The 230,686-nt window shown below is 67.3% G+C and carries 201 protein-coding genes, 1 tRNA gene, 2 pseudogenes, 1 CRISPR repeat array and 1 riboswitch (2 of these 206 cut by a window edge); of the genes and pseudogenes, 112 read left to right on the plus strand and 92 right to left on the minus strand.

Features of this window, described 5'->3' with window-relative positions; translation table 11 throughout:
- Window positions 1-1,537, minus strand: partial view of an MFS transporter gene (locus ACLQ3I_RS15145; RefSeq protein WP_425802892.1) — the 5' portion only. The gene continues 92 nt to the left of window position 1, outside the view; only the first 1,537 of its 1,629 coding nucleotides appear in the window; it begins with the start codon at window positions 1,535-1,537; its stop codon lies off the left edge, out of view.
- A 60-nt stretch (window positions 1,538-1,597) separates the two neighbouring features.
- Between ACLQ3I_RS15145 and ACLQ3I_RS15150 the strand changes: the two genes are divergently transcribed.
- The gene (locus ACLQ3I_RS15150) at window positions 1,598-2,263 is read left to right on the plus strand and encodes a TetR family transcriptional regulator (protein ID WP_425790355.1); all 666 of its coding nucleotides are present in this window, start codon (window positions 1,598-1,600) and stop codon (window positions 2,261-2,263) included.
- Complete coding sequence (locus ACLQ3I_RS15155) at window positions 2,260-2,985, plus strand: hypothetical protein (RefSeq protein WP_425802894.1); 726 nt, start codon at window positions 2,260-2,262, stop codon at window positions 2,983-2,985. The genes ACLQ3I_RS15150 and ACLQ3I_RS15155 overlap by 4 nt, the downstream gene beginning before the upstream one ends.
- Window positions 2,986-3,006: 21 nt before the next feature.
- Here ACLQ3I_RS15155 and ACLQ3I_RS15160 read toward each other — a convergent pair whose 3' ends face one another.
- The 3 genes from ACLQ3I_RS15160 to ACLQ3I_RS15170 form a co-directional block, all read right to left on the minus strand.
- A complete protein-coding gene (locus ACLQ3I_RS15160; RefSeq protein ID WP_425790351.1) occupies window positions 3,007-4,680 on the minus strand; it encodes an AMP-binding protein in 1,674 nt (557 codons plus the stop codon).
- A gap of 89 nt (window positions 4,681-4,769) precedes the next feature.
- Window positions 4,770-5,525, minus strand: coding sequence for a class I SAM-dependent methyltransferase (locus ACLQ3I_RS15165; RefSeq protein ID WP_425790349.1), 756 nt, complete (start codon window positions 5,523-5,525; stop codon window positions 4,770-4,772).
- 7 nt (window positions 5,526-5,532) lie between these two features.
- On the minus strand, window positions 5,533-6,291 hold the full coding sequence (locus tag ACLQ3I_RS15170) for a TetR/AcrR family transcriptional regulator (RefSeq protein ID WP_425802896.1): 759 nt from the start codon (window positions 6,289-6,291) through the stop codon (window positions 5,533-5,535).
- Between the two features lie 241 nt (window positions 6,292-6,532).
- Here ACLQ3I_RS15170 and ACLQ3I_RS15175 point away from each other — a divergent pair, with 241 nt between their 5' ends.
- On the plus strand, window positions 6,533-7,723 hold the full coding sequence (locus ACLQ3I_RS15175; protein WP_425790345.1) for a glycosyltransferase family 4 protein: 1,191 nt from the start codon (window positions 6,533-6,535) through the stop codon (window positions 7,721-7,723).
- Here ACLQ3I_RS15175 and ACLQ3I_RS15180 read toward each other — a convergent pair.
- Window positions 7,638-9,341 carry a hypothetical protein gene (locus ACLQ3I_RS15180; RefSeq protein ID WP_425802898.1) on the minus strand — a complete coding sequence of 568 codons (1,704 nt, stop codon included), beginning with the start codon at window positions 9,339-9,341 and terminating at the stop codon, window positions 7,638-7,640. The genes ACLQ3I_RS15175 and ACLQ3I_RS15180 overlap by 86 nt on opposite strands.
- A 43-nt stretch (window positions 9,342-9,384) precedes the next feature.
- Window positions 9,385-10,305, minus strand: a complete 921-nt coding sequence (locus tag ACLQ3I_RS15185; RefSeq protein WP_425790341.1) for an HpcH/HpaI aldolase/citrate lyase family protein — start codon at window positions 10,303-10,305, stop codon at window positions 9,385-9,387.
- 118 nt (window positions 10,306-10,423) lie between these two features.
- On the opposite strand from ACLQ3I_RS15185, the gene ACLQ3I_RS15190 reads away from it, so the two are divergent.
- On the plus strand, window positions 10,424-11,659 hold the full coding sequence (locus ACLQ3I_RS15190; protein WP_425802900.1) for a polysaccharide biosynthesis protein: 1,236 nt from the start codon (window positions 10,424-10,426) through the stop codon (window positions 11,657-11,659).
- Here ACLQ3I_RS15190 and ACLQ3I_RS15195 read toward each other — a convergent pair.
- Complete coding sequence (locus ACLQ3I_RS15195) at window positions 11,586-12,833, minus strand: DUF3068 domain-containing protein (protein WP_425802902.1); 1,248 nt, start codon at window positions 12,831-12,833, stop codon at window positions 11,586-11,588. The two genes, ACLQ3I_RS15190 and ACLQ3I_RS15195, sit on opposite strands and share 74 nt — an antisense overlap.
- 141 nt (window positions 12,834-12,974) lie before the next feature.
- On the opposite strand from ACLQ3I_RS15195, the gene ACLQ3I_RS15200 reads away from it, so the two are divergent.
- A complete protein-coding gene (locus ACLQ3I_RS15200; RefSeq protein WP_425790336.1) occupies window positions 12,975-14,240 on the plus strand; it encodes an acyltransferase family protein in 1,266 nt (421 codons plus the stop codon).
- An 839-nt stretch (window positions 14,241-15,079) separates the two neighbouring features.
- Here the strand turns inward: ACLQ3I_RS15200 and ACLQ3I_RS15205 are convergent.
- The 3 genes and pseudogenes from ACLQ3I_RS15205 to ACLQ3I_RS15215 all read right to left on the minus strand — a co-directional run.
- Window positions 15,080-18,442 (minus strand): annotated as a pseudogene (locus tag ACLQ3I_RS15205) (DUF3367 domain-containing protein); the annotation flags it as partial.
- Between the two features lie 15 nt (window positions 18,443-18,457).
- Entirely contained in the window at window positions 18,458-18,658 is a 201-nt protein-coding gene (locus ACLQ3I_RS15210; RefSeq protein WP_161060666.1) for a DUF2613 domain-containing protein, read from the minus strand.
- 55 nt (window positions 18,659-18,713) lie between these two features.
- Window positions 18,714-19,220, minus strand: coding sequence for a universal stress protein (locus ACLQ3I_RS15215; protein ID WP_425802904.1), 507 nt, complete (start codon window positions 19,218-19,220; stop codon window positions 18,714-18,716).
- Window positions 19,221-19,249: 29 nt separating this feature from the next.
- Here ACLQ3I_RS15215 and ACLQ3I_RS15220 point away from each other — a divergent pair, with 29 nt between their 5' ends.
- Both ACLQ3I_RS15220 and ACLQ3I_RS15225 read left to right on the plus strand, forming a co-directional pair.
- The gene (locus ACLQ3I_RS15220; protein WP_425802907.1) at window positions 19,250-20,455 is read left to right on the plus strand and encodes a glycoside hydrolase family 3 N-terminal domain-containing protein; all 1,206 of its coding nucleotides are present in this window, start codon (window positions 19,250-19,252) and stop codon (window positions 20,453-20,455) included.
- Window positions 20,456-20,529: 74 nt separating this feature from the next.
- A complete protein-coding gene (locus ACLQ3I_RS15225; RefSeq protein ID WP_425790328.1) occupies window positions 20,530-21,144 on the plus strand; it encodes a TetR/AcrR family transcriptional regulator in 615 nt (204 codons plus the stop codon).
- Between the two features lie 68 nt (window positions 21,145-21,212).
- Here ACLQ3I_RS15225 and ACLQ3I_RS15230 read toward each other — a convergent pair whose 3' ends face one another.
- Window positions 21,213-22,931 carry a DUF222 domain-containing protein gene (locus tag ACLQ3I_RS15230; protein ID WP_425802909.1) on the minus strand — a complete coding sequence of 573 codons (1,719 nt, stop codon included), beginning with the start codon at window positions 22,929-22,931 and terminating at the stop codon, window positions 21,213-21,215.
- Window positions 22,932-23,619: 688 nt separating this feature from the next.
- On the opposite strand from ACLQ3I_RS15230, the gene ACLQ3I_RS15235 reads away from it, so the two are divergent.
- On the plus strand, window positions 23,620-24,150 hold the full coding sequence (locus tag ACLQ3I_RS15235; RefSeq protein ID WP_425802912.1) for an acetyltransferase: 531 nt from the start codon (window positions 23,620-23,622) through the stop codon (window positions 24,148-24,150).
- Between the two features lie 365 nt (window positions 24,151-24,515).
- On the opposite strand, the gene ACLQ3I_RS15240 is transcribed toward ACLQ3I_RS15235, so the two are convergent.
- Genes ACLQ3I_RS15240 through ACLQ3I_RS15250 form a run of 3 tightly spaced genes read right to left on the minus strand, consistent with a single transcriptional unit; the run spans window position 24,516 to window position 26,620 of the window.
- Complete coding sequence (locus tag ACLQ3I_RS15240; RefSeq protein ID WP_425802915.1) at window positions 24,516-24,965, minus strand: hypothetical protein; 450 nt, start codon at window positions 24,963-24,965, stop codon at window positions 24,516-24,518.
- A complete protein-coding gene (locus tag ACLQ3I_RS15245; protein WP_425802917.1) occupies window positions 24,962-25,309 on the minus strand; it encodes a hypothetical protein in 348 nt (115 codons plus the stop codon). The genes ACLQ3I_RS15240 and ACLQ3I_RS15245 overlap by 4 nt, the downstream gene beginning before the upstream one ends.
- A gap of 33 nt (window positions 25,310-25,342) precedes the next feature.
- On the minus strand, window positions 25,343-26,620 hold the full coding sequence (locus ACLQ3I_RS15250; RefSeq protein ID WP_425802920.1) for an amidase domain-containing protein: 1,278 nt from the start codon (window positions 26,618-26,620) through the stop codon (window positions 25,343-25,345).
- A gap of 90 nt (window positions 26,621-26,710) precedes the next feature.
- Here ACLQ3I_RS15250 and ACLQ3I_RS15255 point away from each other — a divergent pair, with 90 nt between their 5' ends.
- Window positions 26,711-27,094, plus strand: a complete 384-nt coding sequence (locus ACLQ3I_RS15255; RefSeq protein ID WP_425802923.1) for a type I restriction-modification enzyme R subunit C-terminal domain-containing protein — start codon at window positions 26,711-26,713, stop codon at window positions 27,092-27,094.
- A gap of 26 nt (window positions 27,095-27,120) precedes the next feature.
- Complete coding sequence (locus ACLQ3I_RS15260) at window positions 27,121-27,732, plus strand: DedA family protein (protein WP_425802926.1); 612 nt, start codon at window positions 27,121-27,123, stop codon at window positions 27,730-27,732.
- Window positions 27,733-27,799: 67 nt separating this feature from the next.
- Here ACLQ3I_RS15260 and ACLQ3I_RS15265 read toward each other — a convergent pair whose 3' ends face one another.
- The gene (locus ACLQ3I_RS15265; RefSeq protein WP_425802929.1) at window positions 27,800-28,723 is read right to left on the minus strand and encodes a MaoC/PaaZ C-terminal domain-containing protein; all 924 of its coding nucleotides are present in this window, start codon (window positions 28,721-28,723) and stop codon (window positions 27,800-27,802) included.
- Window positions 28,723-30,078, minus strand: a complete 1,356-nt coding sequence (locus tag ACLQ3I_RS15270) for a 3-oxoacyl-ACP reductase (RefSeq protein ID WP_425802932.1) — start codon at window positions 30,076-30,078, stop codon at window positions 28,723-28,725. Before ACLQ3I_RS15270 ends, ACLQ3I_RS15265 begins: the two co-directional genes overlap by 1 nt.
- Window positions 30,079-30,224: 146 nt before the next feature.
- On the opposite strand from ACLQ3I_RS15270, the gene ACLQ3I_RS15275 reads away from it, so the two are divergent.
- The 5 genes from ACLQ3I_RS15275 to ACLQ3I_RS15295 all read left to right on the plus strand — a co-directional run bounded on the left by ACLQ3I_RS15275 (window position 30,225) and on the right by ACLQ3I_RS15295 (window position 35,029).
- A complete protein-coding gene (locus ACLQ3I_RS15275; RefSeq protein WP_425790302.1) occupies window positions 30,225-31,520 on the plus strand; it encodes an acetyl-CoA C-acetyltransferase in 1,296 nt (431 codons plus the stop codon).
- 242 nt (window positions 31,521-31,762) lie between these two features.
- Window positions 31,763-33,412, plus strand: a complete 1,650-nt coding sequence (locus tag ACLQ3I_RS15280; protein WP_425803562.1) for a VanW family protein — start codon at window positions 31,763-31,765, stop codon at window positions 33,410-33,412.
- A gap of 79 nt (window positions 33,413-33,491) precedes the next feature.
- Window positions 33,492-34,268, plus strand: a complete 777-nt coding sequence (locus ACLQ3I_RS15285) for an SDR family NAD(P)-dependent oxidoreductase (RefSeq protein WP_164308217.1) — start codon at window positions 33,492-33,494, stop codon at window positions 34,266-34,268.
- Between the two features lie 121 nt (window positions 34,269-34,389).
- Window positions 34,390-34,626 carry an AbrB/MazE/SpoVT family DNA-binding domain-containing protein gene (locus ACLQ3I_RS15290; RefSeq protein ID WP_425790298.1) on the plus strand — a complete coding sequence of 79 codons (237 nt, stop codon included), beginning with the start codon at window positions 34,390-34,392 and terminating at the stop codon, window positions 34,624-34,626.
- Window positions 34,610-35,029, plus strand: coding sequence for a type II toxin-antitoxin system VapC family toxin (locus ACLQ3I_RS15295; RefSeq protein ID WP_425802935.1), 420 nt, complete (start codon window positions 34,610-34,612; stop codon window positions 35,027-35,029). Before ACLQ3I_RS15290 ends, ACLQ3I_RS15295 begins: the two co-directional genes overlap by 17 nt.
- A gap of 132 nt (window positions 35,030-35,161) precedes the next feature.
- On the opposite strand, the gene ACLQ3I_RS15300 is transcribed toward ACLQ3I_RS15295, so the two are convergent.
- Together ACLQ3I_RS15300 and ACLQ3I_RS15305 are read right to left on the minus strand one after the other, a co-directional pair.
- Window positions 35,162-36,997, minus strand: coding sequence for an acyl-CoA dehydrogenase (locus ACLQ3I_RS15300; protein WP_425802938.1), 1,836 nt, complete (start codon window positions 36,995-36,997; stop codon window positions 35,162-35,164).
- A 123-nt stretch (window positions 36,998-37,120) separates the two neighbouring features.
- Window positions 37,121-38,107, minus strand: a complete 987-nt coding sequence (locus tag ACLQ3I_RS15305; protein WP_425802940.1) for a DMT family transporter — start codon at window positions 38,105-38,107, stop codon at window positions 37,121-37,123.
- Window positions 38,108-38,143: 36 nt separating this feature from the next.
- On the opposite strand from ACLQ3I_RS15305, the gene ACLQ3I_RS15310 reads away from it, so the two are divergent.
- Window positions 38,144-38,725, plus strand: a complete 582-nt coding sequence (locus ACLQ3I_RS15310; RefSeq protein WP_425802942.1) for a TetR/AcrR family transcriptional regulator — start codon at window positions 38,144-38,146, stop codon at window positions 38,723-38,725.
- Here ACLQ3I_RS15310 and ACLQ3I_RS15315 read toward each other — a convergent pair.
- Both ACLQ3I_RS15315 and ACLQ3I_RS15320 read right to left on the minus strand, forming a co-directional pair.
- Window positions 38,708-39,478 carry a deoxyribonuclease IV gene (locus ACLQ3I_RS15315; RefSeq protein WP_425802945.1) on the minus strand — a complete coding sequence of 257 codons (771 nt, stop codon included), beginning with the start codon at window positions 39,476-39,478 and terminating at the stop codon, window positions 38,708-38,710. The two genes, ACLQ3I_RS15310 and ACLQ3I_RS15315, sit on opposite strands and share 18 nt — an antisense overlap.
- 26 nt (window positions 39,479-39,504) lie before the next feature.
- Window positions 39,505-39,720, minus strand: a complete 216-nt coding sequence (locus tag ACLQ3I_RS15320; protein ID WP_425790287.1) for a hypothetical protein — start codon at window positions 39,718-39,720, stop codon at window positions 39,505-39,507.
- Between the two features lie 175 nt (window positions 39,721-39,895).
- Here ACLQ3I_RS15320 and ACLQ3I_RS15325 point away from each other — a divergent pair, with 175 nt between their 5' ends.
- The 3 genes from ACLQ3I_RS15325 (at window position 39,896) to ACLQ3I_RS15335 (ending at window position 42,351) form a co-directional block, all read left to right on the plus strand.
- Window positions 39,896-41,197: a phosphatase PAP2 family protein gene (locus ACLQ3I_RS15325; protein WP_425790285.1), complete on the plus strand. Its 1,302-nt coding sequence runs from the start codon at window positions 39,896-39,898 to the stop codon at window positions 41,195-41,197.
- 10 nt (window positions 41,198-41,207) lie between these two features.
- Window positions 41,208-41,630 carry a hypothetical protein gene (locus ACLQ3I_RS15330; protein ID WP_425802948.1) on the plus strand — a complete coding sequence of 141 codons (423 nt, stop codon included), beginning with the start codon at window positions 41,208-41,210 and terminating at the stop codon, window positions 41,628-41,630.
- 106 nt (window positions 41,631-41,736) lie between these two features.
- On the plus strand, window positions 41,737-42,351 hold the full coding sequence (locus tag ACLQ3I_RS15335; RefSeq protein WP_425802950.1) for a DUF305 domain-containing protein: 615 nt from the start codon (window positions 41,737-41,739) through the stop codon (window positions 42,349-42,351).
- Between the two features lie 63 nt (window positions 42,352-42,414).
- Here ACLQ3I_RS15335 and ACLQ3I_RS15340 read toward each other — a convergent pair whose 3' ends face one another.
- Both ACLQ3I_RS15340 and ACLQ3I_RS15345 read right to left on the minus strand, forming a co-directional pair.
- Window positions 42,415-43,488 carry a DUF4185 domain-containing protein gene (locus ACLQ3I_RS15340; RefSeq protein WP_425790279.1) on the minus strand — a complete coding sequence of 358 codons (1,074 nt, stop codon included), beginning with the start codon at window positions 43,486-43,488 and terminating at the stop codon, window positions 42,415-42,417.
- 52 nt (window positions 43,489-43,540) lie between these two features.
- Complete coding sequence (locus ACLQ3I_RS15345; protein ID WP_425790277.1) at window positions 43,541-44,419, minus strand: acyl-CoA thioesterase domain-containing protein; 879 nt, start codon at window positions 44,417-44,419, stop codon at window positions 43,541-43,543.
- A gap of 67 nt (window positions 44,420-44,486) precedes the next feature.
- On the opposite strand from ACLQ3I_RS15345, the gene ACLQ3I_RS15350 reads away from it, so the two are divergent.
- Window positions 44,487-45,056, plus strand: a complete 570-nt coding sequence (locus tag ACLQ3I_RS15350; protein WP_425802952.1) for an HdeD family acid-resistance protein — start codon at window positions 44,487-44,489, stop codon at window positions 45,054-45,056.
- Window positions 45,057-45,099: 43 nt separating this feature from the next.
- Here the strand turns inward: ACLQ3I_RS15350 and ACLQ3I_RS15355 are convergent, their stop codons facing one another.
- Window positions 45,100-45,678, minus strand: a complete 579-nt coding sequence (locus tag ACLQ3I_RS15355; RefSeq protein WP_425802955.1) for a hypothetical protein — start codon at window positions 45,676-45,678, stop codon at window positions 45,100-45,102.
- A 106-nt stretch (window positions 45,679-45,784) separates the two neighbouring features.
- Between ACLQ3I_RS15355 and ACLQ3I_RS15360 the strand changes: the two genes are divergently transcribed.
- On the plus strand, window positions 45,785-46,303 hold the full coding sequence (locus ACLQ3I_RS15360) for a DUF4282 domain-containing protein (protein WP_425790271.1): 519 nt from the start codon (window positions 45,785-45,787) through the stop codon (window positions 46,301-46,303).
- A gap of 135 nt (window positions 46,304-46,438) precedes the next feature.
- Here ACLQ3I_RS15360 and ACLQ3I_RS15365 read toward each other — a convergent pair whose 3' ends face one another.
- Window positions 46,439-47,632 (minus strand): hypothetical protein, encoded by a 1,194-nt coding sequence (locus ACLQ3I_RS15365; RefSeq protein WP_425802958.1) that lies wholly within the window; start codon window positions 47,630-47,632, stop codon window positions 46,439-46,441.
- Between the two features lie 174 nt (window positions 47,633-47,806).
- On the opposite strand from ACLQ3I_RS15365, the gene ACLQ3I_RS15370 reads away from it, so the two are divergent.
- Window positions 47,807-48,316, plus strand: a complete 510-nt coding sequence (locus tag ACLQ3I_RS15370; RefSeq protein ID WP_425802961.1) for a DUF5709 domain-containing protein — start codon at window positions 47,807-47,809, stop codon at window positions 48,314-48,316.
- 7 nt (window positions 48,317-48,323) lie between these two features.
- Here the strand turns inward: ACLQ3I_RS15370 and ACLQ3I_RS15375 are convergent, their stop codons facing one another.
- Entirely contained in the window at window positions 48,324-49,052 is a 729-nt protein-coding gene (locus ACLQ3I_RS15375; protein ID WP_425802963.1) for a Clp protease N-terminal domain-containing protein, read from the minus strand.
- A 261-nt stretch (window positions 49,053-49,313) separates the two neighbouring features.
- Here ACLQ3I_RS15375 and egtB point away from each other — a divergent pair, with 261 nt between their 5' ends.
- The 3 genes from egtB (at window position 49,314) to ACLQ3I_RS15390 (ending at window position 52,052) form a co-directional block, all read left to right on the plus strand.
- Complete coding sequence (gene egtB, locus ACLQ3I_RS15380; protein WP_425803565.1) at window positions 49,314-50,555, plus strand: ergothioneine biosynthesis protein EgtB; 1,242 nt, start codon at window positions 49,314-49,316, stop codon at window positions 50,553-50,555.
- Window positions 50,552-51,508, plus strand: coding sequence for an L-histidine N(alpha)-methyltransferase (egtD, locus tag ACLQ3I_RS15385; protein ID WP_425802966.1), 957 nt, complete (start codon window positions 50,552-50,554; stop codon window positions 51,506-51,508). Before egtB ends, egtD begins: the two co-directional genes overlap by 4 nt.
- Window positions 51,509-51,671: 163 nt before the next feature.
- Complete coding sequence (locus ACLQ3I_RS15390) at window positions 51,672-52,052, plus strand: SHOCT domain-containing protein (RefSeq protein WP_425790261.1); 381 nt, start codon at window positions 51,672-51,674, stop codon at window positions 52,050-52,052.
- Window positions 52,053-52,226: 174 nt separating this feature from the next.
- Here ACLQ3I_RS15390 and ACLQ3I_RS15395 read toward each other — a convergent pair whose 3' ends face one another.
- Window positions 52,227-53,009 carry an HAD-IIA family hydrolase gene (locus ACLQ3I_RS15395; protein WP_425790259.1) on the minus strand — a complete coding sequence of 261 codons (783 nt, stop codon included), beginning with the start codon at window positions 53,007-53,009 and terminating at the stop codon, window positions 52,227-52,229.
- A gap of 126 nt (window positions 53,010-53,135) precedes the next feature.
- Between ACLQ3I_RS15395 and ACLQ3I_RS15400 the strand changes: the two genes are divergently transcribed.
- From ACLQ3I_RS15400 to ACLQ3I_RS15415, 4 genes and pseudogenes are all read left to right on the plus strand, one after another.
- A complete protein-coding gene (locus tag ACLQ3I_RS15400) occupies window positions 53,136-54,119 on the plus strand; it encodes an ABC transporter permease (protein WP_425790257.1) in 984 nt (327 codons plus the stop codon).
- A 1-nt stretch (window position 54,120) separates the two neighbouring features.
- Entirely contained in the window at window positions 54,121-55,161 is a 1,041-nt protein-coding gene (locus tag ACLQ3I_RS15405) for an ABC transporter permease (protein WP_425802968.1), read from the plus strand.
- Window positions 55,158-57,297 (plus strand): annotated as a pseudogene (locus tag ACLQ3I_RS15410) (dipeptide ABC transporter ATP-binding protein). Before ACLQ3I_RS15405 ends, ACLQ3I_RS15410 begins: the two are co-directional and overlap by 4 nt.
- Window positions 57,294-58,952 (plus strand): ABC transporter family substrate-binding protein, encoded by a 1,659-nt coding sequence (locus ACLQ3I_RS15415; RefSeq protein ID WP_425802971.1) that lies wholly within the window; start codon window positions 57,294-57,296, stop codon window positions 58,950-58,952. The pseudogene ACLQ3I_RS15410 and the gene ACLQ3I_RS15415 overlap by 4 nt, the downstream one beginning before the upstream one ends.
- Before the next feature lie 341 nt (window positions 58,953-59,293).
- Here the strand turns inward: ACLQ3I_RS15415 and thiD are convergent, their stop codons facing one another.
- Entirely contained in the window at window positions 59,294-60,148 is an 855-nt protein-coding gene (gene thiD, locus ACLQ3I_RS15420) for a bifunctional hydroxymethylpyrimidine kinase/phosphomethylpyrimidine kinase (RefSeq protein ID WP_425802973.1), read from the minus strand.
- Window positions 60,145-61,815 (minus strand): phosphomethylpyrimidine synthase ThiC, encoded by a 1,671-nt coding sequence (thiC, locus tag ACLQ3I_RS15425; protein ID WP_425790247.1) that lies wholly within the window; start codon window positions 61,813-61,815, stop codon window positions 60,145-60,147. Before thiC ends, thiD begins: the two co-directional genes overlap by 4 nt.
- A riboswitch (TPP riboswitch) is annotated at window positions 61,805-61,919 on the minus strand. It overlaps the preceding gene by 11 nt.
- Before the next feature lie 223 nt (window positions 61,920-62,142).
- On the opposite strand from thiC, the gene ACLQ3I_RS15430 reads away from it, so the two are divergent.
- Both ACLQ3I_RS15430 and ACLQ3I_RS15435 read left to right on the plus strand, forming a co-directional pair.
- A complete protein-coding gene (locus ACLQ3I_RS15430; protein ID WP_425790245.1) occupies window positions 62,143-62,490 on the plus strand; it encodes a GNAT family N-acetyltransferase in 348 nt (115 codons plus the stop codon).
- A gap of 81 nt (window positions 62,491-62,571) precedes the next feature.
- Window positions 62,572-63,333, plus strand: coding sequence for a siderophore-interacting protein (locus ACLQ3I_RS15435; protein WP_425802975.1), 762 nt, complete (start codon window positions 62,572-62,574; stop codon window positions 63,331-63,333).
- A gap of 139 nt (window positions 63,334-63,472) precedes the next feature.
- Here ACLQ3I_RS15435 and ACLQ3I_RS15440 read toward each other — a convergent pair whose 3' ends face one another.
- Genes ACLQ3I_RS15440 through ACLQ3I_RS15450 form a run of 3 tightly spaced genes read right to left on the minus strand, consistent with a single transcriptional unit; the run spans window position 63,473 to window position 75,575 of the window.
- The gene (locus ACLQ3I_RS15440) at window positions 63,473-65,275 is read right to left on the minus strand and encodes an ABC transporter ATP-binding protein (RefSeq protein ID WP_425802977.1); all 1,803 of its coding nucleotides are present in this window, start codon (window positions 65,273-65,275) and stop codon (window positions 63,473-63,475) included.
- Entirely contained in the window at window positions 65,272-66,852 is a 1,581-nt protein-coding gene (locus tag ACLQ3I_RS15445; RefSeq protein WP_425802979.1) for an ABC transporter transmembrane domain-containing protein, read from the minus strand. The genes ACLQ3I_RS15440 and ACLQ3I_RS15445 overlap by 4 nt, the downstream gene beginning before the upstream one ends.
- Window positions 66,849-75,575 (minus strand): amino acid adenylation domain-containing protein, encoded by an 8,727-nt coding sequence (locus tag ACLQ3I_RS15450; protein WP_425802981.1) that lies wholly within the window; start codon window positions 75,573-75,575, stop codon window positions 66,849-66,851. Before ACLQ3I_RS15450 ends, ACLQ3I_RS15445 begins: the two co-directional genes overlap by 4 nt.
- Before the next feature lie 169 nt (window positions 75,576-75,744).
- Between ACLQ3I_RS15450 and ACLQ3I_RS15455 the strand changes: the two genes are divergently transcribed.
- The gene (locus tag ACLQ3I_RS15455; protein WP_425802984.1) at window positions 75,745-76,680 is read left to right on the plus strand and encodes a methionyl-tRNA formyltransferase; all 936 of its coding nucleotides are present in this window, start codon (window positions 75,745-75,747) and stop codon (window positions 76,678-76,680) included.
- A gap of 25 nt (window positions 76,681-76,705) precedes the next feature.
- Here ACLQ3I_RS15455 and ACLQ3I_RS15460 read toward each other — a convergent pair whose 3' ends face one another.
- Window positions 76,706-78,370: a (2,3-dihydroxybenzoyl)adenylate synthase gene (locus ACLQ3I_RS15460; protein WP_425802986.1), complete on the minus strand. Its 1,665-nt coding sequence runs from the start codon at window positions 78,368-78,370 to the stop codon at window positions 76,706-76,708.
- Window positions 78,371-78,513: 143 nt separating this feature from the next.
- Between ACLQ3I_RS15460 and ACLQ3I_RS15465 the strand changes: the two genes are divergently transcribed.
- Genes ACLQ3I_RS15465 through ACLQ3I_RS15475 form a run of 3 tightly spaced genes read left to right on the plus strand, consistent with a single transcriptional unit; the run spans window position 78,514 to window position 84,718 of the window.
- The gene (locus tag ACLQ3I_RS15465; protein ID WP_425802989.1) at window positions 78,514-79,866 is read left to right on the plus strand and encodes a salicylate synthase; all 1,353 of its coding nucleotides are present in this window, start codon (window positions 78,514-78,516) and stop codon (window positions 79,864-79,866) included.
- Window positions 79,854-83,411: an amino acid adenylation domain-containing protein gene (locus ACLQ3I_RS15470; protein ID WP_425802992.1), complete on the plus strand. Its 3,558-nt coding sequence runs from the start codon at window positions 79,854-79,856 to the stop codon at window positions 83,409-83,411. Before ACLQ3I_RS15465 ends, ACLQ3I_RS15470 begins: the two co-directional genes overlap by 13 nt.
- The gene (locus tag ACLQ3I_RS15475; protein ID WP_425790227.1) at window positions 83,408-84,718 is read left to right on the plus strand and encodes a SidA/IucD/PvdA family monooxygenase; all 1,311 of its coding nucleotides are present in this window, start codon (window positions 83,408-83,410) and stop codon (window positions 84,716-84,718) included. The genes ACLQ3I_RS15470 and ACLQ3I_RS15475 overlap by 4 nt, the downstream gene beginning before the upstream one ends.
- A 38-nt stretch (window positions 84,719-84,756) precedes the next feature.
- Here ACLQ3I_RS15475 and ACLQ3I_RS15480 read toward each other — a convergent pair whose 3' ends face one another.
- Window positions 84,757-85,401, minus strand: coding sequence for a GNAT family N-acetyltransferase (locus tag ACLQ3I_RS15480; RefSeq protein ID WP_425790225.1), 645 nt, complete (start codon window positions 85,399-85,401; stop codon window positions 84,757-84,759).
- 76 nt (window positions 85,402-85,477) lie between these two features.
- Here ACLQ3I_RS15480 and ACLQ3I_RS15485 point away from each other — a divergent pair, with 76 nt between their 5' ends.
- From ACLQ3I_RS15485 to ACLQ3I_RS15510, 6 genes are all read left to right on the plus strand, one after another.
- Window positions 85,478-86,257, plus strand: a complete 780-nt coding sequence (locus ACLQ3I_RS15485) for a thioesterase II family protein (protein WP_425802994.1) — start codon at window positions 85,478-85,480, stop codon at window positions 86,255-86,257.
- Window positions 86,254-87,576, plus strand: a complete 1,323-nt coding sequence (locus tag ACLQ3I_RS15490) for a polyketide synthase (RefSeq protein ID WP_425802996.1) — start codon at window positions 86,254-86,256, stop codon at window positions 87,574-87,576. Before ACLQ3I_RS15485 ends, ACLQ3I_RS15490 begins: the two co-directional genes overlap by 4 nt.
- Window positions 87,569-90,742 (plus strand): nocobactin polyketide synthase NbtC, encoded by a 3,174-nt coding sequence (gene nbtC, locus ACLQ3I_RS15495; RefSeq protein WP_425802999.1) that lies wholly within the window; start codon window positions 87,569-87,571, stop codon window positions 90,740-90,742. Before ACLQ3I_RS15490 ends, nbtC begins: the two co-directional genes overlap by 8 nt.
- A gap of 62 nt (window positions 90,743-90,804) precedes the next feature.
- A complete protein-coding gene (locus ACLQ3I_RS15500) occupies window positions 90,805-91,719 on the plus strand; it encodes a hypothetical protein (RefSeq protein WP_425803001.1) in 915 nt (304 codons plus the stop codon).
- A gap of 72 nt (window positions 91,720-91,791) precedes the next feature.
- The gene (locus ACLQ3I_RS15505) at window positions 91,792-97,110 is read left to right on the plus strand and encodes an amino acid adenylation domain-containing protein (RefSeq protein WP_425803003.1); all 5,319 of its coding nucleotides are present in this window, start codon (window positions 91,792-91,794) and stop codon (window positions 97,108-97,110) included.
- Window positions 97,092-101,651, plus strand: coding sequence for an amino acid adenylation domain-containing protein (locus tag ACLQ3I_RS15510; RefSeq protein WP_425803005.1), 4,560 nt, complete (start codon window positions 97,092-97,094; stop codon window positions 101,649-101,651). The genes ACLQ3I_RS15505 and ACLQ3I_RS15510 overlap by 19 nt, the downstream gene beginning before the upstream one ends.
- A gap of 41 nt (window positions 101,652-101,692) precedes the next feature.
- Here the strand turns inward: ACLQ3I_RS15510 and ACLQ3I_RS15515 are convergent, their stop codons facing one another.
- The 7 genes from ACLQ3I_RS15515 to ACLQ3I_RS15545 form a co-directional block, all read right to left on the minus strand.
- The gene (locus tag ACLQ3I_RS15515) at window positions 101,693-103,072 is read right to left on the minus strand and encodes a SagB family peptide dehydrogenase (RefSeq protein WP_425803007.1); all 1,380 of its coding nucleotides are present in this window, start codon (window positions 103,070-103,072) and stop codon (window positions 101,693-101,695) included.
- 7 nt (window positions 103,073-103,079) lie between these two features.
- Entirely contained in the window at window positions 103,080-104,057 is a 978-nt protein-coding gene (locus ACLQ3I_RS15520) for an ABC transporter substrate-binding protein (protein ID WP_425803009.1), read from the minus strand.
- A gap of 62 nt (window positions 104,058-104,119) precedes the next feature.
- Window positions 104,120-104,905 carry an exodeoxyribonuclease III gene (locus tag ACLQ3I_RS15525; protein WP_425803012.1) on the minus strand — a complete coding sequence of 262 codons (786 nt, stop codon included), beginning with the start codon at window positions 104,903-104,905 and terminating at the stop codon, window positions 104,120-104,122.
- Between the two features lies 1 nt (window position 104,906).
- Window positions 104,907-105,416: a barstar family protein gene (locus ACLQ3I_RS15530; protein WP_425790205.1), complete on the minus strand. Its 510-nt coding sequence runs from the start codon at window positions 105,414-105,416 to the stop codon at window positions 104,907-104,909.
- Window positions 105,413-105,898, minus strand: coding sequence for a ribonuclease domain-containing protein (locus ACLQ3I_RS15535; protein ID WP_425790203.1), 486 nt, complete (start codon window positions 105,896-105,898; stop codon window positions 105,413-105,415). Before ACLQ3I_RS15535 ends, ACLQ3I_RS15530 begins: the two co-directional genes overlap by 4 nt.
- 20 nt (window positions 105,899-105,918) lie before the next feature.
- On the minus strand, window positions 105,919-106,869 hold the full coding sequence (locus ACLQ3I_RS15540) for an N-acetylglutamate synthase, CG3035 family (RefSeq protein ID WP_425803015.1): 951 nt from the start codon (window positions 106,867-106,869) through the stop codon (window positions 105,919-105,921).
- A gap of 32 nt (window positions 106,870-106,901) precedes the next feature.
- Window positions 106,902-107,510 carry a peptide deformylase gene (locus ACLQ3I_RS15545; RefSeq protein ID WP_425790199.1) on the minus strand — a complete coding sequence of 203 codons (609 nt, stop codon included), beginning with the start codon at window positions 107,508-107,510 and terminating at the stop codon, window positions 106,902-106,904.
- A 275-nt stretch (window positions 107,511-107,785) separates the two neighbouring features.
- Between ACLQ3I_RS15545 and ACLQ3I_RS15550 the strand changes: the two genes are divergently transcribed.
- From ACLQ3I_RS15550 to ACLQ3I_RS15570, 5 genes are all read left to right on the plus strand, one after another.
- Window positions 107,786-108,160, plus strand: a complete 375-nt coding sequence (locus tag ACLQ3I_RS15550) for a DUF3263 domain-containing protein (protein ID WP_425790197.1) — start codon at window positions 107,786-107,788, stop codon at window positions 108,158-108,160.
- Window positions 108,161-108,229: 69 nt separating this feature from the next.
- Entirely contained in the window at window positions 108,230-108,724 is a 495-nt protein-coding gene (locus ACLQ3I_RS15555) for a LytR C-terminal domain-containing protein (RefSeq protein WP_425803018.1), read from the plus strand.
- A 71-nt stretch (window positions 108,725-108,795) separates the two neighbouring features.
- Window positions 108,796-109,473 carry a superoxide dismutase[Cu-Zn] gene (gene sodC, locus ACLQ3I_RS15560; protein ID WP_425790193.1) on the plus strand — a complete coding sequence of 226 codons (678 nt, stop codon included), beginning with the start codon at window positions 108,796-108,798 and terminating at the stop codon, window positions 109,471-109,473.
- Between the two features lie 28 nt (window positions 109,474-109,501).
- Window positions 109,502-110,623, plus strand: coding sequence for a glutamate--cysteine ligase (locus ACLQ3I_RS15565; RefSeq protein ID WP_425790513.1), 1,122 nt, complete (start codon window positions 109,502-109,504; stop codon window positions 110,621-110,623).
- Window positions 110,620-110,766, plus strand: coding sequence for a hypothetical protein (locus ACLQ3I_RS15570; RefSeq protein ID WP_425803020.1), 147 nt, complete (start codon window positions 110,620-110,622; stop codon window positions 110,764-110,766). The genes ACLQ3I_RS15565 and ACLQ3I_RS15570 overlap by 4 nt, the downstream gene beginning before the upstream one ends.
- 66 nt (window positions 110,767-110,832) lie before the next feature.
- Here the strand turns inward: ACLQ3I_RS15570 and mnhG are convergent, their stop codons facing one another.
- Genes mnhG through ACLQ3I_RS15600 form a run of 6 tightly spaced genes read right to left on the minus strand, consistent with a single transcriptional unit; the run spans window position 110,833 to window position 117,259 of the window.
- Entirely contained in the window at window positions 110,833-111,165 is a 333-nt protein-coding gene (gene mnhG / locus ACLQ3I_RS15575) for a monovalent cation/H(+) antiporter subunit G (protein ID WP_425790191.1), read from the minus strand.
- Complete coding sequence (locus ACLQ3I_RS15580; protein ID WP_425790189.1) at window positions 111,162-111,425, minus strand: monovalent cation/H+ antiporter complex subunit F; 264 nt, start codon at window positions 111,423-111,425, stop codon at window positions 111,162-111,164. The genes mnhG and ACLQ3I_RS15580 overlap by 4 nt, the downstream gene beginning before the upstream one ends.
- The gene (locus ACLQ3I_RS15585) at window positions 111,422-112,144 is read right to left on the minus strand and encodes a Na+/H+ antiporter subunit E (RefSeq protein ID WP_425803022.1); all 723 of its coding nucleotides are present in this window, start codon (window positions 112,142-112,144) and stop codon (window positions 111,422-111,424) included. Before ACLQ3I_RS15585 ends, ACLQ3I_RS15580 begins: the two co-directional genes overlap by 4 nt.
- Window positions 112,141-113,751 carry a Na+/H+ antiporter subunit D gene (locus ACLQ3I_RS15590; RefSeq protein WP_425790185.1) on the minus strand — a complete coding sequence of 537 codons (1,611 nt, stop codon included), beginning with the start codon at window positions 113,749-113,751 and terminating at the stop codon, window positions 112,141-112,143. Before ACLQ3I_RS15590 ends, ACLQ3I_RS15585 begins: the two co-directional genes overlap by 4 nt.
- On the minus strand, window positions 113,748-114,350 hold the full coding sequence (locus tag ACLQ3I_RS15595; RefSeq protein WP_425790183.1) for a Na(+)/H(+) antiporter subunit C: 603 nt from the start codon (window positions 114,348-114,350) through the stop codon (window positions 113,748-113,750). Before ACLQ3I_RS15595 ends, ACLQ3I_RS15590 begins: the two co-directional genes overlap by 4 nt.
- Window positions 114,347-117,259 (minus strand): Na+/H+ antiporter subunit A, encoded by a 2,913-nt coding sequence (locus ACLQ3I_RS15600; protein WP_425803024.1) that lies wholly within the window; start codon window positions 117,257-117,259, stop codon window positions 114,347-114,349. Before ACLQ3I_RS15600 ends, ACLQ3I_RS15595 begins: the two co-directional genes overlap by 4 nt.
- A gap of 77 nt (window positions 117,260-117,336) precedes the next feature.
- On the opposite strand from ACLQ3I_RS15600, the gene ACLQ3I_RS15605 reads away from it, so the two are divergent.
- The 6 genes from ACLQ3I_RS15605 to ACLQ3I_RS15630 all read left to right on the plus strand — a co-directional run bounded on the left by ACLQ3I_RS15605 (window position 117,337) and on the right by ACLQ3I_RS15630 (window position 119,925).
- A complete protein-coding gene (locus tag ACLQ3I_RS15605) occupies window positions 117,337-117,756 on the plus strand; it encodes a hypothetical protein (RefSeq protein WP_425803026.1) in 420 nt (139 codons plus the stop codon).
- Between the two features lie 124 nt (window positions 117,757-117,880).
- Window positions 117,881-118,417: a hypothetical protein gene (locus ACLQ3I_RS15610; RefSeq protein ID WP_425803028.1), complete on the plus strand. Its 537-nt coding sequence runs from the start codon at window positions 117,881-117,883 to the stop codon at window positions 118,415-118,417.
- Window positions 118,418-118,462: 45 nt separating this feature from the next.
- The gene (locus tag ACLQ3I_RS15615) at window positions 118,463-118,621 is read left to right on the plus strand and encodes a hypothetical protein (RefSeq protein ID WP_425803030.1); all 159 of its coding nucleotides are present in this window, start codon (window positions 118,463-118,465) and stop codon (window positions 118,619-118,621) included.
- Complete coding sequence (locus ACLQ3I_RS15620) at window positions 118,618-119,001, plus strand: DMT family transporter (RefSeq protein ID WP_425790173.1); 384 nt, start codon at window positions 118,618-118,620, stop codon at window positions 118,999-119,001. The genes ACLQ3I_RS15615 and ACLQ3I_RS15620 overlap by 4 nt, the downstream gene beginning before the upstream one ends.
- Window positions 119,001-119,318: a DMT family transporter gene (locus ACLQ3I_RS15625; protein ID WP_425803032.1), complete on the plus strand. Its 318-nt coding sequence runs from the start codon at window positions 119,001-119,003 to the stop codon at window positions 119,316-119,318. The genes ACLQ3I_RS15620 and ACLQ3I_RS15625 overlap by 1 nt, the downstream gene beginning before the upstream one ends.
- A gap of 67 nt (window positions 119,319-119,385) precedes the next feature.
- Window positions 119,386-119,925, plus strand: coding sequence for a DUF1990 family protein (locus ACLQ3I_RS15630; protein ID WP_425803035.1), 540 nt, complete (start codon window positions 119,386-119,388; stop codon window positions 119,923-119,925).
- A 5-nt stretch (window positions 119,926-119,930) separates the two neighbouring features.
- Here ACLQ3I_RS15630 and ACLQ3I_RS15635 read toward each other — a convergent pair whose 3' ends face one another.
- The 4 genes from ACLQ3I_RS15635 to glp all read right to left on the minus strand — a co-directional run bounded on the left by ACLQ3I_RS15635 (window position 119,931) and on the right by glp (window position 125,593).
- Window positions 119,931-122,369 carry an AAA family ATPase gene (locus ACLQ3I_RS15635; protein WP_425803037.1) on the minus strand — a complete coding sequence of 813 codons (2,439 nt, stop codon included), beginning with the start codon at window positions 122,367-122,369 and terminating at the stop codon, window positions 119,931-119,933.
- A complete protein-coding gene (locus tag ACLQ3I_RS15640) occupies window positions 122,369-123,505 on the minus strand; it encodes a CDP-alcohol phosphatidyltransferase family protein (RefSeq protein ID WP_425803040.1) in 1,137 nt (378 codons plus the stop codon). The genes ACLQ3I_RS15635 and ACLQ3I_RS15640 overlap by 1 nt, the downstream gene beginning before the upstream one ends.
- Window positions 123,506-123,508: 3 nt before the next feature.
- Window positions 123,509-124,228 (minus strand): phosphatidylserine decarboxylase, encoded by a 720-nt coding sequence (locus tag ACLQ3I_RS15645; RefSeq protein ID WP_425790166.1) that lies wholly within the window; start codon window positions 124,226-124,228, stop codon window positions 123,509-123,511.
- Between the two features lie 150 nt (window positions 124,229-124,378).
- Window positions 124,379-125,593, minus strand: coding sequence for a gephyrin-like molybdotransferase Glp (gene glp, locus ACLQ3I_RS15650; RefSeq protein ID WP_425803043.1), 1,215 nt, complete (start codon window positions 125,591-125,593; stop codon window positions 124,379-124,381).
- 67 nt (window positions 125,594-125,660) lie between these two features.
- Between glp and ACLQ3I_RS15655 the strand changes: the two genes are divergently transcribed.
- Window positions 125,661-126,461, plus strand: coding sequence for an HAD-IIA family hydrolase (locus ACLQ3I_RS15655; RefSeq protein WP_425790162.1), 801 nt, complete (start codon window positions 125,661-125,663; stop codon window positions 126,459-126,461).
- A 138-nt stretch (window positions 126,462-126,599) separates the two neighbouring features.
- Here the strand turns inward: ACLQ3I_RS15655 and ACLQ3I_RS15660 are convergent, their stop codons facing one another.
- The 4 genes from ACLQ3I_RS15660 to ACLQ3I_RS15675 all read right to left on the minus strand — a co-directional run bounded on the left by ACLQ3I_RS15660 (window position 126,600) and on the right by ACLQ3I_RS15675 (window position 130,184).
- Complete coding sequence (locus ACLQ3I_RS15660) at window positions 126,600-127,073, minus strand: SRPBCC family protein (RefSeq protein ID WP_425790160.1); 474 nt, start codon at window positions 127,071-127,073, stop codon at window positions 126,600-126,602.
- Window positions 127,074-127,277: 204 nt separating this feature from the next.
- Window positions 127,278-127,706: a DUF350 domain-containing protein gene (locus tag ACLQ3I_RS15665; protein WP_425790158.1), complete on the minus strand. Its 429-nt coding sequence runs from the start codon at window positions 127,704-127,706 to the stop codon at window positions 127,278-127,280.
- A gap of 118 nt (window positions 127,707-127,824) precedes the next feature.
- A complete protein-coding gene (locus ACLQ3I_RS15670; RefSeq protein WP_425803045.1) occupies window positions 127,825-128,937 on the minus strand; it encodes an acyl-CoA dehydrogenase family protein in 1,113 nt (370 codons plus the stop codon).
- Between the two features lie 50 nt (window positions 128,938-128,987).
- Complete coding sequence (locus ACLQ3I_RS15675; RefSeq protein ID WP_425803047.1) at window positions 128,988-130,184, minus strand: acyl-CoA dehydrogenase family protein; 1,197 nt, start codon at window positions 130,182-130,184, stop codon at window positions 128,988-128,990.
- A gap of 169 nt (window positions 130,185-130,353) precedes the next feature.
- On the opposite strand from ACLQ3I_RS15675, the gene ACLQ3I_RS15680 reads away from it, so the two are divergent.
- Window positions 130,354-130,968: a TetR/AcrR family transcriptional regulator gene (locus ACLQ3I_RS15680; protein ID WP_425790153.1), complete on the plus strand. Its 615-nt coding sequence runs from the start codon at window positions 130,354-130,356 to the stop codon at window positions 130,966-130,968.
- A 31-nt stretch (window positions 130,969-130,999) separates the two neighbouring features.
- On the opposite strand, the gene ACLQ3I_RS15685 is transcribed toward ACLQ3I_RS15680, so the two are convergent.
- Entirely contained in the window at window positions 131,000-132,283 is a 1,284-nt protein-coding gene (locus ACLQ3I_RS15685; protein WP_425803049.1) for an MFS transporter, read from the minus strand.
- 80 nt (window positions 132,284-132,363) lie between these two features.
- Between ACLQ3I_RS15685 and ACLQ3I_RS15690 the strand changes: the two genes are divergently transcribed.
- Both ACLQ3I_RS15690 and ACLQ3I_RS15695 read left to right on the plus strand, forming a co-directional pair.
- Window positions 132,364-132,969, plus strand: a complete 606-nt coding sequence (locus tag ACLQ3I_RS15690) for a TetR-like C-terminal domain-containing protein (RefSeq protein ID WP_425790149.1) — start codon at window positions 132,364-132,366, stop codon at window positions 132,967-132,969.
- Between the two features lie 174 nt (window positions 132,970-133,143).
- Complete coding sequence (locus ACLQ3I_RS15695; RefSeq protein WP_425803052.1) at window positions 133,144-134,553, plus strand: amidase; 1,410 nt, start codon at window positions 133,144-133,146, stop codon at window positions 134,551-134,553.
- Between the two features lie 73 nt (window positions 134,554-134,626).
- Here the strand turns inward: ACLQ3I_RS15695 and ACLQ3I_RS15700 are convergent, their stop codons facing one another.
- Together ACLQ3I_RS15700 and ACLQ3I_RS15705 are read right to left on the minus strand one after the other, a co-directional pair.
- Window positions 134,627-136,267, minus strand: a complete 1,641-nt coding sequence (locus ACLQ3I_RS15700; RefSeq protein ID WP_425803054.1) for a solute symporter family protein — start codon at window positions 136,265-136,267, stop codon at window positions 134,627-134,629.
- Window positions 136,264-136,623, minus strand: a complete 360-nt coding sequence (locus ACLQ3I_RS15705; RefSeq protein ID WP_425790144.1) for a DUF485 domain-containing protein — start codon at window positions 136,621-136,623, stop codon at window positions 136,264-136,266. Before ACLQ3I_RS15705 ends, ACLQ3I_RS15700 begins: the two co-directional genes overlap by 4 nt.
- Window positions 136,624-137,053: 430 nt before the next feature.
- On the opposite strand from ACLQ3I_RS15705, the gene ACLQ3I_RS15710 reads away from it, so the two are divergent.
- Window positions 137,054-138,718, plus strand: coding sequence for an HNH endonuclease (locus ACLQ3I_RS15710; protein ID WP_425803056.1), 1,665 nt, complete (start codon window positions 137,054-137,056; stop codon window positions 138,716-138,718).
- A gap of 106 nt (window positions 138,719-138,824) precedes the next feature.
- Here ACLQ3I_RS15710 and ACLQ3I_RS15715 read toward each other — a convergent pair whose 3' ends face one another.
- The 11 genes from ACLQ3I_RS15715 to ACLQ3I_RS15765 all read right to left on the minus strand — a co-directional run bounded on the left by ACLQ3I_RS15715 (window position 138,825) and on the right by ACLQ3I_RS15765 (window position 148,867).
- Window positions 138,825-140,567, minus strand: a complete 1,743-nt coding sequence (locus ACLQ3I_RS15715; protein WP_425803059.1) for a cation acetate symporter — start codon at window positions 140,565-140,567, stop codon at window positions 138,825-138,827.
- A complete protein-coding gene (locus tag ACLQ3I_RS15720) occupies window positions 140,564-140,944 on the minus strand; it encodes a hypothetical protein (RefSeq protein ID WP_425790139.1) in 381 nt (126 codons plus the stop codon). Before ACLQ3I_RS15720 ends, ACLQ3I_RS15715 begins: the two co-directional genes overlap by 4 nt.
- The gene (locus ACLQ3I_RS15725) at window positions 140,941-141,738 is read right to left on the minus strand and encodes a LytR/AlgR family response regulator transcription factor (protein WP_425790137.1); all 798 of its coding nucleotides are present in this window, start codon (window positions 141,736-141,738) and stop codon (window positions 140,941-140,943) included. The genes ACLQ3I_RS15720 and ACLQ3I_RS15725 overlap by 4 nt, the downstream gene beginning before the upstream one ends.
- Before the next feature lie 25 nt (window positions 141,739-141,763).
- Window positions 141,764-142,978: a sensor histidine kinase gene (locus ACLQ3I_RS15730; protein WP_425803568.1), complete on the minus strand. Its 1,215-nt coding sequence runs from the start codon at window positions 142,976-142,978 to the stop codon at window positions 141,764-141,766.
- A gap of 65 nt (window positions 142,979-143,043) precedes the next feature.
- The gene (locus ACLQ3I_RS15735; RefSeq protein ID WP_425803061.1) at window positions 143,044-144,675 is read right to left on the minus strand and encodes a polyamine aminopropyltransferase; all 1,632 of its coding nucleotides are present in this window, start codon (window positions 144,673-144,675) and stop codon (window positions 143,044-143,046) included.
- Between the two features lie 24 nt (window positions 144,676-144,699).
- Window positions 144,700-145,125, minus strand: coding sequence for a DUF350 domain-containing protein (locus ACLQ3I_RS15740; RefSeq protein WP_425790131.1), 426 nt, complete (start codon window positions 145,123-145,125; stop codon window positions 144,700-144,702).
- A gap of 81 nt (window positions 145,126-145,206) precedes the next feature.
- Entirely contained in the window at window positions 145,207-145,785 is a 579-nt protein-coding gene (locus ACLQ3I_RS15745; RefSeq protein ID WP_425803063.1) for a DUF4247 domain-containing protein, read from the minus strand.
- A complete protein-coding gene (locus ACLQ3I_RS15750) occupies window positions 145,782-146,306 on the minus strand; it encodes a DUF2617 family protein (protein ID WP_425803065.1) in 525 nt (174 codons plus the stop codon). The genes ACLQ3I_RS15745 and ACLQ3I_RS15750 overlap by 4 nt, the downstream gene beginning before the upstream one ends.
- The gene (locus ACLQ3I_RS15755) at window positions 146,303-146,935 is read right to left on the minus strand and encodes a DUF4178 domain-containing protein (RefSeq protein ID WP_425803067.1); all 633 of its coding nucleotides are present in this window, start codon (window positions 146,933-146,935) and stop codon (window positions 146,303-146,305) included. Before ACLQ3I_RS15755 ends, ACLQ3I_RS15750 begins: the two co-directional genes overlap by 4 nt.
- Before the next feature lie 82 nt (window positions 146,936-147,017).
- Window positions 147,018-147,635, minus strand: coding sequence for a response regulator (locus ACLQ3I_RS15760; RefSeq protein WP_425790124.1), 618 nt, complete (start codon window positions 147,633-147,635; stop codon window positions 147,018-147,020).
- The gene (locus tag ACLQ3I_RS15765) at window positions 147,632-148,867 is read right to left on the minus strand and encodes a sensor histidine kinase (protein WP_425803069.1); all 1,236 of its coding nucleotides are present in this window, start codon (window positions 148,865-148,867) and stop codon (window positions 147,632-147,634) included. Before ACLQ3I_RS15765 ends, ACLQ3I_RS15760 begins: the two co-directional genes overlap by 4 nt.
- A 174-nt stretch (window positions 148,868-149,041) precedes the next feature.
- Here ACLQ3I_RS15765 and ACLQ3I_RS15770 point away from each other — a divergent pair, with 174 nt between their 5' ends.
- From ACLQ3I_RS15770 to ACLQ3I_RS15825, 12 genes are all read left to right on the plus strand, one after another.
- Window positions 149,042-150,082, plus strand: coding sequence for an ABC transporter permease (locus ACLQ3I_RS15770; RefSeq protein WP_425803071.1), 1,041 nt, complete (start codon window positions 149,042-149,044; stop codon window positions 150,080-150,082).
- Between the two features lie 75 nt (window positions 150,083-150,157).
- Window positions 150,158-150,868 (plus strand): ABC transporter ATP-binding protein, encoded by a 711-nt coding sequence (locus ACLQ3I_RS15775; RefSeq protein ID WP_425790119.1) that lies wholly within the window; start codon window positions 150,158-150,160, stop codon window positions 150,866-150,868.
- A gap of 237 nt (window positions 150,869-151,105) precedes the next feature.
- Complete coding sequence (gene groL / locus ACLQ3I_RS15780; protein WP_425790117.1) at window positions 151,106-152,731, plus strand: chaperonin GroEL; 1,626 nt, start codon at window positions 151,106-151,108, stop codon at window positions 152,729-152,731.
- A 253-nt stretch (window positions 152,732-152,984) separates the two neighbouring features.
- On the plus strand, window positions 152,985-155,705 hold the full coding sequence (cas3, locus tag ACLQ3I_RS15785) for a CRISPR-associated helicase Cas3' (protein WP_425803073.1): 2,721 nt from the start codon (window positions 152,985-152,987) through the stop codon (window positions 155,703-155,705).
- A complete protein-coding gene (gene casA, locus ACLQ3I_RS15790; RefSeq protein ID WP_425803076.1) occupies window positions 155,702-157,318 on the plus strand; it encodes a type I-E CRISPR-associated protein Cse1/CasA in 1,617 nt (538 codons plus the stop codon). The genes cas3 and casA overlap by 4 nt, the downstream gene beginning before the upstream one ends.
- Window positions 157,315-157,956 (plus strand): type I-E CRISPR-associated protein Cse2/CasB, encoded by a 642-nt coding sequence (gene casB, locus ACLQ3I_RS15795; RefSeq protein WP_425803079.1) that lies wholly within the window; start codon window positions 157,315-157,317, stop codon window positions 157,954-157,956. The genes casA and casB overlap by 4 nt, the downstream gene beginning before the upstream one ends.
- On the plus strand, window positions 157,953-159,086 hold the full coding sequence (gene cas7e / locus ACLQ3I_RS15800; RefSeq protein ID WP_425803081.1) for a type I-E CRISPR-associated protein Cas7/Cse4/CasC: 1,134 nt from the start codon (window positions 157,953-157,955) through the stop codon (window positions 159,084-159,086). The genes casB and cas7e overlap by 4 nt, the downstream gene beginning before the upstream one ends.
- The gene (cas5e, locus tag ACLQ3I_RS15805) at window positions 159,083-159,769 is read left to right on the plus strand and encodes a type I-E CRISPR-associated protein Cas5/CasD (RefSeq protein ID WP_425803084.1); all 687 of its coding nucleotides are present in this window, start codon (window positions 159,083-159,085) and stop codon (window positions 159,767-159,769) included. Before cas7e ends, cas5e begins: the two co-directional genes overlap by 4 nt.
- A gap of 2 nt (window positions 159,770-159,771) precedes the next feature.
- Window positions 159,772-160,446, plus strand: a complete 675-nt coding sequence (cas6e, locus tag ACLQ3I_RS15810; RefSeq protein WP_425803086.1) for a type I-E CRISPR-associated protein Cas6/Cse3/CasE — start codon at window positions 159,772-159,774, stop codon at window positions 160,444-160,446.
- A 41-nt stretch (window positions 160,447-160,487) separates the two neighbouring features.
- The gene (gene cas1e / locus ACLQ3I_RS15815; RefSeq protein WP_425803088.1) at window positions 160,488-161,402 is read left to right on the plus strand and encodes a type I-E CRISPR-associated endonuclease Cas1e; all 915 of its coding nucleotides are present in this window, start codon (window positions 160,488-160,490) and stop codon (window positions 161,400-161,402) included.
- Window positions 161,403-161,410: 8 nt separating this feature from the next.
- The gene (gene cas2e / locus ACLQ3I_RS15820; protein WP_425803571.1) at window positions 161,411-161,752 is read left to right on the plus strand and encodes a type I-E CRISPR-associated endoribonuclease Cas2e; all 342 of its coding nucleotides are present in this window, start codon (window positions 161,411-161,413) and stop codon (window positions 161,750-161,752) included.
- Between the two features lie 64 nt (window positions 161,753-161,816).
- Window positions 161,817-164,592: a CRISPR direct-repeat array (repeat unit 29 nt; unit sequence GTGCTCCCCGCGTCCGCGGGGATGAGCCC).
- Window positions 164,593-164,661: 69 nt separating this feature from the next.
- Window positions 164,662-165,471: a tyrosine-protein phosphatase gene (locus tag ACLQ3I_RS15825; protein WP_425803090.1), complete on the plus strand. Its 810-nt coding sequence runs from the start codon at window positions 164,662-164,664 to the stop codon at window positions 165,469-165,471.
- A gap of 46 nt (window positions 165,472-165,517) precedes the next feature.
- On the opposite strand, the gene ACLQ3I_RS15830 is transcribed toward ACLQ3I_RS15825, so the two are convergent.
- Window positions 165,518-165,994, minus strand: a complete 477-nt coding sequence (locus tag ACLQ3I_RS15830) for a PaaI family thioesterase (RefSeq protein WP_425790105.1) — start codon at window positions 165,992-165,994, stop codon at window positions 165,518-165,520.
- Window positions 165,995-166,119: 125 nt separating this feature from the next.
- Between ACLQ3I_RS15830 and ACLQ3I_RS15835 the strand changes: the two genes are divergently transcribed.
- The 8 genes from ACLQ3I_RS15835 to ACLQ3I_RS15870 all read left to right on the plus strand — a co-directional run bounded on the left by ACLQ3I_RS15835 (window position 166,120) and on the right by ACLQ3I_RS15870 (window position 172,111).
- Complete coding sequence (locus tag ACLQ3I_RS15835; protein WP_425790511.1) at window positions 166,120-166,659, plus strand: TetR/AcrR family transcriptional regulator; 540 nt, start codon at window positions 166,120-166,122, stop codon at window positions 166,657-166,659.
- A gap of 119 nt (window positions 166,660-166,778) precedes the next feature.
- Window positions 166,779-167,456: a DUF4166 domain-containing protein gene (locus ACLQ3I_RS15840; protein WP_425790104.1), complete on the plus strand. Its 678-nt coding sequence runs from the start codon at window positions 166,779-166,781 to the stop codon at window positions 167,454-167,456.
- A 51-nt stretch (window positions 167,457-167,507) separates the two neighbouring features.
- The gene (locus ACLQ3I_RS15845) at window positions 167,508-167,948 is read left to right on the plus strand and encodes an SRPBCC family protein (protein ID WP_425790102.1); all 441 of its coding nucleotides are present in this window, start codon (window positions 167,508-167,510) and stop codon (window positions 167,946-167,948) included.
- 140 nt (window positions 167,949-168,088) lie between these two features.
- Complete coding sequence (locus ACLQ3I_RS15850; protein WP_425790100.1) at window positions 168,089-168,610, plus strand: DUF6764 family protein; 522 nt, start codon at window positions 168,089-168,091, stop codon at window positions 168,608-168,610.
- A gap of 66 nt (window positions 168,611-168,676) precedes the next feature.
- Window positions 168,677-169,639, plus strand: coding sequence for a polyphosphate kinase 2 (gene ppk2, locus ACLQ3I_RS15855; protein WP_425790098.1), 963 nt, complete (start codon window positions 168,677-168,679; stop codon window positions 169,637-169,639).
- Window positions 169,640-169,681: 42 nt separating this feature from the next.
- On the plus strand, window positions 169,682-170,509 hold the full coding sequence (locus tag ACLQ3I_RS15860) for a hypothetical protein (RefSeq protein ID WP_425803093.1): 828 nt from the start codon (window positions 169,682-169,684) through the stop codon (window positions 170,507-170,509).
- Window positions 170,506-171,393, plus strand: coding sequence for an alpha/beta fold hydrolase (locus ACLQ3I_RS15865; RefSeq protein WP_425803096.1), 888 nt, complete (start codon window positions 170,506-170,508; stop codon window positions 171,391-171,393). The genes ACLQ3I_RS15860 and ACLQ3I_RS15865 overlap by 4 nt, the downstream gene beginning before the upstream one ends.
- 28 nt (window positions 171,394-171,421) lie before the next feature.
- A complete protein-coding gene (locus ACLQ3I_RS15870) occupies window positions 171,422-172,111 on the plus strand; it encodes a rhomboid-like protein (RefSeq protein ID WP_425803098.1) in 690 nt (229 codons plus the stop codon).
- Here ACLQ3I_RS15870 and ACLQ3I_RS15875 read toward each other — a convergent pair.
- Window positions 172,075-174,129: a prolyl oligopeptidase family serine peptidase gene (locus ACLQ3I_RS15875; RefSeq protein ID WP_425803100.1), complete on the minus strand. Its 2,055-nt coding sequence runs from the start codon at window positions 174,127-174,129 to the stop codon at window positions 172,075-172,077. The two genes, ACLQ3I_RS15870 and ACLQ3I_RS15875, sit on opposite strands and share 37 nt — an antisense overlap.
- 319 nt (window positions 174,130-174,448) lie before the next feature.
- Here ACLQ3I_RS15875 and ACLQ3I_RS15880 point away from each other — a divergent pair, with 319 nt between their 5' ends.
- A complete protein-coding gene (locus tag ACLQ3I_RS15880) occupies window positions 174,449-176,098 on the plus strand; it encodes a serine hydrolase (protein WP_425803103.1) in 1,650 nt (549 codons plus the stop codon).
- A 103-nt stretch (window positions 176,099-176,201) separates the two neighbouring features.
- Here the strand turns inward: ACLQ3I_RS15880 and ACLQ3I_RS15885 are convergent, their stop codons facing one another.
- Window positions 176,202-177,440 (minus strand): NADH:flavin oxidoreductase, encoded by a 1,239-nt coding sequence (locus ACLQ3I_RS15885; protein ID WP_425803106.1) that lies wholly within the window; start codon window positions 177,438-177,440, stop codon window positions 176,202-176,204.
- The gene (locus tag ACLQ3I_RS15890; RefSeq protein ID WP_425803108.1) at window positions 177,437-178,039 is read right to left on the minus strand and encodes a TetR/AcrR family transcriptional regulator; all 603 of its coding nucleotides are present in this window, start codon (window positions 178,037-178,039) and stop codon (window positions 177,437-177,439) included. Before ACLQ3I_RS15890 ends, ACLQ3I_RS15885 begins: the two co-directional genes overlap by 4 nt.
- 239 nt (window positions 178,040-178,278) lie before the next feature.
- On the opposite strand from ACLQ3I_RS15890, the gene lpdA reads away from it, so the two are divergent.
- Both lpdA and ACLQ3I_RS15900 read left to right on the plus strand, forming a co-directional pair.
- The gene (gene lpdA, locus ACLQ3I_RS15895) at window positions 178,279-179,664 is read left to right on the plus strand and encodes a dihydrolipoyl dehydrogenase (RefSeq protein WP_425790082.1); all 1,386 of its coding nucleotides are present in this window, start codon (window positions 178,279-178,281) and stop codon (window positions 179,662-179,664) included.
- Between the two features lie 56 nt (window positions 179,665-179,720).
- Window positions 179,721-180,599, plus strand: coding sequence for a DNA-3-methyladenine glycosylase family protein (locus tag ACLQ3I_RS15900; protein ID WP_425803110.1), 879 nt, complete (start codon window positions 179,721-179,723; stop codon window positions 180,597-180,599).
- A gap of 104 nt (window positions 180,600-180,703) precedes the next feature.
- Here the strand turns inward: ACLQ3I_RS15900 and ACLQ3I_RS15905 are convergent, their stop codons facing one another.
- Complete coding sequence (locus ACLQ3I_RS15905) at window positions 180,704-181,345, minus strand: class I SAM-dependent methyltransferase (RefSeq protein WP_425790073.1); 642 nt, start codon at window positions 181,343-181,345, stop codon at window positions 180,704-180,706.
- 40 nt (window positions 181,346-181,385) lie between these two features.
- The gene (locus ACLQ3I_RS15910) at window positions 181,386-181,952 is read right to left on the minus strand and encodes a carboxymuconolactone decarboxylase family protein (protein ID WP_425790071.1); all 567 of its coding nucleotides are present in this window, start codon (window positions 181,950-181,952) and stop codon (window positions 181,386-181,388) included.
- Between the two features lie 26 nt (window positions 181,953-181,978).
- Here ACLQ3I_RS15910 and ACLQ3I_RS15915 point away from each other — a divergent pair, with 26 nt between their 5' ends.
- Window positions 181,979-182,446: a MaoC family dehydratase gene (locus tag ACLQ3I_RS15915; protein ID WP_425790069.1), complete on the plus strand. Its 468-nt coding sequence runs from the start codon at window positions 181,979-181,981 to the stop codon at window positions 182,444-182,446.
- A gap of 58 nt (window positions 182,447-182,504) precedes the next feature.
- Here the strand turns inward: ACLQ3I_RS15915 and ACLQ3I_RS15920 are convergent, their stop codons facing one another.
- The 3 genes from ACLQ3I_RS15920 to ramB form a co-directional block, all read right to left on the minus strand.
- Window positions 182,505-183,887, minus strand: coding sequence for a lipase family protein (locus ACLQ3I_RS15920; RefSeq protein WP_425803112.1), 1,383 nt, complete (start codon window positions 183,885-183,887; stop codon window positions 182,505-182,507).
- A 201-nt stretch (window positions 183,888-184,088) separates the two neighbouring features.
- Entirely contained in the window at window positions 184,089-185,495 is a 1,407-nt protein-coding gene (locus tag ACLQ3I_RS15925; protein ID WP_425790065.1) for a lipase family protein, read from the minus strand.
- A 158-nt stretch (window positions 185,496-185,653) separates the two neighbouring features.
- Window positions 185,654-187,072: an acetate metabolism transcriptional regulator RamB gene (gene ramB / locus ACLQ3I_RS15930; protein WP_425803115.1), complete on the minus strand. Its 1,419-nt coding sequence runs from the start codon at window positions 187,070-187,072 to the stop codon at window positions 185,654-185,656.
- 99 nt (window positions 187,073-187,171) lie between these two features.
- On the opposite strand from ramB, the gene ACLQ3I_RS15935 reads away from it, so the two are divergent.
- From ACLQ3I_RS15935 to ACLQ3I_RS15955, 5 genes are all read left to right on the plus strand, one after another.
- Window positions 187,172-187,936, plus strand: a complete 765-nt coding sequence (locus ACLQ3I_RS15935; RefSeq protein WP_425803117.1) for a hypothetical protein — start codon at window positions 187,172-187,174, stop codon at window positions 187,934-187,936.
- Window positions 187,937-188,328: 392 nt separating this feature from the next.
- Window positions 188,329-189,624 carry an isocitrate lyase gene (gene aceA, locus ACLQ3I_RS15940; protein WP_425790059.1) on the plus strand — a complete coding sequence of 432 codons (1,296 nt, stop codon included), beginning with the start codon at window positions 188,329-188,331 and terminating at the stop codon, window positions 189,622-189,624.
- 155 nt (window positions 189,625-189,779) lie between these two features.
- Complete coding sequence (locus tag ACLQ3I_RS15945; RefSeq protein ID WP_425790057.1) at window positions 189,780-190,664, plus strand: 3-hydroxybutyryl-CoA dehydrogenase; 885 nt, start codon at window positions 189,780-189,782, stop codon at window positions 190,662-190,664.
- Window positions 190,665-190,745: 81 nt separating this feature from the next.
- On the plus strand, window positions 190,746-193,070 hold the full coding sequence (gene metE, locus ACLQ3I_RS15950) for a 5-methyltetrahydropteroyltriglutamate--homocysteine S-methyltransferase (RefSeq protein WP_425803120.1): 2,325 nt from the start codon (window positions 190,746-190,748) through the stop codon (window positions 193,068-193,070).
- Window positions 193,071-193,309: 239 nt separating this feature from the next.
- Window positions 193,310-194,035 carry a heparin-binding hemagglutinin gene (locus ACLQ3I_RS15955; protein WP_425790053.1) on the plus strand — a complete coding sequence of 242 codons (726 nt, stop codon included), beginning with the start codon at window positions 193,310-193,312 and terminating at the stop codon, window positions 194,033-194,035.
- Window positions 194,036-194,144: 109 nt separating this feature from the next.
- On the opposite strand, the gene ACLQ3I_RS15960 is transcribed toward ACLQ3I_RS15955, so the two are convergent.
- Window positions 194,145-194,672: a helix-turn-helix domain-containing protein gene (locus tag ACLQ3I_RS15960; RefSeq protein WP_425790051.1), complete on the minus strand. Its 528-nt coding sequence runs from the start codon at window positions 194,670-194,672 to the stop codon at window positions 194,145-194,147.
- Window positions 194,673-194,740: 68 nt separating this feature from the next.
- Here ACLQ3I_RS15960 and ACLQ3I_RS15965 point away from each other — a divergent pair, with 68 nt between their 5' ends.
- Window positions 194,741-195,940 (plus strand): benzoate/H(+) symporter BenE family transporter, encoded by a 1,200-nt coding sequence (locus ACLQ3I_RS15965; protein WP_425803122.1) that lies wholly within the window; start codon window positions 194,741-194,743, stop codon window positions 195,938-195,940.
- Window positions 195,941-195,967: 27 nt separating this feature from the next.
- Here the strand turns inward: ACLQ3I_RS15965 and ACLQ3I_RS15970 are convergent, their stop codons facing one another.
- Window positions 195,968-196,321 (minus strand): WXG100 family type VII secretion target, encoded by a 354-nt coding sequence (locus ACLQ3I_RS15970; RefSeq protein ID WP_425803125.1) that lies wholly within the window; start codon window positions 196,319-196,321, stop codon window positions 195,968-195,970.
- A 211-nt stretch (window positions 196,322-196,532) separates the two neighbouring features.
- On the opposite strand from ACLQ3I_RS15970, the gene ACLQ3I_RS15975 reads away from it, so the two are divergent.
- From ACLQ3I_RS15975 to ACLQ3I_RS15990, 4 genes are all read left to right on the plus strand, one after another.
- Window positions 196,533-197,030: a hypothetical protein gene (locus ACLQ3I_RS15975; RefSeq protein ID WP_425803127.1), complete on the plus strand. Its 498-nt coding sequence runs from the start codon at window positions 196,533-196,535 to the stop codon at window positions 197,028-197,030.
- A 30-nt stretch (window positions 197,031-197,060) separates the two neighbouring features.
- Window positions 197,061-197,429: a hypothetical protein gene (locus tag ACLQ3I_RS15980; protein WP_425803130.1), complete on the plus strand. Its 369-nt coding sequence runs from the start codon at window positions 197,061-197,063 to the stop codon at window positions 197,427-197,429.
- A complete protein-coding gene (locus ACLQ3I_RS15985; RefSeq protein WP_425803132.1) occupies window positions 197,420-198,184 on the plus strand; it encodes a hypothetical protein in 765 nt (254 codons plus the stop codon). Before ACLQ3I_RS15980 ends, ACLQ3I_RS15985 begins: the two co-directional genes overlap by 10 nt.
- 130 nt (window positions 198,185-198,314) lie before the next feature.
- Window positions 198,315-198,728, plus strand: a complete 414-nt coding sequence (locus tag ACLQ3I_RS15990) for a hypothetical protein (protein WP_425803134.1) — start codon at window positions 198,315-198,317, stop codon at window positions 198,726-198,728.
- A gap of 106 nt (window positions 198,729-198,834) precedes the next feature.
- Here the strand turns inward: ACLQ3I_RS15990 and ACLQ3I_RS15995 are convergent, their stop codons facing one another.
- The 3 genes from ACLQ3I_RS15995 to ACLQ3I_RS16005 are packed head-to-tail and all read right to left on the minus strand — an operon-like array spanning window position 198,835 to window position 201,343.
- Window positions 198,835-199,704, minus strand: a complete 870-nt coding sequence (locus tag ACLQ3I_RS15995) for a polyphosphate kinase 2 family protein (protein ID WP_425803137.1) — start codon at window positions 199,702-199,704, stop codon at window positions 198,835-198,837.
- A 29-nt stretch (window positions 199,705-199,733) separates the two neighbouring features.
- Window positions 199,734-200,543, minus strand: coding sequence for an SDR family NAD(P)-dependent oxidoreductase (locus ACLQ3I_RS16000; RefSeq protein WP_425803140.1), 810 nt, complete (start codon window positions 200,541-200,543; stop codon window positions 199,734-199,736).
- Window positions 200,540-201,343, minus strand: coding sequence for a TetR/AcrR family transcriptional regulator (locus ACLQ3I_RS16005; RefSeq protein WP_425790509.1), 804 nt, complete (start codon window positions 201,341-201,343; stop codon window positions 200,540-200,542). The genes ACLQ3I_RS16000 and ACLQ3I_RS16005 overlap by 4 nt, the downstream gene beginning before the upstream one ends.
- A gap of 40 nt (window positions 201,344-201,383) precedes the next feature.
- Between ACLQ3I_RS16005 and ACLQ3I_RS16010 the strand changes: the two genes are divergently transcribed.
- The 6 genes from ACLQ3I_RS16010 (at window position 201,384) to ACLQ3I_RS16035 (ending at window position 206,487) form a co-directional block, all read left to right on the plus strand.
- Entirely contained in the window at window positions 201,384-202,736 is a 1,353-nt protein-coding gene (locus ACLQ3I_RS16010) for a DUF445 domain-containing protein (RefSeq protein ID WP_425803142.1), read from the plus strand.
- Between the two features lie 135 nt (window positions 202,737-202,871).
- A complete protein-coding gene (locus tag ACLQ3I_RS16015) occupies window positions 202,872-203,342 on the plus strand; it encodes a helix-turn-helix domain-containing protein (protein WP_425790034.1) in 471 nt (156 codons plus the stop codon).
- Window positions 203,343-203,346: 4 nt separating this feature from the next.
- Window positions 203,347-204,114 carry a histone H1-like repetitive region-containing protein gene (locus tag ACLQ3I_RS16020; protein WP_425803145.1) on the plus strand — a complete coding sequence of 256 codons (768 nt, stop codon included), beginning with the start codon at window positions 203,347-203,349 and terminating at the stop codon, window positions 204,112-204,114.
- A gap of 65 nt (window positions 204,115-204,179) precedes the next feature.
- Entirely contained in the window at window positions 204,180-204,476 is a 297-nt protein-coding gene (locus ACLQ3I_RS16025; protein ID WP_420714213.1) for a DUF2516 family protein, read from the plus strand.
- 67 nt (window positions 204,477-204,543) lie between these two features.
- Window positions 204,544-205,386: a MerR family transcriptional regulator gene (locus tag ACLQ3I_RS16030; RefSeq protein ID WP_425790030.1), complete on the plus strand. Its 843-nt coding sequence runs from the start codon at window positions 204,544-204,546 to the stop codon at window positions 205,384-205,386.
- Between the two features lie 24 nt (window positions 205,387-205,410).
- Window positions 205,411-206,487 (plus strand): alpha/beta fold hydrolase, encoded by a 1,077-nt coding sequence (locus ACLQ3I_RS16035; RefSeq protein WP_425803147.1) that lies wholly within the window; start codon window positions 205,411-205,413, stop codon window positions 206,485-206,487.
- A 7-nt stretch (window positions 206,488-206,494) separates the two neighbouring features.
- Here the strand turns inward: ACLQ3I_RS16035 and ACLQ3I_RS16040 are convergent, their stop codons facing one another.
- On the minus strand, window positions 206,495-207,589 hold the full coding sequence (locus ACLQ3I_RS16040) for a UDP-N-acetylmuramate dehydrogenase (protein ID WP_425803149.1): 1,095 nt from the start codon (window positions 207,587-207,589) through the stop codon (window positions 206,495-206,497).
- 46 nt (window positions 207,590-207,635) lie between these two features.
- Here ACLQ3I_RS16040 and ACLQ3I_RS16045 point away from each other — a divergent pair, with 46 nt between their 5' ends.
- The 6 genes from ACLQ3I_RS16045 to ACLQ3I_RS16070 all read left to right on the plus strand — a co-directional run bounded on the left by ACLQ3I_RS16045 (window position 207,636) and on the right by ACLQ3I_RS16070 (window position 212,828).
- Window positions 207,636-208,130: a DUF2505 domain-containing protein gene (locus ACLQ3I_RS16045; RefSeq protein ID WP_425803152.1), complete on the plus strand. Its 495-nt coding sequence runs from the start codon at window positions 207,636-207,638 to the stop codon at window positions 208,128-208,130.
- 147 nt (window positions 208,131-208,277) lie between these two features.
- Complete coding sequence (locus tag ACLQ3I_RS16050) at window positions 208,278-208,787, plus strand: DUF2505 domain-containing protein (protein WP_425803154.1); 510 nt, start codon at window positions 208,278-208,280, stop codon at window positions 208,785-208,787.
- A 22-nt stretch (window positions 208,788-208,809) separates the two neighbouring features.
- Window positions 208,810-209,577: a class I SAM-dependent methyltransferase gene (locus tag ACLQ3I_RS16055; RefSeq protein ID WP_425790020.1), complete on the plus strand. Its 768-nt coding sequence runs from the start codon at window positions 208,810-208,812 to the stop codon at window positions 209,575-209,577.
- A 171-nt stretch (window positions 209,578-209,748) separates the two neighbouring features.
- On the plus strand, window positions 209,749-210,582 hold the full coding sequence (locus ACLQ3I_RS16060) for a carbon-nitrogen hydrolase family protein (protein WP_425803157.1): 834 nt from the start codon (window positions 209,749-209,751) through the stop codon (window positions 210,580-210,582).
- Window positions 210,579-211,838: an LmeA family phospholipid-binding protein gene (locus tag ACLQ3I_RS16065; RefSeq protein WP_425803159.1), complete on the plus strand. Its 1,260-nt coding sequence runs from the start codon at window positions 210,579-210,581 to the stop codon at window positions 211,836-211,838. Before ACLQ3I_RS16060 ends, ACLQ3I_RS16065 begins: the two co-directional genes overlap by 4 nt.
- A gap of 156 nt (window positions 211,839-211,994) precedes the next feature.
- Entirely contained in the window at window positions 211,995-212,828 is an 834-nt protein-coding gene (locus ACLQ3I_RS16070; RefSeq protein WP_425803162.1) for a DUF1542 domain-containing protein, read from the plus strand.
- A 10-nt stretch (window positions 212,829-212,838) separates the two neighbouring features.
- Here ACLQ3I_RS16070 and purU read toward each other — a convergent pair whose 3' ends face one another.
- Window positions 212,839-213,753 carry a formyltetrahydrofolate deformylase gene (gene purU, locus ACLQ3I_RS16075; RefSeq protein ID WP_425803165.1) on the minus strand — a complete coding sequence of 305 codons (915 nt, stop codon included), beginning with the start codon at window positions 213,751-213,753 and terminating at the stop codon, window positions 212,839-212,841.
- Window positions 213,754-213,780: 27 nt separating this feature from the next.
- On the opposite strand from purU, the gene deoC reads away from it, so the two are divergent.
- Window positions 213,781-214,458, plus strand: coding sequence for a deoxyribose-phosphate aldolase (gene deoC / locus ACLQ3I_RS16080; protein ID WP_425803167.1), 678 nt, complete (start codon window positions 213,781-213,783; stop codon window positions 214,456-214,458).
- 80 nt (window positions 214,459-214,538) lie between these two features.
- Here deoC and ACLQ3I_RS16085 read toward each other — a convergent pair whose 3' ends face one another.
- Window positions 214,539-215,654, minus strand: coding sequence for an acyl-CoA dehydrogenase family protein (locus tag ACLQ3I_RS16085; protein WP_425803169.1), 1,116 nt, complete (start codon window positions 215,652-215,654; stop codon window positions 214,539-214,541).
- Window positions 215,655-215,825: 171 nt separating this feature from the next.
- On the opposite strand from ACLQ3I_RS16085, the gene ACLQ3I_RS16090 reads away from it, so the two are divergent.
- Window positions 215,826-217,058, plus strand: a complete 1,233-nt coding sequence (locus ACLQ3I_RS16090) for an aminotransferase class I/II-fold pyridoxal phosphate-dependent enzyme (protein WP_425803171.1) — start codon at window positions 215,826-215,828, stop codon at window positions 217,056-217,058.
- Window positions 217,055-218,548, plus strand: coding sequence for an NAD-dependent epimerase/dehydratase family protein (locus ACLQ3I_RS16095; RefSeq protein ID WP_425803173.1), 1,494 nt, complete (start codon window positions 217,055-217,057; stop codon window positions 218,546-218,548). Before ACLQ3I_RS16090 ends, ACLQ3I_RS16095 begins: the two co-directional genes overlap by 4 nt.
- A 42-nt stretch (window positions 218,549-218,590) precedes the next feature.
- Here the strand turns inward: ACLQ3I_RS16095 and ACLQ3I_RS16100 are convergent, their stop codons facing one another.
- Both ACLQ3I_RS16100 and ACLQ3I_RS16105 read right to left on the minus strand, forming a co-directional pair.
- Entirely contained in the window at window positions 218,591-219,541 is a 951-nt protein-coding gene (locus ACLQ3I_RS16100; protein WP_425803176.1) for an NAD(P)/FAD-dependent oxidoreductase, read from the minus strand.
- A gap of 27 nt (window positions 219,542-219,568) precedes the next feature.
- Window positions 219,569-220,468, minus strand: coding sequence for a class I SAM-dependent methyltransferase (locus tag ACLQ3I_RS16105; RefSeq protein ID WP_425803178.1), 900 nt, complete (start codon window positions 220,466-220,468; stop codon window positions 219,569-219,571).
- A gap of 48 nt (window positions 220,469-220,516) precedes the next feature.
- Between ACLQ3I_RS16105 and ACLQ3I_RS16110 the strand changes: the two genes are divergently transcribed.
- Entirely contained in the window at window positions 220,517-221,080 is a 564-nt protein-coding gene (locus tag ACLQ3I_RS16110) for a helix-turn-helix domain-containing protein (protein WP_425803181.1), read from the plus strand.
- Between the two features lie 106 nt (window positions 221,081-221,186).
- A complete protein-coding gene (locus ACLQ3I_RS16115; protein WP_425803183.1) occupies window positions 221,187-222,458 on the plus strand; it encodes a L,D-transpeptidase in 1,272 nt (423 codons plus the stop codon).
- Between the two features lie 20 nt (window positions 222,459-222,478).
- Here ACLQ3I_RS16115 and ACLQ3I_RS16120 read toward each other — a convergent pair whose 3' ends face one another.
- Window positions 222,479-223,249: an SDR family NAD(P)-dependent oxidoreductase gene (locus tag ACLQ3I_RS16120; RefSeq protein WP_425789996.1), complete on the minus strand. Its 771-nt coding sequence runs from the start codon at window positions 223,247-223,249 to the stop codon at window positions 222,479-222,481.
- Between the two features lie 42 nt (window positions 223,250-223,291).
- On the opposite strand from ACLQ3I_RS16120, the gene ACLQ3I_RS16125 reads away from it, so the two are divergent.
- From ACLQ3I_RS16125 to ACLQ3I_RS16135, 3 genes are read left to right on the plus strand one after another with little or no spacing between them, the layout of a single operon-like run.
- The gene (locus ACLQ3I_RS16125) at window positions 223,292-224,413 is read left to right on the plus strand and encodes an ROK family protein (RefSeq protein ID WP_425803185.1); all 1,122 of its coding nucleotides are present in this window, start codon (window positions 223,292-223,294) and stop codon (window positions 224,411-224,413) included.
- A 56-nt stretch (window positions 224,414-224,469) separates the two neighbouring features.
- On the plus strand, window positions 224,470-225,282 hold the full coding sequence (locus tag ACLQ3I_RS16130) for a transglutaminase-like domain-containing protein (RefSeq protein ID WP_425803187.1): 813 nt from the start codon (window positions 224,470-224,472) through the stop codon (window positions 225,280-225,282).
- A 4-nt stretch (window positions 225,283-225,286) separates the two neighbouring features.
- Window positions 225,287-226,402: a zinc-binding metallopeptidase family protein gene (locus tag ACLQ3I_RS16135; protein WP_425789990.1), complete on the plus strand. Its 1,116-nt coding sequence runs from the start codon at window positions 225,287-225,289 to the stop codon at window positions 226,400-226,402.
- A 210-nt stretch (window positions 226,403-226,612) separates the two neighbouring features.
- On the opposite strand, the gene otsB is transcribed toward ACLQ3I_RS16135, so the two are convergent.
- From otsB to ACLQ3I_RS16155, 4 genes are all read right to left on the minus strand, one after another.
- Complete coding sequence (gene otsB / locus ACLQ3I_RS16140) at window positions 226,613-227,404, minus strand: trehalose-phosphatase (RefSeq protein ID WP_425803189.1); 792 nt, start codon at window positions 227,402-227,404, stop codon at window positions 226,613-226,615.
- Window positions 227,401-228,936 (minus strand): alpha,alpha-trehalose-phosphate synthase (UDP-forming), encoded by a 1,536-nt coding sequence (locus ACLQ3I_RS16145; protein ID WP_425789986.1) that lies wholly within the window; start codon window positions 228,934-228,936, stop codon window positions 227,401-227,403. Before ACLQ3I_RS16145 ends, otsB begins: the two co-directional genes overlap by 4 nt.
- Before the next feature lie 4 nt (window positions 228,937-228,940).
- Window positions 228,941-229,102, minus strand: a complete 162-nt coding sequence (locus ACLQ3I_RS16150; protein WP_425789985.1) for a hypothetical protein — start codon at window positions 229,100-229,102, stop codon at window positions 228,941-228,943.
- Between the two features lie 80 nt (window positions 229,103-229,182).
- Entirely contained in the window at window positions 229,183-230,679 is a 1,497-nt protein-coding gene (locus tag ACLQ3I_RS16155) for a threonine/serine ThrE exporter family protein (protein ID WP_425789983.1), read from the minus strand.
- Window positions 230,680-230,683: 4 nt separating this feature from the next.
- Between ACLQ3I_RS16155 and ACLQ3I_RS16160 the strand changes: the two genes are divergently transcribed.
- Window positions 230,684-230,686 (plus strand) — tRNA-Thr (locus ACLQ3I_RS16160); it runs 72 nt beyond the window's last position.

A 230,686-nucleotide genomic window follows, 5' to 3' on the forward strand; every position in this document is an offset into this window, starting at 1 on the left:
GGAACGCCACCCCGACGAGGATGACGATGCCCATCACGACGCAGGCGGTGTTCATCGGTCCGATGAAGGCCTGCTTGGCCTGGTCGGCGACAGCGTCGAGCGTCTCTGTCCGACCGGGCAGTCGCGTCGCCAGCGCGTCGATGGTGTGCAGCGCCTCGGCGAGTGATCGGGCGATGTGTTCACCGAGCTGGGACGAACCGGTCTCGGCGGACACACGATCGGCGACAGGGGCGATGTTGCGCGTGTAGCCGGACGCGAGGATGCTGCCGGACACGGCGATCCCGATCGCTGCCCCGAGTTCGCGGAAGGTGTCGTTGACGGCGGAGCCGATGCCCTGGGTCGCCGCCGGGGTATTGGCCATGATCGCGGTGGTCGGGGGCGCGGTCGCGAATCCCTGGCCCACCGCGCCGAGCATCAACATCGGGAACATCCCCCAATACGTCGTGTACGGGACCACACCCATCAGGATCAGTCCGATGCCGGTCAACGACACGCCGAGCACGAGCATGCTCCGCAGGGAATATCGCACGGCAAGCCAGGTGCCGATCGGCGACAGGATCATGATGACCACGACGACCGGCATCACCGCAGTAGCAGCCATCAGGGGCGACATCCCGAAATCCAGCTGTAGTCGTTGCAAGACCACGTAGAACAGACCGAGCGAGGCGAAGAACTGCACCATCACCGTCAGCGCACCGGCAGAGAACGCTCGGTTGGCGAAGAGGTGGACATCGAGAAGTGGTGCAGCACGGCGGCGTTCGACCACGACGAACACGACTCCGAGTACCAGTCCGGCACCCAAGGCGCCCAACGTGACCGCGTCATCCCAGCCGCGGGTCGGGGTTTCCAGCAGGCCGACGACGAACAGGAACACCGCGGCCGTCGACACCAGCGCGCCCGGCACGTCGAACGGCTTCGAGTGTTCGTCGCGGGAGGTCCCGATCGTCGCCGACGCCATCGCCAGCAGCGCCGCGACGACGGTGAAGACGATGAAGATCGACCGCCAACTGAACCACTCGAGTAGAAAACCGCTGACGAAGAAGCCGCCGATCCCGGCTGCGCCGCCGACTCCCGCCCACAGCGACACGGCCAGTGGACGTTTGCGCTCGGGAAGTTGTGAGGTCAACAGCGACAGGGTCGACGGCATCACCATGGCGGCGGCGACTCCGCTGAGAGCACGGCTGGCGATGATGGCCGTCGGGTCGTCGGTCCACAGGGGCGGAGTCGAGGCGGCGGCGAAGATCGCCAGCCCGATGATCAGCAGGCCGCGGCGGCCGAATCGGTCCCCGATCGCACCGCTGGGGAGCAGCAGGGCCGCCAGGGCCACCGTGTAGGCGTCCACCAGCCACGTCATCTCGGTGGAGGTGGCGCCGATGGAGGGTGCGATCTCGGGGAGTGCCACATTGAGCGCGGTCATCGCGCCCATCACCACGGCGAGGGCGGCGCAGGCCACGCAGATCAGCCAGATTCCTCGCGCACCGATTCGATCGCGTTCTTCGGCGCGGTCGGATGTCGGGGGATGCTGGTCGGCCACCATGGGCTCTGACCATACAGCAGATTGTATATGTATGTTCAGCGAGTAGTTACAGTGACTTTCATGGCACGACGCACGGGTTGGGGTGGCGAACTCCCGATCGACGACGCGGAGGCCATCGCGCGCATCCTGTCCGCGGCGCGGCGGGTGATCGAATCCGAGGGCGCCGCGGTCAGCGTCACGCTGGTGGCGCAGGAACTCCAGGTGACGCGGCAGACCGTCTACCGCTACTTCGGCAGTGTGCAGGAGCTGCTGCAGGCGGTGGCCCTCGACTCGGGACGGACGGCCGCGCCGGCCATCATCGATCGGGTACGGGCGATCACCGATCCGGCGGCAGTCGTCGTGGAGCTGGTGGCGTCGGCGATCGAGATCCTCACCACCGACCGGGTGCTCGTGTTCCTGCTCGGGCCGGGCGCCAGTACCGGTCTGCTCGGTGGGTCGATGACGGGGCCAACCGCGCGCGATCAGGCCAGGGTGATCCTCGACGAGCTCGAGTTCGACTGGCACAAGCTCGGATTCGACGACGACACGTTCGACCAGCTCGTCGAGTGGTGTCTGCTGGTGATCGGCGCCTACATCCATCGCCCCGACGACGAGATCCCGGCACCCGCCGAATTGCGGGCCTATCTCTCGGTCTGGATGCGGCCGTCGATCGAGGCGGCCCACCACGAAGCGCGCGGCGCGCGAGCGCGGTCACAGGCCGAGACAATGACACAATCGGTCCCATGACCCAGCCACCCGACGATCGTTGGGACCCGAATCGCGAGCATCCCGACACGCGACGATTCGACCCCGCCGACGAGGCGGCCGCCTACCGACCCGACGACCGCGGTCCCGCGGATCCGCCGCCGGGGGCTGCGGGCCAGCCGGGTCCGTACGGCCACCCGCAGGCCTATACCGAGGCCGCCGCCTACGGCCCTCCCTACGGGGAGCCCGGCCCGGGTGAGCCGCCCCCGCCGCCGTCCAAGCACAGCGGACGCACGGTCGGGCTGGTGATCGCGGTGATCGTGGCCGTGGTGGTGCTGGCACTGGTCGGCATCCTGATCGCGCGCGGCTCCGGCAACAACGACGAGCAGACCGCGGGCGTGAGTTCGTCGTCGGCCACCACCACCTCCGAGGCGTCGACGACCACCACGACCACGACGACCGAGGAGACGACCACCACCACACCCACGCCGACGGTGGCACCGGGCGCGGTGGTCTATCAGCTGACCGGCAACGGCGACGTCATCGGGATCCGATACATCAACGGCACCAGGTCCACGGTGGTCGCCGCAGCCGGCGCCCCGTGGTCGCAGGCCGCGACGGTCACCGGCGCCACCGCCGAGCTCAACGCGATCGTCGTCCGTGGTCCGGTCACCTGCAATATCCTGCACGGCCGGGACCTACTGGCGTCGTCGACGAGCAACGGCGGACCGCTGAGCTGTTCGGCGCCGATCCCCGCGGGCTGATCACGTCGCGTGGCGGCAACGCTACGTCCGGTCCTCGTCGCGCCACGTGACGAGCTCCCGCCGCAGTAGTTTGCCGGTGGGGTTGCGCGGTAGTTCGTCGAGGAAGATGACGTCGCGCGGCACCTTGTAGCGGGCGAGGTGGGCCCGCACGTGGTCGCGGATCTCCTGCGCCGCGGGATGTGCGCCGGGCGTGGGAACGACGAATGCCCGTAGGCGGGTGCCGAATTCGTCGTCGTCGACCCCGATGACAGCGACGTCGTCGATGTCGGCGTGCTCGGCCAGCAGGTTCTCCACCTCACCGGGGTAGACGTTCTCGCCGCCGGACAGGATCATGTCGTCGTCGCGACCGTCGATGTGCAGCAGTCCGTGCTCGTCGAAGTGGGCCATGTCGCCGGTCGACATGTAGCCGTCGATGATCTGTTTGTGCCGTCCGTCGGTGTAGCCCTCGAACGGTGCGGAGCTCCGCACGAACAGCCGGCCGCTCTGATGGTTGTCGGTGAGCTGCCGGTCTGCGTCGTCGTAGAGGCGTAGGCGGCCGGCGACGGTCGACCGTCCGACCGTGCCCGGTGCGAGGCGTAGTTCCTGCGGCTGGGCGACCGACGCGACGGCGACCTCGGTGGAGCCGTACATGTTGTAGAGGACGTCGCCGAAGGCATCCTGGACGGCCTCGCTCAGCGTGGGGGTCAGCGGTGATCCGGCGATGACGATGGCCCGCAACGCGCTCAGGTCGTACCCGGCGATCTTCTCCGGACCGAGGGCGAGCATCCGGTGCAGCATGGTCGGGACCGCGACGAGCATCTCGGCCCGGTGCTCGGCGAGTGCGGCCAGCGTCTTCTCGGCATCGAACCGCCGCAGCAGGACCGCCTTGTTGGCCTTCGCGTTGGATACGCCCCACATGCCGAAGCCGGTGGAGTGGAAGATCGGGGAGACGATCACCACGCTGCCGCGTTCCGGGAAGGGGATGCGGTCGACGAACATCGCCGACGAGAAGGGATTCATCTTTCCGCGCGGCGCACCCTTGGGCAGTCCGGTGGTGCCGCTGGTGAGGATGATGAATCCGCCGGGGGTCTTCGGCAGCGGCGGCAACGACGTGTCGCCGGATGCGACGATGTCCTCGATCAGTGGGGCCTCGTAGTCACCGTGGTCGCCGTAGTCACCGTCGTTTCCGTCGGACCACGTCAGGTAACGCGGGATGTCGGCCGGGAGCGCGCTGAGCAGGTCGATGAACTCGCTGTCGTGCAGCACCGCGGCCAGTTCCTCCCGCTTCGCCACCTCGGCGAACTGGGGTTTGCCGAACCCCGTGTTCATCAATGCGAGTTTGTAGCCGGCCCGCCCCGCCGCGGTGATCGACAGCAGCAGGCCGCGGTGGTCGCGCGCCAGCACGCCGACGACGGCACCGGGCTCGATGCCGGAGGCGAGCAGCGCATTCGCGAGGGCGTTGGCCTGATCGCTCAGCTCGCGGTAGGTCAGTTCCCCGCGTTCGTCGGCCAGCGCCGGTGCGTCCGGGAATTCCTCGGCGTTCCGCAGGATCAGCGACGCCTGTGCGCCCATCGTGTTGGCCCACTTGATCCCGCGCAGCATTCCCTTGAGATCGGTGAAGTCGAGGATGCCGGTCCGTTGCAGGACCACCGCACTCTTGATGTTGCGAACGCCGTCGTCGAGTCGGTCTCTCACCGCGTCGAGTACGCCTGCCATACGCCCCTGCCTCTCCACCGTGGGCGGGAGCGTGCAGTATGGCCCCCGTCACAACATTCTGGCGCGCGCGGCGGCTCGTGGGGTCGGACTCAGCGTTTCCGCAGCACCAGAACGAGATTCGTCCCGAGCACCTCACGCAGGCCCGGCACCCGCATGACCCACCACAGCCAGTGCGGCAGGTACCGCGGGAATGCCGCGACGCGGACCGCCCGCGGGTCGGCGTCGGCCGCCCATCGCAGCCCCTGCGCCGCGGTCACCGGGAACAGGGAGGTGCCGAACAGGTTCTTCGGCGGATGTCCGTGCCTGCGGGTGTACCAGCGGGCCGCACGGTGTCCACCCGCGTAGTGCGTCAGACCCATCTCGTGTCCGCCGAAGGGGCCCCACCAGAGGGTGTAGCTGATGATCACCGTCCCGCCGGGCCGGGTCACGCGCAGCATCTCCTCGGCCATCGCCCAGGGCGCCGAGGTGTGTTCGACGACGTTCGACGACACGGCGACGTCCATCGACGCGTCGGCGAACGGGAGATGCCGGCCGTCGCCCCGGACCGACGCGCGATGGTCCAGACCGCCCGCGTGCATCTCGGAGGGATCCGGTTCGACCGAGATGTAGTGCGCCCCGCGATCGTCGAACGCGTCGGCGAAATAGCCGGGGCCGCCACCGACATCGAGGATCACGGCACCGTCGAGGGGAGCCGGATGCCAGTCGGCGACCATCCGTGCCGTGTCGTCGGCGATCGCGCCGTAAAAGCGTGCGGGGTCGCTCTGTTCGAAGCGGAAATCGTTGAGCAGGCGGGCCGCCCTGGACAACGTCGCATACCGGGCGAAACCGCTCGGGGAACGGGGCATCGGGATCTCAGCCTTCCTGATCGGCGTCCGCGCCGCCGTCCGACTGCGCGACGAGTTGTCGCAGGCCGGCCACGAATGTCCGCAGCGCGAAGACGAACTCGGCTCGCAGATCCTCGGGCAGGGCAGGCAGGACCGTGGTCACGGACGGGAATCGGGTGGTGTCGAGCCGACGGTAATACTCGGTGATCGTCGCACGCCTCGGCGCCGCGTCGTGGGACTCCTGCAGGGCATAACCGACGATGAGCCTGGCGAGAGCGTGGTCCGCGGCCGCGGCCCTGGTGGGGGACAGGCCCGCGCCGAGCAGCAGTCGTAGCGATTCCTCGTATCGCAGCAGGCCCATCGGGCCGAAGTAGACCTGTCCCGCGAACAATGCGGCCGAGTGCGGGTTCCGGCACAGCGCGTCGAAGGCGATGATGGCGGAGCCCTCGACCACCGAACTCCACTCGTCACCGAGATCGGCCGCGGCGATCTCGGACACCGCCTCGTGCATCACGCGTTCGGCGAGCCTCGTGCAGAGCTCCTCCCGGCCACCCGGGAGTTGGCGATACAACGTGGAGGTCGATGACCCGAGTCGCCGTGCCAGGGCCCGCATACCCAGGCCTTCGATCCCGCCCGCGGCGAGCAGCGCCAGGGCCTCGGTGAGGATCTCGTCGACCGGAAACGGAGGTCGGCCCCCGGCCGCGCGGTGCGCGTCGGCCGGCTCCGAGGGTTGTTCGTGCCACCAGTCGGGTGACCCGAATTCGGGGGATTCGGTGGATTCGGGCATGGGGTGGCCTGGCCGTCCTAGCTGTCGGTATAGGCGGCGAAATCACCTATGGAGTCACGAGTCCGACTCAACTACTGTTGTAGACGCGCGTCGGGGTTTCGGCTACAGTGTAGCCGCAACGGCAATGCAGCCTGCATCTGGATGAGGTTCCCAGGGTTCGGACGCGATGTGGAGGGGACGCCACGTACGGCCTTGGGAACCTTTCCGAAGATCTGATCCCGATCGGTACGCTTGTTCTGCGATGACCGATCCCACTCATGTCCTGCTTCTGTGCTGGCGCGACACCGCCCACCCGCAAGGTGGCGGCAGTGAGCGCTATCTCGAACGCGTCGGCGCCGAGCTGGTGGCCCGGGGTATGCGGGTCACCCTCCTCACCGCCGCCTACGACGGCGCGGCGACCGAAGATGTTCGTGACGGTGTCCGCATCCTGCGTGCCGGCGGTCGCCTGTCGGTCTATCCGCGAGCTCTCGCGACGATCGTGGCGGGCACGTTCGGTCGCGGTCGGCTGGGCCGGATCGCCCCCGACGTCGTGGTGGACACCCAGAACGGCATCCCGTTCTTCTCCGCGCTCGTGTCGCGGGCGCCGACCGTCGTCCTGGTGCACCACTGCCATCGCGAGCAGTGGCCGGTGGCCGGCCGGTTGCTCGGTCGGCTCGGCTGGTTCCTCGAGTCGTCGGTCTCGCCGCGCGTGCACCGCCGGAACCGGTATGTCACGGTCTCCGGCCCGTCGGCTGCGGAGCTCGCCTCCCTCGGCGTCGACGAGAGCCGGATCACCGTGATCCGCAACGGAATCGACCCACTGTCCGGACCGTCCGCGGATGCGTCGCATGCCGCAGAGGCGGCCACCCGTCTCTGCGTGTTGTCGCGTCTCGTGCCGCACAAGCAGGTCGAGGACGCCCTCGCGGTGGTCGCCGAGCTGGCGCACTCGCGTCCGGAGGTCCACCTCGACGTGATCGGCGGTGGGTGGTGGTCGGACCAATTACGCAGATGTGCAACCGAACTGGGTGTCGACGAGCACGTGACCTTCCACGGTCACGTCAGCGAGGACCGCAAACACGAGCTGCTGGCCCAGGCGAATGTGCACCTCATGCCCTCCCGCAAGGAAGGGTGGGGCCTCGCCGTGATCGAGGCCGCGCAGCATCGGGTGCCGACCATCGGCTATCGGAGTTCGGTCGGGCTGGTCGAGTCGGTCGAACACGGCGAGACCGGCCTCCTGGTGGACGGAGTCGACGAACTCGTCAGTGCCACCAGGAAACTCATCGACAACCCGGACGAGGCGGCCCGGCTCGGCGACAACGCCCAACTCAAGGCGGAGGGCTACTCGTGGTCAGCGACCGCGGACGGTTTCATCGAGGTGTTCGACGACGTGCTGCCCACATCGCGGCGCATGCGCCGAGCAGCACCGTCGCCGACCAGAGCAGATGTGCACTGATCACCACTGCGCGTGACGTCGCAGACGCGTCCGCCCCGGCGGCCGGATCGTCGATGCGATAGAGCGTCAGGTCCGTGCCGCGGAACACCGCGGTCGCCTCGTCGGCGAGCGTGCTCGGCGGTGCGTCGTTCTCCACCACCACCCAGCCGACGCCCAGGGCGGCCAGCGACGACGGCGACCCGCCGTCGTGGAGGACCGCGTCCACGTCGGCACCACGCCCGGATGCCGGGTCCACCACGACCCCGTCGACGGTGAGCAACCCCGAATCGGTGACCGGCGCGCGCACCATCCGCGGCAGCGGGTCGAGCGACGGGACGTCGGTGAACGCGTACCGGCGCACCGCGCCGGTGGGCCACACCGCGACGGCGCCGCGGTCGGCCGGGACGATGCGCGCCACGGTGGCCCAGTCCGACGGATAGGTGATGGTACGGATCTGCCCGCCCACCCCCCAGGCGAGATCCGGGAGCGGCGCGGCGATCAGCAACGCCGTCGCCGCGAGTGCGAAACCTGCGGGCACCCACCGTCGGACGGCGAGCACCGCGGCCGCCGCGGCCACTGCGAAGAACGGCACCATCAGCGCAAGATATTTCTGGGTATCCCGGAACAACCCGACGCCGGGAACGTCCGCGGCCAGCCGCGACAACCCGGCGGCCACCGGGCCGACGGCGGCGACGGTCACGGCGAGTGCGGTCACCCCGGCCAGCACGGCGAGGGTTCCGACCAGTCGGTCGCGGCGTTCCCGGTGCGTCCAGAGCCATCGGCCGCCGACGGCGACCACGATCAGCAGCAACAGGGTCGCCACCGCCGCCCACCAGATGGTCCGGCTCGCCGGCACCGCGTCGGCATTCCAGATGCCACCGAGTCCGATCACCGTGCCGAGCGTGCCCAGACCCGACTCGGCACGCGCGCCGAACACGGTGAAACCGTCGGAGCCGGTGGTCGCCGGGGCGGTCCCGACGAGGGTCGCGGTGAGCCACGGGAGAGCACCGAGAAGCCAGATCCCGCACAGGGTTCCGATCTGGCGCCACCGCCGTGCGCGGACCAGCGGGAGCATGAGGACCACGAGGAGCAGGATGGCCGCCAGGATCGAGCCGGTGGGTGTGAAACCGGCGCACGCCGTGGCGGCGGCGAGCTGCACCCAGCCGGGCCACCCGGGCCTGCGCATGACCTCGACCGCCCCGACGACGATCCAGCCGAGCGCCGCGTACGACACCATCAGACTCCAGTGTCCCTGCAGAAGACGTTCGGCCACATAGGGATTCCAGATCGCGACGAGCGCGGCGGCCACCGCGCCGCTGCGGCCGGCTGATGGCACGAGCCGGATCGCCATCCGTCCGTAGCCGACCCCGGCGAGGGTCAGCGCCGCGAAGGTGATCGCGGTGACCACCGCGCCGCCGTCGACGAGGCCGCTGAGCGTCGCGACCACCCAGTCCTGCGGCACGGCGCGCGCGGCCACGTCGCCGAGGCCGAGGGCGGGATCGGTGACGAACGAGCGGGGCGTGGAGACCGCGTCGCGGTAGAGCAGATGCCCGGAGCGCAGGACGGGGCCCAGGACGAGTGCCGACAGTGCGGCGGAGACGAGATAGAGGGTGGGCAACAGATGCCGCGGGGAGGTCATCTCTTCTCGGTCTGTGGGGGCGGCGATGCTCGGCGTCGCTTGCTCAGTAGTGGTAGGTGTCCGACGGCGCCGGCACGTGATCCGGGTCGTCCGCGTAGACGGTGGTCGATCCGATCCCGTACGCGCGGGCCAGATCGAGGATCTTGGTGGCACGTGCGATGCGGGGGAGGTCGGAGCCGTTGCGGATCTCGCCGCCGTCGCGCTCGAACTCGGCGAAGAACTCCTTCGCCCAACTGATCTCGTCGTGTGACGGGGACAGACCCTCGTTCACCGGATGGCATTGGTCCGGGGTCAGGCAGATCTTGCCGGTCATCCCGAATTCGGCGCTGACCGCGGTTGCCTCGGACAGTTTCAGTGCGCTCGAACCGACGGTCGGCCCGTCGATCGCGCTCGGCAGGTGGGCGGCCTTGGCGGCGATGGTGAATCGCGACCGGGCATAGGCGAGGGTGGCCGGGTTGTCGCCGAATCCGGTGTCGCGTCGGAAGTCGCCGATGCCGAAGGCGAGTCGGAAGGTGCCCTTGGCGGAGGCGATCTCGCTGATCCGCTCGAGGCCGCGGGCGGTCTCGACGAGAGCGACGATCGGGACGTCGGGAAGTCGCTTGGCCGTCTCACTGACATGGTCGACCGACTCCACCATCGCAAGCATCACGCCGCCCACCGACGTCGTCGCCAGGGCCGCCAGATCGTCGGCCCACCAGGGTGTCCCGAAGCCGTTGACGCGAACCCAGTCGGAGTGGCCGTCGGCCATCCACCGGATCACGTTGTCGCGCGCGGCGATCTTGTCCTTCGGTGCGACGGCGTCCTCGATGTCGAGCACCACGATGTCGGCACGGGACTGCACGGCGGGCTCGAATCGGCCGGCCTGCGACCCGTTGACCAGCAGCCAGCTGCGCGCGAGTACCGGATCGATGCGGAATCCGGCCGGCCCGTCGGCCACGTCGTCGGTCGTGTTCTGGTCGTACATCGGGCTTTCTCACGTTCGGATGGGGCTCACTGTCCCCACCATCGTTGCCTATCGGCGTCGTCGGGTGCAAAGCGCCCCTTCCGGCTCCGCGACGCATCCGACATGCACACTTGACGCCATGGTGGAGCGAACCGACCGCGGCGCGCTGGCCGGCGCCCTCGGCTGGGTGGCCGCAGGATCGATGGTCGCGAACGTCTGTGCCTACCTGATCCACCTCACCGCGAGCCGCTGGTGGCTGAGCACCGCCGAGTACGGGGAGTTCGCGGTCGGGCTCTCGGCGATGCTGGTACTCGGGGTGGCGGCCCTGGCATTACAGGCCGTGGTCGCCCGGGCTGTCGTGCAGCACGCCGATCCGGCCCGGATCCGCCGCGTCTCGCTGCTGACCGTGGGCGTGGTGATCGTGCTGGTCGGTGCGGCCGCCCCGCTGATGGCCTGGTTCGCGTCGATGGGGGTGGATGCGGCGCTGGCCGCGTTGTCCGCGGCACCGATGCTGGCGGTGATCGGGGCAGGCCAGGGAGTGCTGCAGGGGCGGGGACAGTTCCGGCTGCTCGCCTGGGTGCTCGCCGCGGTCGGGGTGCTGCGCACGGTGCCGGTGATCGCGGTGCTGGCCGTCGGTGCCGGACCGACCGGTGCGCTGGCGGCCGGCGCGCTCGGCGCCGCGGTCGGTGCTGTCCTGGTGACCTGGGTGGTGCGGTCGACGGGTCGGGCGCGACCGACGGTGGGTTCGGCGGTCCCGGACGGACTCGATCTGCTCGACGTCGTCCGGGCTTCGGGGGTGCAACTGGTGCTGATCGTCGCGGCGTCGGCCGATCTGCTCCTCTCGCGCACCGTGCTGTCGGCCGACGATGCGGGGATCTATGCGCTGGGGGCGATCGCGACCAAGGTCGCGTTCTGGCTGCCGCAGGCCGTCGGCGTGGTCTTCTATCCGCGCCTGGCCGATCCGGCCATCTCGCGGCGGTCCTTGGGCCATGCGGTGATGGTGGTGGCGGCGATCGGCGTGGTACTCACCGCCGGCGCGGCGGCCGCCGGTCCGCTGGTGCCCATCGTCGTCCGGCCCGAGTATCAGCCGCTGGTGGGCGTGCTGTGGCTGTTCGCGTACACGGGCTCGGTACTCGCCGTGCTCCAGGTCGCGCTGCTGTCGGCGATCGCCCGGCAGGCCACCGCGATCTCCCTGGTGACGTGGGTGTCGGTGGGTGCCGAGGTCGTGGTGATCCTGACCGTCGTACACGGCATCGTCGCGCTGGCGGTGACCGCGGCCGTCACGGCGACGGTCGCGGCGGTCACGACGACGCTGGTGGGTCTGCGTCCGGGGCCGCACTCGGACGCCATCGGCGCGGCCGCCACGCGGGATTGATGACGGCCAGCCCGAGGATGATCATCGCGACACCGATGATCGCGGCGAACAGCGGGACCACCCGGCCCCAGACGGTGATGGGCGATGCGAGTGCGGCGGCGTGCTCGGTGAGCCTGCGCTGGGTCCGGTGGTCGTAGGCGAAAGTCGCGGACATGTTGGTGAGCCGCCGGTCGGGCAGTGCGGTGTCGATGAAGCGGTAGCTCTCGTCGACGGAGATGTGCGCGTCGACGATGGTGCCGGTGGTGGTGTCGACCGCGAGTTCCCAGCGGCCACTGTGGTGCAGGGTCGCACTCACACTGCGGGCCGGATCGACGCCGGGGACGCCGAACCACCCGGCCGGGCGCGTGATGATGGTCGGCGGGGTGCTCTGTGCGTCCCCGTTCTCGATCTGGTGGAGGTCGGTGTCGGGGACCACGGCGACGAACCGCGCGACGTCGTGGCCCGCGACCGTGGTGTCCCCGGTGTAGCGCAGGGGCACGGTGCGCCGGGTCGTCACGTCGAAGAAGGTGTGGTCGGCGTCGGTGGCGGACACCCCGAACGGCATCAGGTAGGTGTAGCCGTCGCGGTCGGGCACGCGGACCGGTGCCGAGTTGCTGTTGTACTGGATCTCCGAACTGCCCTGCTGGCCTGCGGCGGCGGTCAGGTCCGGGAGTGCGGTGGCCCGGTCGAGGGTGATGCGGTCGCGTACCGCACCCATGATCGGATCGGTGCACGACGACGCGCCCGCCGCCGGTGTGGCGTCGCTGCCCGGACGCGGGGCCTCCGGATCGACCTCACGGCCGTCGATCGTCAGGTGCTCGGCCCGCACCGACGTCCCGGCCTGCAGCGTCACCCGGTCCGCGTCGGCGGGGCGCACCGCCACGAAGCGCTGCTGCCGGGTCAGATCGGCGTCGACGACGCGCGCCGTCGGGGAGGCCAGCGAACACCGGTCCAGGACCCGAGCCGGGGAGGTGGCCGGTGCGACGGTCGTGACGTCGGTGCTCAGCGGGATGGTCCGCAGGTTGTCGACGAACAGCGTCGGCAGCGCGATGGCGGCCGCCAGCAGGAATCCGCCGACGAAGATCAGTACCGGTCCCACCAGGTCCTTGGTCGAGAGACGACTCGGCGCAGGTGATGACGGCCCCTCGGGCGACGACGGCCCCTCGGACGACGACGTTTCCCCCGCTGACGACATAACGGCGAGCGTACTGGCCGCCCCGCCGGCCACCCCAACCCGCCGATCGGGCCCGGTCATCCGTCGACCGTGCGCAGTTTCGTGCCGACCGTGCGCGGCCGCCCGATCCGACGGCGCGGGTCGGTACCCTGGTTGACCAGCATGACCACCACCGCCCGCAGAGCCGCCCGCACTCCCGACGTCGCAGGCGAGACCCGACGCTTCTTCCCGCAACTCGAGGGGATGCGCGCCCTCGCCGCCATCGGGGTGCTGACCACGCACGTCGCCTTCCAGACCCGCGCGGTGGAGTTGCCCGTGGTCGGGCCGGCTCTCGGCCGTCTCGACCTGGCGGTGGCGTTGTTCTTCGGGCTCTCGGGATTCCTGCTCTGGCGGCCATGGGTGGCCGCCGCCAACACGACGCTGCCGCGGCCAGGGGTGGGCCGCTACCTCGCCCATCGGGTGCTCCGGATCTGGCCCGCCTATGTCGTCGTGGTGATCCTGGTCCTGTCGCTGTTGCCGGACGCGAAGAACGCCGACCTCACGGTCTGGCTGGCCAACCTCACGCTGACCCAGGTCTTTGTCCCCCTCTCCCTGACGGCCGGGCTCACCCAGATGTGGAGCCTGTCGGTGGAGGTGGCGTTCTATGCGCTGCTCCCGCTGATCGGCTTCGCCCTCGTCCGGCTCCGGGTGCGCGACGACGGCGTCGGGCGGGTCCGCCTGCGGATTCCGGCGCTGTTCGGACTCGGACTGCTGAGTCTCGGCTGGGCCTGGTTGGCCACGACGTTGCCCGTCCCCGCCGGTGTCGAGCCGAAGAACTGGGTGTTCGGCCACCTGCCGTGGTTCATCGCCGGGCTGATCCTGGCCGAGCTCGTCGGCGCGATCGAGTTGCACGAGCGTCGGCCGGTGGCGCGGTGGATGCGCGTCGCGGCACGACTCGGTGCGCGACGCCGGCTGATGGCGGCGGTCCTGGTGGTGGCGTACGTGCTGGCCTGCACCCCGCTCGCGGGGCCGACCGGATTGGGGGACCTCTCGCCGCTGCAGTTCGCCACGAAGATGGTGCTCGGCGCGATCTGCGGGCTGGCGATCCTGGCGCCGCTGGTGATGTCACGCGGACCGTTCCGACTGTTGACCTCTGCGCCGATGCTGGCCCTGGGCCGCTGGTCGTACGGGATCTTCATCTGGCATCTCGCCGTGCTCGCGGTGGTGTTCCCGCTCTTCGGCATCGTCCCGTTCGGCGGCGATTTCCTGCTGGTGTGGACCATCACGGTGGCGCTGACCATCGGTGTCTCGGCCGCGAGCTACGCCTTCATCGAAGAACCGGCGCGCCGATGGCTCCGCAGCCGGGAGACAAGGCGCGTCCGCACGGATTCACCGTCCAGCGTGACCAGCCAGACCGTCAGCGACACCGCGATCAACGCCGGTAGCTGAACCCACCAGTCGAAGCCGTGGTAGCCGCCCGTCGCATGCCATGGCCCGCTCGCCAGGCCCAGGGTCGCGAGCAGCATGGCCGCGAACACCGCCGCGACACCGATCCGCGGGCGCAACCAGAGTGAGACGCCGCCCAGCAGAACCGATACCGCCAGACCCCACCAGCCGGTGAGCAGCCACGACGCGCCCAGCCAGGACACGGCCGCGGTCGCGGTGACCCACGCCGGGGTCGCTTGGTCCGCCGGGTGGTCGTCCGGCGACTCGGCGCCGCGGCGCGGCCACCAGGCGAGCGCGAGGAGCAGTGCGACCAGTGTCAGCCCGACCCCGAGTGACCACCGGTACAGCGAGTCGAAGCGGTACGTCAGTGTGACGGTGCCCGCCTCGCCGGGCGGGACCAGCCAGCCCTGCTGCCAGCCGTTCATCACGACGGGCTTCAGCGACCGGCCGCCCAGACTGGCCTGCCACCCGTCGTTGGTGCTCTCCGGGACGACCAGGACACGCTGGTGTGCACCGGATTCCACCTGCACGGTGCGGTGGGTCGACGACCAGTCGGTGACCTTCGGCACGACCGGCGACGATCCGCCGTCCTCGGTCGCGCCACGCACCGGCATGGACACCTGGTCGACGGTGAACGCCGACCCCGGGTTGACCGACAACTCCTGTTCGCCGCCACCGAGTTTCACCGCGGCAGGCGAGCACGGCCGGGCGACCACCGGTTCACCAGCTCGCAATGCCGCCGCCGTGGTGCGCACCGACATCCCGATCACCTGTCCCGAGACGGTGAGACCTATGCCGGCGTCACAACCGATCTCGACGACCCGATCGTCGGCGGGCGGTGCCGGCGGTGCCGGACTGATCTGCACCTCGCTGATCCCGGCGGGCGCGGGCCGGGCGAACCCGAGATTGTTGACGTCGATGAGGTCGGCGGTCTTGGTCACCGTGAGGTCGATGCGGTCGGTGACCGCCGGGTCCAGCTCGACCACACCGTCCCGCCCGACGTCGCGGACCTGGGGCCCGGTGCCGAGGTCGACGCTCACCCGCCGTGGGGCGGCGGGGTAGCGCTCCGGCGCGACGATGCGCAGCCGGTCGACGCGCTGTGCGTGGGGGAGACGGATCACCAATTCCGCTTTGTCGCCACGCTTCTTGTCCCCGGATGATTTGTCCGCCGAGGAGTCGGACGACGTCTCGGGGGCAGTCCACGTGGTGCCGACGTCCCCGTCGACCGCGGCGCCTGCATTGCCGCGCGGGTCGTCGACGCCGGTCGGTCCGTCCGCGGTGATCTGTCCGGGTGCGGAGATCAGCCCACGCAACGCGTCCCCGGACTTCGGTCGCAGCACCACGGTTGGGTTCACCTCGGTCGGGCCGGGCACCGACAACGAGCGGGTGAAGATCCCCGGCGTCTCCGGGCTCAGGCCGAGGCCGGGAGCGCACCGCTGCGAGTCGCCGTCGGCCACACACGCCGATCGGCCACCGAGTTCCTCGCCGAGCAGCCATCCCGACACCTTCGTCCCGTCGGGTGGCGGTGGCAGCACCACACGATGCCGGATGGTGAGCGGCGTGTGGCTCGACAGATTGGCCAATGAGAGCTCGCCGATGGCGAACTGGTTGCCGCCCCGGCCATCTGCCGTACTGATCGCCCGGATCTGCATCCACCGGGTGGGGCCACTCGGAGCCGTGACGGTGACCGGTTTGCCGGGCTCCACGCCCTGCGTGACGGAACTGCCCGCCTCGGTGGACACCAGGATGCCGCTGACATCGGAGCCGAGGGCCTTGCTCGTCGTGATGTTCACCGCGAGGTCGGAGCGAGGCTCGGTGAAGTCCAGGCGCATCCAGCGGCCGACCGCGGATTCGAGGCCACTGCTCACCCATGCCGTGTCGGGATCGCCGTCGAATGCCGCCGAAGGCGAGTTGGCCGGCGAGGTCTGTCCCAATTGTGTTGCATCCGAGGCCGACCCGGAGGTGGACACTCGGACCTGCCCCGGCCGGTTGTTCAGGAGCCACTGACCCTCGACGAGGGGCTGGCCGTCGACCGGGTAGTCGGGCGCCGCATTCTGGGTGCGCCGCGGGTCCCCCCGGGCGCGGATCGCCGAACTGTGGTCGTCGACCCGGCCGAAGTCGGTCTCCCGGTCGGTGGGCGTGTCGGTGATCAGGACGCCGCGGCCGCCGGCGAGGCCGGCCCGGCGCGCGTCGGCGTCGAGGACTGCCGGACCCATCGGGGCGAGTCCGGTGCGGGCGCGCTGTTCCTGAATCGCGGCAAGAGCTTCCGGGCCACCGGCCACCCGCGGCGCCGCGTCCGCATCGACGAGGACGGGGCCGGTACCGGGGAATCCCATCGGGCTGTGCACCGCGTAGATCTGGATCGCCGGCAAGAGCGGCCGTAAACCGTTGTCGCGCACCACCCCGGGTACGCTCGGCTGGCCGACGTCGGCGCCGAAGGTCGCGACCCGGTCCAGTCCGGGCGAGTTGTCGATGGCCTGCTGGGCGACGAGCGGTCGTGCGGATCGGGACGTGTCCGGATCGAGATCGGCACGCAGCACCACATATCCGATGCCCTGTTGGGCGAGGGTGGCGGCGAGTCCCGGTGAGCCCCGGCCGTCGGCGATGTCGCGCTGCACCGAGTCGAGGGCCCGGATAGCACCCGGCGGGGTGAGCGGAATCGCGTCGCGCACTGCCCATGGCTCCTCGGCGAGGGGTTGCATCGGTTCGTCGCGGGTGAGGCCCCAGAGTTGGTCGGCGAATGGCGCGCCCGGCACCACGAGGCTGCGGACCGGAGCGGTGCTGCCCGGTGGGCTGCCATGTGCGGACAGCCACTTCGACGCCGCCGACCAGTGATCGGGGATCGTGCGGTACGTGCCGGCAGGCGCCAGCTGTCCCGTCCAGATCAACGAGCCCGCACCGATGGCGGCAACCGCGACGACGATCGCGGCGGCCACCGGACGGGAACGCTGCGGGTGCGCGAAGGCCGCCGACATCTCCCGTAGGGAGGCTGTGCCGGGCAACGGCACGCGGGCGAGCAGATGCGCGGTGCCCAGAACCAGCGGGATACGGATGAACGGTTCGAACTTGTGGATGTTGCGCAACGGCGCGCCGGCACCGTCGAGGAAAACGCGGACCTGTTCGGCGATCGGAGAACCGAGTTCGCCGGCGAATCCGAGGCACATCAGCAGCAGGCCGATCACCAGCACGGTGACCAGACGACCGCGGAACGGCATGTGCCGCATGCACAATCCGGCCAGACCGGCACCGGCGAGCACTCCGGTCGCCAGCACGGCGGCCGGCTGGTCCACCAGCACCGCGCCTGCGACGCGTTCCGGCGACACGAACGGGGTCCACGAGCTGGTGCCCCGCAACACCTCGGTCAATGAGGTCCATTCGGTGGTGACCCGCGACGACTCGATGAAGTCGAGGAACGGCGGGCTCACCCGCGACAGGATCAGCAGGGGCACCACCCACCAGGCGCACGCCATGACCATTCCGAGGGCCCACCATGCCCCGAACCGCCACCAGCGGGCCGCGGGGACCGAGCTGAGGACGGGCGCGTGGAGCAGCCACCACACGGCGGCGACGCCGAGCGCGGCGAGCGTCGCGACCGCGTTGACCGCACCCATCAGTGCGACCGCGGCGGCCGACTGAAGTGCCGGCCGCCAGAGCGGTCCGCGCTCGCGGTCGAGGACACGGACCAGCGGCACCAGTACCCACGGGGCCAGCACCATCGGCAGGGTCTCCGACGAGATCGAGCCGATGGTGGTGAGGACGCGGGGGCTCAGGACGAAGATGAGTCCGGCGATCACCCGCGATCCCGGCGAGCCCACTCGGAGCGCCTCGGCAAGGCGCACGATGCCGACGAAACCGATGACGAGGAGCAGCGCCCACCAGGTGCGCTGGACGATCCAGGGCGGGAGGTGGGCGAGGTCGCCGAGCGCGAAGAATGCGCCGTGCGGAAAGAAATAGCCGTAGGCCTGGTTCTGCACCTGGCCCATCGGTGCGTTGGGGGTCCACAGATGCGCGGCGCGGCTCAGGAAGCCGATCGGATCGGCGGTGAGGTCGAGTTTGGTGTCGGCGGCGATCCGCCCAGGGGACTGCAGGAACGAGACGACGAGCGCGCAGACCGTGGCGACGGCGACTCCCCGCTTCGACAGCGTCCGGTCGAGGGCGGGATCGCGGATCCGTGCCGGGCCGGACCGATCGACCGCGGTGGTCAGGTCAGGCCTCGAAGGTCAGTTGTCGGCCCCGGCATCGCCCCGGGTGCCGTAGTCGACCGAGCCCTGGACGAAACCGCTGTTCGGATTGACGCTGTTGACGTCCGTCGACGGGCTCGTCTCGGTGGACAGGAACCCACCGAGGAACACGGCGCCGAGTCCCACCAGGATGCCGGCGACTCCGGCCACGGCTCCGGCGACGAGGCGGTTGTTGGTCATGGCGACGAAAATACCATTGACCACATAGGTCTCTGATGAGTGCGCGGAAACTGCACTACAGAGTCACCGGCGGTTGCTTCTCACACTGGGCGGGCACGATGAACACCGGACGATGGCAATGTTTGAGGACGGCCTCGGCCACGCTCGACCGTAAGAGGGCCTTCAGACCCGACGCCCCGCGGGTTCCGGTGACCAGCAGATCGACGTCGAGGGCATCGGCGGCGGCGACCAGCGCGGCCCACACTGTCGACTCCACCTCGACCAGCGATCCGTGCGCATCCATCCCGACCGACACGGCCAGTTCCACGCCGTTCTTGTTGAGGGTCTCCGCCTCCTCCTCGAGCGCATGGTCGACGCCGGCCTCGAGTTGGGTGTCGAGGAAGGGCTGCATCCCGCCGGAGAGTGTGGACAGACGTGCCGGCGACATCCCGCCCGGCTGCCAGGCCGTCACCACGTGGGCGGTCCCGGCGCGGAGGAATTGTGCGGCGTAGCGGATCGCGCGATCGGCATTCGGCGAGCCGTCGTAGGCGATCATCAGCGTCTGGTGGACACCCTGGTCCATGGGGCCAGATTACATGCCAGACTCGAGGCATGGGCTCATCTCAGCGAGGTCGAGGAGTGCGTGGCGTACTGGCGGTGATGACGGTCGCGGTCGTCGTGGTGGCCGGTGCGGGTTGCGCGTCGGAGCAGTCACCGGGCTCCGCGGAAAGCGCGACGTCGGCGTCGCGCAGTTCGTCGGCGGTCTCGTCGCCGTCGTCGAGCGCCGTTGCCGCACCGGTATCAGCTTGTGGCACAGCCGAACTCGCAAAGATGACGTTGCGGCAGAAGCTTGCGCAGATGATCGTCGTCGGGGTCACCGGGGCGGCCGACGCACAGGCCATCGTGAACAAGGAACAGGTCGGCGGGATCTTTGTCGGCAGCTGGACCGACATGTCGATCCTGTCCAGCGGCGCCGCCGGCCGCATCTCGCGGAACAGCAAGATCCCGCTGATGGTCACGGTGGACCAGGAGGGCGGGCGTGTCTCGCGGTTGTCGTCGCTGGGTATCGACAGCCCGTCGGCCCGCGAACTCGCGCAGACCAAGACCCCCGCCCAGGTGCAGGCACTGGGCCAGTCGATGGGCCGGCAGTTGCGGCAGCTGGGGGTCACCGTGAACTTCGCGCCGGACGTGGACGTGAGTGCCGAGGCCGACGACGAGGTGATCGGTGACCGGTCGTTCAGCAATGACCCGGCCGTCGTCACCGAGTACGCGGGGGCCTTCTCCGCCGGTCTGCAGTCGGCCGGGATCACCCCGGTGTACAAGCACTTTCCCGGGCATGGGCACGGTTCCGGCGATTCACATCTCGGCGTCGTGGTGACGCCGCCGCTCGCGTCGCTGGAGAAGAGTGACCTGGTGCCGTATCGCACCCTGCTCAAGAACCCGGGCAACGCGGCGGTGATGGTCGGCCACCTGATCGTCCCGGGGCTGACCGGCCCGGAGACCCCGTCCAGCATCAGCCCCCGGGCGATCGGCATGTTGCGGACCGGGCAGCCCTACGGCGGACCGCCCTTCAACGGCGTGGTCTTTTCCGACGACCTGTCCGGCATGGCCGCCATCAGCGCTCGTTATCCCATTGAGCAGGCGGTGCCGATGGCCATCGAGGCGGGCTCCGACGTCGCGTTGTGGCTGGCCACCGACCACGTGAGCTCCGTTCTCGACTCGCTACAGCGGGAGGTCGCGGCCAAGCGGCTCACGATGGCCCGGGTGGACCGCTCGGTGGTGCGGATTCTCCGGTCGAAAGGCGTTCTCACCTGCTGAACTTACCGGCTGGTAAGTAATCCGGTAAGCTCTGAACACTCAGGTGTCGGTGTTGGCGTGCGAAGAGGTGTGTGATGGCAGGCGGGACGAAGCGGTTGCCCCGCGCGGTGCGGGAGCAACAAATGCTGGACGCCGCCGTCAAGGTTTTCTCGGAAAACGGCTTCCGCGAGGCGTCGATGGACTCGATCGCCGCCGAGGCAGAGATCAGCAAACCGATGCTCTACCTCTATTACGGCTCCAAGGACGAACTGTTCAGCGCCTGCATCGAGCGCGAGTCCGGTCGCTTCATCGAGGCGATGAGCGTCGGTTTCGATCCATCGCTGAGGCAGCGGGAGCAGGCTCGGACCGTCGTGAAGGAGTTCCTTCGCTACGTCGACGAGAACCGCCAGTCGTGGAAGGTGCTCTATCGCGTCGCGGTCGGTACGGCGAGCTTCTCGCACTTCGTCTCCGACAGTCGGGCTCGTGTCACCGAGATGGTCACCGAACTGATCCGCGCCGGCACCACGGTCGAGGGCGCCCGCGACATCGACTTCGAGCTCACCGCCGTCGCACTCGTCGGTGCCGGTGAGGCCGTCGCCGACCGGATCACCGAGGGCGACGTGGACCTCGACACCGCGACCGACCTCCTCGTCGGCATCACCTGGCGCGGACTCAAGGGGGTCGGGACGGCGGACGCCGTCGCGGAGTGAACCGCTCCATCCCCCGCAAGACACCCAGAACTGTCTCGCGAGGTGTCAGGCCGAATGTCACACCCACATCAGAACGGCGGCGGATTCTCCGCGTTCCAGCGGTCGATTTCACGTTTGCTGGCGCGTTTCACCGATTCTGCACGGCGTGAACGTATCTGATCGATGCGTTGTCGCGCGGGGTGGTCGGTCGGTTGGTCTGGTGGTGCAAGACTGGTGAAAAGGTCACGGCCGGTGTAGGCGTTGCCCAGGTACATGTGGCCGTCCGGTGATTGGAAGAACACGGTGCCCATCTCGTCTTGGTAGTCGCGCCATCCTGGGTCGAAGGTTTTGAATCTGTGGTGGAATCTGCACAGCGGCTTGAGGTTTCGCCGGTTGGTTTTACCGCTGGCCTTGCCGTGGGGCGTTGTGTGGTCGAGGTCGGCGCGCCAGACCGGATTGCTGCATCCGGGGAAGGTGCAACACAACTCGCCGCACCTGATCAGTTCGGCCAGCTTGCGGCCCGGCCGGTAGCGACGTTCGGCCCTCGCGCGCCGGGCGTGAGCAGGATTGTGCCAGTGATCGTCCTTGTCCTTGTCCTTGTGTCTGTGGTCGTCGGTGTCGCTGTGGTCGCTGTGGTCGGTGTGGACGTAGGACCGGTGGGCCTCGGCCAGCAGATTGCGAACGGTCTCGGCGTCGATGACACCGTGCCCGTCGAGGAACGCCGGGTCATCGTCGCGTCCGAGCAGTGTGGATAAATTCACGACGATGTGGAATGTGGGTCGCGGTGCGCCGTCACGCGGTTGGGCCGAGGACGTATCGCTGACATCCGACTGAGAGGCCATGGCCCTCTCGGACTGGTCGGGTGTATCAGCCTGTGCGACAGTGCCGTCGGTGGGCGACGGCACGTCCGGGGTGGCCTCGAACGATTCGGCAGTGTCGAACGGGTCGACGGTGTCGGGAGCACCGCTCAGGCAGTCCTGGCAACGGCATTCGAGCACCGTGTGTCCGCCGGCCAGGGCCACGAATCCGTCCAGGCGTCGTTGTGCTTTGGTACGCGGGTCATCGTCGTGGACGTCGGCGGCCATCGCGTCGAGTTTCGCGTTGACGGCAGCAGCGTGTTCGGCGGGTAGGCTTGCCGACATCCGCGACTGGCCGGGCGTATGCCGATCCGAGCGCACCGTTATCGCCCGATCCTTGGCGACAACCTCGCGACGTTTGCGGGTGGCACCAGCATCGGTCCGGGCGATCGTTGCGTCGAGCATCGTCAGGAAACGTGTCATCGACATCGGCGCACGATTCTCGATCTCACCCACCAGTGCGGTGTCGAGTGACCCCATCTTCTCCTGGTCGACCAGCTCGCTGCGTTTGACCACCATCAGGAACCGCGGCAGGTCGATGCGTCCGATGGCCAACATGCCACCGACGAAGGGCAACTGATTGCGCATCACACTGCCGGCGACGATCAACTCACGCGCCCGCGCGGGTGTGACGGTCAGGGCCGCACCGACTTCGGCGATCGTCTTTTCCAGCCCGTTGGGACCGTAGCGTCCGCGAGGGTCGTCGCCGGCACGGCCGAGCATCGCGGTGGCCGAGATGGTCTGTGGGTCGGCCTCACCCGAACCGACCGCGGCTGCCGCCGTCGTTAGGTAATCTTCCTCGTGCTCTTCATGAATCAGGCTGATGGCCTGCAACATTCGGAAGTCGGCAGAGGCACTCACGGCCGCGCAGTGGTATAACACCTCGATCAACTCGGCAGCGCAATGATCCTGATCGGCACGCAACTGCTCGAGCAGCATTCCTTCGGACATGATTCGAACATACATTCGACCACCGACAAGTTTGGCCGCTTCGTCGTAGCCGGGATCCGAGCCGTCGGCCGACCGGCAGTTCGATCGCGACGTGTTGCCGAAGCCGGGTGGGCTGTCGAGAAGCGGACCGACATCGTCTTCGCGCTGGACCGGTCGCAGGCGTAGCACCTCGCCGGCGGTTCCCACACCGGATTTGACAGATTTGTACCTCTCCTTTAATCAGGAGATCGATCAACGATCGCGGCGAGCGAGATGGCGGAGATGCGGCTGCTGCCGCCGGCGGGTCCTTTGCGGGAGGTTTGGTCGGGGGAGCTGCTGCCGGAGCAGTGGTCGGGTCTTTCGCGGGTCCAGTCGGTACCGCGATCGGTGCCGGTATCGGTGCCGCCATCGGGAGTAAGGCCGGAGCTGATGCGGCCAAGGTTGTGAAAGGGTGTTCGACTGATGCGGCAACGTGACGCCGATCATGGCAAGCGGAAGGCTCGGCATCAAGCGAGGTCAGCCTCAACATCGTGGAGTGCACAAAACTCGCCGGCGGAGCCGAGACGACTCTCGTCGTCATTGTCGGACGGGACCTTGAACTTCATGATTTTCACTCCTTTGGTCTGTAGCCCCTCGATCCTCGCCTTCGTCGTCGGTCTACTCAGCGGCGGTGCACTCTCCCCGTGACACGAACGAATCGTGACGACTCATGATTGCCGCCACTGAATATGCGATCGTCCGCTTCGGCTGCACGGTGACACTATGCGCGACAACGGAATCCCTGGACTTCACGCCTCCGCCCGCCTGGTATGAGCTGGATGCCGAGTCGGCGCACGCCGCGATGGCGAGTCGAGTGCTGTTGCGCTCGACCACTCCGACCCTGAGGTTTGTTCCCAACGTAGCCGTCCAGTATTTCGATCTCGGCACGACCGACGTGATAGACCTCGCGGAGATCGACACCAGTTTCGACATCGGCGCCCTCGACAGTGGCACGATCCTGAACCATGGCGTAAGGCCCGACGGGAATCTCAGCGTGGACGAGGGTACCTATCGAGCCGACGGCGAGGAACTTCGAGTCCGGCGGTCGCAACTCGCCTACCTGACGCCCGCGGGGCACTCCATGCTCTCGATCCTCACGGCCACCACCGCCGACGGCGATTGGAACAGCATGGAATTCGAGATCAGAGAGATGGAGGAGCGTTGGATCAGGACCACAACCCCACCGAGTGGCGTCGCGTGAAAACGTACTTCACCGGAAAGGTGTCCATGCTCGTCACCTACCCGATCCTGGGTTTCGGTGCCGGCATGCTCCTCGGCTACTTCACCGGCTGAGTTCGCCCGATGTCGGATGACTCCGTCGCCGGTGCAGTCCAAGTCGATCCGCGGGTCGTGGTAGTGCCACCGCAGCGAGCCGGACTGAGAGGAGGGGCTCGGGTATTGAGGTTTCGTGTTACCAGGAGGTGCAGTTACAAGCCCCGGCGTTGCTGAGCGTTCCGCGGAACGTCGCGAGCGATGTCTGAAGACGGCCGTGAGAAATCAATACGAGTCAGCGCATTTCGGCCAGCCGACGAGGCAGACCTTCATGCGTCGGGCGTGCAGCGGTGACTACTCGTTTGCGTCCTGGACACTACGACTCAGCGTCGTGATCGAACCATCCTTGAAGACGATGGCGCTACAACCAAATTCGTTTGTCGAACCAAGACTTCCATACTGCGGCAGCGATCCGGGCAGAGCAACCGTTCCGTGGATCTCCCATGCAGCGAGCACGTCGGTGTTCGACTTGTGCTCGCGCTGAAGTATGCCAAGCCCATCTTCGGTGACAATTGTCTTGTGTGCATCGACGTCGGAGAAGCTGGCTGAGGATGTCAATACCGCGATTTGTTGTTGTCCAATGTCGTTCGCCTTGAGCTCAATGCTGATGTCATTTCGAATCGAGGTGAGGCAGCTGTTGATGGCATCCTGCTTGTGGTAGTGATGCTTGCGGTAGGTGGTGTAGCCGAAATAGGCGCCCACTGATACCAGAAGGACGACCAAAGTGATGATGACGCGCTTCATCGACCCGGAATCGGTGGCTTGGTCAGACCGTTGAGCGCTGCAAGTTCACGATTGAATCCAGCGGCGTTCTGCGGATCGGCGCTCACGAATGATTCGGCGGCGCCGATAATGCCCTCTGCGTTGCAGCTGAGGTCGGTGATGAACCCGTTTATCTGATTGTGCAACTCGGTTGCGTATGCAATCAGTTTTGGGCCAGTGGCAAAGCCGGGATTGTCCGAGGCGGCAGTCGCCTGGGAGTCGAAGTAGGTGTTTGTCCTGGAGAGCGCCTGCCCGGCAATGGACGAGAGTTTGCCGCCTGTCGTCTTCACCCGGTCGGGTGCTATGTGCAGGTCGTCATAGCTCATGCTTTTTTACCTTTCACTGTGGGGATCCGGGGTTCACCACGTCTTTTTCGGTGTCACGATCTCGATCTTCTGCTGCCCCTCGTGCATTGCGACCTCGGGGAGTCTGCCATCCAGGGGAAGGTCGGTGTTTCCAGGTGTGTGTTGGGTATAGACCACCTGTCCATCGGGAAGGACTCCCGTCACAATGGCCGCATGATGTGCGAGGCCCGGTGACATTGTATTGCCGTCGGGCGTGGTCCCTGCCTGGGTGTACTCCCAGTACACGACGTCACCAGGACGCGCCTGGTCCGGTGTGACCGTTGCGCCGCCATGGTCTAGGAAGAAATCCTTCTGGGCCGGAGCGAAACCCCAACTCTTGGTGTGGTCCCAACCTTCCCCCCACGGGAGATTCAACTCTCCGGCCGGAGTTTGTCCCCACCCACCGGAGTCGTAGCGCGCACCCTTCCATGGGTTGATCTTGTAAGGCAGGCCGGCCTCGTGCAATGCATTGGAAACGAAATTCGCACAGTTGTTTTCGTACACATCGATCGAGGTGTCGTCTTTGTGTTCGAGAGCCCACTTGACTGCCTTGGTTGAGCTGAAACCCTGATCGGGGCGGTCAATTCGCTGCTTGTCTGCATCCGGAATACCCGTCAATCTGTAGATTTCTACGGGGCATGCCTTCTCCAGGTTGGTCTGTTGTTTCGGAGCCAGATTGGACCACCACCGCGACACTTCTTCAGGGGTCGCATCTTTCGGGATCGTGTCCCTCATTTCTTGCAGCGCGGCGCGCACGTTGTTTTGCTGTATCTCCTGAGCATCCTCAGGAGTCATGTGTGCTTCGTTCGCGGAGACGGTGCGGCCGATCGCCGCGGCACATTCATTATCGGCTGCTGTGGCCGCGGCGACAGCAGCCGTGATCATGTCGTTTGCTTCCGTGGCTGCGAAGCCGAGAGTCAGGTCAGCAACTGTTGTCGGTGGCACTGTGACCGCGCCGGTCACACGGTCGGTCACCAGCCCTCGGGATGTAGCGAAAGTGATCGCGCTCTCGAGTTCTCGTTGAGCGATTTGGACTGCCTGATTGAGAGTATCGAGAGGGTCGACTGCCGATCGAGCGAGAACTGACGCGACTTCGGCTCGGTCAGCTACATGAACGAGTGCGTCGTGTGCGGCGCCGAATGCGGCACCGTCCCAGTCTTCCGTCAGCGGCTTCACGCCGTTGTCATGGATGTCATCCTTGATGCGCTCACACTGCTTGGCCGCCGACAGTAGATCGTCAGCTGCGGTCGTCCACGATGCCGGTTTGGCATTCCGCAATTCCGCGAAGCTCACCACAAGTTGGCATCCTACGGACCGCGTCTGCCAACTGCGTGCTCTGGTCGTGAGTGTGAAGTGCCGCACTGACGAAACGAGGTGTCGCACATGTGTATCGAGCAGATCAGATTCGGGCAGCAGCCGAACAAACTGGCCGTCATGAACCCGTATTCCATTGGGCGTCCAGAACGGCATGCCCCTATCAGAATGGCGGCGGATTCGCTGCGTTCCAGCGTTCGACCTCACGTTCAACAGGCCGTCAGCGAGCGGTTCACCGAGTTCCTCGCGGATTCCAAGGCGACCGCCAACCAGATCCACTTCGTCGGACTCATCGTGGATCACCTCACCCGAAACGGCTCCATGGAACCGGGGCGGCTCTACGACCCGCCGTTCACCGACACCGCGCCGCAGGGACCCGACCAGGTCGTCGATCTGGACAAGCTGACGCGACTGGTCGGGATCATCGAGGAGTTCAGGGACGTCGCGGGCTGATCCAGCCGTCCCAGTATCCTCGATCAGTGCACGTAATCGCCGACTGGCTCGTCGAGCTGGTGGAATCGGTGCCGTCGTGGGCGGTCTACCTGGTGGCGTGCGGAGTCGTCTACGCCGAGACCTCCACCCTGATTCTCGGCCTGATCCTGCCCAGCGAAGCCACGCTGCTGGCCGCCGGCGTCGCCGCGGCCGTCGGCCCGACCGCGGTCGGCGCCCTCGTGGTGGCGGTCTGCGTGGCCGCGATCGCTGGCGACGCGACCGGGTACTGGATCGGACACAGCTCGGGACATCGGGTGAAGGCATCGCGGGCGGGACGACGGTTCGGCGAGGAGCGGTGGAAGAGTGCCGAGGCGCGGATCGACCGGGACGGCATGGTCGCGGTTGCCACCGGACGATGGATCGGATACGTGCGCACCCTCGTGCCACCGGTGGCCGGGATGACCCGGATGCGCCCGCTGCGATTCGGCATCGCCGATGTCATCGGTGCCACCACCTGGGCGACCACCGTGCTGCTGGTCGGCTACTTCGCCGGCGCCGCGTTCGGCGCGACACTGCTGCTCTACGCCACCGCTGCGCTGGTCGTCGTCGCGGTCAGCTGGTACGTCTGGCGGAAGTGGCAGGCGCGACGGCCGGCCTGAAACACGGAGTACTCCCACAAACACGGAAAGCATTGCGTGTTTGTGGGAGTTCTGCGTGTTGTTGGCGTCAGGCGCCGCGGGTGGTCGCGGTCAGGTGCGGATACCCCTTGCGCCGGTTGAGAATCGAGAGGTCGAAGTTGCCGCTCACATGCGGCCCGCTCGCTGCGCTCCCGGCGCCGGCACCGTCGATCCGCCGGGTGTAGAGATTCACCTTGGCGGGCAACAGGATCGGCTTGCCGAAGCGCACCGTGTAGGTGACGTCTTCGGGTAGCTGGGCTTCGACGTTGGCGATTGCCGCTGCAGCACTCCACATCCCGTGCGCGATGGCCTTCGGGAAGCCGAAGGCCTTGGCCGTCAGATTGCCCATGTGGATGGGATTGCGGTCACCGGATGCCTCGGCATACTGGCGGATGCGCCCCAGATCGACCGACAGCACCGCGTCCGGGGGCGGCGGCGCGATCTCCTTGGGTGCCGGCCCGCGCGGTTCGTCCGACAGGCTGGTCCGCTGCTGCTTGAGGAACGTCGCCACCTGGGTGGTCACGAGTTCCGAACCGACGCTGACCCGCGAGATCATGTCGACCAGCAGACCCTTGCGGTGCTCACGCAGGTTCTCCGCATGCGTGTCGATGGTCAGCGGCTCGCCGACGCCGATCGGCCGAATCCGGTGGATGCTGTTCTCGACATGCACCGAGCCGACCGCGCCGAACGGAAAGTCGTTGTCGGTCATGACCTTCATCGCCAGCGGGAACTGCAGCACGAACGGATACGTGACCGGGAGCGTCGAGCCGAACCGCTGCCCGGTGACACGCGTGTAGGCATGCAGTCGCTCGGCCTCCACCCGGACGTTCTCCAGGCGATAGTGCCGCTCGGGGATGGTGGCGTCGGCCCGCACGGTGGCCGGCTTGCCGATGACCGGCAGCATGGCGCCGACGGCCTTGGAGTACACCTCCGCGGTGCCCGGCGCGCTCGGGAGCGTGATCGTCTTGGCCATCACGCGCCCAGGAATCCCTGGCCGCACACGCGGACCACGTTGCCGGTGATGGCGCTCGACGCCGGGCTCGCGAAGTACGCCACGGTCTCCGCGACGTCGACGGTCTGGCCGCCCTGCTGCAACGAGCTCATCAGCCGCCCGGCCTCCCGCGTCGCCACCGGGATGGCCGCGGTCATCTTGGTCTCGATGAATCCCGGCGCCACCGCGTTGATGGTGATGCCCTTCTCCGCCAGGATCGGCGCATATGTGTCGACCAGGCCGATCACGCCCGCCTTGGACGCGCCGTAGTTGGTCTGGCCGCGGTTGCCGGCGATGCCCGCGATGGACGAGACGTCGACCACGGAACCGCCCGCACGCAGCGCGCCTTTCTCCAGCAGGTCGTTGACCAGCCGCTGCGGTGCGATCAGGTTGACCCCGATGACGGCGTCCCAGCGCGATGCGTCCATGTTGGCGAGCAGCTTGTCGCGGGTGATGCCCGCGTTGTTGACGATGATGTCGATGCCGCCGTGCCGCTCGAGCGCGTGCTCGGCGAGCTTGGTGCCGGCATCCTCCGCGGTGACGTCGAGCGGGAACGCGGTGCCCTTGATCTTGTTCGCGGTCTCCGACAGGGCCTCGCCGGCCTGCGGGACGTCGGCGGCGATCACGTGGGCGCCGTCGCGGGCCAGCACCTCGGCGATGGTGGCGCCGATGCCGCGGGCGGCACCGGTCACCACGGCGACCTTGCCGGCCAGCGGCTTGTCCCAGTCGGCGGGGGCCTTCGCGTCGTCGGCGCCGACGCGGATGACCTGCGCATCGACGAACGCCGACTTCGCGGAGAGCACGAAGCGGACTGTCGACTCCAGTCCGGTCAGTCCCGTCTTGGCGTCGGGGGAGACGTAGACCAGCTGGACCGTCGCGCCCTTCTGCAGTTCTTTGCCCACGGAGCGGGTGAAGCCTTCCAGGGCGCGCTGCGCGATGTGCTCGTTCGGATCGCTCACCAGCTCGGGTGTGGTGCCGATGACCAGGAAACGCGCCGACGGTGCGAGTGAGCGCATGTTCGGCTGGAAGAACTCGAACAGTTCACGCAGCTCGGCCGGCGAGGTGATGCCGGTCGCGTCGAAGACGAGGGCGCCGTACTTGTCGGCGCTGCGGCCGGTGGTGGCGTTCTGGATCACGTCGTAGTCGGGCGAGGTGAGGATCTCGCGCAGCGGCTCGACCACGCGCCCGGCGCCGCCGAGCAGCACCGGTCCCGGCAGGGCGGGTTCGGACGGCTTGTACCGGCGCAGGGTCGGCGGGACCGGCAGGCCCGCCTGCTTGGCGATGAACGAGCCGGGGGCGGAGTGGACGAAATTCGAGTACAGGCCAGTGGCTGCCACGGGAGATCTCCTCAGGTTTTCTTCGGCAGGTCGGTCAGACGGTGCGGTATGTGCGACGACGCCCATGGGAGCATCGTTCGACAACTAACTTACTCATGAGTAAGAATAGCTCATAGACACCGAACTACACCCCCTGGGAGATCGAAGTGGCTCAAGCACCCAAGACCCGCAGCATGCGTCCGGTCGCGATCCTCGGCGGCAACCGGATTCCGTTCGCCCGCCAGGACAAGGCCTACGCAAAGGTCAGCAATCAAGAGATGTTCACCACCGCCCTCGACGGGTTGGTGAGCCGCTTCAACCTGCAGGGCGAGCGGCTCGGCATGGTCGCCGGTGGCGCGGTGCTCAAGCATTCGCGTGACTTCAACCTCATCCGTGAGTGCGTGCTCGGCTCGGCGCTCTCCCCGTACACCCCGGCCTTCGACATCCAGCAGGCGTGCGGCACCGGTCTGCAGGCCATCGTCGCCGTCGGCGACGGCATCGCGTCCGGCCGCTACGACGTCGCGGTCGGCGGTGGCGTGGACACCACCTCGGATGCGCCGATCGGTGTCTCGGAGTCGATGCGTCGTCAGATGCTCGAGGTCAACCGGGCCCGCAGCGTCAAGGACCAGGCCCTCGCCGCCCTGAAGCTGCTCCCGAAACTGGGCATCGAGATCCCCCGCAACGGTGAGCCGCGCACCGGGATGTCGATGGGTGAGCACGCCGCGATCACCGCCAAGGAATTCGGCATCAAGCGCGCCGATCAGGATGCGCTGGCTGCCGCCAGCCACCAGAACATGGCCGCCGCCTACGACAGCGGCTTCTTCGACGACCTGATCACGCCGTTCCTGGGTCTCACCCGGGACCAGAACCTGCGCGGCGACTCCACCGCGGAAAAGCTCGCCAAGCTCAAGCCGGTGTTCGGTGTGTCCCTGGGCGACGCGACGATGACCGCGGGCAACTCCACCCCGCTCACCGACGGCGCCTCGACGGTGCTGTTGTCGAGCGACGAGTGGGCCGACGCCAAGGGCCTGCCGGTGCAGGCCTATCTGGTGGACAGCGAGAGCGCGGCCGTCGACTACGTCAACGGTCCCGACGGTCTGCTGATGGCGCCGACCTACGCGGTGCCGCGTCTGCTCGAGCGCAACGGACTCACGCTGCAGGACTTCGACTTCTACGAGATCCACGAAGCATTCGCCTCGGTGGTGCTCGCCACCCTGGCCGCCTGGGAATCCGACGAGTACTGCAAGGAGCGCCTCGGCCTCGACAACGCGCTCGGTGCTATCGACCGCACCAAGCTCAACGTGCACGGATCGTCGCTCGCGGCGGGACACCCGTTCGCGGCCACCGGCGGCCGGATCATCGCCCAGGCGGCCAAGACGATCAAGGAGAACGGTGGCGGTCGCGCACTGATCTCGATCTGCGCGGCCGGCGGTCAGGGCGTCACGGCGATCGTCGAAGGGTAGGCCCGACCAGCCCGGACATCGATCCGGTGACACCGGCCGAAAAAAATTCGCGGATGGATGTAACGCCGCGGAAAGTAGCGTAGATATACGAGTAGCCCCGGCTGAGCTGCCAGACCCCCGACCCGGCAGCTCGGCCGGGGCGCCTACTTTTTTCGGCGCCTCTCCCCACCACCCTTTTGCAGTTCTCCACATATGGTGTTTTCGTGAGCAAGTTTCCGACAACGCGTACCGCGGTGCGCATCATGGTCGGTGCGCTCGCCGTCGCGAGCGTGGTGCTCGCCACGGATCTCCTGCTGACCAAAGACACCACCGCACGCGGTGCCGTCGTGGCGGGTGTGCCCGCGGGGCATCTCCACCGCGACGAGGCCCAGGGCGTCATCGACGAATTGTCCGCCCGCACCACCGAACCGGTCTGGCTCCGCACGGCGGCGGGCACCGCGATGGTCGACGCCGCCTCTCTGGGACTCACCTTTGACCCGGACGCGACGCTGGACCGGCTCATGCAACAGCCGAAGAACCCGGTCACGCGGCTGGCGGGCATGGTCGGCATGCCGCAGACGATCGACCCCGTCGTGCACATCGACCGGGTGGCCTTCGACAGCACGCTCGACGAGCAACAACCGACGCTCGAGCAGGCGGCCGTGGAGGGCGGGGTCCGCTATGACGGCACCACTCCGGTCGAGGTCATGCCGGTCGCAGGCGAACGGGTCGCCCACGATGCCGCTGCCGCGACGCTCGCCGAGAGATGGCTCGACGGGCGGCCGATCGATCTGCCGGTCGAGGATTTCGACCCTACGGTCTCGACCGACGTGGTCCGCGAAACCGCTGCCGGCCCCGCCGTCCGCGCCGTCGCCGGCCCGCTCACGCTCACGGGCTCCGACAACGAGACCGTGCGCGTGGAGCCTGCGCAGCTCGGATCGATCCTGTCGTTCGGCCCCGACGGCCAGGGCGGTCTGAAACCGGTCGTCGATCCCAAGAAGGGCGCGGCCCTGCTCGGCCCCCGGTTGGCGGCCACCGAACGCAAGCCCGTCGACGCCACATTCTCGGTGCGGACGGGCAGCCCCACCGTCGTCCCGTCCCGTGCCGGCGCCCGCGTCGACTGGACGAAGACCTTCGCCTCGATCGCGGCGGTGGCGACCGGTGCCGATGCCTCGGACGAACGTGTCGTCGAGGTGGCCTACAAGCCGCTCCCAGCGCGCCTGACGACCGAAGACGCCCGCAAACTCGGCGTGCGCGAAGTGGTCGGCGAGTTCACGACGTCGGGATTCACCAGCGCGTCCGGTGAGAACATCCGCCTGGTGGCCGACGAGGTCGACGGTGCGCTGATCCTGCCGGGTAAGACGTTCTCCCTCAACACCCACACCGGCCCCCGGGGGACGGCGCAGGGCTACGTGACGTCGACGATCATCGACCACGGTCACGCCGCCAAGGCGGTCGGCGGCGGCATCTCGCAGTTCGCGACGACGCTCTACAACGCGTCGTACTTCGCCGGTCTCGAGGACGTCGACCACACCGAGCACTCCTACTACATCTCCCGCTATCCGGAAGCCCGCGAGGCGACCGTCTTCGAGGGGGCGATCGACCTCGTGTTCCGCAACAACACACCACACGGCGTCTACATCGAGACGAACTGGACGCCGTCGGACGTCACGGTCCGGATGTGGAGCACCACCACCATGGACGTCGAGTCGATCACCGGCGACCGTCACTCGTACACCGAGCCGCCGCTGGTGAAGCTGCCCAAGGGCGACGACTGCATGGCCTCGAGCGGCAGCCGCGGATTCACCACGTCCAACACCCGGGTGATCTCCGACGCCGAGAGCGGCGCGGAGGTTCGCCGGCACACCCGCACCGTCAAATACGATCCGGAACCGAAGGTCGCCTGCGTCTGACGCCGGCCGGTGAAGACCACCGAGCAATCGCTCGGTGGTGGGTGTCGGCGATGCCATCCTGCGATGTAATCTCCACCTCGTGGATATCAATGGAGCAAGTGCAATTGTCACGGGCGGCGCATCCGGTATCGGTGCGGCGGCGGTTCGCCAGCTGGCGGCCAAGGGGGCCAAGGTCGTCGTCGCCGACCTGCAGGCCGACAAGGGTGAGGAGCTGGCCAAGGAGGTCGGCGGCACCTTCGTGCGCGTCGACGTGACCGACACCGCGCAGATCGAGGCGGCCGTCACCAAGGCCACCGAACTCGGCCCGCTGCGGGCCCTGGTGAACTCGGCAGGCATCGGCTGGGCCCAGCGCACCATCGGCAAGGACGGCGAGTTCTCGTCGGCCCACGATCTGGATGCCTACAAGAAGGTCATCGCGATCAATCTGATCGGCACCTTCGACTGCATCCGGCTCGCCGCGACCGCGATGAGCCGCAACGAGCCGCTCGAGTCGGGCGAGCGCGGTGCGGTCGTCTCGATGGCCAGCGTTGCGGCCTTCGACGGTCAGATCGGCCAGGCCTCGTACTCGTCGTCGAAGGGCGGCGTCGTCGGCATGACCCTGCCGGTCGCGCGTGACCTCGCCGCGGTGGGCGTGCGTGTCAACACCATCGCCCCCGGCCTGATCGACACCCCGATCTACGGCGAGGGCGAGGCCTCGGAGGCCTTCAAGGCGAAGCTCGGCGAGTCCGTGCTGTTCCCGCATCGTCTCGGCAAGCCGGACGAACTGGCGTCGATGGTCGTCGAGCTGGTCACCAACTCGTACATGAACGCCGAGGTCATCCGCGTCGACGGCGGCATCCGGATGCCACCGAAGTAGTCGGCCCCCGTACGTCGAACTGCCCCTGGCCCGCCACGTCGAGCCAGGGGCAGTTTGCTGCCGTGCCCGGCACGCCGTCGTCGGCGCAGGCCGATGCCATTCGAATGGTAGTTTCGATGCCATGAAGACCACCATCGATCGGTCGGGACGGATCGTCGTTCCCAAAGAGCTACGCGACCGCGTGGGGCTCGTGCCCGGCGAGGTGGAGATCACCGTCGCGGGGAGCGGTCTCGTCCTCGAACCCGTGGCGACCGACGAGTTACTGGCCGGCGACGACGGTCTGCTGATCCTGCCTGCCGGTGGTGCCGAACTGTCGAGCGACGACATCCGCGAGTTGCGCCTTGGCGACCAACGCTGACACGATCCTGCTCGACACGAGCGCGGCGATCGCACTCGTTCGTCCGGAACAGTCCGGTCACCGGGCTGTTCGAGCAGCGGTACAAGGACTCGTGTTGGGCCTCAGTGGGCATGCCGCCTTCGAGACCTACTCCGTGCTCACGCGATTGCCACCGCCGCAGCGACTGACAGCGTCGGCCGCCGCCCGACTCATCGCGACCAACTTTCCCCACGAGTGCCACCTGTCGCCGAGAACTGCGGGAGACCTGATCGAATCATTCGCCGCGGCAGGCATATCCGGGGGCGCGGTGTACGACGGTCTGGTCGCCTCCGCGGCGGTGGCGGCGGAGCTCCCGTTGGTCAGCGTGGACCGTCGAGCCGAACCCATCTATCGATCACTCGGAGTGCAGCTCCGCCTGCTGTGACACCCGGTCCGTGCCCGTGGCCCGTGCCCCGAAAACAATTTTTCCCCCGGTTCTGCGTTCTTTCCCCACATGCATGCGGAGGACGAGAACGGAACCGGGGGAAGAACTTCGATCAGGTGAGGTGACGGCCGATCAGAAGACCGACTCGTCGACCTCCATGATGTCGGCGTCGATGTTCTCGACGGTGGCGCGAACGGCCGTCAGCAGCGGGAGCATGGACTTCGCGAAGAAGCTCGCGACCGCGACCTTGCCCTCGTAGAACGACTTGTCCTCATCCGAGCTGCCGGCGTCGAGAGCGGCGAGCGCCACCTCGGCCTGACGCAGCAGCAGCCAGCCGATGAGGAGGTCGCCGACCGACAGCAGGAAGCGCACCGAGCCGAGGCCCACCTTGTAGAGCTCCTGCGGGTTCTCCTGGGCGTTCATCAGGTAACCGGTGAGGCTCGCGGCCATGGCCTGCACGTCGTCGACGGCGGTCTTCAGCAGGGCTCGCTCGGACTTCAGGCGACCGTTGCCGCCCTCGGCATCGAGGAACTTCTGGATCTCTCCCGAGACATGCGCGAGGGCCTGGCCCTTGTCGCGGATGATCTTGCGGAAGAAGAAGTCCTGCGCCTGGATGGCCGTGGTGCCCTCGTAGAGCGAGTCGATCTTCGAGTCACGGATGTACTGCTCGATCGGGTAGTCCTGCAGGAAGCCGGAACCGCCGAGGGTCTGCAACGACTCGTGGCCGAGGGTGCCGTAGGCGCGCTCGGAGCCGACGCCCTTGACGATCGGCAGCAGCAGATCGTTGACCTTGTGCGCCATCTCGGCATCCGCACCCGAGACGATCTGAGCGGCAACGGGATCCTGATGCGACGCGGTGTAGAGATAGATCGCGCGCAGACCCTCGGCGTAGGCCTTCTGGGTCATTAGCGAACGACGCACGTCCGGGTGGTGCGTGATGGTGACGCGCGGCGCGCTCTTGTCGGTCATCTGGGTCAGATCGGCACCCTGCACGCGCTCCTTGGCGTAGTCCAGAGCATTGAGGTACCCGGTCGACAGGGTGGAGATGGCCTTGGTGCCCACCATCATCCGCGCGTGCTCGATGACGTCGAACATCTGCGCGATGCCGTCGTGCACTTCGCCGACGAGCCAGCCGACGGCCGGGGTGCCGTGCTGGCCGAAGCTCAGCTCACAGGTGGCCGACGCCTTGATGCCCATCTTGTGCTCGACGTTGGTGACGAAGGCGCCGTTGCGCTCGCCCAGTTCGCCGGTCTCGTGGTCGAAGTGGAACTTCGGCACGAAGAAGAGCGAGAGTCCCTTGGTACCCGGCTTCGCGCCCTCGGGGCGGGCGAGTACCAGGTGGAAGATGTTCTCGGTCATGTCCTGGTCGGCAGAGGTGATGAATCGCTTCACACCGTCGATGTGCCAGGTGCCGTCCTCCTGCTTGACGGCCTTGGTGCGGGCCGCGCCCACGTCGGAGCCTGCGTCGGGCTCGGTGAGCACCATCGTTGCGCCCCAACCACGTTCGGAGCAGATGGCGGCCCACTTCTTCTGCTCGTCGGTGCCGTTGTCGAAGAAGATGTTGGCGAAGCCCGAGCCCGCGGCGTACATGAAGACCGGCGGGTTGGCGCCGAGGATCATCTCGCCGATGGCCCAGTAGAGCGACCGCGGTGCGGGCAGGCCGCCGAGCTCCTCGTCGATGCCGATCTTGTCCCAGCCGCCCTCGACGAGGGCGTTGTAGGACTTCGTGAATCCCTCGGGGATCGCGACGCTGTGCGTCTCCGGGTCGAAGACCGGCGGGTTCCGGTCGGCCTCGGTGAACGACTCGGCGATCGGCCCCTCGGCCAGTGTCCTGACCTCGCGAAGCATGTCGACGGCCGTCTCGTGGTCGAGATCGCCGAAGTCACCCTCTTCGAGCACCTTGTCGAGGTCGAACATCTCGAACAGGTTGAAGTGGAGGTCGCGCATGTTGCTCTTGTAATGGCCCATGAAAGTTTCCTTCTCTGACAAGTCTGGGTGGGCTACGAGTCGTTCGGCGATCGCATAAGTTACTCGCCGGTAACCTAAGGATACCTCCGATTCCGTGCACGGACCAACTCGATCCGGGTGTGATCAGCACTGACGGCTGCCAGCAGGGACTTCGGCGGTGAGATCCGGATGAAACGGACGCCGTTCGCGTCGTCGGCCGGGGCGGACGACGGCGATCGTGGCACCGAGGGCGACCGTGAGTCCGATGATCGTCGTCGGGGTGAGTGGTTCGCCGAACATCGCGGCGCCCCAGAGTGTGGTGACCGGTGGCATGAGGAACATCAGCGCGTTGACCGAGGTGACGCCGAGTCGGTCCACGAGGACCCAGTAGAGGCCGTATCCGCCGAGCGTCGACATCCCGATGAGCCACGCGATCGCGACCCAGAATCCCGCGGCCGCCGGCGGCGTCGCCGTGCCGGTGACCAGGCAGATCGCGGTGAAGATGATCGCCGAGGTGGTGCAGTGGACCGCGAGCGACTCGGTGCGCGACAAGGTGGTGGTCGCGCGTCGGTCCAGGAACGTGGCCGCGACCAGGCTCGCCATCCCGGCGAGGGGGACCAGGTAGGCCCACCAGGGCGCGGCCGTGGCCGATGTGGTGGCATCCGTCCACGTCACGATCACCACCCCGGTGGCGCCGAGTAGGAGTCCGATCCACTGCCGGCCGCTCACCGCGGCGCCGAGGAGTGGTCCGGCCAGCACGGCCACTGCCAGCGGTTGCACGCCGTCGATCAGCGCCGTGGTCCCGGTGCTGACGCCCAGTCCGATCGCCCAGTACACGGTCAGGGTGTACCCGCACTGGGACAGCGCCCCGACCGCGACCTGCGTCGCCCAGCCATGCCGCGCCCGGTGCGGGCCGAGGGAGCGGCGTGCGAGGACTGCCGCGACGACGGCGAGGGCCAGGGCTACGGGCACGAAGCGCCACATCAGCAGTGTGGTCGCCGGCGCATCCGACGCTCCGAGTTTGGCCCCGATGAACCCCGACGACCAGGACGCGACGAACAGGATCGAGAGGCCGGCGCTCGCCCACGCGGTCGATCTGCCGGCAGGTATACCGATCGGTGAAGTCCGCATGGGATCGACTTTACCGATCGGTGTAGTCTGTGTCATGTGACCACCGCGATCGACTGGACGCCGAAGGCGAGGGCGATTCTGAACGCCGCGTCGGACCTCTTCTATGCGCAGGGGATCCACGCCGTCGGCGTGGAGGCCATCGCCGAGCGGGCGGGCGTCACCAAGAGGACTCTGTACGACCGTTTCGGGTCGAAGGAGCGACTCGTGGTGGAGTACCTGCTGGCCCGGGACGCGTCATGGCGGGCGTTCCTGGCCGATCGGTCGGCGGCCGCCGCTGACGGCGCCGTCGCGCAGGTGTCGGCCGTCTTCGATGCGAGCCGCGACTGGGCCGCCGAGCGAGGCCCCAAGGGCTGCAGCATGATCAACGCCCACGCCGAGATCAGCGACCCGGCGCATCCCGCCTATCCCGTCATCGTCGGACAGAAACGATGGATGCTCGACCTCTTCTCCCGGATCGTCGACACCGCGGGGACGCGGCCGTCCGAGGCGATCGCGACGCGCCTGATGCTGCTGCACGAAGGGGCGCTCGTCGCCGCGGGGATCGGCGTCGTCGAGGACGCCTTCGGTGCGGCGAGATCTCTCGCCGTCGAGCTGCTGCGGTCAGAGCGCGTCGCGTAGATACTTCAGGTCGTCGGGAATGCCGTCGGCGGGGGTCTCCAGGATCACCGGCGCGCCCGCGGCCTTGGCGACCGCGGCCAGGACGGCGGGTTCGATGTGGCCGTCGCCGAGATTCGCGTGCCGGTCCCGCCCGGAGTCGAACTCGTCGCGCGAATTGTTCAAGTGCACCAGGTCGATACGTCCGGTGATGCCCTTGACCCGTTCCACGAGTCCGACGAGGTCCTCACCGCCGGCCCAGGCGTGGCAGGTGTCGAGGCAGAAGCCGGCCTGGTCGAAATCGCCCACCGACTCCCAGAGCCGGTCGATCGACTCCAGCGTGCGAGCCATCGCATGGTCGCCACCCGCGGTGTTCTCGATCAGGATCGGCACGCCGAATCCGCCCTTGTCGACCTGACGATCGAAGAGCTTGCGCCAGTTGGCGAATCCTTCTTTTGCGTCTTCGCCGTCGCGGAGATGACCGCCGTGCACCACAAGTCCGAACGCGCCGAGCTCGGCGGCGGCCGTGGCCTGCTGCTCGACCGCCTTGCGTGACGGCATCCGCAGCCGGTTGTTCAGGCTCGCGACGTTGATCTGATAGCTCGAATGCACGACGACGTCGATGGCCGAATCGCGGATCGCCTCGGCGTCCGGTCGAGGTGTGGGCTTCTTCCAGCCCTGCGGATCGGTGACGAACATCTGGAAGACGTCGATGCCGAGTTCGTTCGCGGTGGACAGCGGGTCGGTGTCCACACGCAGATGTGCTCCGATGCGCATGGGTCAACGATAGTGTGCGCCGGCCGTCACTCGCCGACGGCCGGCTCGGTCTCGATGGTGATCGGGACGCCGGTCGCGATGAGGAGTCGGCACGGGGCCTCGGAGCCGTGGTAGAGGCTGAGCCATTCGTGGCCGCGGCCGCCCTCGGCGTATACCGAGTCGAGGGCGCGATCGAGTCTCGCCTCGGTCTCCTTGGTGATGATGTAGCGCTGGTCGCCGTAGCGCAGGTAGCGGTCGGGCACGGCACTCCTCCCAGGTCCGGTTGGTGTGATACCGATCACGATCCTAGGGGAAAACGGCGGCAACGACGGTCGCGCGGCGGTTTGCTGGTCACCAAACGCCCGATGATCACTAGGCTGACGGAAAGTGAATACGCAGGGTGCCCCGAGCGGGGGCTTGGGTGGGCAGGAATCTCGGGTGAGCATTGACGACGCGGTCGACGTCCAGGACTCGGACGATGATGCGGGATCGCGATCTCGCCGTGCCGCGGGCAAGAAGTCGAGGTCGACGTCGGCGGAGAACGAGTCCGATACTTCTGAGTCTGATACTTCTGCGTCCGATACTTCTGCGTCCGATACTTCCGCGTCCGGGGCCGAGCCGTCCGGCGTCGAACCGGTGCTCGACGACATCGCGGCCGCCGCGGCGACCGATTCCGAACCCGGGAGTCGTCGAGACCTCACCATGGTCCGACGTGTCGCGATCGCTGCCTGGGTCGTGTTCATGGTGGTCGAGATCGCTCTCAACGGTCTGGCCTTCGACCGTACGCAGCTGATCGTCCTCCTCTGTCTGGGCATGTTGGCCGCCACCATCGGGCGGCGCAAGGCGATCAGCGTGATCATCGACTGGCTGCCGTTCGCGCTGATCCTCGTGCTCTACGACTGGACCCGCGACGTCGCGCGCATCGTCAACATGCCCACCCAGTGGCATCTCGCCCCCGACGTCGACCATGCACTGTTCGGCGTCAATCCGACGGTGTGGTTGCAGGAGCACCTGAAAGGCGCGACCCCACCCTGGTGGGAGGTCATCACCAGCGTCGTCTACATGTCGTATTTCATCGTTCCCTATGCCGCCGCGGCCGTGCTCTGGCTGCGCGACCGGTCGGCGTGGCGACGCTACGCGGCGTGCTTTGTGGCGACGACATTCCTCGCGCTCATCGGCTACACGCTGGTCCCGGCCGCACCGCCGTGGGCGGCCGCCCGGTGTACCGCCGAGCAGGTGGTCGACCATCCGCGCGAGCCACTGTGCATGACGAACGAGACAGGCGCCCCGGGCGGCGGCGTCCTCGGCGACGTCACGCCCACGCAGTCCGGCGCGGAGCCGTACGTGGAGCGGATCTCCGCCCGCGGCTGGAACGTCCTGAACATCCACGCGGCCTCGACGCTGGTCGAGGTCGGGCAGGGCAAGGCCAACCTCGTCGCGGCGATCCCGTCGCTGCACGCCGGTCTCACGATGTTGCTGGCCTTGTTCATGTGGCCGCGAGTCAAGGCCTTGGGCAAGACATTGTTCATGGGTTACGCGCTCGCGATGGCCTTCACGCTGGTCTACACCGCCGAGCACTACGTCTTCGACATCCTGCTGGGCTGGGCGTTGGCGGCGTTCGTCATCGTCGTCGCGAACCTGGTCGACAAGTACTGGCTGATCCCGCGAAAACAGCGACGCGAGGCGGCCGAGGCCCAGACCGAGGTCGGGGCCGGGACCGAGGTGTCCGCGCTTCGGTAGGCTCGTCGGCGTGTCGATCGCCGGTCTCCGTGAGCTGCCCCGCAGCGCGCGCGGCGCCGGTCTGTTGCTCACCATCGCGATGGCGATCCTGATCATGCACACCGTGGTCGCGCAGTGCGCGTCCGGTGGCGGTCATCATGAGGCGTCGGCCGCCGACCATCCGCAGCCCTCGACGGTGATGCACTCGGCGCAGCGCGAGGTGCTCGACGAGACGTCGATGAGCGGTACCGACTGCGGGCTGCATCAGCACGCGTGCGTCTTCATCCGGGCCGCCGATCCGGACGTCATCGTCCTGGCAGTCCTGGTGCTGGCCTGGGGGTTCCCCATCCCGCCGTTGCTGCGGTCGGTGCGCGGACGACGGCGTCCCAGGCCGGGCCGACCACCTCCGTGGGCCATGCCGACGCATCTGCAATTGCAGGTGATCCGCTGCTGATGGGCGACTGCCGGACCGTGTGTCCGGTCGCCGATCAGTACCGCCTACGCACGTCCGCTCCGGACGTCGCGGGACGGATCCACCACTCTTGCAGAGGATTCCTTCGATGAGACGACAGACAACCGCGTGCTCGATCCTGATCGCCACCGCACTTCTCGGGGCGTGTTCCACCGGCACGGACGACCCGGCGACGAGTTCGCCGGCACCCACCTCGGCAGCTGATTCCGCCGCCTCCGGGTCGGAGTCGGTGTCGCACAACGACGCCGACATCGCCTTCAACCAGATGATGATCCCGCATCATCGTCAGGCGGTCGCGATGGCCGAACTCGTGGACGAACGCACCACGACACCGGCCGTGCGTGCGCTCGCCGACCAGATCGAGAACGCCCAGCAACCCGAGATCGACCAGATGACCGCCCGCCTCACCGACTGGGGCGTGCCGGCCGAGCCGGTCGAGCCGGGTGAACACGGCGGCCATGGCGGCCACTCGATGTCGGGCATGATGACCGACGACGAGATGGCTGCGCTGACCGACGCCCGCGGAACGGAATTCGACCGGTTGTGGCTCGACGGGATGATCCGCCATCACCAGGGCGCGGTCGCGATGGCCGACGACGAACTCACGCGCGGGATCGACGGTCCCTCCCGGGCCCTCGCGCAGCAGATCAAGGCCTCTCAGCAGGCGGAGATCGGCGAGATGAAGCAGCTGCTCGGGCAGTGACCCGCAGGCCGGGTGCCCTGCCACGCAGGGTGCCCGGCCGTGGCGGTCCGAGGGCAGCCCGCGTCAGGGCTTGTTCAGCGGAAGCCGCATCAGATAGACCTGATACCCGGTGTAGATCGAGTACGTGAAGTACAGCGAGCTGCCCTTCGACCACGGGTGGATGAAGGGGGCGTACCCCGAGTACGGGTCGTTGGCCGGCACCACGACCTCGCCCGAAGTCCACGGCCCCCACGGATTGTCGGCGGTCCGCAGCACCACACCGTTGTCCTTGGTGCCGAGCGAGATGTACTTGCCGAGATAGTCGTTCCAGGCGACCGACAACTCGCCGGTCGGCGCGCCCATCACCGGGGTGGCCGACTCCGGGTTGTTCTTGACCCAGTGACCCCATGAGAAGTACTCGTACTTGCCGAGATGCTCGATGTCCTTCTCGTTCACCCGCGCCAGATAGACCGAGCCCCAGCGGCCGTCGGGGGTGCCGTAGGTGTAGACGGTGTTGCCGACCTTCAGATAGGCCGCCATCTGGAACTTGTGGTTGCCGCCGCTGTTCGGCCGGAATGCGTTCACCGCATTCCAGTTCTGGCCGTTGTCGGTGGACGCCGCGAGTCCGGACCAGTTGGTGAACCAGATCCCGGCCGGTCCCCAGTGCTTGACCGACATCACGTTCATGTACTGCTTGCCGTTCGCCGCGACGCCCGCGGTCGGGATGATCGTGACCTCGCGGCGCAGATTCGGCTTCAGCAGGCGCTTGGCGTTGCCCGGACTGCCGGCATGGCCGGTGAACGTCATGCCGTCGGAGAGATTGTGGTCGGTGCTGCGCAGCAGGACGTTGGAGCGCCAGTACCAGAGCTGGCCGTAGAGCAGCGACCATCCGTTGAACGACTGGGTGTCGCCGAAGGCGGTCATGATCTCGCCGTGACCGTTGTCCCACATGACACCGAGGTCGGTGCCGACGATGTTGTATCTGCCGACCGTGTCGTTGATCGAACCCGGCCCGGTGAGGCGTGCGACGACCTTGCCGTTACCGGCCGCGACGGGAAAAGCCTCGGCGGATGGCGTGGTCGCCAAGCTCACCGTCAGAGTGGTCGCGAGGGCGGAAACCGCGAATGCCGTTCTCCATCGTCCTAGACGCCGCATCATGAGCGAGACCCTATCAAGACCTGATAGTCATCGGAGCGCGACATAAGGACTGTCAGCCTTCGGCATACCTTTCGCCGGGTTTCACCGACGTGAAATCGATGGTCGCGGCCGCGTTCTCCACGCCGGTGACCATGCCGACCCCGAATTGTCCGTCGTCGTCGTAGAGGTTGGCGGTACTCGTCGAGATCCCATCGGTCTCCAGGTGGGTGGCCGCCTCGACACCGATCCGGGTCCCGACCGGTAGTCGGGACAGCGCGACGGTGAGATCGCAGTTGATGTAGGCGATGCCCGCCGTGCCCCAATTGCAGACCAGACTGGTCGATTCCCCGCTGATCACCGCGCGCTGGAATGGTGTCGGGTCCTCCCCGACGACGGTGGAGACCGCCCGGGTCCACAGCCATTTCCGCTGCCCGTGCTGGTGGGCGGCCATGTCCTGACTCCAGACGATCTCGCCGCCGTGCGCCGAGGTGGTCCCGTACCAGGGGAAGTGGTCGTCGGGCGCGGTCTCGGGAGGTCGGAATCGGGTCGCGTCGGCCGGCCGACGCCAGCGTTCCCCTGGCGGATCGGTGCTCTCGCTGACGAACACGGTGGTGCTCCGCGCGACGATCACCTCGGCACCGTCCACGGACTGGATAACGTCCACCTCGGCGACCTTGATCCGCCTGCCGTCGCGGACGAGTCGGCCCCGGGTGACGGTGACGGTGTCCCGGGCGACCTTGAACAGTTCGATGGTGAACCGTGCGGTGCGGAATCCCGCCGTCGCGAACTCGTCCTCGGCGGCGCGGGCGGCGAGTGCGCACACCGCGGGCCCATTCAACGTCGACGGCGCCCAGAGGCTGGCCGCGTAGCGGGTGGGGATGAATCCGCGAGACTCTTCCGCAGCGGAATCGGCCGTCCCGGAATCGTGCGAGAAGAATGCGATCAGCGACACTGATTTTCCCTTCTGTTCGGCGGGTGAATGTGGTGTCGCACCCTCCGAGACGTACTAACCTGCCTCCATGACAATTGCAGATTACGCAAAGCAGATTCCGAACGAATTGGTGAATGCCGTTCGCTCGATGATGATCGCGACGTCCATCGTGGGAATCGTCCTGGGAATCATCGCGCTGATATGGCCGGGCGCCACCCTGCTCGTGATCGGTGTGCTCTTCGGGATCTCGTTGATCGTGGCCGGGCTGTTCCGTATCTACACGGCGTTCGCGGCCAACCTGTTGTCCGGCGGATGGCGGTTCGTCCTCGGCCTCGTCGGCGTGCTGATCCTGGCGGCCGGCATCATCGCATTGTTCAATCCCGAGGAGTCGCTGGTGTTCCTGGCGATCTTCATCGGCATCGGCTGGATCTTCCAGGGAGTCGCCGATCTGGCGCACGCGGTGGCCGGCTCGGTGCACACGCCGCGGTGGCTGTTGGTGCTCTCCGGTGTGGTCGCGATCATCGCGGGCATCGTGATGATGGCGATCCCCGGTCTCGCACTGGCCACCTTCTTGTGGGTGGCGGCGATCATGCTGATCGTGGTCAGCGTGGTCACGCTGGTGACACTGCCCAAGAAGATCGAGGACCCGACGATCTGAGAGGGATGATCTGAACGGGCCGGCTCGCCGTCGTCGATGACTCTCAGGCGATGGCGAGCCCATCGAACGTGACCGACGCCCGCGCCGACGCCGCGTTGGGCGGGAGTTGGTCGACGAGTCGGTTGATCATCACCAGCACGTCGTGGCTGTGGGTCAGCCGGGCACTGTCGATGAGTGCGGTGTCGGCGGAGATCATCGCCAGCGGGTCGGCCTCGCCGCGGTGCGCGACCGCCGCCGCGAGCAGCCGGCGGGCCTGATCCGGATCGGCATCCCACAGCGCGTCGGCAGTGGTCAGGTAGAGGCGGACCGCGGGTGGATAGTCGTGCAGGTGGAGCAGCGCCCACGCCCAGTGTTTGGCCACGTCGACGGTGTCGGTCTGGCCGGGTCCATGGGTCCGCACGTACTTCCCGTGGAGTTCACGGCACAACGGCGTCGAGTCGGCCCAGAGGTGCAGCTGTGACATGCACCGGACGCAGTCGTGCAGATTCGACAGGTACTTGATCGAGTACGGACCCTCACGACGGGACCGAATCTCACGCAGCACTGAGAATTCGGCGAGGGCATGGGTGTATTCGCCCGCCGAGAGCAGGCCCTCCGCCTCGTCCTGCATCTCTTCGATCATTCCTCGATTGTCCCGGTTACCGGCCGGTCGCGAGTGATTTCGTCCGATAAGGCGCAAAAGGGCTGTGACGGCCCGACATCACACGCACCGTTGCTAATCTCGCGCCATGACATCAGGAGATCCCACGAATCCGAACGATCCGAACGGTCCCGGGTACACCCCGCCCGGCGGGCATACCCCGCCGCCCGGCTACGGGTCCCAGCCGCCCGGAGGTGGCTATGGGACACAGCCGACCGGTGGCTACGGGCCGCCGGCGGGTGGGGGCTATGGCGCCCAGCCGGCCGGTGGGTTCGGTGGCTATCCGGCCGCGCCGCCGCCCGGCCCCGGCCAGGCATCGTCGAAAGGGTTCTTCTCGGCCCTGTTCGACTTCGGTTTCAACTCGTTCGTGACACCGGCGCTCGTGAAGGTCGTGTACATCCTCGGCACGATTGTTCTCGCCATCGGTGTCATCTTCTTCATCATCGCCGGGTTTGTGGAGAGCATCGGTGCCGGTATCGCGGCCCTGATCCTGGCCCCGATCATCGGGTTGATCTACCTCGCGTTCCTGCGGGTGACCCTGGAGCTCTACTACGCGGTGGTCCGGCTGTCCGAGGACGTCCACCATCGTGGCAACGGGCGGCTGTAACAGGCACCGCTGAAACAGGCACCGCAGAACAGGCACCGCAGATGCGAACAGGCCGCCGGCCCGATGGGGCGGCGGCCTGTTCGTCTGACGAGATCTTTACTGCGAGATCTCTACTGCGAGATTTTTACTGCGAGATCAGTACTGCTGATTCGGCGGGTATGGCGGCGGCGTCGCAGCGGCCATACCCGCGGCCGCGATCTGCCCACCGGTGAAGAACCGATAGGCGTAGGTGCTCGCGATCATGGTGACCGGGATCGACACCAGGAGCCCGACGAGGCAGAGGATGGCGCCGACGATGTTGAGTCCGATGCTGGCCAGGGCCAGCAGGAACAGCGGACCGGCGTTCTTGCTGATCACCGAGAAGCTCGCCTTGATGCCCGAGATCGCGTCCTGGTCGCGATCAACCACGAAGGTGAGGGACCAGTAGGCGAGGAAGGCGAAGATGATGCCCGGGATGATCAGCAGGATGAGGCCGATGTAGGTGCCGATCGCGACGAGCAGCGCCGTGATGATCACCGGTCCGAAGTTGAGCCGGAAGAAGTTCCCGATCGCCGGCTTGCCGCCGTCGAGCTCATCCAGTGCGCCGCGGACGAACGCACCCTGGAACACATAGCCGACGATCGCGCTGATGATGCCGAAGAGCAGATTGATCCACAGGACCCGGCCGTAGTCGGACGACACATTGCCGATCCAGCCGATCACGCCCGAGACGACGAGCGCGATCAGGATCATCAGGATCCAGGGAAGTGCGTTCTCCTTGTAACGATTCCAGCCGTAGCTGATCGCATCGCCGACCGAGAACTGTGATGTCGCGGGTGCGCCGTAGCCCGAAGCCCCGGGTACCGCCCCGTACGCACCACCCGGCGGCGGACCGTAACCACCCGGCGGGGGCCCGTATCCGCCCGGCTGTCCACCGGGGGGAGGCGGAGGCGGATAGCTGCCTCCGGGTGGCGGATAGTTGCCCCCGGGCGGTGGGTAACCGCCTCCCGGCGGTGGGTATCCCGATCCGGGCGGGGGAGATCCCGGCGGTGGGTATCCCGATCCCGGCGGGGGCGACCCGGGTGGCGGGTACGACCCGGGCGGTGGGTAACCGCCTTCGGGCGGCGGCGGGTTTGATCCGGGTGGTGGGCCCGATCCCGGCGGAGGGCCCGATCCCGGCGGAGGGGTCGATCCCGGGGGAGGGGTCGATCCCGGGGGAGGGGTCGATCCGGGTGGTGGGTAGGAGGGCGGCGGATTTCCCGCGGCGGGTTCCGGGGCCTGCCCCGGGTATCCGGCGCCGTCGTCGGGCTCGGGGTTGCCGGGATTGCGTGGATCGGGCGGTGTGGTCATGGGTCGCAGGATACGGAACTGCGTCCGCGGACCACGGTGTTTCCGGGTTGCCGCGGCGTGTCAGTGGCGAGAATGCTTCGGACGCTCGACGACACCCCGCGGCTCCCGTGTCGACCGTGCGACGATTCGCTGTCGTGGTGGATTCCACCCGTCGGTACTGGCATCGTGAAGGTCGTGAGTGACATCGGCAGCACCCCGGAAGGGTCCGACGGCGAATACAGCCTCGACGACGACGACCAGCTCCAGCCCGAGAACACCCTCGACGATCGCGGTGTTGACGATGTTCTCGACGAGGGCTACTCGCCGCCGGATCATCGCCCGAGCGGCGCCCGACGGGGGCTCACCTCGCAGGAGCAGCGCGACGGCGAGACCCTCGACGAGCGGCTCTCCGAGGAGGAACCCGACATCGGTGCGAGCGATCCGCTCGACGACATCAAAAAAGACTGGCGCTCACACGCTTCCGACCGTGACGACGCGTACGACGACAGCGATCAGGCCGGCGGTGGCCGGGCGGGTCGGCTGATCGCGCCCGACGAGGGCACCGGCGTCGACGACGAGCAGGAGTCCTTCGCCGCCGACGCCGGCATCGACGGGGCGGGCGCCTCGGCCGAGGAGGCCGCGGTGCACTACATCGACGACGACACCGTCGAGGAATCCGAAGAAGCGGACGGAGACGGCGACTGACCTCGGATCACTTCGTGAACTGGGCGAGGGTCTCCCGGATGAACGTCCGCGCCGGATCGACCTCCACGCCCAGTGACTCCAGGACGGCCGCCACCGGCGGGTCCGTGAACAGCGCCAGCAGGAGATGCTCGGTGCCGACATAGTTGTGGCCCATCTCCAGCGCGGTGCTCACCGTCGTCTCGAGTACCGCCTTGGACCGATCGTCGAACGGGACGAGTGACTTCTTGTCGCCGCGGGTCTCCTCGGCGGCGCGGGCCTCCGGTGTGCAGGCCGCGGCCAGCGTCGTCAGTTCGACGCCCTGCGCACGCAGCGTCAGGTCGGCCACCGACTCGGGCGCGACGGCGAGGCCGCGGGCGAGATGTTCCGGGGTGACGGACTCGCTGTAATCGCCGATGGCGAGGTTGTTGGCCTCGGCCACCACGTTCCGGGCCCGAGGGGTGAAGCGCCCGAACGGGTTCGACTCCTCGGAGAGCGGCGTATCCGGGGTGCGCGGGACGAACCGCTTCTGCGCGGCCTGCTTGCTGACGCCCATGCTCGACCCGATCTCGGTCCACGACGCCCCCGCACGGCGGGCCTGGTCGACGAAGTGTCCGATGAGGTGATCGGCGACCTCGCCGAGGTGTTCGGCGGTGACGACGGCGTTGGAGAGTTGATCGAGCGGATCGTCGTGCACGGTCCGGATGGCCGCGATGAGGTCGTCGAGGCGGACGTTCTTCATGATGACTGGTTCGGACATACGTCAACACTAGGTTGACGGCCATGCACCGTCAACCCGTAGTTGACGACACCTGGCGACGGCGCGATCCGGGATGCGCAAAATTGTCGGTGGCATGTGATGCGATGGCGCGTGGCCTCGGGGCGATTCGTTGACAGCGGTACCGACCGTGGGAACGATGGAGGTTCGAGGGTTGCCCGTCCGTCCCGACCACGTGCCAGGTCACACAGAAAACGGGAGGTACCAGTGAGCATCACCAACCGGCCCGCGCCGGCGTCCGCCATGCCCTCGAGCTTGGCGAACGACCCGAGTCCACGCAGATTCCTCGATGTCCGTGCCCTGACCGACGTCTTGACCGCGAACTTGTCCGCCGAGGACCAGACGCCGCAGTCGATGACCGACGCAAGCCCGGCCAAATGGCATCGTGCCCACGTCACGTGGTTCTTCGAGGAGTTCATCCTCCGTAGCGACCCGTCGTATGCGGTGTACGACGAGACCTACCGCTACCTGTTCAACAGCTATTACGAGGCGGTCGGTGCCCGGCATCCACGACCGGAGCGCGGGCTGGTGACGCGTCCCGGGATCGCCGACATCGCCCACTATCGCGAATACGTCGACAGTGCGATGGTCGATGCGCTCGAGCGCGGTGCCATCGATGACGACGTGCTGGCGCTGGTCGAGCTCGGGTGCAACCACGAGCAGCAGCACCAGGAATTGTTGCTGATGGACATCAAGCACCTCTTCTCCACACATGCCTTCGCCCCGGTCTATGTCGATCGCGAGGCCGACGACGCCGACGTCCGGGAACCCCTCACGTGGCGGTCGCTGGCCGGTGGGATCACCGAGATCGGCGCCCACCGAGGACCCGACACAGCGTTCGCCTACGACAACGAGGGACCGCGCCACCGCGTCTTCCTCGAGGACTTCGAGATCGCCGAACGAGCGGTGACCAACGCCGAGTGGCTCGAGTTCATGGCCGACGACGGTTATCGCCGACCGGAGCTGTGGCTGTCCGACGGCTGGGCTCACATCCACGAAACCGGTTGGCAAGCGCCGGAATATTGGCAGTTCAGCGATGGTGAGTGGACCACCTTCACGCTGTCCGGTCGTCGTCGCGTGGCACTGGACGAGCCGGTCGTGCACGTCTCGTTCTACGAGGCCGACGCCTACGCCCGGTGGGCGGGTGCCCGTCTGCCCACCGAGTTCGAGTGGGAGGCCGCCGCGGCCACTGCCGGAGACGCGCGCGGACAACTGCTCGATCCGGCGCGGTGCCATCCGGGCCGGGCCGGGACCTCGATGGTCGGGGATGTCTGGGAATGGACCGCCAGTGCCTACCTGCCGTATCCGGGGTTTGTCCCGGCCAACGGTGCGGTCGGCGAGTACAACGGGAAGTTCATGTGCGATCAGCATGTGCTGCGGGGCGCGAGCGCGGTGACGCCACCGGGCCACGAGCGGGTGACCTACCGGAACTTCTTTCCGGCCCATGCCAGGTGGGCATTCTCCGGCCTGCGGCTGGCCCGATGACAGTCAGCATCGACGACGCGCTTGCCGTCGACGCCGTGGCGGGCCTGTGGGCCGATCCGCCGACCCTCCCGACGAAGTGGCTCTACGACGAGCGTGGGAGCCTGCTGTTCGACGAGATCACGCGAGTACCCGAGTACTACCCGACCCGTCGGGAGACCGCGATCCTGCGCGCGAGCAGTGCCGATATCGCGGCGGTGGCGGACGCGGCCATGATGGTCGAGTTCGGTTCCGGCACCTCGACCAAGACCCGACTGCTGTTGCGCGCCTTCGCCGAGCGGGCCGCCGCCGCGGGGCGGTCGTTCACGTACGTGCCGCTCGACGTCAGCACCGAGATCCTCGAGTCGTCGTCGGCGGAGCTGGCCCTGGACTATCCGGACATCGGCGTCGAACCCATGGTCGCGGACTTCACGAGCCCCGATCTCACGCTGCCCGCCGCCGGCGGACCGCGAATCGCCGTCTTCCTCGGCGGAACCATCGGCAACTTCGATGTACCCGAGCGCGGGGCATTCCTCCGCACGCTCGCAGATGCGCTCGCGCCCGGTGACTATTTCCTGCTCGGGGCGGATCTCATCAAGGACACCGGCCGACTGGTCGCGGCGTACAACGACAAGGCCGGGGTGACCGCGGATTTCAATCGAAACATGATCGAGGTGCTGCGTACCGGACTCGACGCGCAGGGTCTCTACGTCGACGACTTCGACCACATCGCGCGATGGAATCCCGTCCGCCACCGGATCGAGATGTGGCTTCGGGCGCGCCGCGACATCGATGTGTACTTCGCTGCGCTGGACCGACGGTGGCGACTGACGCGGGGCGCCGAGGTCCTGACCGAGATCAGCACGAAGTTCGACCCGGCGGATCTCGCCGACGAACTCGCCGTCGCGGGCCTCGACGTCGTGAAGACGTGGACCGACGACGCGGGAGATTTCCTGCTGACCCTCAGCCGTCGGTGAGGTCGCCGGGCGGCGCATCGCGGCACCGTCGATCGACGCCGGCAAGCGACTCCGGGTGAGCGAATCGTCGCCAAGCCGTGCCTCTGAGTACGGGCTGTGAGAAGCTTTTGACGGCCCGGCGATCCCCGTCGGGGCCGACATTGACATGCAAGGAGCATTTCCCATGTGGGACTCGTTCTGGGACTTCATCTGGTACACGATCGTCATTTTCGCGTTCGTGGCATACCTGATGGTCCTCTGGTTCATCATCACCGACCTGTTCCGCGACAAGAAGGCGTCCGGCTGGCTGAAAGCCGTGTGGGTGATCTTCCTGGTCATCCTCCCGTACATCACCGCGATCGTGTATCTGCTCGTGAAGGGCCGCGGCATGTCCGAGCGGCAGAGCGAGGCGGCACAGCAGGCCAAGCAGGCCACCGACAGTTACATCCAGTCGGTCGCCGGCAAGAGCCCGGCCGAGCACATCGCCGATGCCAAGGGTCTGCTGGACGCCGGGACCATCACGCAGGAGGAGTTCGACGCCCTGAAGGCCAAGGCACTCTCCTGATCTGACGAGGGTCTGATCTGACGAGGGCCTGATCCAATGAGGGCCTGATCCGCTGACGGGTTCCTCGAGTTCACGCCGAGAGAACCCCGATGCTCATCGACAGCACCCGCACTCCTGTCGGAGTCGGGTGCTGTCGGCGTCTTCGGGGTTGCTGTCGGTGAAGTCGCGTCGCGGTCAGCTGCGGAACGGATCCTGGGTGCGCCCCACCAGGTCGGCCACCGAGCCGATCACCTCGGTCGGGCGGTAGGGATACAGCTCCACCGACGCCGGCGTGGAGATGCCGGACAGCACCAGCAGTGTCTGGAGGCCGGCCTCCATCCCGGCGATCACGTCGGTGTCCATCCGGTCGCCGATCATCAAGGTGTGCTCGGAATGTGCGCCCATCTGCCGGAGCGCCGACCGCATCATCAGCGGATTGGGTTTGCCGACGTAGTAGGGGTCGCGTCCGGTGGCCCTGCTGATCAGGGCGGCCACCGCGCCGGTCGCCGGCAACGACCCGCTCGTGGACGGACCGGTGGCGTCCGGGTTGGTGGCGATGAATCGCGCGCCCCGCTCGACGAGCCGGATCGCGGTCGTGATGGCCTCGAACGAATACGTACGCGTCTCGCCGAGGACCACATAGTCGGGGTCCGAATCGGTGATCACGTAGCCGATCTCGTGGAGCGCGGTGGTGAGGCCGGATTCGCCGACGACGTAGGCCGATCCGCCCGGACGCTGCGAATCGAGGAAACGCGCGGTGGCCAGCGCCGACGTCCAGATGGCCGATTCCGGGATGTCGAGACCGATCCGCAGCAGGCGGGCCCGCAGATCCCGTGGCGTGCGGATGGAGTTGTTGGTGAGCACGCTGAACGGCGTGCCGTTCGCGGTCAGTTCGGCGAGAAATGCGTCGGCACCGGGGATCAGGTGCTCCTCGCTGGTGAGCACGCCATCCATGTCCATGAGGTAGTTCCAGGCCATTGCCCGATTATGGTCGCGGTGACACCGTGCCGCGCGGAACCCGGCGAATCGACGGTCGCGCTGACACAATGGGTCGACTGCCGCCGGTCAGCCCCCGGCCGGGACAGCCGGAGTCAGAGGTCGTAGGTGATCGGTTACCTGTGCAAACGCATCGCCGCGTGGGCGGTCCTTGTCTTCGTCGCGACCAACCTCACGTTCTTCCTGGCGACCTGGTTTCTCGATCCGCGGTCGAACTACGCCGAACGCAAACCTCCGCTGCCTCCCGAGGTCGTCGACAACACGCTGACGAGTTACAACCTCAACGACAAGACGCCGGTGTTCGAGCGATGGTGGACCTGGCTGACCGACATCTTGCTGCACTGGGATTGGGGTTCGACGCCGGTGGGCACCAGCGTCAACGCGCAGGTGGGTTTCCGGATCTGGTCGTCGGTGCAATTGCTCACCGCGGCGACCGTGCTGGCGACGCTGCTGGGTATCGCGCTCGGCGTCTACACGGCCCTGCGGCACTACCGATTGGCCGACCGCGCATGGCAACTGGTTTCGATCGTGATGATCAACATACCCATCGCGGTGGCCGGCCTGGCGGTGGTGCTCCTGGGCATCGCGGTCAATCAGCGGGTGGGGCACACGGTGGTGTACGTGGCCGGGTCGTCGAGCATCGACGTGCACGGGTTCTTCCCGGTACTGGCCGATCGGATCAAACACCTGATCCTGCCGACGATCACGCTGGTCGCCGTGCAATATGCGGGACTGCACCTCATGCAGCGCTCGCTGTTGCTCGACACCATCGATGCGGATTACGTCCGGACCGCCCGTGCCAAGGGGCTCAGGCGCGGGGTCGCGGTACGACGACATGCGTTGCGCACCGCGATCATCCCGGTGGCCGTCGGAGTGGCCTTCGCGATCCCGGCGGTGTTCACCGGCGCCGTCATCACGGAGACGATCTTCGGGTGGGAGGGGATGGGCCGCTACTTCGTCACGTCCATCAACACCAACGACGTGTACGGCGCGGTGGCCGTGGCCGCCTTCGGTGCCCTGGCCACCGCGGTCGGCGCGATCCTCGCCGATCTGGCGGTGGTCTACCTCGATCCACGAGTGCGGGTGACCTGACATGGTGATGATGCCTCCGGAACCGTCCCGGAACGACCGGTCCCGAGACGCCGAGTCGAAGCACTTCCATGGGCGGGGCGCGCATGACCCGACGGCCACCGCGCCCATCATGGGTGAGACGGGTGGGCTGCTCGCCGACGGTGTCGGTCCGGTCGAGGGCAGCCTGCAGGCCCCGATCGCCCGGCGGCGCCTGGGACGCGGCGCGCTCATCGCGCGGCGGTTCGCACGTCACCGTTCGGCGCTGGTCGGCCTGGTGATCTTCGTGATCCTGGTCTGCTTCGCGCTCTTCGGCGGTCTGTTCACCACGTACTCGTACACCGACACCGACTTCCTGGCGATCGGGTTCCCGCCGTCGTCCGGGCATTGGTTCGGCACCAACGACGCGGGCAACGACCTGTACGCGCAGGTCGTGCACGGTCTGCAACGATCACTCATCATCGCGTTGTCGGTCTCGTTGGGCACCACGGTGATCGCCGCTTTCGTCGGTGCCCTCGCCGCCTATTTCGGCGGATGGGTGCAGCGGCTGATCCTCGGTGTCATCTATCTGCTTCTCGTGGTGCCGACCTTCCTGATCCTGGCGCTGATCTCCAACAAGACCGGCGGTGACTGGCGCTGGCTCATCGTGGTCCTCACCATGACCGGCTGGATGATGTTGGCGCGCATCGTCCACTCCATGGCCCAGTCGATCCGGGAGCGTGACTATGTATCGGCCGCAAGGTATCTGGGGGAGCCGCCCATCACGATCGTCGCCCGCCACATCCTGCCCAACCTCGCCTCGTTGCTGGTGATCAACTTCGCGCTCGGCGTGGTGGCAACGGTCCTCGCCGAGACCGGTCTGTCCTTCCTCGGCCTCGGCGTGAAGATCCCCGACGTCACGCTCGGCGCTCTGCTCCAGTCGGGGACCGGAGCACTGTTCGCATCGCCCTGGCTGTTCTACTTCCCCGCCGCGGTGCTGACCTTGCTGACCGTGTCGATGGCGCTGATCGCCGATGGACTTCGCGACGCACTGGACCCGACCTCCGGATCGGGGGCTCGCGCATGAGCAGCTCGACCGGCCCTGGCGCCGAACCGGTGCTGTCGGTGCGGGATCTGCGGGTGTCCTTCGGATCCGAGGCAGGTCGGGTCGACGCGGTCCGCGGCCTCTCGTTCGACGTGTCCGCGTCGTCGACGCTGGCGGTGGTCGGCGAGTCGGGCTCCGGGAAATCGGTGTCCGCGTTGGCGGTCCTGGGGCTTCTCCCGGAATCCGCGGTGGTGAGTGGATCGGTCACCCTGGACGGACGCGAACTGCTCGGGCTGGCCGACAAGGAGATGTCGACGATCCGGGGGCGGGAGATCTCGATGATCTTCCAGGACCCGCTCTCGTCGTTGACGCCCGTCTTCACCGTCGGTGCCCAGATCGTCGAGGCGCTCAAGGCGCATCAGGAGATCGGTACCAAGGCGGCGATGGCACGGGCGGTCGAGCTACTCGAGCTCGTGGGAATCCCGGACCCCGCCTGGCGGGTCAAGGCATTCCCGCACGAACTGTCCGGTGGTATGCGCCAGCGCGTGATGATCGCGATGGCCATCGCGAACGATCCTGCGGTGATCGTCGCCGACGAACCGACCACCGCCCTCGATGTCACCATCCAGGCGCAGATCATGTCGTTGCTGCGGACTGCGCAGGCCGAGACCGGTGCGGCCATCCTGCTCATCACCCACGATCTCGCGGTGGTGGCGGGCGCCGCCGACGACGTGGTGGTGATGTACGGCGGCCGGGCCGTCGAACGCGCCGCCGCGCAACCACTGTTCGACACACCACGGATGCCCTACACGATCGGGCTGCTCGGGGCGGTGCCGCGAGTGGACCGGATCGCCGAATCGCTCACGCCGATCCCCGGTACACCGCCGGTGCTCATCGATCCGCCGTCGGCCTGCCAGTTCGCACCACGCTGTCCGATCGCGATCGACGAATGTCTCCGGCACGAACCGGAACTCATCCCCGTCGACGTCGACAGCGTTGGTGACTCTGCCGGGGTCGTTGACTCTGCGGTGGCCGAGGCCGGTGGGCATGCGGCTGCGTGTGTCCGTGCGGCCGAGATCGGCGACGACGCCACCATCGACGGACAGCCCGTCTACAGCGAACCCGCCGTCGGGACCCGCGAGCCGGTCGCGCCGGGCGGCGACGTCCGGCCGGTGATTCTCGAAGTCGCCGGCCTGCGTAAGGAGTTCCCGCTCACCAGTGGGATCATGAAGCGCCGGGTCGGGACCGTCCGGGCGGTGGACGGGGTCTCGTTCGACATCCGCCGCGGTGAGACCATGGCGATCGTCGGCGAGTCGGGCAGCGGGAAATCCACCACACTGCTCGAGGTGATGGATTTCGGGCAGCCGGCGGGCGTCGTCCGACTGTCCGGCACCGACCCTGCCGAACTGTCCCGACGACGGGCCCGGGTCCTGCGCCGCGAGATGGCGATCGTGTTCCAGGACCCGTCGGAAGCACTCGACCCGCGGTTCACCGCTTTCGACGTCGTCGGAGAACCGTTGCGCGCATTGGGCTTGTCCAAGCACGACACCGAAGAACGCGTCGGCGGACTACTGCGGCGGGTGACTCGATCCGGCGCACGCCGACCGCTATCCGTCGGCCTTCTCGGGCGGACAGCGCCAGCGCCTCGCCATCGCGCGAGCGCTGGCGACCGATCCCAAACTGATCATCCTCGACGAGCCGCTCTCGGCGCTCGACGTCTCGGTACAGGCCGACGTCGTCAATCTCATCCGTCGGTTGCAGGCCGACGGTGACGTCGCGTATCTCGTGGTGGCACATGATCTCTCGGTGGTTCGGCACATGGCCGACCGGGTTGCGGTGATGTACCTCGGCAGGTTCGTCGAGGTGGGTCCGACCGCCACGGTGTTCGACGAGCCGAGGCACCCGTACACCCAGGCCCTGCTGTCGGCCGTCCCGATACCGGACCCACGTGCCGAGCGTGCCCGCACACCGATCGTGCTGCGCGGCGAGCAGCCGAGTCCCACCGACGAGATCGTCGGGTGTGCGTTCGTGGGCCGGTGTCCGCTACATCTCACTCTCGCCGAGACCGAGCGGGCCCGGTGCCGGGATGAGGAACCTGTGCTGGCGGGCGCGGGCGCCGACCACAGTGCGGCGTGCCACTTCACGGACCGGATGCCGATGTCACAGGAGGCGTCGTGAAGCGATTCGTCGTGTTGATCCTCGTGTTCTCCCTGGCGATCATGGGATGTGCAGGCTGTGGCGTGCGATTGGACGACTCGGCGATCTCGACGACCGGTGCCGACCTCAACCCGCAACCGCGGGCGAACGTCCGGGACGGCGGGAGCCTGACCACGGCGATCACCGAGGTGAGTCCGCAGTGGAACACCTTCCAGGCCGACGGCTCCGCGTACACCCTCCTGCTCTGGCGCTGGTACAACCCGACCCTGGCCTACTTCGCGCCCGACGGCACCTACTCGTTCAACCGCGATTACCTCACCGACGTCCGCAAAGAACTGGTGGACGGCAAGACGGTGGTCACGTACACCATCAACCCGAAGGCCCATTACAACGACGGCGCGCCGATCGACTATCGCTCCTTCGTGAACACCTGGCGGTCGAGCAGCGGTGCCGACCCGAACTACATCGTGAGTTCGACCGACGGCTATGACCAGATCGAATCCGTCGCCAGGGGACTCGACGATCGACAGGCGGTGGTCCGGTTCAAGGGTGTGTGGGCCTGGCCGGACGGGCTCTTCAACTACCTGCTGAACCCGAAGGTCAGCACCGCAGATCTCTACAACCGCGCGTACCTGCAGAACCCGCACGCGGAATGGGGTGCCGGGCCGTACACCATCGGCTCCTACGATCAGAACACCGGCGTCGTCGTGTTCAAGCGCAACCCGCAATGGTGGGGCAACCCCGGCAAACTCGATCGGCGGGCGTTCCGGCAGATGGAGGACCAGGCCGCGATCAACGCGTTCCGCAATGGGGAGCTCGATGCGATCGGGGTCGGCAGCAAGGACTCACGGGCCCAGGTGATCACGATGGGGGGCGTCACGATCCGGACCGCGGCCTCGCCGCAACAGTCCCTCCTGGTGGTGAATCTGGACACGCCGATCCTGAACGATCGGCGGGTGCGCGCGGCAGTGCTTCGCGGCGTCGACCGGAACACGCTGGCACGCATCCGATTCACCGGGCTCAACTACACCGAGCCGCTGCCCGGATCGCTGCAGATGTACTCGTTCCAGCCCGGCTACGAGGACAACGTCAAGGGCGTGGTCGACTACGACCCCGACCGTGCGCGCAGGCTCCTCGACGACGCCGGCTGGCGGGTCGGAGATGACGACGATGGCATCCGGATGAAAGACGGCCGGCGGCTGTCGTTGTCGCTGCCGATCTTGTCCGATTCGCCGGCGATCCAGAACCTGGGTCGCGCCTTTCAGGCCATCCTCAAGCAGATCGGCGTGGACGTGGTGATCGCCCAGCGACCGTCCTCGGATTTCTCGAAGGTCGTCGTGAACAAGGAATTCGACCTGTTCCTGATGGGATTCTCGTCCAGTGATCCGTTCGGGATGGCCTACCTCTGCCAGACGTGGTGCGAGGGATCGCAGCTGAACAAGGCCGGCGCCGGATCACCGGAGCTCGATGCCGAGATCGCCCGGGTGGCACAGATCCCGGAGCCGATGGCCCAGATCTCCGCCGGCAACAAGGTGGAACGGCAGGCGTTCGCGCAGTACTCCGATCTACCGCTGTTCAACGGTCCGGCGATGATCGCGGTCAAGGAGAACCTCGCCAATTACGGTGCGGGACAGTTCTACATCGGTCCGGTGGAGGACGTGGGCTGGCAAAAGTAGCCCGCCCTGCCGACCCCCACCCCCGCCAACCCCCACCCGAATCCCGTCGACAGCAACCCGAATCCCGTCGACGGCAACATGAATCCCGCCGACAGCAACCCATATCCGGTCGACAGCAACCAGTTTCTCGCCGACAGCAACATCAATCCCACCGAGAGCAACACCCCAGGGCGCCGACGACGATACTCAGACCGCGTGGGCGCGCTTCGGGCCGCGCCGGGGGAGCCGGGAAACGTTGCTCTCGACGAGATTCGCGTTGCCGTCGGCAGGATCGAGGTTGCTGTCGGCGGGATATGGGTTGCTGTCGACGGGACGGGACGGGACGGGACGGGGTGCGGGTATCAGGGGGCGGTGACCCGCCACAGCGGGTTCACCGGACCGTGCCCGGCGCCGAGTGGGTAGGCGGATTCGAGCCCGCGGGTGACCCATCGCTTGGCGAACGACACGGCGTCGGGGACCGAATAGCCGTGGGCGAGCGCGCTCGCGATGGCGGCGGCCAGTGTGTCGCCCGCCCCGTGGTCGTGGGTCGTGGCGATCCTCGGGTGGACGAACTCGTGGAACTCGTCGCCGTCGAACAGAAGGTCGGGACTGTGGTCGGACGATCGCAGATGTCCGCCCTTCACCAGAGCCCAGAGCGCGCCGAGATCATGCAGGGCGTGGGCCGCCGCGCGCTGGGACGTCGCGTCGACCACGTCGATCCCGGTGATCAGGCGGACCTCGTCGAGGTTCGGGGTGACCACCGTCGCCAGGGGAATCAGACTGGTGCGCAACGTGTCCAGGGCCTCGGTGGCCAGCAGTGCGTCGCCGTGCATCGACGCACACACCGGATCGACGACGAGGGGAACTCCGCGGTCGCGTCCGATGCCGAGGTCGATGCACGCGCCGGCCACCGCCTCGATGATCGGCGCCGACGCGAGCATGCCCGTCTTGGCCGCCCCGACCCCGATGTCGGTGACCACGCTGTGTATCTGCGCGGCGACCGTCTCCGGTTCGATCTCCTGAAATCCCTGGACGCCCAACGAATTCTGCACAGTCACCGCGGTCACCGCCACGCACGCGTGCAGGCCGAGCAGCGCGAAGGTGCGCATGTCGGCCTGGATGCCGGCACCGCCACCCGAGTCCGACCCCGCGATCGTCAGGACGCGGGCCGGCGTGACACCCGGTGCGGCGGTCGGCAGTCCGAGGTCGTCGCTCATCTGGCGGGGGAACCGCCGGTCGTCGCCTCAAGCGGGAGGTAGACGTGCTTTCCCGCCTCGACGAATTCCGCCGACTTCGCGGCCATCTCCTCGGCGATCTTGCGGTCGATGTCCTCGGCCGTCACGAGCCCGTTCTCCTCGGCATAGGTGCGGACGTCCGCGGAGATCCGCATCGAGCAGAATTTCGGTCCGCACATGGAGCAGAAATGAGCCGTCTTGGCCGGCTCGGCGGGCATCGTCTCGTCGTGGTACTCGCGGGCGGTGTCCGGGTCGAGCGCGAGGTTGAACTGATCTGTCCAACGGAACTCGAAGCGCGCCTTGGACAATGCATCGTCACGTTCCTGCGCGCCGGGGTGGCCCTTGGCGAGGTCGGCGGAGTGGGCGGCGATCTTGTAGGTGATCACTCCGACCTTGACGTCGTCGCGGTTCGGCAGTCCCAGATGCTCCTTCGGCGTGACGTAACACAGCATCGCGGTACCCGCCTGGGCGATGAGTGCTGCGCCGATCGCCGAGGTGATGTGGTCGTAGGCGGGCGCGATGTCGGTCGCCAGCGGTCCGAGGGTGTAGAACGGCGCCTCCTCGCAGAGTTCCTCCTCGAGCCGGACGTTCTCCGCGATCTTGTGCATCGGGACATGGCCCGGGCCTTCGATCATCACCTGCACACCATGCGATTTCGCGATCTTCGTCAGTTCGCCGAGCGTCCGGAGCTCGGCGAACTGCGCCTCGTCGTTCGCGTCGGCGATCGATCCCGGCCGCAGACCGTCGCCCAGTGAGAACGTGATGTCGTAGCGGCGGAAGATCTCGCACAGCTCGTCGTAGTGGGTGTACAGGAACGATTCCTCGTGGTGCGCGAGACACCAGGCCGCCATGATCGATCCGCCGCGCGAGACGATGCCGGTGACGCGGCGAGCCGTCAGCGGCACATAGCGCAGCAGGACACCCGCGTGCACCGTCATGTAGTCGACGCCCTGTTCGGCTTGCTCGATCACGGTGTCGCGGTAGATCTCCCACGTCAGCTTGGTGGGGTCGCCGTTGACCTTCTCGAGGGCCTGATAGATCGGTACGGTGCCCACCGGGACCGGTGAGTTCCGCAGGATCCACTCGCGGGTGATGTGGATGTCCTTGCCGGTGGACAGGTCCATGATCGTGTCGGCGCCCCAGCGTGAGGCCCACACCATCTTCTCGACCTCCTCGGCGATCGAGCTGGTGACCGCGGAGTTGCCGATGTTGGCGTTCACCTTCACCGCGAACGCCTTGCCGATGATCATCGGCTCGGACTCCGGGTGACGATGGTTGGCCGGGATGACGGCCCGTCCGACGGCGACCTCGCTGCGGACGAGTTCCTCGTCGACGCCCTCGCGAGCGGCGATGTAGCGCATCTCGTCGGTGACGATGCCGGCACGTGCCCACGCGAGCTGGGTCGACGCGCCGTCGATCGCGTCCGGACGGTGCCAGGAATCCCTGGTGGGCGCCAGACCGCGCTCGACGTCGATCGTCGCGGTCGCGTCCGTGTATGGGCCGGACGTGTCGTAGACGTCGAGGTGTTCACCGTTGGTGAGTTCGATGCGTCGTTGGGGAATCCGCAGGTGATCGAGTTCGTGGTAGTGCTTGTGGCTGCCCTCGATCGGACCGGTGGTCACGACGGATTCAGATACGGGTGTTCCCATGATGGCTCCCTACGCCGGCATTATCCGGACAGGTTCGGGCGGTCGGCGACCGCCTGTCGCCATCTCAGCCCCCGGTGATCGTGGGAGCCCCCGCGTTGTGCAATTGTGCGGCCGATCGGCCTATCCGACACCCTACGTGCCGAACGACCTCGGCGACCAGTGCACCCGTACCGCGCGATACTTACCCACGCGAAAGCCTGTGCCGGTTTCCTGATACCTACGGGATCGTAGGGTATGGTTTGTGACCGGGATCACAGATGGTCCCAGGTCCGCTGGTGGGAAGGGGAGTCCTGTCATCGGGTCATCTCCCGATGCGCCGGAGGGCTCATGCAACGGAAACATCGATCTCGGCCACCGCAATCTGCGCAGGCGATCCTGCAGCAGATTTCGCAGGTCGTGCACAACCCGGTCCGCGAGCGGTTCGAGCTGTGGGTGGCCGGCGACCTCGTCGGCGTCCTCGGGTACAGCACCGACTGCGTGGACGGCAAGCGGACGATCACCATCCTGCACACCGTTCTCTACGACGAATACACCGGTCACGGACTCGGCACACGTCTGATGCGCGGTGCCGTCGACTACGTCCGCGGCCAAGGCGCCCGACTTCGGCCGGTGTGCTCGTTCACCAAGAGCTATCTCGACGCACATCCCGGGCTGGTGCCGCTCGCGCCGGCGTGATCCTCCGCGGGAAGGAAGTTGGACAGTTAGCGTAGGCTACCCTGAGAGCGAATGTCTGTTCTCCGAGGAGGGGTCGTCCAGATGGCGGAAATGACGAAGTCGAAATCGCGCGGCTGGCAGGGGGCCGTCCTCAAACTGTTCGGTGCCGACGACTACGAGCTCACGGTCATGAGCAACGAGAGGGTCACCGACGAGTACATCCGACTGGGGTTCACCGGCGGCGGCCTGCTCACCGACCGTCCGGTCCATCCGACCATGTGGGTCCGGATCTGGTTCGAGAACAAGCACGGCAAGCTGCATCAGCGCGCCTATACCCTGGTCGACCCGGAGCCGGCGACCGATTCGTTCTACCTCGAGTTCGCGATGCACGACGGCGCGGCGACCCGGTGGGCCGAGGCCGCGGAGCCCGGGGGGACGATCTCGTCGACCTTCATGGGGTCCAAGTTCGCCATCCCGGAGCCCGCGCCGGCCGGCTGGCTGATCGCCGGGGACACGGCCGCGCTGCCCGCGATCAACTCGCTGCTCGACGCGATCTCGGTGTCGGCGAATCCGTCGACCCCGGCCACCGTCTGGTTCGAGTACGCGCACGAGTCCGACAAGTCGCTGCCGTTGCGGCTCCGCGACCAGGACACCGTCAACTGGATCAAACGGGACCGCGGTGGAGACGCCCTCATCGAGGCCGTTCGCGATGCGGCGTTCGACGCGACAGGCCATTTCGGCTGGGTCGCCCTGGACATGAAGGCCACCCGGGCGGTGTCGGCCTCGTTCAAGAACGACTACAAACTCGGCAAGGCGAGTGTGAAGGCGCAGGCGTACTGGCGAGCGGGCGCGCCCGAATCCTGAGCGAATGAACGGTCGTCGGGCCGCTACCAACCGAATGTGCTCGGGCGCTCCACAAACCGGGCCACAAATCGGGCCATCAGTGGTGTCGCCTCACCGTTGTCGAGTTACGAGACGCGGTGGTTGTCTGACGTCGTGGGGGTCATCGGTGAGTCCTCATCTCGGTTGAGATTGTCTGCGGTGGATGTTCGGCCGGACCGGAACGGTCATCGTGGCCCGGGTGCTGCGCGTGGAAGGTGTCCCACAGGCGCGTCAATTCGCCTCCCGCGCCGACGAGTGTGTCGGGAGGGCCGTGTTCGGTGATGACGCCTTCGGAGATGATCGCGACGGAATCCGCGGTGAGTGCCTGGGAGAGTCGATGCGCGATGACCAATGTCGTGCGTCCCGCGGTCGCCGCCAGTGCCGCCCGATCGAGGTCGGCGGCTTGGTCGCTGTCGGCCTCCGCCGTCGCCTCGTCCAGGATCGCGATCTCGGGGTCGGCGAGCACCAGACGGGCCAGCGCGACCTGTTGCGCTCGAGCCTCGCCGAGGCGGAACCCGCCCTCGCCGACCACGGTGTCGATCCCCGATGGCAATGACCGCACCCACCCGTCGGCACCGACGATGGCCAACGCCTCGAAGGCTTCCGCGCGGGTGGCGGCCGGCGCTGCCAGACGGAGATCGTCGATGAGCGGTCCGGCAAACACGTGAACGTCTTGACTGATGGTGAAGACTTGCGCGGCAGCCGGTTTGAGTATCTCTCCGTGATCGCACACGAGGGTGCCGTCGATCAGGCCGCCGACCGTCGACTTGCCTGCCCCGCTGGCGCCGACCAGCGCGAGTCGATGGCCCCGGGGAATGTCGAGGTCGAGACCACGGAGAATCGCATGATCCGGTGTATAGCCGAAGTGGATGTCGCGCAGTGTCAATCCCGCCTGGCTGACCGGTGAGACCGGTGTGTCGACGTCGGAATCCGCATCGGGAGCCGACGACTTCGTCTCGACGACACCGACCAGCCGGGTGAGACCGGCGCCTGCCAGCTGCAACTCCGCGGAACTGTAGAGGATCATCCCGATCGGGTTGAACAGGCGATGGAAGAGCAGAGCGGCGGCGGTCGTCGCACCGACCGTGACGGCGTCCGCCGACACCAGCCAGAAGCCGATCGAGAGAATCGCTGCCAGACCGACGAACTCGGCTCTGTTCACCCGGCCGACCAGGCGGGTGAACAGGGTGAACACCGAGACCGCGAGGTCCCGGGTGCGCAGCGAGGCCTCCTCGATACGGTCGAGCTCACGGTCCTGCAGGCCGTAGGCAAGGACGGTGTCGCGACTGGTCGCCGACTCGACGACGGCTTGTGCGCGTTCGGCCGCGGCGGCGCGTTCCGCGGCGTAAACGGGTGCCGAACGGGGGACGTACCACCGCAGGGCCGCGACGTAGAACGGGATGGCGCTGAAACCGGCGAGGCCCAGCCGCCAATCGAGTCCGGCCATCGCGATCACGCTGACCACGGTGAGAGCTGCCGCGGTCACGACCGTCGGCACTACCGTGGTGACCGCGCGATTGATGACGGTCACGTCGTTGTTCACCCGCGAGAGCACATCGCCGCGGCCGGCCACCTCGATGGTCGCGCGCGGAAGGTGAAGGGCCGCATCCACTGCCTCGGCGCGTAGATCGGCGATCACGTCGGCCCCGAGGCGTGCCACCGCATACATGGTCGCACCGGCGGCCAGCCCACCGACGACGGCTGCGCACGCGGCGAGCAGTGCGACCGGGATCAACGATCCCGCGGTCGCGTGGCTGCTCACCCGATCCACCAGAATCCCGAGTGCGAGTACCGGAATCACTGCACAGACGGCGGTCACCGCGCAGAGCATCGCGACGGTCGCGGTCAGCATTGGCCTGGCCCGTACGGCCTTGAGCAGCCAGCGCGACGTCTCCGCTCGATCGGCGACCCGCAACGCCGTCATGAAGCGGGCTCCGTGGCACCCGAGGGGAGCGTGACCACACGATCGGCCACCCTGAGCCATGCGGGACTGTTGGTGATCACGGTCGTCGTCCGGGTCGCCCCGCGACCGTGTCGACGCCGGTACACCGCTTCGGCGATGACGCGCTCGGTCATGGCGTCGACCGCGGTCGTCGGATCGTGGAGGACGAGAGTGCGCGGGTCCCGGATGAGGGCGCGCACCAGCGCGAGTCGCTGTCGCTGCCCTCCGGACAGTGACAGTCCGCGATCCGAGACGGGGGTGTCGAGAGCCTCGACGCCGCCGCCGCCCAGGATGTCCAGGCTTCCGAGGGCCTCCAGGAGTTCGACGACCGCGGCCCGGGGCGGCGCACTGCGTCGGTCGACGACCAGATTCGACCAGATCGTTCCGGTGAACAGATCGACCGAGTGTGGTTCGACCAGCAGATCGGGTCGGGCGACGGAACCGATCTGGCTCGCGTATGCCCGAGCGGTCGCGGAATCCGGGGCCCGGACGGCCACGAACTCTCCCTGGTGGGGCGGAGCGGTTGTCGAGTCGCGGTCGGTACGGACGATGGTGTCGTCGGCGGATCGGTGTCGGGCGGTCAACGTCGAGATGCGTTCGGCCGAGGCGCGAGCCGTCGCGACGCGGCCCGGCAGCATCGCGGCGATCGCCAGCGGCTCGGTCAGGAACTGGGCCAGGCCGAGGACGGTGATGAGTGCGCCGACGGTGATCTGGTCGGTCAACGCGAACCACCCCGCCAATGCAGCGACCCCGACTGCGATCAGACCGGTCACGCCGGTGGCGGCTCCGAAGAACGCGCCGTGACCGATGGCCGCGCGCCGCATCGCGAATCGGGTGCGGCCGTCGGCCTCCCGATAACGGTCGGACGCGATGTCGAGCGCGCCGATGCCGCGCAGCGTGCGCATCCCGGTCACGAGATCGGCCGCGAGTGCGGTGGAACGGCCGATGTGATGCTGCTGCGCGCCGATGAGGCGGGTTGTGAACGGGGACAGGAGCTGTACCAGAGAGAGGATGAGAGGTACCGCGATCAGGACGGTGATGCCGAGAGTGCTGTCGATACCGATGAGCACTGCGGCGCAGGCGATCAGCGCCACGACGGCCGATCCCGCCTGGGGGACGTAGCGGAGCAGGTTGCCGGTCTCGTCGGCGTCGGAGTTGGAGATGCTCAACATCTCGCCGTCGCGTAGATCCGGTGACGTGACCGGGGTGTCCTCGATGATGGTTGCCGCACATCGCATCCGGAGTCGGTGTGCCTCGCCCTGTGCCGCGGTCATGGCGATCCGGGCTCCATACCGGTACGCGACGGTCAGGACGAGGAAGACCAGGGCCAGCACCGCCAACCACCGCACGAGGGATGCCGCGTCGGCATGGCCGAGCGCCCGATCGACCGCCACCCCGATGAGGACGGGGACCGACACCTCACAGAGCTGATGCAGCGACAGGAGTGCGGTCGAGGCGATCAGTGAGCGCCTGTTGTCCCGCATCGAACCACGCAACACGCGGGCGCCGTCGGGTATCCGGCCGCGGCGGTCCATGGAGACCAGTTCGACGTCGCTCATGGCGTCGCACGACCGTTCCCGCGCGCCGGCCGGGGACGCTGTAGATACGCTTCGACCGCAGGTCCGATGGCGTGCATCGCGGCGTGGGAGCACATCTCCCAGTGCGTGCACCGGACCCGGAGGTCGTCGACGTGCCCGGTGATGGGGCCCATCCAGCTCGACTTCGCGGTCGAGTCGGCGGTGCCGTCCGGATCGGCCGCCACGAACAACGCATCCCCGTCGTACACGGGCGGCACATGCCTGCGGAGAAGCCTGTCCGTATGCGCGGCCGCATCGATCAGGTAGTACACGACCTCGGGTTGCAGACCTGGCGGCATGTCCTCCACCTCCGCCAGCAGATCAGCCACCGATGCCCGTGTCACGGGTGCGTGGTGGTCCCTGATCGCCGCGATCGGGTGATCTTCGAGGCCGAGTGCACTGACCAGGTCTGTCAGTCGCATCGCGTCGTCCCGGTCGGGCAGAGCCGCCGGCAGGACGCTGTCCAACAAGGTCAGCGACCCGACGACGCCCCCGGCGGCCGCGATCCGGGCGGCGATCGAATGAGCGATCACACCGCCCAGTGACCAGCCCAGCAAGTGGACGGGACCGTGCGGCGCCACGTTTCGGATCTCCCGGAGATAGCGGTCCGCCAGGTCGTCGATCGTGTCGTACGAGAGCACCGAGTCGTCATCGACCACTCCCGGGATCTGTAGGCCGTACACGGGTCGGTCGGCGTCCAGGTGGCGGAGCAATCCGGCGTAACCCCACGACAATCCGATGGCGGGATGAACACAGAACAGCGGGGCGCCGGAGCCGAACGGTCGGATCGGTAGCAGGACGCCCAGCGCAGCATCGTCCGCCACGGGATCTGGATCGTCGAGGCTGCGGGCGAGTGCGCGGGGAGTCGGTTCGTCGAGCACCGCAGCGATCGGCAACAGAGAACCTGTCCGGTCACGAAGTCGGGCAACCATGGCGAATGCGGATATCGATGTGCCGCCCAGCAGGAAGAAGTCGTCGTCGACACCGACGCGTTCGATGCCCAGCTGGTGCGCGAACTCCTCGGTGACCACGTGCTCGGTCGGCGTCGACGGCGGGGCATACGCGGTCGTGGAGGCGAACTCCGGATCGGGTAGGGCCCGCTCGTCGACCTTGCCCGACGGTGTCGTGGGGATCGCGTCGAGGACCACGATCGTCGACGGCACCAGGTGCCGCGGCAGGGTCCGCGCGACCTCGTCGAGGATCTCCCGGGATTGTGGCGCCACGACGTCGGGGTGCGAGGAGTCGTGTCCGACAATGTATCCGACAAGCACGGTATGGCCTTGCGGGCCAGGCTTGCCGACCGCCACGGCCTGCCGAACCGCCGGACTCCGGAGCAGCGCCGCCTCGATCTCGCCCAGTTCGATCCGATGACCACGGATCTTGACCTGTCGGTCGGCGCGGCCGAGATAGCGGATCGAGTCGTCGTCGGCGAGCGACACCAGGTCGCCGGTTCGATACATCCGATCACCGGGTGTACCGAACGGGTTCGCGACGAACCGGTCGGCGGTCAGCGCCGGCCGGGCGTGATAGCCCCGGGCGATGGCCGGGCCGGCGACGTAGAGCTCGCCCACCACCCCGCGCGCGACCGGTCGGAGCGCCGGATCGAGGACGACCATCTCGAAGCCCCGGACCGGACGGCCGATCGGGACCGCGCCGGTCGGCGTGACCGTTTCGGGTTCCAGCGAGGCCACGGTCGCGATGTCGGTGGCCTCGGTGGGGCCGTACCCGTTGCGCATCGCCCGACCGGGTGCCCAGCGGGACACCAGCTCGCGTCCGATCGCCTCGCCGCCGACCCCGAGCACGCGAAGTCCTTCGAGCGCGTCGGGTTCGATCGTCGCGAGGGCCGTCGGCGTCAGCAGGGCGTGGGTCACGCGCTCGTGTCCGACCAGGTCGGGCAGCGTCATCGGGCTCGCCTCGGAATCGCTGATCACGAGGGTCGCGGACGCCGACAGGGCCGCGAGCTGCTCACCCACGGACATGTCGAAGCTCGGTGAGGTGTTGTGCAGGAACCGCGAGTCCTCGTCGACGAGGTACGTGTGCCGTCGCTCGCCGGCCAGATTGGCGAGGCCCCGGTGCGACACCACCACGCCCTTGGGGGTACCGGTGGAACCTGACGTGTAGATCAGGTAGGCGGGGTGATCGACGTTGTCGGCGAGCTCGATTCGTGGTTTCCCGGTGTGTGCGGGCACGTCCTCCGGCCGCGTCTGGTGATGCTCGGTCCGGTGATCGTCGAGAACCAGCCACTCGATCGAATCCGGGAGATGCGCACGCGTGCGGCGATCTGTCACACCCAGGCGCGCACCGGAGTCCTCGAGGAGCAGCGCGATGCGGTCGGCCGGATAGGTGGGGTCGACGGGCAGGAATGCGGCACCGGTCTTGGCGACGGCCCATACGCTGCGGACCGAATCGGCCGACCGGCGAAGGGCGATCGCGACATAGTCCTCGGACCGCGCGCCGGCCGCGGACAGGTGAGAGGCCACCTCGTCGGACCACCGGTCGGCCTCGGCATAGGTGATCGATCGACCGTTCCAGCGGATGGCGACACCGTCCGGCCGGCGATCCACCGCCGTCCGGATGATCTGCCGCAAGGTCATCGGCCGCTCCGCTGGCCGACCTCGGAGCGGAACTGTTTGCTGCTCTTCGGATTCGGTCAGGAACGGAAGGGCGTCCACGGCGACCGACGGGTCCGCGCACACGGTCCGCAGGATGCGATCGAAACGCTCGACCACAGCAGCGAGTGCGGTGTCGTCGACCGCCCCCGTCCGGGCGCTGAAGACGAGTCGTGGTCGTGGCTGCGCCTCGACGGTCAGGGTGAGGGGATAGTGGGTCGCCTCGTCCATCGCGACGTCGACGACCCGCACCCCGTCGACACCGTTGGCGGTCACCAGCCCTTCGGTGTCGACCGGGTAGGACTCGAAGACGACGAGGGTGTCGAATCCCGCACCCGGACCCGCTGCCTGCGTGATGTCGGCGAGTCCCAGGTGGTGGTGGTCGATCAAGCAGGCCTGGTCGTCGTGGAGGCGCTGCCAGATCGCCGTGACGGGTTCGCCTGCGTCGGCGCGGACCCGGACCGGCACCGTGTTGATGAACAATCCGACCGTCTCGTCGACCTGGTCGAGCTCTGCGGGCCGGCCCGAGACGGTCGCGCCGAAGGTGACGTCCAGACCGCCGCGCGTGGAGTCGTCGCCGGGTGCGAGGCGTTCCAGGATAATCGCCCAGAGCGATTGGACGACGGTGTTCGCCGTGACACCGGCATCGTTGGCGCACTGCGCGAGTCGCGCCCATCGTTCGGGGCCGAGGTCCAGGGTCACGCGTCGAGGAGACCCGGGATCGGAGGAGGTCGCATCCGGTGCGAGCAAGGTGCCCTGTGTCCGACCGGCGAAGGCCTGCGACCAGGCGGTTCGTGCCGCACCCCGGTCCCGGTCCGCGAGCCACAGCAAGAAGTTGCGGTAGCTCGGTGCGTCCGGGAGTGCCGCCTCCAGACCGCGCGTCGCGTAGAGGACGAGGAGGTCGCGGAGCAGGATCGGCATGGACCAGCCGTCGACGACGATGTGGTGGACGGTGACGATCAGCGCGAACGATTCGGGTGCCGTGCGGACGAGACCGAAGCGCAGGAGCGGGGCGCTGTCGAGTGAAAAGGGTTGTGCACGCTGGCGGTATCGGATTCCGTCCAGGAGGTCGGGCACCCGAAGGGGGTCGAGATCGGTGAGATCGTCGACCTGCCAGCCGGGTTCGGCGCCGCCCTGCAGCAGGGTGACGAGTTCACCGTTGTCGGAGGTCGTGAAGGCACTGCGCAGCGCCGGATGTCGTGCCACCACCGCGCGCGCGGCGGTGTGGAGACGATCGGCATCGACCGGGCCGTCCAGGGTGATGGTCGCCTGCGAGACGTAGATGTCCGACGGTCCGAAGCCTGCCGTGACCCCGGAGGTCAGAGCTGAGTGGAATGCGAACCCCTGTTGCAGAGGCGAACTCGGCCAGACGTCGACCAGGTCGGGATACCGGGCGATCCACCGGTCCAGGTCTCGCTGGGTGACACGGGCCGGCGCGACGTCGGACGGTGTCCATCCGTGTGCGCCGTGGCGAACCGTGTCGGCCAGTAGCGTCAGTATCTGTTCCCATCGTGCGACAACGCCGCTGACCGTGCCCTCGTCGACGATTCGTGCCACATGGTCGACGGTGGCCGTCAGGGTCAGATCGGCAGGCGTCGCACCGGTCACGATGACGTTGACGTCGAGCGGGGCCACGGCCGGCATGCCCACGTCCGGCGTGACGGCGATCCGGCCGACCTCGTCGGTGGGCAGCCACCCGAGTCCGGCGAACTCGGCCGGAATGGCGTCTGCCGAGACCCGACCGAGATAGTTGAGGCTCACCGCGGGCGAGTCCGCGCCGGGCCCCGCCATCGTGTGTCCGGGTGGTGATGCCAGATACCGGATGACCCCGTAACCCGCTCCACGCGAAGGCAGACCGCGGATCAGTTCCTTGACATACTTGACTGCTTCGATCGCCGCGGTGGCATCGGGAGGGTCAGCGGGAGCGCCGCCGGGACCCACGCCCAGGCGGCCACGATCGATCGGCAGCGGGAAGGCGGTGGTGAACCACCCCACGGTCCGCGAGAGATCTGCTCCGGGTAGCAGCGAATCCTCTCGGCCGTGTCCTTCGAGCTGGACGACCAGCGTGTCGGATGTCGCGGGCGAGGAGGTGGCCACGGCCGCGGCGAGGGTCGCGACGAGGACGTCCTCGGTGGTCGCCCGGAACGCGGTCGGGATCGACTCGACCACGGCACGAGTGAGATCGGCCCCGAGACACATCTCCGTCCGGGCGAGATCGGCTACGGTGTCCCTGGTGGGATCGACCTGCAAGTTGCTGTCGGGCGTGACGGCGTCGAATGCGGATCTCCAATAACCGATCTCGCCGTCGGTGAGCTCGGCCGTACGTTCGGTGAGGCCGTGTGCCCACCGCCGTAGTGAGGTGCCGACCGGTTCGAGTGCCGGGTGCTCTCCCGCACTCACCGCCGACCACGCGGTCATCATGTCGGGTACCAGGATGCGCCACGAGACCCCATCGACCGCAAGATGGTGAATGGCCGCGATGAGCAGGTCGTCGCCGGATTCTTTATGTAGCCAGAGGAATTGGCTCATGATGCCGTCGCGGGGCGCCAGGCGGCCCAGGGCCGCCTCGAGAGCCGTCCGCGCCACCTCGGCGAGGTCGGCGTCGGAGTCCACATCGATACGCCGGACGAGGAGGTCCACCGGGACGGCGCTCTCGGGGTCGATACTCAGCGCGGTGTCCTCGTCGACGAGTCGCCCGCGCAGCGCATCGTGATGGGCGATGACGGCCGAGAGCGTCTCGACTATACCGTCCCGTCCGATTCCGGTGGGCAACCGGAGGACGAGATACTGTGCGTAGCGGTCGATTCCACCCGGCCGGCCGACCAGCCAGCGCATGATCGGGGTGAGCGGCAGCCTGCCCACGCCACCGCCGGGAAGTTCGTCGAGCCGTGGCCGGGGGTCCTGGGTGGTCGCGACGCGCGCCAGCGCTGCGACGGTCTTGCGTTCGAACACGTCGCGCGGGGTGAAATGCAGCCCGTTCGCGCGGGCGCGGGACACCAGGCCGATGGCCCCGATGCTGTCACCGCCGAGGGTGAAGAACGAGTCGTCGGCCCCGACCCGGCCACCCCCCAGTACCTGGCCGAAGAGGTCGGCCAGTGCCTGCTCCGTGGGTGTTCGTGGTGCGCGGTAGGGCTTCTCGGCGGCAAAGGTCGGCTCGGGGAGTCCGGAGGTGTCGAGCTTGCCGTTCGGAGTGACCGGCAGGTGCGCGAGGACCATGACGCTGTCGGGTACGAGACCCACGGGTAGACGTTGTTCGCACCACGATCGGACCACGTCCACGTCCACCGGTGTGCCAGGCACACCGACGACATGGGCAACCAGACGGGCGCCCGCGGCGGTGCCGCGAACCGTGACCACCGCGTGCCGGACCTCGGCGAGTTGCACGAGGGCGGCCTCGATCTCGCCGAGTTCGATCCGGCGGCCCCTGATCTTGACCTGGTTGTCGGATCTTCCGTGGTACTCGAGGTACGGCGTGTGGAGGTCGCCGGGCACCCACGACACCACGTCGCCGGTCCGGTACATCCGGGCGCCGGACACGAGGGGGCAGGCCACGAAGCGCGTCGCCGTGAGCGCGGTCAGGCCGTGGTAGCCCCGCGCCAGTCCCGGGCCGGCGAGATAGAGCTCGCCCCGGACGCCGGGAGGTACCGGGCGCAGCCATGAGTCGAGGACCATGACCTGGAAATCGTGGACCGGGCCACCGATGGTCACGGCGCTGTCCGCGGTGAGCGCGGCGACCGTGGCGATGTCGGTGGCCTCCGTCGGGCCGTACCCGTTTCGCATCTCGCGTCCGGGCGCCCACCGGCGCACGAGATCCGCGGTGACGGCTTCGCCGCCGACGCCCAGCATCCTGAGCCCGGTGAGGCGCTCCGGTGCGAGGGTCGAGAGGACGGTCGGCGTCAGCAGTGCGTGGGTGACGCCGGCGCGTGTGATGACGTCGGCGAGCTCGTCGGGGGTCAGACCGGGTGTGGCGACGACCAAGGTTGCCGACGCCGACAACGCCGAGATCTGTTCGCCGACAGCCATGTCGAAACTCGGTGAGGTGTTGTGCAGGAATCGGGAATCGGGGGCGACGCGATAACTGTGGCGCCGTTCGGCGGCGAGCGCCGACAGGCCCCGGTGGGTCACGACCACGCCCTTCGGGGTCCCGGTCGACCCGGAGGTGTAGATCATGTACGCGGGATCGTCCACGCGGGCGGTCTGCGTTGCCGCACCGGCGGATTCGCCCTCACCGGGCTCGCCGCAGGCGGTGTCGGAGTCGTCGAGATCATCGAGGACCAGCCAGTCGACGTCGTCGGGCAGGCGGTCGCGAAGCGCCCGGGTGGTGATACCGACCGTCGAACCGCTGTCGGTGAGGATGTGACGAATCCGCTCGGTCGGGTAATCGGGGTCGACCGGAACGAACGCGGCGCCCGAACGGGCCACGGCCCAGACGGAGCGGACCGAGTCCAGGGAGCGCTCGATCGCGATCGCGACGAATGTGCCCGGCCGTGCACCCCGATCGGCCAGGTGCCTGCCGACCGCCGCCGCCCAGCGCCCGGCCTCTCGGTAGGTGGCGCTACCGTGCTCATCGCCGCGATCGTGATGGGTGAACGCGATGGCATCCGGGGCCCGGACGATCGCCTCGTCGATGATGGCCCCCAGGGTGCGCGGGGGCGGGGCGATCGGGCCGCGTGCGGGCACCAGGGCGTCGCGTTCGGCATCACTCAGCGTGTCGATCGACAGCACGCGGCGTGCCGGGTCGCCCTCGGCGAAGGCCTCCAGCACCGCCATCATGCGCTCGTGATGGCGGTCGAGTGTGTCGCGATCGTAGAGGTGATGGTTCGCCAGGATGTCGACCCGGGTGCCCTCGGCGGCCGGGTAGAGGTTGACCATCATGTCGGCGATCGGCCCGGAGGTCAGTACGTTGAAGTGGCCTGCGACAGAACCCAACTCGAGATCGGTCGGGAAGTTCATCACGTTGATGGTCGGGCCGTACAGCCCGCCGAGTTCGGCGCCGTTGGTGGCGCGTGCCGGATCGGCGGCGACCAGGTCGGCGCGGAGGTCCTCGCTGCGATACCGCTGATGGCGGAGGGCACCGGTGAGTTCCAGTCCGGTGGCCTTCACCAGCTCGCCGACGGTGGTGGCCGCGTCCACCTGCATCCGGATCGGCACGACGTTGGACACCATGCCCGCGGCCTTGCGCAGCACCGCGTTGGTGCGTCCGGTCACCGGCAGGCTGAGCACCACGTCGGAGGTGTCGGTCGCGATGGCGAAATAGGCGGCGACGGCGGCGATGGTGACGGCTGCGTCGATGCTCTGGTACCCCTCGGCCGCGGCGGCGAGGCGACCCGACAGGCCGGGCGAGAGCAATCCGCCACCACGCAGCGGGGTGATGTCGGGAGGGCCCGCCACGCCGGCCGGAGACAGCGGGGCCGGCAGGTCACGTGCCTTCGCCATCCAGTGGTCGCGGTCGGTCCGAAACCGCTTCGAGTCCCGGTACGCGGCATCGGCGGCCACGAGGTCCTCGAGCGGGGATGCGGCATAGCTGTCATCGGACGCGCCGGTCCCGGCGAGTTCTGCGGTGTACAACTCGGCGGCGCGATTCATGAACCGGATCGCGCCGTATCCATCGACGACGACGTGGTGGATGCACGAGTACCAGTAGTGGTGACCGTCGGCGAGGCGGAGTACGGCGCCGCGGATGAGCCGGTCTTCGAGCAGGTCGAAGCCCGCGGTGTAGTCGGCGACCATCCACTCGTGCGCGGCAGCGGCCGGATCGTCGTGATCACGCACGTCGACGATCGGGAAGTGGTCCTCGCCCGAACGGTCGACGACCTGGTAGGGCACCCCGTCGACCTCGCCGATCCGGATCAGGCACTCGACCTCGGTCAGGCCGCGGCGGCAGACCCGATCGAGGACATCGATGTCGAGATCGCCGTGGAGTTCCACATAGGTCGCGATGACGATCGGGGTGTCCGGGATCAGCTGTTGGGCGAACCACAGTCCCCGCTGAGCTGCGGTGAGCGGCAGGCGAGGCGACGCGACATCGTCAGTCCGACGTGATTCGGGCAGCCGTTCAGCGGCACCGATCTGATCATCGATCGTTCGTGGGTTCAACGAAGGTTCCTCGCGGCCATGTCGAGGCTCGTTTTCACGGAGCCAGGTAATGAGGTTACGCTAACCTCACTCATTGAAGTGAACCATGCGCACGCTGTCAAAGCCCGGCGACCTACCGAACGGGTCACCACCACGCGGATTGCGTTGCGCCACAAGGAGGATGAACCGAATGCGGATCGTGACCTTCGGCTACCAGACCTGGGGCCACCGGACGCTCGAGGCGCTCATCGAATCGCCGCACGAGGTCGTGTTGTCGGTGACGCACCCGCCGAGTGAGCACGCGTACGAGACCATCTGGTCGGATTCGGTCGAGGACCTCGCCCGTGAGCACGGCATACCGGTTCACCTCGCACAACGCCCCGACGACGAGTTGATCGAGCGGGTCAAGCACCTCGAACCCGACATCATCGTCGCGAACAACTGGCGCACGTGGCTGCCGCGGGAACTGTTCGACCTGCCGCCCCACGGAACGCTCAATCTGCACGACTCGCTGTTGCCGAAGTTCACCGGCTTCTCGCCGGTGATCTGGGCGCTGATCAGCGGTGAGTCCGAGGTCGGCCTCACCGCGCACCGGATGGACGACGGTCTCGACACCGGCGACGTCGTCCTCCAGCGGGCGGTTCCGATCACGTCGACGTCCACGGCGACCGAACTCGTCGCGGCCACCATCGACCTCATCCCGGGCGTTCTCGGTGATGCGCTCGAGCAGATCGAATCCGGCACAGCCGTGTGGACCCCGCAGCGGCTCGAGGACCGGACCTTCTTCCACAAGCGATCCGAGATCGATTCGGCGATCAACTGGAACTGGCCCGCCGACCAGATCGATCGACTGGTGCGGGCCCAATCCGATCCATATCCGAACGCGTACACCCACTTTCGTGGTCAGCGGTTGAGGGTCACCAAAGCATCTGTGTCCCGGTGTGTCTACGGTGGCACGCCGGGACGGGTGTTCATCCACGAAGGCGACGGCATGGTGATCGTCGCCGGCTCGGATGCGCACCTGGGGCGCAATCGAGGTCTCGTGATCGAACGGCTGCGCACCGACGACGGAGTCGAGCATGCCGCCAAGGACTTCTTCCCGCACGGGGGCGGATACCTCGGCTGAACGAGGTCGATCCGTCCGGTCCGGGTCAGGCGCCCGGCGACGGCTCCCGTAGTGCCGCCTTGTCGATCTTCCCGACGGCGGTGAGCGGGAGCGCCGGGACGACCCGCAGCGCGTCCGGGAGTTTGAACGCAGCCAAACCGCGTTCGGTCAAAAAGGCCCGGACGTCGCGCAGTTCCAGCGGCTCGGCGCGCGGGTGCTCGTATGACAGCACGACGACGGCACAGATCTTCTCACCCAGCGCGTCGTCGGGGAGTCCGATCACGGCGGCCTGCCGAATCGACCTGTGTGCCAGGAGATTCTCCTCGACGTCGTCGGCGGCCACGTTCTCGCCGCCGCGCACGACGGTGTCCTTGATCCGCCCGGTCACGGCGAGATGTCCGGAGGGCAGGCGGCGTACCTTGTCGCCGGAGCGGTAGTAGCCGTCCGATGTGAACGACCGCAGGTTGTGCTCGTCGGCGCGGTAGTAGCCCCGGATCGTGTACGGACCGCGGACCAGCAGTTCGCCCTCGGTTCCGTCGGGGACGTCGCGGCCGTCCTCGTGGACGACGCGGATCTCGTCGTACTCCGACATCGGTGCGCCCTGGGTGGTGTGCACGAGTTCCCGAGGGTCGTCGAGACGGGTGTAACAGATCAGTCCCTCGGCCATGCCGAACACCTGCTGGACCACGTCGCCGAGTGCGTCATCGAGGGCCATCGCATCCGGTGCCGCGAGTTTTGCGCCACCGACCTGGAGCAGACGCAACGAGCCGATGTCGGCGGGCTCCCATTCGGTGGCCGCGCACCACACCTGCGCGAGCGCCGGCACCAGCGCGGTGACGGTCACGCGATGGCTCTCGATGAGATCGAAAGTGTTGTCGGGACTGGGATTGTCGGTGAACACGACGTGCCCGCCGACCGTCACCATGCCGAGTATCCCGGGGCAGCAGAGCGGGAAGTTGTGGGCGGCGGGCAGCGCCACCAGGTACGTGTCGTCGGCGTTCAGCCCGGCGATCTCGCCTGACCGCCGCGCGTTGTAGGCGTAGTCGTTGTGAGTACGCGCGATGAGCTTGGGCAGCCCGGTGGTGCCGCCCGAGATGAGGAACAGGGCAGGCGCGTCCGGGTCGATGTCGCCCTCGTCCGGGAGCGGTACGTGGGCGGGATCGGCATCGGGCAGAGCCGAGAACGAGCCGGGGTCACCGTCGACGAAGACCTTCCGTACAGACGGCACCGTGTCCTGTACCGCGACGGCGAGTTCCCGGTGGTCGAATCCGCGGCGATCGTCTTCGGTGATGTAGGCGACGGCTCCGGAGCCCGCGGCGAGGTGCACGATCTCGGCGCTCCGATGGGCGGGCAGGGTCATCACCGGGACGACGCCTGCGCGGAGCAGACCGAAGAGATTGATCGCGAACTGTGCCGAATTGTGCTGCTGCAGGATCACCCGGTCACCGGGGCGCAATCCGGCCCTGGTGAAACCGGCGGCGCGTCGGGTCGCGGCCGACTCGAGTTCTGCGTACGTCAGGGTGACCGGACCGTCGACAGATGCATCGGTCACCGCAGGCGCGGTGGGCCGTTTGGAGGCTGCGTCGATGAGTACGTGCCACAGGGGCCGTCCGGGAAACACCCCGGACTCCCGATAACGGCTCGCGGCGGACGCGGGGTGCGGTGCGAAGCCGACGGTGAGGTCGGATGCGTCGGCTGTCGGGTTCTGCACGCTGGAGCCTTTCGGTGGCGTCGAGGACAGTGAATTAGGTTACCCTTATCCGCTCGCGGCTACCGCAGGGCCATAGTTTAGGCTGTCCTAAGGTTATTGCCCAAGATCGTTGCCCTGGATCTCGACACACGAAGGAAGTCCGCATGTCGTTGACTGTCGACTCGCACGCCGCCGGCGCGCCTCGTCGCCCTCGGTTGTCCCCGGAGGTCGCTGCCCGGATCTGTGCGACGTGGGCTGCGTCCGGTGAGTTCGGCGAACACGTCGTGTACGAGCGAGATCGTCGGTGGACGTTCGCTGCCGGGGTGGCGGCCAGGATCGTGGTCACCGCGACCGAGGTGATCGTCACCGAGGCCGGCCACCGGGTGTCCACCCCGTGGCATGGGGACCCGTCGACGACCGTGGCCGAAGCGCTGGATGCGCTGGCGGGCGACGAGTGGCGGGTCTACGGCTGGATCGGGTTCGACTACTGCGCGCCGTTCCACGGGCTCGTCGACAGAGTCACCGACGGCGTCGTCCTCGCGCACCTGATGGTGCCGGAGTTCGAGGCGTTCGTGGACGGCTCCGGTATCGACACGGGCACCGCCGACGACGTGCGGGCGGAGCGCCTACGGGAGCTCGCGGCGACCGCCACGTCACCGCCGGAGCCGACGCATGTCGACGTCGGTGTGGATCACGACGACTACCGGGGGCGCGTGGCCCAGGCCATCGACGAGATCACCAGGGGCGACTATCAAAAGGTCATCATGTCCCGTCGTGTCGATGTCCCGTTCGACGTCGACATCCCGGCGACCTACGCGCGGGGCCGGGCCGGCAACAATCCGGCTCGGTCGTACCTCCTCGATCTCGGGTCGTTGTCCGCGGCGGGGTTCAGCCCGGAACTGGTGCTGGCGACCGAACCCGACGGCACGGTGATCACCGAGCCGCTGGCCGGGACACGAGCGTTCGGGCGGTCGACGGAGCTCGACGCCGCCGCGCGTGCCGACCTCCTCGCCGACGCGAAGGAGATCGCGGAGCACGCGATGTCGGTCCAGGCGTGCTTCGAGGAGATCGCCTCGGTGTCACTGCCCGGTACCACGGTGGTCAGCGAGTTCATGGTGGTGCGCGAACGCGGCAGCGTCCAGCATCTGGCCTCCACCGTCCGCGGCGAGCTGTCGCCGGAGGCCGGGCCGTGGCGTGCGCTGGCCGTCCTGTTCCCGTCCATCACGGCGTCAGGAATTCCGAAATCCGATGCGCTGGAAGCCATCTACCGACTGGAACCCGATCGCCGCGGGCTCTACTCCGGTGCCGTGGTGGTGGCATCGTCAGCAGGTGACCTCGAGGCAACCCTGACCCTGCGGAGTATCTTCGCGGTCGGGAACCACGCGTGGTTGCGTGCCGGTGCCGGCATCGTCGGCCAGTCGAACCCCGACCGCGAGTTCGAGGAGACGTGCGAAAAGCTCGGGAGCGTGGCTCCTTACGTGGTCCGGCGGCATGCAGAGGGGAGATGCAGGTCATGAGCAGCCATCGTCACGAGGTCACGAGTGCGATCGCCGAAGCGCTCGACATCGCACCGGAGGACATCCGGTCCGACACCGATCTGATCGAACTCGGGCTGGATTCGATCCGGATGATGAAAATCGCAGGGCGGTGGCGCAAGCGTGGTCATCGACTGAATTTCGCGCAGCTGGCGGCCGAACCGACCGTGGATTCGTGGGCGGCGATGCTCGCGGCGACCGCCCCGGCGACCGAATCTTCGGGAATTGCTTCGGAAAGTGACCCCGATATCGTTGTGGGCCCGGACCTCTCGACATCCGATGGCACCACACAGTTGGAGCCGTTCGCCCTGGCCCCGATGCAGCACGCCTATTGGATCGGGCGCACCGAGGTGGCGGATCTCGGCGGCGTGGCCGCGCACCTCTACGTCGAATTCGACGGTGCGGGGCTGGATGCCGACCGACTGCGCTCCGCGATGGGGGCGCTGGTGGCGCTCCATCCGATGCTCCGTGCGGAATTCCGGCCGGACGGAACCCAGCGGGTCGTCCCCTCGTTGTCGCGAGACCTGCTGCAGGTCAACGACCTCCGGACCTCCGACATCGGCGGGATCGACGCCGTGCTGGCGGCGGAGCGCCGGACCAAGAGCCACCAGATGCTCGACGTCGCGGCCGGGCAGGTGGTCGATCTCACCCTCACGCTCCTGCCGGACGGCCGGCACCGCGTTCATCTCGACATCGACATGCTGGCCGCCGACGCGATGAGTTACCGTGTGCTGCTGGCCGATCTGGTCACCCTCTACGACGGGGGGACCCCACGGGTGCCGGACTACACGTACCGCGACTATCTGCAGCACCGCGCGGCGCATCCCGATCCTGCCCGCGCTCGCGACCAGTTGTGGTGGGCCGAGCGGATGGCCGATCTGCCTTCGGGTCCCGCACTACCCACGAGGAGTGAGGGTTTCGGCGAGCCCGCCGATGCTCATCGGGTGGTCAGGCACCACCACTGGGTCGATCCGGAGGCGAAGGACACGCTGCTCGCCGCGGCGCACCAACGTGGTGTGACACCGGCGATCGCGTTGGCCGCGGTCTTCGCGGCCACCATCGGGGCGTGGTCGAGTGACGACCGGTTCCTCCTGAATGTCCCACTGTTCCATCGCGAGCCGGTCCACCCAGACATCGATCGGGTGTCGGGTGATTTCAGTTCCTCGGTCCTGATCGACGTCGATGTGCGCCACGCCCAGTCCGTACTCGACCTCACGCGTGCGATGCAGAAGACGATGCACGCCAACGGATCGCACGCGAGTTATGGTGCGCTCGAGGTACTTCGAGACCTGGGCCGTACGCGTGGCGAACAGGTGATCGCGCCGGTCGTGTATACGAGTGCACTGGGCCTCGGCGAACTGTTCTCCGATGCCGTCCTCGAGCGATTGGGGGAACCCGCCTGGATCGTGTCGCAGGGGCCCCAGGTCACCCTCGACGCGCAGGTGACAGAACTGCGCGGAGGGCTGCTGCTCAACTGGGACGTAAGGGAATCGGCGTTTCCGCCCGGCGTCGTCGAGGCGATGTTCGCGCAGTACACCGCAGCCATCGAGCTGCTCGGTGACGGCGACGCCGGATGGATGGCCACGTCGGCCCCGCAACTGCCTACCGAACAGCGGGCAATCCGGGCACGGGTCAACGGGACCGCCGGTGCGACGAGCGGCTGGGTGCTCCATGAGGAGTTCTTCTCGCGATCGATCCATGAGCCGGAACGAACCGCCCTGGTCTGGCGTGACGGGTCCCTCTCGTACGGGGAACTCGCAAGGGAGGCGCTTGCGGTGGCCGGTGCCCTGCGCGGCGCGGGTGTGCTGACCGGAGACGCGGTCGGTGTGCAACTCCCGAAGGGGCCGGAGCAGGTGGTCGCCACGCTCGGCGTCTTCGCGGCGGGGGCGGTCTGGGTTCCCATCGGACACGACCAGCCCACGGCCCGCCGGACGACGATCCTCGAGACGGGTGAGATCCGCGCTCTCGTCGGCAGCGCTGTGGCACTCGAGGACGTACCGGACGGGGTGGCCGGCATCGACCTGGACCAGGCGCGCCGCCACGGCACGCCGTTTGCCGAGGCCGTCCGGCCCGATCCGGAGTCGGTGGCCTACATCCTGTTCACCTCGGGGTCCACCGGCACGCCGAAGGGCGTCGAGGTGCCGCACCGAGCCGCCATGAACACGATCGATGACATCAACGACCGGTTCTCGGTGGGTCCGGACGACCGGTCTCTCACCGTCGCCGCCCTCGAGTTCGACATCTCGGTATACGACATCTTCGGACTCTTCAGCGCAGGCGGCGCTGTGGTCGTCGTGGATGCCGATGCCGCGCGGGACCCGGCGGCCTGGCTGGAACTCCTCCGTGTGCATCGGGCGTCGATCCTCACCTGCGTCCCCAGTGCACTGGACATGTTGCTGACCGTGGCCGAGACGGAGGTGGACGGACTCGGGGATTCCGTGCGTGCGACGCTTCTGGGTGGCGACTGGGTGGGCGTCGATCTGCCGCGTCGGCTGCATGCGCTGGCGCCCGAGGCGCGATTCGCCGGACTCGGCGGGGCGACCGAGATCGCCATCCACGGCACCGTGTGCGAGGTGACCGATCCGCCGGCGCACTGGACATCGGTTCCGTTCGGGACTCCGCTGCGCAACGTCGAGTGCCGCGTGGTCGATTCGTCGGATCGCGACTGCCCGGACTGGGTCACCGGCGAACTCTGGGTCGGTGGCGCGGGTGTGGCCCGCGGCTACCGGAACGATCCGGGACGCACCGCAGACCGCTTCATCGAGCGTGAGGGGCAGCGGTGGTATCGCACCGGTGACCTCGCCCGGTACTGGCCGGACGGCACACTCGAATTCCTCGGACGCGCCGACCATCAGGTGAAGGTCCGTGGCTTCCGGGTGGAACTCGGTGAGGTCGAGGGAGCGCTGCGATCGGTGGACGGTGTCCGCCACGCCATCGCGACGGTCGTCAACGGCTCGGGCGGCCTGCGCAACCTCGTTGCCGCGATCGTCGTCGACGATGCTGCGGCGACACCATCGACGATCGAGTCGGAACTGCACAACCTGCTGCCGACATACATGATCCCGTCGCGAATCGAGATCGTCGACGCGCTCCCCCTCACCGAGAACGGGAAACTCGACCGCAAGGTGATCGGCGCCCTGCTCGACGGTGGCGATGTCGTGTCCGAAAGCATCTCTCCCGCAGATGATCTGGAGAAGGCGCTGCTCGGAATCGTGGCCGAGACGCTGTCGGTCGACCGGGAGCGGGTCGGCGTCACGGATGACTTCTTCGCGATCGGTGGTGATTCGGTGCTGGCCACGACGGTCGTCGCCCGCGTGCGGGAATGGCTGGATGCGCCGCACGTCGGGGTCGTCGACATCTTCACGGCCCGGTCGGTCCGCGAACTCGCTCGCCGCATCGACGAATCCGACGAACGGCCTGGGCGACTCGAACAGGTCGCCGCCCTGTACCTGGAAGTGGTCGAGATGGACGACGACGCCGTCGACGCGGCGACACTCGCCGACGAACTGACGGAGACCCGCCGATGAGCGTCCGGCAACCGGAGACGATGATCATCATCGGCGCGGGTCCCAAGGCGCTGGCGGTCGCGGCCAAGGCGAAGGTGATGCGTGACCTGGGCCTGCCGGCACCGCGTGTGCATGTGGTCGAAGCCCATGCCGTCGGTGCCAACTGGCAGTCCATCGGGGGATGGACCGACGGGCGGCACCGGCTCGGTACCAGCCCGGAGAAGGACATCGGTTTCCCGTATCGCTCCGCGGTGGCCGGTCGCGGAGATGGCGCGATGAATGCCGAGATCAGCAGGCGGATGCTGGATTACAGCTGGATGTCGTTCCTGGTGGAACATCAGACCTACGCCGAGTGGGTGGACCGTGGACGTCCGAACCCTCACCACAACGTATGGGCCCGCTACCTGCAATGGGTGGCCACCCGCATCGAACTGGAAGTCACCATCGGAACCGTGCGGTCGATCTCGGCCGACGAGGACCAGTGGAGTCTCGATGTCGTCGGGGCCGACGGCCACCCGATCGAGATCGTCGGGGACGGTCTGATGGTGACCGGTCCCGGATCGAGCGGTAGCGCGATGATCGACGACGAGCGGGTGCTCTCGGTGTCGGCGTTCTGGGATCTGGTGTCGCGTAGAGGATTGCCGGTCGCGTCACGTGCGGCGGTGATCGGCGGCGGTGAGACCGCAGGCTCCGCACTCGACGAACTCGTGCGCCATGAGGTGATGACCGTCTCGGTGATCTCGCCGGGTGCGACGATCTACACGCGCGGCGAGAGCTATTTCGAGAACGCCATGTTCAGCGATCCGACCGGGTGGGCGAGTCTGTCGCCGGAGGAGCGACGTGACGTGATCCGGCGCACGGACCGAGGGGTCTTCTCGGTCACGGTGCAGGAGAATCTGCTCGGGGACAACAGGGTTCACCACCTCCAGGGTCGCGTGGTAGGGGCGCGGCGCGCTGACGACCTGATCGCGGTGACACTGCACAATCCCGGGCGGCCGGCGCAGACCCACTCCTTCGATCTCGTGGTGGACGCGACCGGTGGTCAGCCGCTCTGGTTCCTCGACCTCTTCACCGAGGATGCCGCCGACATCCTGGAGCTGACACTGGGCTGGCCTCCGACGCTGGAACGCATCGAGTCGTCGATCGGACACGACCTGGCGGTGACCGGGCTGACACCCAAGCTCTATCTGCCGAACCTTGCCGGCTTCGCCCAGGGGCCGGGATTCCCGAATCTCAGCTGCCTCGGTGAGGTGTCGAATCGCATTCTTCGCCTTGCTGTCCGGCAGGGGCGCGGTGTGCGCGAATCTCGTGTCGACGAGGCCCGCTGATGGGTGGCGGGCAGCTCCGTGCGGGCGGCGGGTCGAGATCAGATCTTCGGCACGTCGGCCGCGGTGCGCCCGAGCACGTGCAGCGCGATCCTTCGGTCCGGCCGCACATCGAACTCGCCGAGGTCGGTCCAGCCATGCTTGGTCAACGCGCGCCGCATCCGCTCGTTTCGCGCATCCGGTTCGAGAACGACTCGGCGGCAACGAATATCGGCGCGGAACAGGGCGCCCGCCAGCTCGGCCATCCACGCCGACATCACGCCGCGTCCGGTGAGCCCGGGTTCCGCGGTGGCGACGTGGAGGCCCATGTCATGCGGATCGGCCGGGTACAGGGTGGCGATCTCGTCGCGCGCCGGTCGGTAGAGTTCGATGTATCCGATCTCGGTGCCGTCGAGCGACACGATCAGCGGTCGCGAGTAATCGCCGGCCAGTCGATACGCGGAGTCGGCGCGCCAGCGCTCCGCCGACCATTCCTGTTCCCAGGTCTCGACGAGATGCGGACGGGCGAACCACGAGACGAGGAGTGCCGGGTCGCCGCCGTCGGGATCGACCGGCCGCAGTGTGAATCGACCTGTCGGATCCGGGACCACCGGAGGGCCCGCGGCGTCGACTTCCGCAGTGACATCGGTGATCTCACGCCCGATCGTGTACGGGGCACCGGATCGGGTGTCGGCGGTGTTCGTCATCGGTGCTCCATTCGACCTCGTGCAGACTTTCGAGCACAGGCTAGCCTACGCTCAGTACCCCAGTGGAAATGATGAGATGACAGTCAATCAGAACACCCGGTCCCGACCCGCCCTCGGCGCGCTGCGCCAGTTTCATCAACCGTTGCGGCCCGGATCGCCGCCGTTGCTCGTGTTCGGCCACGCGGGAAGTGGCGCATCGGCGTACCGACCGCTGTCCGAGCTGTTCAGCCGGGAGTTCACGGTGCTGATCATGCAGTACCCCGGACGGCAGGACCGGATGCGTGAGCCGGCCGCGACCGCGCTGCACGATCTGGCGGCCGAGGCCTATGCCGAGTACTCGGATCGCGCCGATCTGCCCGACGTGCCGCTGACGGTGTTCGGCCACAGCATGGGTGCGCTGGTGGGCTTCGAGTTCGTCCGTTTCGCCGAAGGGGGCTCGACGCCGATCGGGCGACTGGTGGTGTCCGCGGCAACCGCACCGAGCCGGGTCGCCGACCTGCCTCCGCATCCGACCGATGACGAGGGTCTGATGGCACACCTCTCGGTATTGGAGGGCACCGGCGACGGCGTGATGGGCAGCGACGCCGTGATGCGGATGGCCCTGCCGGTGCTGCGTGCCGACTACCAGGCGTTCGACGCGTATCGGGCGAGCGCGGAGGACCGGATCGCCGCGCCGATCGGTGTGATCGGTGGAGCCGACGATCCGGTGATCAAACCGCACGATCTGCACACGTGGTCGGCCCATGCTGATGACGTCGAGGTCAGCGTGTTCGACGGCGGACACTTCTATCTGCATGAGAACGGTCCGGGAATCCTCGACGTACTGACCGAGCCCGCGGTGAGCGGACGCCGATGATGTCGTCGCCGGAGCCCATCGTCATCGCCGGAATGGCGGTCGAGGCCCCCGGGGGGATCGAGACAACCGCGGACTATTTCGTCGCGCTCGCCGACGGTGTCGAGCTCATCGAACCGTTCCCCCGGGACCGGGACTGGCCGGTCGATCAAGTCCTGGCCCTCGGATCGATCGACGGGTGGGGCGACGTCGCCGATGCGGGTGGATTCCTCCGTGGCGCCGCCGAATTCGACCCGATGTTCTTCGGGATCAGCCCTCGCGAGTCGATCGCGATGGACCCGCAGCAGCGCGTGGCGATGCGGGTGGGCTGGCGTGCCGTCGAGAATGCCGGCATCAACCCGACCGCTCTCGAGGACGAGGAGGTCGGCGTGTACATGGGGGCCTCGATGGCCGAGTACGGCCCGCGGGCCGCCGCCGTCAACGAGTTCTCCGGGCATCGGATCGCGGGCACCGCGCTGGGGGCGGTTGCCGGCCGCATCTCGCACGCACTCGGCGTGGTGGGTCCGTCGATGACCGTGGACACCGCGTGCGCGTCGTCGCTCACCGCGCTGCACCTGGCCGCGAACGCCATCCGGAACGGTGAGTGTTCCTGGGCGATCGCCGGTGGGGTCTGCGTGATGGGCTCGCCCGCCGCCTTCTTCGAGTTCGCCAAGAACAACGGCCTCGCCGCCGACGGCCACTGCCGCTCGTACAGCGCCTCGGCCACCGGCACCCTCTGGGGCGAGGGTGCGGGAGCCGTCGTGGTCGAGACGGAGGGCCGTGCGCGCCGGCTGGGTCACCGGATCCTGGGAACGGTGCTGGCGACGCGGGTCAATCACAACGGGCGGGGTGCCCCGATCGTGGTGCCCAGTGCCGAGGCCCAGCAGCGACTCGTTGAACGCACGATCGCGGCCGCGGGTGTGTGCCCGGCCGACATCGATGTGGTGGAAGGGCATGGGACGGGTACGCCGCTCGGCGACCCGATGGAGTTGCAGGCCTTGCAGAACACCTATGGCGCGGCGCGGTCGGCGCAGGAACCTGTCCTGCTCGGTTCGGTGAAATCGAATGCCGGACATGCCCAGGCGGCTGCCGGGATGATGGGTCTGATCAAGGTGTTGCTCTGCGGTCGCCATGGGATGACCGTGCCGAGTCTGTTCGCCGACGATCCCACCGACAAGGTCGACTGGGACCGTGGTGGCCTGCGGTTGTCGGCCGAATGCGCGGAGTGGCCGGCGCGCGCGGGCAGGAGGCTGGCGGCCGTGTCCAGCTTCGGGGTGGCCGGCACCAACGCGCACGCCATCGTCGCGATGCCCGCGACCGACAGAGAGATCGATCATGTCTGACAACCGCACCCCGTCACCTGAGCCGGCTGGGCCTCGGCTCCCGGACGGCCGCGTTCCGGTTCTCGTCTCGTCGGACGTCGCGGATCTGGTCTCCGACGAGGCGGCCGCCCTGCTCGCCTTCGTGCGGGGCCACCCATCGGTCTCCGTCGGCGCCGTCGGCTCCCACCTGATGCGGACGCGGCCGGCGCGGCGTCACCGGGCGCTCGTCCTCGCCGACGACCGAGCCGGCCTCGTCGACGCGCTCGAGGCCTTGGTCGACGGTCGCGCCCACCCCGCGGTGGTCCGCGGTAGCGGACCGGCGACCGCGCGCCGGGTCGCCTACACCTTTCCCGGACAGGGCAGCCAGCGCCCAGGGATGGGACGGGACCCGTACGACCTGTCGGCCCCGTTCCGACAGGCCGTCGACGCGTGTCACGAGCAGTCGATGCGGCTGTTCGGATCGTCCCCCAGGGACTACGTTCTGGGCGTCATCGATCCCGGCGATCCGTCGGCAAGCGACGTCCGGGTCATTCAGCCGGCCTTGTTCATGCAGATGGTCGGGCTGACCGCGATGTGGGATGCGGCGGGCGCCACACCGTCTCTGACGGTCGGGCACAGTCAGGGAGAGATAGCCGCCGCGGTGCGGAGCGGCGTGATGACCTTGTCGGATGCCCTGACCATCGTGACCATTCGCGCTCGCCTGGTGCACGATGTCGCACCGCGCGGGCACACGATGGCGGTGGTCGGGATCGACATCGACGAATGTGAGGACATGCTCGCCCGGCACTCGGGGTGGGCGCAACTGTCGGTGGTCAACTCCGCGCACATCCTGTGCGTCTCGGGCAAGCGCGACACCGTCCTCGAGATGGTGGATTCGCTCAGTGCGCAAGGCAAGTTCGCGAAAGAGATCCGCGTCGGATATCCCGCCCACACCAGCATCGTGAGCGAATATCAGCCGGCCTTCCTCGACGCCCTCGGTACATACCTGGAGAACTCCGTCATGCTGCCCGGCGATCTGCCGTGCATCGGAGCGACCCTCGGCGCTGCGGTCGACGAGTCGATGGCGCTGGGGGACTACTGGTTCTGGAATCTGCGCAACCGTGTCCGATTCGACAAGGCCGTTGCCGGCGCCGTTGTCGAACACCGGGCCGACTTCTTCATCGAGATGTCCGAACATCCGACCCTGCTGCTGGCGATGGGCGAAACCCTGTCGGACGTCGACGACGGCGGTCTCGCGGCACGGCCGGTGATCGGGACCTCGCGACGCGATGCCGACGGTCTCGAGGAGTTCACCCGCAATGTCGCGACGCTGGCCGTCGCCGACTCCGGATTCCGTTGGGATGCACTGATGGCCGAGTCCCGGAGCCCGATCCCGGGTGAGCCGCTCGAGGACTTCCCCAACACGGTCATGCGTCGCACCCACCTCTGGGCAGATCGGGAGTCCGGGCTCGCGGATCCGATCAACTCGCCGGAGTGGGCGGCGCGGCGTGCAGGTCGATCAGTGCACCGAATCGTCAGTGGCTGGTCTCCACTGTCCCGGCGAAAGATATTGCCACCCAGGAAGATTGCCGTTCTAGACCCGACCGGTCGAGGTGCCGGGCCGGCGGCCGCGATCCGAGCGGCGGCGCCCGGCCACGGAGCGGTGGTGACCGTGGTCGGCCCTGACGACGATCCGATACCGGCCGGCGACGTCGACACCGCGGTGCTGCTGATCGGAAGCGCCGGGAGTTCGCCGGACGCCGCGCCGGAGCTGCTGGCGGACGTGCTCGCCGACGCGCGGTGGCGGGCCGGACTCGAGACGCTGCCCGAACAATTCTGGTGGGTCACCGTGGGTGGTGAACAGGTCACCGAATCCGATCCCACCCCCGACCACGTGCACGGATCGATCACGGCGGCGCTGCGGTGCGCAGCGGCGGAGCATCCCTCGACGCGGTTCCGTCACCTCGACCTGGAGTCGTCCGACGGTGCGGCGGCCGCCGACGAGGTTGTCGCCGCACTCCACATCGCCGGCGAGCCCGAGCTCGCGATCAGGGACGGATCGGTTCATGTGAAGCGCTGGGCCACCACGGATTCGGTCGCACGAGGGCCCCAGCCGAAGCTCGACCATGTCTTGATCACCGGTGGTACGGGAAAACTCGGCCTCGAGTTCTGCGAACACTACGCGACCGCCGGGGCAGGCCGGATCACGCTGGTGAGCCGAACGGGCGGATCTACCGAGGCCGCACGGCGAATCGCGGCTCTGCGACGTCGAGTCGACACGGTGATCGACGTCGTGTCCTGCGATGTCACCGACGAGGCAGACGTGGAGCGTCTGGCCGGGACGCTCGCCGAGCCGGTGACACTTCTGCTCCACGCCGCGCTCAATTACGTCTCGACGTCGATCGACAAGATCACCCGAACCGCCGTCACGGACTCGATCGGCGCAAAGGTCGCCGGGCTACGCAACGTGGTGCGGGCACTTCCGGTCGCCGACGGCGTATCCGTGGTGGTGTGCTCGTCGCTGGCAGCCTCACTCGGCGGTCGGGACCAGGCCCTGTACGCCCTGGCGAACCGCATGCTCGGGATCGCGGCAGGGCAGCTTCGCGACAAGGGCGTCGCTGCCACGTCGATCGAGTGGGGACTCTGGCGCGTGCAGGGCCCGCTCGATGCGGACGGGGTCGCCGCGGTGGAGGGCGCCGGGGTGGTACCGATGGCCCCCGTTGCGGCCATGACGGCCGGGTTGACCGATCTGACCGGCGACAGCATCGTGCTGTCGGCCGACTGGACCGAGTTGCGCGACCTGCTCGGGCTGTTCGGATATCAGCCGGTGCTCGCCGATCTGCCGGATCTGTCCACCGACGTCGTCGGCCCGACCGCGACCGAGCATCCGCCGGTCGAGGCCACTGTCGTCGATGAGCCGAGCGATTCGATGCCCTCCCGAGGAGTCGATGCCGCCGAACCGGTGTCGCGGCCGGCCGGCGGAGAGTCGGTTGCGGACCTGCTCCGTGCCGAGCTCGCCGTCACGATGGGTCTGCAGGCCCAGGATGCCGACGTCGATCCGGATATGCCTCTGGTCGCGCTCGGACTCGATTCACTCCAGGCTCTCGACTTCCGCAAACGCGTCAAGACCGCCCTCGGCCAGGACCTGCCTGTGGAGGCAATTCTCGGTGGTGCGTCGTTGCACGAGGTTGTCGATCTCATCGGATGAGTGCGCCGCACAGTCAGTCAAGTAAGGTCAGGCTAATCAGCCTAATAAGGGGAAGTGGTCTCATGGCGACCGACTACGAATCAACGGGAACGCACACGCAGATGCCGACAGGTTATGACAACACCGATACCGGGCCCATCGGCCCGCAGGCATATTCGGCAGCTGACGGCGCCGATCTCGACGACACCGCAGGTGCCGCCGCCGACAGCGGCGATGGTGACGGCAGCGGCGGCAGCGGGGTCAACTGGCCGACCGTGATGATGGCAGGTGGCATCTCCGCGATCATCTCCGCCGTGGTCGTGACGATCGGCGTGGTGGGGCTGCTGGTATCGGACATCGGCCGCAACGGCGACGCGGCCGGTGGCGCCCAGCCGACAGTCGTCAACCTCGGCTCGGCGCAGAGCGCTGCTCCGCAGGCAGCGGCACCGCAGGGGTCCGCCGCGAATCCTCCGGCCGCGGTGCCGGGAGCCGCCCCGGGTGCGGCAGGGGCTCCCGCAGGCGAGGGCAGCAGCGCCGATCTCCCGGCCGGGGGAGGTGCGTCAGGAGGCGGGATGGTGCCGGGCACGGCACCGCAGGCCGTTCCGCAGGCGCCCGCTGCCCAGGCCCCGGCCCAGCAGCAGTCTGCACATCCGGCGAAGAGCCCGGCGCAGTTGCAGAACGATCTCGACACCCTGATCGGCACCGGCTCGACGGCTCGTAAGGCCCAAGGCCTCGAGGGGGGCTCCAAGGCGGTCCGCCAGGCGCAGCCCATCGTGGCGCTCCTGCAGCGGTTCCGTCCGTTGGGTATGACCTACCGCATCACCGGCCCCGTGACGGTCACCGGCAACACCATGAAAGCGACTCTCGAACTCCGTTCTCCCGGTTGGCAACCCGCGCGTATGCCGCTCTACTGGGTATGGCAGGGCGGGCAATGGAAGCTGTCCAATCGCTCCATCTGTGACCTGGGCGCCTACGGCGGCATTCCCTGCTCCCTGTGACACGGTGGGCGCCTTGGCCGGAGTGCATGGCCGAGGCACCCTGGTTAGGGAAGCCTATGTAAACTAACGGGCATGGCTGACGACCTCTTGCAGCGAAAGAAAGAGTTGCTGCGACAGCGACTCGCGGCCGACGGACTCGTGCGCGACTCCCGTGGGGGGCCGGTCACTCTTCCGGCCCGGCCGGCGGGGGCGACCTCCCCGCTGGCGTCCGCGCAGCGGCGACTCTGGTTCGTCTCCCACCGCGATCCGTCCGACACCTCACTGAACGTCGGTGTCGCGTACCGCCTGGACGGTCCGCTGGATGCCGGGCGTCTGCGCGCAGCCTTCGACGGCGTGGTGGCCCGGCACGAAACTCTGCGCTCCACTTACGAACTGGGGCCAGACGGTGAACCCGTTGTGCGCCACCACGCGCCCGGTTCTGTGCCGTGGCAGGAGGTCGACCTCGCAGAACTGACCGGGCGGGCCCGCGACCGACGATTGCAGGTCCTCTCGCGGCGCGAGTTCGGTACGGCCTTCGACCTCACGTCGCAGTTCCCCATCAGGTTGCTGCTGGCCCGCCTCGCGGACGACGAACACATCGTGATGCTCACCGTGCATCACATCTGCTGGGACGACGAATCCTGGTCGGTCCTGTTCGACGAGGTGAACTCGGTCTACAACGCAGGCGCCGGGTCGACGCCACGACCGGCGCTCGCGCGACAGTATGCGGACCTGCCACCCACCGACCCTGAGCTGGTGTCCGACGATCTGCGCTATTGGCGCAACCAGCTGAACCCGCTGCCGGAGCCCCTCGCGCTCCCGGCCGGCGCACATCCGACCGGTGTGGAGCGGACGAGCGGGCGTGTGACCCGGGCGCTGCCTGCCGACCTGACCCGCCGGGTGGACGATTTCGCCCGAGCATCGTCGGTGAGCCCGTTCACGGTGCACGCCGCCGTCACCGACGCGCTGGTCCACCGGATCACCGGGGCGGTCGATTTCACCGTCGCGGTGCCCGTGACCCATCGTCCCGGCGACGCCACGGACCTGATCGGGTACTTCGGCAACACCCTCCTGACCCGGACACGCCTCGCACCGACCGACTCGCTGGTCGTGCTGACGGCGGCCTCGGCGCAGCGTCTGATCACCGGCTTTGCGCACCAGAACGCGCCGGTGGATGCGGTGGTCGGGGCGATCAACCCGGAGCGCGGGGCTGCTGGCGACGGTCTGGCGCAACTCGTGTCGGTGAGCCTCAGTACCCGGCGCCAGGCGAGCGGCCTCGCCCTCGACGGCATCACCGCGAGTCACCTCGACGAGCTCGGCTCACCGAACGCCCAGCTGCCGCTCGAGTTCGCCGTCATCAGCGGCGACCAGGCGCAGATCGAGCTCCAATACGATGCGGCCCGGTTCACCGAGAACCTCGCCGCGGGGATCGCGGACGCGTACGTCCACCTGCTGGACCAGGCCCTTGCGGCACCGACCCGGCCGATTCGTGACCTCGAGATCCTCGACCCCGCCGCGTTCGCCCGCGTGTTGGAGGGATCGACCGGGCATCGCGCCGCGGTCGCGGACACCACGGTCGTGGAGCTGTTCGCCGCTGCGGTGCGGGCTCGTGCCGACCACGAGGCGCTGGTCTCCGATGACGTGGTGCTGACCTATCGGCAGCTCGATGAACGTTCGAATCGATTGGCGCACTGGATGCTCCGATCGGGTGTCGAGACCGAGGACCTGGTGGGTCTGCGTCTGGGCGGATCGGTGGGATTCGTGGTGGCCGCCCTGGCGGTGCTCAAGGCGGGTGCCGCGTATCTCCCGATCGACCCGGACTACCCGGACGATCGCACGCAGTTCCTCATCGACGACGCAGCTCCACGTCTTGTTCTCGACGCCGACGCCCTGGCCACCGCCGAGACGGAGGCCGCCGATTGCCCCGCCGACGTACCGGATGACCGGGTTCGGCGGACCCCGCTGCGGCCGGACAATCTCGCGTACGTCATCTACACCTCCGGGTCCACGGGTACCCCCAAGGGGGTTCCGGTGGCGCACAAGGCGATCGCCGATCATCTGATCGGATTCGGAGCAGGCGAGGTGCTCTCACCGGATGACCGGCTGGTACAGACCTCGTCGGTGAGTTTCGATGCGTCGATGTTCGAGGTGTTCTGCACCCTCGCGGTCGGGGCAACCTTGGTGGTACCCAAACCACATGCAGTGCACGATATCTCGTACATGGCCGATCTGCTGGTGCGGCAGCGCGTGACCGTGATGCATATGGTGCCGACCCTGTTGTCGACTCTGCTGATGGTGCCCGAGGTGAAGCAGTGGACGATGTTGCGAACGGTCCCGGTCGGTGGTGAGGCCTTCTCCGGCGAGGTCGCCGACGCCTTCACCACCACATTCGACGCGGCACTGTCCAACAACTACGGGCCGACCGAGGCGGTGGTCGCCGCGACGCACTACCCGGTGGACGGGCCCCAAGGCAGCTCGATCGTGCCGATCGGCACCCCGAACACGAATGTCACGAGCTATCTGCTCGATGCCGGTCTGCGCCTCGTGCCCGACGGTGTGGTGGGCGAGATCTACCTGGGCGGGTCACAGCTCGCGCGTGGATACCTCGGACGGCCCGCGCTGACCTCGGCCCGATTCGTCGCCGATCCATTCGGCCGGGGCGGCCGGCTCTATCGCACCGGAGACCTCGCCCGTCGAAATGGCAACGGAGACCTGGAATTCGAAGGTCGTGCCGATGAGCAGGTGAAAGTCCGCGGATACCGGGTCGAACTCGGCGAGGTCGAGGCGGCGCTCGTGGACCATCCAGACGTCGCGCACGCGGTCGCGATGGTCGATGCCGCGGACTCCGGTGCGCGCCTGCTCGGCTACGTGATCGCGGAGCCGCACGCCGGCGCCGCGGTCGACCTCGAGGATGTGCTCCGCCACGCGCGCACGGTCGTGCCGGACTACCTGGTGCCCGCAGCTCTCGCGGTCATCGACGAGGTCCCGCTGACCGCGCACGGCAAGCTCGATCGTGATGCGCTGCCCGACATCTCCGCCGTCGCCCGGTCGGAGCGGGCGCCTCGCACACCGACCGAACAACGCGTGGCAGCGGTGTACGCCGAACTGTTCGGCCGGGATGACATCACCGCCGGTTCGTCGTTCTTCGACCTCGGCGGCCATTCGCTGCTGGCGGCGCGGTTGGTGACCACCCTGGTCACCGAATTCGGCATCGACGTGGATGTCCGTCTTCCGTTGGACAATCCGACGGTGGAGGGGCTGGCCGCAGCGGTGAACACCGCCGTCCGTGACGAGTTCGGCATCGACCTCGACGAGCTCGGCGAACTCGAGGATGCCGAGGTCGAATCGGCGCCGACGGATGTCGGCCGGCCCGCGAGTGCAACCGGACGGCCGCCGTTGGTGCACGTCGAGCGCCCCGATCCCATTCCGCTGTCGTTCTCGCAGTTGGCCATGTGGTTCCAGCACCGCTTCGAGGGACCGGGTGCCGCGGGGAACATCCCACTGGCGCTTCGTCTGGACGGGCCGGTCGACGTCGCTGCCCTCGCAGCGGCTGTCGAGGACGTGGTCGGCCGACACGAGTCGTTGCGGACGACCTTCGTGGAGCAGGACGGGCTGCCGACGGCGCGGGTGGGCGAGCGGCCGGAGATCGATCTGCCGGTCGTCGCGGTCGGCGACGCCGGTGAACGCGACGCGGCCCTCGCGGTCGCGCGTGAGCACGTGTTCGATCTCTCGGTAGGGCCCCTGCTGAAGCCGATGCTGTTGCGGGAGAACGAGACGACGCACGTCCTGTCGCTGGTGATCCACCACATGGTCATCGACCACTGGTCGACGGATGTGCTGATCTCGGATCTCGTCGACGCATACCGCGCACGCACCGCGGGCACGGAACCGGGCCTCCCGGCCCCGGCGCTGACCTACACCGACTACGCCTTGTGGCAGCACCAGGTGTTCCCGGTCGGGACCGATAGCGCGCAGGGGTCGGACGACGACCCGGCCGCCGGTTTCGGACGCCGGCAGATCGAGCACTGGCGGACCGCTCTGGCCGGTCAGCCGGACGAGATCACCGTCACGCCCGACCGGCCACGTCCGCAGGCCCTCACCAAAGCCGGGGTACTGGCCGACCTCGCTGTGACACCGGAGGCCCGCAGGCGTCTGCGCCGGGTCGCCGACAGCAGCGGCGCGACGGAGTTCATGACCGTGACCGCGGCGCTCACCGGACTGTTGAGCCGACTCGGCGGCGGCGACGACATCGCAGTGGGAACACCTGTCGCAGGCCGGATCGACACGGGCACCGACGATCTGGTCGGCCTCTACGCGAACATGGTGGTGCTGCGGACCAGCACCGGCGGTGCCCCGACCGTGAGGGAACTGATCGGGCGTAGCCGGGATGCGGTTCTGGGCGCCTTCGCGAATCAGGACGTACCGATCGAGCGGCTGGTCGAGGCGATCAATCCACGACGGACACGATCGCGTAATCCCCTGTTCCAGAGCATGATCCACTTCCGTGATCGGGATCAGAACGCCTGGGGCCGTCCGCTGGACGCCGACGGCCAGACCACCCTGACGTTGTTGCCGGTCGAGCAGGACACGTCGTTTCTCGACCTCAACGCGATCCTGACGGTCACCGAGGGCGGTGGACTCGAAGGACGCGTGGTCGGCAGCGCGGATCTCTACGACCAGGAGACGATCGAGGGGATCGCGGCGGCCTTCGCGGCGATGCTCGAATCCTTTGGGACCGGCCCGGACACCGCCCTGACGGCGATCCCGCTGCCCGCCCTTCCGGGGGTACTCACGGCCGAACGGCACGGCGACGACCCGGCCGCACTCGCCCGGCTGATCGTCGCCGAACGCCCGCGCCGGGTGCACGCGACGCCGCGGACGCTTGCTGCGTTGCAGCACACGGGGTCCACCGACCTCGGGTCGGTCCGCGAATGGGTCGTCACCGAGTCGGGTGCCGGATCGTCGCTCGCCGAATCCCTGGCGGCACTGTCACCGGGCTCGCGTCTCACCGATCCGTACGGTCATGTCGCCCCCGCCGTGGTGGCGATGGCGCAGACGGCCGGGGGTGGTGCGGAGACCCCGACCGAGGAACGACTGATCGGCATCCTCGCTGATCTGCTCGGTGTCGACGGTCTGGGTCGGGACGACAACTTCTTCGCCGTCGGCGGCGACAGCGTCATCTCGATCCAATGGTCCGCCCGCGCGGCGGCCGAGGGATTGCCGCTGGCACCCCAGCAGATCTTTGACCACTACACGATCGCCGAACTGGCGGCGGCGGTCGATGCCGCCGAGACCTACGAGACCCGAGGCGGCGGCGGAGCCGACGAAGCAGAGGCGGCGCCGATGAGCGCATCCGGTCTGAGTGACGACATGTTGCAATCGCTCGGGGCGGCATGGAAGTCCCAGCGGTGAGCGCCGCACCGGAGATCGAGGACGTTCTGGCACTCAGCCCGCTGCAGGAAGGGCTGTTCGTCCTGTCCGAGATGTCGGGCGACGGGATCGATCTGTACTCGATGCAATTCGTCGTGGAGATCACCGGCCCGCTGGATCGGCAGATCTTGCACCGCAGTGTCGATGTGATCATGGAGCGGCATCCCAACCTGCGGGTCTCGCTGTGGGACAAGGATCTCCCGAAACCGGTGCAGATCGTGCCGTCCCGCGTCGAGGTGCCGTGGGAGGAGCTCTCGGCCACCGCCGCGGATTTCGACGACATCGCGGCGGCCGAGCGCGCCGACCGTTTCGACCTTCGGCGCGGACCGTCGTTGCGGGTCAAGCTGATCGACCTGCCCGAGGGACGTTCGCGGCTGCTGGTGACCGCGCACCACATCCTCATGGACGGCTGGGCGATCGCGCTGTTCTTCCAGGAACTTCTGGCCATCTATGCGGCCGGCGGATCGGCGCAGGGCCTGCCGGCGGTTCGGCCGTATCGCAATTACATCGCCTGGCTGGCGGCGCAGGACGGGGCGGCCGCGCGTGCGGAATGGGCACGATATCTGGACGGTGTGGAGCCGCTGATGCTCGCCGCGCCGGGAGCCGCCGCAACCGAGCCGGTCCGCACCCGTCACGAGCTGTCCGCCCCGGCCACGGAACGCCTTGTCGCGTGGTCGCGCTCGGCCGGGCTCACGGTGAACACCGCGGTCCAGTTCGCCTGGGCCACCGTGCTGGGCCGCCTGACCGACCGTGACGACGTGGTGTTCGGGACCACCATCTCGGGGCGCCCGCAGGGGCTTGCGGGTGCCGACGAGATGATCGGACTCTTCATCAACACCGTGCCGTCCCGCGTCCGCCTCGCCGAAGCGGGGGGCGCCGATGCCGTGACGGCCAAGTGCATTGCCCTGCAGCGTGAATCGAGTCGGATGCGCGACCAGGGCTACCTGGGCCTCTCCGAGATCCAGCGGTCCGCGGGGCTCTCGTCGCTCTTCGACACGTTGTTCGTGTTCGAGAACGCGCCGATAGGGGCGGCGACCGAGCCGATCAGCGCACCCGACGGTACGCGGTTCCTCCCGCTGGCGATGGAAAGTCTCGCGCACTACCCCCTCACCGTGGTCGCCTACCTGCTCGACGGTGAACTCGTGGTGATGACCGAGGCCATCGAGGACGCACTCGGCGGCATCGTCCCCGGTGACGTGGCGCAACGTGTGGTCCGGGTGCTCGAGCAGTTGCCGGATGCGGCCGACCGGCATCCCGACCGACTCGACGTCACGTTGCCCGGGGAACGTGCGCTGGCATCGTCGGCGGCCGCGGAGCGGAAGCTCAACGATGCCGTCGAACTCGCACCGACGGTGGTCGAGGCCTTTCTGTCGCAGTGTGATCGCACCCCCGAGGCGACCGCGCTCGTCGCCGGTGCCCGGTCGTACACCTACCGAGAGCTGGCAGACCATGCCACCCGCTTGGCCGGCGAGCTCACCGAAGACGGCATGGTCGCGGAATCGGCAGTGGCCGTAGCGATTCCGCGGTCGGCAGAGTCGGTTATCGCCATCCTCGGGGTACTGATCGCGGGCGGCGCATATGTCCCGATCGATGTTTCCCTGCCGGATCAGCGGGTGGCCAACATCGTCGGTCAGGCGGGGATCGAGCTGGTGATCACCGATCTCGCACACCGCGACCGGTTCGCCCCGCTCGCCAAGCCGTTGGCCCTCGACGACCCCGAGACCGCAGGTCGCATCGAGGCGCGGCCCGTTCACATCGCACCGACGGGGCTGCGTCCGTCGAGCGCGGCATACATCATCTTCACCTCGGGCTCGACCGGTGAACCGAAGGGCGTCATCGGAACCCACCGCGCGCTGGTGAGTTACTGCCGCGATCATCGTGACCAGATGCTCGCGCCGGCCCGGGATCGGCTCGGCCGCCCGCTGCGCATCGCGCATGCGTGGACGTTCAGCTTCGACGCCTCGTGGCAGCCGCTGGCCGGTCTGCTCGACGGCCACGCGATACATCTCTTCGACGACGACGAGATGCGTGATGCCGGTCGCCTGGTGGCGGGTCTCTCGGAGCGGGAGATCGACATGATCGACACCACGCCCTCGATGTTCGGCCAGCTGGCCGCCGCCGGCTTGTTGGGGGAGTCCGGAGGCGGGCATGCACATCTCACCGTGCTGGCACTGGGCGGTGAGGCGATCGGGCCCGCGTTGTGGAAACAGCTGTCCGGGCTGCCGGATACGTCGGCGTACAACTGCTATGGACCGACGGAGACAACGGTTGAGGCGGTCGTAGCACGGATCGCGGATTCACCGTCGCCGATCATCGGCACCGCCACGGATCGAATGAGCGCACACGTTCTCGACTCCCGGCTGCGTCCGGTACCGACCGGTGTGCCCGGCGAACTCTACCTGTCCGGGGCCCAGGTCACCCGTGGTTACCAGGGCAAGGCCGCGCTGACGGCGACGAGCTTCGTCGCCGATCCCGACGGCATCGGCGAGCGAATGTACCGAACCGGAGATCTGGTACGCCGCAACGCCCGTGGGGAACTCATCTTCGTCGGCCGCAGCGACGACCAGGTCAAGATCCGCGGCTACCGGATCGAGACGGGCGAGATCGAAGCCGCGATGCGGCGACTGGCCGGGGTGTCGAACGCGGCCGTCGTCGTGGTCGACCGGGCAGCGGGTCCGGCGCTCGTCGGTTTCGCCGCCGGCACGGACCTCGAGGCCCGTGGGCTCCGCGGCGCGCTGGCCGAAGCGATTCCGGCCCACATGGTGCCCTCCCGGATTCTCTGTCTCCCAGTGCTGCCGATGAACAGCAACGGAAAACTCGACAGCAGGGTGCTGGCCGAGTCGGCCGCCGAATCTCTCCGAGCCCGAAGCGGAACCGCCGTGGCAGACCTGTCCGCCACGGCGACCGTCGTACGATCGGTGATCACCGACGTGCTCGGGTCCACACCCGGCGTCGACGAGGACTTCTTCGACCTGGGCCTGGACAGCATCGTGGCGATGGCCATGGTGAACGCCCTGCGCGATTGTGATCTCGTGGTGACGCCGCGAATGGTGTTGTCGCATCCGACCATCCAGGATCTCGGCGACGCCATCGACCGGGCCGGCGATGCCGTGATCGCCTCCGCATCCGGTTACGGCCCGGTGCCGGCGTTGCCGGTGGTCGAGTGGATGTACGAGTACGGCAACTACCGCCGCTTCACCCAGACCGTGCTGTTCGCCTTGCCGCAGGGACTCTCGGACGCCGGACTCGTCGACATCCTCCGGTCGTTGATCGACGGTCACGACATGCTGCGGTCCCAGATCTCTGCGAACGGTCTGCTCACCCGCGAACCGGGAACGGTCGATGCGGCCGCGGTACTGACGACGCTGTCGGTCGATGAACCAGGAGACGGGATCACCGCGGCGGCCCGTCGGGCAAACGATGCGATCGATCCGGTCGCGGGACGGATGATCTCGGCGGTCCGGTTACGCTGCAACGCAACCGACGATCTGTTACTGCTCGCGATCCACCATCTCGCCGTGGATGCGGTGAGCTGGCAGGTGATCTTTGGTGAGCTCGCGACCGCCGGCCGCGCCATCGATGCGGGCGACACCCCGGTCCTGCAGACCGAGTACAGCGACTATCGACGGTGGTGCGAGTACGTGTCCGGCAGGAGCAGCCGCCAGGATGTGCTTGCCCAGCAGTCCTATTGGGTGAGCGAGGTGTCGGGACCCGATCCGGCGATCGGGTCCCGCAGGCCGGCGCCCGACACGGATACCTGGTCGTCGCTGCGTTCGGCGGTCACCCATACCGGGGTCGAGACCACTGCACAGGTCCTGCGGGCGATCGACAAGAGCATCGGTATGCGCGAATTCCTGCTGACCGCGCTGACGCTGACGCTCGCCACGTGGCGCCACCGGCGGGGTGAGGACGCGACCGGTGGGGCGTATATCGCACTCGAGGGACATGGTCGGGAAGATGCGCTGGCCGGGCCCGATGTCGACACCACGCGGACGCTGGGGTGGTTCACCACGGTGTTCCCCGTCCGTCTCGGGGCAGGTCGCGACCTCGACATCGACGCGGCGACATCCGATCCGCAGGCCGGCGCCGATCTGCTGGACGAAGTCGCCGCCCACGTCGGGCGGATCCCGTCGATGGGGCTCGATTTCGGTGTGCTGAAATACCTGTCCCGGGTGCCGGAACTGCTCGAAGCGCCGGACCCGCAGGTGGAGTTCAACTACCTCGGCCGATTCGATCTCCACACGCCGGGCGCCCACGGTGCCGCCGGATGGGAACCATGGTCGCCGATCACCGACCTGGAGATCAACGAGCATCTCCCGACCGATCCCGAACCCGACCTGCCCCTGCGTTACACGCTGGACGTCGTCGCGGTGGTCCGGGCCACCGACGCCGGTCCGCAGTTGGTGACCAACTGGCGCTACGGGGCGGATCTGCTCACCGCGGCGGAGGTCGACGTGCTGACCGGGCTGTGGGCGGACTCGGTGACTGCGCTGGCGACCGCGCTGGGCGGCCGGATGACCTGACCAGCAGCCCCGGGCCGGGCGCCACGCGAGAACCGGCAGGCTCAGCGCGGTGTGCCGACCACGAAACTCCCGACGTTGCACTCGGTGAGCTCGTCGGCCCCGGTGGCCTCGGCGAATGCCGCCGTGTCGCCGTATCCCTGTGCCACACCCCCCAAACCCATTGCGGTGGAGGTGAGGTAGAGCGTCTGCGTCAGTACTCCGACGTGTTTGAGGATCACCGCGTACGGCATCTGTTCGTAGGTCCACATGATCCGGCCCGGTCGGGCGGCGAGGACGAGCAGCACCTGCGGGAGCTGCCCGTCGGCCAGCGTGAGGGAGGCGGGTGCGACGAGCCTGCGGACGGCGGGACTGTCGTACGGCGCCACCGGGCGTAACACGTGGTCGAAGGAATCGTAGTGGTACATCCCGGCCGGGATGCCGTCGGCGATGCGCACCACCGCATACACCTCGAGTTCGTAGAGTGACCCACCCGAGGGAAACGGGCGCGACGGAAGTTCCTCGGGTACTGCGCGATTCGCGTTCGTGGTGCGTACGCTGCGGGTTCGGGCGCACCGGTGGAGGAGCTCGCCGAGTTGTGCGGCGGTCACTGGATGACGATCGTCGAAGTCGCGCACCGACTTCCGGTCCTCGACGACCGCAGTGAGTGGCTGGTCGTCCTGGCGCAATGCCGCGAGGTCGGGGGTGGGCAGGGAGACGGGCTCGCCGTCGTAGCGCTCGCGCCGCGCCGGCAGTGGCTCGAACTCGCCGTCCGCCCACCGGGTCGGCCCGAAGTGTGCCCAGCTGGTGCCGCGGTCGCCGACGGTGCTGCGCCGGTGGAACCACAGCTCGTGCGGACTCCAACTGCGCGTGGCGAAGTCGTGTGACTCGGTTCCCGGCCCGACCGCGTGACCCGACCATGCCAGGTCGGCGGCGAGCCGGTCGCGGATCTGTGCCGGCAGCGCGGAACCCAGCCCCACGAGCGTCGCGAGAGTTTCCGCGTCGTGGATGGCGACGTCGCACCATGATCGAGGGTGCTCGGCGACCACGTCGGTGCCGTTGCGCCGCACCACGGTGAACCGTGACAGCTCGAACGCGTCCGAGCATGGGACCGGGCGTGGCTGCGATGGCCGGCGAAAGGGGCGTAGCGAGTACAGGTCCCGCTGTCCAGCGGATACGATCAGCGACACCACACCGGCGTCGACCAGGCGGTTTAACAGGTCGACGGTGTCCTCGTCGGCGTCGTCGGCGATCCGTAGTGGTCCGCCGTTGAGCGTTCGCAACGTCGCGATCTGACCCGGTGACAATCCGTCGAGCCGCTGTTTGGCCGGTAGCAGGACGGCGACGCCGCCTCCTCCGAGCAGGCATCGCGCGCCGTCGGTGAGCGTATAGACGGTCTGTGGCGCAGTCGCCGGTGTAGTCGCCGGTGTTGTCGAGTTCGTCATCGGGTCGTCAGCCGGCAGCCTTTTCCATCGCCGGATGCATCTTGTCGAGCAGGTACGGGATGGACAGCGGCGTCGGCTCGTTCAGTCCGCCGATCTCGGCGACCGTCAGACGGCTCACGGCGCCGCTGCGCACCGATCGCAGATTGCGATAGCCGGGCAGCTTCTGCAGCGACGACATCAACTGATCGGTGTTGGCGGTGATGACCAACAGGTCGGAATTCAGGAGTGGCACGTTCTCGGTCGAGATGGGATATCGCGGCTGTCCGCTGCGTCGATAGCCGGCCACCAGCGCGGGGGCGATGCTCATGCCGAGTGAACTGAACAGGGAGGTTGCGCCGTCGTCGGGATCGCCGAGGACCTGGATCTGATCGTTCGAGTACATGTAGGCCATCGTGTACGTCTTGCCGTTGAGTCCGGGGAGCTCGTTCTTGGTCGCATCGACCTTCGAGTCGACGCCACTGGTGATCTCCTTGGCCTTGTCGGGCTGCCGCAACACGGTTCCCAAGAACGTGACCATGTCCTGCCAGGGGTCGATCTGCTTGCCGGTGATGCCGGGGATGGTCGGCGCGAGTTTGGAGATCTGGTTGTACATCTCGGGCTGGCCGTCGGCCATGTACGAGGTCGCCAGAATCAGATCCGGCTTCGCCTTGGCGACCTGTGCGACGACGTCGTCGGTGCTGATCGGCGTCGAATCCTTGAGCTTGTCGCTCGACCACGGCGCCGGCTTGCCGGTCAGGATCTGGATGTTGTCGAGGTACGCCACCGGTGTGACCCCGAACGAGAGTGCGACATCCATCCATTGCGCCCCGAGGGCGACGATGCGCTTGGGCACACCGTTGATGGTGACCGAACCCTTGGACGTGTTGACCTGGATGGGTGCACCGCCCCCATCGGATTCGTCGGGCGCACTACAGGCGCTGACTGCCAGCATCGTCGTCACCAGCACGGTGATCATCACGAAGAAAACACGCAACGGACGAGCCATGGGAGCAGCTTAGCCTAAGCTCATTCTGGTGCTACGCCGCTGGCCTGTCGCGTCCGTCTGGTTCAGACCTCCAGGACGACCGGGGCATGATCGCTGGCACCCTTGCCCTTTCGGGCGCTGCGGTCGACAAAGGCGCCGCGGACCCGGTCGTCGAACGCGGGCGAGCAGAGCAGGTAGTCGATCCGCATGCCCTCGTCGCGCGGGAAGCGGAGCTGGGTGTAATCCCAGAAGGTGTACGCATCGTCGTAGGGGTGCGCCGAGTCGTGGAATCCGGCGTCCCGGATCGCCTGCAGGGCGGCCCGTTCGGGTTCGGACACGTGGGTCCTGTCCTCGAACTGCGCGGGATCCCAGACGTCGGCATCGGTTGGGATGATGTTCCAGTCACCGGCCAGGACGATCTGCGCCGCGGGGTCGTGGGCCAGCCAGAGTGACCCGATGTCGCGGAGTCTGGCCAGCCAGTCGAGCTTGTACAGGTAGTGCGGGTCGTCGAGGGCACGGCCGTTGGGCACATAGAGGCTCCACACCCGTACGGCGCCGCACCGCGCGGAGATCGCGCGAGCCTCCCGCGCCGGCGCGGTGTGCTCGGTTCCGAAATTCGGCTGACCCTCGAAGCCGATCTCCACCTCGTCGAGCCCGATCCGGGAGGCGATGGCGACCCCGTTGAACCCGCCGGTGCCCGCATGAGTGACGTCGTAGCCGCCGGCCAGGAAGCTCATCAGCGGGAACTCGTCGTCGCGGCATTTCGTCTCCTGCATCGCGAGCACGTCGATGTCGTTGCGTTCCATCCAGCCGACGACGGCCTCCGAGCGCGCACGGATGGAGTTCACGTTCCAGGTGGCGATGCGCATGTCAGCTCTCTATCAGGGCGACCGGCGAGCCGGCGTCGTGCCAGCGTGTCTCGACCCGTCGACGGAGGGTGGGTGGACTCAGCAGTGCGACGGCGAAGGCGGCCGCCGGATCGGCGACGTCGCGGTAGTGATCGCGGTAGAACTCGAGAGATCCGGCGAACCAGCGCAGATCGTCGGGTTCGTGACTCAGCAGCCGCGGCGCGTTCTCGATCACGGTGAGGTAGGCGGACGGCGGGCGCACGTCCGGCGGCGTGTCGTCGAGGTCGCGCATGCACTCGTCGAAGGCGTCCTTGTTTCGGCCGAAGTGGTCGGGAAACGACCAGGCCCGGGCGAATTCGTCGAACAGGGCAGCGACTGTCGGCATCCGGTCGGCGTCGACGGACCGCACTGTGAGGTTGTGGGGGACCGTCGACAGCCGGGACCCGGTCAACACGCCGGCCACCGGACCGAAACGCCCGGCGGCGGAGATGAACTGTGCCAGCGGGATCGGGGAGTGCTCGGAGGTGGTCACAGGTCGGGCCCCCGGATCTTGACGAAGGTGCGGTAGTGGTCGGCGGTGTACCAGGCGCTGCCGTCGTTGCCGGTGACGATCCGCTCGGCGTCGCGGCTCTGCCCGGGTTCTTTGGGGTTGACGTCCCATTCGCGGTACGTGATGCGGCGGCCGCGGTCGTCGGTCGCCGGCAGGTTGCCCTCGGAATTCCGGAAGACGTCCCCGCCCCGGGTACCGGGCGCGTTGGCGGCCTCGGGCCAGGTGCCCGCGTCGATCAGAGCGAGGGTGTGCAGGACGTGTGCGGGTACGGCCCCCGGCGCACCGGACGTCGATTGCCCCGATGCGGTGGAGTTCTTCGTCGTCGACGAGTCGGCGGTCGCCGACCCGTGGTCGTCGCCTCCGCCGCTTAGTGCCCAGGTCAGCGCCGCCACGACGGCGATGGCGACCACGGTGGCCACCGACAGGATCGCCTGCCGCCGCTTGCTCGCGCTCGCCGCCACCACGCATTTACCCTACGAGAACATCAGATCTCGACGTACCGGTACGTGTGATGCAGGCCGAAACCGAGGGTGCGATACCAGTTCCCGGCGATCCGGTTGTCCTCCTCGACCTGCACGTAGGTGCGCTGCGCGCCGTGCTCGACTCCCCATGTGACGAGACCCGACAGCACTGCTCCGGCGAGCCCTTCGCGGCGCCGGGCCGACGAGGTCCACAGCGCGGTGAGACCGAGCCACCTGGTGCCGTCGGTCGACTCGGTGACCGTGGCGCGACCGATGGACACCGGATCGTCGTGGTCGCCGATCGATGCGAAGGCGACCGGTCCGCGCGATGCGGACACCACCGCCGCGGCGACCTCGACGTCGACCTCGACGCCGCGGTACGCGCGCAGCCACGGGGTCGTCGGGGCGTCGGTCTGCCGGACGGGCACCTTCGAGGTGGCCGTCGGGAGGCCGGCGACATCGCGGACCAGCATCTGCACCTCACCGCTCGCCGGCCGGCCGTCGATGTGCCCGGCGGGGATGAGTCGCTCGGGCAGCGCGATCATCGTCGGCAGACCGCGGGTCGAGTACCAGCCACGCATCGCAGCGATCGCGTCGGAGTCGGTGTCGGCACCGAACTCCAGCGGCACCGCCGAATTGGCGCGCCGGGTGAACCCGCCGCCCGCCCGCAACAGCCAGCCGGACACCATGGCCGATTCGGTGCCCGGCCAGGCGGCCGCGGCCGCCGCCTCGACGGCCCGGATCTCCGAATTGCGGACCGTCACCCGGGACAGGATCCGAACGGACGTGATGGCCGCCCGCGGAATGGATTCGGGTGTGCCGTCCCGGTCGATGACCAGTGGGTCCCCGTCCTCGCGGAGGATGCCGGTCACGTCCGACTGCGCGGCCGCCCGGTCGCCGCGCCAGTCCGCGGGGGTGGCGTCGCCGAGGCGATAGCGCACGACGATCCGGTCGCCGACGAAGGGTGCGCTCACCGGTGACAGCGCCCGGTCACGGCATCCATGCCTCAGTCCTCGTCGTCGTGCCCGAACGGGTCGTCGACGGCCCCGGGGAGCCACGACAACCCCGGCACACCCCAGCCTTGACGCTTGATTGCCTTCTTCGCGGCCCGGGCGTTGCGGCCGATCAGCACGTCGACATAGAGGAAACCGTCGAGATGGCCGACCTCGTGCTGCAGCATGCGGGCGAAGAATCCGGTGCCCTCGACGACGACCTCGTCACCGTTGCGATCGACTCCGGTCACGCGAGCCCAGTCGGCCCGCCCGGTGGGGAACTGCTCACCCGGCACGGACAGACAACCCTCGTCATCGTCGTCGGGATCGGGCATGGTCTCCGGGATCTCCGATGTCTCGAGCACGGGGTTGATCACCTCACCGCGCCGCCGCCGCGCCTCGTACCGTTCGCCGTCCGGGCAGTCGTAGACGAACATCCGTTTGCCGACCCCGACCTGATTGGCGGCCAGGCCGACACCGTTGGCGGCGTCCATGGTCGCGAACATGTCGTCGAGAAGCGTCACGAGCTCCGCCGCGGGACGACGCTGCGCATCGAGCTCGACGAGTTCGGTGGGGTCATGCAACACCGGCTCGCCGACGATGCAGATCGGGAGGATTGCCATGCCGGACAGATTACCGAGCGACCTCACACGGCTCGTCCGCGTGTCGCCATGGCGGCGGGAGTGGAAGTGAGCGTGCCACATCCGGTGAACGAAGGGTCATGGCGAGTCACACCACGAACCGGCCCGCCGATCGTGGTTAGATGATCACCGAACCACATTGCTGTGATTTGTTCGGCGACCTGAATATCCGGTTCGGTGGAGTTTTGTTCGGGCTGGTGGGTCGGGGGACCATATCCAGCGATGTGATGTGCACGAGGCGATCTTGAGGGAGCGAGATGGACGGCGCAGCTGCGCGAAGCCAGAAGCAGGGCGATCAACCCACACCCACAGACCCCACCCACACAGACGCTGCCACCGAACCGACCAATCCCGCCGACCCGCACGAGGTCGGTCCGGATGGACTGTCCCGTCGTGAGCACGACATCCTCGCGTTCGAACGGCAGTGGTGGAAGTACGCGGGAGCCAAGGAAGAAGCCATCAAAGAGCTCTTCGGGTTGTCGGCCACCCGCTATTACCAGGTGCTCAACGCCCTCGTCGATCGGCCGGAGTCACTGGCCGCCGATCCGATGCTGGTCAAGCGTCTGCGACGGTTGCGGGCGTCGCGTCAGAAGGCTCGCGCGGCCCGTCGTCTCGGCTTCGAGATCACCTGATCGCACCGGCCTCACGACAGCGGCGACCGCACCCGGCACACCATCGGATGTGAAGTAAGGTTCTCGGTGATGAATCCTGATCGTGAACCGAGCCGGCTGCCGCTCCGCGCCGGTGCCATGCTGTTGCTGGCATTGGCCATCGTCTGCATTGGACTGGGTTGGCATTCCGCTGCGACCAGTGGCGACAATCCCGAGCAGGATCTGCAGGACGCCCAGCGCCAGGTGACGTCGGCGGCGGCACCGAGCGCTGCGTCCGCCTCCGCGTCGTCGTCGGCGAGCGCGTCGGCCGACACGCCGGAGCTGTGCGTCTTCAACGCGGGATCGGTCTCCGGCCTGGCCGGCGAGGTCGCCGACAATCTGAAGGCCAAGGGTTTCCAGACCGCGTCGCCCGGCAACATCACCACATCGTCGATCACGGAGAACACGATCTTCTACGACGACGGCCAGAAGTCGGCCGCCGACGAGGTGGCCGCCGCACTCGGCGGCGACGCGAGCGTGGAGTCCCGCCCGTCGTCGTTCACGCAGTGTGCGGACGGTATCCCGGTCATCGTGGTCACCCGATGACGACGCCGGCTCGACCTGTACCCCGATGACAGTCCGCCAGACCAGGGTCCGTTCAGATCACAAGGAGTGACATGACCGTCAGATCGCAAACCGGCAATTCGACCCGTCGCACGTTGGCCGTGCTGGCCGCAGCCGGCATCGTCGGCGCGGCGTTGGCCGCATGTACTCCCGACGAGTCGGCGACCGACACACCCGGCACCACCCCGTCGGTGGTGACCGGAAACCAGGCGCCTCCCGGTGAGGTCGACGACGCCGACGGCGCGGGCGAGTCGCCCAAGGAGGACGCAACCGCGAACCTGATCGACGACAGCGGCAAATCGATCGGCGAGGCGACGTTCGCGCCGAGCGGGTCGTCGGTCAAGGTCACGGTGCGGCTGAACGCCGAGAGCGGGATCCCGGCCGGCTTCCACGGCATGCACATCCACCAGAACGGCGTCTGCCAGACCGGCGGCGGCGAGGCGTTCTCGAGCGCCGGCAGCCACCTGCAGGTCGACGGGCACACCGGTCATCCGTCCAGCGGAGACCTGGTGTCCATCAACGTCCTGAAGGACGGCACCGGCGAGACGGTCACCACCACCGACGCGGTGAATCTGGGGCAGATCGTCGGCAAGGCGATCGTCATCCACGAGAAGGCGGACAACTTCGCCAACATCCCCACCCGGTATGCACCGGCGCCGGACGAGCAGACGATGAAGACCGGCGATGCGGGTAGTCGGCTGGCGTGTGGGGTCATCGAGGCTCACGAGTGACCCGATGCGGTTCTGATCCGCGGCCATGATCACCCCGATCGAGTTCGACGGCTCGCCGACCCCGTCCCTGGGGGTCGAATGGGAATTCGCCCTGACCGACAAGGCGTCCGGCGATCTGTCGAACTCGGCCGCGGACCTGTTCGCGCTGGTGTCCGAGCGGGTGCCGGACCGTCGCGGCAAGGTACACAAGGAACTGCTGCGCAACACCGTGGAGATCGTCACCGGTGTCTGCCGTGACACGCCCGAGGCGATTGCGGATCTGTCCGCCACGCTCGACGGCATCCGCGGCCTCACCGAGGAACTCGGTGTCGATCTATACGGTGCAGGCACCCACCCGTTCGCCGAGTGGTCGACGCAGCTGCTCACCGAGGGGCACCGATACGCGGAGCTGATCGAGCGCACCCAGTGGTGGGGGCGTCAGATGCTGATCTGGGGAGTGCACGTGCACGTCGGGATCAGTCACCGCGACAAGGTGTTACCGATCCTGGGCGCCCTGCTGAACTACTATCCGCACCTGCTGGCACTGTCGGCGTCGTCGCCGATGTGGGCGGGTCAGGACACCGGTTACGCCAGCAACCGCGCGATGATGTTCCAGCAGCTGCCGACGGCGGGTCTGCCGTTCCAGTTCGGCACGTGGACCGAGTTCGAGGGCTTCGTCACCGACCAGATGACCACCGGCATCATCGATCACCTCAACGAGATCCGGTGGGACATCAGGCCTTCGCCGCACCTGGGCACCATCGAGGTCCGGGTCTGCGACGGGATGACCAACCTCGGCGAGCTGTCGGCGCTGGTCGCGCTGATCCACTGTCTCGTCGTCGATCTCGATCGGCGACTCGAGGCAGGCGAGAACCTGCCACAGATGGCGCCCTGGCTGGTGCAGGAGAACAAGTGGCGCGCAGCGAGATACGGGCTGGACGCCATCGTCATCCTGGACTCGGACTGCACCGAGCGTCTGGTGACCGACGATCTCGCCGACGTACTCGCCCGGCTCGCGCCGGTGGCTCACGACCTCAACTGCGTCGACGAACTCTCTCGCGTCGCCGACATCGCCGCTCGCGGTACCAGTTACCAGCGCCAGCGCGAGGTCTATCGGCGCACCGGTGACCTGCGCGCCGTGGTGAACTCGGTGGTCGGCGAGCTGGAGTGACAGTGCCATGCGCCGACCGTGCGCACATCGTCGCCGATCGTGCGCGGAACCTCGCCGATCGTGCGCGGAACCTCGCCGAGCGGGTACAGAACCTCGCCGAGCGTGCGCAGTTTTTCGCCGACTGTGCGCACGCGTCTTTGTGAGCGCACGATCGGCGGGAAAGTGCGCACGATCGGCGAGGAGGTGCGCACGGTGGTCGGCGGGTGGGACTAGTCCCGGGTGCCGGACTCCATGTCCTCGCGTGCGATCAGACCGTCGCGTGCCCGTTGCTCCTGATAGACCAGCCGGCCGATGCGGTGCGCGATCACCGGCGCGGTGATGAGGGCGAACAGGCAGGCCAGGACCAGCATGCCGACGTCCACGTTGCGGCCGAGGCGGATCATCGCGCCGATCAGGACCAGCAGCAGGCCGAAGGTCTGCGGCTTCGTCGACGCGTGCATCCGGCTCAGCGTGTCCGGGAAGCGCAGCATGCCGATGGAGGTGGTCAGCGCCATCGCCGACCCGAGGATCAACAACACCGACGAGATGATGTCACCGATCATGTCTCGTCATCCCTCACTCGGAAACGGGCGATGGCCACCGACCCGACGAAACTCACCAGCGACAGCGCGACGATGGCGGGCACCACGGTCGAATCGCGGCTGTACGCGGCCCACGCACCGAGTCCGCACATGCAGAGTGCGATGACGGTGTCCAGGGCGACCAGCCGGTCGAGCGTGGTGGGACCGCGCAGGATTCGAATGGTCGTCAGTACCGCGGCGATCATCAGCATCGCACTCACGATCACCCAGACGTAGGTCATTGCTCACCCCCGTTCGCCCGTGCGACGCGGTGGTAGTCCTCGTCGATCCCGTGGTACGGACTCGGATGCCACTCGCTGTCCCGCTCGAACGCCCGGATGAACGCCTTCTCGACAAAGGCGACCTGTTTGCGGAACGCCACCAGGCGCTTCTCGTTGCGGACGTCGAAGACGTGGATGTAGAGCATGCGCCTGCGGTGGTCGATCTCGAGCACCATGGTGCCCGGCACCAGGTTGAGATAGTCGACGGCCAGGGTGAGGACCAGATCGGACTTGATCGCCAGACGGACCCGCACAACCGCGCCGAGTGGTGGTTTCCCCGGCCGGATCGCCGCCCACGCCACCTGGGCGCTCGAGATGAAGAAGTCGACGATCAGCCGTCCGATCAGGACGAGCAACCCGATCGGGTGGATGCGCCCCTCGACCGGCACCCGCGGCAGCGGCAACAGGGTGACGATGGCGGTCGCCAGCACCAGGCCGCCGATGATGTTGGCCCACGAGATGGTGCCCCACAGCAACACCCAGACGAAGGTGAGCCAGGCCAGGCTCCAGAGCCGGACAGCGACCTCGCGGCCATCGCTGCCGAGCCAGCGCGGGATGCGGACCCGATCACGCACCCAGACGTAGCCGCTCACCACGTTCCAGAAGATGAACAGCAGCGACACACGCCAGGCGGTGATGATGCGCGCACGTAACGGACGCGCCGCGGCGCGGTTCTTCATCGGCCGTCACCTCCGAGTACTGCCTGCATGTAGATGCCACGGTCGGCGATGTCGGCCGCCGCGCGGTCGGTGAAACCGATGATCGGACCGGCCCACAGGGTCAGCACGAGTCCGGCGGCGACCATCACCGCGGTCGGGATGACCATGCCGATCGGCATCCGGCCGACGTCGGCCCGGTCGTCGAAGGCGATGTCGGTGCTCTCGTCGATCAGGGCCGACGGGCCCTGATCGGCCAGGTCGCCCTCCGGTGCGTCCGCGCGGGCGCGCCAGAAACCCTTGGTCCACACACGGGCCATGACGTAGAGCGTGAGCAGGCTCGTCACCACCGAGCCTGCGACCAGGACCCACGCCAGCACAGAGCCGTCCTGGGCGCCGGCCTCGAGGAGCGCGACCTTGCCGATGAACCCGGAGAACGGCGGGATGCCACCGAGATTCAGGGCCGGAATCAGGAACAGCGCGGCGAGTACCGGGGTCGCGATGAGCCCGCCCAGCCGGCGCAGCGACGACGACCCGGCCTGACGTTCGATGAGGCCCACCACCAGGAACAGTGTGGTCTGCACCAGGATGTGGTGGGCGACGTAGTAGATGGCCGCCGACAACCCGAACCGCGACGACAACGCGATGCCGAACACCATGTAACCGATGTGACTCACGAGGGTGAACGACAGCAGTCGTTTGATGTCGGACTGTGCGATCGCGCCGAAGATGCCGATCAGCATGGTCAACAGCCCCGCGATCAGGAGCACGTTGTCCATCGACCCGCCCGGGAACAGCAGGGTGTGGGCCCGGATGATCGCGTACACGCCGACCTTGGTGAGCAACCCGGCGAACACCGCGGTGACCGGCGCGGGTGCCGTCGGGTACGAGTCGGGCAGCCAGGTGGACAGCGGGAACACCGCGGCCTTGATGCCGAAGGCCACGAGCAACACCGCATACAGCGCGTTGCGCGTGCCGTCGGGGACGTGATCGAGTCGGGCGGCCATCTCGGCGAGGTTGAGGGTCCCGGTGGTCGCGTAGGCGAAGGCGATGCCGGACAGGAAGATCAGCGACGAGACCATCGAGACCATCACGTACGAGGCGCCCGCGCGGACCCGTTCGGGACTCGCGCCCAGCGTGAGCAGCACGAAGCTCGCGGCCAGCAGCACCTCGAACGACACGTACAGGTTGAACAGGTCGCCGGAGAGGAACGCGTTGCACACACCGGCGGTCAGGATGAGATAGGTCGGCAGGAAGATCGACACCGGCTGCTGCGACGTCCCGTCGCGAAGACCCTGGCCGACCGCGTACACGACGACGCACAGCAGCACGATCGTCGAGACCACCAGCATCAGCGCGGCGAGCTGATCGACGACGAGGGTGATGCCCAGCGGACCGTTCGGGAAGCCCTTGTCGCCCCAGCCGCCGATCGTGACGGCGAACGTGCCGCGCGCGTTGGTCAGGTAGAGCAACATGCACGACGCGATGAACGCCACGGAGATCGCGCCGACCGCGATCGCCCGCTGGAAACGCGGGCTGCGGCCACCGAGCAGGGTGAGGGCTGCCGCCACGATGGGTACCAGAGTGGGCAGGGTGATGAGCACCGGGACCCACGACGGCTGCGGGATCATCGGTGGGCTCCATCGGTCGGGTCGGCGGGACTGCTCGCGGATTCGCTCTCGTCGACGTTCTCGTCGACCACGTCGGCGTCCTCGGGCATGAGGTCGGTCTCGATCATCTCCGCGTGCCGTGCCGCGAACTCCTCCGGCGTGAGCGGATTGCCCTCGTCGTCGTACAGATCGCCCGCCGCGGTGTCGGCCAGGGTGACCGGGTCGTCGGTGCGGTCACGGTCGGGGGCGGTGTTCAGCGAGCCGCTGAGGATCTTCACGTCCTCGGTGTCGTCCTCGAGGTCGTCGTCGTCGCGGTTGATCACGAAGAGGCGGTAGACCAGCGACAGCACGAAGGCGGCGACGCCCATGGTGATGACGATGGCGGTCAGGATCATCGCCTGCGCCAGCGGATCGGCATCGGCGGCGCGGCTCTCCGACGACCGGCCCAGGATCGGCGGGTTCCCCATGCCGCCGGACACCACGAGAATCAGCAGATTGATCGCATTGCCGCACAACAGGAGTCCCAACAGCATGCGGATCAGGCTGCGTTCCATCAACAGGTAGGCGCCGCAGGCCGCCAGCACGCCGATGACGATCAGCAGTCCGAGGTTGATGCTCACTGGGGCACCTCCCCCGCGGTCGCGCGCACGGGTGCGTGGGTGTTGTCGACGGCGGTGGACTCGACGTCGAGGCGGGCACCGAGGCTGCGCAGGACGTCGAGGACCAGACCGACCACAATGAGGTAGATGCCGAGGTCGAAGAAGATCGCGGTCACGAGCTTCACGTGGCCCAGTACCGGTAGCGTCATCTCGAAGACCGCCGACGACAGGGCGGGGGCACCGAGCAGCAGCGAGGCCACCGCGGTGCCCGCGGAGATCGCCAGACCGGCACCGAGGATGCGACCCGGCTCGATGGGCAGCGCCTCGCCGAGTTCGTATCGTCCGCCGGCGAGATACCGCAGCACCAGCGCCAGGCCCATGGTGAGGCCCCCGGCGAAGCCGCCGCCGGGGGCGTTGTGACCCGCGTAGAAGAAGTAGACCGACAGCACCACCATGGTCGGGAAGATCAGTCGGGTGGTCGCCTCGAGCACCATCGACCGGTGCCGCGGGTCGCGGAAGTCGCTGCCCAGCAGCCATCGGGTCCGGTCCGGCGGGATCGGGTCGTCCACATCCTCGCCGTTGATCCCGGCCTGCAGGCGAGCCGCATCGGCGACGCGAGGAGCCGCACCGAACCGCCGGTTGCGGAACACCATCGACGCCACGCCGGTCGCCGCGACGATCAGGACGCAGATCTCGCCGAGGGTGTCCCAGGCCCGGACGTCGACCAGCAGCACGTTGACCGCGTTGGCGCCGTGGCCGAACTCGTAGGCAGCTGCCGGGATGTCGACGTGCAGCGGCTGCTCGGAGCGTGCCGCCGCCGCGAACAGTCCGATGATCACCAATGACGCGCCGAACGCGACGCCGATGAGGGCACGCAGCGGTTTGAATCCGGTGGCGTGACGGGGTTCGGGCTCGGCAGGGAGCTTGCGCAGTACCAGCACGAAGATCACCAGGGTGAGCGTCTCCACCAGGAACTGGGTGAGCGCGAGGTCGGGTGCGCCATAGAGGGCGAAGAGCATGCCGGCGCCGTAGCCGGTGAGACCGACGACGAGGGTGGCGGCGAGGCGATTGCGCAGCACGACCGCGGCCACCGCGGCGACCGCGATGATGGCGCCGATCACGAACTGCACCGCGGTGTCGAACCCGGCGATCTCCAGGCGTGTCCGGGAACCCCAGGCGAGCGCCGCGACGGGCACCACGATCGCCGTCGACAGGATCACGCCCTGGGTGATGGGCAGCGAGCCGCGCTGCGTGTTGCGGGTCAGCAGGAGCGAGAGGGTGTCGGCGGCCCGGAGGGTCGCGTCGTACATGCGGTCGGCGTTGAGGATCGGGCGGTACCGGAACAGCTGTTCGCGCAGCCGCCGGGTCAACAGGAACAGCAGCGCGCCGCCGATGATCACGATGATCGAGAACACGACCGGCAGACCGAAGCCGTGCCACATCGCGAGGTGCTCGAGCTCGTGGCCGTAGCTCGGGAGGGTTTCCGCGTACGGCTCGAACAGGTCACCGACCAGCGGGCTGAAGATGCCCGCCACCACGCCGCCGATCGCCAGCACGATCGGCGCAGCGAGGAACATCGGCGTCGGCGGATGCATCTTGGCGACCGCCGGGCTCGGTGTGGAGCGGACCTTACGGCCGAACGCACCCCAGAGGAACCGGCACGTGTAGGCGAAGGTGATGACCGAACCGACCAGCAGGACGATGTCGATCGTCTCGGACTGCCAAGGGACATAGGCGCCGGTGTCCCATACCGACCCGAAGGCCGTCTCCTTGCCGACGAAGCCGATGGTGAGCGGCAACCCGGCCATGCTGGCCCCGGCCACCGCCGCGGTCAGCGCGAGCACCGGGAGCCGGTGGCCGAGGCGGGCCAGCTTGCGGATGTCGCGGGTACCGGTCGAGTGGTCGATGATGCCCACGACCATGAAGAGCGCGGCCTTGAACAATGCGTGCGCGACGAGCATGGTGATGCCGGCCATGGCGACGTTCGCATCACCGATGCCGACCAGCACCGCCATGAAGCCGAGCTGGGAGACCGTTCCGAATGCGAGCACGAGTTTGAGGTCGAGTTCGCGAAGGGACCGCCAACCGCCGAGGACCATCGTCACCATGCCGAGCACGACGACGGCGATGTGCCAGCTCGGCGTCGTCGAGAAGGCCGGGGCGAGGCGCGCGATCAGATAGATGCCGGCCTTGACCATGGCCGCCGCGTGCAGATAGGCGCTCACCGGGGTCGGGGCGGCCATCGCGCCCGGGAGCCAGAAGTGGAACGGCACGATCGCGGATTTGCTCAGCGCGCCGATGAGCAACAGGACGACCGCACAGTCGACGTAGGTGCCACTGGCGGGCGGATCGGCCAGGATGTCCGACAGCAGGTAACTGCCGGCGCGTTCGCCCAGCATGATGATGCCGACGAGCATGGCCAGGCCGCCTGCGGTTGTGACCAGCAGCGCCTGGGTCGCGGCGCGCCGCGCGGTGGCGCGGATGCCGTAGAAGCCGACCAGCATGAACGACAACACCGTGGTCAGTTCCCAGAACACGTAGAGAACGAGCATGTTGTCGCTGATGACCAGCCCGAACATGGCCGCGGCGAAGGCGATCATCTCGCCGCCGAACACGGCGACGCGTGGCCGGGCGTCGTCGAAGTAGTGGGCGCAATAACACAGCACGAGCGCGCCGACACCGAGGATGAGGACCGACAGGATCGCGCTCAGGGTGTCGAACCTGGTGACGATGTCCATGTGCAGGACGGGCACCCATTTCACCGTCTCGACAATGGGCGGTTGCCCCTCCTGCGGCCAGTTCACGATGACCCAGACGAGCGCCCCGGCCGGAGCGAGCGCAAGGACGTAGAAACCGCGGGTTCCCAGCCACTTGATCACCGGCGGCGCGAGCAGCGCGCAGAGCGCGAGCGCAGCCAACACGGAGATCAAGTGGGCACACCGTCTTTCGCAGATTCGGGCGGGGTGTCACGGGCAACGCCCGCCCGCTCTACCTTACCGTTGCTGGCATGATGCGCTTCGACAGGCTGTCAATGCTGCTCGCACTTGTTGTCGCGGCCGCCGTGCTGCTGACCGGCTGCGGGTCCGACGGGGGCGATGCACCCGACGGCGCGGCATTGCCGAAAGACTTCCCCACCGAGCAGGTCCCGTTGGTGGAGGGCACCGTGCTGACCGCCGACGGAACTCGTGCGGACGGATGGTCGGCGACCGTGCAGGGCGGTCGTGACTCGGGAAATGTGCTCGAGAACGCCGTGACGACGCTCACCGATGCCGGCTTCACCGAATCCCAGCGCAGCTCCGACGGCGGGCAGAAGGTGGTGATCCTGTCGGCCGAGAAGGCGGGCGCCACCTATTGGGTGCAGGTGGGCACAACTGCGGGGGCGGCCGGTGGTGGGGGGTCGGTGTTCTATCAGATCAGTGTCGACTGACAGGTTCGCTGTCCGATTGGTCCGATCGCACAGCCAACTGGCAGGTGCGGGGCAGCCTGCGGCCAGCCGGCGACCGCAGGGTGGATGTCTCTTTTACTTTTCGTAGAAAGTGAGACCAACACCGATGTCCACACCACAGGGGGCGACGATCGCCTCTACCGAGCAGCCCGCCGAGCACGCCGTGGCACCGGGACCCGACGCCACGCCGACCGACGTGTTCGGGCCGGCCGGACAGCCGGCGGACCGTCCGGCCGCGACCACCGTGGTCACCGACAAGCTGCGCAACGCGGTCATCGCCGGCGGTATCGGGATCGCCGTCGTGTTCGCATTGATCGGGTTCGGTGCCGGCTACTTCGCCGGCAACTCGTCGTCGTCGAACCAGGGACCCGGCATGAACATGCAGGGCGGCAACATGCCAGGCGGCAACATGCCAGGCGGTGGCATGCCGGGCGGTGGCATGCCGGGCGGCATGGGATCCGGCGGCCAGGGCGGTATGGGTCAGATGCCTGGCGGTTCGAGTGGTCAGGGTGGCATGGGTCAGATGCCCGGTGGTTCGACCGGCCAGGGTGGCCAGACCGGCCAGGGCGGCATGGGTCAGATGCCCGGCCAGCAGGGCCAGCCGGGCCAGACCGCCCCCACCCAGGGGTCGACCACGTCCTGACGCGCCCGAGGCCCGAGGCGATAGCACCGAGGTAGCGTGAGCCGCATGGCCTCGAACCTCGTGTGCGCCACCGTCAGCACCTGCGACCCCGAGGACCCGGCCGGTTTCTGGTACGAGGTCCTCGGGGTCGACGGCACCGCCGGCGCCGGCCATCGTGCACCGCCGCACCCGGCCCGGCTCGTCGACGACTCGGCCGGGTCATGAGGAACCAGACGGGCGCGGCCTGGCTGTTGCTCGTCGGAGCGATCCTGCTCGAAGTGACCGCGACGTTGTCGATGAAGGGTGCGCTCGAGCATCCGGCGCTGTACGCGGTGATGGTGATCGGCTATCTGGGTTCGTTCGTGTGCCTCACACTCGTGCTCCGGGCCCGGATGCCGCTCGGCGTCGCGTACGGAATCTGGGGAGCGTCAGGCGTCGCGCTCACCGCGGTGATGTCGAAGGTCCTCTTCGACGAACCGCTCACCGCTGTGATGAGCATCGGGATCGTGCTCGTCATCGGCGGGGTGCTGTGCGTCGAGATCGGCGCACAGACCGCACGGCCCAAGGGCGCTCCGGAGGCGCACGAGAAGCAGACGGTGCCCTGATGGCCTGGCTGTTCCTGATCGGTGCGATCGTCTCCGAGGTCGCGGGCACACTCGCGCTCCGGATGGCCTCGACCGGGCAGAAGATCTGGTTCGTCGCGGTCGGTGTCGGATACGTGGCGGCCTTCACGATGCTCGTCGTCAGTCTCGACCACGGCATGCCGGTCGGTGTCGCCTACGGGATCTGGGCGGCCGCCGGCGTGGCGCTCACGACTCTCAGCAGGTTCCTGTTCGATGAACCGCTGACCTTTCTGATGGGATTCGGCATCGTCCTCATCGTCGGCGGCGTCCTTCTCATCGAGGTCGGGGCGACGCACTGACGGCGCCCGCACGGTGCGGAGCTCTCGTCGGTGGCCGTTGCGGTGTGGCCCGGGTTGAATGAGGTCGATGGTGCAGCGATGGCGACCCCTGGACACGGCGACCACACGCCGACTCCGAGACGTTCCGTTCACCTATCCCGAGGTCGCGGCCACTGCCGGCGAGTTGCCCGCCGGATACCACCACCTCTCCGATTCCGTTCAGATCGGTTCCGGCGCTGCGTCTTTCATGGCTGCCCGGGATGCCGTGCTGACCTGGCAGGTCCAGCTCCGATCTGGAGTGGCGATCTCGGCCTCGGAGCCGACAGTGATCGGCGGGGGCGTCGCGGTGCTCTCACTCGGCGTGGGACCCGCACGGATTCACGCGCCGGTCCGCGTCGTCGACGTCGTCGACGAGGGGCAGCGGGCAGGATTTGCGTACGGAACCCTGCCCGGTCATCCCGAATCCGGTGAGGAACTCTTTGTCGTGGAGATCCGGGACGACGGCAGCGTCACGTTCACCGTCACCGCGTTCTCGCGGCCGCACAGTCGACTGGCGCGGATGGGCGGCCCGCTGGGCAGACTGGCCCAGACGCTCATCACAAAGCGCTATCTCCGCGCGCTCGGGTGATCGCGCTACTCCACGCGTCGTTCGGCATACGCGCGCAGGTTCTCCACCTGCGCCGCATCGAGCGACGGACGGACCCGGGCCCGGGCCTCCGACACATCCTCCGGGCCGACGGTCGCGGCGTCGATGTCGCGCCGCATCGCAGACAGCGCGGCCTCCCGCAACAACGCCGAACAGTCGGCGGCCGAGTAGCCGTCGAGGTCCTCGGCCAACGCCTGCAGATCCACACCGTCGGCCAGCGGCACGTTGCGGCCCGCGGCGCGCAGTATTTCGGCGCGAGCGGCCGAATCCGGCGGCGGCACAAAGACCAGACGTTCGAGACGACCAGGGCGCAACAGGGCCGGATCGATCAGGTCCGGCCGGTTGGTCGCCCCGAGCACGACCACATCCTGCAGCGGCTCCACGCCGTCGAGCTCGGTCAACAGTGCGGCGACCACGCGGTCGCCGACCCCCGAATCGGAGGACTGACCGCGCCGCGGTGCCAGGGCGTCGATCTCGTCGAGGAAGATGAGCGAGGGCGCCGACTCACGCGCCCGGTCGAACAGGTCACGCACCGCCTTCTCCGACGACCCGACCCATTTGTCCATCAGCTCCGCACCCTTGACCGTGTGCACCGACAACCGACCCGATGCCGCCAGGGCCCGCACCACGAACGTCTTACCGCAGCCCGGCGGGCCGAACAGCAGGACACCACGCGGCGGTTCCACACCGAGCCGGGTGAAGGTGTCCGGATGCTGCAGCGGCCACAGCACGGCCTCGGTCAGTGCCTGCTTGGTCTCCACCATGTCGCCGACCTCGTCCAGGGTGAGCGACCCCAGCGCCACCTCTGGTGAATCCATCCGCGAGACCGGGCGGATCACCTCGAGCGCCCCGACCAAGTCGTCGGTGCACATCGCGATCCGTGGTCTGTCGTCTTCGGAGGTGGTGTGATTCGGCCCGCTCGCTGCGCTCCCGGCGCCGGTGTGATTCGGCCCGCTCGCTCCGCTCCCGGCGCCGGTGTGATTCGGCCCGCTCGCTGCGCTCCCGGCGCCGGTCACCCGAGCGGCGGCCCGCAGCGCGGCCTCCCGGGCCAGGGCGGCCAGATCGCCGGCGACGAAACCTGGTGTGCGCGAGGCGATCACATCGAGATCGAGATGTCCTTCGCTGGGCACGTCGGTGAGGATGACGCCCAGTAGCCGGGCGCGCGTGGCCATGTCGGGCAGACCGATGATCAGCTCCCGATCACACAACGCCGGATCGCGAAGCCGACTGTCGAGGCGCACGGCCTCGGCCGTCGTCGCGATCAATGCGATCGTGCCCCCGGGCATGCCTTGACCGTTCTCGCCGCGGTCGGCGATGGCGGCACGCAACTCGTCGAGGATCAGCGTGGAAACCGGTTCGGCAGGTGCGGGCTCCTGCGGCGCGGGCAACAGGGCATCGACGTCGGTGATCAGCAGGACACCGCCGCCGTCGCGAAGATCCGCGATCGCCGACCGCACCGCCTCGAGTCGGGCGCCGGCCTCCAGCGCACCGACAGTGGGTCCGTCGATCGTCGTCAGCCGGCGATCCGCACACACCGAGCGGGCCATCGTGGCCTTGCCGCCGCCGGCCGGACCGGTGACCAGGACACCCAGACGAGGCGCGGCCCCCAGCGTCCTCAGCACCTCCGGTTCGTCGAGGGTGATCGTCAACCATTCGGTGAGTTTGGCGACCTGGCCGTCGAGACCGACCAGGGTGGAGACCGGGCGGACGGCGGTGGTCGACGACGATCCGGGTGACGTGACACCGGGAGTGGTCGTGCTCCCGGTGGTCCGTCGTGCCGGTGACGACGGCTGTGACGCCGCGAATCCCAGCGCCGTCGACGGGGGCGGCGACGACGGGGGCGGCGACGACGGTTCCCCGGCATCGTCCCCCGCCCACAGCACGGCGGTGTTGGTCTGCACACTGACCGGTCCGGCCGGATCGGTGGCGGTCACCGTCAACAGTTCGTTGGTCCAGGTGATGCCGACCGAGACCGCGAGCGCCCGGGTGGCCGCACCGGCGGTGAACTCCGGACCGAGATCCCGCGGTAGCAACGAGACCGCGTCGCCGACCGAGACGACCTTGCCGAGGAGCGCGCGGCGCAGCGTCGTCTCGTCGACCGACCGCGTGGCGAGTGCCGAACCGGAGACCGTGACTCGAGTGGCGCCGTGCACGCGGACCGGTGCCACCACCACCGACGCGTTCTCCCGGACGCCGGCATTGGAGAACGTGATGTCGTCGAGCAGGGCGGTCCCCGTCGGTGTCCCGGACCCGGCGTCCGCGACGACCGCGGCGGTCACCCGGGCCCCGGTGATCGAGACCGCATCCCATTCACGCAGGCCCAACGCGGTGAGCACCTCGGAGTGCACACGCACGATCCCGCGGCGGGCATCGGCGGCCGACGGGTTCACCCGTGCGGTCAGGGTGAGCTGGACGCTGCCCGGCATCAGGGGTTCTCCTCGCTCGATGGGTCGGACACGGACTCGGGCGGCGCGACGTCGGGCACGGGAGAGCCGGGCACGGGGGAGTCGGGCGCGGGGGAGTCGGGCGCGGGGGAGTCGGGCGCGGTCACGTCGGGCGCGGCGACCACACCGGTCGGGCGCCGGAGCCCGAGCCTGGCCTGCGATTTGCCGCCGGTGGTCAGCCGTCGCCTACGCCCCGGCTGCGCGCGGGCGATGGCCCGACGCTGCGCGCGTCGTTCGGAGGGGTGATCCTCCCAGTGCTCGGGGCGCTCGGCGACCCAGCGCCGATTGCGCCATGCGAACGGGATGTGCAGCAGGTAGCCGACGATGGCGATGATCATCAGGACATATGGGAACGTCAGCAACAGCGCCGCGCCGATGGCGACCACGATGAGCAGACCGGCCAGCGCACGCGGCGGCACCGACGCCGCCTTGAGAGATGCCGTCGGCACCCGGCTGACGGCCAGCAGCGCCACGAACACCAGCCATCCACCCACCACCGGCACCGAGGTCCACCACCCTGAACCGAATTGCTGCGACAACCCGATCGGCAGCAGCGCGATGATCGCGGCCGCCGGTGCCGGCACGCCGATGAAGAAGTCGCGGGTGAAGCCGGGCGCCTCGTCGTCGTCGAGCAGGGTGTTGAACCGTGCGAGACGAAGCACAATCGCGCAGCAGTAGATCAGGGTGAACGCCCAGCCGATGTCCTCGTCGGGCATCAGGTGGAGGTACACGATCAGTGCCGGTACGACCCCGAAATTGATGGCGTCGGCGAGCGAGTCGATCTCGGCGCCCATCCTGGTGGTCGCGCCCATCATCCGCGCGACCCGGCCGTCGAGGCCGTCGAGCAGGGCGGCGGCCACCACGAGGCCCATGGCCGCATTGATGTCGCCGGTGCCCGCCACCCGGATGGCCGTCAGTCCGGCACAGATCGCGAGGATCGTGAGCGCCGACGGGACGAACATGCGCCCGACGGCGGCCTGTTTGGCGAAGCGGGCACGCTCGGCCTGCATCCGGGCGGGCGGCGGCGTGGTCGCGGTGGTGCTGCGGGCGCGTCGCGTCGCGTGGGTGGTCGGGGTGCGATGCGACGTCGAGCGCTCGGATCTGCGGGCGTTCGGCATGGGTCAGTCCAGGGCCGCGAAGACGGTTTCGGCGCCCACCGCACGTTGTCCGACCCGCACCAGAGGTACCGACCCGGCGGGTAGATAGACGTCGACGCGCGACCCGAACCGGATCAGCCCGTACGTGTCCCCGACGGTGAGGCCCTCCCCGACGACGGGGTCGCAGACGATCCGTCGGGCGAGCAGCCCGGCGATCTGCACGACGGCGATGTCGCGGGTGGTCTGGGGTCCGACCGGGCAGCTCAGTGTCATCGTCGTGCGCTCGTTGATGCTGCTGGCCTCCGGGAGATCGGCCGACACGAACGATCCGGGCGTGTGCGTCACCGAGGTGACGGTGCCCGTGACCGGCACCCGCTGGACGTGCACGTCGAAGATGGACAGGAACGTGGACACCCGGGGTAGCGGCTCGTCGCCCAGACCCGACTCGGGTGGCGGCACGGCCTCGTCCACCAGCGCGATGGTGCCGTCGGCCGGCGCCACGACCGCACCGGTGGCGGTCGGTGGCACACGGGAGGGATGGCGGAAGAATGCGGCGCAGGCCGCGGCGGTGAGCGCGGCCGGCCGGGCGATCCACGGGTGGTGGCGCCCGACAATTGCGATCGCGGCGGGTCCCGCGACGAAAGGCAGTCCGGCACGGTGAACCGGGGGAATGGTCTCGCGTGCGAGGTCGATGAGATGACCTGCTCCGCTGCGCGTTCCGTCCGGACGCGGGCGCCTGGCCAAAATCAACCTCCTGTTGCGACAAACGGGTGTGCGTTCGGCACGTGCGGGCCCGCTCGCCCCAGCTTAGAGCGTGCCCGGCGGAGCCTCCGGCCTCATCGCGCTTCGGCGACATCGGTCACAGAGCGGGTAGACCCCGGTGCAGGTGGCAGCTCAGAGAACGATGACGTCGACCGCGGACCCGGCGGCCACCGACTCGGTCTCGGCGGGGATGTCGATCAATGCGTCTGCCCTGGCCAGGTAGCGCAGGTGATGCGATGCGGGCGGGCCGATCGGGTCCACGACGGGCGTGCCGTCGTCGCCGTCGCCGAGCACTCCGCGCAGGAACTGCCGTTTCCCTCCGGGGGAGCGGATGTCGGTGGTGAGCTGCGCGATGACCCGCGGCCGCTCTGACGGCAGTCCCATCGCCGCGCGCAACGGTGGACGGATGAACACCTCGAACGACACGAGTGAACTCACCGGATTGCCCGGCAGCGTGATGATCGGGACCCGACGACCGCCGGGGGCAGCGTAATGACCACACCCCTGTGGCATTCCCGGCTGCATCGCGACCTTGGAGAACTCGACGCCGGTGCCGGTCAGGGCATCCTTCACCACCTCGAAGGCGCCCGCACTCACCCCACCCGATGTGATGATGACGTCCGCGTCGTCGCTGATCTCGTCGAGTCGTGCGCGGAAGGCGTCCACGTCGTCGGTGACGTAGTGCAGGTGCGTGGCGTCGGCGCCGGCCTCGAGTGCCGACGCGGTCAGCATCGGTCCGTTGGACTCGTAGATCTGTCCGTAGCGCAGCGGCTCGCCGGGAGTCACCAGCTCAGAGCCGGTCGACAGCACGACGACCCGCAATCGTGGCCGCACGGACACCTCGGTGACGCCGAGGGCGGCGAGCAGGCCGACCTGCGGAGGCCCGAGACGCGTGCCCGCGGGTATCGCCGCCTCACCGGCCTCGATGTCGGAGCCGGCCCGGCGGATGTGTCTCCCGGACGGCACCGATGCTCGGATCGCGACACGGTCGACCGCGCCGTCCGTCGCCTCCACCGGGACCACCGCATCGGCGCCCACAGGCATCGGTGCGCCGGTCATGATCCGGTGAGCGGTACCCGGGGCCAGTGTCAGCCGGTCGGTGCGTCCCGCCGGGATGTCCTGGTCCACCGGCAGGCTGACCGGGGATTCGTCTGTGGCCGAAGCGATCTCATCGGCGATCACCGCGTAGCCGTCCATCGCCGAATTGTCGAATCCGGGGAGTCCCATCGGTGCGACGACCTCGGCCGCCGTCACACAGCCGAGTGCATCGGCGACACGCGCAGTCGCGGCATCGGGGATACCGAACAGCGCCGCGACAATGGCCTGGTGATCCGACACCGATCGCATCCGCCCAGCATGCCATCCGGGCCCGGCGACCGTGCAGGGTGCCGCTGACGGGTCTAGATTTTTGGGCATGACTCTCGGGTTGCTGCTGGACATCGACGGGGTGATGGTCACCTCGTGGAAAGCGCTGCCGGGAGCTGTGGAGGCGGTCGCCGAACTTGTTGAGCAGGGCTATCCGCGAATGTTCCTGACCAACACCACCTCGCGCTCTCGTGGCGAGATCGCTCAGGCACTCAACGACTGCGGTTTCGACGTCGCCGCCGACGAGATCCTGACCGCGGCCAAACTGACCGCTGAGTATCTCACCGCGAATCACCCCGGCAAGCGGGCCTGGGTGCTCAACGAGGGCCCCATCGCCGAGGACATGACCGGGGTCGAGCTCATCGACCAACCGGACCGGGCGCAGGTGGTGGTCCTCGGCGGTGCGGGTCCGGTGTTCGACCACCGTGCCCTGTCACAGGTCCTCGAGCTGATGGTTGCCGGGGTGCCGGTGGTCGCGATGCACCGGTCCATGACCTGGTCCACAGCGGACGGGCTCAGCATCGACACCGGCGTCTATCTCGAAGGGCTGGAGAAGGCGGCCGGACGGAAGATCAAAGCGATCGGGAAGCCGTCACCGCTCGGTTTCCGTGCCGCGGTCGAACTGATGCAACTCGAGCCCACCCAGGTGGTGATGGTGGGCGACGACATGCACAACGATGTGCTCGGTGCCCAGGCCGCCGCCCTCATCGGGGTGCTCGTGCGAACGGGGAAGTTCCGCGAGGACGCGCTGCGGGCGCTGCAACGCGACGAGTTCGGCCCGGTCCCGGATCACATCGTGGACTCGATCGCGGATCTGCCGGCCCTGATGCAGAAGCTCTCCGACCGCTGAGCCGACGGCCCCTTCCGTCGGTCGAACAGCCGCCCCTTCCGCCGGTCGAACAGCCGCTGGTCCTGCCGGTCGAGTAGCCGCGCGAGCGTAGCGAGCCGGCGTATCGAGACCGCGAGCCGGCGTATCGAGACCCCCGCGTCAGGCAGCGCGCGTCGTCGACGACTCCGCGGTCCGCTTGATCTTCTCGAGCGTCTCGGCCATGCCCAGCTTGAGCTCCGCCTCGAAGTTGGTGGTCCCGCCCATCATCTTGTCGACCAGGAACGACGACACCTTGGTGGTGCCGTTGCCGACCTCACGCTTCTCGGTCAACCGCACGCCCGCACCGGACGGCTCGATGCTGTAGCTCCACACCGTGCGGTTCTCGGCCACGCGGAACGCCAGTTCCTTGGCAGGGGCGAAGCGGACGACCTTCGCGGTCGTCGGCCACACCAGGGGGCCACGCCGATTGATGTTGATCGACTTCGTGCCCAGGCCGATCGTTCCGCCCCGGATGATCATCTTCTTGCACTGCGGGCTCCACTCGCCCATGCGCTTGAGGTCGGAGATCACCGCCCAGACGTCCTCTGCGGAGGCGTTGATGTCGATGGATTCCTCGATCAGCGGCGCGGCCATGGTGTTCCCCTCGGTGTCGTCGATCAGTCAGCGATGACCATAAGAGCTTATTGAGCAACCGTCAATAGCTGTCGACCGCCGCCGACCGGGCGCAGATTCCCTCCGATCGGGCGCACCGGAGCACGCTCGGCGAGGATCTGCGCCCGCTCGGCGCGGTCGGAACCCGACCCGTGCGCTCATCTCGGACGCGACCGCATCAGCCCGTCAAGAACTCAACGCCGCGCCGATCACGGCGCCCACCCCGATGAACACGGCACCGCAGATCCAGCCGGCCGGGTGCTCGTCGTCGTCGAGCAGCAGGGTGCCCAGCTTGCCGGGGGTCAGCCAGTCGATCAGCACGAACGACCACATCATCACGGCGATGGCCAGCACCGTGTACGCGACGGTGTAGAGGACGCCGCGCCACAGATCGAGCGTCACCGAGTCGCGGACCCCGGCGACCATGACGATGGACAGCCCGATCACCTGGGCGGTCGCCAGCATCACCGCGTTGCGGTTGTGGTCGAGCCAGATGAGGTTGCGCAATCGACCGGGCGTGACGAGATCGAGGGCCACGAATCCGAGGACCAGCAACACGATCCCCATGAGGCTGTAGGCGGCCGCGTCACCCAGGTTGTCGCGCAGCTGGTTCATGAGAGAGACAGTAGCGATCCGAGATCGGCACGTCGCCCGGAAACGCCAAGGCCCCCGCCACCGTTTCGGGATGATTCCGAAACGTCGACAGGGGCCTTGGTGGCCGGTTCGAACCGACTCAGCCGATCATCACCATCTCGTGGTCGCCGACCGAGCGTGCCAGCACCGACACGTGATCGGCGGCGTCGCCGAGGGTGTGCGAGATCGCGGTCAGTCGGCTCAGGTAGTGGCCGACCGGGTACTCGGCGGTCATGCCGATACCGCCGTGCATCTGCACCGCCTCCTGTCCGATGACCCGGCCGGAGCGGCAGATCTGCAGCTTCGCACGCGACGCGATGGCCGGGTCACAGATGCCGTCGGACAATGCGGTTGTCGCATACAGGCTCATGCTGCGTGCCAGCTCCAGCTGGGCGTACATGTCGGCGGCGCGCTGGGTCAGGGTCTGGAATTGTGACAGCGTGACACCGAACTGCTTGCGGTTCTTCAGGTATTCGACGGTGAGGTCAAGGGCGCGCTCCATGGCACCCACGGCCTCGGCGCACAACGCGGTCTGGATGCCGACCTCGGCGTCCGCGATGACCTGGGTCGCGTCGCCGCTGCCCAGGCGAACCGCGGCGGCGTCGGTGAACTCGACCTGAGCGCCCCGACGACGGTCGTGCGTGCGGTACGGAGTCCGCGAGACACCGTCGGCGTCCGCGTCCACCAGGAACAGGGCGACACCATCGTCGGCGCGCGCCGAAACGACCAGCTTGTCCGCGCAGTCACCATGTCCGACAAGAACCTTGGTGCCGTTGAGCTTGCCTCCGGTGGCCGTGGTGGCGACCTTCGCGCCCGGCCAGCGGTCGCCCGGCTCGAGGTGGGCGAACGCCATCAGCAGCTCACCCGAAGCCAGCCCGCCGAGGATTTCGGCGCGGGTGTTGTCGTCGGCGGTCGCGGCGACGAGCGACCCCGGGACGAGGACCGCGTCGAGGTACGGCTCGGGTGCCAGCGCGCGCCCGAGCTCTGTCATGACGCTCGTGAACTCCACCGGGCCGGCGCCCATGCCGCCGTCGTCCTCGGGGAAGGTGAGGCCGAGGATGCCGATGTCGGCCAACGACTTCCACACCCCCTTGTCCCAGCCGAGTTCGGTGTCGGTGACCGCGCGGACCGTCTCGATGTCGTACTTGCGGGTCAGTACTTCGCGCACGGTGTCGCGCAGCATCGTCTGTTCGTCGGATAGTGCGAAATCCATGAAAGGTTCCAGGTTCTCTTGTGTGGTGAAAGATTCTGTGCGGTGGCCTTTTACAGGCCCAGCACGGCCTTGTCGATGATCTGACGCTGAACTTCCGACGATCCGCCGTAGATACTGACCTTGCGATAGTTGAGGTAGGTCGGTACGGACAGCTGCGCCCACTCCGGCGACGCGATGTCGGCGGTGCCGTTGGCGGCGGACGCATCCAGGCCGGCAACGGGCAGTGAGTCGGCGCCGGCGATGTCGGCAAGGAGCTCCATGGCCTCCTGCTGCAACTGGCTGCCACGCAGCTTCAGCAGCGATGACGCCGGGTTCGGCTTACCGTCCGCCGACGACGCGGCCACGCGGAGCTGAGTCACCTCGAGGGCGAGGAGGTCGTTCTCCAGCTCGGCCAGACGGGCTGCGAGCAGCGGATCCTCCAGGAGAGTGCCACCGGACGCGGTCGTGACCTGGCGCGCGAGTTCTTTCGCCTTGGCCAGCTTGGTCTTGGTGTAGCCGATGCGGGCGATGCCGCTGCGCTCGTTGCCGAGCAGGAACTTGGCCTGGGTCCAGCCCTCGTTCTCCTTGCCGACGAGGTTCTCGACCGGCACGCGGACGTCGCTGAAGAAGACCTCGTTGACCTCGAAACCACCGTCGATCAGCTGGATCGGTCGCATTTCCACGCCGGGGGTGTCCACCGGGAACAGCAGCATGCTGATGCCGGCCTGCTTCTTGACGTCCGGATCGGTGCGCACGAGGCAGAAGATCCAATCGGCGAACTGGCCGAGCGTGGTCCACGTCTTCTGGCCGTTGACGATGTAGTGGTCACCGTCGCGGACCGCGCGGGTCTTGAGTGATGCGAGGTCCGAACCGGCCTCGGGCTCGGAGAAGCCCTGGCACCACCAGATGTCGAGGTTGGCGGTCTTGGCCAGGAAGCGTTCCTTCATCTCCGGTGAACCGAACTGCGCGATGACCGGACCGATCATGCCGACGTTGAACGGCAGCATGTCCGGGACGTGCATCAGGCTCATCTCCTCGCGGTAGATGTGGCTCTGGATGGGGGTCCAGTCGCGGCCGCCCGACTCGACCGGCCAACCCGGCGTCGCGACGCCGTGCTCGTTCAGGATGCGGGTGGTGGTGACGAGGTCGTCCGGGTAATTCAGCTTGCCCGCCTCTGACCGGCGCCGGAGGTCTTCGGGGACTTTCGCGAAGATCGCCCGCAACTCATCGCGGAACGCCTCTTCTTCGGGACTGAATTTCAGCTGCATGAGTTCTGTCTTACTCCTGGTCGGCGGGCGTGGGATGCAGACGTGAAAACGTACGGTGACGGTTGTATGCGTCTGCTGACTAAGCGCTTGCTTAGTGATACTCTGCACTATGCCGCGACCAGCGGCTCATGTCAATGTCAGCGGATCATCGGAAACGGAGGCCGGCGACATGTCAGTCGTGGAACCGCCGCCCCGTGCCGTCGCGGCGCGCTCACGGTTGCTGCGAGCCGCGGTGGAGGCGTTCGCGGCACAGGGATTCGACGCGACGACCACCCGTGACATCGCGACCGGGGCGCAGATGAGTCCGGCAGCTGTGTACGTGCACTTCCGGTCCAAGGAGGAGGTGCTCTACGAGCTCTCCGGTGCCGGGCACCGCTCGTTCCTCGAGTTGATCGATGCCGCCGACGATCCCGCGCGCCCGCCTGCCGCGCGGCTGCGGGCCGTGATCGGTGCGCTGGCAGCTCACCACGCCCGTGATCATGTGTGGTCGAGGGTCGTCAACTACGAGTTGGACTCGCTCTCGGTGGAGCATCGGGGCGCCATCGGAGTGATGCGCAAGGAGGTCGCCCGACGTGTCGGCGCGATCGTCGATGCGGGCATCGCCGCCGGAGTGTTCGACGTCGACGACCCACAAGCCACCACGACGCTGCTGCTGTCGATGGGTGTCGACGTCGCGCGCTGGTATCGGGAGTCCGGCGCGATGACGCCGGAGCAGATCGGTGAGTTCCAGGCGGAGATGGCTGCTCGGATCGTCGGCGCCCGGCCGGACGGCGCACCGACGTGACGCCTCGATTCGGGCGACGCGGGCGAGCGTGTCAGCGCCGCACTGAAATCGAGTGGTCAGGGGTCGTGCGGTCAGGGATCGTGCGCTCGGGCTCCGCCGCGCCGCTCGTCGCCGGCCTGCTTCTCGCCGACCGCCGGCGGATACCGGCGGTCACGAGCGCACCGACCACCGCCAGCAACAGCACGTAGGCCACATAGCCGACGACGGTCTCCTGCAGGCCGATGTGGGAGACCACGAGTCCGGCCACCACCGCGGGCAGGCTGAAGGCGAGGTAGCTCGCCACGAATACCGACGAGAAGACCTGTCCGCGTTGCTGTGCGGGCGTTTCCGCGATGATGCTGTCCAGCGCGCCGAGGAAAGTGGCGGCGAAGCCTGCGCCCGCCACGATCGAGCCGACGATGTAGAGCGGCAGCGCCTCCATGAGCACACCCGACAGCGAGATGACGGCGCCACCGGCGAGGGCGGGGTAGCCGAAGGCGAGCTTGGTGCCTGCGTCGCGTCCGGTGATGAATAGCGAGGTCACCGCGGCGGACGCGAAGAAGACGAACAGCAGCAGGCCGGCCTCGGCGTGGTTGCTGACCCCGAAGACGCGGGCGACGACCGACGAGCCGAGGGACAGGTAGAGCCCGCCGAGTGACCAGGTCGCGACGAGTGCCGGAACGGCCGCCAAGAACGCGCCGCGGACCTCGGCCGGGACGCGGGCCTGCGGTACGAGTGTGGTGAAGAGGTGCCGACGCGACGTGAAGCCGATCTTCTCGGAGGTCTCGGGCACCAAGAGCAATGCGATCAGCAGAGCGGCGAACAGCGCCAGGATCACCTCGTAGACGAGGAAGCGGGGTGCCGGTGCGTACTCGACGAAGAGTCCGGCGACCGCGACTCCGCCGGCCAGGCCGATGGTGGGCGCCGCACCGGTGATCGCGGAGCCGATGCGGGGAGTGGGCTGCAGGTCGACGACGGTGGCGGTCAACGTGCCCATCGCGGCGCCCGTGGCCAGGCCTTGCAGTGCGCGGGCCGCCATCAGGACGCCGACGCTGTCGGCCTCGACGAACAGGACCATGCTCACGATCAGAAGGACCAGCGCCACCGCAAGTACGGGTCGGCGGCCGATGTGATCGGAGAGTGACCCGACGGTGAGCAGGCTCACCAGCATGAACGCGACGTAGATCGCGAAGACGGCGGTGAGGGTGAATGCCGAGAAACCCCAGAGTTGCTGATAGACGGGATACAGGGGCGATGGCGCAGCAGAGGAGAAGAGGACCATCACGAAAGTGGCCGTGACCACCCAGAATGCGCGATGCGGGTGCAGTCGAGTCATCTCATCTCCCTAAAGCAAAGAAATTTGCGTTAAATTCAAAGTAGCCACACCCACCCACTAAAGCAACTTGATTTGCAATAATGGCTGACATGAGTGGTTCCAGTGCAGCGGCGAATGCCCATCCCGGCAGTTCCAGGCGCCCGGGTGGTCGGAGTGCGCGGGTTCAGTCGGCGGTGTACGCGGCGGTCGGGCAGCTCGTCGGTGCGGGCCGGCGTGACACCATGACGATCCCCGAGGTGGCGGAGCTCGCCGAGGTGAACCCCACCAGCATCTACCGACGATGGGGGTCGATCGAGACGCTGCTCGGTGAGGTGGCCGTCGCCGCACTCACCCAGGGCGAGCCGTTGCCCGACACCGGTGTGCTCGACGTCGACCTCGCCGAGTGGTCGAAGATCATCGCCGCCGACATCGGGCGCCCGAAGCGGCGGGCGTATCTGCGTGCCATGGTGTTCGCCCGCAACGATGTCGTCGAGGAGTGTCCCTGCTGGGAGATCCGCCGGGAGCAGGCCGAAGAGATGGTCGGTCGGTCGGTCGCTCGTGGCGAGACGACGCCGTCGGTACGCCAGATCCTCGACCACGTCGTCGCGCCCCTCTATCACCACGCCGTCTTCGGCCTGGCCCTCGACGAGCGCTACGCGGAGGATCTGGTCGCGGACGTGATGGCCATGAGCGCGCGCAGGCGCTGAGGGCACACCCCTCGCTGATCGAGTAGGCACCGCCTGCCCCCGCTGATCGAGTAGGCAACGCCACCCCCGCTGATCGAGTAGGCACCGAGCGTAGCGAGGCGCCATATCGAGATCACCCGCCCCGACATCCTCAAGCGATGGCCGATCGACGTCGCCGGACGCTACGCTCCCCGCATGAAGAACGTCCACGCATTCGGGGACGACGCGCTCGGCGACCTCGACGGTGTGGGGGTCGCGGACGCGATCGGATCGGGCGAGATCTCCGCCGCCGAAGCACTCGATGCCGCGCTCGCCCGGATCGACGCGGTCAACCCGAGGCTGAACGCGATCGCCGTCGACGATCGTGATCGTGCGCGCAAACGGGCCGCGGAAGACGATTTCCCGGCCGGCTCGTTCGCTCGGGTGCCGTCGATCATCAAGAACAACACCCTGTTCGAGGGGCTGCCGGTGGGCAATGGTTCGGCTGCGATGCCCGACCTGCCCGCCAAGGGCAACGAACCCTTCACCGAGCAGTTCCTCTCGACCGGCGTCAACATCGTCGGGGCATCCACGCTGCCGGCCTTCGGACTCACCGCGACAACGGAATTCGTCGACCGCGACCCCACCCGCAATCCGTGGGACACCGACTACTCGTCCGGCGCGTCGTCGGGCGGGTCGGCCGCGCTGGTGGCCGCCGGTGCGCTGCCCCTCGCCCACGGCAACGACGGCGGCGGTTCGATCCGGATCCCCGCCGCGGCGTGCGGGCTGGTCGGACTCAAGCCATCGCGCGGGCGAGTGGCCCCGTCTCCGACCGGACAGATCCTTCCGGTGGACATCATCTCCAACGGAGTCCTGAGCCGAACTGTGCGCGACACAGCGCATTTCATCGATGATGCCGAGAAGTTCCGGACACCGTCGGAGCTCCCGACGGTGGGTCTCGTGGAGGGGCCGGGCAATCGGCGGCTGCTGATCGGGTTGATCAACGACACCGTGACCGGAACCCCGATAGACGCCGACACCGTGGCCGCGCTCTCCTCGGCCGTGGACCTGCTCACCTCGCTGGGGCATGAGGTCGAGGTGACCCCGGTCCCGTTGGACGAGACCTTCGTCCGACAGTTCACCGACTACTGGTCGATGCTCGCATGCGCGATGCACCGGCTCGGAAAGCTGCTGGTGGGCAAGGATTTCGATACCGACGCACTCGATCCGTTCACCGTGGGTCTCTCGCAGCGGTATCTGCGCGCGTTCTGGCGAACACCGTCGACGATCGTGGGACTCAAACGTGCCACCGCGCGGTTCCGCACCGTGTTCGACCGGTTCGATCTCATCGTGTCGCCGACGCTGTCGCACACCACCCCGAGGATCGGCTACCTCGATCCCGGCGGCGATTTCGACGAGATCTTCGAGCGGCTCGTGCACTACGTCGCCTTCACGCCCGCCAACAACACCACCGGCACCCCGGCCATCAGTCTCCCGATGAGCCGGAGTTCCGAAGGGCTGCCGGTGGGTATCCACTTCTGCGCGGATCTGGGGCGCGAACGCCTGCTGCTGGAATTGGCCTTCGAGATCGAGGCGGCCCGGCCGTTCGCGCGCATCCAGGACTGATACGAACAGAGGTTGCATTCTGATCCGGTATCCGGACCAGAATGCAACCTCTGTCGTCGGCCGAGCGCGAGAGCTAGTGCGAAACAGCCTTTTCCGCACCGACACCGGTGAGTGAACGCACCTCCATCTCGGCCTTGCGTTCCGGCGTGCCCACGTCGGACGGCGACGTGAACGTTCCGACGATGCCGAGGATGAAACCGATCGGGATCGACACGATGCCCGGATTGGCCAGCGGGAACCACGCGAAGTCGGCGCCCGGGATCATCGCCGTCGCCGATCCGGAGACCGCCGGGGAGAAGATGATCAGCACGATCGTCGAGATCAGGCCACCGTAGATGCTCCAGAGGGCGCCGCGGGTGTTGAATCGCTTCCAGTACAACGAGTACAGGATCGTCGGGAGGTTTGCCGCCGCGGCGATCGCGAACGCCAGGGCCACCAGGAAGGCGATGTTCTGTCCGTTGGCGAGGATGCCCAGGATGATGCCCATGATGCCGAGCACGACGACGGTGTAGCGGGACACCCGGACCTGCTCTGCCTCACTTGCCTTGCCGCGCTTGATCACACTGCCGTAGATATCGTGCGCAAAGGAGGCCGACGCGGTGATGGCGAGCCCGGCGACGACGGCGAGGATGGTCGCGAACGCCACCGCGGAGATGATTCCGAGGAGTACCACGCCGCCGAGTTCGAATGCGAGCAGCGGAGCCGCGGAGTTCTGTTTGCCGGCGGCCGCCATGATCTTGTCCGGACCGACCAGAGCCGCGGCCCCGTAGCCCAGCACGAGTGTGAACAGGTAGAACGCGCCGATCAGCCCGATCGCCCAGACCACCGATTTCCGTGCCTCTTTCGCGGTCGGCACAGTGTAGAAGCGCATCAGCACGTGCGGCAGACCCGCGGTACCGAGCACCAGCGCGATGGCCAGCGACACGAAGTTGACCTGCGACTCGAACGAGCCGCCGTACTGCGCACCGGGCGCGAGAACGTCACGGGCGGCGATTTTCTCGTCGGTCGATCCGGAGATCGCGTCCTGGGCTGAGCCGAGGAGGCTGGACAGGTTCATGCCGAACTTGGCCAGCACGATGAACGTCATGATCGCGGCCCCGGCGATCAGCAGGACCGCCTTGATGATCTGCACCCAGGTGGTGCCCTTCATCCCGCCGATGAGGACGTAGACGATCATCAGCGCGCCGACGACGGCGATGACGATCGACTGGCCGACGCGGCCTTCGATGTCGAGGAGCAGGGCGACCAGGCCACCTGCGCCTGCCATCTGGGCGAGCATGTAGAACAGCGTGACGGCAAGCGTCGAGATGGCCGCGGCCAGTCGGACCGGACGCTGCCGGAGCCGGAAGCTCAACACGTCGGCCATGGTGAATTTGCCGGTGTTCCGGAGCAATTCGGCCACCAGCAGCAGGGCCACGAGCCACGCCACCAGGAAGCCGATCGAGTAGAGGAAGCCGTCATACCCGTAAACGGCGATCGCGCCGGCGATGCCGAGGAAGCTGGCTGCCGAGAGATAGTCGCCCGCGATGGCGATACCGTTCTGCGGTCCGGAGAAGCCGCGGCCGCCGGTGAAGAAGTCGGCAGCCGACTTGTTGTTCTTGCTCGCGCGGATCACCACGTACATGGTGACGGCCACGAAGGCCACGAAGATCGATATGTTGGCCACCGGGTTACCGACCGCGGCGGCCACCACCTGGGTGTGTGTGGAGCTCATGCGTTGACCGGCCCTTCCATCTCGTCACGGATCGCTTCGGCACGGGGATCGAGGTCGCGGTTCGCGAAGCGCACGTACAGCCCGGTGATGACGAAGGTGGACACGAACTGCAGCAGGCCCAGGATCAGACCGACGTTGATGTTGCCCCAGACCTCGGTCGCCATGAAGTCGTGGGCGAATGCTCCGAGCAACACGTAGAGCGCGTACCAGAGCAGGAAGAACGCCGTCATCGGAAAGACGAATCGGCGAAGGCGGCTGCGGAGATCCTGGAACTGCGGACTGGCCTGCACCTCCAGGAACTGTTCGCCGGTCGGCGGGTGCGGTACCGCGCCGGGTGGCTGTTCGATGGTGGACACGTCTGCCTCCTACAGGGACTGTGATGACACTCTGAACTGGAGAATATTGAGGGTCAGGTCACAGCAGAATGGGGTGGCATGGGTCACACGCCGAAGTCGGGTGACTGTGCGCCGGGCGGTCGATGCCCGGCGACGAACGGTTGGGTGGTTCCCGAGACAGATAACCCGCATCCCGCGGGTCGAGTGGTTCATATTCCGCCGGTCGAGTAGCCCGCTTCCCGCGGGTCGAGTGGTTCATATTCCGCCGGTCGAGTAGCCCGCGAGGAACGAGCGGGCGTATCGAGACCACCCCCGCTCGCCCCGAACAATTCTGTCGGTGCTCCGCGATAGTCTGTGTGCAGTTGATCTACACGCGGGCTTTACGCATTCGATGACGGGCAGATGTTGTTGGTGTCCTGTCGGTTTCGTCCAGTGAGGTCTGCTCGTGTTCGTGTTCACCGATCCTGTCGCGGATGATGCGGCGCTGTCCCGCGCGCCGTCGTCCGAGTTGGCGGGTACGGCACGTGATGCGTTGCGGTTGAGTCGGCAGGCCGAGGCACGTTCGCTGCTGGCGGCCCATCGGCTGGGACAGTCGGTCTACGACGAGATGTTGATGTCGCTGAGTCCCGAACGGCAGATGATGGTGCGCAACCCCGCCGACAAGGCGGCCATCGGCGAGATCTCGTTGCAGCTGGGCATCTCCCGGAAGAAGGCGGGTACCTGGTCCAATCTCGGCGATGCCTTGCAGCATCTGTCGAAGATCCGGATGGCATATCTGGCAGGTGATTTCAGCACACATCGGATGTCGGTGATGGTCTACGCGGCACGGTCGGCGCCCGAGGCGCCGCATGTCGGGGATGCGCGGGGATCGGAGCCCACGGGTGGTGCCGAAGATGTGGATCCGGCAAACGCCGACGTCACGTCTGACGGCCCAGAAGAGAACGGCCCAGAAGAGAACGGCCCAGAAGAGAACGGCGCAGAAGAGAACGGCGCAGAAGAGACCGGCGCAGAAGAGACCGGCGCAGCCGAGGACGCCGCCACCCCGGAACCCGATTTCGAGGACATCGCACTGGACCTGGCGTCGCGCCCCTCGACCGACAAGGTGCTGCGTGACGAACTCGAAGAGGCGGTCATCAGTCTCGATCCGGAGGCTGCGGCCGAGGCGCGTGACGGATTCGCCGATGCGTGGGAGAACGTCAGCATTACCGACGACTCATCCGGTCACGCCAACATCGACGCGTGTGTGCCGGCCGAGGACGCGGTGTTCCTGCGTGACCGGATCGGTGCGTTGATCGCCGTGCGGGTGTGTCGCCGCGATCCTCGAACGATCGGCCGCCGCCGCGTGCTCGCGTTGGCGGAGCTGCTCGGGGTGCCTGGCAAGAAGCTGACCTGTGCGTGTGGTCTGGACGACTGCCCGATGCGCGGGCCGGCGGCCGAGGCGAACGAGGCGAACGAACTGGCGGCCGAGGCGAACGAACCGGCGGCCGAGGTCGATGTCCCGGCCGACGAGGTGGCCGGCGCTCGTGCACAGAGCCTTTCCGGAACCGAACCTGCACCGGAAGCGTCTCCCGGCCAGGCAGTTCCGGCCCCGTGGACCCTCGTCGTCGATCCGGCCGGTGTCGAGGTGCCTCGACTGCGCGGCTTCGGGGCCATCGACCCGTCATTGGCGGCCACCTTGTCCCCGCGAGCCTCGCTGATCACGCTGCCTCCACACCTGACCCGCCGCGGCTCCGGCCTCATTGTCATCGGTGACCGCGGCCCGGCCCCGCCGGTGGATCCGACCGGCCACGGCGGGTTCGAGCATCCACCGCCCGGTGCCTTGACCCACACACCGTCGGAACGGCTACGTGGCGAGATCCTGTTGTCGGATCTCATCTGTCGATACCCGTTCTGCGGGATGCCCTCTCACGAGTGCGAGCTCGACCACATCGTGAAGTTCGACCATGCCGACCCGCGCGCCGGCGGGTGGACGGTGGCCTTCAACCTGGCTCCGCTGTGTCCGCCCGACCATCACCGCAAACACCTCGGCCGATGGCGACCCACCATGAACACCGACCGCACCATCACGTGGCGGAACGCCACCACGGGACAGGAGATCACCACATACCCGCGCTGACCAACGCCCATGTAAGCCCGGCGATCCCGTAAGCCCTGCGATCCCGCAAGCCCGGCGACCTCGCAGGCCCGGTGATCCCGCGTACCCGGCGCCCACGCCGTCGCGACTACTCCTTCGGCAACCGTTCGATCCCCATCCCGAGGCGTTCCGGAACATGCATCCGCGCGAACGTGCGGGCGAGGTCGACGGGCAGGTGCGCTCGGGTGGCGAGACTGACCAGGATCATGGTGGCGAACGCGAGGGGCACGGTCACCGCGGCCGGGTATCCGATGATCATCGCCGGCCAGCCGCCGAGCGCATCGTTGTCGACCACACCCGCGATCGCCAGGCTGGTCGCCGCCCCCGACGAGAACCCGCCGACCACCAGGCCGGCGACGGCGCCGGGTGCCGTCAGGCCTCGCCACCAGATCCCCAGCACCAGAAGGGGACACAGCGTGGAGGCGGCGACCGCGAACACCAGGCCGACGGTCCGCGACAGTTCGAGCGAGGTGGCGGCGAGCGACAGCCCGATCGGGATCAGACCGCCGATCACGGCCGCTAGCCGGAAGTCGCGGACGCGCCCGCGCAGGACGTCGGTGGCGAGCGCACCCGCGACACTGACCAGCAGGCCCGACGACGTCGCGAGAAAGGCGGCGATGGCGCCCGCGGCGACCAGGGCTGCGAGGAACTGCCCGGCCACCCCGCCGACCGCCGCGCTGGGCAACAGGAGGACCGCGGCGTCGGCGGTGCCGGTGATCAACAGCTGCGGTACGTACAGCCTGGCGAAGACTCCGAGCAGCGTGGGGAACAGATAGAACAGTGCCAGCAACGCGATCACCGCGAGCGCGGTCCGGCGCGCCGACCGACCGTCCGGATTGGTGTAGAAGCGCACCAGTACGTGTGGGAGTCCCATGGTGCCGAGGAAGGTCGCGACGATGAGGGACAGCACTTCGAACAGTGGTTGTCGCCCACCGAGTCCGCCGCCCGAGGCGATCCAGTCGGCCCCGGTGGTCGGGGCGCCCTCCACCACCGGGGTGGCCGCGCCCGCATCGAGGTGGATCATCGTACCGGCAGCCAGGTCGTGTGTTCCCGTGGTAGGGATCGGCACGGCCTCGACGTGCTCACCGTCGAGTGTTCCCGTCACGGTCAGGCCCGCTGTCTCGGTGACTGTCACCGTCACATCGGTGGTGATGTCGACCGTGGTGGCCTGCGCCACGCGTGGTGGTGCGGGCGCGCCGAGTTCTGCCCGGTCGGAGAAGAAGACGGCGAGCAAGGCGAGCGCCGGCACCGCGATCGCGGTGAGCTTGAGCCAGTACTGGAATGCCTGGACGAAGGTGATCGATCGCATGCCGCCTCCGACGACGTTGACGATCACGATCGCGCCCACCGCCACCACACCGATCCACACGGGCGCACCCAGCAGGATGTTCAAGGTGAGTCCCGCACCCTGGAGCTGGGGGATCAGGTACAGCACACACACCACCACCACGACCATCATCGAGGCGAGCCGGGCGGTCGAGGAGCTCAGCCGGAACTCGGCGAAGTCGGGCACCGTATACGCGCCGGACCGACGCAGCGGGGCCGCCACGAACAACAGCAGCCCCAGATACCCGGCGGTGAATCCGACCGGATACCAGAGCGCATCGGCGCCGTACTTGGCCACCAGGCCGGCGACGCCGAGAAAGGAGGCGGCCGAGAGATATTCGCCGGAGATCGCTGCGGCGTTCCAGCGAGAGCCGACGCTGCGCGAGGCGACGAGGAAGTCGGAGGTGGTCCGGGCGAGTCGGCCGCCGTACGCGCCGACGGCAACGGTGGCGACGGCCGCGAGCCCCAGCGCCACCGCGGTGAGCGCATCCACGTCGGTGCTCACCGCTGGTCGCGTTCGTCGTCGACGAGTCCGATGAAGTCGCGTTCGGCCTGTTCGGCGAACCGCACGTAGACCCGGCCGGTGACGTAGAGCAGGGGGTAGAGCAACAGCGCCAGGATCAGCCAGTTGAGCCGGATCCCGAGCACGCTGACGGTGGTGAGCCACGGAAAGATGGTGCCCACCACCGGGATCGCGACGATGATGGCGACCACACTCATCGCCAGGCGCAGGGCGAGTCCCAATTGCGCACGCATCAGCCCGCGCACCAGGGCGTCGCCGACCTCGGTCTGCTCCTGCACCTCGACCCGGGTGCGCACCATTCGCGCGCCGCGCCGCCGCGACAAGACCACCCGTTCCCGCTGTGGCTGTTGACCGGTCATCGCTGCGCCGGGTCGTCCGAGATCGACTTGAGCTCACGCATCGGATCGCGGATCAGCAGATCCTTGAGCTCACGGAGCTGACGGCGACTGACCGGCAGCTCGACGGCGGCCGACGCCCCGTTCGCACGGATGGCCACGACGGTCGTGGAACCGCTCGTGCGCAGTCCGGTCACCATCGGCAGCGCCACCAGATAGGATCGGTGGACGCGCTGGAATCCGTGATCCTGCCAGCGGGATGCCAGGGTGGACAACGGGATTCGCACGAGATGAGCGCCCGACTTCGAATGCAGCCGGGCATAGTCGCCCACCGCCTCCACCCAGGAGATGCTGTCGCGGCGGACCAGCGAGGTGACGCCGGACAACTCCACCGGGATCACCTCGTCGGTGCCGGTCACCCCCGGCGGAACCGGTCCGGGTTGGCCGGAGCTCTCGCGGACCGTCAGGACGCGGGAGATCGCCTGCGTGAGTCGTTCTTCGCGCAACGGCTTGAGGAGGTAGTCGACCGCGCCGACCTCGAAGGCGTCGACCGCCTTGTCGTCGTGGGCGGTCACGAACACGACGGCGGGCGGATCGGCGTACTTGGTCAGCACACCGGCGAGCTCGAGGCCGGAGAGCCCGGGCATGTTGATGTCCAGGAAGATCGCGTCGATGCGATGCTCGTTGAGCTGCCGCAGCGCGTGGGTGGCGTCGCCGGCGCTGAGCACATCGTCGACCTCGGGCTGATGCCGGAGCAGATAGGTCAGTTCGTCGAGCGCCGGGGGCTCGTCGTCGACGGCGAGGACCACCAACGGCATTCGAGGACCTCCCTTCACGGACATGCTAGGCACGGATACCGGCGCGGAACTTGGGGACCCGCATGCCGACTCGGGTGCCCGCATCGATCCCCGTGTCGACCACTAGACCGTAATCGTTGCCGAACGCGGCCCGCAGCCGATGATCCACATTCGTGAGCCCCACGTGGGCGCCGTCGGACTCGCTGCGGGCGGCGTTCTCGGCGGGCGTCAGGGCATCGATGTCGCCGGACCGCAGGAGTTCGGGATCCATGCCGGCGCCGTCGTCCTCCACGGTGATCACACAGTCGGCGCCTTCGTCGCGGGCGATGATCGTGATGGTGCCGCCGCCCTTGCCCGCCAGTCCGTGCCGAACGGCGTTCTCCACGAGCGGTTGCAACGCGAGGAACGGCACGACGACGTTCAGCACCTCCGGCGCCACCTGGAGCTTCACGTTCAGGGCCGGTCCGAACCGGGCGCGTTCGAGCGTCAGGTACCGGTCGATGTTGCGCAGCTCGTCCGCCAGCACGGTGTATTCGCCTGCGGCCCGGAAGGAGTACCGGGTGAAGTCCGCGAAGTCGAGGATCAGTTCCCGGGCCCGGTCGGGGTCGGTCCGCACGAACGACGCGATGGTGTTGAGGGCGTTGTAGATGAAGTGCGGACTGATCTGTGCGCGCAGCGCGAGGACCTCCGCGCGATCGAGGCGCGCCCTCGACGTCTCGAGGTCGGCCAATTCGATCTGGCTCGACACGTACCGCGCGACCTCGCCGACCGCGCCGAGCATGCCCGGTCCTGGACGCTGGGTGGTGGCCACCACGAGCACTCCGACGCTGCTGCCGTCGGCGATCAGCGGTTCGGCGATGAGTGCGCGGACCGGCGATTCCGGACCACACGGATCGTTCACCAGTACTCGTCGCCGATCGGGCTCCGCCGTCCGCGCCGCCTCTGCCGCGGCAGCGGTCAGCGCGTCATCCCACAGGGGATCGTCGGCGGGCTCGTGGGCCAGCACCTCGCCGACCGGATCGTAGAGCGCCAGGGCATCGGCCGCGGTGAGCGCTCGCAGGTGCGGGAGGGCGTCGCGCGCCGAGGACGCCGAGAGGCCCGTGCGTAGCGAACGCGCCGCCTGCGATGCCGTTTGCAGCGCGAAATGGACGGCACGCTCGGTCGGCGTGGTGACCACGCGGCGGGTGCGGATGAGCACCACCGCCGCGACGACGACGAGCACGGCCGCCACGGCGAGGGCGATCGCCAGCTGTCCGGACATGGTCTCCACGATCCCACCTCCCGGGCCCGGTGATCACCTTGACCGCCAAACCGGGACGGCCGAGCTCAGTACACCGACCACTCGCCCTGCGCGTACCGCAGGATGCGTGGGTCCATCAGTGTCGAGGGCGGAACATCGATCGGAGGGCGGTCGGCGGGGAAGACCGCCGCCGCGGCCAACTCGGCCCGGCTGAGGAAGCGCAACGGTTTCGGGGAGTCCACCCGCAGAGCGGGTTTCGACGTCCCGGCCAACAGGTAGCCCCAGTCGCCGAACGACGGCACGTCGACGTGGTAGGGCGTGGTCGCCAAGCCGGCCGCGCGGAGCGTCGCATCGATACACCAGAACGAGTGTGGTGCGAAGTAGGGCGAACCTGCCTGCACCACGGCGCGGCCGCCGTCGGCCAGATGCGCCCGGACGAGTGAATAGAACTCGGTGGAATACAGCTTGGCGGTGGCGGACTCGTCGGGATCCGGCATGTCGACGATGATGACGTCGAAGCGGTCCCGGTTGTCCCGCAACCACGAGAACGCGTCAGCGCTCACCACGGTGCTGCGCGGATCGTCCATCGAACCACGGTTCAGATCGCGCAGGCGGTGGTCGGAACGGGCCAGCCGGATCATCTCCGGGTCGAGCTCCACCAGGGTTGCCGACTCGACGTCGGGATAGGTCAACACCTCCCGCAGCGCGAGGCCGTCGCCGCCGCCGAGGATCAGGACCTTGCCGTGCCACCCGGACAGGGCCGGATGGACCAGCGACTCGTGATATCGGTACTCGTCGATCGACGAGAACTGCAGATCCCCGTTGAGGTAGAGCCGTGTGTCGGGCCCGACCGGCGTGCGGCGCTGGGTGATCACGATGTCCTGATACGGCGTGCGTTCGGCTGCGACGATCGGATCGCGGAAGAGGGCCTGGCGGGCGGTCACCTCGAATCGGTCGGCCCACACCAGTCCCGCGATCAACGTGGCGACGACGCCGACGCCCACGACGCCCAGCACCAGCCCCCGGGTACGGCCCAGGTCATGCCGGAACACCACGAACACGAGGAAACAGCCGGCCGCGGCATTGACCAGCCCGACGACGAGGGCGCCTCGCAATTGCCCGAACAGCGGGAGCAGCAGAAACGGGAAACAGAGGCCGCCGACGAGCGCGCCGATGTAGTCCACCGCGAACATGTCCGCGACCGCGGACCCCGCGTCCTGGCGACGAATTCGCTGCAGCAGCACCATCAGCAGCGGGATCTCGGCGCCGATCAACAGGCCGAGGACGAACGCCACGGCCACCAGTGCGGGTGTGTACAGCGAGAGATAGGAGAACGCGGCGTACAACGCCATCACCGACAACCCGCCGATCAGGGCGAGCGCCAGCTCGATGGCCGCGAACGTGGTGACGGCATGCGATTGCAGGGGTTTGGCCGCCAGCGACCCGATGCCCATTGCGAAGACCATCACCGCGAGCACGATGGAGGCCTGGGTGGCGGTGTTGCCGATCAGGAACGAGCCGAGGGACACCAGGGCGAGTTCGTAGACCAGACCGCATGCGGCGCAGACGAACACGACCGCGAGGAGCGCGGTGCGGGACCATCGGCCCCGTGTGTCCTCGACGGGCTGTGCCCCGTCGACAGGCCGTGCCGTGTCGACGGGCCGTGCCGCGTCGTCGTCGTTCGATGCGCCCGACGCGGATTCCTCGATGGTGGTCATGATTCTGCTGATGCCGGTGTGAGGTCAGAGGATCGAGGCGGCCACGATCAGCGCGATGCCGACGTGGGTGACACCGTGGACCCAGACCGCCGGGTGGCTTTCGGGATGGACGACGAGTTCACCGAGCTTGCCCGGGGTGAACAGGTCGATGATCAGGAAGCTCGCCGTCATGATCACGATGCCGATGATCGTGTACACGACGGTGTAGGTGAGGCCCTCCAGCAGCCTGCCCTGGCTCGCGACGATCGCCGCGGTGACGATGATGGCGACCGCCGCCAGATTGGAGCCGACCAGGATGCCCGCGTTGCGGTTGCGATCCGCCCACAGCTGGTGGCGGAGGTTGCCGGGTGTCAGCACGTCGACGACGGCGAAGGCCAGCAGCATGAGGACCATACCGGTCGCGCCGTAGGCCGCTGCCGCGTAGGCATTCTCGATGAGTCTGGTGAGCACGGTGTCCTCCGGTTCAGGTGATGCTGGACGGTCGGGTGGGCAGATGGGGACTGATCGGTGGGCTCGGTGCGATGGTTTCGGTCACTTGCCGCCACCGCCGGATCCGCCGCCTCGGTAACTGCTGCCGGAGCCGCCGAAATTCGGTGTCGGCACCCAGAAGGCGCCGATGAACGGGAGGTAGTGGTTGTATCCCGATCGGTAGTCGCGGCTGAGCATGACGCGGGTCGTGTTGGCGGTCAAGGGAAACAGCCCGATCAGATAGTCCGGGTACTGCAGGAACTGGCTGCCCGCGACATTGGACGGATTCGCCGTGTCGCCGCTGCGCTGATCGTTGGGGCGCTCCACATCGCTCAACTCCGCGGCCACGGTATCGGGCGTCCCGTCCGCCACGTAGGCGTCGACGTCACCTTCGTCGAGGCTGGTGTCGCGCTGGTAGTGCGACGTGATGTAGCTGCGCGCGCTGGCGTCGTCGCCGGCGAGACCGCGGAACGCTTTCACCGAGCACGACCCGACGATGGCGAGGACGGCGATCAGCACGATCGCGGCGACCGCGAGGTTCCGGGTTCGGCGCAGACCGCGACGAGGATCGTCGTCGCGGCCGGAACCCGGGTCGGGACCGAATCCGCCCGACGGTGGGGGAGGAGGTGGCGGTCGGGTCATCCGCCGGTCTCCGGAGTCCGGCGCAGCTCACTCGAGGTCACCACGAGCTCGGAGCATTGCGGATAGGTGTGCCAGGTCTGCCAGGCGAGTGCGTCGGCGTGCGCCGTCGCGATCACCGCGGTGACCGCGAGCGGCAGCCCGGGAAAGTGGCCCATCACCGCGGGGCCGCCGGCGGCGACGTGGCGGTCGATGCGGTGGCCGAGATTGGCGACGATCGACTGCATCTGGTCGGCATCGCACGACTCGATGCGCGCGGTGAACGTATATCCGTCCTCGACGACGGATTCCGGCAGTGGTTCGTCCATGCCGGGCAGGCAGGCCACCGTCTCGCACAGGCGGTCGATGCCGTCGTCGACCACCACCTGATGGCTTGCGCCGAGGAGTCGCAGCGACACCGTGCGGTCACCGATTCGCCGGTCGCAGCGTGCCAACGGTTCCTGGAGTTCGGCGGTCAGCGAGAAGGCGAGTCGGCGGGCGCTGGTGTCGGCATAGCGGACCTGCAGTCGCGTCGCGCCCTTCACGATTCAGGAGTGGGGTCGGACGGATAGATGCGGTACTCGCTGCGCTCGATCACCTCGCCGCGGGCGCATTCCCACCCGGATCCGAAATCCTCGAACGACAGGCGTTCGTCACCTGCCTCGTAGTCGTGATAGCGCATCGAGCCGCGGGCGGCGAGACCGGTGGTTCCGATCGAGGTGAACTCCGCCGACCCCGACTCGTCGGAGTGATAGCGGCGACCGTCCAACTCCAGGCTGTCCGGTCCGGGGGTGAGCGTCACGCCCGTCAGCTCGTGCCACAGCACCACCTCGAGGTCCGGGTCGTCCTCGACCGAGATCCACGCCTTGCGGCCGGTGCCGGTGTCCAGGAAGTTCTCGGTCCAGAGGTAGCCGCTCTGGGACAATCGGAGGGTCCCGCGTACCGCGAACGTGTCGCCGCGGAGGTCGACCAGGTCGCTGGGTTTCAGCTGCCGGGGATCACCGCGCACCGCGTCGTCGTCGGCGGTCGAGAACGGGTCGCCGGGCCGGTACGCCCGGTCACGCAGCGCGTCGGACTCGGCCTGCCGCAACTTGCGGTTCCCCAGGAAGTTGAACACGACCACGACCGCGATGATCAGCAGCAGTGCCACGATGACGATCAGCAGGATCTCCACGCGCCCGACCCTATCGGTAACCGGTCGAATCGGACATCCCGGCCATGTGCGCGAATGACGGGACCCCCGTGGGCGAACGTCGTCAGAGCAGTCCGCGTCGGCGAGCCTCGGCGACCACCCGCGTCCGGCTGTCCACGCCGAGCTTGTCGAAGATGTGCACCAGGTGGGACTTGACGGTGGCCTCGGAGATGGTGAATGCGCGTGCGATGTCGCGGTTGGAATCCCCGTCCGACAGCCGGCCGACGATCTCGAGTTCGCGTTGTGTGAGGGCGGTCTCCGGCGACTGCATCCTCCCGAGGAGCCGGGCCGCCACCGGTGGCGCCAGGACCGTCTCCCCGGCGGCCGCCGATCCGATCGCGCGGACGAGATCGTCGGGGTCGGCGTCCTTCAACAGATAGCCGGTGGCACCGGCCCGGACCGCGCGCAGGATGTCGCCATCCGTCTCGTACGTCGTGAGGATCAGCACCCGCGGCGGATTCGGAAGCGCCCGAATGGATTCGGTTGCGTCTACCCCGTCACCGCCGCTTCCGAGCCGCAAGTCCATCAGGACCACGTCGATGTCCCCGCGCTGCACCGCGGCCAGCGCATCCGCTGCGGTACCGGCCTCCGCCGCGATCTCGATACCGTCGACAGGTGCCAGCACGGCGCGCAGGCCGGCCCGCACCACCGGGTGGTCGTCCACGAGGAGTAGTCGGATCACGTGCCGGCCTCCGCGTCGGTCCCGACGTCGACCGGGATCGTGGCGCGGACCGCGGTTCCGGCGCCGGCCTCGGACTCGACAGTCACATCACCGCCCCGCTCGGCCAGTCGGCCGCGCATCGCGGTGAGTCCGTAGCCGGTCCCGTCGGCGCGCGGGCCGTCGAGGGCTGCCGGGTCGAACCCGACACCGTCGTCGACGACGTCGATGCTCACCTCGTCGTCCAGATAGGTCAGGGTGATGGTCGCCGAGTCGGCCCCGGCGTGCCGGCGCGCGTTGGACAAGGCCTCCTGCGCCGCGCGGAGCAGCGCGACCTGGACGCCGGTGGGCAGAGGTCGCGGGTTCCCGTGTTGTTCGAAGACGGTCCGCAACCCGAATGCGGAGCTGTCGTCGGCGAGTGATCGGAGTGCCTGGGTGAGACCGTCTCTCTCGAGCGCCGCAGGGTTCAGCCCGAGGAGGAAGCGTCTCGTCTCGCCGAGCGCTCCGGTCGCGGTGTCGAGTGCCGTGTGCAATTGCTGCGCGCGATGTGCCGGAGTGGACGGCCCGAGTGCCGCGCGCAGCAACATGATCACGCTCGCCAGACTCTGCCCCACGGTGTCGTGGATTTCCCCGGCGAGACGCTCGCGCTCGGCCAGCCGACCGGCCTCGCGTTCGCGGATCGCGAGTGTTTGCTGGGTACGCATGAGCTCGTCGAGGAGGCGCCGGCGTTCCTCCGACTGGGCTCGCAGCCGCTGATAGATCTCGGTCATCACCGCGGCGCAGGCCACCCCGATGACCGGGCCGAAGATCGCTCCCGCCACCCACCGGTCCTGATGTGCGGCGAACCCGATCGCCGCCGCGAGCGCGATCGTCACCTCGATGGGTATCGCGGCCCGGACGGGAAACAGATGCCAGACCAGCAATGCGAGCAGGAACGCCAGCCACACGAACTCGCCGGACAGCACGACGAGGCCCAGCCAGATCAGGATCAGTCCGGCCAACCACAGTCGGGCGATCCGCCCGCGTCGCCGCGAGACCCACACCGCTCCGGCGTAGTACCAGCCGGCGGCCGCCAGCGCGGCCAGGATCGGCACCGCCGGGATCGACGAAGCCACTGTGGCCCGCACCGCTCCGAGCCCGAGCAGGACGGCGAACAACACGTGTCCGGCCAGCAGCACGTGCCGATCGACCTCGGGCGCTGCGCCATCACCCGACGAGATGCCGGGGGGATCGATCTGGCGAGGGGGCGAGGTCACATCCACAAGTATCCCCATCGGGCACCGGTCGCCGCCTCCAACTTTTGATGGACTTCCGGGTCGACCGAACGAGTTCCCGGAACCCATCGGTGCGCCGATGCCCAGCGAGTCCACGCCGCCGAGGCTGGAGACATCGACATCGACATCGACATCGGCAGCGACGAAGGGAGTGCGGTGTTCATCGGCATCCGCGACATCAGATTCGCCACGGGGCGATTCGCCTTGATCTGTGCGGTCATCGCGATGATGACGTTCCTGGTGGTGGCGCTCTCGGCGCTGACCAACGGCTTGCAGAACCAGTCGATCTCGGCGATCAGCAGGTTGCCGGGGCAGACCCTGGTGCTCCAGGACACTGCCGGGTCGGAGGGCCCGTCACTGTCGCAGAGCGAGCTCGACGAATCGACAGTCCGTCGGATCGTCGACGAGAACGGCGGTGGCGCATCCGAACTCGGTGTGACGACCACCCGGATCACGCACGGCGACGTCACCTCGACGGCAGCCGTCTTCGGTGCCGGGACCGATCTGATGCCGACGCCCGACGTCGGCGGGTTGCCGCGCTCCGGCGGCATCCTGCTCACCCGGGAGCAGGCCGATGCATTGGGCGTCGGGATCGGTGACCCGGTCACGGCCGGCCCGACACGCCTACGGGTCGACGCCATCGGCCCCGCAGGCGACTACGCCCACACGCCGGTCGCGTACACGTCCATGGACACCTGGCGCGAGCTCTCGCACGGCCAGAACGCGAGCGCGGTGGTGCTGTCCGGCGGCTCGACCGACGCCCCCGGAACGGTGAGCGTGTCGATGCCGAAAGCCGTCGACACCGTTCCCGGTTACCGTTCGGAGCGCGGGTCGCTGCTGGCGATCCAAGCGATGCTGCTGGCGATCTCCGCACTGGTCGTCGGTGCCTTCTTCGCCGTGTGGACGGTGCAGCGCCTGCGTGATCTCGCCGTGGTGCGTGCTCTGGGCGCCAACCGGTGGTACCTGCTGCGAGACGGTTTCGGGCAGGCGGCGCTCGTCCTGTTCGTCGGCGAGCTGGTCGGCGCGCTGCTCGGGATCGGTTTGGCGGCCGCCGCGTCGGCAGCGGTACCGGTCGCCCTGACCGTCGGCGGCATCGCCCTGCCCCTGGTCGCGATGACACTGCTCGGCAGCGCCGGCGCGCTGCTGGCGGTTCGCCGCGTCACCGTTGTCGATCCGGTCGTCGCGATGTCGCGGTGATCCGGTTCTCGTCGCACCCACCACGAAATCTCCACACCCACGACCTCCGAACGCACGATCCGATAGGAGCCCACCATGAGTCTGTCGCTGTCGAATGTCACGCTCACCTTTGCCGACGGCCGCGGCCGGCTGACGGCACTCGACGACGTCGATCTCGATGTCGCGAACGGCAGTTTCGTGGCGGTGACCGGACCGTCCGGATCCGGCAAATCGAGTCTCCTGTCCGTCGCGGGCACGCTCCTGACCCCGGACTCGGGGACCGTCGAGATCGACGGCACACCGACGACGGGCCTCTCCGACGAGGAGCGGGCACGGATTCGGCGAGACCGCATCGGGTTCGTGTTCCAGCAGGACAATCTGCTGCCATCGCTGACCGCGCTCGACCAACTGCTGCTGACCGTCGATCTGCGCGGACAGAAGCCGGCGCGGCATCGGGACGAGGCGATGGCACTGCTCGACGACGTCGGTGTGGTCGCGGCTGCCGGCCGCCGGCCGCACGAGCTCTCCGGGGGGATGCGGCAGCGCGTGAACATCGCCCGGGCGCTGATGGGATCGCCGTCATTGCTGCTCGTCGACGAGCCGACCTCGGCACTGGACACCGAGCGGGGCAGGGCGATCATCGAGTTGATCGGCACCCTCGTGCGGGACCGGGATGTCGCCGCTGTGCTCGTGAGTCACGACCTGGATTCGATGTCGGTGGCGCCGGGACGCGGCGTGGACCTCACGCTGCACATGCGCGACGGTCGTCTCGACTCGCCGGCGCGGACTTCTCCTGCCCTCGCCTGACCAGACCGCGCCGCCAAGGCCCATGCGGCCGGGGTGCTGGTGCGGCTGCTGCGGAAGTGATCGCCACCTTGCACTCGCCCCGGTCGAGTGCTAAAAACGAGTTTGGCACTCGCAAGCTGTGAGTGCCAGGTCGGGACGGTGAGACCGGTACCGAATGACACACCGGTCGTCCGTCGCGGGCACCGAGTTCCGGCCATAGATACCTGGTGTCACCCCCTATCGGAGGATCACTTACCCATGGCCAAGCAAATCGCGTTCGACGAAGAGGCCCGTCGCGGCCTCGAGCGGGGCCTGAACAGCCTCGCCGACGCAGTCAAGGTGACGTTGGGACCCAAGGGTCGCAACGTCGTCCTGGAGAAGAAGTGGGGCGCCCCCACGATCACCAACGATGGTGTGTCCATCGCCAAGGAGATCGAGCTGGAGGACCCGTACGAGAAGATCGGTGCCGAGCTCGTCAAAGAGGTCGCCAAGAAGACCGACGACGTCGCGGGCGACGGCACCACCACCGCCACCGTCCTGGCACAGGCCCTCGTTCGTGAGGGACTGCGCAACGTCGCTGCCGGCGCCAACCCGCTGGGTCTGAAGCGCGGCATCGAGAAGGCCGTCGAGGCTGTCACCGAGTCCCTCCTGAAGAGCGCCAAGGAGGTCGAGACCAAGGAGCAGATCGCTGCCACCGCGGGCATCTCGGCCGGCGACTCCTCGATCGGCGAGCTCATCGCCGAGGCGATGGACAAGGTCGGCAAGGAAGGCGTCATCACCGTCGAAGAGGCTCAGACCTTCGGGCTCCAGCTGGAGCTCACCGAGGGCATGCGCTTCGACAAGGGCTACGTCTCGGGCTACTTCGTGACCGACGCCGATCGTCAGGAAGCCGTCCTCGAGGATCCGTACATCCTGCTCGTCTCGGGCAAGGTCTCGACCGTGAAGGACCTGCTGCCGCTGCTGGAGAAGGTCATCCAGGCCGGCAAGCCGCTGCTGATCATCGCCGAGGACGTCGAGGGCGAAGCCCTGTCGACCCTGGTCGTCAACAAGATCCGCGGCACGTTCAAGTCCGTCGCCGTCAAGGCTCCGGGCTTCGGTGACCGTCGTAAGGCCATGCTGGCCGACATCGCCATCCTCAGCGGTGGCGAGGTCATCAGCGAAGAGGTCGGCCTCTCGCTCGAGGGTGCAGGCGTCGAGCTGCTCGGTACCGCCCGCAAGGTCGTCGTGACCAAGGACGAGACCACCATCGTCGACGGCGCCGGCGATGCCGACGCGATCGCCGGTCGCGTGGCACAGATCCGCAGCGAGATCGAGAACAGCGACTCCGACTACGACCGTGAGAAGCTGCAGGAGCGTCTGGCCAAGCTGGCCGGCGGTGTTGCGGTCATCAAGGCCGGCGCGGCCACCGAGGTCGAGCTCAAGGAGCGCAAGCACCGCATCGAGGACGCCGTCCGCAATGCGAAGGCTGCCGTCGAAGAGGGCATCGTCGCCGGTGGTGGCGTGGCCCTGCTGCAGTCCGAGGCTGCGATCTCCGGTCTGTCGCTGACCGGTGACGAGGCCACCGGCGCCAACATCGTGCGCGTCGCGCTCGAGGCTCCGGCCAAGCAGATCGCCATCAACGCCGGGCTCGAGCCGGGCGTCGTGGCGGACAAGGTTCGCAACTCCCCGCTGGGCACCGGCCTCAACGCCGCGACCGGCGAGTACGAGGACCTGCTGGCCCGTGGCATCAACGACCCGGTGAAGGTCACCCGCTCGGCGCTGCAGAACGCTGCGTCGATCGCGGCTCTGTTCCTCACCACCGAGGCCGTCGTCGCCGACAAGCCGGAGAAGAACCCGGCCCCGGCAATGCCGGGTGGCGACGAGATGGGCGGCATGGGCTTCTGATCTCCTGATCAGAGTCCTGCTGCCGGTTGAGGTGCGAGGCACGAGCCTCGAAGCCTCGGCACGCGCTCAGACCGAAGGCCGGTCACCCCACGTGGGTGACCGGCCTTCGGCGTGGGTGGCGGCGGCCCCGATCACGCTAACTCTCGCACACAACGGCGGTTCGTCGATTCGCACGAAATCTGGTTGAAAGTGCGCTTTCGACGTCGTAAGCGCGTTTAATTACACGCGTGTGAGTCGGGCGATCGGGGGACACGTGTTGAGTCGACAGGTCCTGGCGGCATGGGCCAAATCGGACCGGGAGTCGGACGGATGGCTGTCGCTAGTACGCCACTGCGAAGACGCGGCCGAGGTCGCCGGGTACCTGTGGGATGAGTGGCTGCCGCGCTCGACGCGACGATTCCTGGCGGGGGGCAGCACCGACGACGTTGCCCGTATTCTCGGCCGATTCCTCGCGGGAACGCATGATGTCGGAAAGCTGAGTCCCGCGTTCGCGATCCAGGTTGACATGCTGTGTGGGCCGATGCGTGACGCCGGACTTCGATTTCCGTTTCCCATTGATCATCGCAGCGACGCGCCACACTCTCTGGTCGGCTTCATCGCGCTCCAGGGGTATCTGCAGTCGGTCGGGTTCAACAGGCGGACCGCCCGCAGCTATGCCGTTGTCGGGGGATCCCATCATGGCGTGCCACCGACGACGAGTCAGGCTGTCGCCGGTGCCGAGCGGCGCGAGAAGCACTTTGGCGACGCCCAATGGGCCGCTGCCCGTGACGAGTTGATTGCACACGTGATCGAGCATGTCGACGCGCAAAGTCTGCTGGAGAGGTGGGCGTCGACGCCGTTGACGCGCCCACAGCAGGTTCTCTGGACCGGCTTCGTGATCATGGCGGATTGGATCGCCAGCAATGGTCATCTGTTTTCACTGTCCGAGCGCACCGAGTCTGTCGTGGCGGCAGCCGACGCGTGGCGCGAACTGGATCTGCCGGCACCGTGGTTCGCGGATCCGCCGGACGATCTCGGCGACTTGATGACTGACCGATTTGAACTGCCGCCAGGCGCGGTACCGAATGCTATGCAAGGTGCTGTCGTCGACGCAGCAAGGGCGATGACCGAACCGGGGATGCTCATCATCGAGTCGACGATGGGATCGGGCAAGACGGAAGCGGCCTTCGCCGCGGCCGAGTATCTGGCCGCGAAGTTCGGACTCGGCGGTGTTTTCGTTGCCTTGCCGACGATGGCCACCTCCGACGCCATGTTCACCCGGGTGCACACCTGGCTGTCGAACCAGGGGTCCGAGGTGGTGACCAGCGTGATGCTGGCACATAGCAAGTCGCACCTCAACGACGAGTTTCGAGGTCTTGACCGCACGAGCAGGCTGGTGGACATCGGAACCGACTCCGACGGCACGCCGACGGGCTGCACGGCCGAGGTCATCGCCCATCAGTGGTTCTTCGGCCGGAAACGGTCCATGCTGGCCGACGTGGTGGTCGGTACGATCGATCAACTGCTGTTCGCCGGTTTGCAAGCGAAGCACGTGATGCTGCGTCATCTCGCCCTGGCGAACAAGGTCATGGTGATCGACGAGGTGCACGCCGCCGACGAATACATGCGGCACTACCTGATCCGATCCCTCGAATGGCTTGCCGCTTACCGTATTCCGGTGATCATGATGTCGGCCACGTTACCCGGCGATCAGCGTGTGGCCCTCGCCAGAGCGTATGAGAGTGGCCTCGGCGGCGCGTCGGCCGGCGGCGACGACATCGGCGGCGACCTCGGCTATCCGGTGGTCACCTCGGTCGGCGTGACGAGGTCCATCTCCACCGTGCCACAGGAGACTTTGACGTCGGTGACCATCGAGCGGCGCGACGACGAGGACGCCACCCTGGTCGCCCTGTTGCGCGATGCGATGGCCGGAGGTGGTTGCGTGGCGGTGATCCGTAACACGGTGCGCCGGGCCCAACGCACGGCCGGCGTGTTGCGTGCCGAATTCGGTGACGACGTCGTCCTCCTGCATTCGCGGTTCGTTGCCAAGCACCGGTCCGATCTCGAGAAGGAACTCGTGGGTCAGCTCGGTCGTGAGGGGCGTCGTCCGAAGATGCGGATCGTCGTCGCCACCCAAGTGATCGAACAGTCGCTCGACCTCGACTTCGATCTGCTGATCTCCGACATCGCACCCGTCGATCTTCTTCTCCAACGCGTCGGGCGGCTCCACCGCCACCGGCGTGAGCGGCCGGCGGCGCTGCAAAAGCCTCGCCTGGTGCTTACCGGCGTACTCGATTGGCACGCCGAACCCCCGACGCTCGACACCGGAGCGACGAGGGTCTACGGCGCGTCGCGCCTGTACCGCTGTGCTGCGGTATTGGACGGTCGCGAGACGATCACGCTGCCCGCCGATGTCCCGAAGTTGGTGCAGGCGGCCTACGCAGAGCAGGTCGCGGCAGCGGACGCCTGGACCGCGACCATGGTCGCGGCCGATCGACAACAAGCGGCACGCGCCGCCGACCAGCGTGATCGCGCCGAGACGTGGCGGCTGAGCGCGCCGTCGGGCCGCGATCTCATCGACTGGTTCACAAAGAACACACTCGATGCCGACGACCCACGCGGATATGCCCGGGTCCGTGACTCGGATGAATGCATCGAGGTGCTGTTGACCAGAAGTGTCGGTGGAGTGGTGTACCTCTTACCGCAGTGTGGCGGAGACCTCATCGATACGCACTTCGAGCCGCCATCGCGCCTGGCGCGAAAGGCACTCAACTCGTCGATTCGATTGCCGATCGAGCTGAGTCGCCCGGACAAGATCGACCGCACCATAACCGAATTGGAGCTTCGCATGTATGAAGGATGGCAGTCCTCGAAGTGGTTGGCCGGTGAACTCGTCGTCGAACTCGATGAGAGCAATTCAGCCGAGGTGCTGGACTATCGGGTCACCTATGACGAGAACGACGGCTTGCTGGTCGACCGGATCGAGACCCAGTGACCGGGAGTTTCAACCTCATCGACGAACCCTGGATCATCGTCTTCGACCGAGACGGCCGTGCAAGGGAGCAATCGATCGCACAGGTGTTCCGAGATGCGGGCGAAATCGTCACCGTCGGCGGTGACATCCCGAGCCAGCAGTTCGCGGTCATGCGACTGCTGCTGGCGATCCTGCGTCGTGCGGTCGACTGGGGCGGTGATCCCCTCGAACGGTGGGGTGCGTTGTGGGAGCGGCGAACACTGCCGGCGGACGAGATCGAACGATATCTGCAGTCCGTGCACTCGCGTTTCGATCTGCTCGACGATGTGGCGCCGTTCTATCAAGTGACCGACTTTCCGACCGCCAAGCCCGCGGTCCGGCCTGTCGGGGTCATGATTGCCGACCTCCAGGGAAAGCACCCGTTCTTCTCGACGCGCGCGGGTTCCGGCGCCGCTGACCTCTCGCTCGCGGAGGCGGCGCGATGGATCGTGCACACGCAGGCGTATGACCCCTCGGGGATCAAGACCGGCAGCGTCGACGATCCGAGGACGCGGAAGGGGAAGGGCTACCCGATGGGTATCGCGTGGACAGGACAGTTGGGCGGGGTCCTGCTCGAGGGCGCGACCCTGTCCGAGACGCTGCTCTTGAACACCGTCCTTGTGTACGAACAAGAGTCGTCCGTCATCGCAGATGACCGCCCCGCCTGGGAGAGACCGCACCCGGGTGTCGGAGCACGCGACGCACCGATCCCGTCTGGACCGATCGATCTACTGACGTGGCAGAGCCGACGAATCAAGGTGATCTACTCTGCGTCCCGCGCCGTGGGCGTACTCGTCGGAAACGGCGATCCCATCGAGCCACACCGTCAGCGTCGTCGTGAGTACCTGTCCGGGTGGCGGTTCAGTGCCAACAAGTCGAAAGAATTCGGTAGTGACACCTACTACCCCAGAACGTTCGACGCTGATCGCTCGGTGTGGGAGGGATTCGAGAGTTTACTGACCGATGTGGCTGAAGGAAACCGAGGGTATGCCCCTGCGGTCGTCGGCTGGCTCGACAAGGTCGTCGACGAGGGATACGTCGACGACGACGCATTCGTGTCTCCACACACATTCGGATTGCGGTACGACACCCAGGCCAGTGTGGTCGGCGCGGCGGTTGACGATCGAATCAGTATGAGAATGGCCAACTTCGGTCGGGCTGGCTGCCGACGAGACGCGATCGATGCGGTCCGGACCGCCGGGGCCGTGGCCGCCGCGGTCGCGAACTTGGCGCGTGATCTCGCCGTGGCGTCCGGGGGTGTCGGCGACGGTGAGCGGTCGTCTGCGCACGCAAGGTTTCTCTCCGCGGTTGACATTCCCTATCGTGGCTGGCTCACGAGATTGGGCGTCGAACGGACCGATCAGCTCCAGATCAGCTGGCATCGAACTCTTTACGGTATCGCCACGTCTATCGCCGGTGAGCTCATCCGGAATTCCGGTAGGCCGGCGTTCATCGGGAGAACTGTTGCCAACAGCCGGGGCGCCCACCGGTTGGTGGACGCCGCCGGCGCCGACCAGCTGTTTCGGTCGGTCCTGCGTCGAGAGTTGATCGGAGCTGTGGTGAACGAATCGAACGAGTTGGAGAGTGCACGATGACGAGTGGTACTCGAGAACAACCGCGAGCCCCGCTCGGCAGTCTCGGTGAGGTGGTATCGAAGTACGTATGGAATTTGCAACGCGCCGTGTTGGCCGATCATCGGGAGTCGGCGGTCGTGGTCCAGATGGCTCGCCTGCGACACGCGGCGTCGTCCGAACCAGGCAGTGTGCCGGCGGTGTGGCCCGAGACAATCGATCTCGTGCCCACTCGGCTGCAGGGTGGTGACGAACCGTCCACATCCGAACGTGCGGCCCACGTGGCGGTCACCCTCTTCGCTTTGCATCAACAGGGCCGGGCTACGCCTATGCACCGTGCCGGCGGATCGCTCGGATCGGCCGCGCGGGCACTGAGTGTGGCAACGGACCGCGAGGTCGCCATACGTCGGCGGTTCCAGGCGATCGCACTGTCCGACACCGATGCCGGGATCGTTCATCACCTGCGGTCGCTCGTGACTTTGCTCAGGGGGTCGAACATCCCGCTCGACTACGGGCGTTTGGCCGACGACCTCCATACGCTCTTCGAACGTCGCCATCCGGAGCGGGTCCGACTGCGCTGGGGCAGAGACTTTCGCCCACGATCTCAGCGGCCAGACAGCGACGAAGAATCGACCGACGACACCAACGACACCGAGAGATGAGCGACAGAATGTACATCGACATCCATATCCTCCAATCGTTACCGCCGAGCAATGTCAATCGAGACGACACCGGTAGCCCGAAGACGGCCATCTACGGGGGTAGTCGTCGCGCGCGCGTATCGAGCCAGGCGTGGAAGCGGGCCACGCGCAAGCGATTCAACTCAACCTTAAACAAGTCCGAACTCGGTTATCGGACAAAGCGGCTCGCCGAATTACTCGGCGATCTGTTGACAGATCGGGTCGTCGGGTTGGGGAAGACTGACGCGTACGCCCTTGCTTCCGCGGTGTTCGCCGCGAGCGGCATCAAGATGACCACTCCCAAGGCCAAGAAAGGAGAGCCCGCGAAGCCGGACGAGTCTGGCTACCTGATATTCCTGAGTGCAGCGCAACTCGACGCGCTCGCCGAGTTGGCGGCTAACGCTCACTCGACCGGTGAGCTGCCGGACAAGAAGCGTGTCAAGCAGGTCATCGACACCGACCACAGCATCGACGTCGCGCTGTTCGGTCGGATGGTCGCCGACGACGCAGACCTGAACGTGGATGCGTCCGTGCAGGTCGCTCACGCCCTCGGTGTCCAGGCGGTGGAGCAGGAGTTCGACTATTTCACCGCTGTCGACGATTTCCACGAATCCCGGCATGAGACCGGAGCGGGCATGATCGGCACCATTGAGTTCAACTCGTCGACCCTGTACCGATACGCGACCATCAACGTGGCCGGCCTCGCGGCCAATCTTGGTGATCTGTCGGCAACTTCCCGGGCAGCCGCCACATTCGTCGAGTCCTTTGCGCTGTCGATGCCCACCGGCAAGCTCAACACCTTCGCCAACAATGTGGTACCAGATGCGGTGTTGATCTGCATACGTGACGATCAGCCGGTCAACCTGGTCGGAGCATTCGAGGAAGCGATCGAACCCGCTGTCGGCAGTGGTGTCCTGTCGCAGGCGGCGCAGTCGTTGGCGTCACGAGAGTCGGACGTCGCCGCCGCGTACGGAGGTCCGACCGCAAAGTTCTTCACGGCCGTGAACCCGGCCGCCGACGCGTTGGCTGAAGTGGGGGAGAGGTTGAGTATCGCCGAGTTGGTGGCGAGAGTGTCCGCTTCGGTCACAACAGAGTTGAGCGCACCGGCGTGAGCACTCTGGTCATCTGTCTCGCCGGTCCCATGCAGTCTTGGGGCGCTTCGAGTCGCTTCACGAACCGTGGCACACGTACCGAGCCGACGAAGAGCGGTGTGCTCGGTCTCCTTGCTGCGGCGCAGGGGATCAGGCGCTCAGAGGACATCGAACATCTCCTGGATCTGAACTTTGGGGTGCGTGTCGACCAAGAGGGCTCCCTGGCAAGGGATTTCCAAGTTGCCCGCAGTCTCGACGGTACGCGCACGATGCCATTGTCCGTTCGCTACTATCTCGCTGATGCCGTCTTTGTCGGCGCGGTCGAAGGGGATGCCTCGCTGATCTCGGCCCTGGAGTCGGCGCTGTCGAGACCGACTTTTCCCCTGTATCTGGGTCGACGCTCGTGCCCGCCGAGCCGGCCCGTGTATCTTCGAAAAACTACCGACTCGCTCAGAGACGCCCTGTCCTCGACTCCCTGGCAGGCATCCGAAGACCGCCGGCGGCGCCAAGCGAACGTGGTGACTCTGCGCGCGTTCGTCGACGGCATGCCCGGCGTCGGGTCGCAAGTTCGTGACGTCCCGGTGAGCTTTGATCCTCGTCGACGTGAATACTCCTGGCGAACAGTCGAAGAGATCTCAATCCCGATCGACAACTCCAACGGTCGACCGGTGCATGATCCGATGGCACTGCTCGGAGGTGGCTGACTATGTATCTAACGAGGATGCCCATCAACAGGCGACGGCGAGGTGCAGCCAAGCTGCTGTCGAATCCGGAGGCCATGCATGCGGCGGTGGAGGCATCCTTCGCGCCCGGCATGTTGACCGACGCTGGAGCTAGGGCGCTCTGGAGGATTGACTCACCTGCGGCCGACGAGATCCACCTGTACATCGTCAGCCCGGTCGAGCCCGACCTCTCTCATGTCGTCGAGCAAGCCGGCTGGCAGACTGGAGCGATGTGGCAGACCCGGGACTACCGGCCTGTTCTCGATGCTGTCCAGGAAGGACGGCGATTCTCGTTCCGGCTGCGCGCGAATCCGGTGCGCAGCATGAGAGCAGAGAATTCTGCGCGCACCAAGCCGGTTGCCCACGTGTCGGTCGCGCAGCAAGAGCAATGGCTGCTGCAAAGAGCGGTCGGCAATGGGTTCGTGGTGACAGCTGGACTCCAAGCGAGTCCAGCTGTGCGGGTGGTCGATCGGGGAGTGATGCGATTCGGTAAGGGAGGCGGGCGACGTGTGACTGTCGCCCACGCGACATTTGAAGGAGTGCTGGAGGTGACCGACGCCGAGCGCTTACGGCGAACGCTCAGCTGCGGTATCGGTCGTGCGAAGGCGTACGGTTGCGGATTGATGACTTTGGCCGTCCCCCCGGACACTCTGAGTTGAACAACGTCCCAGGTCCTCCGCCGGTGCGGCCGTCGGAACTCGTGCGTGCATCCGAACGCGTCTCCTTCATCTATCTCGAGCGGTGCACTGTTCACCGGGACGGCAATGCAATCATCGCTACCGACGAGCGCGGCGTTGTGCACATTCCCGCCGCGACGATCGGTGCGTTGCTGCTCGGACCGGGAACCCGAGTCACCCATCAGGCCATGACCTTGATGGCTGAATCCGGCTCGACTGCTGTGTGGGTGGGAGAGCAGGGGGTTCGCTACTACGCGCACGGTCGCCCGCTCGGACGTTCCAGTCGGTTGCTGGATGCACAGGCGAGGGCCGTCTCGAACAGGGACTCGCGACTCGCGGTGGCGAGAGCAATGTACGCGATGAGGTTCCCCGGCGAGGATACGTCGTCGTTGACGATGCAGCAGCTGCGTGGAAAGGAAGGTGCGAGAGTCCGACGGTCTTATCGTGAGCACGCTGAGCGCACCGGCGTGGAGTGGACCCGACGCGACTACGACCCGAACGATTTCGAAGCCAGTGACGATGTAAACAAGGCGCTGTCGGCGGCGACGACGTGTCTGTACGGTGTTGCCCACGCGGTGACGGTCGCTCTTGGCTGTTCGCCCGGACTTGGCTTCGTACACACCGGCCACGACCGTTCCTTCGTATACGACATTGCCGATCTGTACAAGGCCGAGATCGCCATCCCGGTTGCATTCGACGTGGCTGCCGCAGACGTGGACGACATTCCGGCCGTGACCCGTCGTCAAGTGCGCGACATCGTGTACCAAAGCAAACTCCTGCCGCGCTGCGCGGGGGACATCAAACAGCTCCTGCTGCCGGACGACGATGACGTACCCGACTTCGATGCCGATGTGGTCTATCTCTGGGACGATCGCGGCGAAGCAGTGAACAGCGCACAGAGCCACGACGCGGACTATGACTACGAGGTCCCGTGGTAGTCCTCATCGTGACGGCATGCCCGGCAGGTCTTCGCGGACACCTCACCCGTTGGTTACTCGAGATTAGTCCAGGTGTCTTCGTCGGAGTTCTGTCCCGACGAGTGCGAGAGCTCCTCTGGGTGCGCGTGCGGGAACTTGTCAAAGACGGCCGGGCCATCATGGTCTACCCGGCACGAAACGAGCAGCGACTCGAATTCCTCGTACATCGTTACGACTGGGAACCCGTCGACGTCGATGGGATTCGCCTGGTTCGTCGGCCGCATACCGGGGAGGCATTGCCGTCGGCTGCACAACCGCGGGCGGGACGAAGCAAAGCCAGCCGGTATCGAATGGCACGCAGGAATCAATAGTAGACGCGGCGTCGATCTGAAGTAAGATGCGGTGGGCCGTCGGCAACTATGCAGGTCACGAAGTGTGCTCCCCGCGTCCGCGGGGATGAGCCGAGGGTGTCCTGTCGATCTGGGCGGCCCTGCAACGTGCTCCCCGCGTCCGCGGGGATGAGCCCGTATGACAAGCACCGCTTCGCACCCATACGGGGTGCTCCCCGCGTCCGCGGGGATGAGCCCTGCACCGCATCCGTCTTGGTGACAGTCACCTTGTGCTCCCCGCGTCCGCGGGGATGAGCCCTTCTCGACCGTCCGCGCGACGACAGACTCCACGTGCTCCCCGCGTCCGCGGGGATGAGCCCGCCCGCATGAAGCAGCTTGACGACATGGGCATGTGCTCCCCGCGTCCGCGGGGATGAGCCCGCGCCGCAATCCTTGGCCGAACGGCCAGATCTGTGCTCCCCGCGTCCGCGGGGATGAGCCCAGCAGATGGCAAACAGGCTGGGCACCACAGTTGTGCTCCCCGCGTCCGCGGGGATGAGCCCGGCTAGAGATCGACGTACTGATGGGCGACGGCGTGCTCCCCGCGTCCGCGGGGATGAGCCCGCCTTGATGGTGTCCGGCCCGCTGGTCTGGTTGTGCTCCCCGCGTCCGCGGGGATGAGCCCACGCCAGCATTCGCCGGCGGCGGGATGCTCGCGTGCTCCCCGCGTCCGCGGGGATGAGCCCGCTTCCGCCTCGGTGTGCTCGGTCGCGATCGTGTGCTCCCCGCGTCCGCGGGGATGAGCCCTGCGACAGAGCTTCCCGCGTCAGCGTCTGATCGTGCTCCCCGCGTCCGCGGGGATGAGCCCGATGCCAACGCGATCATCAAGGTCAGCGTCGGGTGCTCCCCGCGTCCGCGGGGATGAGCCCCCACCGTGCGCATGGATCACCGCCGACAAGCTGTGCTCCCCGCGTCCGCGGGGATGAGCCCGACCACGTCATCAAGCCCGTCGGTAACAGCATGTGCTCCCCGCGTCCGCGGGGATGAGCCCTTCAGTCCGCCACTGTTCGTCCTGGACGCCTGGTGCTCCCCGCGTCCGCGGGGATGAGCCCACCAGCCCCGCCGAGGTGCAGGCCGCGATCACGTGCTCCCCGCGTCCGCGGGGATGAGCCCTCCCGCGCGCCGGGACCGTCGAGGACCGCGGTGTGCTCCCCGCGTCCGCGGGGATGAGCCCCTGTCGGCGAAGCACTCTTCGAGGGTTTGGATGTGCTCCCCGCGTCCGCGGGGATGAGCCCGTCGGCATGCGCAATGGGTTCGGCGGCACCAAGTGCTCCCCGCGTCCGCGGGGATGAGCCCACCGACCGACCCTTCTTTGCGTGCATGTACGCGTGCTCCCCGCGTCCGCGGGGATGAGCCCTCGCCGGCGCGCTCGAGTCCCATCACGTCGACGGTGCTCCCCGCGTCCGCGGGGATGAGCCCCACGTCGCAACCCCACCAAACTGAGACTCAAGGTGCTCCCCGCGTCCGCGGGGATGAGCCCACCCAGCTCGGCGCGCCGATCCCGGCCCGGATGTGCCCCCCGCGTCCGCGGGGATGAGCCCCGGAGTCCAAGAAGGGCATGGACGATTCGCAAGTGCTCCCCGCGTCCGCGGGGATGAGCCCGTGCAGCAGGAAGGCTGGCGCGGTCTTACAACGTGCTCCCCGCGTCCGCGGGGATGAGCCCGTCGGGGCATCACCGAGAGCCATCTTCAAGAAGTGCTCCCCGCGTCCGCGGGGATGAGCCCTTCGCACGGGTCGTCGACATCCCCGAGGACATGTGCTCCCCGCGTCCGCGGGGATGAGCCCTACGCCGCCGCACAGCGCAACTCTGCCGCGAAGTGCTCCCCGCGTCCGCGGGGATGAGCCCCAAATGCCTTTGGCCACCTACCCCACCTCCTCGTGCTCCCCGCGTCCGCGGGGATGAGCCCTCGACGGCGCGGTGGTGGTGGCGGTCGACGGCGTGCTCCCCGCGTCCGCGGGGATGAGCCCGTGTGGACGCTGACGCTCTCGGCGCCGCTGACGTGCTCCCCGCGTCCGCGGGGATGAGCCCGCAACTGGCCGACATGCTCGACACCGCGTTGAGTGCTCCCCGCGTCCGCGGGGATGAGCCCTCAAGCGGCTGTTCGCGCCCGACCAGGGCAATGTGCTCCCCGCGTCCGCGGGGATGAGCCCGCGGGGACGATGAGCCGCTGAAACTCTCACCGGTGCTCCCCGCGTCCGCGGGGATGAGCCCGATCCGAATGCGATCTGTACCCATTGACCGGAGTGCTCCCCGCGTCCGCGGGGATGAGCCCGACGGCATCGGCGTCCTCGTCCCGAACAAGGGGTGCTCCCCGCGTCCGCGGGGATGAGCCCTAATGACCTGGTACCTCGACAACGCCTACGACGTGCTCCCCGCGTCCGCGGGGATGAGCCCGAACACTGATATTTGCGAACGTCGACCAAAACGTGCTCCCCGCGTCCGCGGGGATGAGCCCCACCATCGGTGACCAACTGCCGTGGCCGGTGCGTGCTCCCCGCGTCCGCGGGGATGAGCCCGCATCCTCCGATCTGTGCGGGCCAACGTCGCCGTGCTCCCCGCGTCCGCGGGGATGAGCCCCTCACAGCCCTCACCCAGATCGGGCAGGTGGTGTGCTCCCCGCGTCCGCGGGGATGAGCCCTGCATCAACCTCAATTGGGACGGCGAGCGCGCGTGCTCCCCGCGTCCGCGGGGATGAGCCCTCGACCTGCCCGATGGCCCCGACTTCGAATCAGTGCTCCCCGCGCCCGCGGGGATGAGCCCATGTTGTTGACACCCCACACCGGCTCACCAATGTGCTCCCCGCATCCACGGGAATAAGCCCCGGGGTAGGCCATCAGCACGCGCATGGCGTACGTAGCCCCCGCGGTCGCGGGTCTGGAACGATGAACCCATGACCGAACCTGCCGTCGAACACATCGCTCTCGTCTCTGTTGCCAACTTCCGGGACGTCGGGGGCTGGAGGACCGTCGACGGGCGCCGGGTGGCGACGGGTCGTCTCTTCCGCTCGGCGGCGCTCGACAAGGCGTCCGATGCCGACCGTGCTTACCTGGTCGGGCTCGGAATCCGCACCGTCTACGACCTCCGCTCGGAGGCCGAGGCGGAGGCCCAACCGGATCCGGTGATCGACGGTGTGCGGGGAGTCCATCTCGACGTGCTCGCCGATGCGATGTCGGTGAGTGCGCCGGCCAATCTCGACAAGGTGCTCGCCGATCCGATCGCCGTCGCGGCGGCCAACGACAAGCTCGCCGACGGCAGCGGGATCGAGCGGATGATCGAGGCCTATCGGGAACTCGTGAACCTACCGAGCGCGCTGAACTCTTATCAGGCGTTCTTCCGCGGTCTCCTCGACGGCACGCCCGCGCTCTTCCACTGCACTGCCGGAAAGGACCGGACCGGCTGGGCCGCAGCCGCTTTCCTCACGCTCATGGGCGTCGGCCGCGACGGCGTCTACGGCGACTACCTGCTCACCAACGACCTGTTCCTCCCGGCCATCGCGTCGGTCTTCGACGGTTTCGAGGCGGCCGGCGGGAATCCCGACCTCCTCCGACCGCTGCTCGGGGTGCAGGAGGCCTACCTCGATGCGGCGTTCGCCGAAGTCGATCAACGCTTCGGGACCATCGAGAACTACTTCGCCGAGGGACTCGGCATCGATGCCGCGGCGCAGGACGCGTTGCGGCATCGATTCCTCGACGCCGGGTGACCCATCAGAGCACCCGGATCACTGTCTCCCAGGTCGACCGTGGGATTCAGCGGAACACGATGCACGTCGTGGTCCCGTGGGCGACGAGTTTGCCGTCGTCGGCGAACACCTTGCCCTCGGCGGTCGCCGTGCGCCCGCCGACGTGGATCACCGTGCCGACCGCGGTCAGTTCGCCTGCGTCGACGGCCACCGATCGGATGTAGTTGATCTTGAGTTCCAGGGTCGTATAGCCGACCCCGGCCGGCAGCGTGGTGTGGACGGCGCAGCCCATCACCGAATCCAACAGCGTCGCGCAGATGCCGCCGTGCACGGTGCCCAGCGGGTTGGCGAAGTCGGCCTGCGGTGTGACGGTGAACGACACCCGCCCTTCGTCGATCTCCTTGGCGCTCATGCCGAGAAGTCGCCAGATGCCCGGACGGTCGGGATCGGGGTTGCTCATCGCGGCCCGCAGCAGTTGCAGCCCGGTCATGGCGGACGGGTCCAGAATCTCGGTGTCGGGGCTCATGACTATGTAGGATGGCATAGAACACGCCGATTATGAAGACCTGCATAGGGAGTGTGATGAGTTCGGTGGACGGGCACCCCGCGGAGACGAGGCCTCCGGAGGAGTTGCGGCCCCGTGCGGCCGAACGCGGTCCGCGCGAGCGCATGGTCGTGCACGCCGCCGACCTGATCGGTCGGGACGGGGTGGCGGCGACATCGATCGGCGACGTGATCGCCGCGAGTTCGGCGCCCCGCGGGTCCATCTACCACCACTTCCCCGGCGGCAAGACCCAGCTGATGACCGAGGCCGTGCGACACGCAGGCGACTACATGGCCGGCCGGATCAGCAGCGAGAGCTCGGCCACCCCGGCCGAGGCCGTCGCCGAGATCGGTGACGTCTGGCGCAGGATGCTGGTGACCACCGATTTCGAGTTCGGCTGTCCCATTCTGGCGGGTGGTCTCGCCCGCCGGTCCGAGCCGGAGGTGGCCGATGAGGCCGAGCAGATCTTCGCCCGCTGGACGCGGCTGATCTCCACGCGACTGGTCCACGAGGGTGTGGAGCCGCAACGAGCAGATTCGTTGGCGCATCTGGTCATCGCCGCGATCGAGGGTGCCGTCGGGTTGTGCCAGACCCAACGAACCGTCGAACCGCTCGACCGGGTGATCGACGAATTGGCACGTCTGTGCGAGGCCGCGGCTGCCTGACCGCACGCCCGGCGTCAAGTTGCCTGGTCGGGTCGCGTAGGTTCTACTCTCAGGACACGAGTCCGTCCACGTGGTTTACATCACGTCGGCGCCCGAGTGAGATGGGGAGGGTAGACGTCATGACGCCGGTGTACCGGCAGATCCTCGGTTCGGATTTTGATCGGCTCCACCCCAATGTGGCGTGGCGCTACGGCATCGATTCGACGTCGGGTGTCGCTCAGATCGCCACTGGGATGTACGAGTCCGTCTACATCTCCTCTGCTCTGCCGCCCCCGTTCTGGTGGCACTATGCCAAGCGGAACGCGTTGCCGGCCAAGTCGAGCCGGATGGTCCCGTTCACGCAGGGCCACTATTGTTATGCCGACGAGATCGGCCGCGAGTCGCTCGCCGTCCTGCGCGCCTTCAATTACACAACCGGAACCCGCAATCTCAATTCCCTGTTGGTGTCCGGTCGCGGTGGGCTCGTCGACTATTTCGGCGACGGACCGGAGCTCCTCTACCCGATTGAGCCGTCGGTGACCAAGGCGGGTGAACTGCTGCTCGAGAGCGGGCCGATGCGATGGCTCGGACGCGGGCCGAAGGTCGGTATGAAGGGGTTGTTCTCCGCGCAGTTCAAATACATCGAGGGCTGGGATGACCAGCGGCAGCGATTCCGGTGCGACGCGACCGTCCGTAATCCGGTCGTCGGGGAGATCCTCCATTTTCGCGGCTGGTTCACCGCCGTCGATCAGGCCTGCACGCTGCGCGACATCCCGGACGAGGCGTGGCCGCTCAACCTCATCGACCGCGAGGCCTGATCGTGGTGGTTCACCGCGTCGGCACTTGCGCCGCACGGTAGGTTCTCTGCCATGGCTGTCTCCGCGAAGATCGAGTTCGAAGTCGCCGCCCCGCCGTCTGTCGTGATGGAGGTGCTGATGGACGTGGAATCCCTTCCGGATTGGTCGGGGCCCCACAAGGAGGCCGAAGTCCTCAGCAAGAACGAGGACGGCACGCCCGACAAGGTTCGGGTGGTGGTGACCGCGGCGGGTATCTCCGATGAGCAGACGCTGACCTATACCTGGACCGACAACTCCTGCACCTGGGATCTGATCGAGGCGAATCAGCTGAGCGAGCAGCACGGGGTCTACGTCGTGACCCCTGACGGCGACGGCTCGCATGTGGAGTTCACCCTCGACGTCGAGCTGAAGATCAAGCTGCCGGGAATGATCGTCAAGCGTGCACAGAAGATGGCGGTCGACACGGCCCGCAAGGGATTGACGGCCGAGGTCCAACGCCGCGCGGCGGGCTGACGGAAGACATCCCGCGCGACCCCGGCTTCGGCCGGGGTCGTTTTGCCAACCCGGGCCCCACGTTTCGGCGGTCACTGGGTACGCTTGCGGGCAGTGCTGCTGCACTCTGCGATCCGTGGCGAATGAGGAGGCCAATCTCTATGCGTATCAATAACTTCGGTGCTCGAGCCGCGGCGCTGGTGATCGGTGGTACCTCGTTGGCGTGGATGATCGGTCTGGCGGGCGGTGCCACCGCAGGTGCCGCGACGACATGCGCCGCCACCGACGGACATCAGATCCAGCGGATCGTCGGCAACGGCGGGTGCGGCGCGAAGGCCGGACCGGGCAGCAGCGCCCAGTCCGAGGACACGAGCAATCAGGGCACGGCCATCGCGGTCGCCGACAAGGGCGGAAACGCGAACGCGCGCAACCTGCAACCCGGATCGTCGGCACTCGCGGGCGCCACCACGCGGGGCAATTCCTACTCGGTGACGACCGGACCGAAGGCATTCTCGCTCGCCCAGGCCCGTGAGGGCGGCACCACCATCGCGATCGGCGGATGGGGTGGACAGGCCATCTCCGGTTCCGCGGGCACGGTGTGTCAGGGCGGGTTCGCCACCGCATACGACAGCACCACGGGCAAGGCCTGCCTCCACTCGGGATCGATCGACTTCCGTAACTGAGCCGGATCACGCGCCGGTTCACCTTTTGGCAACACGCTGTTTCGTCGATGCGCATATCGTTGAGCGGTGACTGAGCTACATGACGCGGAACTGTACGGATCGGCGGAGATCGGGCCGGATTTCAGTGTTCTCAACGGCCGCGAGGCACTCCAGCAGCTCGTCGATCTGCATGACACGACGCAATTCGCCGTCAACGACGACGATGACGACGACCCGGTGCTGCTGACGTTGCCCGAACGCAACGTGGTCGACACGTGGCGGCAGGACTACCCGTACGACGAGCGGATGAGCCGCCGCGAGTACGAGGTGACCAAGCGCCGCCTGCAGATCGAGTTGTTGAAGCTGCAGAAGTGGTCCAAGCAGACCGGTCAGCGACACCTGATGGTGTTCGAGGGGCGTGACGCCGCCGGAAAGGGCGGGACGATCAAGCGGTTCAACGAACATCTGAATCCTCGTGGCTCGCGTGTCGTCGCACTGGAGAAGCCCAGCGAGCGTGAATCGACCGAGTGGTACTTCCAGCGCTACGCCCAGCATCTGCCGGCCGGCGGGGAGATGGTCTTCTTCGACCGCTCCTGGTACAACCGTGCGGGCGTGGAGAGGGTCATGGGCTTCTGCACGTCCGAGCAGTACGACCAGTTCGTCGAGCAGGTGCCGGCCTTCGAGAAGATGCTGGTCGACGACGGCATCAACCTGGTGAAGTTCTGGTTCTCGGTGACCCCCTTGGAACAGCGCACGCGGTTCGCGATCCGCCAGATCGACCCGGTCCGGCAGTGGAAGCTGTCGCCGATGGATCTGGCGTCGCTGGACAAGTGGGATGCCTACACCGAGGCCAAGGAGGCCATGTTCGCGGCGACCGACACCGAGTACGCGCCGTGGACCGTGGTGAAGAGCAACGACAAGAAGCGCGCCCGCATCAACGCGATGCGCCACGTCCTGAGTCTCTTCGAGTACAAGGGCAAGAATGCCGATTTCGTCGGTGAACCCGACCCGTTGATCGTGGGACGCGCACGCGATCTGGTCGGGGAGTAGCCACTACGCCCGAACCCCGGGGGCCTCGGTAGCCTCGTGGCTGTGCGGACATTCCTCAGCGGGCTCCTGACACTGGTGGCGATGGCGGCGATCGTGTTGGCCTTCCCGTCGCTCTGGGTGAAAGAACGTCTGGTGGACCCCGAGGGCTTCGTCACCACGGTGACGCCGATGGCCCAGGACGACAAGGTCCAGGACTATCTGGCGAGCCAGATCTCGTCGTCGGTGACCGAGCAGGCGAACATCCCTGCGGCGTCGGACGCGGTGGAACCGGCGGCGCGTGCGTACACGCACAGTGACGCGTTCGAGGCCGATTTCGTCGACGTCATGTCCCAGCAGCACGCCTGGTTGTTCGATCCGCCCCCGGCGACCGGGGACACCACGGTCATGCAGCTCGACATCACGGACATGGTGAACCGCGTGATCGCCCAGACGAACATCGATGCTCGCGTGACGGGTCCGATCCTCGTGCCCCTCAACCGTGACGGGTCGGGATTGGAGGCCGGGCGCTATCACGACGTGGGACAGCAGATCACCGAGATGGCCTACTGGTCCCTCGTGGTCGCGGTGGCGGGTAGCGTGCTGGCGTTGCTCATCGCGCGGCGCCGCGGAACCGTACTCGCGTGGCTCGGTGTCGGATTGATCGGTTCCGCGGCATTCGCGTGGGCCGTCGGGATCTTCTTCGCCGAGCGTGCCAAACAGGAGGTCGACGGCACCGAGGACGCCGGCCGCGAGGTCGCCAGGGTGATCATCGACGGTACGGTCGCCGACCTGCACCATCTGGCCCTGATCGTGGGGGCGGTCGGCGCAGGCGTCGTGGTGGTCGGTTTCGTCGCCCGCCTCGCCTTCGGCCGGTCGCCCGCGCGCAGATGACCGACCCCGGATCGCGGGCAGACGCGGTCGTCGAGGAGATCCGTCTCCCGGACGGCACCGTGACTCCGCTGCGAGTGTTCGTCACCGCACCCGATCGTCCGGTCATCGTGCTGTGGCCCGGTCTCGGTGTTCCCGCGGCGTATTTCGACATGTTCGCCGGCCGTTGCGGGCACGCGGGTGTGAACGTCGTGGTCGGTGAATTGCGCGGTCAGGGGCGCAGCAGACCACGGCCGTCGCGGGCGAGTCGTTTCGGTCAGCAGGCGCTGACCACCGAGGACATCCCGGCGGCCGTCGCCGTCGCGCGCAAGCACTGTCCGACGGCCCCACTGTTCGTCGCCGGCCACTCGATGGGTGGGCACATCGCCTCGATGTTCGCTGCCCGCAATGCCATTCGGGGTGACTCCGAGATCGCGGGCCTGATTCTCGTCGCGTCGGGCGTGCCGTATTGGAAGCTCTATCGTGGCGGCCAGGGGCTGCTGGCGACCGTCGGGCCGCCCGCGATGCACCGCGTGTCGAAGACGCTCGGATACTGGCCGGGCTCGGTCATCGAGGGGTACGGCAGGCAATCACGGGTGCTGATTCGCGACTGGACCTACCTCAATCGGAACGGGACCTTCGCGCCACGCGATGCCGATGTCGACTACGAGGCGGCGATGCGGGAGTTGCGGCTCCCGGTCTGCGCCATCACGGTCGGCGCGGACACCGATGCGCCGCCGCGGGTGATGCGCGCGCTCACCGCCAAGCTGGCCGGCTGCGTCGTCGACACACATCATGTCGCGGCGCCACTCGGTCACAATCGGTGGGCGCGGGATGCACGGGTACCGGCGCTCGTCGCGGACTGGGTGGGTGGTGTCGCCGCGGACGTCGGCGCAAACCGCACCTGAGCGCGACGCCGAGACGATAATCCACAAGGTGTCCCGCTCACGTGCGATCTGTGTACGACTGTGGCGCATCGTTCGCGGTGCGCCACTCACGTGTGCGTGGTTGGTGGTGCTGCTGATCACCACCATCATCCAGCGCTCGATGACCCCGGAAGAACTGAACCGGCTGCTCGGCGAACGGTCGACCAACCTGCACCACCTGTCGACCGATCCGGTCCAGGTCCTGGTCACCAGCCTGTTCTGGATCGACGGGTCGTTCTGGCTCCCGTACCTGATCTTGTTCTGTGTCTTCCACGTCCCTGCCGAGCGGTGGCTGGGATCGCTGCGCTGGCTGGTGGTCGGTCTGAGCGCACACGTGATCGCCACCTACGTCAGCGAGGGCCTCCTCGGCCTGGCGATCAGAAACGGGATGGCCGGCTCGTCGCTGGTCGACGTGACCGACGTCGGCGTGAGTTACTTCCTGGCCGCCGTGATCGGGGTGCTCACCTACCGGATCGCCTACCCGTGGCGCTGGGTCTACCTGGCCGGAATCCTCGCGGTGTACGGCCTGCCCCCGGTGCTCGATCTGACCTTCACCGGGATCGGGCATTTCTCGTCGCTGCTGATCGGGCTCGCCTGGTACCCGATCGCGCAGGCGCGGCACGCGCTACCGTGGAATCCTCTGGACACCGTTCGCCGGTGGGGTCATTCCCCGGCCAGAGTCCTCCACAGGAACTCATAGGCCAGTGCCGCCTTGAACGCGGCCTGCTTGTTGTCCGCCGCGCCGCCATGGCCGCCTTCGATGTTCTCGTAGTAGGCCACGTCGTGGCCGAGTTCTTCCAGGCGCGCAACCAGTTTGCGCGCATGGCCGGGGTGGACGCGGTCGTCGCGGGTGGAGGTGGTGACCAGGATCTGCGGATAGTCGGCACCCGACTGCAGGTTCTGATACGGCGAGAACGGTTCCATGAACGACCACTGGTCCGGATCGTCCGGATCGCCGTATTCGGCCATCCACGACGCGCCGGCCAGCAACAGGTGATAGCGGCGCATGTCGATCAGTGGAACCTGACAGACCAAGGCGCCGAACAGTTCCGGATATCGTGTCAACATCACGCCCATCAGGAGGCCGCCGTTGGATCCGCCCTGGGCGCCCAACTGGCCCGGCGTGGTGAGTCCATCGGCGACCAACGCCCGTGCGACAGCGGCGAAGTCCTCGTAGACGAGGTGACGCCCGGCCTTCTGTGCCTGCGTGTGCCACGACGGCCCGTATTCGCCCCCGCCGCGGATGTTCGCGATGACATAGATGCCGCCGCGGGCGATCCAGCTGCGTCCACTGACGGCCAGATACCCAGGGGTCAGCGAATTCTCGAAACCGCCGTACCCGTACAGCAGGGTGGGACCGGAGGTGACGCCGCTGCGTCGGACGACGAAGTAGGGGACCGGGGTGCCGTCGTCAGAGGTCGCGAAGTGCTGTTCGGCGACCACGTCGTCGGCATCGAAGAACGACGGCGACTGCTTGATCACCTCGGGACCGACTCCGGACTCCCCGTAGAGGAGGCTGGGCGGAGTGGTGAACGAGCTTGCCGACCAGAAGATCTCGTCGCTCTCGTCGGCATCGGTGTCGAGCACGGAGATGGTGGCCAGTGAGGGCAGGCCGGACATCTCGACGGGCGCCCAGGTGCCCAGTTCGCGCACGGAGACCTCGGTGTGTACGTCGTGCAGTGTCACCAGGACCAGATGCGAGCGGGTGAAGGCGTAGTCGCTGAGACTGGTGTGGGCGTCCGGGGCGAACAGCACCGTCCCATCCCGGCCACCGGCGAGATAGTCGTCGTAGTCGAATACCAGCAGTGTCCCGGCCGCGTGGGTGGCACCGCCGACCTCCCAGTCCGACCGCGGCATCACGAACAACCAGTCGTGCCGCACCCCGGAGTGCGCATCGGTCGGGACATCGACGAGAACCTTTTCGTCACCGCGGATCTCGTACCGCAGCGCGTTGAAGAAGTCGGTGGCACGGCTGGCGAAATGCCGCTCATACCCGGGGGTGCTGTCGAAGGTGACCCCGACCGAGACATCGTCGACCTCACCCGCGAACACGGTCACCGCGTCCTCAAGAGGGGTACCCCGTTCCCACCGTTTGACCACTCGCGGGTAGCCCGACGTGGTCAGCGACCCTCGACCATCCGGCTGCGCGCCGAAATCCGTTCCGACATAGACGGTGTCACGGTCGATCCAGCCGATGCTGGACTTGTTCTCCGGGAGCACGAAACCGTCGACGACCCACTCACGCGTGTCGAGGTCGAACTCGCGCACCACGCTCGCGTCCGCGCCGCCCCGCGACAACGACACCAGCGCATGCCGGTATTCGGGCCGGAGCACCGTGGCGCCCGCCCACACCCAGTTCTCGTCCTCGGCTGCCGCCAGCGCGTCGACGTCGATCAGGACATCCCATTCAGGAGAGTCCGTTCGATACGACTCCAGCGTGGTCCGCCGCCAGAGTCCCTTCGGGTTCGCCGCGTCGCGCCAGAAGTTGTACAGATGACTCCCACGCCGCCGTACGTACGGGATCCGGTCGTCGGTGTCGAGGATCTCCAGGTCCTCGGACTCGAGCACCGAGAACCGCTCATCCGACGTCAGATCGTCGACGGTGGGTTGATTGTGGGCGCGCACCCAGTCCAGCGCCCGATCCCCGCCGACCTCCTCCAGCCACAGGTAGGGGTCGTCGGTGCGGGTCATGTCGTCGGTTGCACGCTCAGTGCTCATCGATGTCCTCCGGCTCTGCTGCGGTCACGCCAAGCTCTCGTCCCGCCAACCTAGCGCGGTGATGAGATCCGGCGCCGGTCAAGGTCCACCCCTGGTGACCGTGTTCACCTGCAGACGAGGGGGAACAAGGTGTGACACTCGGTCGCCGCCCTGCAAATTCCAGGAGCCCGAAGGTCAGGTGCGCAGACTCCGCCCAACTGCGCCCAACTCCGTCCAACCGCGCCCGAGAAGTTCCGATTGCGGATATTCTGTGGTCGATCCAACGGGCGTCGCGCCTGGTCGGGGCCAGTGGGCACCTCGAGGAAGCGGGTATGGACTCATGGGCGTTCGAACCTCGTCGCGCGCGCGAACCCGACGATCGACCGCCGTCGTGGCCGTCGCGATGGTTGCCGCCACCGCCGTCGCCGCGTGCGATACATCGTCATCTGGGTCGTCGTCGGTGTCCGGTACCTCGTCGTCCGCGGTTTCTGCGGCGGAGGAACCAGGTGACCCGAACACGGCCGTCGCGCAGGATCTCCCGGACAACGCCGTCGACACCGCCGTCGGCAAGCTCGACGGGCTCGTCGATTCCCTGATGGAGTCCACCAAGATCCCGGGGATGGCGGTCGCCGTGGTTCACGGCGGCAAGTCGGTGTATGCGAAGGGTTTCGGCGTTTCGGAGGTGGGCACCGACCGAAAAGTCGATGCGGATACGGTGTTCCCGCTGGCGTCGATGTCCAAGTCGATCGGCTCCACCGTGATCGCGAAGTTGATCACCGACAAGGTGGTGGGATGGGACACCCCGGTCGCGGAGAATCTTCCGGGCTTCGCGCTCTCTGATCTGTATGTGAGCCAGAACGTCAGCATCGGGGACATGTATGCGCATCGTTCCGGCCTGCCCGATCACGCGGGGGACAAGCTCGAAGAGCTCGGATACGACCGGGATCAGATCCTCGCCCGGCTACGCTATATGCCACTGGATCCGTTCCGCATCACGTACAACTACACCAACTTCGGGGTGACCGCGGCGGGCGAGTCGGCCGCTCGGAAGGCGGGGTCGGACTGGGAGACGCTCTCGGAGCAGGCACTATACGGTCCACTCGGCATGAACCACACCAGTTCCCGGTTTCGCGACTTCGAAGCCGAACCCGACCGGGTCGTCGGACACGTGCAGGACGGTGACAACTGGGTCAAGACGCCGCAGCAACGTGACCCCGATGCGCAGTCCCCGGCGGGTGGTATCTCGTCGTCGGTGAACGACCTGACGCACTGGATGGCGATGCTGCTCGGCAACGGGATGTACGACGGCAAGCAGATCGTCGGTGCGGACGCGCTGCTGCCGGCGGTGACACCGGAGATGGTCTCGTCGCCCGCTGGTTCACCGGACGCGCGGGCCGGCTATTACGGCTACGGATTCAACGTCTCGGTCACCGAAGGAGCCCGCACGCAGTACAGCCACTCCGGGGCCTTCTCGATGGGGGCCGGGACGAACTTCCTGGTCATGCCGTCGGCCGATGTCGCGATCGTCGCGCTGTCCAACGCCGCTCCCATCGGGGCCGTCGACGCGTTGACCGGTGAGTTCGCCGACATCGTCGCGTTCGGCGAGGTCCGCCACGATTGGCGCACCCTGTACGCCCACGGTTACGCCGAGATGAACAAGCCCTCCGGCAGTCTCGTGGGTCAGCAGCCGCCGGCGAATCCGGCACCGGCGCAGCCGCTCTCGACGTATACGGGCACCTATCAGAACGATGTGTACGGACCCGCCGTTGTCGGCGAGCAGAACGGCAAGCTCGTCCTCGCCCTGGGGCCCGACGGAAAAACGACCCACGAGCTGACGCACTGGGACGGCAACACCTACACGTTCACGCTGCGCACCGAGAACGCCGAACCCGGATCGATCTCCAAGGTCTCCTTCGCCGGCGCGGCAGGCTCACGGATGACCGTGGAGTACTACGACGACGGGACGTCGAACGGCGAGTTCACCCGCTGACGCGACGACCGACCCGGCCCGACATGGTTCTGGCCGCACTTTCGGGTTCCGGCCGCAGGAACCGCTCGAAGCCAGAACATGAACGTGCGGCCGGAACCGACGGTTACTGCGCGGTGACCTCGACGGCGAGCGGATCGGGGACCTCGCCCGCCCGGATCGGGCAACGGGTGTGGCTGTAGATGGTCGGCATGCACAGATTGCAGTGCACGCAGCGCGACGTCGTGGTCGGGTCGGCCTGGATGCGCAGCGGCAGGTCCGGTTCGCGTAACAGGGCACGCCCCATCGCCACGAAGTCGAAGCCTTCCGTGAGAGCCAACTCCATCGAGGCGCGATCGGTGATGCCGCCCAACAGGATCAGCGGCATGCGCACGGCAGCGCGGAGCTGTCGCGCGAGGGGAAGCAGATACGCATCGTGATACTCGTAGTGCTTGAGGAAGACCGGACCCATCGCCTTGAGGCCGGTGCGCATCGCGCCGCGGAACGCGTCGGCGAACTCGTCGCGCGGCGGCTCGCCGTGGAACAGGTACATCGGGTTGAGCAGTGAGCTGCCTGCGGTGGGCTCGATCGCATCGAGGTGGCCGTCGGACTCGAGGAGCTGCGCCACGGCACACGCCTCGTCGGTGTTGAAACCGCTGAATCGACTGCGGTGGCCGGTGCCGGGTGTGCCGACGCCGTCGTACATGTTGAGCTTGGCCCAGACCGCGGCCTCGTCGCCCACCTCGTCGCGCACCGCCTCGACGACCTCGCGGGCGAACCGGGCACGGTTGACCAGGGAGCCGCCGTAGCCGTCGTGGCGGTGATTGAGCAGCGGGGACAGGAAGCTGCTGATCAGGTAATTGTGGCCGCAGTGGATCTCGAGACCGTCGAACCCCGAGTCGACCGCGATCCGAGCCGCTCGACGAAAGGTTGCCAGCATCGCGGTGATCCCGTCGGCGTCGAGCTTCTGCGTGACGGACATGCCCATCGGTGCCGGGATGTGGGAGGGGCCGAGGGCCTTCTTGCGGTTGGACACGGAGTTCGCCACCGGACCCGCGTGCCCGAGCTGCGCGGCGGCCAGTGCGCCTTCGGAGTGGATGGCGTCGGTGAGCCGTCGGAGGCCTGGCATCGCCTCGTCACGCAGCCAGATCTGGTGTCGGTCGGTGCGGCCCTCGGGGGCCACGGCACAGTAGGCCACCGTGCTCATCGCGACACCGCCGGCGGCGACCTCGCGGTGGAACTCGATGAGGTCGTCGGTCACCAGGGCGTCGGGGGTGGCGCCCTCGAAGGTCGCGCACTTGATCAGCCGATTGCGCAACGTGAGCGGTCCGAGACGTGCGGGAGTGAAGGGGTCGGGCGCGGTCATGAGTTCTCCTCGGGTGTGGTGGGCGGTGCGGGGGAGGTGAGGCCGGCGACCACGAAATCGCGGAGGGTGATGACCGCGGTGCGCGACTGGGCGCGGTCGCCGCCGAACTGCGACAGGATCAGGCCGAACGCGAGTCCCCACCGGCGTCGCGCCTCGGCGTCGGACATTCCTTCGACGAGGCGGCCCAGCATGTCTGACCACCGGTCGAGCTGGAACCACGGCTGCGTCCAGGTCGCCTGGGGATGTGTGCGGACAAAACGATCAAGCAGTTGTAGGTGCAGCCGTCCCACCGGCTGCTCTCCGATGTCGACGAAGGGGCGCAGGATCTCATCGACCAGGTCGGTGACATCCGATCGGTCCGGATCAAATCGGTCCAGCGGATCGGTCCAGTGCGGAGCCATGCGGTCTTCGAGCAGTTCGACGGCGAGGCGGTCCTTGGATCCGAAGTGGTAGTGGACGGCAGCGGGATTGGCCTGTGCGTGCGCACAGATGGCGCGCACCGAGACCTGCTCGTACCCGTCGGTCAGGAACAGCGATTCCGCCGAGACAAGCAGCGCGGTCCGGGTCGTCGCGCTGCGTGACGGGGTCCTGGGGGCCATGATTCGATGCAAGCACAGTTCCATCATTGATTCAATCAGTGATGGAAGATCATGCCGTCGGCGGCGTTCGCGCGGGTCTTCGCCGATTGCGCGGGTCGCGACGGGTGGCGCTGGTCGTCGACGATTCGCGTCACCCAGATCGACACGCGTTGCCGGAATCGACCCGCGGCCGGACGAAGTTACCGATTGGTATGGGGACGCCCTGCGGCCGCGACATGGTGCGACGTAGGCTGGCAGACGTGTCTGAACACTTCCAAACAGTTGTCCTGGGTGCTGGTCCAGGTGGGTACGTGGCCGCGATCCGGTCTGCCCAGCTGGGCATGAAAACCGCCGTCATCGAAGAGAAGTACTGGGGCGGGGTCTGCCTCAACGTCGGATGTATCCCGTCCAAGGCGCTGCTGCGCAATGCCGAGTTGGCCCACATCTTCAACCATCAGGCGAAGACCTTCGGCATGAGCGGCGACGTCTCGTTCGACTTCGGCGCGGCCTTCGACCGGAGCCGCAAGGTGTCGGACGGGATCGTCAAGGGCGTCCACTTCCTGATGAAGAAGAACAAGATCACCGAGATCGACGGGTACGGGAAGTTCAAGGACGCGAAGACGATCGTGGTGGGAGATCGCGAGATCACCTTTGACAACGTCATCATCAACACCGGTTCCACGGTGAAGTTGCTGCCCGGCGTCGAGCTGTCCGACAACGTCGTCACCTACGAGACCCAGATCCTCACCCGTGAGCTGCCCTCCTCGATCGTCATCGTCGGTGCCGGCGCGATCGGCATGGAGTTCGGTTACGTGCTCGCCAACTACGGCGTCGACGTCACCATCGTCGAGTTCCTCGACCGCGTGCTGCCGAACGAGGACGTCGACGCGTCCAAGGCCATCGCGAAGGAATACAAGAAGCTCGGCGTCAAGGTGCTCACCTCCACCAAGGTGCAGACCGTCAAGGACAACGGCGACAGCGTCACCGTGAGCTACAAGGACGCCAAGGACAACGACGGCGAGATCACCGTCGACAAGGTCCTCATGTCCGTCGGGTTCGCCCCGCGCGTCGAGGGCTTCGGCCTCGAGAACGCCGGTGTGGAGCTGACCGACCGCGGCGCCATCGCGATCGACGACTTCATGCGCACCAACGTCGACAACATCTACGCCATCGGCGACGTCACCGCGAAGCTGATGCTGGCCCATGTCGCCGAGGCGCAGGGTGTGGTGGCCGCCGAGGTGATGGCCGGCGCCGAGACGATGGCGTTGGGCGACTACCGGTTCATGCCGCGCGCCACCTTCTGTCAGCCGCAGGTCGCGTCGTTCGGGCTGACCGAGGCCCAGGCCAAGGACGAGGGCTACAACGTGAAGGCGACCACCTTCCCGTTCAGCGCCAACGGCAAGGCACAGGGCCTCGGTGAGACGGCTGGCTTCGTCAAGCTGCTGACCAACACCGACACCGACGAACTACTCGGTGGCCACCTGGTCGGCGACAACGTCTCCGAGATGCTCCCGGAGATGACCTTGGCCCACAAATGGGATCTGACCGCCAAGGAACTCGCGCGCAACGTGCACACCCACCCGACGTTGAGTGAGGCGATGCAGGAGACCTTCCACGGCGCGATCGGCCACATGATCAACCTGTGAATCCCGATGCGTAGCAATAATCCGCGCCAGGCGCGGATTAATGCTACGGAATCGCCATGAGTGAGCGCACCCGCGAATGGACTCCGGGATACTCGCTTGACATCCGCGCCACCGTCGGGCATCTGCGCCGCGGCAGCGGAGATCCCGCGTTCGTCTACGGCCGCGACGGTTCGGTGTGGCGCGCGGTCCACACGCCGGACGGTGCCGGCACTCTGACCGTCCGCTTCGACGGCACGACGGTCACCGGTCGCGCGTGGGGCCCGGGGGCCGGCTGGCTGCTCGATCAGATGCCCGACTTCCTCGGGGCACAGGACGATCCGAGCGCACTGGAGCCGCCCGACCCGGTCGTCGAACGGCTGGTGCAGCGATCCGACGGTCTCCGCATCGGTCGCACCGACCGGGTGTGGGAGGCGCTGGTGCCGGCCATCCTCGAACAGAAGGTCGTTGGCACCGAGGCGTGGCGAGCCTGGCGATACCTGTTGCGGCGCTACGGGGAACGGGCTCCGGGCCCGGTGCCGGACACCATGCGGGTGCCGCCACCGCAACCGACGTGGGCGCAGATTCCCAGTTGGGAATGGCATCGCAGCGGCATCGAGCCGGTACGCATGCGCACCATCCGCGGCGCGACCTCGATGGCCGTGGAACGCCATCCCGATCACCTTCGACTACTCCGCGGCGTGGGCCGGTGGACCGAGGCAGAGACGCGCGCACGCGCAGTCGGCGACGCCGACGTCGTCAACGTGGGTGATTACCACATTCCGAAGCTGGTGGGCCTCACGCTGATCGGCGAACCCGTCGACGACGACGGCATGCTCGAACTGCTCGAACCCTATGCGGGGCAACGTCAGCGGATCATCCGGATGGTCGAACTCCATGGCGCCCGGCCCGAGCGGCGCGGTCACCGGATGTCGGTCCGGGACTACCGGGACATCTGAACCGCGACATCTGACCTCGCCCGCTGGAACTCGTGTCGCCGCTGCACCGTTGCGTTCCCGCGGATTCGATCGATGCAGCGCGAGCCGAATGGTGTAGCGAGATGTCAGTGGCCCTTGGCGGCCAGGACATATTGTCCCTGGCCTGTCATGGTCTGCTCGACGTGCTCCGCACCGGCCGCATGGAGCCGCTCGACGATCTCGTGTCTGCCGAAGATCCGATAGCCCGACATCCCCGCGATCTCCCGGACGCCGGGCACCGACGTGAGATCGGTGCGTACGGACGTGAAGATCACCACCTCGCCACCGGGGCGCGTGACCCGGAGCAATTCGTCGACGACGGGCAGCGGATCGGGGATGAGATAGAGCGCCGCCAGGCACGTGACGGTGTCGAAGGTGTTGTCCGCAAAGGGGATCGAGTGCGCATCGGCACGGATGTAGCTGGTGCGGGCGGTGGTGTTGGTTTCGGTGGCCTTGGCGAGCATCGACGGGGAGAAGTCGATGCCGACGCATCGGCCGTCATCGGTCAGGCCGTCGGCGAATCGGCGCGTGTAATTGCCGGGGCCGCAGGCGACATCGAGCATCAGTCGATTGCCGGGCCGCGACAGGTAAGCGGACAACGCCGAGTCGAAATCGGCGGTTCCGGATCCGCCGAGGCTGAACAACCGGGTGAAGACAGGTCGCCAGAGTTGTTCGTACACATGGGAGAACAGTTGATTGCGCATCAACCGCTGCGCGATCGAATCCATGTCGTTTCCCCCGGAATGGTGTGGATCAGGATGGTGTGGATCAGACCCGGGTGTCGCGCTGGACCCGCAGGGTGCCGATGGTCGTCGCCAGTGTGTCGTATTGCCCGACGAGCAGGACGAACGCGATCAGTCGGCCGTCGTCGAGATGGCGGCGTAGGGCCGCCCACGTGTCGTCGCTGATGTCCTTGGCGGTGACGAGTTCATCGGTGGCCTGCAACAACGCACGCTCGCGGTCACCCCAGCCGGCATCCGGGCCTTCCAGTACCCGGTCGAAGATGTCTCCCTTGACGCCCGCCCGAGCCCCCAGCCGCCGATGATGGTCGAGTTCGTAGTCGCAGTCGCGGAGGTGCGCGACCCGGATGATGATCATCTCGGATTCCTTGCGCGACAGGGCCCCGAACGGCATCAGTCGCCCGCTGAAATGCAGCCAGGCGCGGAACAGCCCCTTCGCCCGGCCCAGTGTGGAGAAGATGCGCGCGTTGTCGACCCCGATCACCCGGGCGGCCCCGCGGGCGAACACCCAATTGATCGGGCCGAGTTCGCGGAGACCGCCGGGGGCGACGCGAGGCGTGCCGGTGTCGTCCGGCGCGACGTGCGGAGTGCTCATGACGCCCACGGTAGACTACCGAAACTATGACGAGCACCACACAACGAACGTTCACCAGTGTCGAGGAAATGAAGGCCGCGATCGGCGAGGATCTGGGTTCCGGCGAGTGGCTGGAGATCACTCAGGATCGCGTCGACGCCTTCGCGGAGGCGACCGGCGACCATCAGTGGATCCACGTCGATCCCGAACGCGCGAAGGACGGCCCGTTCGGTACGACGATCGCGCATGGCTACCTGACGCTCTCCCTGCTCCCGGTGTTGGCCGGCGGCATCTTCACCGTCGAGGGTCCGAAACTGGTCATCAATTACGGTGCGAACAAGGTGCGTTTCCCCAACCCGGTGAAGGTGGGCTCGCGAATCCGTTCGAATGCCGTGATCACCTCGATCGACGAGACACCGGCCGGCGTCAACATGGTCGTCAAGAACACGATCGAGATCGAGGGCGTAGAGAAGCCGGCATGCGTCGCGGAGAACGTCCGCGTCATGGTCTTCTGACAGACCCTTTCGTGGCTCGCTGCGCTCTCACCTCAGGGAGCGGGGACGCTGTCGACCTTCACCGCGCCGGGCATCCGCTCTTCGCCGGGTGTCCGGCGAGGCGGTCCTCGAGCCACGCCATCGCGTCGGGGAAGGCGACGAAGACGGTCGTCATGTGTTCGCCCGGGTACTCGCGGTAGGTGGCATCGGTGCCGAGGCGGCACTGCTCATCGAACAGCGCGCGGGCCTGGCGGGCGGGAATCCACCACTCCTCGGCGCCGTGATAGATGAACTCCGGCATGGCCGACTTCATCCCGGCCATCTTGGTGACCTCGAAGATCTTCTCCGCGACCGGTGAGTGGAAGGGGTCGGGGTCGTTGGAGAGTGCCTGCGTCGGCGCGAACGTGGCGCCGAGGTCGCCCATGGTCCCCGTGCACAGATTCTTGAAGAAGTCGTTCGACGCCAGCCAGCGCGCGACATTGTTGGCCATCGGGAGCAGTTCGGGCCGCTCACGGGCGATGCCCAGGATCGCCGCGTGGTAGACGCCGGTGGCGAGATTGGCGTTCATACTCGCCGCGAGGACCCGGTAGTCGGCGGGGACGCCGCCGATCGCGGCGCCGACGAACCGGCCGGCCACGTCGGGCGCATACGAACTTGCGAGCTTGGCGGTCGCGTTCGTGGCGATGGCGCCGCCGGAGTAGCCGAGCATTCCGATCGGGCCGCTGCCGAAGTTGCGCTTGTCGTAGGTGGCCGCAGCGCGGACGGCATCGAGCACGACATGTGCCGCGACATACGGCTCGGCGTAGGCCATGCGTGGGCCGGTGTGGTCCGGAACGATCACCGCATAACCCTTTTTCAGCGAGTCCTGGGTGGTCGGCGGGTTCAGGTCGGTGTTGTTCGTGTCCCCGCTCTTGCCGTGCGAGAGCGTGTATCCGGTGGTGCAGCGTGTGCCCAGCGCGACGATCGGCGGATTGTTCACCATGACCGGGCGGGCACCGGCCCCCTTCCACGGTGTCGGCGGTACGAACAGGGTGGCCGTGCCGAAGATGGGCCGATCCGCTGCGTCGCGGGAAGTGAACTTGATCTGGCGTGCGTAGCCGACCTTCGCCTCCAGCAGAGGTGCGGCGACCGGGGCGACATCACGGGTCCTCAGGATCTCGCCGGGCCGGTGCTGCGCCAGGTCGGCGGGCCAGAAATCGAAGAAGGAGTCACCGGTCGGGGACGGCATGACCGCTTCCCGGAATTCCTGGAGCTCGCGCGACGCCCCTGGGGTGACGGCCCGCGCCGGTATCGACTTGAGCTGGGGAACCGGGGGTGGCGGCACCATGGAATCGACCCGGCCGGGGAACTGTGCCGGGGCCGGCATCAGACTGGGCGGGTCGGCGAGGGCGGTTGCCGAACCCGTCGCCAGAGCGGTCATCGTGACACCGACGATCATCGCCGTGCGCAGCACTGTTCTCATGGACCCCGACGATCGCCCAGGCATCACTCACTCCTCATGGTCGCGATCCCCGTATCCCCGGCCGCCGGTTGCGGCTGGATGACCGAGTTTTCGCTTCTCAAACAATCTTCGAAGGATTCTAAGCGCGGGTACCGACAAACGCCCTACCGGAGTCGACTGGGTCATCTGCATTGGTACGTTTGGGCGACCGGGCGGCCGATCTCACCGGCATTCGTTGGGCGCCGGTATGCCGCGTAGCCGCTGGTCAAGCCAATCCAGCGCGCCCGGGAAGCCGAGCACTGCCGCAGAGACGTGTTCACCGAACACCTCGCGATACGCGGCAGTCCCGCCGAGTTGGCACTGCCGGTGGTACAGATCCCGTGCCCCGGCGGCAGGAATCCACCACTCGTAGGTGCCCTGGTAGATGTACAGGGGAACAGCCGATTTTCGGTCGGCCATCTTGGTCACCCGGTAGATGTGTTCGGCGACCGGTGAGTGGAACGGGTCCGGGTTGTTCGACAGCAGCTGCATCGGCCAGAACGTCTGGCCCGCGAGCGCGGCGGGGATCGTGCACACGTTCTTCAGTGGTGAGGTGGCCAGCCACTGCGCGAAATCATTTGCCATCGGGAGGATCTCGGTCCGCTCACGCGCGATGCCGAAGGTGGCGGCATGGAAGAGACCGGTGGCGAGATTCGCGTTCATGCTGCCGACGAGCATGCGGAAATCGGCGGGTACCCCACCGAGTGCGGCACCGACGACGCGGCCGATCAGCTCAGGGGCGTAGTCGGCGAGCAGCTTCGTCGCGCCGTTGGTGGCGATCGCCCCACCCGAGTAGCCCGTCATGGCGATCCGCGATGCCCCGAAGGAACGGCGGTCGAGGTTGCCCGCGGCTCGGATGGCGTCGAGCACGACATGTCCCGCGACGACGGGTTCCGCATATGCCATCCGTGGGCCCTGGTGGTCGGGGATGAGTACCGAATATCCGTGGGAGAGGGCCAGCTGGGTGGTCGGGGGGATGAGGTCGGTGACGTTGGTTGCTATCGAAAATCCATGTGCCAGAGTATATCCCGGATCGCATGCGGTGCCGAGCGAATCGATCGGGAGATTGTTGACGAGAATCGGACGTGACGCGGTGGCGCGCGGGGTCCGCGGTGCCAGGATCGTTGCGGTGCCGAACGACGGAGCGCCGGTGGCGTCGGTACTGCGGAACTTGATCAACCGCGCGAACCGGATGGGAGACGTCACCACCGGCGCCGCGGTCGCCGTCACGTCCCGGGTGGCGATGATCTGGCCCGGTGCCAACGCCGCGAGGTTCGTCGGCCAACGGTCGAACAACGGGTCCCCCGTCGGCGACGGCAGGGCGGCCTCGCGCAATTCCAGTGTGCGATGGTCGAACCCCTTGGCCTGTGCGCGCAGTGGAATCCTCCCGAGTCGCGGGAAGGGTGGGGGCGGCAACGCCCCGTTGATGGCGTGTGGCACCTGCGACGGTACCGGCAGCATGTTCGGCGGTTCGGCCACGGCCGTGGCGGCGGAGGTCACGGTGGTGGCGGTGAGGACGGCGACCGCACCGAGGGTGGCGACGCCACCCCGGAATCGAAGGGCCGCAAGGTATGAGCGCTTCCGCTTCATGGCGTACTCCCTCTCGGGTGTGAGGGGAATCCCCGGTGATCTCCTCACTGGCCGAAGCGTACGACTGCGTCCAAGTCGATTGACTGGGACACGCGACCTACATGTGCAACCGTAATTGAACTGTGATCGGTATCACATCAATTGGTCTTGTTTGAAGGTCAATTCGTCATATAGGGAGACACCGTGCTGCGGTGCTCGTCGATGTGCAGGTTTGCGCCTAGCGCCGGAAACGCGCGCTGTGCACAGTTCAGGCGCTCGCAGACCCGGCAGCCCGCGCCGATCGGTGTGATCTGCGCCTGCGGACCTATCTCGAGTCCGTCGGAGTAGATGACCCGCCCCGCGTGGCGGAGTTCGCAACCGAGTCCGATGGCGAATGTCTTGCCGGGTTGTCCGTATCGGGCGGCGCGGCGCTCCACGGTCCGGGCAACCCAGAGATAGTCACGGCCGTCGGGCATCTCGGCGATCTGGGTGAGGATCTTGCCCGGCGATCCAAAGGTCTCGTAGACATTCCACAGGGGACATGTTCCGCCGCTGGAGGAAAAGTGGAATCCGGTGGCGGACTGGCGTTTCGACATGTTCCCCGCTCGGTCGACACGGACGAACGACCAGGGGATGCCGCGCAGATTGGGCCGCTGCAGCGTCGAGAGTCGGTGGCAGATCGTCTCGTAGGACACCGAGTAGAACGCCGACAGCCTCTCGATGTCGTATCGGAAATCCTCGGCCGCGCCGTGGAACTGGCTGTACGGAAGAACCGCTGCCGCGGCGAAGTAGTTGGCCAGCCCGAGCAGTGCGAGTGACCGGGCCTCGTCGCTGGTGAAATTGCCGTCGTCGACGAGCCGGTCGAGCAGATCCCCGTATTCGAGGTAGCCCAGTTCGGCGGCGAGCTTCATCGTGCGCTGTCCCGCGGACAATGCGGCGGAGAACTCCAGTCGGCGTGTCTCCGGGTCGAATCGGTGCAGGGTGTAGTCGCCGAGATCGACTCGGCGGATGATGCTGACGCCGTGCACGTTCTCGAGCCGGTTGGCGATCTCCCGGCGGATGTCGGCCGAGTGCATCCGCATCCGTACCGTCATCTCCTCGGCGGCCACGTCGAGCTCGTGAATGTAGTTGCGGCGCTGGTAGAAGTAGTCGCGGACTTCTTCGTGAGGAGCCGTGATGGAGCCTCGCATGCTCCGGTCGCCCCGTTCGTCGGTGGCGGCAGCCAGTTGGTCGGTGGCGATCCGGTAGCGCTGATGGAGGTTCACCATCGCCTGCGCGATCTCGGGGTGTGTGGCGACCAGGGAACTGATGGTGTGCGCCTCGGTCGCCGCAGGCGCGGCCTCGAGGTCGTCGTCGAGGAGGACCTCGCGCAATTCGGCGACCAGCCGGACGCTGTCCTGGGAGTCGAAGAACTCCTCGTCGATGCCGAACACCTCGGTGATCTTCGACAGGACCGGCACGGTGAGCGGGCGGGCGTCGTGTTCGATCTGGTTGAGGTACGACGGTGAGATGGCCAGTGATTGCGCAAGCGCGACCTGGGAGAGGCCCCGCTCCGACCGGAGCTGGCGCAGTCGCGAGCCGACGTAGGTCTTGGTCATGGCAACCTCCTGTCGGGGCCGAGCGGGTGCGTGGGTGCGGGTCGTCGGAACGTGATCCCGTCACTCTGCTCGCCTGCACGTTCAGGGTACGGTGACCGCGTGCGTGTCCTGGTCCAGCGCCGGTGGCCGGTCTCGGCGATCATCACGGCGGCCGCGGTGGTGATTGTGGTCGCCGGGTGTGGTTCCGGTCCGGCGGCCGGTCCGGCACCCTCCGAGGTCCCGGCCGACCTGCTCATGTCGCCAGACCAGCTACCTGCCGGCTTCACCCCTGCGCAGTTGTCGGTGGCCGACCTGGTGGCGGCGAATCGGGGACCGATCGAGTCGGCGAGATCGGCTGCGTTCGCACCGCCCGAATGTCGTCCGACCGCTGATGCCGATCTGAATCCACAACTGACCGCCGCGAACTCGGCAGTCCTGGCGGCACGCAGCGACGCGGGCTCGTTGGTCGAGCTCGTCTCGACCGTTCGTCGCGACATCGACGCCGACATCCGCGTCACGACCGGACGATGCGCGACCACCACCACGGTGATCGGCAGCGGAAACCTGCGTGGTGCGCGGATCGTCACCAGATACACCGAGGTGCCGAATCCGGATTCGGGCGAGAGCGAGTCGTCGGTGCAGCAGTCGTCGGCGATGCGATCGACGGTCACGACCACCCTGATCGACGGTGCGGTGAGCACCCAGATCGGCTTCGCCGGGTACGCGATCGTCGCAGTTCCCGGCGCGGCCCCGGTCACCGTCCAGCTCACGGTGGGCGGCGAGGCGACCCCGGCCACGAAGCCGCCGTCCGGGGCGACCCAGCCCATGACCGATGCGGAGTTCGCAGCGGCATTCGGCGAGGCCATCTCGGCCGCCGCGCGCTGACCAGACACCGCCGAAGGTGTGAACGCCCTCACAGATCGGGTTCCGGTCGGATGCCTCGCCGGTCGACTGACGACGACGTGTGTGCGGTGCAGGGCGTCAGCGCACGTCGGTAAAAACGCAGTACGCGCGTACTTTTTGGCGCCGGATGGTGAAAGATTCACATGACCAGGTTTGCAAACTTTGCAAAAGCTCGCCAGATCCTTGCCTGATTTTGCACACGAAAGGGATTGGACCTGCACATTTGTTCTGTGGCACCCTTGTCACAGGCACCACCGGACAGCGTCGGTTTGTTCGCACAATTTGCGGCCGACCTACGCGACTCGGGCACTGTCTGTCAGCACACCGGCCCGGGCGCCACCGGGTCGCAGCAGGACAACGAAAGCGAAGTAGGCATGAGCAACGTCGGAAAGCCACGCACCGCCGCGGAGATCCAGCAGGACTGGGACACCAACCCGCGTTGGAAGGGCGTCAAGCGCGATTACACCGCCGAGCAGGTGGCTGAGCTCCAGGGCTCGGTCGTCGAGGAGCAGACCCTCGCCCGCCGCGGCGCCGAGATCCTCTGGGAGGGCGTCAACGCCGGAGACGGCAGCTACATCAACGCGCTCGGCGCGTTGACCGGTAACCAGGCGGTCCAGCAGGTCCGCGCCGGCCTCAAGGCCGTGTACCTGTCGGGTTGGCAGGTCGCGGGTGACGCGAACCTGTCGGGCCACACCTACCCCGATCAGTCGCTGTACCCGGCGAACTCGGTGCCGTCGGTGGTCCGACGCATCAACAACGCGCTCATGCGCGCCGATGAGATCGCCCGCGTCGAGGGTGACGACTCGGTGGACAACTGGGTCGTGCCGATCGTGGCCGACGGTGAGGCCGGCTTCGGTGGCGCCCTCAACGTCTACGAGCTCCAGAAGGCCATGATCGCCGCGGGTGCCGCCGGTACCCACTGGGAAGACCAGTTGGCGTCGGAGAAGAAGTGCGGCCACCTCGGTGGCAAGGTGCTGATCCCCACCCAGCAGCACGTCCGCACGCTGAACTCGGCCCGCCTCGCCGCGGACGTCGCAGGCACCCCGACCGTCGTCATCGCGCGTACCGACGCCGAGGCCGCGACGCTCATCACCTCGGACGTCGACGACCGCGACAAGCAGTTCGTCACCGGTGAGCGCACCGCCGAGGGCTACTACCACGTGAAGAACGGCATCGAGCCGTGCATCGCACGTGCGAAGTCCTACGCTCCGTACGCCGACATGATCTGGATGGAGACCGGTACCCCGGACCTCGAGCTCGCGCGCAAGTTCGCCGAGTCGGTCAAGTCGGAGTTCCCGGACCAGCTGCTGTCCTACAACTGCAGCCCGTCGTTCAACTGGAGCAAGCACCTCGACGACAGCACCATCGCCAAGTTCCAGAACGAGCTGGGCGCCATGGGCTTCACCTTCCAGTTCATCACGCTGGCCGGCTTCCACTCGCTGAACTACGGCATGTTCGACCTTGCCTACGGTTACGCCCGCGAGCAGATGACCGCCTTCGTCGATCTGCAGAACCGTGAGTTCAAGGCTGCCGACGAGCGTGGCTTCACCGCTGTCAAGCACCAGCGCGAGGTCGGCGCCGGCTACTTCGACAGCATCGCCACCACCGTGGACCCGACCAGCTCCACCACCTCGCTGAAGGGTTCGACCGAAGAGGGACAGTTCCACTGAGTCGAGGTTCGGCCTGATAGTCGTTGCCTGACATGACATCCGGGGTGGGCGGGGTGATCCTCTGCCCACCCCGGGTTCGTCGGTATCCGGGGCCGTTATCCGGGGCCGGATCGACGAAGACCACCACCGAACTTTTCTGATTCGAGGAGCCGACCATGGCAACCGAAAAGATCTCCCGCGTCGGCGTCATCGGCGCCGGTCAGATGGGTGCCGGCATCGCCGAAGTGTGCGCCCGCGCGCACGCGGACGTCCTTGTCTACGAGTCCACACGCGAACTCGCTGCGGCCGGTCGTGCCCGAATCCTGCGCTCGCTGGATCGTGGGGTCTCCAGCGGGAAGCTGACCGAGCGTGAGCGCGAGCAGGCTGCCTGGCGACTCCGCTTCACCTCCGATCTGGGCGACTTCGCCGATCGTCAGCTCGTCTGCGAGGCGGTCGTCGAGGACGAGGCGGTCAAGACCGAGATCTTCAAGGAACTCGACAAGGTCGTCACCGACCCGAACGCGGTGCTGGCGTCCAACACCTCGTCGATCCCGATCATGAAGCTGGGCATGGCCACCGCCAATGCCCACCGTGTGATCGGCTTGCACTTCTTCAACCCGGTGCCGGTGCTCCCGCTGGTCGAGCTCGTCACCACGCTGATGACCACGCCGGAGGTCACCGAGCGCGCCGAGGCCTTCGCCCACGACATCCTGGGCAAGCAGGTCGTCCGCTCGGCCGATCGCTCCGGGTTCGTCGTCAACGCACTCCTCGTGCCATACCTGCTCTCGGCCATCCGCATGGTGGAGAGCGGCTTTGCCACCGTCGAGGACATCGACAAGGCGATGGTGCTCGGATGTGCCCACCCCATGGGCCCGCTGAAGCTGACCGACCTCGTTGGCCTCGACACCGTGAAGGCCATCGCGGACAAGATGTACGAGGAATTCAAGGAGCCGCTCTACTCGCCGCCGCCCCTGCTGCTGCGCATGGTGGAGGCCGGCCGCCTCGGCAAGAAGGCCGGGCACGGCTTCTACCAATACAGCGAGAACGGCGCGAACAAGTAACCCGCGCAAGCGCCTTCATGGTGATCCGGGGAACGCACCGAGGTCACCCATCGGGTCGGGAACTGCCGATAGGGTCTACCAATGACTAGCTCGTTGCAGGAGATCGAATACGGCTCGTCGATCCTGGGTTATCCCCGCATCGGCGCTCGCCGCGAGCTGAAGAAGGCCCTCGAGGATTACTGGCATCAGGGCAGTTCGCTCGACCAGCTGCTCGCAGCCGGTCGGGAGATCGGCGACGGGATGTGGCATGAACTGGCCGCCACCGGACTCGAACAGGTACCCGGCAACATCTTCTCGTTCTACGACCACGTGCTCGACAACGCGCTGTTGTTCGGTGCCGTACCCGCCCGGTTCGAACCGCTGCGTGCCGACCTCGAGCCGCTCGACCACTACTTCGCGATGGCCCGGGGCAAACCCGACTTCCCGCCCTTGGAGTTGGTGAAGTTCTTCAACACCAACTACCACTACCGGCAGCCGGAGATCGGTGTGGACACCGAGTTCTCGCTGACCGCGGCTCCGGAGTTCGCGCAACGACTGCTCGACGAACACCGGCGTGCGAGCGCCGACGGCATCGAGTTGCGCCCGGTGACCCTCGGGCCGGTCAGCCTGCTGCTGCTGTCGAAGCCGGCGCCGGATGCGCCGGACGGGTTCCGTCCGCTCGATCGCCTCGATGATCTGCTGCCCGCCTACGTCGATCTGTTGGAACGCCTTGCCAAGCAGAACTGCAAGTGTGTCCAGCTCGATGAGCCGGCGTTCACCAGCGATCGGTCCGATGCCGAGCTCGAATCGCTTGACCGCGCCTACACCCAGCTGTCCCATGCGGGGTTGCGCCCGCGGTTGCTGGTGACGGGCCAGTACGGCGATCTCGGTGCGGCACTGCCGATCCTGGCGCAGACGCAGGTCGACGCGATCGGCGTCGATCTGGTCAGTGAGCCGATGTCGGCGGCGGCACTGGCAAAGATCCCCGGGCTGAAACGCAAGCGGCTGTACGCCGGTGTCATCGACGGGCGCAATGTGTGGAAGGCCGCCAAGGGCGGAAAGCTCGACTATCTGCTGGAGATCAAGAAGCACATCCCCGACCTCGTCGTGTCCACGTCCTGCACATTGATGCATGTTCCGGTCGACAAGTTGATCGAGCCCGACCTCCCCGGTCACGTCGCCGATCGGCTGTCATTCGCGAAGCAGAAGGTCGGCGAGGTGGTGGCACTCGCGAAGGCCATTGCCGACGGTGCGCCCGCGCATTGGTACACGCGACCCACGAAGGTCGACTTCAAGCTGAAACATGATGTGCGGCAGAGGGTTGCCCACATCCGTCCCGACCAGCGCGAGCGTGCCCCGTACGCCGAACGCAAGAAGGCGCAGGACAAGACCCTCGGTCTGCCGACGGTGCCCACCTGCACCCTGGGCTCGTTTCCGCAGACCAGGGATGTCCAACTGGCCCGCTACTACTACGGCCAGGGCCGGCTCGGCTGGGACGAGTACGTCGACCGCCTCAAGCAGGAGATCAGACGGATCATCGAGTTGCAGGAGGACATCGGGCTCGACGTGCTGGTGCACGGCGAGCCCGAACGCAACGACATGATCCAGTACTTCGCCGAGCTCATGGACGGTTACGCGTTCACCCACATGGGTTGGGTCCAGGTGTACGGCTCGAGATGTGTCCGGCCGCCGATCCTCTACGGGGACATCAAACGTCGCGGCCCGATGACGGTCGAGTGGATCACTTTCGCGCAGTCGTTGACCGACAAACCCGTCAAGGCGATCCTGACCGGTCCGGTCACCATGCTCGCGCGTTCCTTCGTACGCCAGGACCAGCCGCTCCACGAGACCGTCGAGCAGTTGGCGCTGGCGGTGCGCGACGAGGTGACAGACCTGGAGAGAGCGGGGATCCGGATCATCCAGGTCGATGAGCCGTCGATCCGCGAGCTCCTCCCGTTGCGCGAGCGAGGGCGGGACGGCTACCTCGACTGGGCGGTGGCGGCGTTCAAGCTCGCCGTCGGTGGCGCCGGGCCGGCCACCCAGATCCACACGCACCTCGGCTATTCGTCCATCGCGCAGGTCGTCGAGGCCTTCGATGCCCTGGATGCCGACGTCACCTCGATCGTCGCGACCCGGTCGATCGATTGGGTGCTCGACGAATTGGCCAAACGCGGCACGGCGATCCAGCGAGATGTGGGTCCGGGCGTGTACGAGAGCCGCAGTGCGGCGATCCCCGACATCGACGAGATCGATGCGCGTATCCGACGAGCGACGAGCGCGATCGATCCGAAACGACTGTGGGTCAATCCCGATGGCGGTCTGAAGACGCGGCACTATTGGCAGCTCGAACCGTCGCTGCGCAACATGGTTGCCGCCGCCCGGCGCGAGCGCCGGCGTATCGCCGCGACGCAGGCTGTCTCCGGCTGATCATCCGTATTGACAGCAGATCAACTGGTGGTGACATCCACCACCAGTGCTAGCAGTGTGCTTGCATTTGCTAGCAGAACGTGGATACTGGGTGATGGAACCAAGGAAATGGCCCGATGCGCCATCGACAGCAACGGCGTTGTCGAGTGATCCGAGACCGCTGACCATTCGACAGTATTTGTGCCACGGCGTATTTGGTGACCACACAATCTCAAATCACAACTCATGAGGAGTTCGCTGTGAGTGAATCGACACGCACGCTGGCCAATCCGATCTACGCGGCCGTGGGAGCAGGCGACTATGTCGTCACCCAGTTCAACGACATCATCTCGCAACTGCGCGAGCGCACCGAGTCTGCATCGGAGAGCGCCCAGGCGCGCTTCGAGGAGACCCGCGGCACCGCTGCGGCGCGCTACGAGGAGACCAAGACTCGGATCGGGTCGCTGCCCGAGGACGTGCCCGCCGGCATCGAGGAACTGCGCGGCAAGATCAGCTCTGATGAGCTACGCAAGGCCGCCGAGGGTTACCTCGAGTCCGCCACCGAGTTCTACAACTCGCTCGCCGAGCGCGGCGAGGAGACCGTCGAGCGTCTGCGTCAGCAGCCGGTCGTCCAGGAGAACATCGACCGTGCGGGCAAGGTCTACAGCGACGCCGTCGACCTGACCGAGGACACCCTCGGTGTCGTGTCGTCGCAGACGCGCGTCGTCGGTGAGCGCGCGGCGAAATTGGCCGGTCGGGTGAGCAATCGCGTCGAGGACGTGGCCGTCGACATCGAAGAGGCGGGTCAGACCATCAAGTCCGGCACCGCCGACGCCGCCGATGAGATCGGTGGCGCCGCAGGGACTGTCGAGGCCAAGGGCCGTACCGCCAATGCGTCGCCGGCGAAGAAGATCGCCGCTGCAAAGAAGGCGCCGGCGAAGAAGGCACCCGCCAAGAAGGCGCCTGCCAAGAAGGCCGCCAACTAGTCAATCGCAAAGCGGGGGTGACACGTTCACCTCGTCTGCCGGAATCCACCTTCGCGTATTCGAAGGTGGATTCCGGCGTTTGAGGTGGAACCGTCGGGCGACTGTGCATTCACTGCGGCGGGGAGTGGATGGTGAGCACCGCGGTGGCACCTGTCCGGCTCCGATAGGTGTGCTCGACGTCGCTGATCCACTGCAGTGTTTCGCCTGGTTCGGCGTGCCGTTCGGTACCTGCGCGGCCGGCCTCGAGCGCACCGGTCACCACGTGGACGTTCTCGGTGACCCCTGCGCCGTGTGCGGGGGAGGTGCGGACGCCGCCCGGCAGGATGCGGAGCCAGAAGACCTCGGTGGTCGCGCCATCCGGATGATGCTCGACGTGCAGGATCTGGGCGTGCAGGAACTCGCCGCTCCCCTCGGTCCCGGCGTCCTCGCCGAGGAGTGCGGTCAGCGGGACGCCGAGTGGTCCGGCAACGGCGTAGAGCGTATCGAGAGTCGGATTGCGTTGCCCGGCTTCGATCTCCGACAGCGAACCCTTGCCGATCGCGGCGCGGCGGGCGAGTTCGGACAGGGAGAGTCCGCGGTCGGCGCGCAGGGCCGCGATTCGGCTGCCGACGGCTTGCCTGCGGTGTTCGACGGTCACAGGCTGGATTCTCCCACTCGATCGAGGCTGCGTTCTGTTTACGGAACGTTTGAGGTAGCCTCACTCCGGTGACAATCACAGCACAACCCGGTCTGCAGCAGCCGATTGTCGCGGGCATCGTCACTGCGCTGGTCGGGTTCACTTCGTCGTTCGCGGTGGTCACGGCCGGTTTGCGTGCGGTCGGTGCGACGGCCGAGCAGGCGGCGTCGGGACTGCTGGCGCTGACGGTGGTGTTCGGCCTGGGGATCATCGTTCTCAGCGTGCGGACTCGTGCGCCGATCACGCTCGCCTGGTCGACTCCCGGGGCCGCGATGCTGGTCAGTATGGGGGCGTCGTACGACGCCGGGTGGCGGGCCGCGGTCGGTGCGTTCCTGGTGGTCGGGGTGTTGATCCTGGTCACCGGCCTGGTGCCGGCGTTGGGAGATCTGATCTCGCGGATCCCGACACCGATTGCGCAGGCCATGCTCGCCGGCGTGCTGCTGACGCTGTGTCTCGCGCCGATGCATTCGCTGGTGGCCGCCCCCGCGCCGGCAATTCCGGTGCTGGCGGTCTGGCTGCTCGCGACACGGTGGTTGACCCGGTGGGCGCTGCCGCTGGCGTTGGCGACCGCGCTGGTGGTCATCGGTATCCACCTCGCCGTCGACGGCGGGAACGGCCTCGGCTCGGCAACCTGGTTTCCGGCATTGTCGGTCACGGCCCCGTCCTTCGACGCGGCCGCGATCATCGGCATCGCGGTGCCCCTGTTCATCGTGACGATGGCGTCGCAGAACATCCCGGGTGTGGCGGTGCTGAGCTCGTTCGGATATGTGACGCCGTGGCGTGCCGCCATGTCCGTCACCGGGGTCGGCACGCTGGTGGCCGCGCCGTTCGGAGGCCACGCCATCAATCTCGCCGCGCTGTCGGCGGCGTTGGCCGCTGGGGATGAGGCCGGACCGGATCGGGGGCGGCGCTGGGTGGCCGGCGTCTCCGCCGGAATCACCTACCTGGCGCTGGCCGGGTTGTCAGGGGTGCTGGTCACGATTGCGGCCGTCGCGCCCGGTGGACTCGTGGAAGCCGTTGCCGGCCTTGCACTTCTGGGGACATTCGCCAGCGCTATCGTCGGTGCGTTCACCGCCGTCGAGACGCGCGTGCCCGCCGCCCTGACGTTCGTCGCGGCCGCGTCCGGGGTCACCTTCTTCGGGATCGGGGGAGCGTTCTGGGGGCTGGTGATCGGGTTGGTGGCGTACGGGGTGCTGCGGGCGGGGAATCGGCGTTCGACCGTCACGTAGAGACGATGGCCTGTCCCGTCTCGTCGATCAGAGATTCAGGGTCGATTCGCCCGGTTGGGCGGTCACCGTCTCGATTCGTCCGGCGGATGAGTCGTCGGTGGTGGTGTAGTGCACCGCAGAGGTCCGAAAGTGGGTCGAATGATCGCCCATCCGGGTGGTCAATGTCTCTGCGGCAGCTCGCATCGACTCCACCCGAGAGCTCATGGCGGCGGCCGACGCTCCGACCCATCCCGACGCCACCGCACTCTCGATCTCGGCGTGCGCGCCCGAATACACATCGTCGGATTCCGATTGCCAGCCCGCGAGGCGATATCCGTCGCGGTGGAGGTCGTCGGGCGACACAGTCACCTCACCGGATTGCGGGGATGTCGCGTCGCCCATCCTGATCCTCCCTCGCTGTGCACAGCCGTTTCGACTGCCAAGATACATTCACCCCAGCGCAGGGCCTGCGAAACGGGCAGGGAGACACCGGAAAAGGGTGCATCTCGGACATGGTCGAGGTGGTTGAGTCCGTCGCCTGAATGACCACGTGGCGAGTGTGCCCATCGCCCGTGGCACGATATGTGCTCGGTGAAGTGCCGTCGGGGTGAAAGTGGGCAAACTGACCGCCTTCGAGACGTGGAACAGTTCCGCTGGCGATGCCGCTCGAGAGTCCGTCAGCAAGACCCGCAAGGACCTCGATCGTCACGGTGAGGTCGCGACGAGCGTTGCCGACGCCGCCCGCAGAGCTGAGGGCGAGATAGACCAGGTCAAAGAATCGCTCAAACGGCTTCGCGCGGACGTCGCAAAGTACGGTTTCGTTCTCGACGCAAACTCGGACACGATCTTCGACCCGCATCCGCCGAACATGGATGACTGGCCCGCCGAGAAGGTCAAGGCCTATCACGATGCACTGGAGAGGCTTCAGTTCGAGCTGCTGGCCGTTCTGACGGCGGCTGTCGTGGCCGATCACGACCTCGCGAAGGCGATCGACGCCGCGGATGGTGACGTGAAGGGAGACGTCGATTGGGCCCCTTCCACCGGTGACGTGGTCCTGGGGAGTACGGCGGGATTGACCGGTGCAAAGGCCGACATCATCCGCGACATCTGACTCAAGTCGATCGGCGAGAATCCGACCGGTGTGAACGCAAAGATCCTGCCATGGTTGGAGGACATAGGCCGAATGAAGGGGATCTCCAAGATCGGCGGAGTCGTGGGCGTGCTGACAGCAGTGCCATCGGTATTTGCTGATCATGCTGAGGGAAACTCGTGGAGTGAGGCGATTACCCGAGAAACTGCAAGTACAGCGGTCGGCGTGGGCACGGGAACTGTGGCGGCGGCCGGTGCGAGTGCGGCAATGGCCTCGATCATCGCAGGCACCGAGGTCGGCGCGACGATCGGTTCGGTTGTACCTGGGGCCGGAACCATCGTCGGTGCGATCGCCGGCGCTGCCATCGGAGGGACGGCGGCATTCTTCACGTCGAAGGGGATCGATGCACTATGGGACTGACCTCTGAAAGTCTGACTTATCAGTGGAAGCGACACACCACTTACGAAGTCCCACGGGCGCTGGGGCATATGTTGGCACTGGTCCTGATCGGGATTGTGGGGATTGCCGTGGCAATCGCGCTGGGCGGCAACGTGTTGGCGTTGGTGTTTGTCGCAACGGCATTGATCCCCGTTCCGGTCGTGTTGCGGAAGAGGACCAAGTTGCGACGTGCGCCCCAACATCTCGTGCTCTACCGACAGCCGTTTTACACCAATGGATGGCTGTGGATGACAATGGTGTTCGCAATGATGGCTGTTGGCGTCGTCGGACAAGTGGCAGTCGGGGCGACACAGGCATGGCGTATTGCGCTCCTTGCCGTTCCGACGCTTCTAGGTGCGGCGCTCACGGCTGTGTTGGCCTACAAGTACAGGGGTCCCTTGACGCTGACGGCGACCGCAGTGCGCTCCGGCAGCGGTAGGTCTGTGGACATCGGTACTGCACGAATTGATTTCGTGAGCGTGGAACAGGGTGCCCCATCGATCAAACTGACGCCTGCGTCAGGGCGTCCCCTTGTCGTGTCGCCCGTGCCCTACAACGTGGACTTCGACTCTCTGCTGTCGACGATCGAACAGCTTCGGACCTGGAATGAGCAGGGAAGAAACACTTCTCCGGCCGAGATCGAAGCCATGGTCTCGGCGACACCACCCGACGGACTCGAGGTCGGTGAATCGATAGCGCTGACTGTGTCTGTGGTGATGGATCATGAATCTCATTGAGGAATTGAACCGATTTCCCGGAGCGCGGGTCGAACCGGTGGTCGATCTGAGCGCCCATGAACTTCGTCCACGGGGGCTACCACCGGAGTGGCGTCGGATCCGTGCCGGCTACGCAGGTGGGCAACCGGCTGTGACGTGGCTCGATTCCGCCGCGGTGGACGAGATCGCCTCGTCGATCGGCAATGACGGTGATGCAATCGAGCCCGCGTTTGTTTCTTCAGCGATCCTGATGGGATGGACCATCAGCGGGCTGCACGACTCAACTGCCCGCGTCGGTGCACTCGCCAGTGAGATCACAGAGGATGTGCATGGCTGGACCGCGAGAGATCAACTGAGCGTTCGGCTGGGCGACGAGGCATTCTCCATCCGTTTGTTGGGAACGATGGAATCGCCATTCGGTCCGTTGGTCTCGAACATTCACAACATCGTGTTCTCGAGCGGCGATTTCGACACGACGCTCATACAACTCGCAGTCACCGCAACACAGGACTGGTCGTCCGTCGCGGATGACATCGTGCTGGACGCTCGGCCAGGGTGGGATTGAACTCGAGCCCGTGTTCCGTGGCAGGTCGTACGCAACTGCAACGTGAGCGAGCGTCGACGACAATAATTGTCGCGGAAACCCGCTCAGGGTGCATCTGTGTACGGAGTCAGTCCTCCAGCGCGGCCACGCGCTTCTTTTCCGCCTCGACGTCGAAGTCCGCCTTCGGCCATTCGAGGTCGAGACGCTCGAGAGCGTTGATCAACAGCTCGCAGATGGCCAGTCGCGCAAACCATTTGCGGTCGGCGGGGATCAGGAACCAGGGTGCGTGGCTGCTGTCGCAGCGGTCGAAGATCGCCTGGTAGGCCTCGAGATAGTCGTCCCAGAAGCCGCGTTCGTCGATGTCGCCGGGGTCGTATTTCCAGTACTTGTCCGGACGCTCGAGGCGCTCGGTCAGGCGTGCCTTCTGTTCGGACTTGGACACGACCATCGCGCATTTGATGATCGTGGTTCCCGACGCCACGAGGTCGCGCTCGAACTGGTTGATCACCTCGTAGCGCTTCTCCCACTCCGACTTCGGTACGAGATCGTGCACCCGCACGGGCAACACGTCCTCGTAATGGGAACGGTCGAAGATGCCGATCCGGCCGCCGGGTGGCAGCGCACGATGAACACGCCATAAGAAGTCGTGCGAGAGCTCCTCCGGTGTCGGCTTGCCGAACCCCTGAATGGTCAGGCCCTGCGGATCGACCAGTCCTCCGACGTGCCGGACGATCCCGCCCTTGCCGGCCGTGTCCATGCCCTGTAGGACGAGTAGCACCGATCGCCGGTCGCCGGCTCTTCCGTTGGCGTAGAGCAACTCCTGGAGATCGGCGAGGACGGCACCACGCTCGGTGAGAAGGGCTGCGCCACTGTCCTTGCCACCCTCGAAACCCGGTGTCGACGATGGCTCGAATCCGGCGATCGGCCCGGTCGCCGTGACGCGCAGTGACTCGACGGCGGGTGTGGTCCAGCCGGCCGTCTTCGCGTGCTTCCCCATTGAGCCGTGCCCTCCCGATCGTTGCAGTGTCAGCCGAGCGATTCGGCCGCCGCGGCGGTGGGCGGGAACAGCGGTCCGCCACCGAAGGCCTCACGATGTGAATCGGGCGCGGTCCCATCGTTGTTGATGAGGCCGTATCGAGCGCCGAGTTCAGCAGTGACCAGGGTATGGCCGTTGTGGTCGTCCAGGTCGGGATCGCCTGCCAGGGCATCGATCACCCGCCCCACGAACTCCGGGTCCTCCGCGCGTTGCAGTGAGAACCCGGCGAACTCGTCGATCCCGAGGGACAGCAGCAGTTCGGTCCGGATGAGACCCAGCCACAACGACACCGCGGTGACGCCGGTACCGGAGAGCTCGTGACCCATGTCGAACGACATCTTGTCGAGCCCCGACTTGCTCATGCCGTACAGGACCGAATGCAGATGACCACGGGAACCGAAGGACGAGATCGAGGTGATCAGCCCGCTGCCGCGCGCGACCATCATCCGGGCGGCGTGAACGGAGGCGACGTAGTGGGCGCGCAACCCGACGTCGATGAGGGTGTCCCAGTCGTCGACCGGACGTTCCCAGAACCGGTCGGAGAAGCCGCCGAAGCCACGCGGGGCGGCCCAGGCGTTGTTGACGAGAAGGTCGAGTCCGTCGGTGTCGCGCTCGACCCGGGCAAACACCTCGGCGACCGCATCGTCGTCGGTGTGGTCGCAGGCCACCGCGATGGTTCCGTCCGGTCCGGTCCCCTGACGTGACGTGACGTAGACGGTCCAGCCGGCGACGGCGAGCGCCGTGGCCACCCCCTGTCCGACTCCGCGACTGCCTCCGGTGACCAGTGCGGTACGGCTCATTCGGTGTCCTCGATTCCGTTGTCGGTGATAGGTGGTTCCGGTTCCGGAAGTGGTGGCGGCGCGGCGACGAACGCCTCCCGGGAACCGTTGAATGCCGCGATGCCGACGATGGAGCTCCACGACAGCATCGTCAGGTAGTCGATCAGATCGCCGACCGGGATGGAACGTTCGGTCATCCACCAGTCGACCGCGCGCTGGATCGCGCCCACCAATGCGTTGGACCACACCTCGGCACCCGAGATGTCGGCGTCGCGCTCGGTCATCCGCAGGACGAGAGCGGCGGTCATCAACTGTGCGACCAGCTTCTCCGAGTCGGCGGTGGCCGCCGACGACGGGGGGCTGGTCAGCGCGAACTTGTACAGGTTCGGTTCGTCGGCGACCGCGTTCACGTAGACACCGATGGCAGTGCGGGTCAGCGTGTACTCGTCGACGTCGTCGGTGATTGCCTCGGTCAGGCGCGGCAGCAGCATCGTCTCGAAGAAGCGCACCGCGGTCGCCACACCGAGATCACTCTTGTCGGTGAAGTACCGGTAGAGAACGGTTTTGGACACACCGATGTGTGCGGCGATCTCGTCCATCCCGACGTCGGCGCCGAGTGTGCGCACCGCGTCGATGGTGCCGTCGGTCAGTTCGGTCCGTCGTGCCGCCTTGTGCTTCTCCCAGCGTTGCCGCCGGCCGTCGGGTTTGGCGACGCCCTCGGTGACGGTACTGATCAATGCCTGCTCGAGGCCCCGGGTCACGTTCGTGGCGGCGGCCACGGCGGCTCGGGCTGCCGCGGCTGGGCTCGGGCGATTGGCCATCACCTGGCTAGCGTAGTGGGTGGCGGGTAAAACTGGTCCAATGCCGCCAACAGTCATTTCGGACGTATCCGGTGGGCCGGACCGTCCACCTGCGCAGGAGCCGCCGCAGTCATCTCTCGGCTTCGGTTCCGACGGTGCCGGCGACGCCGCCCGCCGTCGCGACCTGCGCAAGATGAAGGTGGTTGCCACCGGATTCCTGGTCTTCGCGGCAGTCGTGTATCTCTTCACCCGCTATCTCGAACACCGTGACGGCGTCGACGTCGCCGCGTGGGTCGGCTATGTCCGCGCCGCTTCCGAGGCCGGCATGGTGGGTGCGCTCGCCGACTGGTTCGCGGTCACCGCGCTGTTCCGGCATCCGCTGGGATTGCCGATCCCGCACACCGCGCTGATCCGCAAGAAGAAGGACGACATCGGCGATCAGCTCGGGGGATTCATCGAAGAGAACTTCATGACCCCGGACGTGATCGAAGATCGTGCGACGAGCCTGGAACTGCCCCGCCGCCTGTCCACCTGGCTCGCCGACCCGGCCAACGTCCCGCGGGTGTCCGATGAGGCCGCGCGGATGATCTCGCTCGCCGCGGAGATGCTGCGCGACGAGGACATCGAGCAGCTGATCGAGCACGCGATCAAATGGGCGGGGGAGCCGGAATGGGCGCAGCCGCTGGGTCGGATTCTCGAGCAGCTCATCGCCGAGGACCGGCTCGAGCCGGTGTTCCAGCTGGCGTGCGACCGTGCCCACGAGTGGGCCCTGGGTAGCCAGGATCTGATCGACCGTGTCGTCGACCAGGATGTCGGCCCGTCGTGGAAACCCAAGTTCGTCAACGCCATGCTCGGCGACAAGATCTACCGCGAGCTGGTCGACTTCACCTACAAGGTGCGTACCGAGCCGGACCACCAGTTCCGCCGTTCGATGCATCAGTTCGTCGAACAGTTCGCCGACGACCTGCAGCACGATCCGGAGATGATCGCCCGGTTCGAGGCGATCAAGCAGGAGCTGATCGGCCGCGACGAGGTCTCGGATGCTGCTTCGACGGCCTGGAAGACCGGCAAGGCCGTCGTCGAGCAGATGCTCACCGACCCCAACAGCACGTTGCGGAACTCGTTGTCGGACGCGGTGATCCAGCTGGCCACGCGAATCCGGGACGACCGTCCGCTGCAGGAGAAGATGAACGGCTGGGTGGCGCGGGCGGCCCGTCACGTCGCGGTCAACTACTCGCAGGAGATCATCTCGGTGATCACCGAGACGGTCCGCGGATGGGACGCCGACGAGACCAGCCGAAAGATCGAACTCCAGGTCGGCCGCGATCTCCAGTTCATCCGCATCAACGGCACGGTCGTCGGCGCGCTCGCCGGGCTCGCGATCTACACGGTCTCGGTGTTGATCTTCGGCTAGGCGGCGGGCGGGTGGGATCTGGCCCGCTCGCGCCGGTGGTTAGCACTCTGCTTGCACTAGCTAGCACACCCGCAGATACTGGTGGCAGGAACCGACCGGGGCGAGCGGAGCGACGGGGAATGTGACGGGAGTGTGATGAAGCCGCACGAGAACGATCTGCCCGAGCCGGCCGGAGGCGAAGTGCCATCTGCCGACGACGACAGTTCGACGGGCCCGGTGGAAGCGGTCGAGGCAGTGGCGACCGCCGCCCAGGATGCGGTGACGAATGCCGCCCAGGACATCGGCGGTTTCATCCGTGCACAACGGGTCGCGGCCGAGGTGTCGCTCCGGCAACTGGCCGAGCGCGCCGGCGTCAGCAATCCGTACCTGAGCCAGATCGAACGGGGACTCCGCAAGCCGTCTGCCGACGTCCTCGCCCAGATCGCCAAGGGCCTGCGACTGTCCGCCGAGGTTCTCTATGTGCGCGCCGGAATCCTCGAGGAGCGTCCGGCCGGGCCGGTTCGCGACGCACTGCTCGCCGACGACTCGATCAGCGAACGCCAGAAACAGATGCTGCTCGAGATCTATGAGTCGTTCCGAAGAGAGAACACCGACGCCAAGGAGTGAAGCCATGCCGGAGAACCCGATGAACACCGTGATCGAGCAGGTGGCCGTCCTGCTCACCGATCTCCGCGAGCGCAGCGAGGCCGCCGGTGACGAAGCGCAGAAACGATTCGGCGATGCGCAGAGCAAGGCGCAGGCACGGGTCGACGAGACGCGGGACTCGGCTCTGGCACTGTTCGAGGAGGCGCGGACCAAACTGTCCTCGCTCCCGGTGGAACTCCCCACCGAGATCGAGGATCTGCGTGCCCGGTTCACCCCCGAGGAACTCCGCAAGGTGGCCGAGGCCTATCTGGCCGTCGCGGCGGGCCTGCTCACCGCGCTGTCCGAACGCGGCGAAGAGGTGGTGGAGCGGCTCAAGGCCCAACCCCTCGTCGAAGAGAATCTGCCCAAGTTGGAAAAGGTCTACAACGACGCCGTCGGCCTCACCGAGGATGCGCTCGGCAGCATCTCGGGCCAGACGCGCGCGGTCGGAGAACGGGCCGCCGCGCTCGCCGGCCTGACCGGCGGGAAAGCGGATGAGGTGGTGCTCGAGCCGTCGAAGAGGTCGCCGGCAAAGCAGGCGCCCGCCAAGAAGGCCCCCGCGAAGGAGGCGCCGGCGAAGAAGACCGCTGCCAAGAAGACTGCTGCCAAGAAGGCCCCGGCCAAGAAGGCCCCGGCCAAGAAGGCCCCGGCCAAGAAGGCCCCCGCGAAGAAGGCCGCAGCGAAGAAAGCCCCGGCCAAGAAGGCCCCGGCGAAGACAGCCCCGGCGAAGAAGGCCGCCGCGAAGAAGGCCTGACGGGTTCGTCCGAATCGCGAACCGTGGGACATGTCTAAGGTGGGGGCGTGGACCTTCTTAGCGTGATGGCCTACGGGCAAAACCTGATCCTGCTGGCCCTGACCGTGATCGCCGGTGTCGCGTCGGCGGTGGCGCTGGTGCATGCGGCTCTCCAACGGTCCGATGCGTTTCCCGCCGTCGACCGGCAGAGCAAGGTCATCTGGGTGGCGATTCTGGCGGCGGCGACCTTGTTCATCTGGCTGTTCGGTGCGGTGAACTTCCTCGGTCTGATCGGTGTGGTGGCCATGCTCGTCTACCTCGTCGACGTGCGGCCGCGCGTCGACGACATCCAGGGCAAGCGGTGGTTCAGCAAGAAAGCGTGACGGATCCCTCCGGACAACTCGCGCCCGGTGGTTAGGGTCATCGGTCGGGACTGAATACACTGGCGAAATGGCCGAGTATCGGATCAACGACCTGGCTCAGGCGTCCGGGGTCAGCGTGCGCAACATCCGCGTCTACCAAGACCGCGGATTGCTGCCCGCGCCGGCCATCCGGGGACGCACCGGGTGGTACTCCGATGAGCACCTCGTCCGGCTGAACCTCATCTCCCGCATGCTCGAACGCGGGTATACCTTCGCCACCATCAGCGAACTCCTGCATGCGGCCCACTACGGGATGCGCGTCGAACAGATATTGCGGGGTACCCCGAAGAGTGGCCGGTTCCGCAACTTCAAACGCGCGGCGACGATCACCATCACCGAACTCCGCAAGACCCTGAACGCCACCGACCGGTCGATCGCATTGAGTCAGAAGCTCGGACTGCTGGCCAAGGACGGCGCGCACTATGCGATCCGCAATCCCGAGCTCCTCGAAGGCGCGGAGACCCTGGTCAAGGCGGGTGTGGACATCGACGTCCTGCTCGACCGCTGGGTCCGCGTACAGGACGATCTCGAAGACGTGGCGAAGAGCTTCGTCTCGATCATCACCGACAAGTACTTCGACGAGAACCTGCCCGACCTGGGCGAGGAGCAGGTCAGCAAGATGGCCGAGCTGATCCAGACCGTGCGGCCGATGGCCCACGAGATCGTGGAGTCGACCTTCCGACAGGCACTCGACAAGCAGATCTCCGTGGCGATCGGCGAGGCCAGCACCTATTTCGACGCCTCGACGGAGGGGGAACCGGCAGATCTGGAGACCGGGGCCGGAGCCCTCGAGCACGGCGAGGATGCTGACACCGTGGACGTCGGTGAACCCACCGACGGGGCGCGAACCGTGGCCGACCGCACGGACTGAATGCGGCGGCCCTAAGGGGAGATGATGAACAGACGAGCACTGGCGATCACGACGGGAGCGGTGGTGGCTGCGGGGGCCGGCGCGATCGCGGTGGGCATCGGAACGATCTTCGCGGGCCTGGCCCGGGACGCGTTCCGTGCCGAACGAGCCGTCGACGACGGTCCCGACGATCTGCTGGCCGTGCCCACCGTCGAGCCGGAGCGCATCCCGGTGGACGCGGTCGGCGGTGCTCGCCTGAACGTCGAGCGTTACGCGCCGGCGGAGGCGGGCGACGGAGACATCGTCGTGATGGTGCATGGCTGGACCTGCAACATCGCGTACTGGTACCCGCAGATCAATCACCTGGCCCGCACGCATGACGTGGTCGCCTACGACCAGCGCGGGCACGGCGCGAGCCAACTCGGTCGCACCCGGCCGACCATCGCGATGCTCGGGCAGGACCTCGACGCCGTGTTGTCGGCGGTGGTCCCGAAGGGTCGCCGTGCGATCCTCGTCGGACACAGCATGGGCGGTATGACCATCTTGTCGTGGGCGGCGCAATACCCGGAGAAGGTGGGCTCGCTGGTCTCGGGCGTCGCGCTCACCTCCACCGCGGCGAAGGCCGTGATGCAGAACCATTTGCTGATCCCGGTCGACCTCCCGCGGTACACCAAGCCTTTCGAGAGCGCCGTCAGCAAGCTGTTCACCTCGACACCGATGCCGATCCCGCGTACTCCCTACGGTTCGCGGTTCTCCCACTACATCGCGCTGGGTCCCAATGCGCGGAAGGCCCACGTCGACTTCGTCGACGAGATGATCGCCGGCTGCCCGCCCCGGTCGCGGGCCGGCTGGGGTTCGGCGATGGGCAAGCTCGACGTGACCGCGGGACTCGACGCGCTCACCGTGCCGACCACCGTCGTCGTCGGCACGGACGATCGGTTGACCCCGCCGGTACACGCCGAGCAGATGGCCGACGTGTTGCGGCGCAACGGGAATCTCCGCGAACTGATCGTCCTCGACGGCATCGGGCACATGTCGAGCATCGAGGCCGATGTGCGCTTCAACGAGATCCTCGACGACATCGTCGCGGAGTCGGCGCGGGCATCGAGTTCGGTGGGCTGACCGCCCGTCAGATCGAACAGTTCACCAGGACGGGCTCGGGATGCAGGGTCACGCCGAACGCCTCCTTTACGCCGGTCTGGACGTCGCGGGCGAGGTCGAGCAACTCATCTGTGGTCGCGTCGCCGCGATTGGTCAGCGCGAGAGTGTGTTTCGTGGACAGCCGGACCGGGGATGACGGGCCGGGATACCCGCGCGCGTAGCCGGCACGTTCGATGAGCCACCCGGCCGACAGCTTCACGCCGTCGTCGGCCGGATAGGTTGGGACGGTGATGTCGCGGCCGACGCGGTGGTGGATCTTTTCCAGGATGTCGACAGCGCCCGATGCGAGGATCGGGTTGGTGAAAAACGATCCGGCACTCCAGGTGTCGTGGTCATCCGGGTCGAGGACCATGCCCTTGCCGCGTCGCAGGGCGAGGACCTGTTCGCGGACGTCGCCGGCATCCGCACGTTCCCCGGCCTCGACGCCGAGCGCCGCCGAGAGCTCGCGATAGCGCAGTGGCTGGCTGACACGATCGTCGTTGAGCCAGAAGGAGACCGCCACGACGACATGGTCGTCGCGGTGCTTGAGACTGCTGGTTCGGTAACCCAATCCGAGTTCCGTCGGCGCCACCCACCGCAGTTTGGCCGCCCGCCGATCGAGCACCTGCACGCTGCGCAACAGATCGGCGACCTCGACGCCATACGCACCGACGTTCTGCACCGGGGTGGCGCCCGCGGCACCCGGAATGCCCGAAAGGCATTCCAGCCCACCGAAACCCTCACCGATCGTGGTGGCGACGAGGGTGTCCCAGTCGACGCCGGCATCGGCGGTGACATGCGCCCGGCCCGATTCCCGGCCGGAGCCGAACTCGATGCGAGAACTCTGGATGAGGATGGCCGTGCCGTCGAAACGGTCATCGGAGATCACCAGATTCGAGCCGCCGCCGATGAGTAAGGTGCGTTCGGCCCGGCCATCGAGGGCGGTGATCTCGTCGACCAGGCTGCGGGTGTCGGGGCATCGCACCACGGCGCGGGCGGGACCGCCGAGGCGCAGGGTGGTGAGCTCGGCAAGACGGGCGCCCTGAGCTGCGGGCGCGGGTCGGTTCACCCCTGAATCGGTCACCCGAGTAACCGTAGCGGCAATTCGGTGGTCCGGTACTCTCCCCCTCATGGCCAGCAAGATGGAGCACGCGGTGTCCTACCCGTTCGGAGTACGGCGGCTCTGGGAGGTCCTCTCGACCGAACAGTACTGGCGCGATCTGCTCGAGGCGATCAACTCGAGCCACGGCAAGCTCGAGTCGTTCGAGTTCGCCGACGACACCATCACCGTCACCATGCAGCAAGGTGTGCCCGAAGAGAAGTTGCCGTCCATCGTCACCAAGGTCCGCCCTGGCGATCTGGAGATCCCGCGTCGTAGCACCTTCACGCTGGCCGGCGATCAGATCACCGGCGAGATCACCGCCACGGTTGTCGGCGCGCCGGCCAAGGTCGACGGAACCCTGGTGGCCAGTGGCGATCCGGCGTCGGCGACATATCAGGCCGACGTCGAGGTCAGTGTCCCGTTCGTCGGCGGCAAGATCGAGAAGGCCATCATCGACCAGCTCATCGAACTCCTGGACTCCGAGCGCGAGCAGACCGTGACTTGGGAAGCAGCGAATCGGTAGCGGTGCCCCGGTCCCTGAGGGGCGCAGCGTCGGCCATGCCCGATCCCTGAGGAGCGCAGCGTCGGCCGTGCCCGATCCCTGAGGAGCGCAGCGTCTCGAAGGGCGGCGACTTGGGAAGCAACGAATCGGTAACGTAGCCTGGTCGCCATGGCACGACGGCTCAGCTACTCGGCGCGCTTCACCCACCCCGCGCAGACGCTCTACCAGGCGCAGAACACCCGGCAGTACTGGGATGACATGATGGCGGGGTTCCAGATGATCTCGCCACACTGCGAGGTCGAGTCCTTCACCTCCGACGAGACCGGAATGAAGGTCGTCCTCAAGCAGACGATCGGTCGCGACCAACTTCCGGCGCTCGCGCAGACCGTCCTGATGAAGGACATGGTGATCACCCGCGAGGAGTCGTTCGGTGTGTTCGATCCGGACAACACCAAGGGCAATTACAACGCCTCCATCCCGGCCGGCCCGGGCAGCCTCAACGGCTGGCAGGAACTGTTCCCCACCGAGACCGGCTGCACCATCCGCAAGACCAGCGAGGTCAAGGTCTACCTCCCGTTCATCAACGGCAAGCTCGAGCAGCTGATGCTGGTCAACCTTGTCGACCTCTTCCGGGCCGAGGCCGAGTACGCGGCCGACTGGGTCACGAAGAACCTCTGAGATCCCCGTCCGGGCGCGGCGGATGAAACGGGTCGGTCGGGTCACGCGGGGGACCACGAACATCAATCGCCTGCGGCGCGTGGACCGGTGGATGGTCCACGACGACGTGGTCGTCCGTGCGCTGAGTGATGTGCCGCAGCCGATCGTCGTCGACCTGGGTTACGGCGCCCGCCCCGACACCGCTGTCGAGATGGCACTGCGTCTGCGGAAGGTCGCTCCCGGACTCCAAATGGTCGGTCTCGAGATCGATCCCGAACGCGTGGTGGAACCTCGTGCCGGAGTGCGGTTCGCGCTCGGCGGTTTCGAATTGGCGGGTCTCACCCCGCATCTCGTCCGGGCATTCAACGTCTTGCGGCAGTACGACGAGGACGAGGTCGCGGCGGCCTGGGCGCAGATGCAGGCTGCACTCGCGCCGGGTGGGCTCATCGTCGAGGGCACCTGCGACGAGATCGGCCGTCGCTGCTGCTGGGTGCTCCTGGATGCCGACGGGCCGCGGACGTTGACGTTGTGCTGGTCGCCCGAGCACACCGAACGCCCGTCCGAACTCGCCGAGCGGTTGCCCAAGGTGCTGATCCACCGCAACGTTCCCGGCGAACCCGTCCACCGCCTCCTGCGGCTCGCGGATCGGTGCTGGGATGTGGCGGCGACGCACGCCGCCTACGGTCCGCGGATTCGCTGGCGGCAGGCGCTCACCCTGCTCCGCGCGCAGGGGACAGATGTCGTGATTCCCCGGGGCCGAAGCGTCGACAACATTCTGACGGTGCCGTGGTCGGAGGTCGCACCCAGGTAGGTCGGCCGCGGTGGAGCCGTTCGTTCGGATGCCGCGGCGGAGCCGTTCGTTCAGATGCCGCGGCGGAGCCGTTCGTTCAGATGCCGCGGCGGAGCCGTTCGTTCAGATGCCGCGGCGGAGCCGTTCGTTCAGATGATTGTCAGCTGTTCGCCGGTGGCTACCCTGGTGCCCATGCGAATTGCGATGGCGCAGATCACGTCGGGCACCGACCCGGCCGCCAACCTCGAGTTGGTCGCGTCCGCCGCGCACACGGCGTCCGACGGCGGGGCCGATCTGGTGGTGCTGCCGGAGGCCACGATGTGCCGTTTCGGGGTGCCGCTGGGCCCGGTGGCCGAACCCGTGGACGGTCCGTGGGCGACGGCGGTGTCGGAGATCGCCGCGCGTCACGAGATCACCGTGGTCGCGGGGATGTTCACCCCCGACGATGATCGGGTGCGCAACACCCTGGTGATCGCCCGCCCTGACGGCACCCGGCTGTCCTACGACAAGATCCACCTCTATGACGCCTTCGGTTTCGCCGAGTCCCGCACGGTCGCGCCCGGGGAGGACCCGTTGACCTTCGCGATCGGTGACGTCGTCGTCGGCGTCGCGACCTGCTACGACATCCGGTTCCCGGCGCTGTTCACCGAACTGGCGTCACGCGGGGCGCAGCTCATCGTGGTGCCGGCGTCGTGGGGCGCGGGTCCGGGCAAGGTGCATCAGTGGGAGGTGCTGGCAACCGCCCGAGCGTTGGATTCGACGACGTTTGTCGCAGCGGTCGGACAAGCCCTGCCTGCGGATTCAGCGGTTCGAGAGTCCTCGGCACCCACCGGCACAGGACACAGCCAACTCACAGATCCCTTCGGTAGCGTGGTCGCAGCGTACGACGAAGGCGTGCATATCGGCGTCCACGACATCGATACTCGCGCAGTGGAGAAGGCCCGCAGCACCCTGGCCGTTCTCAACAATCAACGGCCTATCCGACCGGCCTCGGCACCTATGACACCTGAGGACCTCACGACATGACCGACAGCGAGAACAGCGACAGCGCGAAGCCCGGCAGCGACCCCACCGGCAGCGACCCCACCGGCAGCGACCCCACCGGCAGCGACCCCACCGGCAGCGACCTCACCGACGGCGACCCCACCGACGGCGGCCGGACGGACAGCGGCCCCACCGACAGTGGCACCGGTGGAGATCAGACCGGACAGGACCATGCCCCTGGCGAGCAGCCCCGGAGCGAGCAGGCCGCAGGCGAGCAAGCCGAAGTTGGTCAGCCTGCAAGCGTTCCCCACCCGGCGGACCCCGGAGAGCACACGACCCAATTCGATCCTCCGTCGACCGAAGAATCCCCGCGCGCCTACTCGCAGGTCGGCCGCACCGAGACCACCCGATTCGAGGACCAGGGTCAGACGACGGGGTTCGGACCGTCCGACGGATTCGCCCCCATCCCGCCGAACTCGGATCCCGGCGTCGTGACGACGGCGCCCGCACGGCGTAAACGCAGCACCGGCAAGATCATCGCGGCGTCGTCGGCGGCTCTCGTGATCCTGGTCGTCATCGCCGCCGTCGGTAGCGAGCTCTACCTGCGCAACAAAGCCACCGACTGCATGCAGAGTGCGTTCGCCGACCTCACGGGCACCGAGACGTCTGTGTCGTTGAGCCGAAAGCCGATGCTGCTGCAAGGTTTTGGCAACGACATTCCGTTCGTGCAGGTCGACACCGCCGACAAACCCGGTGAGATGCGACTGCACGCACGAGCAGAAGGCATCAAGGGCGACGGCGACAGCTCCACCATCCACTCACTGGTCGGCACCGGCTTCGTCCCGTTCGACCGCGTGGTCGCCATGAGCAAATCGATGACCTCCGGCGCCGACTCATCGGCGTCCGGTGCCGGTCAGTCGGGAGCGGCGGGACTGATGCAGGGCGCCACCATCGACTCGATGACCGGGAACGCGGCCGACGGCACCATCCAGGTGGACTCGTCGGTGCAACTCGCGTTCCTGCCGATCCCGGTGTCGACGACGATCAAACCGACGGTGCAGGACGGCCACGTGCACTTCGAAGTCGTCAAGGCCAACGCGTTCATCTTCGGCATCCCCGCGGACTTCGCCCAGCAGGTCGTCGACAGCGTCTCGGGTTCGCTGTTCGGCCAGCTGAACCAGGTCACCGTGAAGAACTTGAAGGTGACCGACCAGGGTGTCGACTTCGCCGTGGACGGCAACGACGTGAAACTCAGCGGACAGGTCGCGGGCGGCTCGGGAGACTGCAAGGCCGCGTGACGCGTAACGCTCCGTTCTGAGCACGGACGCCGGACCTGCGGCGACGCGCGCGTCCTCGGATCGCCGGTACGCTGGGAGATGTCCGATTTTACCGGTCTGGTGGGATGCCCACGGCTCCCGAGCTGACGGGTGAGGTGTACCCAGACGGAGGAGAAAATGAGCGCACTGATCCTGATCGTTCTCGTGGTCCTGGTGGTCGTGGGCATCGTCGTGATGTCCCAGCAGCGGTCGGGTGCCAATGCCGCCCGTTCGCTCGACGATGCCAAGGCCGATGCCCGGCAGGCCATCGAACGTCTCGGCGGCCAGGTCTTCATGTTGGTCGGCGACGGCCCGGCGTCGAAGCAGGCACTCGCTGATGCCGGAGAGCGCTACAACGCCGCCGGATCGCAGATCGAGCAGGCCAACAGTGTCGCCCAGGCGCGACTGGCCAAGCAGACCGCGATCGAAGGCCTGTATTACGCCCGCGCCGCGCGGACCGCGATGAATCTCGATCCCGGCCCCCCGGTCCCGGAACTGGAAGGCCAGAAGAGTGCCGGTGCGGTCACCGAGGACCGCACGGTCGACTTCGAAGGACGACAGGTCGAGGCGTCACCCGGCCCGTCGTCGCGGACCCCCAACTACTACCCCGGCGGTCGCGTCGCAGGTCGGCCGGTGCCTGCGGGCTGGTACTCCGAGCCGTGGTGGAAGCCTGCGCTGGTCGCCGGCGCATGGGGCATCGGTTCGATGTTCCTGTTCTCCGCGATGTTCTCGGGCATGGCCGGCGTCAACTACGACGCCAATGCGTTCGAGAACGGCGCCGGTGACGGTTCCGATGGCGGCGCCCTCGACGGCGGGGACGGCGGCGGAGATGGTGGCGACGGTGGCGACGGCGGCGGTGATTTCGGCGGCGGGGACGGCGGCGATGGTGGCGGCGGATTCTTCGACGGTGGCGGCGACGGCGGCGGCGGTTTCTTCGACGGTGGCGGCGACTTCGGTGGGTTCGACTTCTGATCGGCGAACGCTAGCTGAAGACGACCGTCTTCCGGCCGTGCACGAGGACCCGGTCCTCGAGGTGCCACCGCAGTCCGCGCGAGAGCACGAGCGTCTCGATGTCGCGTCCCTGGCGCACCATGTCGGCCACGGTGTCGCTGTGGTCGACCCGGATGACGTCCTGCTCGACGATCGGACCCGCGTCGAGGTCGGCGGTGACGTAGTGGCAGGTGGCGCCGATCAGCTTGACGCCCCGCGCGAACGCCTGGTGATAGGGCCGCGCCCCGATAAAGCTGGGCAGGAAGCTGTGATGGATGTTGATCGCCCGACCCGCCCAGGCGTCACACAGTTGGGGCGGCAGGATCTGCATGAAGCGCGCCAGCACGACCGCATCGGGTGAATAACCGTCGACGACGCGGCCCAATTCCTCGAAGGCGGCACCCTTGTTGTCCGGCGCGAACGGCACGTGATGAAACGGCACGTCGAACCGAGTGACCAGGTCCTCGAGGTCGCGGTGATTGCCGATCACCGCGGACACGTCGGCCGGTAGCTCGCCACGGTGGGCGCGGCCCAACAGATCGACGAGGCAGTGGGTTTCCTTGCTGACCAGCAGCACCACCGACTTCGGAGTCCCGGAGTCGGTGAGCCGCCACTCGGTTCCCGGTCCCAACTCGGCCGCCACCTCGTCGGCGAACCGAGCCCGCATCTCGTCGACACTCATCGCCACCGATCCGGCGCGCACCGTCTGGCGAGTGAAGAACCAGCCGGTCTCGGCATCGGAGTGATATCCGGCCTCGGTGATCCAGCCGCCGATCTCGGCGAGGAAACCGGAGATCCGCGCGACGATGCCGGTGCGATCCGGGCACCCGAGGGTCAGCACGTACCGATGTTCGGGGTCGGTTCGGTCGGTGGTGGTCGCTGCGGGGGATATCTCGGGTACTGCCACATCTGTCAGTGTGCCAAGCTCGTCTGTGTGACCACCAGCGACCTGACCCGCCGCGACGTCGCGGCCATCATCGACCACACCCTGCTCAAGCCCGAGGCGACCCGCGCCGCGGCCGAGGCGGCGGTCGCGGAGGCCGCCGAGCTGGGCGTCTACGCGGTCTGCCTGTCACCGTCGATGCTGCCGATCGACACCGGGAACCAGAAGACCTGTGTGGTGGCCGGGTTCCCGTCGGGCAAGCATCACTCACTGGTGAAGGCGTCCGAGGCGCGGCTGGCCGTGGACACCGGGGCCGACGAGGTCGACATGGTGATCGATGTGGGCGCGGCCGTGGACGGGAGATTCGACGAGGTGTTCGTCGATGTCCTGACCGTGCGGGAGGCCATCGGGGAGGGCGTCGTGCTGAAGGTCATCGTCGAGTCCGCGGCGCTGCTCGAGCTGACCGGCCCCGACACCGTCACGGAGGTGTGCCGTCGCGCGGTGCAGGCCGGAGCGGCGATGGTCAAGACCTCCACCGGGTTTCACCCGGCCGGCGGCGCGAGCGTCGAGGCGGTGCGGCTCATGCGCGCGGCCGTCGGCGATCGCGTCGGCGTCAAGGCGAGCGGCGGGATCCGGACCGCCGAGTTCGCCGCCGAACTCATCGCGGCCGGCGCGACGCGGCTGGGACTGTCGTCGTCGCGGGCGGTGCTGGACGGCTTTCCGGCGTAACCATTTCCGGCGGCCAACCGCTCCGACGGCCAGCTGCTCACCAGCGCGGGCACGCGACGCCGACGGCCTAGGTCTCGCTCTCAGACGAAGGCGAACTCATGTCCCGCATGATATTTGGCGAGTGATTCGGACACCGACCGTCGTGACGGGGGATGGAAGGCGAACGCGTGAACAGCCGCGGCGAGATATCCGATGTCGGACGACTTGATGAACGCGATACCGCCCAGTGACTCGATCGCGGCCGACGATGCCCGGACGAGTGCATCACGAATAGCTATGCGGCACAGGAGCAGACGCACCGATATGTCTTGGCCACGCTCACCTTCGTCGAGGGACCGCGCAATGCTCTCCACCGCTGCCATGCCGTTCTCGATGTCGGCAGCTGCACGCACATATCCTTCGTGGTCGTTCTTGCCTGCGGCGAGCAACCTCTCGAGTAGTGAGCTCGCGGCGCCGAGGTAGTTGGCAGTGATGAGGAGACCGAACCACAGGTAGCCCGTCATCTCGTGTTGTCCGTTCGGGTCATCTGCGTCGTTGAGGAGCACGAGATCGGCCGGGACCTCGACGTCGTCGAGTTGCACCTCGTCACTCTCGGCGCCGGCAAGTATCTGGGTCTCCCAGAATCGGTGCACCGAGATCCCGGGTGTATCCGCAGGTATGAGTGCGATGGCACGTTCGCCGGTGTCGACTTCCACGCTGGCGGTCAAAAGGTTCATCGAGCTCGACAGACTGCATGGCTTCTTGCTGCCGTTGATGACATAGCTCGAACCCTTCTTCCGTGCGGACATGGTGGGGATGAAGACGCTGCCCCCGGTGACGCCCTCGGAGAACCCCGATGCGATGACGGCCCGCTGCTCCACGAGTCCTTGGATCAGGGCACGGTCCTCCTCCGTCGCAGCCTGCGCGAACTCGTTGAGTGTGGCCAAGGACAGATGGTGCATGGTGGTGCCCGCGCCGAGCGAAGGCGATCGACTACCGATGGCACGTTGTACCCGCACCGCATCGAGCGCGGATGCACCAAGACCTCCGGACTCCTTCGGGATGGTGAGCGCGGTGCCCCCGGCGTCGCGGAATCGCGCAATGGCGCCGCTGTCTCTGGCCTCCAGTGCGAGCAGCGGTGTCTCATCGAGGTAGTCGGCGAGATCGGGCAGGTATGCCTTCAGTGCTTGGCGTTCACGGGTCATCAGTGCGGTCATGACGCTCCTCAGTCGTTCGTGGATGCCCCCGGATATCCCCGGGATCTCGAACCGTGGTTCGTGGCGCGGAGTCACGCGGATTGGCCGTGCAACCAATCTGATGTTCGCGCCGGTCCGAACCACCCGGGAAATCCGCTCACACATCCGCAATTGCGAGGGAGATCTTCACTGATGGCTGTGAACAGATTGATCCAAAGGCTCGAAGGTGACGACCGCGTGAAGCTGCTACGTGCAGGTCGTGGCACCGAGGGAAATCCCTATTTCCGCGTCATGGAATCCGCCACCTCACCTGTTGTCCAGGTCGAAGGTGAAGATCGGATCATGCTCGGTTCCAACAACTACCTGGGGCTGGCAGATCACCCCGCGATCCTCAAAGGTGCGCAAGCCGCGCTCGACAGGTTCGGTGGCGCCGTAACCGGAAGTCGCCTGCTCAACGGCACCATGGACCTCCATCTCGAACTCGAGTCGGAGATTGCACAATGGCACGGCACCGAGGACGCCATGGTGTTCACCACCGGTTATCAGACCAACCTCGGCACGATCAGCGCCTTGGTCGGACCTGGCGACACCGTGGTGGTGGATTCTGCTGCACACGCGTCGATTCGCGACGGGTGCGCACTCTCCGGTGCCACCACCCGGAAGTTTCGACACAATGACGTAGCCGACCTGGAAAGCATCCTCGCCGAGGTCTCTGAGTCGTCGGAGGCCGTCTTGGTGATAGTCGACGGCCTGTACTCGATGGAAGGCGACCTTGCGCCGCTGGCGCAGATCTCCGCGGTGTGCGACGGTTTCGGCGCCGCATTGATGGTCGACGAAGCTCACAGTCTGGGATTGTTCGGCGCGCAGAGAACCGGGGCGGCGGAACTCTTCGGCACCGACAGCGATACAGATGTCCGGATGGCCTCCCTGTCCAAGAGTCCCAGTTCCACTGGAGGTTTCATCGCGGGATCCGGTGACCTGCTCGACTCACTCCGGGTCAACGCCAAAGCGTTCCTGTTCACCACCTCTGGCGTTCCGGCCGCGGTGGGCGGGTCATTGGCGGCCGTGCGACTCATCCGCAGCGAAGAGGGCGCGCAGCGTGCCCGACGCGCATTGGACAACGCGGCGGTTCTCCGTTCCGGACTGCTGGAGAATGGGCTCGACGTCAGCGCGTTGTCACCGTTGCCCGATGGAAACACCACGGTGACACCCATCGTCGCGGTTCACGTCGGTGATGACGTGCAGGCGATGGACCTGTGGCGGAAGATCTTCGCCAAAGGTGTGTTCACAAGTGCCGCACTGTATCCGGCGGTTCCGCGGGACGGTGCCATGCTTCGCCTCTGTGTCATGGCCACGCACACCGATGCTCAACTCCGCCGAGCAGTCGAGGTGATTTCCGAGACCTTGAACGAGGATGCCGCATGAGAGTTGCCGTCACCGGAGCGACGAGTGACTTCGGCGCCGCGATCCTCCCCGCGTTGTTGGCCGATCCCGAGATCGACAGCGTCATCGGGTTGAGCCGGCGGCCGCTCGAGTTGCAACATCCGAAACTCGACTCCGTGCACATGGACATTCGCGACCCGCAGATCGAAGACGTCTTCCGCGGCTGCGAGGCGGTGGTACACCTGGCCTTCGTGGTGGAAGAGCTTCGCGACAAGCAGGCCACACACGACATCAACGTGCGAGGCTCACGCAATGTGATCGACGGCGCCGCACGCGCCGGTGTGCGTCGTTTGGTGATCGCATCGAGCATCAACGCCTACGGTCCGGAGATCTATGCCGAGCCCGTCGACGAAGATGTCTATCCTGCAGGCGATCCGGTGCGATACTACTTCTACGACAAGGCCGAGGTGGAACACTACGCCGAATGGTGGTTACGCCGACACCCGCGTGAGATGGCAATTTCGATGCTCCGGCCGACCTACATCATCGGTCCGAACTTCGCCAACGACGGCATCGACCAGCTCACCGGCCCCATCGGCGCCTTCCCTCGAGCCGACGACGCGTCGTATCAGTTTCTGCACCAACGAGACATGGCCGACGCGTTCCATCGTGCGACGAAGCAAGATCTGATCGGCCCCTTCAACCTCGCGCCACGTGAGTGGGTAGGTGTCCGCGAGCTGGCGGCAATGCAGGGCCAGCGCATGTTCTCCGTGCCCGAACGACCCGCCATCGTGGCCGCCAACATCGCTTTTCGGCTCCGCCTCACGGCGTTCTCCGGACATTGGGTGACGGCGGGTGAGACGGTGGTCGATTCGACACGGCTGACCGAGGCCACCGGCTGGCAGCCCACCTTGACCGCACGTGAGTCGGCGGCGATCATGATTCTCTTGCAGGGCAAGGCATTACTACGCAGAGAAGATGCGTTGGACCGGCATCTGGCCTGCGAGTGGGCACTCGAGCCTGCCTCGGAGTACGCCGGGGTCGACGGGCGGGGGGTCGAACACACGCAGCTTGCGGTTTCGGTGGGCAGCGTGCATGCCGAAGTGCACGTCGCGACGAGTGGCGAAGCGACCGTTGTCCTTCCGGCCCCGCTCGGACTCCACGCCCGGTATCTCACGGAAAAGGCCGTCGAACTTGCGGAGAGCGGCATCAACGTTGTTGTCGTCGACCTTCCAGGGCACGGATTGAGTACCGGGAAACGCGGTCACGTACTCGAACCGTCAGTCACCGAAGCGCTCGCCGCCGCGGTGACATACGCGAGCGACAGGTTCGGCGGTTTGCCGAAGGTCATCCGCTTCGGCGGACCCGAACCCACATCACCTGGGCGGTTTCGCGTGCTGCCGAGCCGAAACACCTGTGCCAACCCCGACGACGGACTCCTGCCCCGCAGGCTTCGTCACGATGGCTCGCTGGCTCGGCTGACCTCCGCGGGCTCCGTCCGTGAAGTCAGAGAACTCGTTCGCGGAGGATGACCACCATCGGCCGGTGCACGATACGCCCGTGCGGCCGGGTGTCTAGGCCCGAACCCGCCGAGACTCGACTGCCGCGCGGGTGTCTTCGGCGATCAGATCCGCGTTGACCGCTGCGCCCGCGTTCACTCCGGCCCCCATCGAGACGGCCACCGTGGCGGCGAGATCGGCGACGTTGCCGGCCGCCCACACGCCCGGGACATCGGTCATGCCCATCGGGCCGGTTGCGACGTACTGACCGCCCATCGGGTGGTCGGCGAGTGTACCGCCGAGTCGGGTGAACAGCGCCGAGCGGACGACGAACCGTGGCGCGACCACCACAGCCGCGCGTTCCACCTCGGTGCCGTCGCCCAGGACCACGGCCCGCACCGCGCCGTCTTCGATCGCCAGATGGTCGACGAGTCCGTCGACGACCCTCACGCCCAGGGCCGAGAGCTGTTCCGCCTCTTCGGCTCCGATCTCCGGGATGGTGTGTGTGAACAAGGTGACATCGTCGCTGAGCTGGCGGAACATCAGCGTCTGGTGCACCGACATAGGGCTGGTGCCGAGCACGCCTATCCGCCGACCACGCACCTCGTATCCGTGGCAGTACGGGCAGTGCAGCACCGATGATCCCCAGAGTTCCTGCACGCCTGGTACTTCCGGCAGCTCGTCGACGAGGCCGGATGCGAGGACGACGCGTCGTGCGGTGATCGCGCTGTCGTCGCCGAGAGTGAGATCGAAACGGCCGGAGTCGCTGCGCGTTCCGTCGACGACCTCCGCGGTGCGGATCTCGACGCCGTAGCCGCGGGCTTCGGCTCGCCCTTTCTCGAGCAGTTCGAGGGGAGGTGTGCCCTCCTGGCCGAGGACGTTGTGGGCGCGTCCGGCCGGGGCGTTGCGCGGTTGGCCGGCGTCGAGGACGACGACCGAGCGCAGGGATCGCGCCAAGGTGGTCGCCGCGCTCAGGCCCGCGGGACCGCCACCGACGATGGCGACGTCGAAGATGTTGCTGCTCATGGTTTCTCTCGCTTTCGGCAGGGGGATCTAGGAGTTCTCGGGTCGTCGCGCGATCCAGGCGATGCGACTGCTGCGCACGACCAGGTCGTTGCGGCGACGAAGGGAGGCCGGGTTGTCGTCGTGGAGGAGTTGGTCGACGGCGGCCAGATCTTCTGCGGAGGCGTCGTCATCGGTGAGGCCGGACCGCACCCGCGTCAGCCATTCGACCGCGTAGTCGGCCGCCGCGGCGGGCGGATTGTCGAGGTCGGTCGGGATGTCGCGGGTCTCGACGATCTCGAAGTCGGCCGCAGTGATGCTCGGTGCCCAGTCGGGCCGCCCGTTCCATCCGCCGTTCCAGCCTTTCCCGAGGATCGCCTCACGCAGGCGCTGCTCCACCTCACCGTCGGCGGAGTCCGGGGGCAGGAAGGTCGGCGGCTCGGCGATCTCGACGATGGCGAGCACGCCGCCGGGCCGCAGGGCCCGGAACGTCGAACGGAGCAGAGCTTCCGCATCGGCGAAATGGTGCAGCGTCGACGACGCCCATGCGACGTCGACGTCGGAGATGTGGTCGGGGAGTGCGCTGTCGAGATCGGCGGTCACGGTGCGGACCTGCCCGTCGAGTCCGGCCTCCTGCGCGGCCCGGGCGACGCGCTCGAGCAGTTCGGCCGAGTTGTCGAGCGCGACCACCTGCGACGACCCGAATCGCCGGGCCAGTGCGAGCGTCCCGGTGCCGGTCCCGGAGCCCAGGTCGAGCATGGTCCGGGGCTCGGGTACGAGCACCGCGATCCGGTCGCAGACCTCGCCGAGGTAGTGACCGTTCACGGTGGCGTCGAGGTCGAGGACCGTCGCCATCGTCTCGGCATCGGGATGATTCCCGTGTCCGTGTGTGTGCCCGTCTGTGTGCCCGTGGCCGGGCGCGTGGTGATGAGTGTCGTGGGAGTGCGCCATAGCATCGAGAGTAGCGGTCTGATGCGTCAAACGCATATAGTCTTGCGCATGGAGCAAGAAATCGATGCCGTCGTCCGCCAGCGCATCCGGGGTCTGCGCATTGCGAAGGGGTGGACCCTCGACTCGATGGCGGCACGCTGTTTCCTCAGCCCGTCGACTCTGAGTCGGATCGAGACAGGCCACCGCAGGGTCGCGTTGGATCAGCTGGTGCCGATCGCCCGCGCGCTCGGCACCTCGCTCGATCAGCTCGTCGAATCGGTCGGCGACGACGACGTCGTGATCCGGCCCGAGCCGCACACATCAGCCGGCATGACCGTCTGGAAGCTCTCCCGCGACGGCGCGCCCGGCGGGGTGACGGTGGCCAAGATGCGGGTGACGACCGAGCATCGCGTCGACCCTGATCACCTCGGGGTTCACCCTGGTCGGGAGTGGTTCACCGTGATCTCCGGGACCATCCGTCTCCACTTGGGCGAACGTGTGATCCTGGTGCCGCCGGGTCAGGCAGCGGAGTTCTCGACGATGATTCCGCACGGCATGACGGCCGTCGAAGGGCCCGCCGAGATCGTGTCGATCTTCGATCACGACGGTGAGCGGGCGCATATCCCCGGGTGAGAACACCTGCCGTCGAGCGGGCAGTGCGGACTCCGAACGTGAATTCGGCGACATCACAGCAGGCAGGCCGGGTTTTCTCGAGTTTCATCGGTACGCTGGACACGTTATGAGCGCGCACCTTCCCCTCTCCCGTCGAGCCGTCCTCGCAGCCGCCGGTATCGGCGCCGTCGGCGTGGCCGCGGCGGCCTGTTCCACCGGCAAGTCCGGCAGCACCGACGACGCGAAGCCCGATGCACCCACGGTCAACGTCGTCTACACGCCTGCGCTGGATTCCGGCGACGCCCCCAATCCGACCGCAGCAGTCTCCGTGAAATCCGAGAACGGCCTGCTCAACCCAGACGTCAAGCTCCTCAACCCCAGCGGCAAGGTCGTCGCAGGCACCATGTCGGAGGATCGGAAGACCTTCACCATCAGCGAGCCCCTGGGCTACGGCTCGCAGTACACCTGGCACGGCAGCGCGGTCGGCTACGACCGGGTCAGCACGCAGGTCACCGGCTCCTTCACCACGCTGTCGCCCCAATCGCAGATGAACGTGGTGGTCAACATCGGTGACGGGCAGGAAGTCGGGATCGCGGCGCCGATCATCCTGAAGTTCGACGACACGGTCGAGGACAAGCAAGCGGTCGAGAAGGCTCTCACGGTCACCACCGAACCGCCCATCGAAGGAGCCTGGGCGTGGCTCGGCGAGGACAACGGTTCGCGAGCGCACTGGCGGACCAAGGAGTACTACGCACCGGGCACCAAGGTGCACATGTCGGCCAAGCTGTACGGCGTCGATCACGGCGGCGGCGCCTACGGTGCAGCCGATGTGACGAGCGATTTCGTGATCGGCCGGTCGCAGGTGGTGAAGGCCGCGGCGCCATCCCATCAGATCGTCGTGGTGCGCGACGGAGGCGTGTTGATGACCTTGCCGTGCAGTTACGGCGGGGGCGACCTCGACCGTAACGTCACGCGCTCGGGCATCCACGTGGTCACGGAGAAGTACGAGGATTTCTTCATGAGCAACCCTGCCGCGGGGTACTTCAACATCCGAGAGCGTTTCGCCGTGCGGATCTCCAACAACGGTGAGTTCATCCACGCGAATCCGGAAACCATTGGCGTGCAAGGATCGTCGAACGTTACCAACGGCTGCATCAATCTCTCGCTGGAGAACGCGCAGCGCTACTTCGAGTCCGCGATCTACGGCGATCCCGTCGAGGTGACGGGCACCCGCATCCCACTCTCCGAGGCCGACGGTGACATCTTCGACTGGATCTACGACTGGGACTCGTGGACCGGGATGTCGGCGATCAAGGGTGATCCGTCACAGGTCACCGCGCCTGCCACCCCGTCCGGTGCGCCGACCTCCAACGCGCCCGCACCGGCGCCGCCCGGCTGATCACCGGAACCGACTGTCGCTCAGCCGGTCTTGACGTTGCGTCGGGCCGATGCCTGATCGCGCGGCTTGATGACGATCTGGTCGAGATCGACGTGGGGCGGACGGGACGCGACAAAGGCGATCACCTCGGCGACGTCGTCCGCGCTCAGCGGCGTGAGACCCTCGTACACCGCATCGGCTCGCTCCTTGTCACCCTCGAAACGGACGAGGGAGAAGTCCGTCTCCACCATGCCGGGCGCGATCTCGGTGAGGCGCACGGGCTTTCCGAGCAGCTCGAAACGCAGGGTCCGGTGCATCACCGCCTGCGCGTGCTTGGCCGACGTGTACCCGGACCCGTTGTCGTAGGCCTCGATCGCGGCGATCGAGGTTATCGTCACGATGAGTCCATCCCCGGAGGCGATGAGTGCCGGGATCAGCGCCTTGGTCATCCGCAGGGTGCCGAGGACGTTCGTCTCCCACATCCATCGCCAGTCGTCGAGGTCGGCGGTCGCCACCGGGTCGAGTCCTTTGGCGCCGCCCGCGTTGTTCACCAACACATGAACCTTCTCGAGGCCTGCGACAAAGGCATTCACAGAGGTCTCGTCGGTCACGTCGAGTTGTCGACCGGTGCCACCGATCTCGTTCGCGAGCTCGTCGATCAGCTCGGTTCGTCGCGCTCCGAGCACCACGTGGTAGCCCTGCGCGGCCAGCTGTCGGGCCGTCGCCGCGCCGATGCCCGAGCTGGCGCCGGTCACCACCGCGACCTTCTGCTCGGAGTCCGACGAACCTGATTGTGCCGTGCTGCTACTCATGCGTTCAGCTTAGCGACGCCCGCGGATTGCTAGATTCAGTGCATGTTGCCCACCGGAGTCGTACCCGCGGCGCTGCAGGTGGGCTCGATCCCCGCGGCCGCGGTGCTGCAGGCGGTCCGGGTCAACGCGCCGGTCACGCGTGATCATCTGTCGGCGGCCACGTCACTCTCACCGGCGACGATCAACCGGCAGGTCACGATTCTCTCGCGTCTGGGACTCGTCGTCGAACGGCCCGATCTGGTCGACCCCGGCGGTATCGGCCGGCCGAAGAATCCGCTGACCCTGGATCGGGACAAGCTGTGTGTCGCCGGAATGCACATCGGGGCGCGCCGGACGTTGCTGGCGATCGCCGACCTCGGTGGCCGCACGCTTTACAGTCACGCCGTGCGCACCCCGCGCGACGAGTCCGCGGTCGGCGACCTCTGCCGGCAGTTGCGTGAGCTCGCCGCGCGCTTCGGTGGCCGACGGTTGCTGTGGGCGGGTGTCGCATCCGGCGGTCTGGTGGATGCCGCGACTGGGGTCATCGACCACCCGGTGCTCGGCTGGCGCCGGGTGCCGATCGGGACGATGCTGTCCGAAGAACTCGGGGTCCCGGTCTCGGTGTGCGAACACGTGCAGGCGATGGCGGCCGCCGAACTCCTGTTGACCTACCCGCGAGAGTTCGACGGCACGGCGCTGTTCTTCTACGCGCGGGAGACTGTCGGCATGGCGATGACGATCGAGGGCAAGGTCCACATGCCGTTGCGGGGGGCCGGGACCATCGGGCACCTGCCGGTGCACGCATCGGTCCTCGCGTCCCCCGGCGCAGCCACGTTGCAACAGGTGATCGGCAGCACGCCGGCGCGCCGGGCGGCGGAACGGCTGGGGATCGCCGACGATGCCGCGCCCATCGCCGACGATCGTGCGGAGGTTCTCGGCGTCGCCGTGGCGATGTTGCGCGACGTCATCAATCCGGACGCGATCGTGGTGTCCGGCGACGCGTTCGCCGCACATCCCGACGGCCTGGCACCGGTGCAGGCCGCCTTCGACAAGGCATCGACCACTCGCCGGCCGATCGAGATCGCACCGTCCCGCTTCGGGATTCGCGTGCAGGAGAGTGCGGCGGTGGTGGTGGCGCTCAGCGTCATCTATGCCGATCCGGTCGGGGCGACCGCCACCGACTGAGCGAGTCGGACAATGCCCGCGGTACCGGCGGGCCGCCGATGACTTACCGTGGTGCCATGACCACATCCCCACGTGACGTCGCGGCGTCCCTCGAGGTATATGTCTCCGCCGCCACCGAGCTGGAGATGCAGATAGCGGTCGCCCGGCTCCCCGGACTGTCGATGACCGAATCGTTGACGGTCACGATCGACGGAAATCCGGTCCAGCCCGAAGAGATCGTCGGGGAGCACGGCAGCCGCATCCACCGCCTGCAGATCGAATCCGGCCTGGTGGCCATCGAGTACTCGGCGTCGGTCACGACTCCGGCCGACCCGATCCCGGTCGGCGTGACGGACCGTTCGATCTATCTGCGGCCCAGTCGGTATGCGGAGTGCGACAAGTTCTTCGGATTCGCCGCCGGACAGTTCGACGCGAGCCTGCCACCCGATGAGCTCCTCAACCAGGTGACCCAGTTCGTCCAGAATCGGTTGAACTACATACCCGGTGCGAGCGACCCGATCGACGGCGCCGCGGACACACTGCTCGCCGGTGCGGGCGTCTGCCGCGACTATGCGCACCTCGTCGTCGCGCTGCTCCGGGCGCTCAACATCCCGGCGCGTCTGGTCGCCGTCTACGCGCCGGGTTGTGACCCGATGGACTTCCACGCGGTGGCCGAGGCCATCATCGACGACGAATGGGTCGTCGTGGATGCCACCCGTCTCGCGCCCCGGCAGAGCCTGGTGCGGATCTCCACCGGCCGTGACGCCGCCGACACCGCCTTTCTCGACAATCACCGCGGGACGATCAACCTCAACTACTACAAGGTCACCGCGACGGTGCGGGGGGATCTGCCGGTGGACACCGGAGAGCAGCGTATCCGCATAGGCTGACGCCATGCATGCACTCACGTGCCCGATCTGCAACGCGCTCTCGGGTTTCGTCAACCAAGAATGCCCGGGATGCGGTACCACGGTGGGGCTCCACCTGCCCTCGCGTTCCCTGGTGGTGGCTTCCGAAGACGGTGTCGAGATCGACGGCAAGCGGTGGGTCCGTTGTTCGAACTGGTCCGGCACCGGCTGCAACTGGATGACCCTGGCCGAGGTCGACGAGACCTCGATCGGACTGCGGGGCCGCTGCTTTCCCGGTTCACTGGTGCGTCGCCACCCCGAGACCGACGACACGATCGCGCTCGAGAAGCTGAACCCGACCGCTCGGGACATGCGGATGCTGATCTATCAACTCGTCGACCTCGGGCTGCCGGTGGAACCGTTCTGGCGCTCCGACGGCGGCCTGGCCTTCGACCTGCTGTCGAGTCTGACCACGGGACGCCAGGTGATGATCGGCCACGCCAACGGGGTGATCACCATCGACCTCGCGGAGTCGATGGATGCCTACCGCGAACGGCTGCGGGTGGACCTCGGTGAGCAGTATCGGACCATGCTCGGTCACTTCCGGCACGAGGTCGGGCACTACTACGAGCACATCCTGGTCGAAACCGGTGACGGTGCAACCGAATACCTCGACAAGGCGCGTGAGATCTTCGGTGACGAACGAACCAGTTACGCCGACGCGATCACCCGCCACTACACGTCCGGCCCACCGCGCAACTGGCAGGATTCGTTCATCTCCGAGTACGCCACAATGCATCCGTGGGAAGACTTCGCCGAGTGCTTCGCCCATTACCTGCACATCACCGGAACCATCGACACCGCACGGGAATCCGGGCTCATGCTGGAGAGTGATCAGGTCCGCTTCACCATGGACCACGACATCGTCCCGCTTGCCTCGTACGCCGACGAACCCATCGAGCGCCTGCTCTACGACTGGAAGTGGTTGTCCACGATGTTCAATCGGGTCAACGCCGCGATGGGCCGTCGGCCGCTCTACCCGTTCGACATCCCGCAGCCGGTGGTCCGCAAACTCGGCTTTGTGCACCGGGTGATCCGGGAGACCGCCGAGCGGCAACATGCGCATGACCCGCTCGTCGACGCCCCGGTGGCATCCTTCTGACCGGCGTCTCGCCGATCGGGCGCAGAATCCCGTCGATCGGGCGCACTCCTGCGTCGATCGGGCGCGGCTCAGGGCTGACTGTGCGCAGAATCTCGCCGACTGTGCGCTGACATATTCTCCAGTGCACACTCGCCGCGAATCTGCGCCCGATCGGCGCTGGACTGTGCCCGATCGGCGCTGGTCTGCGCCCGGTGGGCGTTCCGCGGATCGTCAGGCCTTGTCGGTCAACCATTCCCGGCGACGGCCGGTGATGAACTCGAGCACGGTCGCCACGTCGTCGGTGTCCTCGATCCGATGGGAGGCCGCGGTCTCGCCGGCGCCGACCTTGATGCTCACATCGCCGTCGGCGGTGCGCAGATGTGCGAATGCCTTCTCGTCGGTGACGTCGTCTCCGAGGTAGATCACCACATCGGCGTCGAAGCGATCGCGCAGAACGTCGAGGGCGTGGCCCTTGCTGGTCTCGATGACGGCGAGTTCGACGACGGCCTTGCCCTCGGTGACCTCGACGCCGGGCCACGTGGCAGGGGCCGAGAGGGTGCGCCGCAGCGCGGTCTCGGCGTCGGCAGGGGTCGCGTTGCGTACGTGGATGACCGCGCTCGCAGGCTTGGTCTCCACCATCGCTCCGGGGTAATCGCCCGCGATGGAACGTAATTCGTCGATGATGCGGGCGAGGAGAGCGCGACGCTCGTCGGTGATCTCCGACGCGAATCCGGACTCGAACTCGCTGCCGTGGCTACCCACCAGGATCACCGGCGCCGTGAGCCCCGACAACTCCGCGAGCACCGACAGCGCACGCCCGGAGATGACGGCCGCCGCGGTGTCCGGCAGACTGCCCGCCGCCTCGATCGCCGCGACGGACGCCGGATCGGGGACGGCGTCCTCGGGCCGGGAGACCAGCGGTGAGACGCACCCGTCGTAGTCGGATGCCACCAGCAGACGACGCGACTGCGCGGCACTCAGCAACGCCTCACGTAGGTCGGCCGGGATTCCGGTCGCGCTCATTCGTCCCGGCCGGACGATTCGGCACCGCCGTCGACGAGGTGGACGCCGCGGTTGGCGTCGGCGGCCGTCTCCGACAATGAGGACAGGGTGCCCAGGAAGCTCTCCGCCCACTTCGTCACGTTGTGGGTGAGGACCTGACGACGAAGTGCGCGCATCCGCCGTCTGCCCTCGTTCTGGGTCTGCTCGACAGCGGCGACGATCGCGTCCTTGACGCCGTCGAGATCGTACGGGTTCGCTTGATATGCGCTCCGCAATTCGGATGCGGCGCCGGTGAATTCGCTGAGCACCAGCGCGCCTCCGAGATCACTGCGGCAGGCCACGTACTCCTTGGCGACCAGGTTCATACCGTCGCGGAGCGGGGTCACCAACATGACGTCGGCGGCGACGAAGAAGGCGATCAGTTCGTCGCGGGGGACCGGGCGGTGCAGGTACTGGACCACCGGACGGCCGACGTTGCCGTACACGCCGTTGATGTTTCCGACGAGCTGCTCGATGCCTGCGCGCATCCGGACGTAGCTGTCGACGCGTTCTCGGCTCGGCGTGGCCAGCTGCACCATGACGGTCTGCTCGGGATCGATCCGCTTCTCCGCCAGGAGTTCCGACAGGGCCTTGAGCCGCACATCGATGCCCTTGGTGTAGTCGAGCCGGTCGACGCCGAGCATGATCGTCTTCGGATTACCGAGTTCCTCGCGGATCTCCACCGCCCGCTTACGGATCTGCTTGGAGCGGGAATTGGCGTCGAGCTCGCCCGAGTCGATGGAGATGGGGAAGGCGCCCACCCGCACCGTGCGGAATCCGACCTGGACCACGCCGAAGCGGGATCGCACGCCCACCGAGCCCTTGCTGGTGGCCTGTCCGGCCAGCCGGCGGGCGAGGAAGAGGAAGTTCTGTGCGCCGCCGGGCAGATGGAACCCGATGAGATCCGCGCCGAGCAGGCCTTCCACGATCTCCGTCCGCCACGGGAGTTGCATGAACAGTTCGACCGGCGGAAACGGGATGTGGAGGAAGAATCCGATCTTGAGATCGGGCCGCAGCATCCGCAGCATCTTGGGGACCAGCTGCAGCTGGTAGTCCTGGATCCACACGATCGCGCCCTCGGCGGCCGCGGCGGCGGTCTTCTCGGCGAACCGGCGATTCACCTCGACATAGGTGTTCCACCATTCGCGGTGGTACTCGGGCTTGACGATCACGTCGTGATAGAGCGGCCACAGGGTCGCGTTGGAGAATCCCTCGTAATACTCGGCGATCTCGTGTGTCGACAACGGGACCGCATGGATCTCGACGCCCTCGATGTCCGGGTTGTCGTCGGAGTCGGCGATGCCGGACCAGCCCACCCACGCCCCGGTCTGCGCACGCAGGATCGGCTCCAGCGCGGTGACCAGGCCGCCGGGGCTGCGTTTCCAGTTGGCGGTGCCGTCGGGCAGCACTTCTTTGTCGACCGGGAGACGGTTCGCGACGACGACGAACTCTGCGTCTCCCTTGGGTTGTTCGGCGGTGGTCCCGCCGTTCGAAACGCGCCCGGACTCCGCCATCCCGCTAGGCGTTCTCGCCCGGCGCGATCCCCAACATGGACAGGAGCATCCGGCATTCGTCGGCGTCGGTCGCGTAGGCGGCGACGACGCGGCGCGCCGAGGTGGCGGTCTCGTCGGCCACCGGCTCCAACTCGTCGTCGGGGATGTCGGTTGTCTTCGCAGGCATGTGTTCCTCTTGCTTCGCAATCGTGTGTCCAGCGGTGGCTGGCGGCGCCGCGCCTGGTGTGGTGGGCGCGACACCCGATTCTACCTGCTCGGTCGTGGTCGCTGGGCGATGACCTGGCGACGTCGGTCACCCACCGGGAAGCGTCCGTGCACCCGGTTGCGTCGGAGCATCGCCATCCAGGCCGGCCGGACCGCCAGTTGGGGTCGGCGCAGCGAACGTGCGATGAACTCGCCGAGGGTGACGCCCGCGGCCAGAGCACAACCGATCGCGAGTGCACTGGTGATCCATGTGAATCCGTCGACGGTCTGTTCGTTGAGGATGCCGTACAGACCGCGATAGACCGCCAGACCCGGCAGCAGCGGCGTGATACCCGCCACCGCGACGACCAGCGGCGGGGTGAGGGCCCGGCGGGCCATCAGGCCACCGAGGAAGCCGACGAGTGCGGCCGCGATGCCGTTCGCGACGACGTCGCCGATCGAGGTGAACGTCGCCACCGCGACCACGGCCGCGCCGATGGCGCCACCCACGAACGCCACGGGCAGAGCTCGCTTCTCGGCGTAGCTGGCCAGCGCGTACGCCAGTGCGGCGACGGCCCCGGCGAAGATGCGGGACGGGAGCTCGACGGCGGGGAACGTGGTGCCCGGGGTGATCGTCGGGAGGTAGATGCCCACATGCTCGAACAACTGGATCGCGATACCAACGCCTGCGATCAGTCCCCCGGTCATGAGGAGGAGTTCGAAGAATCGGGCGACACCGGTGATCGGCGCGCCGGTGATCGCGTCCTGCACGGAACCGACGAGCGACAGACCGGAGAGCAGCACCACGATGCCGGCCGCGATGACGAACGACGGACTCAAGTCGAAATTGAAGCGCTCGGAGAGACCGAAGGTGATCGCAGCCGGCACCACCGCGATCACACCTCCGGTGAACTGCTGGAAGAACACCGGGGTACCGATCCGGTTGAGCCGGCGATTCACGAGGATCACCGCGACGGTGCTGACGAAGGCGAGGAGGGCGCCCAGCATTCCGCCACCCAGCAACACGGAGATGCCGCCGGCCATCACGCCCCACGCCGAGGTGGCGACCCAGTGCGGATAGGGGTGCGGCGCGGTGATGATCTCGTCGACCATCCGGTGCGCCGTCGACGGCGTGAGGGCCATGTCGCGGATGCGTCGCACGAGCCGGTCGATCTCGGCGAGTCGGGTGAAGTCCATCGAGCGGTAGTAGACCTGCTCCATCGTCGTGATGGGCGGCAGGGTGGCTCCGCGCCGCGCACTCACCACGATGGTGTTGTAGGTGACGTCCACGTCGACGTCCTCGAGGCCGTAGACGCCTGCGACGAATTCGATCTGGTGCTGCGTGTCCGTCGCGGCGGTGCCCGAATCCAGCAGTACCGCCCCGATCTTCGTCGCCAGATCGAGAACCTCGGTGATGGCGGCGACGTCGAAGCGGTCGATCGGCTTGCGCGGCGACACCATGATGCTGCCGGGCTCGATGGTGTCGATGGTGGCCTGACGGTCACCGACGAGGTGGATGGGGTTCAGGTACCCCAACGCGCGGCCGATATACTCGCGCACGCAGGCC

Source organism: Gordonia sp. DT101 (genome assembly GCF_049844895.1).
Taxonomy (GTDB): Bacteria; Actinomycetota; Actinomycetes; order Mycobacteriales; family Mycobacteriaceae; genus Gordonia.

Coding starts and splice junctions, on each gene's coding strand:
- ACLQ3I_RS15150 (WP_425790355.1), top strand. CDS start 1,598: ATGGCACGACGCACGGGTTGGGGTGGCGAACTCCCGATCGACGACGCG.
- ACLQ3I_RS15155 (WP_425802894.1), top strand. CDS start 2,260: ATGACCCAGCCACCCGACGATCGTTGGGACCCGAATCGCGAGCATCCC.
- ACLQ3I_RS15160 (WP_425790351.1), bottom strand. CDS start 4,680: ATGGCAGGCGTACTCGACGCGGTGAGAGACCGACTCGACGACGGCGTT.
- ACLQ3I_RS15165 (WP_425790349.1), bottom strand. CDS start 5,525: ATGCCCCGTTCCCCGAGCGGTTTCGCCCGGTATGCGACGTTGTCCAGG.
- ACLQ3I_RS15170 (WP_425802896.1), bottom strand. CDS start 6,291: ATGCCCGAATCCACCGAATCCCCCGAATTCGGGTCACCCGACTGGTGG.
- ACLQ3I_RS15175 (WP_425790345.1), top strand. CDS start 6,533: ATGACCGATCCCACTCATGTCCTGCTTCTGTGCTGGCGCGACACCGCC.
- ACLQ3I_RS15180 (WP_425802898.1), bottom strand. CDS start 9,341: ATGACCTCCCCGCGGCATCTGTTGCCCACCCTCTATCTCGTCTCCGCC.
- ACLQ3I_RS15185 (WP_425790341.1), bottom strand. CDS start 10,305: ATGTACGACCAGAACACGACCGACGACGTGGCCGACGGGCCGGCCGGA.
- ACLQ3I_RS15190 (WP_425802900.1), top strand. CDS start 10,424: ATGGTGGAGCGAACCGACCGCGGCGCGCTGGCCGGCGCCCTCGGCTGG.
- ACLQ3I_RS15195 (WP_425802902.1), bottom strand. CDS start 12,833: ATGTCGTCAGCGGGGGAAACGTCGTCGTCCGAGGGGCCGTCGTCGCCC.
- ACLQ3I_RS15200 (WP_425790336.1), top strand. CDS start 12,975: ATGACCACCACCGCCCGCAGAGCCGCCCGCACTCCCGACGTCGCAGGC.
- ACLQ3I_RS15210 (WP_161060666.1), bottom strand. CDS start 18,658: ATGACCAACAACCGCCTCGTCGCCGGAGCCGTGGCCGGAGTCGCCGGC.
- ACLQ3I_RS15215 (WP_425802904.1), bottom strand. CDS start 19,220: ATGGACCAGGGTGTCCACCAGACGCTGATGATCGCCTACGACGGCTCG.
- ACLQ3I_RS15220 (WP_425802907.1), top strand. CDS start 19,250: ATGGGCTCATCTCAGCGAGGTCGAGGAGTGCGTGGCGTACTGGCGGTG.
- ACLQ3I_RS15225 (WP_425790328.1), top strand. CDS start 20,530: ATGGCAGGCGGGACGAAGCGGTTGCCCCGCGCGGTGCGGGAGCAACAA.
- ACLQ3I_RS15230 (WP_425802909.1), bottom strand. CDS start 22,931: ATGTCCGAAGGAATGCTGCTCGAGCAGTTGCGTGCCGATCAGGATCAT.
- ACLQ3I_RS15235 (WP_425802912.1), top strand. CDS start 23,620: ATGATTGCCGCCACTGAATATGCGATCGTCCGCTTCGGCTGCACGGTG.
- ACLQ3I_RS15240 (WP_425802915.1), bottom strand. CDS start 24,965: ATGAAGCGCGTCATCATCACTTTGGTCGTCCTTCTGGTATCAGTGGGC.
- ACLQ3I_RS15245 (WP_425802917.1), bottom strand. CDS start 25,309: ATGAGCTATGACGACCTGCACATAGCACCCGACCGGGTGAAGACGACA.
- ACLQ3I_RS15255 (WP_425802923.1), top strand. CDS start 26,711: ATGTGTATCGAGCAGATCAGATTCGGGCAGCAGCCGAACAAACTGGCC.
- ACLQ3I_RS15265 (WP_425802929.1), bottom strand. CDS start 28,723: ATGGCCAAGACGATCACGCTCCCGAGCGCGCCGGGCACCGCGGAGGTG.
- ACLQ3I_RS15280 (WP_425803562.1), top strand. CDS start 31,763: ATGGTCGGTGCGCTCGCCGTCGCGAGCGTGGTGCTCGCCACGGATCTC.
- ACLQ3I_RS15290 (WP_425790298.1), top strand. CDS start 34,390: ATGAAGACCACCATCGATCGGTCGGGACGGATCGTCGTTCCCAAAGAG.
- ACLQ3I_RS15300 (WP_425802938.1), bottom strand. CDS start 36,997: ATGGGCCATTACAAGAGCAACATGCGCGACCTCCACTTCAACCTGTTC.
- ACLQ3I_RS15305 (WP_425802940.1), bottom strand. CDS start 38,107: ATGCGGACTTCACCGATCGGTATACCTGCCGGCAGATCGACCGCGTGG.
- ACLQ3I_RS15315 (WP_425802945.1), bottom strand. CDS start 39,478: ATGCGCATCGGAGCACATCTGCGTGTGGACACCGACCCGCTGTCCACC.
- ACLQ3I_RS15335 (WP_425802950.1), top strand. CDS start 41,737: ATGAGACGACAGACAACCGCGTGCTCGATCCTGATCGCCACCGCACTT.
- ACLQ3I_RS15340 (WP_425790279.1), bottom strand. CDS start 43,488: ATGATGCGGCGTCTAGGACGATGGAGAACGGCATTCGCGGTTTCCGCC.
- ACLQ3I_RS15350 (WP_425802952.1), top strand. CDS start 44,487: ATGACAATTGCAGATTACGCAAAGCAGATTCCGAACGAATTGGTGAAT.
- ACLQ3I_RS15355 (WP_425802955.1), bottom strand. CDS start 45,678: ATGATCGAAGAGATGCAGGACGAGGCGGAGGGCCTGCTCTCGGCGGGC.
- ACLQ3I_RS15360 (WP_425790271.1), top strand. CDS start 45,785: ATGACATCAGGAGATCCCACGAATCCGAACGATCCGAACGGTCCCGGG.
- ACLQ3I_RS15365 (WP_425802958.1), bottom strand. CDS start 47,632: ATGACCACACCGCCCGATCCACGCAATCCCGGCAACCCCGAGCCCGAC.
- ACLQ3I_RS15375 (WP_425802963.1), bottom strand. CDS start 49,052: ATGTCCGAACCAGTCATCATGAAGAACGTCCGCCTCGACGACCTCATC.
- egtB (WP_425803565.1), top strand. CDS start 49,314: ATGCCCTCGAGCTTGGCGAACGACCCGAGTCCACGCAGATTCCTCGAT.
- egtD (WP_425802966.1), top strand. CDS start 50,552: ATGACAGTCAGCATCGACGACGCGCTTGCCGTCGACGCCGTGGCGGGC.
- ACLQ3I_RS15390 (WP_425790261.1), top strand. CDS start 51,672: ATGTGGGACTCGTTCTGGGACTTCATCTGGTACACGATCGTCATTTTC.
- ACLQ3I_RS15395 (WP_425790259.1), bottom strand. CDS start 53,009: ATGGCCTGGAACTACCTCATGGACATGGATGGCGTGCTCACCAGCGAG.
- ACLQ3I_RS15405 (WP_425802968.1), top strand. CDS start 54,121: ATGGTGATGATGCCTCCGGAACCGTCCCGGAACGACCGGTCCCGAGAC.
- thiD (WP_425802973.1), bottom strand. CDS start 60,148: ATGAGCGACGACCTCGGACTGCCGACCGCCGCACCGGGTGTCACGCCG.
- thiC (WP_425790247.1), bottom strand. CDS start 61,815: ATGGGAACACCCGTATCTGAATCCGTCGTGACCACCGGTCCGATCGAG.
- ACLQ3I_RS15430 (WP_425790245.1), top strand. CDS start 62,143: ATGCAACGGAAACATCGATCTCGGCCACCGCAATCTGCGCAGGCGATC.
- ACLQ3I_RS15435 (WP_425802975.1), top strand. CDS start 62,572: ATGGCGGAAATGACGAAGTCGAAATCGCGCGGCTGGCAGGGGGCCGTC.
- ACLQ3I_RS15440 (WP_425802977.1), bottom strand. CDS start 65,275: ATGACGGCGTTGCGGGTCGCCGATCGAGCGGAGACGTCGCGCTGGCTG.
- ACLQ3I_RS15445 (WP_425802979.1), bottom strand. CDS start 66,852: ATGAGCGACGTCGAACTGGTCTCCATGGACCGCCGCGGCCGGATACCC.
- ACLQ3I_RS15455 (WP_425802984.1), top strand. CDS start 75,745: ATGCGGATCGTGACCTTCGGCTACCAGACCTGGGGCCACCGGACGCTC.
- ACLQ3I_RS15465 (WP_425802989.1), top strand. CDS start 78,514: ATGTCGTTGACTGTCGACTCGCACGCCGCCGGCGCGCCTCGTCGCCCT.
- ACLQ3I_RS15470 (WP_425802992.1), top strand. CDS start 79,854: ATGCAGGTCATGAGCAGCCATCGTCACGAGGTCACGAGTGCGATCGCC.
- ACLQ3I_RS15475 (WP_425790227.1), top strand. CDS start 83,408: ATGAGCGTCCGGCAACCGGAGACGATGATCATCATCGGCGCGGGTCCC.
- ACLQ3I_RS15480 (WP_425790225.1), bottom strand. CDS start 85,401: ATGACGAACACCGCCGACACCCGATCCGGTGCCCCGTACACGATCGGG.
- ACLQ3I_RS15485 (WP_425802994.1), top strand. CDS start 85,478: ATGACAGTCAATCAGAACACCCGGTCCCGACCCGCCCTCGGCGCGCTG.
- ACLQ3I_RS15490 (WP_425802996.1), top strand. CDS start 86,254: ATGATGTCGTCGCCGGAGCCCATCGTCATCGCCGGAATGGCGGTCGAG.
- nbtC (WP_425802999.1), top strand. CDS start 87,569: ATGTCTGACAACCGCACCCCGTCACCTGAGCCGGCTGGGCCTCGGCTC.
- ACLQ3I_RS15500 (WP_425803001.1), top strand. CDS start 90,805: ATGGCGACCGACTACGAATCAACGGGAACGCACACGCAGATGCCGACA.
- ACLQ3I_RS15505 (WP_425803003.1), top strand. CDS start 91,792: ATGGCTGACGACCTCTTGCAGCGAAAGAAAGAGTTGCTGCGACAGCGA.
- ACLQ3I_RS15510 (WP_425803005.1), top strand. CDS start 97,092: ATGGAAGTCCCAGCGGTGAGCGCCGCACCGGAGATCGAGGACGTTCTG.
- ACLQ3I_RS15515 (WP_425803007.1), bottom strand. CDS start 103,072: ATGACGAACTCGACAACACCGGCGACTACACCGGCGACTGCGCCACAG.
- ACLQ3I_RS15520 (WP_425803009.1), bottom strand. CDS start 104,057: ATGGCTCGTCCGTTGCGTGTTTTCTTCGTGATGATCACCGTGCTGGTG.
- ACLQ3I_RS15525 (WP_425803012.1), bottom strand. CDS start 104,905: ATGCGCATCGCCACCTGGAACGTGAACTCCATCCGTGCGCGCTCGGAG.
- ACLQ3I_RS15545 (WP_425790199.1), bottom strand. CDS start 107,510: ATGGCAATCCTCCCGATCTGCATCGTCGGCGAGCCGGTGTTGCATGAC.
- ACLQ3I_RS15550 (WP_425790197.1), top strand. CDS start 107,786: ATGGACGGCGCAGCTGCGCGAAGCCAGAAGCAGGGCGATCAACCCACA.
- ACLQ3I_RS15555 (WP_425803018.1), top strand. CDS start 108,230: ATGAATCCTGATCGTGAACCGAGCCGGCTGCCGCTCCGCGCCGGTGCC.
- sodC (WP_425790193.1), top strand. CDS start 108,796: ATGACCGTCAGATCGCAAACCGGCAATTCGACCCGTCGCACGTTGGCC.
- mnhG (WP_425790191.1), bottom strand. CDS start 111,165: ATGATCGGTGACATCATCTCGTCGGTGTTGTTGATCCTCGGGTCGGCG.
- ACLQ3I_RS15580 (WP_425790189.1), bottom strand. CDS start 111,425: ATGACCTACGTCTGGGTGATCGTGAGTGCGATGCTGATGATCGCCGCG.
- ACLQ3I_RS15585 (WP_425803022.1), bottom strand. CDS start 112,144: ATGAAGAACCGCGCCGCGGCGCGTCCGTTACGTGCGCGCATCATCACC.
- ACLQ3I_RS15590 (WP_425790185.1), bottom strand. CDS start 113,751: ATGATCCCGCAGCCGTCGTGGGTCCCGGTGCTCATCACCCTGCCCACT.
- ACLQ3I_RS15605 (WP_425803026.1), top strand. CDS start 117,337: ATGATGCGCTTCGACAGGCTGTCAATGCTGCTCGCACTTGTTGTCGCG.
- ACLQ3I_RS15610 (WP_425803028.1), top strand. CDS start 117,881: ATGTCCACACCACAGGGGGCGACGATCGCCTCTACCGAGCAGCCCGCC.
- ACLQ3I_RS15615 (WP_425803030.1), top strand. CDS start 118,463: ATGGCCTCGAACCTCGTGTGCGCCACCGTCAGCACCTGCGACCCCGAG.
- ACLQ3I_RS15620 (WP_425790173.1), top strand. CDS start 118,618: ATGAGGAACCAGACGGGCGCGGCCTGGCTGTTGCTCGTCGGAGCGATC.
- ACLQ3I_RS15625 (WP_425803032.1), top strand. CDS start 119,001: ATGGCCTGGCTGTTCCTGATCGGTGCGATCGTCTCCGAGGTCGCGGGC.
- ACLQ3I_RS15630 (WP_425803035.1), top strand. CDS start 119,386: ATGGTGCAGCGATGGCGACCCCTGGACACGGCGACCACACGCCGACTC.
- ACLQ3I_RS15635 (WP_425803037.1), bottom strand. CDS start 122,369: ATGCCGGGCAGCGTCCAGCTCACCCTGACCGCACGGGTGAACCCGTCG.
- ACLQ3I_RS15640 (WP_425803040.1), bottom strand. CDS start 123,505: ATGCCGAACGCCCGCAGATCCGAGCGCTCGACGTCGCATCGCACCCCG.
- glp (WP_425803043.1), bottom strand. CDS start 125,593: ATGCGATCGGTGTCGGATCACCAGGCCATTGTCGCGGCGCTGTTCGGT.
- ACLQ3I_RS15655 (WP_425790162.1), top strand. CDS start 125,661: ATGACTCTCGGGTTGCTGCTGGACATCGACGGGGTGATGGTCACCTCG.
- ACLQ3I_RS15660 (WP_425790160.1), bottom strand. CDS start 127,073: ATGGCCGCGCCGCTGATCGAGGAATCCATCGACATCAACGCCTCCGCA.
- ACLQ3I_RS15665 (WP_425790158.1), bottom strand. CDS start 127,706: ATGAACCAGCTGCGCGACAACCTGGGTGACGCGGCCGCCTACAGCCTC.
- ACLQ3I_RS15670 (WP_425803045.1), bottom strand. CDS start 128,937: ATGGATTTCGCACTATCCGACGAACAGACGATGCTGCGCGACACCGTG.
- ACLQ3I_RS15675 (WP_425803047.1), bottom strand. CDS start 130,184: ATGCAGCTGAAATTCAGTCCCGAAGAAGAGGCGTTCCGCGATGAGTTG.
- ACLQ3I_RS15680 (WP_425790153.1), top strand. CDS start 130,354: ATGTCAGTCGTGGAACCGCCGCCCCGTGCCGTCGCGGCGCGCTCACGG.
- ACLQ3I_RS15685 (WP_425803049.1), bottom strand. CDS start 132,283: ATGACTCGACTGCACCCGCATCGCGCATTCTGGGTGGTCACGGCCACT.
- ACLQ3I_RS15690 (WP_425790149.1), top strand. CDS start 132,364: ATGGCTGACATGAGTGGTTCCAGTGCAGCGGCGAATGCCCATCCCGGC.
- ACLQ3I_RS15695 (WP_425803052.1), top strand. CDS start 133,144: ATGAAGAACGTCCACGCATTCGGGGACGACGCGCTCGGCGACCTCGAC.
- ACLQ3I_RS15700 (WP_425803054.1), bottom strand. CDS start 136,267: ATGAGCTCCACACACACCCAGGTGGTGGCCGCCGCGGTCGGTAACCCG.
- ACLQ3I_RS15720 (WP_425790139.1), bottom strand. CDS start 140,944: ATGACCGGTCAACAGCCACAGCGGGAACGGGTGGTCTTGTCGCGGCGG.
- ACLQ3I_RS15725 (WP_425790137.1), bottom strand. CDS start 141,738: ATGCCGTTGGTGGTCCTCGCCGTCGACGACGAGCCCCCGGCGCTCGAC.
- ACLQ3I_RS15730 (WP_425803568.1), bottom strand. CDS start 142,978: ATGTCCGGACAGCTGGCGATCGCCCTCGCCGTGGCGGCCGTGCTCGTC.
- ACLQ3I_RS15735 (WP_425803061.1), bottom strand. CDS start 144,675: ATGACCACCATCGAGGAATCCGCGTCGGGCGCATCGAACGACGACGAC.
- ACLQ3I_RS15745 (WP_425803063.1), bottom strand. CDS start 145,785: ATGACCCGACCGCCACCTCCTCCCCCACCGTCGGGCGGATTCGGTCCC.
- ACLQ3I_RS15775 (WP_425790119.1), top strand. CDS start 150,158: ATGAGTCTGTCGCTGTCGAATGTCACGCTCACCTTTGCCGACGGCCGC.
- groL (WP_425790117.1), top strand. CDS start 151,106: ATGGCCAAGCAAATCGCGTTCGACGAAGAGGCCCGTCGCGGCCTCGAG.
- casB (WP_425803079.1), top strand. CDS start 157,315: ATGACGAGTGGTACTCGAGAACAACCGCGAGCCCCGCTCGGCAGTCTC.
- cas7e (WP_425803081.1), top strand. CDS start 157,953: ATGAGCGACAGAATGTACATCGACATCCATATCCTCCAATCGTTACCG.
- cas6e (WP_425803086.1), top strand. CDS start 159,772: ATGTATCTAACGAGGATGCCCATCAACAGGCGACGGCGAGGTGCAGCC.
- ACLQ3I_RS15825 (WP_425803090.1), top strand. CDS start 164,662: ATGACCGAACCTGCCGTCGAACACATCGCTCTCGTCTCTGTTGCCAAC.
- ACLQ3I_RS15830 (WP_425790105.1), bottom strand. CDS start 165,994: ATGCCATCCTACATAGTCATGAGCCCCGACACCGAGATTCTGGACCCG.
- ACLQ3I_RS15835 (WP_425790511.1), top strand. CDS start 166,120: ATGGTCGTGCACGCCGCCGACCTGATCGGTCGGGACGGGGTGGCGGCG.
- ACLQ3I_RS15840 (WP_425790104.1), top strand. CDS start 166,779: ATGACGCCGGTGTACCGGCAGATCCTCGGTTCGGATTTTGATCGGCTC.
- ACLQ3I_RS15845 (WP_425790102.1), top strand. CDS start 167,508: ATGGCTGTCTCCGCGAAGATCGAGTTCGAAGTCGCCGCCCCGCCGTCT.
- ACLQ3I_RS15850 (WP_425790100.1), top strand. CDS start 168,089: ATGCGTATCAATAACTTCGGTGCTCGAGCCGCGGCGCTGGTGATCGGT.
- ACLQ3I_RS15865 (WP_425803096.1), top strand. CDS start 170,506: ATGACCGACCCCGGATCGCGGGCAGACGCGGTCGTCGAGGAGATCCGT.
- ACLQ3I_RS15875 (WP_425803100.1), bottom strand. CDS start 174,129: ATGAGCACTGAGCGTGCAACCGACGACATGACCCGCACCGACGACCCC.
- ACLQ3I_RS15880 (WP_425803103.1), top strand. CDS start 174,449: ATGGGCGTTCGAACCTCGTCGCGCGCGCGAACCCGACGATCGACCGCC.
- ACLQ3I_RS15885 (WP_425803106.1), bottom strand. CDS start 177,440: ATGACCGCGCCCGACCCCTTCACTCCCGCACGTCTCGGACCGCTCACG.
- ACLQ3I_RS15890 (WP_425803108.1), bottom strand. CDS start 178,039: ATGGCCCCCAGGACCCCGTCACGCAGCGCGACGACCCGGACCGCGCTG.
- ACLQ3I_RS15900 (WP_425803110.1), top strand. CDS start 179,721: ATGAGTGAGCGCACCCGCGAATGGACTCCGGGATACTCGCTTGACATC.
- ACLQ3I_RS15905 (WP_425790073.1), bottom strand. CDS start 181,345: ATGGATTCGATCGCGCAGCGGTTGATGCGCAATCAACTGTTCTCCCAT.
- ACLQ3I_RS15910 (WP_425790071.1), bottom strand. CDS start 181,952: ATGAGCACTCCGCACGTCGCGCCGGACGACACCGGCACGCCTCGCGTC.
- ACLQ3I_RS15915 (WP_425790069.1), top strand. CDS start 181,979: ATGACGAGCACCACACAACGAACGTTCACCAGTGTCGAGGAAATGAAG.
- ACLQ3I_RS15920 (WP_425803112.1), bottom strand. CDS start 183,887: ATGAGAACAGTGCTGCGCACGGCGATGATCGTCGGTGTCACGATGACC.
- ACLQ3I_RS15925 (WP_425790065.1), bottom strand. CDS start 185,495: ATGAAGCGGAAGCGCTCATACCTTGCGGCCCTTCGATTCCGGGGTGGC.
- ramB (WP_425803115.1), bottom strand. CDS start 187,072: ATGACCAAGACCTACGTCGGCTCGCGACTGCGCCAGCTCCGGTCGGAG.
- aceA (WP_425790059.1), top strand. CDS start 188,329: ATGAGCAACGTCGGAAAGCCACGCACCGCCGCGGAGATCCAGCAGGAC.
- ACLQ3I_RS15945 (WP_425790057.1), top strand. CDS start 189,780: ATGGCAACCGAAAAGATCTCCCGCGTCGGCGTCATCGGCGCCGGTCAG.
- metE (WP_425803120.1), top strand. CDS start 190,746: ATGACTAGCTCGTTGCAGGAGATCGAATACGGCTCGTCGATCCTGGGT.
- ACLQ3I_RS15970 (WP_425803125.1), bottom strand. CDS start 196,321: ATGGGCGACGCGACATCCCCGCAATCCGGTGAGGTGACTGTGTCGCCC.
- ACLQ3I_RS15985 (WP_425803132.1), top strand. CDS start 197,420: ATGGGACTGACCTCTGAAAGTCTGACTTATCAGTGGAAGCGACACACC.
- ACLQ3I_RS15995 (WP_425803137.1), bottom strand. CDS start 199,704: ATGGGGAAGCACGCGAAGACGGCCGGCTGGACCACACCCGCCGTCGAG.
- ACLQ3I_RS16000 (WP_425803140.1), bottom strand. CDS start 200,543: ATGAGCCGTACCGCACTGGTCACCGGAGGCAGTCGCGGAGTCGGACAG.
- ACLQ3I_RS16005 (WP_425790509.1), bottom strand. CDS start 201,343: ATGGCCAATCGCCCGAGCCCAGCCGCGGCAGCCCGAGCCGCCGTGGCC.
- ACLQ3I_RS16010 (WP_425803142.1), top strand. CDS start 201,384: ATGCCGCCAACAGTCATTTCGGACGTATCCGGTGGGCCGGACCGTCCA.
- ACLQ3I_RS16015 (WP_425790034.1), top strand. CDS start 202,872: ATGAAGCCGCACGAGAACGATCTGCCCGAGCCGGCCGGAGGCGAAGTG.
- ACLQ3I_RS16020 (WP_425803145.1), top strand. CDS start 203,347: ATGCCGGAGAACCCGATGAACACCGTGATCGAGCAGGTGGCCGTCCTG.
- ACLQ3I_RS16025 (WP_420714213.1), top strand. CDS start 204,180: ATGGCCTACGGGCAAAACCTGATCCTGCTGGCCCTGACCGTGATCGCC.
- ACLQ3I_RS16030 (WP_425790030.1), top strand. CDS start 204,544: ATGGCCGAGTATCGGATCAACGACCTGGCTCAGGCGTCCGGGGTCAGC.
- ACLQ3I_RS16035 (WP_425803147.1), top strand. CDS start 205,411: ATGAACAGACGAGCACTGGCGATCACGACGGGAGCGGTGGTGGCTGCG.
- ACLQ3I_RS16045 (WP_425803152.1), top strand. CDS start 207,636: ATGGCCAGCAAGATGGAGCACGCGGTGTCCTACCCGTTCGGAGTACGG.
- ACLQ3I_RS16050 (WP_425803154.1), top strand. CDS start 208,278: ATGGCACGACGGCTCAGCTACTCGGCGCGCTTCACCCACCCCGCGCAG.
- ACLQ3I_RS16055 (WP_425790020.1), top strand. CDS start 208,810: ATGAAACGGGTCGGTCGGGTCACGCGGGGGACCACGAACATCAATCGC.
- ACLQ3I_RS16060 (WP_425803157.1), top strand. CDS start 209,749: ATGCGAATTGCGATGGCGCAGATCACGTCGGGCACCGACCCGGCCGCC.
- ACLQ3I_RS16065 (WP_425803159.1), top strand. CDS start 210,579: ATGACCGACAGCGAGAACAGCGACAGCGCGAAGCCCGGCAGCGACCCC.
- ACLQ3I_RS16070 (WP_425803162.1), top strand. CDS start 211,995: ATGAGCGCACTGATCCTGATCGTTCTCGTGGTCCTGGTGGTCGTGGGC.
- ACLQ3I_RS16085 (WP_425803169.1), bottom strand. CDS start 215,654: ATGACCGCACTGATGACCCGTGAACGCCAAGCACTGAAGGCATACCTG.
- ACLQ3I_RS16090 (WP_425803171.1), top strand. CDS start 215,826: ATGGCTGTGAACAGATTGATCCAAAGGCTCGAAGGTGACGACCGCGTG.
- ACLQ3I_RS16095 (WP_425803173.1), top strand. CDS start 217,055: ATGAGAGTTGCCGTCACCGGAGCGACGAGTGACTTCGGCGCCGCGATC.
- ACLQ3I_RS16100 (WP_425803176.1), bottom strand. CDS start 219,541: ATGAGCAGCAACATCTTCGACGTCGCCATCGTCGGTGGCGGTCCCGCG.
- ACLQ3I_RS16105 (WP_425803178.1), bottom strand. CDS start 220,468: ATGGCGCACTCCCACGACACTCATCACCACGCGCCCGGCCACGGGCAC.
- ACLQ3I_RS16110 (WP_425803181.1), top strand. CDS start 220,517: ATGGAGCAAGAAATCGATGCCGTCGTCCGCCAGCGCATCCGGGGTCTG.
- ACLQ3I_RS16115 (WP_425803183.1), top strand. CDS start 221,187: ATGAGCGCGCACCTTCCCCTCTCCCGTCGAGCCGTCCTCGCAGCCGCC.
- ACLQ3I_RS16120 (WP_425789996.1), bottom strand. CDS start 223,249: ATGAGTAGCAGCACGGCACAATCAGGTTCGTCGGACTCCGAGCAGAAG.
- ACLQ3I_RS16125 (WP_425803185.1), top strand. CDS start 223,292: ATGTTGCCCACCGGAGTCGTACCCGCGGCGCTGCAGGTGGGCTCGATC.
- ACLQ3I_RS16130 (WP_425803187.1), top strand. CDS start 224,470: ATGACCACATCCCCACGTGACGTCGCGGCGTCCCTCGAGGTATATGTC.
- ACLQ3I_RS16135 (WP_425789990.1), top strand. CDS start 225,287: ATGCATGCACTCACGTGCCCGATCTGCAACGCGCTCTCGGGTTTCGTC.
- otsB (WP_425803189.1), bottom strand. CDS start 227,404: ATGAGCGCGACCGGAATCCCGGCCGACCTACGTGAGGCGTTGCTGAGT.
- ACLQ3I_RS16145 (WP_425789986.1), bottom strand. CDS start 228,936: ATGGCGGAGTCCGGGCGCGTTTCGAACGGCGGGACCACCGCCGAACAA.
- ACLQ3I_RS16150 (WP_425789985.1), bottom strand. CDS start 229,102: ATGCCTGCGAAGACAACCGACATCCCCGACGACGAGTTGGAGCCGGTG.